General features: G+C 44.9%; 210 protein-coding genes and 1 pseudogene (1 of these 211 only partly in view). 173 read left to right on the forward strand and 38 right to left on the reverse strand.

What is annotated here, in order from left to right; genetic code table 11:
• Positions 1-178: 178 nt before the first annotated feature.
• From BLQ53_RS01120 to BLQ53_RS01195, 16 genes are all read left to right on the forward strand, one after another.
• A complete protein-coding gene (locus BLQ53_RS01120) occupies positions 179-1,003 on the forward strand; it encodes a M55 family metallopeptidase (RefSeq protein ID WP_093725153.1) in 825 nt (274 codons plus the stop codon).
• 13 nt (positions 1,004-1,016) lie between these two features.
• A complete protein-coding gene (locus tag BLQ53_RS01125; protein WP_093725155.1) occupies positions 1,017-1,952 on the forward strand; it encodes an ABC transporter permease in 936 nt (311 codons plus the stop codon).
• Between the two features lies 1 nt (position 1,953).
• Entirely contained in the window at positions 1,954-2,907 is a 954-nt protein-coding gene (locus BLQ53_RS01130; protein ID WP_093725157.1) for an ABC transporter permease, read from the forward strand.
• Positions 2,908-2,911: 4 nt separating this feature from the next.
• Complete coding sequence (locus BLQ53_RS01135; protein WP_093725159.1) at positions 2,912-3,901, forward strand: ABC transporter ATP-binding protein; 990 nt, start codon at positions 2,912-2,914, stop codon at positions 3,899-3,901.
• Between the two features lie 23 nt (positions 3,902-3,924).
• The gene (locus BLQ53_RS01140; protein ID WP_093725161.1) at positions 3,925-5,550 is read left to right on the forward strand and encodes a peptide ABC transporter substrate-binding protein; all 1,626 of its coding nucleotides are present in this window, start codon (positions 3,925-3,927) and stop codon (positions 5,548-5,550) included.
• Between the two features lie 72 nt (positions 5,551-5,622).
• On the forward strand, positions 5,623-6,549 hold the full coding sequence (locus BLQ53_RS01145) for a S66 peptidase family protein (protein WP_093725163.1): 927 nt from the start codon (positions 5,623-5,625) through the stop codon (positions 6,547-6,549).
• Positions 6,546-7,643 (forward strand): dipeptide epimerase, encoded by a 1,098-nt coding sequence (locus tag BLQ53_RS01150; RefSeq protein WP_093725165.1) that lies wholly within the window; start codon positions 6,546-6,548, stop codon positions 7,641-7,643. Before BLQ53_RS01145 ends, BLQ53_RS01150 begins: the two co-directional genes overlap by 4 nt.
• On the forward strand, positions 7,640-8,527 hold the full coding sequence (locus tag BLQ53_RS01155; RefSeq protein WP_093725167.1) for a C40 family peptidase: 888 nt from the start codon (positions 7,640-7,642) through the stop codon (positions 8,525-8,527). Before BLQ53_RS01150 ends, BLQ53_RS01155 begins: the two co-directional genes overlap by 4 nt.
• Before the next feature lie 102 nt (positions 8,528-8,629).
• The gene (spoIID, locus tag BLQ53_RS01160) at positions 8,630-9,667 is read left to right on the forward strand and encodes a stage II sporulation protein D (protein ID WP_170829537.1); all 1,038 of its coding nucleotides are present in this window, start codon (positions 8,630-8,632) and stop codon (positions 9,665-9,667) included.
• A gap of 76 nt (positions 9,668-9,743) precedes the next feature.
• Entirely contained in the window at positions 9,744-10,661 is a 918-nt protein-coding gene (gene spoIIQ / locus BLQ53_RS01165; RefSeq protein WP_093725169.1) for a stage II sporulation protein SpoIIQ, read from the forward strand.
• Between the two features lie 487 nt (positions 10,662-11,148).
• On the forward strand, positions 11,149-12,216 hold the full coding sequence (locus BLQ53_RS01170; protein ID WP_093725171.1) for an AimR family lysis-lysogeny pheromone receptor: 1,068 nt from the start codon (positions 11,149-11,151) through the stop codon (positions 12,214-12,216).
• Between the two features lie 214 nt (positions 12,217-12,430).
• Complete coding sequence (spoIIID, locus tag BLQ53_RS01175) at positions 12,431-12,700, forward strand: sporulation transcriptional regulator SpoIIID (protein WP_093725173.1); 270 nt, start codon at positions 12,431-12,433, stop codon at positions 12,698-12,700.
• A gap of 179 nt (positions 12,701-12,879) precedes the next feature.
• Positions 12,880-13,881, forward strand: coding sequence for a rod shape-determining protein (gene mreB / locus BLQ53_RS01180; protein WP_093725175.1), 1,002 nt, complete (start codon positions 12,880-12,882; stop codon positions 13,879-13,881).
• Between the two features lie 112 nt (positions 13,882-13,993).
• Positions 13,994-14,812 (forward strand): flagellar hook-basal body protein, encoded by an 819-nt coding sequence (locus BLQ53_RS01185; protein WP_093725177.1) that lies wholly within the window; start codon positions 13,994-13,996, stop codon positions 14,810-14,812.
• Positions 14,813-14,824: 12 nt separating this feature from the next.
• Positions 14,825-15,622 carry a flagellar hook-basal body protein gene (locus BLQ53_RS01190; RefSeq protein WP_093725179.1) on the forward strand — a complete coding sequence of 266 codons (798 nt, stop codon included), beginning with the start codon at positions 14,825-14,827 and terminating at the stop codon, positions 15,620-15,622.
• 20 nt (positions 15,623-15,642) lie between these two features.
• Complete coding sequence (locus BLQ53_RS01195) at positions 15,643-15,909, forward strand: DNA-directed RNA polymerase subunit beta (protein ID WP_093725181.1); 267 nt, start codon at positions 15,643-15,645, stop codon at positions 15,907-15,909.
• 36 nt (positions 15,910-15,945) lie between these two features.
• Here the strand turns inward: BLQ53_RS01195 and BLQ53_RS18690 are convergent, their stop codons facing one another.
• Positions 15,946-16,104: a lmo0937 family membrane protein gene (locus tag BLQ53_RS18690; RefSeq protein ID WP_139180824.1), complete on the reverse strand. Its 159-nt coding sequence runs from the start codon at positions 16,102-16,104 to the stop codon at positions 15,946-15,948.
• A gap of 122 nt (positions 16,105-16,226) precedes the next feature.
• On the opposite strand from BLQ53_RS18690, the gene fabZ reads away from it, so the two are divergent.
• The 9 genes from fabZ (at position 16,227) to BLQ53_RS01240 (ending at position 25,440) form a co-directional block, all read left to right on the forward strand.
• The gene (fabZ, locus tag BLQ53_RS01200; protein ID WP_093725183.1) at positions 16,227-16,649 is read left to right on the forward strand and encodes a 3-hydroxyacyl-ACP dehydratase FabZ; all 423 of its coding nucleotides are present in this window, start codon (positions 16,227-16,229) and stop codon (positions 16,647-16,649) included.
• 116 nt (positions 16,650-16,765) lie between these two features.
• Positions 16,766-17,251, forward strand: coding sequence for a competence protein ComK (locus BLQ53_RS01205; protein ID WP_093725185.1), 486 nt, complete (start codon positions 16,766-16,768; stop codon positions 17,249-17,251).
• Positions 17,252-17,338: 87 nt separating this feature from the next.
• On the forward strand, positions 17,339-17,965 hold the full coding sequence (locus BLQ53_RS01210; protein WP_093725187.1) for a hypothetical protein: 627 nt from the start codon (positions 17,339-17,341) through the stop codon (positions 17,963-17,965).
• A gap of 195 nt (positions 17,966-18,160) precedes the next feature.
• Positions 18,161-19,279: an acyltransferase gene (locus BLQ53_RS01215; protein WP_170829538.1), complete on the forward strand. Its 1,119-nt coding sequence runs from the start codon at positions 18,161-18,163 to the stop codon at positions 19,277-19,279.
• 102 nt (positions 19,280-19,381) lie between these two features.
• A complete protein-coding gene (locus tag BLQ53_RS01220; RefSeq protein WP_093725191.1) occupies positions 19,382-20,056 on the forward strand; it encodes a hypothetical protein in 675 nt (224 codons plus the stop codon).
• Between the two features lie 14 nt (positions 20,057-20,070).
• Positions 20,071-21,300, forward strand: coding sequence for an efflux RND transporter periplasmic adaptor subunit (locus BLQ53_RS01225; RefSeq protein WP_093725193.1), 1,230 nt, complete (start codon positions 20,071-20,073; stop codon positions 21,298-21,300).
• A 98-nt stretch (positions 21,301-21,398) separates the two neighbouring features.
• Complete coding sequence (locus BLQ53_RS01230) at positions 21,399-22,487, forward strand: glycosyltransferase family 4 protein (RefSeq protein WP_093725195.1); 1,089 nt, start codon at positions 21,399-21,401, stop codon at positions 22,485-22,487.
• Positions 22,488-22,665: 178 nt separating this feature from the next.
• Positions 22,666-25,053: a cell wall-binding repeat-containing protein gene (locus BLQ53_RS01235; RefSeq protein ID WP_093725197.1), complete on the forward strand. Its 2,388-nt coding sequence runs from the start codon at positions 22,666-22,668 to the stop codon at positions 25,051-25,053.
• A gap of 108 nt (positions 25,054-25,161) precedes the next feature.
• Positions 25,162-25,440 carry an AbrB/MazE/SpoVT family DNA-binding domain-containing protein gene (locus tag BLQ53_RS01240; protein WP_093725199.1) on the forward strand — a complete coding sequence of 93 codons (279 nt, stop codon included), beginning with the start codon at positions 25,162-25,164 and terminating at the stop codon, positions 25,438-25,440.
• 42 nt (positions 25,441-25,482) lie between these two features.
• Here BLQ53_RS01240 and BLQ53_RS01245 read toward each other — a convergent pair whose 3' ends face one another.
• Positions 25,483-26,253 (reverse strand): SDR family NAD(P)-dependent oxidoreductase, encoded by a 771-nt coding sequence (locus BLQ53_RS01245; RefSeq protein WP_093725201.1) that lies wholly within the window; start codon positions 26,251-26,253, stop codon positions 25,483-25,485.
• A gap of 194 nt (positions 26,254-26,447) precedes the next feature.
• On the opposite strand from BLQ53_RS01245, the gene BLQ53_RS01250 reads away from it, so the two are divergent.
• Complete coding sequence (locus BLQ53_RS01250) at positions 26,448-27,062, forward strand: TetR/AcrR family transcriptional regulator (protein ID WP_170829539.1); 615 nt, start codon at positions 26,448-26,450, stop codon at positions 27,060-27,062.
• A 15-nt stretch (positions 27,063-27,077) separates the two neighbouring features.
• On the opposite strand, the gene BLQ53_RS01255 is transcribed toward BLQ53_RS01250, so the two are convergent.
• The 4 genes from BLQ53_RS01255 to BLQ53_RS01270 are packed head-to-tail and all read right to left on the reverse strand — an operon-like array spanning position 27,078 to position 30,423.
• Entirely contained in the window at positions 27,078-27,398 is a 321-nt protein-coding gene (locus BLQ53_RS01255; protein ID WP_244499199.1) for an EamA family transporter, read from the reverse strand.
• Positions 27,385-27,741: an EamA family transporter gene (locus BLQ53_RS01260; protein WP_093725205.1), complete on the reverse strand. Its 357-nt coding sequence runs from the start codon at positions 27,739-27,741 to the stop codon at positions 27,385-27,387. The genes BLQ53_RS01255 and BLQ53_RS01260 overlap by 14 nt, the downstream gene beginning before the upstream one ends.
• Positions 27,716-29,455: a DUF6020 family protein gene (locus BLQ53_RS01265; RefSeq protein WP_093725207.1), complete on the reverse strand. Its 1,740-nt coding sequence runs from the start codon at positions 29,453-29,455 to the stop codon at positions 27,716-27,718. The genes BLQ53_RS01260 and BLQ53_RS01265 overlap by 26 nt, the downstream gene beginning before the upstream one ends.
• Entirely contained in the window at positions 29,455-30,423 is a 969-nt protein-coding gene (locus BLQ53_RS01270) for a glycosyltransferase family 2 protein (protein ID WP_093725209.1), read from the reverse strand. Before BLQ53_RS01270 ends, BLQ53_RS01265 begins: the two co-directional genes overlap by 1 nt.
• Positions 30,424-30,717: 294 nt before the next feature.
• Here BLQ53_RS01270 and murJ point away from each other — a divergent pair, with 294 nt between their 5' ends.
• The 5 genes from murJ to BLQ53_RS01295 all read left to right on the forward strand — a co-directional run bounded on the left by murJ (position 30,718) and on the right by BLQ53_RS01295 (position 35,911).
• Positions 30,718-32,229 carry a murein biosynthesis integral membrane protein MurJ gene (gene murJ, locus BLQ53_RS01275; protein ID WP_093725211.1) on the forward strand — a complete coding sequence of 504 codons (1,512 nt, stop codon included), beginning with the start codon at positions 30,718-30,720 and terminating at the stop codon, positions 32,227-32,229.
• Positions 32,230-32,262: 33 nt separating this feature from the next.
• Entirely contained in the window at positions 32,263-33,642 is a 1,380-nt protein-coding gene (locus tag BLQ53_RS01280) for an O-antigen ligase family protein (protein ID WP_170829540.1), read from the forward strand.
• A gap of 34 nt (positions 33,643-33,676) precedes the next feature.
• Positions 33,677-34,147 carry a PssD/Cps14F family polysaccharide biosynthesis glycosyltransferase gene (gene pssD / locus BLQ53_RS01285; protein WP_093725215.1) on the forward strand — a complete coding sequence of 157 codons (471 nt, stop codon included), beginning with the start codon at positions 33,677-33,679 and terminating at the stop codon, positions 34,145-34,147.
• Entirely contained in the window at positions 34,144-34,623 is a 480-nt protein-coding gene (pssE, locus tag BLQ53_RS01290) for a PssE/Cps14G family polysaccharide biosynthesis glycosyltransferase (RefSeq protein ID WP_093725217.1), read from the forward strand. The genes pssD and pssE overlap by 4 nt, the downstream gene beginning before the upstream one ends.
• Before the next feature lie 196 nt (positions 34,624-34,819).
• Positions 34,820-35,911 carry a glycosyltransferase family 4 protein gene (locus BLQ53_RS01295; protein ID WP_093725219.1) on the forward strand — a complete coding sequence of 364 codons (1,092 nt, stop codon included), beginning with the start codon at positions 34,820-34,822 and terminating at the stop codon, positions 35,909-35,911.
• A 227-nt stretch (positions 35,912-36,138) separates the two neighbouring features.
• Here the strand turns inward: BLQ53_RS01295 and BLQ53_RS01300 are convergent, their stop codons facing one another.
• Together BLQ53_RS01300 and tagD are read right to left on the reverse strand one after the other, a co-directional pair.
• Entirely contained in the window at positions 36,139-37,218 is a 1,080-nt protein-coding gene (locus tag BLQ53_RS01300; protein WP_244499200.1) for a CDP-glycerol glycerophosphotransferase family protein, read from the reverse strand.
• 112 nt (positions 37,219-37,330) lie between these two features.
• Positions 37,331-37,729 carry a glycerol-3-phosphate cytidylyltransferase gene (gene tagD, locus BLQ53_RS01305; protein WP_093725223.1) on the reverse strand — a complete coding sequence of 133 codons (399 nt, stop codon included), beginning with the start codon at positions 37,727-37,729 and terminating at the stop codon, positions 37,331-37,333.
• Positions 37,730-38,111: 382 nt separating this feature from the next.
• Here tagD and BLQ53_RS01310 point away from each other — a divergent pair, with 382 nt between their 5' ends.
• The 7 genes from BLQ53_RS01310 to BLQ53_RS01340 all read left to right on the forward strand — a co-directional run bounded on the left by BLQ53_RS01310 (position 38,112) and on the right by BLQ53_RS01340 (position 52,261).
• Positions 38,112-40,238, forward strand: coding sequence for a CDP-glycerol glycerophosphotransferase family protein (locus BLQ53_RS01310; RefSeq protein ID WP_093725225.1), 2,127 nt, complete (start codon positions 38,112-38,114; stop codon positions 40,236-40,238).
• A gap of 309 nt (positions 40,239-40,547) precedes the next feature.
• On the forward strand, positions 40,548-43,730 hold the full coding sequence (locus tag BLQ53_RS01315) for a GW dipeptide domain-containing protein (protein WP_093725227.1): 3,183 nt from the start codon (positions 40,548-40,550) through the stop codon (positions 43,728-43,730).
• Positions 43,731-43,937: 207 nt separating this feature from the next.
• Positions 43,938-46,433, forward strand: a complete 2,496-nt coding sequence (locus BLQ53_RS01320; protein WP_093725229.1) for a peptidoglycan recognition protein family protein — start codon at positions 43,938-43,940, stop codon at positions 46,431-46,433.
• A 111-nt stretch (positions 46,434-46,544) separates the two neighbouring features.
• Entirely contained in the window at positions 46,545-48,155 is a 1,611-nt protein-coding gene (locus tag BLQ53_RS01325; protein ID WP_093725231.1) for a glycosyltransferase family 2 protein, read from the forward strand.
• A 76-nt stretch (positions 48,156-48,231) separates the two neighbouring features.
• Positions 48,232-49,767: a glycosyltransferase gene (locus BLQ53_RS01330; RefSeq protein WP_093725233.1), complete on the forward strand. Its 1,536-nt coding sequence runs from the start codon at positions 48,232-48,234 to the stop codon at positions 49,765-49,767.
• Positions 49,768-49,832: 65 nt separating this feature from the next.
• Positions 49,833-51,380 (forward strand): glycosyltransferase, encoded by a 1,548-nt coding sequence (locus BLQ53_RS01335; RefSeq protein ID WP_170829541.1) that lies wholly within the window; start codon positions 49,833-49,835, stop codon positions 51,378-51,380.
• 149 nt (positions 51,381-51,529) lie between these two features.
• Positions 51,530-52,261, forward strand: a complete 732-nt coding sequence (locus tag BLQ53_RS01340; protein ID WP_244499201.1) for a WecB/TagA/CpsF family glycosyltransferase — start codon at positions 51,530-51,532, stop codon at positions 52,259-52,261.
• 39 nt (positions 52,262-52,300) lie between these two features.
• On the opposite strand, the gene tagH is transcribed toward BLQ53_RS01340, so the two are convergent.
• The 3 genes from tagH to BLQ53_RS01355 form a co-directional block, all read right to left on the reverse strand.
• Positions 52,301-53,089 carry a teichoic acids export ABC transporter ATP-binding subunit TagH gene (tagH, locus tag BLQ53_RS01345; protein WP_093725237.1) on the reverse strand — a complete coding sequence of 263 codons (789 nt, stop codon included), beginning with the start codon at positions 53,087-53,089 and terminating at the stop codon, positions 52,301-52,303.
• A gap of 16 nt (positions 53,090-53,105) precedes the next feature.
• Positions 53,106-53,936, reverse strand: a complete 831-nt coding sequence (locus BLQ53_RS01350) for an ABC transporter permease (protein WP_093725239.1) — start codon at positions 53,934-53,936, stop codon at positions 53,106-53,108.
• 160 nt (positions 53,937-54,096) lie between these two features.
• Positions 54,097-55,491 (reverse strand): LCP family protein, encoded by a 1,395-nt coding sequence (locus BLQ53_RS01355; RefSeq protein WP_093725241.1) that lies wholly within the window; start codon positions 55,489-55,491, stop codon positions 54,097-54,099.
• A 250-nt stretch (positions 55,492-55,741) separates the two neighbouring features.
• On the opposite strand from BLQ53_RS01355, the gene BLQ53_RS01360 reads away from it, so the two are divergent.
• The 3 genes from BLQ53_RS01360 (at position 55,742) to BLQ53_RS01370 (ending at position 56,402) form a co-directional block, all read left to right on the forward strand.
• Positions 55,742-55,969 carry a DUF1659 domain-containing protein gene (locus BLQ53_RS01360; protein ID WP_093725243.1) on the forward strand — a complete coding sequence of 76 codons (228 nt, stop codon included), beginning with the start codon at positions 55,742-55,744 and terminating at the stop codon, positions 55,967-55,969.
• 25 nt (positions 55,970-55,994) lie between these two features.
• Positions 55,995-56,204, forward strand: coding sequence for a DUF2922 domain-containing protein (locus tag BLQ53_RS01365; protein WP_093725245.1), 210 nt, complete (start codon positions 55,995-55,997; stop codon positions 56,202-56,204).
• Between the two features lie 63 nt (positions 56,205-56,267).
• Entirely contained in the window at positions 56,268-56,402 is a 135-nt protein-coding gene (locus BLQ53_RS01370) for a YvrJ family protein (protein WP_093725247.1), read from the forward strand.
• 34 nt (positions 56,403-56,436) lie between these two features.
• On the opposite strand, the gene BLQ53_RS01375 is transcribed toward BLQ53_RS01370, so the two are convergent.
• The 3 genes from BLQ53_RS01375 to BLQ53_RS01385 form a co-directional block, all read right to left on the reverse strand.
• Entirely contained in the window at positions 56,437-59,469 is a 3,033-nt protein-coding gene (locus BLQ53_RS01375) for an ATP-binding protein (RefSeq protein WP_093725249.1), read from the reverse strand.
• Between the two features lie 17 nt (positions 59,470-59,486).
• On the reverse strand, positions 59,487-60,605 hold the full coding sequence (locus BLQ53_RS01380; RefSeq protein ID WP_093725251.1) for a response regulator: 1,119 nt from the start codon (positions 60,603-60,605) through the stop codon (positions 59,487-59,489).
• Between the two features lie 128 nt (positions 60,606-60,733).
• Complete coding sequence (locus tag BLQ53_RS01385) at positions 60,734-61,006, reverse strand: hypothetical protein (protein WP_093725253.1); 273 nt, start codon at positions 61,004-61,006, stop codon at positions 60,734-60,736.
• A 110-nt stretch (positions 61,007-61,116) separates the two neighbouring features.
• Between BLQ53_RS01385 and BLQ53_RS01390 the strand changes: the two genes are divergently transcribed.
• The 5 genes from BLQ53_RS01390 (at position 61,117) to BLQ53_RS01410 (ending at position 74,691) form a co-directional block, all read left to right on the forward strand.
• On the forward strand, positions 61,117-68,952 hold the full coding sequence (locus BLQ53_RS01390) for a SpaA isopeptide-forming pilin-related protein (protein WP_093725255.1): 7,836 nt from the start codon (positions 61,117-61,119) through the stop codon (positions 68,950-68,952).
• 1 nt (position 68,953) lies between these two features.
• The gene (locus BLQ53_RS01395) at positions 68,954-69,544 is read left to right on the forward strand and encodes a class D sortase (RefSeq protein ID WP_093725257.1); all 591 of its coding nucleotides are present in this window, start codon (positions 68,954-68,956) and stop codon (positions 69,542-69,544) included.
• 434 nt (positions 69,545-69,978) lie between these two features.
• Positions 69,979-72,009: a choice-of-anchor I family protein gene (locus BLQ53_RS01400; protein WP_093725259.1), complete on the forward strand. Its 2,031-nt coding sequence runs from the start codon at positions 69,979-69,981 to the stop codon at positions 72,007-72,009.
• A 107-nt stretch (positions 72,010-72,116) separates the two neighbouring features.
• Positions 72,117-73,043 (forward strand): AEC family transporter, encoded by a 927-nt coding sequence (locus BLQ53_RS01405; protein WP_093725261.1) that lies wholly within the window; start codon positions 72,117-72,119, stop codon positions 73,041-73,043.
• A gap of 352 nt (positions 73,044-73,395) precedes the next feature.
• The gene (locus tag BLQ53_RS01410) at positions 73,396-74,691 is read left to right on the forward strand and encodes a CitMHS family transporter (RefSeq protein ID WP_093725263.1); all 1,296 of its coding nucleotides are present in this window, start codon (positions 73,396-73,398) and stop codon (positions 74,689-74,691) included.
• 1,109 nt (positions 74,692-75,800) lie between these two features.
• Here BLQ53_RS01410 and BLQ53_RS01415 read toward each other — a convergent pair.
• Positions 75,801-76,001 carry a DUF2536 family protein gene (locus tag BLQ53_RS01415; protein WP_093725265.1) on the reverse strand — a complete coding sequence of 67 codons (201 nt, stop codon included), beginning with the start codon at positions 75,999-76,001 and terminating at the stop codon, positions 75,801-75,803.
• Between the two features lie 40 nt (positions 76,002-76,041).
• Entirely contained in the window at positions 76,042-76,920 is an 879-nt protein-coding gene (locus BLQ53_RS01420) for a GNAT family N-acetyltransferase (protein WP_170829542.1), read from the reverse strand.
• Positions 76,921-77,076: 156 nt separating this feature from the next.
• On the opposite strand from BLQ53_RS01420, the gene BLQ53_RS01425 reads away from it, so the two are divergent.
• The 3 genes from BLQ53_RS01425 to galE all read left to right on the forward strand — a co-directional run bounded on the left by BLQ53_RS01425 (position 77,077) and on the right by galE (position 79,264).
• Positions 77,077-77,928, forward strand: a complete 852-nt coding sequence (locus BLQ53_RS01425; RefSeq protein WP_093725269.1) for an ROK family protein — start codon at positions 77,077-77,079, stop codon at positions 77,926-77,928.
• A 17-nt stretch (positions 77,929-77,945) separates the two neighbouring features.
• A complete protein-coding gene (locus BLQ53_RS01430) occupies positions 77,946-78,203 on the forward strand; it encodes a YciI family protein (RefSeq protein WP_093725271.1) in 258 nt (85 codons plus the stop codon).
• 71 nt (positions 78,204-78,274) lie between these two features.
• The gene (gene galE, locus BLQ53_RS01435) at positions 78,275-79,264 is read left to right on the forward strand and encodes a UDP-glucose 4-epimerase GalE (RefSeq protein ID WP_093725273.1); all 990 of its coding nucleotides are present in this window, start codon (positions 78,275-78,277) and stop codon (positions 79,262-79,264) included.
• Positions 79,265-79,275: 11 nt separating this feature from the next.
• On the opposite strand, the gene BLQ53_RS01440 is transcribed toward galE, so the two are convergent.
• Positions 79,276-79,776 (reverse strand): GNAT family N-acetyltransferase, encoded by a 501-nt coding sequence (locus BLQ53_RS01440; protein WP_093725275.1) that lies wholly within the window; start codon positions 79,774-79,776, stop codon positions 79,276-79,278.
• A 118-nt stretch (positions 79,777-79,894) separates the two neighbouring features.
• On the opposite strand from BLQ53_RS01440, the gene BLQ53_RS01445 reads away from it, so the two are divergent.
• A complete protein-coding gene (locus BLQ53_RS01445) occupies positions 79,895-80,764 on the forward strand; it encodes an SMP-30/gluconolactonase/LRE family protein (protein ID WP_244499202.1) in 870 nt (289 codons plus the stop codon).
• A 38-nt stretch (positions 80,765-80,802) separates the two neighbouring features.
• Here BLQ53_RS01445 and BLQ53_RS19270 read toward each other — a convergent pair whose 3' ends face one another.
• The 3 genes from BLQ53_RS19270 to BLQ53_RS01455 form a co-directional block, all read right to left on the reverse strand.
• Positions 80,803-80,931 carry a hypothetical protein gene (locus BLQ53_RS19270; RefSeq protein WP_280137051.1) on the reverse strand — a complete coding sequence of 43 codons (129 nt, stop codon included), beginning with the start codon at positions 80,929-80,931 and terminating at the stop codon, positions 80,803-80,805.
• Positions 80,932-80,936: 5 nt separating this feature from the next.
• Positions 80,937-82,034: a response regulator aspartate phosphatase gene (locus BLQ53_RS01450; RefSeq protein ID WP_093725279.1), complete on the reverse strand. Its 1,098-nt coding sequence runs from the start codon at positions 82,032-82,034 to the stop codon at positions 80,937-80,939.
• A gap of 174 nt (positions 82,035-82,208) precedes the next feature.
• A complete protein-coding gene (locus tag BLQ53_RS01455) occupies positions 82,209-83,567 on the reverse strand; it encodes an MATE family efflux transporter (protein WP_093725281.1) in 1,359 nt (452 codons plus the stop codon).
• Between the two features lie 185 nt (positions 83,568-83,752).
• Between BLQ53_RS01455 and BLQ53_RS01460 the strand changes: the two genes are divergently transcribed.
• From BLQ53_RS01460 to BLQ53_RS18815, 4 genes are all read left to right on the forward strand, one after another.
• Entirely contained in the window at positions 83,753-84,103 is a 351-nt protein-coding gene (locus BLQ53_RS01460) for a hypothetical protein (protein ID WP_093725283.1), read from the forward strand.
• A gap of 84 nt (positions 84,104-84,187) precedes the next feature.
• Complete coding sequence (locus BLQ53_RS01465) at positions 84,188-84,874, forward strand: Na-translocating system protein MpsC family protein (protein ID WP_093725285.1); 687 nt, start codon at positions 84,188-84,190, stop codon at positions 84,872-84,874.
• Positions 84,875-85,049: 175 nt separating this feature from the next.
• Positions 85,050-85,460 (forward strand): anti-sigma regulatory factor, encoded by a 411-nt coding sequence (locus BLQ53_RS01470; RefSeq protein ID WP_093725287.1) that lies wholly within the window; start codon positions 85,050-85,052, stop codon positions 85,458-85,460.
• A gap of 104 nt (positions 85,461-85,564) precedes the next feature.
• Positions 85,565-85,726 (forward strand): hypothetical protein, encoded by a 162-nt coding sequence (locus tag BLQ53_RS18815; RefSeq protein ID WP_170829543.1) that lies wholly within the window; start codon positions 85,565-85,567, stop codon positions 85,724-85,726.
• On the opposite strand, the gene BLQ53_RS01475 is transcribed toward BLQ53_RS18815, so the two are convergent.
• The gene (locus tag BLQ53_RS01475) at positions 85,720-86,769 is read right to left on the reverse strand and encodes a C40 family peptidase (RefSeq protein WP_093725289.1); all 1,050 of its coding nucleotides are present in this window, start codon (positions 86,767-86,769) and stop codon (positions 85,720-85,722) included. The genes BLQ53_RS18815 and BLQ53_RS01475 overlap by 7 nt on opposite strands.
• Before the next feature lie 330 nt (positions 86,770-87,099).
• Between BLQ53_RS01475 and galU the strand changes: the two genes are divergently transcribed.
• The 19 genes from galU to BLQ53_RS01565 all read left to right on the forward strand — a co-directional run bounded on the left by galU (position 87,100) and on the right by BLQ53_RS01565 (position 106,518).
• Entirely contained in the window at positions 87,100-87,984 is an 885-nt protein-coding gene (galU, locus tag BLQ53_RS01480; RefSeq protein WP_093725291.1) for a UTP--glucose-1-phosphate uridylyltransferase GalU, read from the forward strand.
• A 302-nt stretch (positions 87,985-88,286) separates the two neighbouring features.
• Complete coding sequence (locus tag BLQ53_RS01485) at positions 88,287-89,054, forward strand: YveK family protein (protein ID WP_093725293.1); 768 nt, start codon at positions 88,287-88,289, stop codon at positions 89,052-89,054.
• Complete coding sequence (locus BLQ53_RS01490) at positions 89,029-89,721, forward strand: CpsD/CapB family tyrosine-protein kinase (RefSeq protein WP_093725295.1); 693 nt, start codon at positions 89,029-89,031, stop codon at positions 89,719-89,721. Before BLQ53_RS01485 ends, BLQ53_RS01490 begins: the two co-directional genes overlap by 26 nt.
• Positions 89,722-89,792: 71 nt before the next feature.
• Complete coding sequence (locus BLQ53_RS01495; protein ID WP_093725297.1) at positions 89,793-90,566, forward strand: tyrosine-protein phosphatase; 774 nt, start codon at positions 89,793-89,795, stop codon at positions 90,564-90,566.
• A gap of 181 nt (positions 90,567-90,747) precedes the next feature.
• Complete coding sequence (locus tag BLQ53_RS01500) at positions 90,748-92,568, forward strand: polysaccharide biosynthesis protein (RefSeq protein WP_093725299.1); 1,821 nt, start codon at positions 90,748-90,750, stop codon at positions 92,566-92,568.
• A 13-nt stretch (positions 92,569-92,581) separates the two neighbouring features.
• Positions 92,582-93,208 (forward strand): sugar transferase, encoded by a 627-nt coding sequence (locus BLQ53_RS01505; RefSeq protein WP_093725301.1) that lies wholly within the window; start codon positions 92,582-92,584, stop codon positions 93,206-93,208.
• Between the two features lie 23 nt (positions 93,209-93,231).
• Entirely contained in the window at positions 93,232-94,596 is a 1,365-nt protein-coding gene (locus BLQ53_RS01510) for a UDP-glucose dehydrogenase family protein (protein WP_093725303.1), read from the forward strand.
• Positions 94,597-94,619: 23 nt separating this feature from the next.
• Entirely contained in the window at positions 94,620-95,471 is an 852-nt protein-coding gene (locus BLQ53_RS01515; RefSeq protein ID WP_093725305.1) for an NAD-dependent epimerase/dehydratase family protein, read from the forward strand.
• Between the two features lie 2 nt (positions 95,472-95,473).
• Positions 95,474-96,574 (forward strand): glycosyltransferase family 4 protein, encoded by a 1,101-nt coding sequence (locus BLQ53_RS01520; RefSeq protein ID WP_093725307.1) that lies wholly within the window; start codon positions 95,474-95,476, stop codon positions 96,572-96,574.
• Positions 96,574-97,149, forward strand: coding sequence for an acyltransferase (locus tag BLQ53_RS01525; protein ID WP_093725309.1), 576 nt, complete (start codon positions 96,574-96,576; stop codon positions 97,147-97,149). Before BLQ53_RS01520 ends, BLQ53_RS01525 begins: the two co-directional genes overlap by 1 nt.
• A complete protein-coding gene (locus tag BLQ53_RS01530; protein WP_093725311.1) occupies positions 97,150-98,343 on the forward strand; it encodes a glycosyltransferase in 1,194 nt (397 codons plus the stop codon).
• Between the two features lie 22 nt (positions 98,344-98,365).
• A complete protein-coding gene (locus BLQ53_RS01535; RefSeq protein ID WP_170829544.1) occupies positions 98,366-99,436 on the forward strand; it encodes a glycosyltransferase family 1 protein in 1,071 nt (356 codons plus the stop codon).
• Between the two features lie 44 nt (positions 99,437-99,480).
• On the forward strand, positions 99,481-100,755 hold the full coding sequence (locus BLQ53_RS01540) for an oligosaccharide flippase family protein (protein WP_170829545.1): 1,275 nt from the start codon (positions 99,481-99,483) through the stop codon (positions 100,753-100,755).
• Entirely contained in the window at positions 100,748-101,686 is a 939-nt protein-coding gene (locus BLQ53_RS01545) for a glycosyltransferase family 2 protein (RefSeq protein WP_170829546.1), read from the forward strand. Before BLQ53_RS01540 ends, BLQ53_RS01545 begins: the two co-directional genes overlap by 8 nt.
• A gap of 96 nt (positions 101,687-101,782) precedes the next feature.
• Complete coding sequence (locus BLQ53_RS01550; RefSeq protein ID WP_170829547.1) at positions 101,783-102,856, forward strand: O-antigen ligase family protein; 1,074 nt, start codon at positions 101,783-101,785, stop codon at positions 102,854-102,856.
• A 39-nt stretch (positions 102,857-102,895) separates the two neighbouring features.
• Positions 102,896-103,915, forward strand: a complete 1,020-nt coding sequence (locus BLQ53_RS01555) for a GDP-mannose 4,6-dehydratase (RefSeq protein WP_093725321.1) — start codon at positions 102,896-102,898, stop codon at positions 103,913-103,915.
• Positions 103,916-103,947: 32 nt separating this feature from the next.
• Positions 103,948-104,862, forward strand: a complete 915-nt coding sequence (locus tag BLQ53_RS01560; RefSeq protein WP_093725323.1) for an LCP family glycopolymer transferase — start codon at positions 103,948-103,950, stop codon at positions 104,860-104,862.
• A gap of 116 nt (positions 104,863-104,978) precedes the next feature.
• Positions 104,979-105,149, forward strand: a complete 171-nt coding sequence (locus BLQ53_RS19390) for a CpsB/CapC family capsule biosynthesis tyrosine phosphatase (RefSeq protein ID WP_425288271.1) — start codon at positions 104,979-104,981, stop codon at positions 105,147-105,149.
• Between the two features lie 421 nt (positions 105,150-105,570).
• Entirely contained in the window at positions 105,571-106,518 is a 948-nt protein-coding gene (locus BLQ53_RS01565) for an LCP family protein (protein WP_244499203.1), read from the forward strand.
• Positions 106,519-106,911: 393 nt separating this feature from the next.
• Here BLQ53_RS01565 and BLQ53_RS01570 read toward each other — a convergent pair whose 3' ends face one another.
• On the reverse strand, positions 106,912-108,561 hold the full coding sequence (locus BLQ53_RS01570; protein ID WP_093725327.1) for a Na/Pi cotransporter family protein: 1,650 nt from the start codon (positions 108,559-108,561) through the stop codon (positions 106,912-106,914).
• Positions 108,562-109,020: 459 nt separating this feature from the next.
• Here BLQ53_RS01570 and BLQ53_RS01575 point away from each other — a divergent pair, with 459 nt between their 5' ends.
• Positions 109,021-110,313, forward strand: a complete 1,293-nt coding sequence (locus BLQ53_RS01575) for an amino acid permease (protein WP_093725838.1) — start codon at positions 109,021-109,023, stop codon at positions 110,311-110,313.
• On the opposite strand, the gene BLQ53_RS01580 is transcribed toward BLQ53_RS01575, so the two are convergent.
• Complete coding sequence (locus BLQ53_RS01580) at positions 110,290-110,910, reverse strand: LysE family translocator (RefSeq protein WP_093725329.1); 621 nt, start codon at positions 110,908-110,910, stop codon at positions 110,290-110,292. The genes BLQ53_RS01575 and BLQ53_RS01580 overlap by 24 nt on opposite strands.
• A 349-nt stretch (positions 110,911-111,259) precedes the next feature.
• Between BLQ53_RS01580 and BLQ53_RS01585 the strand changes: the two genes are divergently transcribed.
• A complete protein-coding gene (locus BLQ53_RS01585; RefSeq protein ID WP_093725332.1) occupies positions 111,260-111,778 on the forward strand; it encodes an RNA polymerase sigma factor in 519 nt (172 codons plus the stop codon).
• Between the two features lie 170 nt (positions 111,779-111,948).
• Positions 111,949-113,295, forward strand: a complete 1,347-nt coding sequence (locus BLQ53_RS01590; RefSeq protein WP_093725334.1) for a UDP-glucose dehydrogenase family protein — start codon at positions 111,949-111,951, stop codon at positions 113,293-113,295.
• Positions 113,296-113,331: 36 nt separating this feature from the next.
• Here BLQ53_RS01590 and BLQ53_RS01595 read toward each other — a convergent pair whose 3' ends face one another.
• The gene (locus BLQ53_RS01595) at positions 113,332-114,333 is read right to left on the reverse strand and encodes a helix-turn-helix domain-containing protein (protein ID WP_093725336.1); all 1,002 of its coding nucleotides are present in this window, start codon (positions 114,331-114,333) and stop codon (positions 113,332-113,334) included.
• Positions 114,334-114,466: 133 nt separating this feature from the next.
• Here BLQ53_RS01595 and BLQ53_RS01600 point away from each other — a divergent pair, with 133 nt between their 5' ends.
• The 8 genes from BLQ53_RS01600 to BLQ53_RS01635 all read left to right on the forward strand — a co-directional run bounded on the left by BLQ53_RS01600 (position 114,467) and on the right by BLQ53_RS01635 (position 125,325).
• The gene (locus tag BLQ53_RS01600) at positions 114,467-115,387 is read left to right on the forward strand and encodes an ROK family protein (RefSeq protein WP_093725338.1); all 921 of its coding nucleotides are present in this window, start codon (positions 114,467-114,469) and stop codon (positions 115,385-115,387) included.
• Positions 115,375-116,787 (forward strand): aryl-phospho-beta-d-glucosidase, encoded by a 1,413-nt coding sequence (gene bglH, locus BLQ53_RS01605; RefSeq protein ID WP_093725340.1) that lies wholly within the window; start codon positions 115,375-115,377, stop codon positions 116,785-116,787. The genes BLQ53_RS01600 and bglH overlap by 13 nt, the downstream gene beginning before the upstream one ends.
• 169 nt (positions 116,788-116,956) lie before the next feature.
• Positions 116,957-119,491 (forward strand): winged helix-turn-helix domain-containing protein, encoded by a 2,535-nt coding sequence (locus BLQ53_RS01610; protein ID WP_170829548.1) that lies wholly within the window; start codon positions 116,957-116,959, stop codon positions 119,489-119,491.
• A 91-nt stretch (positions 119,492-119,582) separates the two neighbouring features.
• Positions 119,583-119,978: an SMU1112c/YaeR family gloxylase I-like metalloprotein gene (gloA2, locus tag BLQ53_RS01615; protein ID WP_093725344.1), complete on the forward strand. Its 396-nt coding sequence runs from the start codon at positions 119,583-119,585 to the stop codon at positions 119,976-119,978.
• Positions 119,975-120,691, forward strand: coding sequence for a hypothetical protein (locus BLQ53_RS01620; protein ID WP_093725346.1), 717 nt, complete (start codon positions 119,975-119,977; stop codon positions 120,689-120,691). Before gloA2 ends, BLQ53_RS01620 begins: the two co-directional genes overlap by 4 nt.
• Before the next feature lie 107 nt (positions 120,692-120,798).
• Entirely contained in the window at positions 120,799-122,346 is a 1,548-nt protein-coding gene (ppx, locus tag BLQ53_RS01625) for an exopolyphosphatase (RefSeq protein ID WP_093725348.1), read from the forward strand.
• 88 nt (positions 122,347-122,434) lie between these two features.
• Positions 122,435-124,555: an RNA degradosome polyphosphate kinase gene (locus BLQ53_RS01630; RefSeq protein ID WP_244499204.1), complete on the forward strand. Its 2,121-nt coding sequence runs from the start codon at positions 122,435-122,437 to the stop codon at positions 124,553-124,555.
• 116 nt (positions 124,556-124,671) lie between these two features.
• Complete coding sequence (locus BLQ53_RS01635; RefSeq protein WP_139180826.1) at positions 124,672-125,325, forward strand: hypothetical protein; 654 nt, start codon at positions 124,672-124,674, stop codon at positions 125,323-125,325.
• A 615-nt stretch (positions 125,326-125,940) separates the two neighbouring features.
• On the opposite strand, the gene BLQ53_RS01640 is transcribed toward BLQ53_RS01635, so the two are convergent.
• The gene (locus BLQ53_RS01640) at positions 125,941-126,372 is read right to left on the reverse strand and encodes a helix-turn-helix domain-containing protein (protein ID WP_093725352.1); all 432 of its coding nucleotides are present in this window, start codon (positions 126,370-126,372) and stop codon (positions 125,941-125,943) included.
• Positions 126,373-126,720: 348 nt separating this feature from the next.
• Between BLQ53_RS01640 and BLQ53_RS01645 the strand changes: the two genes are divergently transcribed.
• The 7 genes from BLQ53_RS01645 to BLQ53_RS01675 all read left to right on the forward strand — a co-directional run bounded on the left by BLQ53_RS01645 (position 126,721) and on the right by BLQ53_RS01675 (position 135,028).
• Positions 126,721-127,638, forward strand: coding sequence for a proline dehydrogenase family protein (locus tag BLQ53_RS01645; protein ID WP_093725354.1), 918 nt, complete (start codon positions 126,721-126,723; stop codon positions 127,636-127,638).
• A 19-nt stretch (positions 127,639-127,657) separates the two neighbouring features.
• Entirely contained in the window at positions 127,658-129,205 is a 1,548-nt protein-coding gene (gene pruA / locus BLQ53_RS01650; protein ID WP_093725356.1) for an L-glutamate gamma-semialdehyde dehydrogenase, read from the forward strand.
• Between the two features lie 1,044 nt (positions 129,206-130,249).
• The gene (locus BLQ53_RS01655; RefSeq protein ID WP_244499205.1) at positions 130,250-131,254 is read left to right on the forward strand and encodes a CobW family GTP-binding protein; all 1,005 of its coding nucleotides are present in this window, start codon (positions 130,250-130,252) and stop codon (positions 131,252-131,254) included.
• Between the two features lie 59 nt (positions 131,255-131,313).
• Positions 131,314-132,516, forward strand: a complete 1,203-nt coding sequence (locus BLQ53_RS01660; protein WP_093725358.1) for a GTP-binding protein — start codon at positions 131,314-131,316, stop codon at positions 132,514-132,516.
• A 17-nt stretch (positions 132,517-132,533) separates the two neighbouring features.
• A complete protein-coding gene (gene rpsN / locus BLQ53_RS01665; RefSeq protein WP_093725360.1) occupies positions 132,534-132,803 on the forward strand; it encodes a 30S ribosomal protein S14 in 270 nt (89 codons plus the stop codon).
• A gap of 3 nt (positions 132,804-132,806) precedes the next feature.
• On the forward strand, positions 132,807-133,982 hold the full coding sequence (locus BLQ53_RS01670) for a GTP-binding protein (protein ID WP_093725362.1): 1,176 nt from the start codon (positions 132,807-132,809) through the stop codon (positions 133,980-133,982).
• Positions 133,983-134,128: 146 nt separating this feature from the next.
• Positions 134,129-135,028 (forward strand): quinate/shikimate dehydrogenase, encoded by a 900-nt coding sequence (locus BLQ53_RS01675; RefSeq protein WP_093725364.1) that lies wholly within the window; start codon positions 134,129-134,131, stop codon positions 135,026-135,028.
• Between the two features lie 47 nt (positions 135,029-135,075).
• Here the strand turns inward: BLQ53_RS01675 and BLQ53_RS01680 are convergent, their stop codons facing one another.
• Positions 135,076-137,079, reverse strand: coding sequence for a methyl-accepting chemotaxis protein (locus BLQ53_RS01680; protein WP_093725366.1), 2,004 nt, complete (start codon positions 137,077-137,079; stop codon positions 135,076-135,078).
• A gap of 218 nt (positions 137,080-137,297) precedes the next feature.
• Between BLQ53_RS01680 and BLQ53_RS01685 the strand changes: the two genes are divergently transcribed.
• Both BLQ53_RS01685 and BLQ53_RS01690 read left to right on the forward strand, forming a co-directional pair.
• The gene (locus BLQ53_RS01685; RefSeq protein WP_093725368.1) at positions 137,298-138,530 is read left to right on the forward strand and encodes a PucR family transcriptional regulator; all 1,233 of its coding nucleotides are present in this window, start codon (positions 137,298-137,300) and stop codon (positions 138,528-138,530) included.
• 19 nt (positions 138,531-138,549) lie between these two features.
• Positions 138,550-139,398 (forward strand): pentapeptide repeat-containing protein, encoded by an 849-nt coding sequence (locus BLQ53_RS01690; RefSeq protein WP_244499231.1) that lies wholly within the window; start codon positions 138,550-138,552, stop codon positions 139,396-139,398.
• 339 nt (positions 139,399-139,737) lie between these two features.
• Here BLQ53_RS01690 and BLQ53_RS01695 read toward each other — a convergent pair whose 3' ends face one another.
• Positions 139,738-140,799, reverse strand: a complete 1,062-nt coding sequence (locus BLQ53_RS01695) for a hypothetical protein (protein ID WP_093725370.1) — start codon at positions 140,797-140,799, stop codon at positions 139,738-139,740.
• Between the two features lie 293 nt (positions 140,800-141,092).
• On the opposite strand from BLQ53_RS01695, the gene BLQ53_RS01700 reads away from it, so the two are divergent.
• The 5 genes from BLQ53_RS01700 to BLQ53_RS01720 all read left to right on the forward strand — a co-directional run bounded on the left by BLQ53_RS01700 (position 141,093) and on the right by BLQ53_RS01720 (position 145,311).
• On the forward strand, positions 141,093-141,407 hold the full coding sequence (locus BLQ53_RS01700; RefSeq protein WP_093725372.1) for a PTS sugar transporter subunit IIB: 315 nt from the start codon (positions 141,093-141,095) through the stop codon (positions 141,405-141,407).
• Positions 141,404-141,736 (forward strand): PTS sugar transporter subunit IIA, encoded by a 333-nt coding sequence (locus BLQ53_RS01705; protein WP_093725374.1) that lies wholly within the window; start codon positions 141,404-141,406, stop codon positions 141,734-141,736. The genes BLQ53_RS01700 and BLQ53_RS01705 overlap by 4 nt, the downstream gene beginning before the upstream one ends.
• Before the next feature lie 15 nt (positions 141,737-141,751).
• A complete protein-coding gene (gene celB, locus BLQ53_RS01710) occupies positions 141,752-143,080 on the forward strand; it encodes a PTS cellobiose transporter subunit IIC (RefSeq protein ID WP_093725376.1) in 1,329 nt (442 codons plus the stop codon).
• Between the two features lies 1 nt (position 143,081).
• Complete coding sequence (locus BLQ53_RS01715; RefSeq protein WP_093725378.1) at positions 143,082-144,497, forward strand: glycoside hydrolase family 1 protein; 1,416 nt, start codon at positions 143,082-143,084, stop codon at positions 144,495-144,497.
• Positions 144,498-144,597: 100 nt separating this feature from the next.
• Positions 144,598-145,311 (forward strand): GntR family transcriptional regulator, encoded by a 714-nt coding sequence (locus BLQ53_RS01720; RefSeq protein ID WP_093725380.1) that lies wholly within the window; start codon positions 144,598-144,600, stop codon positions 145,309-145,311.
• Positions 145,312-145,330: 19 nt separating this feature from the next.
• On the opposite strand, the gene BLQ53_RS01725 is transcribed toward BLQ53_RS01720, so the two are convergent.
• Positions 145,331-146,176 carry a MurR/RpiR family transcriptional regulator gene (locus tag BLQ53_RS01725; protein ID WP_093725382.1) on the reverse strand — a complete coding sequence of 282 codons (846 nt, stop codon included), beginning with the start codon at positions 146,174-146,176 and terminating at the stop codon, positions 145,331-145,333.
• 134 nt (positions 146,177-146,310) lie between these two features.
• On the opposite strand from BLQ53_RS01725, the gene gnd reads away from it, so the two are divergent.
• The 12 genes and pseudogenes from gnd to BLQ53_RS01785 form a co-directional block, all read left to right on the forward strand.
• Positions 146,311-147,207, forward strand: a complete 897-nt coding sequence (gene gnd / locus BLQ53_RS01730; protein ID WP_093725384.1) for a phosphogluconate dehydrogenase (NAD(+)-dependent, decarboxylating) — start codon at positions 146,311-146,313, stop codon at positions 147,205-147,207.
• A 34-nt stretch (positions 147,208-147,241) separates the two neighbouring features.
• Complete coding sequence (gene gntK / locus BLQ53_RS01735; protein ID WP_093725842.1) at positions 147,242-148,768, forward strand: gluconokinase; 1,527 nt, start codon at positions 147,242-147,244, stop codon at positions 148,766-148,768.
• A gap of 63 nt (positions 148,769-148,831) precedes the next feature.
• On the forward strand, positions 148,832-150,154 hold the full coding sequence (locus tag BLQ53_RS01740) for a GntT/GntP/DsdX family permease (RefSeq protein ID WP_093725386.1): 1,323 nt from the start codon (positions 148,832-148,834) through the stop codon (positions 150,152-150,154).
• Between the two features lie 165 nt (positions 150,155-150,319).
• Positions 150,320-150,520 (forward strand): DUF3311 domain-containing protein, encoded by a 201-nt coding sequence (locus tag BLQ53_RS01745; RefSeq protein ID WP_093725388.1) that lies wholly within the window; start codon positions 150,320-150,322, stop codon positions 150,518-150,520.
• Positions 150,517-151,977, forward strand: coding sequence for a sodium:solute symporter family protein (locus tag BLQ53_RS01750; RefSeq protein ID WP_093725390.1), 1,461 nt, complete (start codon positions 150,517-150,519; stop codon positions 151,975-151,977). Before BLQ53_RS01745 ends, BLQ53_RS01750 begins: the two co-directional genes overlap by 4 nt.
• Before the next feature lie 296 nt (positions 151,978-152,273).
• Complete coding sequence (locus tag BLQ53_RS01755) at positions 152,274-153,860, forward strand: ATP-binding protein (protein ID WP_093725392.1); 1,587 nt, start codon at positions 152,274-152,276, stop codon at positions 153,858-153,860.
• A 20-nt stretch (positions 153,861-153,880) separates the two neighbouring features.
• Positions 153,881-154,570 (forward strand): response regulator, encoded by a 690-nt coding sequence (locus BLQ53_RS01760; RefSeq protein WP_093725394.1) that lies wholly within the window; start codon positions 153,881-153,883, stop codon positions 154,568-154,570.
• A gap of 172 nt (positions 154,571-154,742) precedes the next feature.
• Positions 154,743-155,720: a tripartite tricarboxylate transporter substrate binding protein gene (locus BLQ53_RS01765; RefSeq protein ID WP_093725396.1), complete on the forward strand. Its 978-nt coding sequence runs from the start codon at positions 154,743-154,745 to the stop codon at positions 155,718-155,720.
• 22 nt (positions 155,721-155,742) lie between these two features.
• Positions 155,743-156,192 carry a tripartite tricarboxylate transporter TctB family protein gene (locus tag BLQ53_RS01770; RefSeq protein ID WP_093725398.1) on the forward strand — a complete coding sequence of 150 codons (450 nt, stop codon included), beginning with the start codon at positions 155,743-155,745 and terminating at the stop codon, positions 156,190-156,192.
• Positions 156,193-156,203: 11 nt separating this feature from the next.
• Positions 156,204-157,721, forward strand: coding sequence for a tripartite tricarboxylate transporter permease (locus tag BLQ53_RS01775; RefSeq protein WP_093725400.1), 1,518 nt, complete (start codon positions 156,204-156,206; stop codon positions 157,719-157,721).
• A gap of 26 nt (positions 157,722-157,747) precedes the next feature.
• Positions 157,748-159,256: an FAD-dependent tricarballylate dehydrogenase TcuA gene (gene tcuA, locus BLQ53_RS01780; RefSeq protein WP_093725402.1), complete on the forward strand. Its 1,509-nt coding sequence runs from the start codon at positions 157,748-157,750 to the stop codon at positions 159,254-159,256.
• A gap of 140 nt (positions 159,257-159,396) precedes the next feature.
• Positions 159,397-159,657 (forward strand): annotated as a pseudogene (locus BLQ53_RS01785) (helix-turn-helix domain-containing protein); the annotation flags it as partial.
• Between the two features lie 13 nt (positions 159,658-159,670).
• Here the strand turns inward: BLQ53_RS01785 and BLQ53_RS01790 are convergent.
• Positions 159,671-160,201, reverse strand: a complete 531-nt coding sequence (locus BLQ53_RS01790; protein WP_093725406.1) for a hypothetical protein — start codon at positions 160,199-160,201, stop codon at positions 159,671-159,673.
• A gap of 61 nt (positions 160,202-160,262) precedes the next feature.
• Positions 160,263-163,463 carry an efflux RND transporter permease subunit gene (locus BLQ53_RS01795; protein WP_093725408.1) on the reverse strand — a complete coding sequence of 1,067 codons (3,201 nt, stop codon included), beginning with the start codon at positions 163,461-163,463 and terminating at the stop codon, positions 160,263-160,265.
• A gap of 201 nt (positions 163,464-163,664) precedes the next feature.
• On the opposite strand from BLQ53_RS01795, the gene BLQ53_RS01800 reads away from it, so the two are divergent.
• From BLQ53_RS01800 to BLQ53_RS01820, 5 genes are all read left to right on the forward strand, one after another.
• The gene (locus BLQ53_RS01800) at positions 163,665-164,543 is read left to right on the forward strand and encodes a TetR/AcrR family transcriptional regulator (RefSeq protein WP_170829549.1); all 879 of its coding nucleotides are present in this window, start codon (positions 163,665-163,667) and stop codon (positions 164,541-164,543) included.
• Positions 164,544-164,675: 132 nt separating this feature from the next.
• A complete protein-coding gene (locus BLQ53_RS01805; protein WP_093725412.1) occupies positions 164,676-164,987 on the forward strand; it encodes a PTS sugar transporter subunit IIB in 312 nt (103 codons plus the stop codon).
• Positions 164,988-164,992: 5 nt separating this feature from the next.
• Entirely contained in the window at positions 164,993-166,342 is a 1,350-nt protein-coding gene (gene celB, locus BLQ53_RS01810; RefSeq protein ID WP_093725414.1) for a PTS cellobiose transporter subunit IIC, read from the forward strand.
• 14 nt (positions 166,343-166,356) lie between these two features.
• Complete coding sequence (locus BLQ53_RS01815) at positions 166,357-166,683, forward strand: PTS lactose/cellobiose transporter subunit IIA (protein WP_093725416.1); 327 nt, start codon at positions 166,357-166,359, stop codon at positions 166,681-166,683.
• A 68-nt stretch (positions 166,684-166,751) separates the two neighbouring features.
• The gene (locus BLQ53_RS01820; protein WP_093725418.1) at positions 166,752-168,659 is read left to right on the forward strand and encodes a BglG family transcription antiterminator; all 1,908 of its coding nucleotides are present in this window, start codon (positions 166,752-166,754) and stop codon (positions 168,657-168,659) included.
• 29 nt (positions 168,660-168,688) lie between these two features.
• Here the strand turns inward: BLQ53_RS01820 and BLQ53_RS01825 are convergent, their stop codons facing one another.
• Positions 168,689-168,955 (reverse strand): hypothetical protein, encoded by a 267-nt coding sequence (locus BLQ53_RS01825; protein WP_244499206.1) that lies wholly within the window; start codon positions 168,953-168,955, stop codon positions 168,689-168,691.
• 146 nt (positions 168,956-169,101) lie between these two features.
• Between BLQ53_RS01825 and BLQ53_RS01830 the strand changes: the two genes are divergently transcribed.
• From BLQ53_RS01830 to BLQ53_RS01865, 8 genes are all read left to right on the forward strand, one after another.
• The gene (locus BLQ53_RS01830) at positions 169,102-169,458 is read left to right on the forward strand and encodes a nuclear transport factor 2 family protein (RefSeq protein WP_093725422.1); all 357 of its coding nucleotides are present in this window, start codon (positions 169,102-169,104) and stop codon (positions 169,456-169,458) included.
• Between the two features lie 716 nt (positions 169,459-170,174).
• Positions 170,175-170,624, forward strand: coding sequence for a MarR family winged helix-turn-helix transcriptional regulator (locus BLQ53_RS01835; RefSeq protein ID WP_244499207.1), 450 nt, complete (start codon positions 170,175-170,177; stop codon positions 170,622-170,624).
• Positions 170,621-173,275, forward strand: coding sequence for an MMPL family transporter (locus BLQ53_RS01840; protein WP_093725424.1), 2,655 nt, complete (start codon positions 170,621-170,623; stop codon positions 173,273-173,275). Before BLQ53_RS01835 ends, BLQ53_RS01840 begins: the two co-directional genes overlap by 4 nt.
• 92 nt (positions 173,276-173,367) lie before the next feature.
• Positions 173,368-173,778, forward strand: coding sequence for a hypothetical protein (locus tag BLQ53_RS01845; protein ID WP_093725426.1), 411 nt, complete (start codon positions 173,368-173,370; stop codon positions 173,776-173,778).
• A gap of 77 nt (positions 173,779-173,855) precedes the next feature.
• Entirely contained in the window at positions 173,856-174,056 is a 201-nt protein-coding gene (locus BLQ53_RS01850) for a hypothetical protein (protein ID WP_093725428.1), read from the forward strand.
• Positions 174,056-174,862 carry an alpha/beta fold hydrolase gene (locus BLQ53_RS01855; protein ID WP_093725430.1) on the forward strand — a complete coding sequence of 269 codons (807 nt, stop codon included), beginning with the start codon at positions 174,056-174,058 and terminating at the stop codon, positions 174,860-174,862. Before BLQ53_RS01850 ends, BLQ53_RS01855 begins: the two co-directional genes overlap by 1 nt.
• 60 nt (positions 174,863-174,922) lie before the next feature.
• Positions 174,923-175,831 carry a hypothetical protein gene (locus BLQ53_RS01860; RefSeq protein WP_093725432.1) on the forward strand — a complete coding sequence of 303 codons (909 nt, stop codon included), beginning with the start codon at positions 174,923-174,925 and terminating at the stop codon, positions 175,829-175,831.
• A gap of 219 nt (positions 175,832-176,050) precedes the next feature.
• On the forward strand, positions 176,051-176,566 hold the full coding sequence (locus BLQ53_RS01865) for a hypothetical protein (RefSeq protein WP_093725434.1): 516 nt from the start codon (positions 176,051-176,053) through the stop codon (positions 176,564-176,566).
• On the opposite strand, the gene BLQ53_RS01870 is transcribed toward BLQ53_RS01865, so the two are convergent.
• Entirely contained in the window at positions 176,515-177,249 is a 735-nt protein-coding gene (locus BLQ53_RS01870) for an alpha/beta fold hydrolase (protein WP_093725436.1), read from the reverse strand. The genes BLQ53_RS01865 and BLQ53_RS01870 overlap by 52 nt on opposite strands.
• Before the next feature lie 89 nt (positions 177,250-177,338).
• On the opposite strand from BLQ53_RS01870, the gene BLQ53_RS01875 reads away from it, so the two are divergent.
• The 14 genes from BLQ53_RS01875 (at position 177,339) to BLQ53_RS01940 (ending at position 190,702) form a co-directional block, all read left to right on the forward strand.
• Positions 177,339-178,031, forward strand: coding sequence for an HAD family hydrolase (locus BLQ53_RS01875; RefSeq protein WP_093725438.1), 693 nt, complete (start codon positions 177,339-177,341; stop codon positions 178,029-178,031).
• Between the two features lie 24 nt (positions 178,032-178,055).
• Positions 178,056-178,811: a Cof-type HAD-IIB family hydrolase gene (locus BLQ53_RS01880; RefSeq protein WP_093725440.1), complete on the forward strand. Its 756-nt coding sequence runs from the start codon at positions 178,056-178,058 to the stop codon at positions 178,809-178,811.
• Positions 178,812-178,853: 42 nt separating this feature from the next.
• Positions 178,854-180,464 (forward strand): gamma-glutamyltransferase family protein, encoded by a 1,611-nt coding sequence (locus BLQ53_RS01885; RefSeq protein WP_093725442.1) that lies wholly within the window; start codon positions 178,854-178,856, stop codon positions 180,462-180,464.
• Positions 180,465-180,478: 14 nt separating this feature from the next.
• Positions 180,479-181,033 carry a chromate transporter gene (locus BLQ53_RS01890; RefSeq protein WP_093725444.1) on the forward strand — a complete coding sequence of 185 codons (555 nt, stop codon included), beginning with the start codon at positions 180,479-180,481 and terminating at the stop codon, positions 181,031-181,033.
• Positions 181,030-181,560 carry a chromate transporter gene (locus BLQ53_RS01895; protein WP_093725446.1) on the forward strand — a complete coding sequence of 177 codons (531 nt, stop codon included), beginning with the start codon at positions 181,030-181,032 and terminating at the stop codon, positions 181,558-181,560. Before BLQ53_RS01890 ends, BLQ53_RS01895 begins: the two co-directional genes overlap by 4 nt.
• 157 nt (positions 181,561-181,717) lie before the next feature.
• The gene (locus BLQ53_RS01900; RefSeq protein ID WP_093725448.1) at positions 181,718-182,446 is read left to right on the forward strand and encodes a ThuA domain-containing protein; all 729 of its coding nucleotides are present in this window, start codon (positions 181,718-181,720) and stop codon (positions 182,444-182,446) included.
• Positions 182,447-182,521: 75 nt separating this feature from the next.
• Complete coding sequence (locus BLQ53_RS01905; RefSeq protein ID WP_093725450.1) at positions 182,522-183,532, forward strand: zinc-binding alcohol dehydrogenase family protein; 1,011 nt, start codon at positions 182,522-182,524, stop codon at positions 183,530-183,532.
• A 91-nt stretch (positions 183,533-183,623) separates the two neighbouring features.
• Positions 183,624-184,589 carry a 6-phosphofructokinase gene (gene pfkA, locus BLQ53_RS01910; RefSeq protein WP_093725452.1) on the forward strand — a complete coding sequence of 322 codons (966 nt, stop codon included), beginning with the start codon at positions 183,624-183,626 and terminating at the stop codon, positions 184,587-184,589.
• A 211-nt stretch (positions 184,590-184,800) separates the two neighbouring features.
• Complete coding sequence (locus BLQ53_RS01915) at positions 184,801-186,075, forward strand: ABC transporter substrate-binding protein (RefSeq protein WP_093725455.1); 1,275 nt, start codon at positions 184,801-184,803, stop codon at positions 186,073-186,075.
• Between the two features lie 13 nt (positions 186,076-186,088).
• Positions 186,089-187,417 carry a carbohydrate ABC transporter permease gene (locus tag BLQ53_RS01920; RefSeq protein ID WP_093725457.1) on the forward strand — a complete coding sequence of 443 codons (1,329 nt, stop codon included), beginning with the start codon at positions 186,089-186,091 and terminating at the stop codon, positions 187,415-187,417.
• Positions 187,418-187,435: 18 nt separating this feature from the next.
• Positions 187,436-188,257 (forward strand): carbohydrate ABC transporter permease, encoded by an 822-nt coding sequence (locus BLQ53_RS01925; RefSeq protein ID WP_093725459.1) that lies wholly within the window; start codon positions 187,436-187,438, stop codon positions 188,255-188,257.
• 24 nt (positions 188,258-188,281) lie between these two features.
• Positions 188,282-189,343 carry a Gfo/Idh/MocA family protein gene (locus BLQ53_RS01930; RefSeq protein ID WP_093725461.1) on the forward strand — a complete coding sequence of 354 codons (1,062 nt, stop codon included), beginning with the start codon at positions 188,282-188,284 and terminating at the stop codon, positions 189,341-189,343.
• Entirely contained in the window at positions 189,340-190,308 is a 969-nt protein-coding gene (locus tag BLQ53_RS01935) for a sugar phosphate isomerase/epimerase family protein (RefSeq protein WP_093725463.1), read from the forward strand. The genes BLQ53_RS01930 and BLQ53_RS01935 overlap by 4 nt, the downstream gene beginning before the upstream one ends.
• A 190-nt stretch (positions 190,309-190,498) precedes the next feature.
• Positions 190,499-190,702, forward strand: a complete 204-nt coding sequence (locus BLQ53_RS01940) for a hypothetical protein (RefSeq protein WP_093725465.1) — start codon at positions 190,499-190,501, stop codon at positions 190,700-190,702.
• 257 nt (positions 190,703-190,959) lie between these two features.
• Here the strand turns inward: BLQ53_RS01940 and BLQ53_RS01945 are convergent, their stop codons facing one another.
• Positions 190,960-191,205, reverse strand: coding sequence for a hypothetical protein (locus BLQ53_RS01945; protein ID WP_093725467.1), 246 nt, complete (start codon positions 191,203-191,205; stop codon positions 190,960-190,962).
• A 414-nt stretch (positions 191,206-191,619) separates the two neighbouring features.
• Here BLQ53_RS01945 and BLQ53_RS01950 point away from each other — a divergent pair, with 414 nt between their 5' ends.
• The 4 genes from BLQ53_RS01950 (at position 191,620) to BLQ53_RS01965 (ending at position 196,130) form a co-directional block, all read left to right on the forward strand.
• Entirely contained in the window at positions 191,620-192,480 is an 861-nt protein-coding gene (locus tag BLQ53_RS01950) for a MurR/RpiR family transcriptional regulator (RefSeq protein WP_244499208.1), read from the forward strand.
• A gap of 9 nt (positions 192,481-192,489) precedes the next feature.
• Positions 192,490-193,380: an N-acetylmuramic acid 6-phosphate etherase gene (murQ, locus tag BLQ53_RS01955; RefSeq protein ID WP_093725471.1), complete on the forward strand. Its 891-nt coding sequence runs from the start codon at positions 192,490-192,492 to the stop codon at positions 193,378-193,380.
• Positions 193,381-193,395: 15 nt separating this feature from the next.
• Positions 193,396-194,772, forward strand: coding sequence for a PTS transporter subunit EIIC (locus tag BLQ53_RS01960; protein ID WP_093725473.1), 1,377 nt, complete (start codon positions 193,396-193,398; stop codon positions 194,770-194,772).
• 305 nt (positions 194,773-195,077) lie between these two features.
• Positions 195,078-196,130 (forward strand): DUF871 domain-containing protein, encoded by a 1,053-nt coding sequence (locus BLQ53_RS01965; protein WP_093725475.1) that lies wholly within the window; start codon positions 195,078-195,080, stop codon positions 196,128-196,130.
• 22 nt (positions 196,131-196,152) lie between these two features.
• On the opposite strand, the gene BLQ53_RS01970 is transcribed toward BLQ53_RS01965, so the two are convergent.
• Complete coding sequence (locus BLQ53_RS01970; protein WP_093725477.1) at positions 196,153-197,412, reverse strand: cation:dicarboxylate symporter family transporter; 1,260 nt, start codon at positions 197,410-197,412, stop codon at positions 196,153-196,155.
• 124 nt (positions 197,413-197,536) lie between these two features.
• Positions 197,537-198,814, reverse strand: coding sequence for an Nramp family divalent metal transporter (locus tag BLQ53_RS01975; RefSeq protein ID WP_093725479.1), 1,278 nt, complete (start codon positions 198,812-198,814; stop codon positions 197,537-197,539).
• A gap of 232 nt (positions 198,815-199,046) precedes the next feature.
• Here BLQ53_RS01975 and BLQ53_RS01980 point away from each other — a divergent pair, with 232 nt between their 5' ends.
• Together BLQ53_RS01980 and lhgO are read left to right on the forward strand one after the other, a co-directional pair.
• The gene (locus BLQ53_RS01980) at positions 199,047-199,730 is read left to right on the forward strand and encodes a FadR/GntR family transcriptional regulator (RefSeq protein ID WP_093725481.1); all 684 of its coding nucleotides are present in this window, start codon (positions 199,047-199,049) and stop codon (positions 199,728-199,730) included.
• 24 nt (positions 199,731-199,754) lie between these two features.
• Entirely contained in the window at positions 199,755-200,936 is a 1,182-nt protein-coding gene (gene lhgO, locus BLQ53_RS01985) for an L-2-hydroxyglutarate oxidase (RefSeq protein ID WP_093725483.1), read from the forward strand.
• A gap of 13 nt (positions 200,937-200,949) precedes the next feature.
• On the opposite strand, the gene BLQ53_RS01990 is transcribed toward lhgO, so the two are convergent.
• Positions 200,950-201,561 (reverse strand): class D sortase, encoded by a 612-nt coding sequence (locus BLQ53_RS01990; RefSeq protein ID WP_093725485.1) that lies wholly within the window; start codon positions 201,559-201,561, stop codon positions 200,950-200,952.
• 177 nt (positions 201,562-201,738) lie between these two features.
• Between BLQ53_RS01990 and BLQ53_RS01995 the strand changes: the two genes are divergently transcribed.
• Together BLQ53_RS01995 and BLQ53_RS18820 are read left to right on the forward strand one after the other, a co-directional pair.
• Entirely contained in the window at positions 201,739-202,236 is a 498-nt protein-coding gene (locus tag BLQ53_RS01995; RefSeq protein ID WP_244499209.1) for a VanZ family protein, read from the forward strand.
• A 129-nt stretch (positions 202,237-202,365) separates the two neighbouring features.
• A complete protein-coding gene (locus BLQ53_RS18820) occupies positions 202,366-202,506 on the forward strand; it encodes a hypothetical protein (protein WP_170829550.1) in 141 nt (46 codons plus the stop codon).
• Between the two features lie 42 nt (positions 202,507-202,548).
• Here BLQ53_RS18820 and BLQ53_RS02000 read toward each other — a convergent pair whose 3' ends face one another.
• Complete coding sequence (locus BLQ53_RS02000; RefSeq protein WP_093725487.1) at positions 202,549-203,271, reverse strand: GntR family transcriptional regulator; 723 nt, start codon at positions 203,269-203,271, stop codon at positions 202,549-202,551.
• Between the two features lie 139 nt (positions 203,272-203,410).
• Here BLQ53_RS02000 and nagA point away from each other — a divergent pair, with 139 nt between their 5' ends.
• Together nagA and nagB are read left to right on the forward strand one after the other, a co-directional pair.
• Positions 203,411-204,568 carry an N-acetylglucosamine-6-phosphate deacetylase gene (gene nagA / locus BLQ53_RS02005; RefSeq protein ID WP_093725489.1) on the forward strand — a complete coding sequence of 386 codons (1,158 nt, stop codon included), beginning with the start codon at positions 203,411-203,413 and terminating at the stop codon, positions 204,566-204,568.
• Positions 204,569-204,570: 2 nt separating this feature from the next.
• A complete protein-coding gene (gene nagB / locus BLQ53_RS02010; RefSeq protein WP_342005068.1) occupies positions 204,571-205,326 on the forward strand; it encodes a glucosamine-6-phosphate deaminase in 756 nt (251 codons plus the stop codon).
• A 56-nt stretch (positions 205,327-205,382) separates the two neighbouring features.
• Here the strand turns inward: nagB and BLQ53_RS02015 are convergent, their stop codons facing one another.
• The gene (locus tag BLQ53_RS02015) at positions 205,383-206,015 is read right to left on the reverse strand and encodes a YigZ family protein (protein WP_093725491.1); all 633 of its coding nucleotides are present in this window, start codon (positions 206,013-206,015) and stop codon (positions 205,383-205,385) included.
• 138 nt (positions 206,016-206,153) lie between these two features.
• Here BLQ53_RS02015 and BLQ53_RS02020 point away from each other — a divergent pair, with 138 nt between their 5' ends.
• The 26 genes from BLQ53_RS02020 to ftsE form a co-directional block, all read left to right on the forward strand.
• Complete coding sequence (locus tag BLQ53_RS02020; protein ID WP_093725493.1) at positions 206,154-207,293, forward strand: sensor histidine kinase; 1,140 nt, start codon at positions 206,154-206,156, stop codon at positions 207,291-207,293.
• A gap of 158 nt (positions 207,294-207,451) precedes the next feature.
• Positions 207,452-208,132: a response regulator gene (locus BLQ53_RS02025; RefSeq protein WP_093725495.1), complete on the forward strand. Its 681-nt coding sequence runs from the start codon at positions 207,452-207,454 to the stop codon at positions 208,130-208,132.
• A 191-nt stretch (positions 208,133-208,323) separates the two neighbouring features.
• On the forward strand, positions 208,324-209,166 hold the full coding sequence (locus BLQ53_RS02030) for a DegV family protein (protein ID WP_093725497.1): 843 nt from the start codon (positions 208,324-208,326) through the stop codon (positions 209,164-209,166).
• A gap of 47 nt (positions 209,167-209,213) precedes the next feature.
• A complete protein-coding gene (locus tag BLQ53_RS02035; RefSeq protein WP_093725499.1) occupies positions 209,214-210,608 on the forward strand; it encodes an ATP-dependent helicase ComFA in 1,395 nt (464 codons plus the stop codon).
• Positions 210,609-210,748: 140 nt separating this feature from the next.
• Positions 210,749-211,282 carry a ComF family protein gene (locus tag BLQ53_RS02040; protein ID WP_093725501.1) on the forward strand — a complete coding sequence of 178 codons (534 nt, stop codon included), beginning with the start codon at positions 210,749-210,751 and terminating at the stop codon, positions 211,280-211,282.
• Positions 211,283-211,399: 117 nt separating this feature from the next.
• Positions 211,400-211,816, forward strand: a complete 417-nt coding sequence (locus tag BLQ53_RS02045; RefSeq protein WP_093725503.1) for a TIGR03826 family flagellar region protein — start codon at positions 211,400-211,402, stop codon at positions 211,814-211,816.
• A gap of 84 nt (positions 211,817-211,900) precedes the next feature.
• Positions 211,901-212,158: a flagellar biosynthesis anti-sigma factor FlgM gene (flgM, locus tag BLQ53_RS02050; protein ID WP_093725505.1), complete on the forward strand. Its 258-nt coding sequence runs from the start codon at positions 211,901-211,903 to the stop codon at positions 212,156-212,158.
• An 18-nt stretch (positions 212,159-212,176) separates the two neighbouring features.
• The gene (locus BLQ53_RS02055) at positions 212,177-212,668 is read left to right on the forward strand and encodes a flagellar protein FlgN (RefSeq protein ID WP_093725507.1); all 492 of its coding nucleotides are present in this window, start codon (positions 212,177-212,179) and stop codon (positions 212,666-212,668) included.
• Between the two features lie 24 nt (positions 212,669-212,692).
• Positions 212,693-214,210: a flagellar hook-associated protein FlgK gene (gene flgK / locus BLQ53_RS02060; RefSeq protein WP_093725509.1), complete on the forward strand. Its 1,518-nt coding sequence runs from the start codon at positions 212,693-212,695 to the stop codon at positions 214,208-214,210.
• Between the two features lie 7 nt (positions 214,211-214,217).
• Positions 214,218-215,102 (forward strand): flagellar hook-associated protein FlgL, encoded by an 885-nt coding sequence (gene flgL / locus BLQ53_RS02065; protein ID WP_093725511.1) that lies wholly within the window; start codon positions 214,218-214,220, stop codon positions 215,100-215,102.
• Positions 215,103-215,159: 57 nt separating this feature from the next.
• On the forward strand, positions 215,160-215,753 hold the full coding sequence (locus BLQ53_RS02070) for a DUF6470 family protein (protein ID WP_093725513.1): 594 nt from the start codon (positions 215,160-215,162) through the stop codon (positions 215,751-215,753).
• A gap of 11 nt (positions 215,754-215,764) precedes the next feature.
• The gene (gene fliW / locus BLQ53_RS02075; protein WP_093725515.1) at positions 215,765-216,202 is read left to right on the forward strand and encodes a flagellar assembly protein FliW; all 438 of its coding nucleotides are present in this window, start codon (positions 215,765-215,767) and stop codon (positions 216,200-216,202) included.
• The gene (gene csrA, locus BLQ53_RS02080; protein WP_093725517.1) at positions 216,202-216,432 is read left to right on the forward strand and encodes a carbon storage regulator CsrA; all 231 of its coding nucleotides are present in this window, start codon (positions 216,202-216,204) and stop codon (positions 216,430-216,432) included. Before fliW ends, csrA begins: the two co-directional genes overlap by 1 nt.
• Before the next feature lie 123 nt (positions 216,433-216,555).
• Entirely contained in the window at positions 216,556-217,467 is a 912-nt protein-coding gene (locus BLQ53_RS02085; protein ID WP_093725519.1) for a flagellin N-terminal helical domain-containing protein, read from the forward strand.
• A gap of 339 nt (positions 217,468-217,806) precedes the next feature.
• Complete coding sequence (locus tag BLQ53_RS02090) at positions 217,807-217,920, forward strand: flagellin (protein WP_425288272.1); 114 nt, start codon at positions 217,807-217,809, stop codon at positions 217,918-217,920.
• 125 nt (positions 217,921-218,045) lie between these two features.
• On the forward strand, positions 218,046-220,550 hold the full coding sequence (locus tag BLQ53_RS02095; protein WP_093725523.1) for a CDP-glycerol glycerophosphotransferase family protein: 2,505 nt from the start codon (positions 218,046-218,048) through the stop codon (positions 220,548-220,550).
• A 219-nt stretch (positions 220,551-220,769) separates the two neighbouring features.
• Positions 220,770-221,615: an STAS domain-containing protein gene (locus BLQ53_RS02100; protein ID WP_093725525.1), complete on the forward strand. Its 846-nt coding sequence runs from the start codon at positions 220,770-220,772 to the stop codon at positions 221,613-221,615.
• A 159-nt stretch (positions 221,616-221,774) separates the two neighbouring features.
• The gene (flaG, locus tag BLQ53_RS02105; RefSeq protein ID WP_093725527.1) at positions 221,775-222,131 is read left to right on the forward strand and encodes a flagellar protein FlaG; all 357 of its coding nucleotides are present in this window, start codon (positions 221,775-221,777) and stop codon (positions 222,129-222,131) included.
• A 15-nt stretch (positions 222,132-222,146) separates the two neighbouring features.
• Complete coding sequence (locus BLQ53_RS02110) at positions 222,147-223,664, forward strand: flagellar hook-associated protein 2 (protein ID WP_093725529.1); 1,518 nt, start codon at positions 222,147-222,149, stop codon at positions 223,662-223,664.
• A 20-nt stretch (positions 223,665-223,684) separates the two neighbouring features.
• Positions 223,685-224,083: a flagellar export chaperone FliS gene (gene fliS / locus BLQ53_RS02115; protein WP_093725531.1), complete on the forward strand. Its 399-nt coding sequence runs from the start codon at positions 223,685-223,687 to the stop codon at positions 224,081-224,083.
• Positions 224,083-224,436, forward strand: a complete 354-nt coding sequence (gene fliT, locus BLQ53_RS02120) for a flagellar protein FliT (protein WP_093725533.1) — start codon at positions 224,083-224,085, stop codon at positions 224,434-224,436. The genes fliS and fliT overlap by 1 nt, the downstream gene beginning before the upstream one ends.
• 172 nt (positions 224,437-224,608) lie before the next feature.
• Complete coding sequence (gene hpf, locus BLQ53_RS02125) at positions 224,609-225,184, forward strand: ribosome hibernation-promoting factor, HPF/YfiA family (RefSeq protein WP_093725535.1); 576 nt, start codon at positions 224,609-224,611, stop codon at positions 225,182-225,184.
• A 720-nt stretch (positions 225,185-225,904) separates the two neighbouring features.
• Positions 225,905-228,421: a preprotein translocase subunit SecA gene (gene secA / locus BLQ53_RS02130; RefSeq protein ID WP_093725846.1), complete on the forward strand. Its 2,517-nt coding sequence runs from the start codon at positions 225,905-225,907 to the stop codon at positions 228,419-228,421.
• A 92-nt stretch (positions 228,422-228,513) separates the two neighbouring features.
• Positions 228,514-229,612, forward strand: a protein-coding gene (gene prfB, locus BLQ53_RS02135) for a peptide chain release factor 2 (protein WP_425288273.1) whose coding sequence is annotated in 2 segments (ribosomal slippage) — positions 228,514-228,585 and positions 228,587-229,612 — 1,098 coding nt in all. Because the reading frame shifts where the segments join, the coding sequence is not laid out codon by codon here.
• A 72-nt stretch (positions 229,613-229,684) separates the two neighbouring features.
• Positions 229,685-229,987: a c-type cytochrome gene (locus BLQ53_RS02140; protein ID WP_244499210.1), complete on the forward strand. Its 303-nt coding sequence runs from the start codon at positions 229,685-229,687 to the stop codon at positions 229,985-229,987.
• A 299-nt stretch (positions 229,988-230,286) separates the two neighbouring features.
• Positions 230,287-230,686, forward strand: the 5' portion of a protein-coding gene (gene ftsE / locus BLQ53_RS02145) for a cell division ATP-binding protein FtsE (RefSeq protein WP_093725537.1). 287 nt of this gene lie beyond the right edge of the window; 400 of the gene's 687 nt are visible here — the first part of the coding sequence; the start codon lies at positions 230,287-230,289; its stop codon lies off the right edge, out of view.

The following is a 230,686-nucleotide window of genomic DNA, read 5'->3' on the forward strand; positions in this document are numbered from 1 at the left end:
GGAGTACTGTTCGTTTTTAAGCATGGGATTTTAGTTATGTCCCATCCCCATATTTTTTTAATCGTTTGTAAGAAGATCTCCCCTACAAAATGGTAATTCTTCTTCCTAACCGATTAGGGCTATGCTATAATTATTTTGAAAATTCACCTAATATAGAAAGTTCGGGAGAGGGGATAGGATGAAAATTTACCTATCGGTAGACATGGAAGGAATCGTCGGTTTGCCGGACCATACATATGTGGACAGTTCCAAACATAATTATGAACGGGCAAGACGGATAATGACGAGAGAAACGAATGACATCATCCAAGAAGCCATGGATGCCGGTGCAGAATACGTCCTTGTCAACGACAGCCATTCTAAGATGAATAATCTATTGGTGGAGGAGTTACATGAAGAGGCTTATTTGATATCCGGTGAAGTGAAACCGCTTTCAATGGTGCAAAGCCTGGATGCATCATTTTCGGGAGCGATGTTTTCCGGTTACCATGCACGAGCAGGTCAATTCGGGGTTATGTCACATAGTATGATCCACGGTGTCCGTAATTTCTTCTTGAATGATGAACCAATCGGAGAGCTCGGATTCAATGCGTATGTCGCTGGTCATTACGGTGTCCCGGTCTTATTGGTCGCAGGTGATGATCAAGCGTGCTTGGAAGCCGAGCAGCTCATTCCGCAAGTCGTAACAGTGCCGGTCAAACAAACATTATCCCGCTCGGCTGTCCTGACGCTGACACCAAAGAAAGCAGGGAAGCTTCTTCGGGAGAAGGTGAAAGAAGCGATGGGAAACGTGTCCGTGGCGGAACCGCTCGTCCCGCCTGAAGAAATAGTCCTGCGAATTGAATTCACCAACTATGGACAAGCGGAATGGGCCCAGCTGATGCCAGGTACTTATCTGGAGCCGGGCACGACCATTGTCGCTTTTCCCGCCAAAGACATCATCGAAGCGTATCGCGCCATGCTCGTCATGACAGAGCTAGCTATGCATACGACCTTCAGTTAGGAGTGAGGAGCTTATGGCATTATATCTGATTCGTCGTTTTTTGATCATGATTGCGACCATCCTCGTCATCGCAACCTTGACATTCATACTGATGCACAGCATCCCGGGAAATCCGTTCACGACGCAGGATCGGAGTACGAGTGAAGCTGTCCAGGAGAATTTGAATGCACATTATCATCTCGATGAGCCGATGCTCGTCCAATATGGCATATGGATCAAATCGTTGGCGACTTTCGATTTCGGTCCTTCCATCAAGCAGCCTACCGAAACCGTAAATGATCTGCTTGGCCGCGGGTTTCCGATATCGGCGGAGCTTGGTATGTGGACAATCACAATTGCACTTATTTCTGGAATTACCTTAGGTGTCCTGGCTGCATTGAAGCATAACGGCATCATCGATTATATTGCGATGACATTGGCAGTATTGGGCATTTCGATACCGAACTTCATCCTGGCAACCTTGCTGATTCAGCAGCTGGCGGTCAATCTGCAGCTGCTTCCAGCGGCGACCTGGTCTTCACCGATGCATATGATTATGCCGATCATCGCGTTAGCAACGGGACCGACGGCAATCATTGCCCGGCTGACAAGGTCCAGTATGCTCGAAGTACTGACACAGGATTATATCAAAACTGCCAGGGCAAAAGGATTATCTCCGGCTAAGATAGTTATCAAGCATGCTTTGCGAAATGCATTGATGCCGGTCGTAACCATTTTAGGAACATTGGTGGCCGCAATTTTGACAGGTACATTCGTCATCGAGCGCATATTCGCCATCCCTGGCATGGGAAAGTACTTTGTTGAGAGCATTAATAACCGGGATTACCCGGTTATCATGGGAACGACTGTATTTTACAGTGCCTTTCTCATCTTCATGCTCTTCTTGGTAGATGTGGTATACAGTATCTTGGATCCAAGAATCAAGCTGCATAAGAAAGGAGGCAGCTGATATGGAACATCCGAATAGACCGATCGAGACGGCGGCCCAGCAAATACCGGATGAATGGTTCCAGCCAATCGAGAAGGATTTGAAAAAAGCGGAAGAAGTATCCCGGCCGAGTCTGTCCTTTTACAAGGATGCCTGGCTGCGATTGCAGCAAAACCGCTTGGCGATCACAGGGCTATTCTTTTTGATCGTCCTTATCCTGGCGGCGATCTTTGCCCCGATCTTCTCACCTTATTCCATATCGGAGGGGGCGCTTGCCAACCAGAATCTGGCACCATCTGCTGCACATTGGTTCGGCACCGATAACCTGGGGCGTGATGTGTTCACCAGACTCTGGCATGGGGCACGCGTTTCGTTGTTTGTCGGAGTTGCTGCTGCCTTGATCGATTTCTTTATCGGGATTATCTATGGAGGTGTAGCCGGCTACAAAGGCGGACGTACGGACAGTATCATGATGCGTATCATCGAGATACTTTACGGGCTGCCTCATCTGCTTGTCGTCATCTTGCTGCTTGTGGTCATGGGACCTAGTCTGTTCACGATCATCGTGGCACTGACGATCACCGGCTGGATCGGAATGGCCAGGATCGTCCGCGGGCAAGTAATGCAGCTGCGCAACCATGAATATGTGCTTGCATCCAAAACATTAGGTGCAAGCACTGGTCGAATCATCCGCAAGAATTTGCTGCCCAATACGATGGGCCCGATCATCGTACAGATCACCCTGACCGTTCCAACGGCAATCTTCGCTGAAGCGTTCCTCAGCTTTTTAGGACTTGGTATACAGGCGCCGAATGCCAGCTGGGGATCGATGGCCAATGATGGTCTGCCTGCCATCCTCTCCGGGGATTGGTGGCTGTTATTCTTCCCGGCATTGTTCATCAGTTTGACGATGTTTGCTTTCAATGTATTGGGTGATGGCTTACGGGATGCATTCGATCCGAAGCTGAGGAGGTGACAGAATGGAAAAGATACTTGAAATCAAAGACCTGCACGTCCATTTCTCGACATATGGCGGAACCGTGCAGGCTGTCAGGGGTGTGAACCTGTATTTGAATAAAGGAGAGACACTGGCGATAGTGGGCGAATCAGGCAGTGGGAAAAGCGTGACGAGCAACAGTATCATGCAGCTTATCCCAACTCCATCAGGTAAGATCGTCCAAGGATCCATCCATTTCAAAGGCAGGGATCTGGTACAGACAACCAAAAAAGAGATGCGGGCCATACGTGGTGTCGATATATCAATGATTTTTCAGGATCCGATGACGGCGCTCAACCCGACACTGACGATCGGTGATCAGTTGACGGAAGGTTTGAAGCAGCACGCATCGATAAGCAAGGCAAAAGCAAAGGAAAAGGCGCTGGAAATGCTCCGCCTTGTCGGCATTCCCAACCCCGATAGCCGTCTCAAGCAGTACCCGCATCAATTCAGCGGCGGGATGCGGCAGCGGATCGTCATTGCCATGGCATTGATTTGTGAACCGGACCTGCTCATTGCCGATGAACCGACGACGGCACTTGATGTGACCATCCAAGCGCAAATCATGGAGCTGTTCAAGGAGATCCAGGAAAAGACAGGTGTATCGATCATCCTGGTCACACATGATCTTGGCGTTGTTGCCCGCGTAGCGGATCGTGTTGCTGTCATGTACGGCGGCAAGATAATCGAGACCGGTAACAAAGACGATATTTTCTATCATCCGCAGCATCCGTATACCATCGGTCTGCTGCAATCGGTGCCGCGGCTCGATATGGATGACGATATTTTGCAGCCAATCGATGGAACGCCGCCGGATCTGTTCGCACCACCGCAAGGCTGCCCGTTTACAGCGCGCTGCGCCCATGCGATGCAAGTTTGTGCGAATGTCCATCCGTTCACCAGCCATCTTTCCGATTCGCATCAAGTGGAATGCTGGCTGCAAGATGCACGTGCCAAACGGCAGCCAGTCTGATCAAATACCAAGGGGGAAAAGAGATGAAAAGAAACTGGAAATTATCTATTATCGCTTGTCTTGCTGCATTGGTGCTTTTACTTTCTGCATGTACAGCGAACAACAGTGCTGGCGGCAGCGGTGATGGAGAAGACGGGGAGGACAAAAAAATCCTGCGCCTGAATAATGGTCAGGAGCCTACATCCCTTGATCCTCCTGAAGGCTTTGATAGCGCATCGTGGGTAATGGTCAACAACTTGATGGAAGGGCTCACTCGCCTTGACGAAAGCCACCAGCCTCAAGCTGCCATGGCCGAGAGTTGGGAAGTCAGCGATGATGGGAAGGAGTATATATTCAAGCTACGTGACGATGCGAAATGGTCCAATGGCGATGACGTGACCGCCAGTGATTTCGTTTATGCATGGAAGCATATGCTTGATCCGGAGCAGGCATATCAGCCGGCATTCCTTGCATATGTGATTGAGGGTGCCGAAGCGTATAACAGCGGAGAAGGCAGTGCGGATGATGTTGGCATCGAAGCAGTCGATGAAAAGACATTCAAGGTGACACTGACAGCACCAACTGGCTACTTTTTGAATCTATTGACGAACCCGGCATTCTTCCCGGTCAATGAAAAAGTTGCCGATGAAAATCCGGAATGGTTTGCTGAAGCAGACACATATGTAAGTAACGGCCCATTCAAAATCGATAGCTGGTCGCATGATAAAGAGCTGATCATGGTCAAAAACCCCGAATATTGGGATGCTGACACTGTGAAGCTTGATCAAGTGAACTGGGCGATGGTTGCCGACCGGAATACCGAGTATCAAATGTATCAAAGCGGTGATCTGGACAGATCCTCCATCCCGGCCGATAATGCGAAAGAACTCATGGAAAGTGAAGAGCTGGTAACCGAAGTGCAGGCAGGCGATCAATTCCTCCGCTTCAATGTTCAGAAAGAACCTTTTACGAATGAAAAGATCCGTAAAGCGTTCGCGATGGCAATGAACCGCGATGATATCGTCGAATTTGTCCGTGGCATTGGCGAACAGCCAGCCCGCGGTTTCGTACCATATGGCTTCGAGACACCTGGTGGCGGGGATTTCCGTGAAGAGAATGGCGATCTTGTACAAGATGATGTAGCCGAAGCGAAAAAATTGCTCGAAGAAGGGATGGCGGAAGAAGGCTGGGATGAGCTGCCTGCTGTGACCTTGACGTATGGTACCAATACAGAGAATGAGCGATTGGCTGAAGGGGTACAGAGTATGCTGTCGGAGAACCTAGGTGTGGACGTCGAGCTGCAGACAGTTGAATCCAGTGTATTTAGTGAAGAGCAGACGAAGCTAGTCTATCAACTTTTCCGTGGCTCCTTCCTAGCGGACTATGGCGACCCTGTTAACTTCCTGGAAAGCTTTACAACGGAATCCTCATCCAATCGTACAGGCTGGTCCAACGAAGAATACGATAAACTGATTGCTGACTCGAAAACACAAACCGATGAGGCGAAGCGTTTTGAGATGCTGATGGAAGCGGAGAAAATCTTGATGGATGAAATGCCTATCGTACCGCTTCACTTCTACCAGCATGTGTATTTGCAAAAAACGAATGTGAAAAACGTCATCATGCACCCAGTCGGCTACTTGGAACTGAAATGGGCAGACATTGAATAAGGAGCGAAAAGAAGTGGCGAGAGCCACTTCTTTTCCAGCTTCCAGACCATACATATAGACCAGGAGGAGGAGATGAGTGTGAAGCCAACTGTATGGAAAAAAGGAGATACAATCGGGATTGTAGCTCCAGCAGGTCCCATCAAACGGGAAGAGCTCGAGCGAGGCATCAAGATTGTGGAATCATTGGGTGTCCGTGTGAAGCTTGGGAAGCATGTGTTTGATAAAAATGGCTACCTAGCCGGCACGGATGCCGAAAGAGCTGCCGATTTGAATGGCATGTTCAAGGATGATGAAGTAAAAGGAATCATATGTGCCAGAGGCGGATATGGTTCTGGCAGGATAGTCGAATTACTTGATTATGAAGTCATCAAACAAAAGCCGAAAGTGCTGCTTGGATATAGCGACATCACGTATTTACATACTGCGATACGACAGCGGACAGGGCTGATCACCTTCCATGGTCCCATGGTGGCTTCTGACATGGGGGAATCCGACTTTGCCAAACTGAGTTATGATCTGCTGCAGCAGTTCTTCCTGCCGCAGGATGTCGTCTATACGACCGCTATTTCCCCGCTGGAAGTGATCATCCATGGGAAGGCGGCAGGCCCTTTGGTCGGAGGCAACTTATCTTTGCTGACAAGCACGCTCGGTACACCGGATGAAATTGATACAAAGGGTAAGCTGCTGCTGTTGGAGGATATTGGAGAACAGCCGTATCGGATTGACAGTATGCTGAATCAGCTGAAGCAGGCAGGGAAGCTTGAGCAGGTTGAAGGCATCCTTATCGGGGATTTCACCGGTTGTGAAGCGGAAGATCCAGAAACGTCATTATCATTCGATCAAGTACTGGTCGATTATTTCACGGATCTGAATGTGCCGATCTTGAAGGGCTTCCGCATCGGTCACTGCAACCCGAATGTCACTGTCCCGCTTGGATCGGATGCAACGATGGATACCGAGACGAAAACATTGCGTGTAAAGGCGGGAGTGATCACATGAAGATAGGCCGGATAGATGTGTATCAATCAGCTGTGCCGTTGAAAAAAGCCTTCAAAACTGCACTCCGAACCGTGACAATGGCCGAATCGGTTGTCGTGAAAGTGACGACAGATGCCGGTTTGATCGGCTGGGGGGAAGCTCCGCCGACGCATGTCATAACCGGAGATAGCCTGGCAAGCATCCGCTATGCGGTGAAGGCGGTCATTGAACCGGCCATCCTCGGCATGTCACTGCTGGAACGGGATGTGCTGTTCGAAAAACTCCAGCAGTGCCTCATCGGCAATGCAAGTGCCAAGGCGGCAGTGGATATGGCCTTGCATGATTGTATCGCACAGCATGCTGGTTTGCCATTATACCAGTTCCTTGGCGGTGTCAGGGATACATTGGAGACAGACTATACGGTGAGCGTCAATAGTCCGGAGGAAATGGCCTCGGATGCAGCGGGATATGTAAAGACAGGTTTCCGAACCTTAAAAATAAAAGTCGGCAAGAATGATATCGAAACCGATATGAAACGGCTTCAAGCAGTCCGGGAAGCAGTTGGCCCTACAATCACGCTTCGGCTTGACGCAAACCAAGGCTGGGATGCGAAAACCGCAGTCCGCGCCATCAGCAGGATGGAGGACCTCGGTTTGGACATCGAGCTTGTGGAACAGCCTGTTGCAGCAGCTGACTTGAAGGGGATGCAGTATGTGACGGCCAACGTCCACACTCCGATCATGGCAGACGAAAGCTTATTTTCCCCACAGGATGCCCGGAATCTTCTGGAAATGCGTGCGGCAGACTTGCTCAATATCAAATTGATGAAAGCAGGCGGCATTCAGCCAGCTTTGGATATCGCCCGTATTGCCAAGATTTATGGAGTGGAGTGCATGGTCGGCTGTATGATTGAATCCCGAATCGGTATCAGTGCAGCAGCGCATTTGGCTGCCAGTCAGCACCATATTACCCGGGTCGACTTTGATGCACCGCTCATGCTGCAAGAAGATATCGTAACGGGCGGCGTCCGCTATGAAGGCTGCAGACTTTTGCTCAATGCATCGCCGGGTCTCGGTATCCTGGCCGTGGATGCCTTGGGAGAAGCTGTGATATGAAAGAGCATGTAATTGCTGTTTCCGTCGCGAATCTGTGGACTGCTCCGGATTCATCCAGACAAGTGGATATGCCGATCGTCGGTAATCCAGCTGACCCGGATCGCTGGGTGCATGAATTGTCGCACGCTGACCGTTTGGAGCTTCATGAAAATGATTTGCTTCAATCCCAAGTGCTATTTGGGACGACAGTATGGGAAGTGGGGAAAAAAGATGACTGGATCAAAGTAGTAGTTCCTTCGCAGTCCACACCAAAAGAAGTAAAAGGCTATCCAGGATGGATTCCGGCCCCGCAGCTGGCAGCTCCTCTTCCCAAGGGCGGCCGAATGGTTGAAGTACGGGCAAAGCACAGTACGCTCATTTTAGAAGAGACGGGGAAAAGTATTCCGCTCAGTTTCCTTACAAGACTTCCATTCGCAGGTGAATCAGGAACAGCCTACACCATTTTGACGCCACTAGGTCCGGGGCGGGTATCCAAGTCCGAAAGCAACCTATGGACTAATCGCCAAAAAAGTGGGGCGGAATTGATTGCCTGTGCAGAACAATTCATCGGGTTGGACTACTTATGGGGCGGCATGAGCAGCTGGGGCTATGACTGCTCCGGTTTTGCATATAATATGCATCTGGCAGGCGGGTATACCATTCCGCGGGATGCCAGTGCACAGGCTTTGAAGGGGAAATCGATTGCCTTGGATCAAGCAGAACCCGGTGACTTGCTGTTTTTCGCTTATGAAGAAGGAAAAGGACGCATCCACCATGTCGGCTTCTATTATGGAAATGGGCAAATGCTACATGCACCAAAAACGGGGAAGCAAATCGAAATACTGGATTTGGCTGATACGGTTTATGAAACAGAACTTAGTGCAGTCAGGAGATATTGGAGCTGATAGAGTGCCTCGGGCACTCTATTTTTTTTAGGGACAGATGTTCTAGCAATCCATGGAAGAAACATAGAGTAAAGAGTAGACCAGCTGATAAGGAGGTCCTCTATGCTCAAAAAGAAGCCAAGCACAAAACGACGCCTCAAGTCCCAAGTAGTCATCAGTATGCTGATTGTCTGTTTATTTGCTGTCATCGTGGCGCTCCCGACATTGATTGTAGTACCATTTATAGACCCCGGCGGAACGGAGAGGACGGCAACAGCGATGAAACAGGAAAAAGAGGTCAAGGAAACAGCTAGTGTGGCGGTGGAAGTCAGCCGTACAGCAAGCAATACAATTGAAACGGTACCGCTAGAGACATATGTGACACGTGTGGTCGCATCCGAGATGCCTGCCGAATTTGAGCTCGAGGCATTGAAAGCGCAAGCTGTCGCAGCCCGGACGTATGTGGTGCGTTATATGGAAGATCATCAAGCGGAGAACCCGGAAGCAATTGAAGTATCTGATACGACAAGTGATCAAGTATATAAGAATGAAGACGAACTCCGCCAAGCATGGGGAAAAGACTATGAGGAAAAGATGTCCAAATTGATGGAGGCTGTGGAAGGAACAAGCGGGGAGATCATTACTTATGACGGGGAGCCGATTACACCTTCTTTTTTCTCCACAAGCAATGGGTACACGGAAAATGCAGAAGACTATTGGGAAAATCCACTTCCGTATTTGAAGTCCGTCGAAAGTCCATGGGATAAGCAATCGCCGAAATTCGCCGATCAGAAAGTGATCGAAATTGCCGAAGCAGAAAAGCTCCTTGGCGTAAAAATCGATCCGAACAAATTGCCGGGTGAGCTGAAACGAAACGATAGTCAGCGTGTGGCGGAAGTGGAACTTGGCGGCCAGCAGTTCACCGGCAGAGAAATCAGGGAGAAACTCGGACTCAAATCGACAGATTTCACTCTATCCCTGAAAGATGATCATTTGATTTTCGAGACGAAGGGATATGGTCACGGAGTCGGGATGAGTCAATATGGTGCCAATGGCATGGCTGGCGAAGGGAAATCGTACAAAGATATCCTGACATACTATTATACAGATACGGAGATTGATAAACTGCCGGCAGAAGGCGCGAAGCTGGTATCAAAATGAAGTAGGAAAAATTTTCATCAAACGCATGTATAGGAATCTATCTTTGTGACCACAATGGTTGCAGAGGTGATGATCTATGAAGGAAAAAAATAGCGTTTCAAAATCCAAGTGGAAACGTCTTTTCCGTAAAAAATGGTTTTTCCCAGCATTGTATCTTGGTATTTCCGCTTTGCTTTTAACTGCGGTATTGTGGTACCAAAGCGGTACAAACGAGCCTGAGCAGGCAGAAGAAGATAAAAGTATCTTCGATTCCCTAGGTTTCAATGGAGATGAAGAGGCTACTCCTGTAGCAGAGCAAGATGAAGTTGTGAAAGCTCCTGTAGCAGAAGATGCAGAAGCGACAGTCGTAACAAAATTCTATGATCACAAAGCCGACAGCGAATCCCAAGAGAATGCACTCGTACTCTACGACAACAAATACTATCAAAGCACCGGAGTGGATTACGCTGCAGCAGATGGCGGAGCTTTCGATGTCCTGGCAGCTTTGAGCGGTACAGTGACAGAAGTGAAGGAAGATGCCCTGCATGGGAACGTTGTCCAGATGGAACATAGCAATGGGGTTACAACGTATTATGCTAGTCTGGAAGATGTGAAAGTGGAAGTCGGGCAAGAAGTGAAGCAAGGGGATGTCTTGGCAACAGCCGGACAAAGTCTATTTGCAAAAGACAAAGCAACGCATCTGCACTTTGAGGTGCGCAATGGTGACACAGCTGTGAACCCGGAAAGCTTCTTCAACCAACCGGTAAGCAAGCTTAAGGAAGCGAAAGCAGAAACAGAAGCGGTGCAGGAAGAAGCAGCGGATACAAGCAAACAGAAGGAACAAGAGGAGACAGAAGCACCGGCAGAGGATAATGCTGACGCCGGCACTGCTCCAAAAGAAGAAGCGGATGATTCGGAAGAAACACCGGATGCATCCGATGAAGAAAAATCTCCTGAACAAGATGAGCAGCCAGAGGATGAAGCAACTTCTTCTTCCTCCCAAGCACAGACTTGATCGACAAGAGGCTGGGACAAAAGTGTTTTAGCTAAATGAAAACCCGAACTATTGACGTGAATCTTGAAACAAAGATACACGTAAGTTCGGGTTTTTTGACGTTAATCTATACCAGCGTAGGCAGAATACGGAGACTCCAACGGGAACAGCACGAGCTGAAGACCCCGCAGTGGTGATCTTTCCACGAGGAGGATAAGGCCGTGCCCGTGGAAAGCGGAGTATCCTGCCGAAGCGGCACTTATGAGCAATGTTCGCTTTTAAGCAATGGTATTTTATTTATGTCCCAGCCTCTTTGTTTTTTTTAGGCATAAAGCAGTCCAACAATATGAGCAGGAAACCTAAGAATTTGTCGAACGAATCCATCCTGAAACCGCTTGAAATTATCTGAAAAGATGGAATAATGAAATGGTGCAAAGCACAAAAAGAAAGTCGAAGTCAAGTGATTCCTTGGAGGTAAGATTGGGAAATGTGAGAGGAGAAAGGAACGTTGAATTTATCAAGTTTGCGTAAGGAAGCAACTGACTTGGGCAAGCTCTCGGCTGCAACAAGCCGGATGACTGATCTTTGGTCATTCATACAACTGGTGGAGACAAGTCATGATGTGAAGCAGGTAACAGATCTAGCTGCGAGTTTCTGTGTGCAATCCGGTTCTCCGGGCGTGCTGCTTGCGGCAATGGATTTTCTCGGGATGAATTATTATGAGAAAGAGCTTCAACTGGTGATCGAAAGGAATAAGCATTCCTTGCATCAACGAAACAGATCATATGCTCGTCTATATGAACTGATCATCCAATATCAGGCGTACAAGCTGCCAGGTGATGAATTTGAAAGGCAGATCAGCCGCCATCAAGCTGATTTTCCCGAAGCAAAGGCATTGGTTTTGATCGGGAGGATCTATCAGCATTTTCACTGCCACGATTATCATGCTATCGGACATTATTTGGATGAATTGCAGGAAACGATCATCTTCATCAAAGACTATCTTCTGCGGATGATGATGACTGTCCGGATGGACAAGCTGTTGTTCCAGTATCATTGGAAGCGGAACGAATTGATCCTTGCCAGGAAACATAGCAGAAATATCCTCCATCATACATATCTACCAGGCCAGCGTGCCGTACAGCATTACAAGATGGGACTGACATTTCTTTTTGATGACAAGATAGCAAGCTTCTCCCATCTGGCAGAGGGCAGCAAGATGGCGAAACAGTATCATGTAACATTGCTTGCTCAATTGCTCGATAGGCAAGTCCTGCCGATCGTGGCTGCTCATTTCGGTATTCCACATGCGTATCTGACGGATGATCCGCATGCCCTCGCTTATATCGAATACCAGCTTGGCGAGATCGATAATGCAAAAAAGCGATATCCTAAGTGGAAACCTGAAAAACAGACCGCATTCTATAAATACTTCTATGGATTGATCCATCAAAATAAGGATTATTTAGTAGCATCCTATCACCTATTCATCCGCAGGCATAAAGACTTCTATTTTTCCCGTTTACCCATGTACGCCATTCAAAAAATTGATAACAACAGACCCTCCACTATTTAGCAGGGTCTTTTTTTATGGAATAAAACAAAGGAACAGCTAATAAGATGTTACAAACCAAAGTAAGTGTTTGAAGGGAACGAGTGTGAAGCGCTCAATGCTGCAGATGCCCAAACAGCTATGACTTGCAAAAGAAAAGTACATATCCGGATTACTTCATCGCTTCTCATCTTGTCTCATGAACATCAAGAACCGTCAACTTAAGGAGGCATGGGCTGTGCATGATTATATCAAGGAGCGCACGGTGCGCATAGGAAAGCACATTGTGGAGACGAAAAAGACAGTACGCGTCATTGCAAAGGAATTCGGTGTGTCCAAGAGTACCGTGCATAAGGATCTTACTGAAAGACTGCCGGAAATCAATCCCGATTTGGCCAATGAAGTGAAGGAAATCCTCGATTATCACAAAGCGATCCGCCATCTGAGAGGCGGGGAAGCGACCAAATTGAAGTATAAATTGGAAACAAATACCGACGCTCCGGTCTGAAACACAACTTTCATCCTGTAAAGATATGTCCATTCACTTTCCAATATTCCTACTTTTATCCTTCTTTTCTTTCACAAATTGCTACTATTCTCCATGTTTTGTGCTACACTATAAAATAAGTAGCATTATGTTCTCGAACGGATGCGACAAAGTTCTATCTTTACAGGGAGGATCTGAGGATATTGGCACGAGATATAGGAATTGACCTCGGTACGGCAAACGTACTAATACATGTAAAAGGAAAAGGAATCGTCCTGGATGAACCATCCGTTGTCGCGATGGACAGGAATACAGGGAATGTACTGGAAGTAGGGGAAGAAGCACGACGCATGGTAGGCAGAACACCTGGCAATATTGAAGCGATTCGTCCGCTGAAGGATGGCGTAATTGCTGATTTTGATGTGACAGAAGCGATGCTTCGCTATTTCATCAACAAGATCAATGTAAAAGGTTTTCTATCCAAACCGCGTATGCTGATTTGCTGCCCGACGGACATTACGAAAGTCGAACAAAAAGCAATCAAGGAAGCAGCGGAGAAATCAGGCGGTAAGAAAGTATACTTGGAGGAAGAACCGAAAATAGCTGCAATCGGAGCAGGTATGGATATCTTCCAGCCAAGCGGCAATATGGTAGTCGATATCGGCGGCGGTACGACGGATGTTGCTGTACTTTCAATGGGTGATATCGTGACTGCGCAATCCATCCGTATGGCTGGAGATAAGTTCGATGCGGAAATCTTGCAGTATATCAAACGTAAATACAAGCTGTTGATTGGGGAACGTACAGCTGAGAATATCAAGATCGAGATTGCAACTGTTTTCCATGATTCTCGTCAGGAATCCATCGATATCCGTGGGCGGGATATGGTGAGCGGTCTTCCGCGTACCATCACTGTCCATTCGGAAGAAATCGAAGAAGCATTGCAAGAATCGGTGGCCATGATTGTACAAGCGGCACGCACTGTACTTGAACAGACACCTCCAGAGCTGTCTGCAGATATCATCGATCGCGGTATCATCCTGACTGGCGGCGGTGCGCTGTTGCATGGCATCGACCAGCTGCTTGCCGAGCAGCTGAAGGTACCTGTCTTCATTGCAGAAGATCCGATGGGCTGTGTGGCAAAAGGCACTGGCATCATGCTTGAAAATATCGACAAACTAGAGAAACGTAAAGTAGTTTGAGAAATTAACCTCTTCTGTACGCAGAAGAGGTTCAATTTGTTTAGGAATCTGCCGATATAAGTAATAGAAACCAAGATTTTTGGCAATCTGACTACTTAGGAGGATCACCACATTGCTAAAAGGATTATATACAGCTGCATCCGGTATGCTCGCCCAGCAGCGCAAGCAGGAAGTACTGTCCAATAACTTAGCCAATGCAAATACGAATGGATACAAAGCAGATCAAGGCCAGCTGCGGGCATTTCCCGAAATGCTGTTGAAAGCGACGGAGAGCAAGTCGATGTCGGCCACTGAATCCCGTTATATTTCTGTTTCAAAAGAAATCGGGAGCATCAATTCCGGCGTGTATGTACAAGAGACGATTCCGAATTTCGTGCAAGGAGATTTGCGTGAAACGGGCATCAGTACGGATACGGCATTGGTGGATGGCGCTTATCCGGATGAAAATGGCTCTGTTTTCTTCAACCTCCAAACAGCCGACGGACAAGCGTACACTCGGAATGGGAACTTCACGGTTGATGCGGAAGGATTCCTGACAAATGATCAAGGCAGCTATCTTTTGGATACCGATGGGAATCCGATCCAGACAAACAATCAGACATACATGATGACAGCAGATGGCACGATGCAATTTACCGGCGGCAGAAACATCCAGCTTGGACTGACTTACGTACAGGATGCCAATCTGCTGGACAAGCAGGGCGAAAATGTATATACCGCAAGTGAAGAAGCACAGGTTGCGGATGCCCGTGCGACAGCTGGTGCCACATTCAATATCGTGCAAGGAGCAGTGGAAGGCTCGAATGTTGATATGGAGCAGACCATGACCGACATGATGCAGGCATACCGGACGTTTGAAATGAACCAGAAGGTCATGACAGCATATGATGAAAGCCTTGGAAAAGCAGTCAATGAAGTAGGGAAGCTGTAAAGGGGGAGCAAGATGAGCAGAATGATGACACAAGCTGCGGTAACGATGGGACAGCTGCAGCAGCGATTGGATTTGATCGCCAATAATATGGCGAATACGAGCACAGCAGGCTATAAGGCGCAAACCTCCAATTTTTCTTCCTTGCTTTATCAGCAGCTGAACAATCCGCCGAATGATGAGGCGAATACCGACAATCGCAGTACAAGTGATGGCATCCGAATCGGTTCCGGTGCTTATATGAGTAGTACGAACCCGCTCATGACGATGGGAACGATCCAGACGACAGATCGCAATCTCGATGCTGCACTGGTGAATGATAATCAATTTTTCACGATAACAGACGCGGACGGACTAGAGCGTTACACACGTGCCGGAAACTTTTATCTCCAGCCGCAGCAGGACGGAACAGTTGCGCTGACAACAGCTGATGGAGATTTTGTCAACGGTGCCGATGGTCCTATTGCATTACAGCCTGATTTTGATAGTATTACAATCAATGACCGTGGAGAAATTGTTGTCGGCCGTAATGGTGAAACTGCTGTGGAAGCGAACCTCGAGATCACTGCAATCGATAATCCGCGCGTACTGAATCGAACAGGCGATACGGCCTTTGAGCTGGATGATCCGGCACTTGCACAAAGATTGGCTCCGGAAGAAGTCGAACTGCAGGCAGGCAGCCTGGAAGGCTCAAATGTCGATCTTAGTGAGCAAATGACTGCAATGGTCAATACACAGCGCGCCTATCAATTCAATGCCCGTTCGATTTCCATGAGTGACCAGATGAATGGTCTCATCAATCAGATAAGATAATAGTAAGGAGCCAGAGCACCATGCCTAGTAATGCATCCAAACTCCAGACAAAAGAACAACATGAGAAGAACAAGCAGGCAGAAGGAGAAAAAGCGCCGAAGAAAAAACAGCGGAGAAGACTGTTTCCGATTTGGCTCCGCTTGCTTGTGGTGCCGCTCATCCTCGTGATCTTCCTGATGCTTGGCATGCTATTCGGGTATGGAGTACTTGGGGATGGCAATGCACTGGATGTCCTCAAACGAGATACATGGACGCATATCTATGATTTGATAAACGAGAAGTCCTGAAAAAGGCTTGCTCCCGAATACGGGGCAAGCCTTTTCCTATTTCCTGCCCCTGCTCTTCCTGATTGCATAAATGACAAACAGGATCGCAGCGATGACAAGGAAGATATGGATGATTCCTCCGAGAATATTGAAAATGACACCAATGAGCCAAAACGCGACTATGATGATGCCGATCCATAATAAAAGATTGAGCATTTGACTGACCTCCCAGCACTTTTATGGAACCATACCCCTACTTGGAAACGTGTTAAACATACAAGCTTCATTTTTGGTATAATACGTTAGGAAAGACAACCATTCAGGAGGTTCACCATATTATGTATGATGTTCAACAAATCAAAGAAATAATCCCGCATCGCTATCCATTTTTGCTAGTGGATCAAATAACCGAAATCGAGGAAGGGAAACGAGCTGTCGCCAAGAAGAATGTAACGATCAATGAACCATTCTTCCAAGGTCACTTCCCTGACTATCCGGTAATGCCAGGAGTCTTGATCATCGAAGCCCTTGCACAGACAGGCGCATTTGCCATGCTGATGAAAGAAGAGAACAAAGGAAAGATCGGCTTCCTTGCCGGCGTCGACAAATGCCGCTTCAAACGCCAAGTAAAACCAGGTGATACGTTGAAGCTGGAAGTGGAAATCATCCGTCTGAAAGGACCAGTCGGCAAAGGGAAGGCGACTGCGACTGTGGATGGCGAGCTTGCTTGCGAAGCGGAAATCACATTTGCCATCAAATAAAAGAACGAAGCATCAAGCTTCGTTCTTTTTTACTATTTTTTACATCTCCTTTACATATTGGAAATACAGTTTATAGTAATATAGTCTTGTATAAGACAATATTGGAGGGGGAAATCATGCAAATAGAAAAAAGGGAACAGTACATCATCACCCGCAACACCATTGCTGTCCTTCACCTGAATGATCCAATTTATCAAGCGCGCATCCTCGAAGCGGATAAAGAGATTATAGTGGAACAATCGCCTCTTTCCATCATCGATCATAGCTGTATGCAGTATGGTTCTTCCTATGAAGGCAGGGTGCATGCAATTGGCAGGCTGCTGCGGACAGATAAGAAGGTACCTATCCCAGTGCATCCTGCTCACGGTGTTTTTATGCTTCCGACGTCCTCGCCCACGAATTCCCATTGCGCCTGGCTGTCTTTTTATCACATCCAATCCTACAAGGAAACAAAAAGCCGCACTCGAGTCAGCTTCTATAATGGTACCGCTTTGTTCGTGGAAACATCGGAGCGCTCCTTCGACCAGCAATACAAGCGGACCGGTACTGTCATCGCACTGCTGAACAATGAGCACTTCTTCATCGGTCAATCCTTATCCTGAACTGTCAATTACTTCTTCTGCCGAAGCGGTTATGTTATCATGAAAACTATCATAACGAGCTTAAAAGTGGAGGAGGACACCTGTCTTATGCGTACTACATACACCGGAACAGACCTGCTGGGGCAGCTGCTGCTTCAGAAGGATGCGCTTCTTACATCAATCAGGCGGGAGGATATCGCCCTCGATGCATTTTTAAGGCGGGAGGCAAGGCGGCCTGATCATCATCCGGTATTCCGCTATGTATTAAGACATTACATAGGCTTGGTCAATCCGAACTTAACCGAGGAATTCGAACAGACCTTTTTCTATCTGTTTCAAGCAGCTGCACGTCAGCCGGACAAGCGCAATATTGTCGGTTTGACAGAAGCGTTATATGAAGTGAAGAATCGCCGGGGCAATCCTTCGATGCAGTTCCCTCAAGTAACCCATATGCTGCACTTATTGAATGTCCATTATCCGATATATGACCCGGCAAGAACTGCATTCCTCGGCATGCCATCAGCTAATCATCTTAGCGGATTCGACAAAAAAATGACGCGATACATCGAGCAATACAGTCAGCTTTTCGAATGCTATCAGTCCATTTTGACTGATAGCCGTTTCGAATCATTGACAGCTGCATTCGACGAATATTTCCAGGATCCCGGATATGAAGCACCAAGCCGTGCCAAGAAGCTGGATTTGCTGATGCAAGCACTAAGCCAGACAAGCTAAGCACTTACTTCCTATAGTAAGTGTTTTTTTATGGGAAAAATAAGGACTCACTGGATAGAGTTTGTAATCATATTTCACACAGTTTGTGTTGTCATTACAGTTCTGTTAAAGCTATTGCGACATGGAATGCTGCGGGTATATAAAGAAGAAAAGAGGGATATGATTTCTTAAAATAAAGAAAGCAGGTAGATGCAAATGACCAGAAACTATACCATCGACTTCTTCAAATGTCTGGCTATCTTCGGAGTTGTTTGTATCCATACGCATACATTCCGGGATACAGCCGTCCCATTCGGCAATGGGGAAATGTGGGCATTCATCATTGATACAATAGCGCGTTTCTCTGTCCCATTCTTCTTCGCTGCATCTGGCTATTTATTCGCGATGAAACTGGAACGAACAGATGACACATTCGCATATTTCAAACGCTATACAGGTAAACTGATCGGTCTGCTTGCAGCGTGGTTCGCTTTTTATTGGATATATGACTTCATCAAGATGCTAACTGCTTCTACTGGAACGATGAACGAGCAAAAAGCGGAGTTGACAACTTACTTTCAGGATACTCTGCAGTGGCGTACATTACTGGACGGGATATCATATACACAATTTCAGCTTTGGTTCATGTTCGCTTTGATTTTTTCGATCATCATCATATACACTGCCTACAGGCTGCGGATCCTCAAGCTTACATTGCTGGCAGGTCTTGTACTAAATTTGATTGGTCTCCTCGGGCAATCTTACGGACCACTGTTTCATGTGACGATGGAGGAAACGACGAGAAACGGTATTTACTTCGGATTGTTTTACACCGCTCTTGGAGCGTGCTTCGGGTTATATGAAAAGCAAATCATCGAGAAAGCACGAGCAATCCGTACAAGAACAGTCGGTATGATTATTGTTGCTGGCTTTGCGTTACAATTGTTGGAACGTTACATCTTGCATTACGGGCTGGACTTGCCGCAAGGAGAATATCTCATCAGCACGATTCCTTTAACGGTATCCCTGCTGCTGTTCACCTTGAAAGCACGACATATCGGAAAGCACCGATATGTCAGCATGGTTGCGAAGAATGTAGTCGGCATATATTTGATCCATACATTATGGCGCAGTATTTTTGATCAAGCGCTGGATCAATCGAACATCACGCAAACATTTGCTTGGGGTCTTCTATATGCACCGATTTTATATGCGGTATCCCTACTGTCCTATGTGGGATTGCAATACACGAAAGGGAAGCTCAGCGACCCGACTGTCCCAAGACAGGCGAAGACTCGCACTGCTCTGCGACCAAGCAATAGTCTCATCAAATAGATTGGCGTTTTGCCAATCTATTTTTTTATTGTAAATATATGTGCAAATTTCTATAAGTTACGGTAATCTTTTACTATATACATAGAAAAAGGATGACAAAACATGACATATCATACGAATCCTTTCCGCCTTCTGATTAAACCAAAGGAGACATTATTCAAGCTGCGGGAAGCTGAGGAGCTCCGCGGCCATTGGCGGTGGACGATTCTGATTTTGCTGGCATTTTGCCTCGTTTACACAGCACTTGGATGGATGGGTGCCGGTACAGAGACGCTGAATCAATTGAAATCAGGCTACATAGGTTCAGAATATGAATACGCCAAATTTTGGTTCATCATTGGACGGCTTTTCTCCGGGTTGTTACTTGGATTGCTCGTCATCTTCGTTGTGTCGCTCGTATTCTATCTTTTTTATGAAATTCCTTATGAAAAGCTGCTTATCATCCAGTTAAGCGTGAGTATAGTTTTCCTGCTGGAAGCTCTCTCTTGGCTGCTTTTATTGCCGGCAGCCGGTCTGGAATGGGATCGTTCGCCTTTTTCGTTTGGCGTCCTTGCTGATTTATTCACCGACAGACCTTGGGTCATCAGCCTGTTTGGTGCCGTTTCTTTGTTCCAAATGTTCATCCTGTATTTCCAGACCAGATGCTTGCTTGTACTGTTCCCGGCAAAACGCTGGCATGTATGGGCAGTTGTCGGCATGATCTATCTTTGTTATGTGCTTTTGTTGACATTGCTTGGCGGTATCGGGAATAAGATTGTTGCATTCATCTTCGCATAGGAGGGCTTTAAAGGATGATGAAAAAGATTTTACTGCCATTGGGAATCGTCCTTGTACTGGCCAATATCGCTATTTTGTTCTGGGACGATGAAGGCCGTGTAGGCAGGACGAATTTTATACATAAGTGGGAGCAGGTGACAGCGCAGGATGTAAAAGAGACATTGTCCGTCCCTGCTGTGTTGGCATCAGCAGAAGAAGTACCAGTCTATCTGGATCCAGAATCAGGTTCGATATCCGAAATGCTTGTCGGGCCAGGTGATAAAGTAGAAGAGGGGGACGACCTCTTCACTTATCAAGCAGCTGATTATGGGAAAACATATCGCGAGCTGACGTCCTCCATCACCAAGCTGGAGGCACAGGCCGAGGCAGTGGAGCAGGCCATTTCAGCAGTGGAGGAAACAGACATCGGCGTTGATGCTTCCCTCTCGGAAGCGATCGAGCAAACGGAGGATGAAGAAGCAGCAAATGCTGCAAATGAAGCGCTGCGTCAAACAACGCAAGAGCAGACCGCACAAATGCAGGAGCAATACCGTATCGGTTTGGAAAAGGAGCTTTCCGAGAAGAATGCTGAGCTGACTGCAGCAGAAGAACAGCTGGCGGATTTAGAGGAAACGGGAGAATATGTGACTGTCACGAGTCCTTCAGCAGGTACGGTTAAATCAGTCGGGCAGGCTGGCAATGAGCCGATTGTACTCCTGAAGAGCAGCGAGCTTGTCATAACCGGTGAACTGGCTGAAGCGGATCGTAAGCGGGTGCAGGCAGGAATGACGATTGAAGCGAAGCTCCCAGATGGCGGGCCTGTCCTGGAAGGGGAGATCACGGATTTGGCGGAACAGCCTGTTGCTGCATCATCAGAAAGTACTTACAAATTTGAAGCATCTTACCTTACCGAAGATGACCAAACTGATCAGCTTTTGGCAGGTTACCATTTGGATACCGGCATTTTAATTGCCCTTGCCAGTCAAGCGCCCACCGTCAACCCAAGTCAAGTGAATGAAGATCAGATCTGGAAGATGGCTAACGGCCAGTTATTTACGGCAAAGGTGGAAGTCGGGGCTCAGAATGCTGAGCAGGCTGCTGTCACCTCAGGCCTTGAAGCTGGATCATATATTCCGGTAGATCAAGGGGAGCATTATCAAAACGAACCATTCGTTACACCCTGGAAACCTCATGACATGACATGGTCGACGTGGAAGGATTCTTTTACAAGCTATGAATTCCTGCTCGGACTGCTTGACCATTGATTGTAAATTGTTTTTAAAGAAGTAGATGATATTACTGCATGTTTTGTCGAATAAGCGTACAATTTGTTTACAATCATGTACGTAAGGGGCACATTGTTATGAAAGTACATTTAATCGCAAATATGTATCCTAGCAAGCAACATCCCAATTATGGGGTTTTCGTCGAAAATACAGAGAAGATCCTTGCCCAATCGGGGGTGGCTTTCGACCGTACTGTCGTGACGAAACAGTCGAGTTCGATAGGCAAGCTGATGGCCTATGGAAGCCACTTCTTCAAAGTGATCGGCAAATCGTTATTCCGGAAATACGATGTCACCTATGTGCACTATGCGACACATAATTCCATACCTGTGCTAATTGCCAAGAAGCTGAACAAGAATATGGTCATCTACACGAATGTGCACGGCAGTGATGTGGTGCCAGAGTTTAAAAAACGGCAAAAATATCAGCCTTATGTAAAGCGGCTGTTGGAAGTGTCGGATACTGTGATCACACCGAGTGCTTATTACAAGGAGCTTGTACAGCAGAAGTACGGCTTGACGAACCGGATAGAAATCTTTCCATCCGGCGGTATCAATAAGCAAACCTTTCATGAGAAGGAAACAACGCTTGCCTGCCAGGAGCTGGAGATCAATCCGGCATACAGCTATATTGGATTCGTCGGCCGTATTGATCGAGGAAAAGGCTGGGATGTGTATTTGAAAGCCGCCGAGCTGCTCAAGGAGCAGGGGAAGCTTGGGAACTGCAAGTTATTGTTCATTGGTGATGGTCTGGAAAAAGAAGACTTCGAATCAATGGTGGACAAGTTTGGCTTGCGGGATCATCTCGTTCATTTCCCGCTTTTGTCCCAGCAAAAGCTGAACAGTGTATACAATAGCATGGCAGTGTTCTGTTTCCCGACGATGCGGGAAGGAGAAAGCCTCGGCCTTGTAGGTCTGGAAGCAATGGCCTGCGGTACGCCTGTTATTGGCAGCTGTATGGCTGGACTGCTTGACTATATGGAAGATGGCCGGAACGGCTTTTTATTCGAGCCGGGTTCTGCAGAAGCACTGGCAGACAGTATCAAGTCGTACATGGAACTGCCGGAAGAGGCGAAGCAATCCATGCGGGAAGCAGCGATGCAAACAGCTTCAGCCTATGAAGTGGAGGCAATCAAGCCCCGATTGACGAAGATATTCTCCGTGTAAAGTCCAACTGCGGTTGGGCTTTTTTTATTAAGCGATTGTAAAATAGGGTTCTGCATTGTTAAGTTTGTTCTGAGTGTCTAGTAAAATTCACCTGCTCTTTTTATAGTTTAAAAGAAGCAATACAAAATTCGACATAAGCGTTTTGTACTGCGAATCTAGTAAAGAAAGAGGGTAACAGGTGGAAAGAAGCAGAGCGACCTATCTCATTGTCTTTTTTGCTGGTCTATTTCTCACATGTTTAATATTCATCCAGCCAGCTGATGTCCAAGCAGAATCGGGCGGTCATACTTTTTCAACTGGTACTGCGACGGTGCAGCTGTCGGATGGGAAAACTGTCGAAGTGACGAATGATATAAGTGGTGTACTTCGTATCACCGGAGATGCCGGGATACTTTATGATTCCACGATTCCGGATGCCGACATAGCCTCCATTCAGGAAGCGAACATGGCTGATGATTCCTATTTGATTGTAGAGTATCGTACGCATGGTACTGCACAAGCATTGCAATTCGATGTTTTGCATGTGACAAATGAAAAATTGGAACGCATTTATCAATCGGATTTATATGAAGGAGCGAGACTCGCTATTGATGAAGAAGGGGCCCAGCTCGAAGTGAGCTACCCGAAAGTAGAACAGGATGTGCCCCTTGCCGAGCCGAAAGAAGTCTACATCGAGGCATTCACAGTAGCACCGGAGCAAGTGACAAAAGCGGATGAACGGACGGAACCGGCAACAAACAGTGCAAAAGCACGTACATTCAGTGCAAGTGCAGCCGGGTATACGAACCCAAGCTATGACACAATCAGCCGTAAGCTGACAGCAGCGGCCGTCAAATATGATGTACCGCCGGAAATCGTCAAATCGATCGCTTTCCGTGAAAGCGGCTGGAAGCAGTATACGAATGGCAGCATATCCTCCTGCAGCATTTCTGATGGGTCGAATGTAGTGATCGGCTATGACTGTATCGGTATTGGAATCATGCAGGTATCCGACTATGATCGAAGTGACAAGCAGGAAATCCAGAAGCTGATGCACGATATCGATTATAATATCGATCGCGGCATGCAAATCCTGAAAGACAAATGGAATGAAGCCAATGCCAAAGCAGAATCCGCTCTGCCGTATAATTTGATTCCGAAAGTCAATGACGGGAATCCTGATAAATTGGAAAACTGGTACTTTGCCATTTTGGCATATAACGGCCGCTTGGAGCGGAACGACCCGATTGCCAATCCACAAACGGCTTACCAGGAGCTTATTTATAAGGAGATGGGGAATCAGTCCTTGATTTCGACAACACCATTTCCGACGCATCTGTTGACACCGGGGAGAATCAGCGGCCAACTTGGTTCGTATTTCTCTTTCCAGACAAACCAAGTATCCACTCCTGGACCGTTGCATGAAAGCACACAAAATTATGGGAAAGGCAATACCGTCTATGTCACAGCTGATCGGCTCACACTGCGCAGTAGCCCGAATGGATCTTCCATCGGTACATTGCCTCGTGGCGAGAAGCTGACAATAACTGGTGGTTATACTGCCAATAATTCCAATGTGAATCATTATGTATGGTATCCTGTGCGTACAAGCAGCGGCAAGACTGGTTATGTAGCCAGCGGTTACCTGAGCACAGATCCGGTAGTCGTACACAATCTGGAAGGTGACCGCCGTAATGCTACAAGTGCAAGCATCTCAAACTATGGCTGGCATTTGGAATCTCCTGACGCAGTCGTACTTGGGCGCAGCGATCTGCCAATCGATGCTTTTACCGGGAGCGTACTGGCAGCGCAACTGGATTCTCCGCTCCTTTTGACTGACCAGGACAAGCTCGAGCAGGTGACCATTACCGAAATTGATCGTCTGGACCCTTCTACGATTTATATCGTCGGTGCAGAACCAGCGATTTCGAAAAATGTCGAGAATAACCTGCGTAAAAATTTTCCTGAAAGCAAGATTGAGCGTGTAGCTGGTTCCCATCGTTATGCGACAAGTGTAAAAGTGGCAGAAGAAGTAGCCTCTGTTTCCAGTAAGCCGTCTGAAATCTTCCTGGCCGTCGGCGATGAAAAATCACCTGATGCCCTGACAATCGGACCGCATGCAGGCAGCGAAGGAATCCCTATCTTACTGACTAGAACAGCTGAATTGCATGATGATGTAAAGACTTATATAAAACGCAATAACATCAAGAAAGTGACGATCATCGGAAGTGAGACAGTCGTTTCCAAGCGCGTATCAGATCAAATCAAGCAGCTTGGTGCATCTGTTGAGCGTGTAGAAGGACCTGATCGTTATTCGACGAATGCAGCGGTCATCACGAAGTATTATGGAACCAATCCGGATCAAGTATTCTTCGCAAATGGTCAGACAACAGTTGATAGTCTTTCAGGTGCTCCGCTTGCAGCCAAGTATGACGCACCGATCATCCTGACAAGACCGGATGCTGTCACAAAGCCGACGAGGGCATTCCTGAATAAAATCAATGATCAGCCGGAAATCTTCTACCTTGGCTCGGATGCTGCCATAACAGATCGGACACGCAAGGAGTTGGAAGGAATTCTGCAGTAGCAAAAAAGCGCGAACATTAAATTGTTTGCGCCTTTTTGCGACAATAATAATTTCAATAATTAGAAAAATATAGTATAGTGAGAATATCACAGTAAAGGAGGCGTTTTCATGAAGAGTACCGGGATTACGAGACGGGTCGATCATCTAGGCCGTGTCGTCGTGCCGAAAGAAATTAGGAGAGAGTTCGGCATCGAAGAAAAAGATCCTGTTGAAATTTTTGTCGAAGGCGACAAGATCATCTTCCGAAAATATCAGCCTGGTTTTACTTGTGCCGTAACGGGGGAAATTACACCGGAAAACAAACAATATGCAGATAATCTGTATTTAAGTCCGGAAGGTGCCCGTATCCTCTACGACAAACTTAAAGAAGAAATTGAATCCAATTAAAAAGACGAAGCGGACAGTTACCTGTCGCCCGTCTTTCTTTTTTTATATAGACGTTGTACCTTGACCGCCATCGACCCGGAAATAAGAGCCTGTGATGAAACTGGATCGATCAGAGGCAAGGAATAGCATCAATCCGGTCACCTCACCGACTTCTCCATATCGATTCATCGGCACACTTGCTTCAAAACCATGTCGGGCAGCGTTCTCATTCCCTTTGGCAGCTTTCGTCTCGATGCTTTCCATCCATTCCGTATCGAGAGATGAAGGACAAACTGCATTCACACGAATACCATACTCTGCGACTTCCAGTGCAGCCGTTTTATTCAGTCCGAGCACAGCATGCTTGGAGGCTACGTAAGTGCTCATTCCGGGACCGCCAAGTACACTGCCGCTGCATGCAGTATTGACTACCACGCCGCTTTTCTGCTCAATCATGATACGCAGTACATGTTTCAAGCCAAGGAATGCGCCGACTACATTTACCTGAAGGACTTCTTTCATACTCTTTGCTGTTTGTTCCGTTATAGGGACGAAATCACCGCTGATCCCTGCATGATTGATAAACACATCAATACGTCCAAACCGGCGAAGCGTCCGCTCGACAGCATGTACAATGTCTTCTTCTATCGTAACGTCAGCCGGAAGCAAAAGCTTCTCCGCTTCGATTTCAGCAGTGGCCGTTTCCAATGCCTCTGCTGAAAGATCAAGCAGCGCTAGCTTGGCACCTGCTTTTGCAAAAGCTCTCGCAGCCGATGATCCAATACCGCCGGCAGCACCAGTGATCAATACAACCTGTCCTTGGAATTCCTTCACTGTGAGAGCCTCCTTTACTGTTTATGTTGAAGTTGCCAACTGAAAATGTTCGAAATGCATTAACATAAGTAATCTTAGCGCATTGACAGCTAGGTAACAATGCTCAATAATTTAAGTAATGTAACCTAGTCAACAAAAATGTTAATTGAATAGAAGAAAAAGATATTTAATAAACAAAAAAGGCGGTTTTGTTGTTGAAATTAAAGACGGACCGACGCAGCAGACGAAGTGTGAAGGCGCTTAAAAAAGCCTATGTGGATTTGATTTTAGCCCAAGAAGATAAGCGGATCAGCATTCAGCAAATTGCGGATCAAGCTGATTATAATCGCGGCACCTTTTATAAACATTTCACCGATAAGGAGAGCTTGAAAGAGAGAATTCTTACCGATTTCCTGGGTGGCATAGCGGTTGCATTGCTGGAACCGTATAAAGATAGTGCCTATGTCGATTTGCAGGAGCAAGCTCCGTCAACAATGCGCATATTCACCCATATCTACGAAGAAAGATGTGTTTTGAAGGCATTGCGGATTCTTTATCCCGATGTAGCGGAAAAGATGTTGGACGTCTTCGTACGATGCTTGTCCGGTGAGTTTTATCTGGAAACGGAAAGTCCAAGGATTCCAGTGGATTATGACTTGATGATTCATTTCCAAATGGCTGCCACTGTCGGCTTCATCATGCATTGGGCAGATACGGACTTCAAATTTTCCACCTTGAATCTTTCAGAACAGTTTACCGAATTGGTACGGGTTCGCCCTTACCGATTAGTCAATACGATGATAGAAAAAGGAAACGACTCCCAAGTGTGAAGCGGGAGTCGTTTTTTATATGACAAGACAAGCAGCACCGGCGACAAGTAATCCGACACCGGCTATTTGCTTTAGTTTAATATGTTCATTCAAAAGATAAAACGACAGTAATAGCGTCCATACATAGGTGATGCTTGTCAGTGGAAAGACGACCGAGTAAGGAAGCATCGTAAGCACATAAATATTGATCAAGGCAGCAGAACCGTAACAAACCAGTCCGATCAGCAGTGTTCGATAAGTGTGTACAGACGGGTCACTGGCCCGCTTGAAGAAAAAACCTCCGCCAGCTCCCAGCATTGTACAGGAAATCAGCAAGAACCAGCTAATTTTCTCCACCCCCGATCATGATTGCCCCTACTATGATCAACGCTGTCCCCATTATATGCATGGCTGAAATGTGTTCATCGAGGAAGATGGTACCCATGATCAATGCGAATACATAACCAAGGCTCAGCATCGGATGCAGCACACTAAGCTTGCCAAAACGGAATGCAATCATCATGGTCACCGCCCCTGCTCCATAGCAGATACAGCCGATCAGCAGCGGAATATTGATTTGCCCATCTGCGATTTTCCATAATAACTGTCCGACACTTGTAAATACTGCTGACAAAAGAATCAGGGCGATACCTAGTTTCGGTTTGTCATGGCTATCACGTCCAGGTTGTACGTTCTCCATCGCTTGGCTCCTTTCCCTTTTTATACAGACAGGCAAAGAGGAGGAAGAAGATACTTACCATTGCGTTGCTGACTTGGTAGCGATAGTCCTGTGCCGGCAGCCCGACAAAGATTGTCGCAGTATTGAACAGGACGGGCAAAATAGGCAGCCATGCAATCGCTCCGAGCTTACGGGATGCAATCAAGCTAAACAGGATGATGAGGATGCTGAATACCGCCGGACGCCAGAAAAGCTCTTCTGTATGGTAGCGGGATGCTTCCAGCCCATATTCCAAAACGTCATACAACGTCTGGCTCACCGGATTTGTTTCCAATCCCATCTCATTCGGATCAACATCGATCGTGTAAGGGTTCGTATATCCATCAATCGGTTTATTGATTTGCCATACCAGGGAAGTTTGTTTGAGATAAGCTTCGATGACGATGGCAGGATTTTGCCTTACAATGTCGAACCAAATCGATAGGTACTTACCCATATCTGCGACAACCACATCGTCTTTAAAGTTGTCATGGAATTTGATCCGATCCGTCAGATAAGGATTATACGCATCCCAGTCTTCTATTGGCAGAATCGTATCCAAATAGGCGAGCTGCTCTTCTGTCAGCTCTCCATCCTGGGACACAACCGCTGCAATCTGCTGCGTCGGTATGCTCATCGATTCATTTGGGTTGGCGGATTGGATATTATAAGCCGTGAATACCGGTCCAGTGACGACAAGGTAAAGTGCAGAGACTAGCACAAGCGGGCTCAGTAGCTGCTTCCAGCTCTGTCGATAGACAATGAGCATACCAATGGCGGTCAACACGGCAATCGGCAATCCGTTGTTCCGGAAGAAGGCAATGCCGAGCAATACGACAGTGAATGTCGCTATTCCGCTCCATGTCCGTAAGTTTCTGCCTTCCTGCAATACCGTCTTCATGACAAAGATAGTCAGAAAGACGATGAAGATACTATAGACGACATCCTTCCAGAGAATGGTGGAGAAGATGCCATTTATCGGCAGTACAGCCCATAGAAGAGCCGCAACCCAGGCGATTTTCTTACCAAGCCCGTATTGACGGAAGGAATATATTCCATAAGCATATACAAACGACATGAGCAAAATCTGGAATAGGACAATGACAGCCGGGGAGTCCCAAAGCTGCGTCAGAACCAGTATCACTATCGTATACGCGAATGGATGCCAGTTATTGAACTCCATATTCTCCACTTGCCGCCAATGGTTCAGGGAGTCCGGGCTCATATTACCCGGGAAGAAGGCAAGCAAGTAGAACATCCAAACGAAGATCATCGGCAGCATATACCATAGGATCTGCCATTTGCTTACGTCTGTTCGCTTCCATTCATAGCCTCCCCTAAGCAGGAGAAAAGCAAGGTAGGAGAAGAAACAGAAGATGGTCGCTAGAGAAATGAGATCGACAATCGCCGTTTCATACCAAGGCCGATTGATGAACAGCGGCCAGTCTATCAAGCTGATCAGCGTATAGACGGAGAGTAAAGCGATGCCGACCATTATGTAGCTTTTTTCCAATACAGACTGAAAAATCTGTCTGCGATACATCCAAAACACATAAAAGAAACAAATGCTGACAATAGAAAGGACAACATACTTCAAAAGCGATGTATCCTGTCTGGCTTGCATGATGGCTAATACAGAAATAGTGGCTGCAAGACCTGCAGCCACACTGATCAAAAGGTTTAGAACGCGCGTCATTATATGGAGCCTCCAGTTCTGGTCATACCTTGGACGGGTTTCGGTTTGCTTTCTGCCTGGATCCGGTTCAATTCCAATTCATATTGCTTGCGCTGATTGGACGCCACCGTATCCAATATCGCGCCACAAGCAAAACTCAGCACCGACAGGACGACCAAACCGACGGCAAGGATTGCAGAAGGAACCCGGGTGATGAACTGGGTAGAAAAATATTCTGCAATGACCGGAATGCCGACGGCCAATCCGAGTATGAGAAAAAGAGCGGACCAGGCTGTGAAGAAGAGCATCGGTTTGTATTCCTTGAAAAGGCTGAAAATCTTATACAGCACTTTGCGGCCATCAGCCAATGTATTCAATTTTGAATAGCTTCCTTCTGGGCGGTCGCGATAGAGGATCGGCACCTCCACGATCGACAGCCGCTTATCAAGGGCATGTATGGTCATCTCTGTCTCGATCTCAAAGCCGGGACTCATGATCGGCATTGTCTTGACGAAAAGGCGATCGAAGGCACGATAGCCCGTCATGATATCACAAAGTTTCTTTTTATATAGGAAGTTGATACAATTCTTCACCATCGTATTGCCCAGGTTATGGAACTTGCGTTTATTCTCTTTCACATAAGTGCCATTGGACAGACGATCACCAATAACCATATTGGCGCGCCCTTCCTGGATCGGGGCAATCAAATCATGGACGAATTCGGCAGGATATGTATTATCCCCATCAACCATCACATAGCAGTCCGCCTCGATATTCCGGAACATCGAACGGACGACATGCCCTTTTCCTTGCTGGAATTCATGACGGACAATGGCGCCATGCCGCCGGGCAATCTCGCTCGTCTTGTCCTTCGAATTGTTGTCGAACACATAGATTTCCGCGTTCGGCAGCTGTTTTCGGAAGGCATCGATGACATCGCCGATTGTCTGCTCTTCGTTGTAGCATGGAATCAATACAGCTATTTTCACTACGTACACTCCATTCCTTTTCTAGGATATGTCGAACCAAGTCTAGCAAAGGATTATTATGCAACTGTTAACCAATGGTGAAGTAATTGTAAATAGTATGAATATACGAATATTTTGTAAAGTTATCCCCTAGCCCAGTAACTGGAAGGGATGAAGTCGTGTTACCCGCGTCAGTGTACGTTAAGTTACTGTAAATTGCCTTGAAACGGCTTTCTATTCAGTTTTATAATTTAGCCAGCAATACGCATCCCTGAAGCTACATGCTGCATGGGCAAATAGAGAGAGGTCCTTTTCATGAAGTCGAAACTTCGCATTGCAAGTCTGCTGCTGCTGTTCGTGACCCTTGTACTGAAGGTCTCAGGGTTAATCCGGGATATGCTTATAGGCTATTATTTCGGAGCCGGGAGTGAAGCGGACGCTTATTTTGCGGCCTTTGCATTACCGAACATGTTCATTCTTTTCCTGACAACAGGAATGAAGAGTGCATTCGTTCCAAGTTATATCAAATATCAGGAAAAAAACAGGGGGCTGGCGCATCTTCAGGATGTATGGAAAGGAACGCTCCTGTTCAGTTTGCTGATATCGATTGTTTTCATCTTTATTGCGCCGCTGTATATCCGGCTGCTGTATCCGAATCTGGCAGGCGACAATGCACAGATGGCAACAATCATGACAATCATTTTCCTTTCATCTCTACTATTCGTCGGCGTCAATGCCGTACTGGAGGCATACTTCGATGCGGAGAACAAGTATTACTTATCCGTACTCGCACAGGCAATCGTGCTTTTGGGAACCATCGTAAGTGCGCTGCTCTTTGCTGATGATATAGGAGCATATGCATTTGCTTTCGGTAATTTGGCGGGTGTCATCTTGAGCTTGCTATTCAAGCTTGCGCTTTTACTGCCAAAACGCACACTTTCGCTGCGGGGCAAAATCGATTGGGCGGAAAACAAGCAGTTTTACCGAATCTTCATCCCGGTAGCTCTTACTGCGATGATCGGACAGATTACCCTGCTGATTGATAATTCATTTGCCAATATGCTTGGGCGCAGTTTCGTTACATATTTGAATTATGCTAAGAACTTGACGCAATTTCCGCAGAATATCGTCGGGGTCAGCATCGGCACCATCGTATTTCCGCTGCTTGCCGCCGCATATGCCAAGCAAGACATGGATGGTTTCAAAGCAAACATTACTCGCGGGCTGCAGATTATGTATTTCGTACTGCTGCCTGTATTGACAGGCATGATGCTCTTGATGCCGGAGATTGTCTCTCTTCTATTCGAAAGAGGAAGATTCACCTCCCATGATGTCGGGGAGACGAGCATGGCAGCTTATTACTATTTTGGCACGATTCTGTTCTACAGCTTGGTCATCATCATCAACAATGGTTTTTATACGATGGAAAAAGGTCATTACATGATGCGGCTCGGATTGCTATCCATCGGCCTGAAGTTCTTGCTCAACTACTTATTCATAGAAAGCTTCGGTTTTATCGGAATACCGCTTTCTACTTCGGTAACGGGTTTGATTTATGCAACTGCCTGTTTCCTTCTGTTCCGGAAGCTCACAGGCGGGATACCTGTACGCGCTATGCTCACGGATGTCGTCAAGACAACTGCCGGGGTGCTTATCATGGGAATCGCTGTCCTTTTGATCAAGGGAACCTTGCGTGAAGCACAGCCGATCGTGACGATTCTGATCTGTTCAGCAGCCGGGGTCATCGTATTTCTCATCTGTGTATTCCTGATGAAAATCAAATCATTCAACATCTTATTGGGAAGAGGCGGCTCCGCTGCTAAGTAATTGGCAAGAGTGGCACGAAGGAGGACAATCATTTTGCAAGCCCTGACACAGAAACTTACAGACAAACATCATACATTCGAAAAACTATTCATTTTCTTCATCTTAGCTCAGCCGTTTCTCGATCTGCTGTCGTATTTCGGGATTCCAGTTTCCAATCCAGTCCGGCTGCTCGTCATACCAATCGGGATACTGTACATGCTTGGCTATCCAGATCGGCGCTGGAGCAGGAATACGGTCATCTATATGGCTGTGCTTGCTGTTTACTTTGCCATCAACTTCGGCGTCAGTCTGGTCTGGAAGGATCCCGTTTCCACAGTAGGCGAGCTGACATTCATCTTGAAGACATTTTTCTTCATCACCGCACTGCTTGTGTATGTAATGATTTTCCGGCATCTGGGTGGAAATCATGAATGGAAAGAGATTGTACCGAAATATCTATTTATCAATACAAGTGTCGTCAGTGTGGTGATGCTCCTTGCTGAAATAACCGGCACCGGGAAACGCAGTTACGATTACTTGGCTAAGCAAGGGCATTCCGGCTGGTTCTTTTCCGGTAATGAAATCAGTGCCATTTTAGGTATGGGTTTCTGCGGTGCAATGATTTACTATCTGTTCATAAAGAAAGGCAGGCTTGCACAAATTATATGTACACTCCTTGTAGCGGTCATGATTTGGGCAATGCTTACAATCGGTACGAAGGTCGCATTCGGAGCAGCCTTGCTTGTGTTGGGGCTGGCATTCCTTTTACTTCTCGTACAGGCAATCATCAAACGAAACAATTTCATTCAGGCAGGTGTCATGCTTGTCCTGCTGGCAGTCACAGTTCTCATTTCGCCTGAAATGCCGATCGGCAATAACTTGGGTTTATCAGTCGATATGGCTAACGAGAAGGCAGCTCAGCAGCAGGAAGAAGCCCAGGCTCCTCCATTACCGGAAGGAGAAGGAGAGGTTCCCCCTCCCGGAAGTGTCAGACAGTGGAGCTCCTGGCAGCTCATGGCGCTGAATGGACGGGAAGAATTTTTCGGTACGGTTCTGTATTATTTCGAGCATGCACCTGTCATTCAGAAAGTTTTCGGTATGGGGATCGGCGGGAATTATACGGGAGAGGAACCCAGGATAATCGAGATGGATATTCTGGACTGGTTCTTCGGATTTGGATACATCGGGACATTCATCTTGATCTTGCCGGTAGTGTTTGTCATCGGCAGCATCCTGGTATTCATTTTCAGGCAGCGCTTCAAAACATTGGACGCAACGGCATTGTTCAGCGGGATAGGGGCTTGTATTGGTCTTGGTGCAGCATTCATTGCCGGTCATATTCTCTCATCACCGGCTTCAGGATTTTATCTGGCATTGTTCCTAGGGTTCCTGTATGGCTTGCTCAAGCAGAAACCGGGGAAATTCTTTCAATAGCATCTCATCTCAACTGGAATGGAGCGAATCAGTGATGAAAAAGAAAAAATTGCTTCTGATCTCTTCTATCGGCGGACATTTGACACAGCTATTGCAGCTCGAGCCGCTATTCAAGGAATATGATTATCACATCGTGACAGAAAAATCCGAAATCACGGAACAAATGAAAGACAAGCATCCGATGAGCTTCCTTGTCTACGGAGCACGTAATTATCCGTTTCGCTATATATTCAAGTTCAGTTATAACATCATAAAGTCCATTTTCCTTTTCCTTAAGCATCGTCCGGATGTTGTCATCTCAACAGGAGCGCATACATCCGTGCCGATGTGCTATATCGCGAAACTGTTCAGGAAACGAGTCATCTTCATCGAGAGCTTTGCAAAATCCACCTCTCCGACCATATCAGGCAAGCTGATCTATCCAATCGCCGATTTATTCATCGTCCAATGGGAAACGATGAAACAGATTTATCCGAAAGCGGTCTATGGGGGGTCCATCTATTGATACTGGTCGTCTTGGGTACACATGAGCTTCCTTTCACCCGGCTGCTCGAGGAAGTGGAGAGGCTGAAACGGAAAGGGATCATCACAGATGAAGTCGTCGTCCAAGCAGGACATACGAAGTTTGAAAGTGACTTGCTGACAATCAAGCCGTTCGTCAATTATGAAGTGATGGATCAGCTGATGGAGGAAGCACGCCTTATCATTACGCATGCTGGCACCGGCTCGGTCATCTCCGCCTTGAAAAAGGGGAAAAAGGTCATCGCAGCAGCCAGGCTGAAAAAATACGGAGAACATAATGATGACCACCAGCTGCAATTATTGTCCATTTTCCTGGAACAGCAGCATATCCTGAGCTGGGGAGAAGGAGAGGATCTCGGCGAAGTGATTCAGCAGGCAGCAAGCTTCGAGCCAGTGCCATTTCAATCTGGGAAAGAGCGGATGTTTACGATCCTCAGCAATTTCATCAAAGAAGCATGATAATTGTAAACTAAATGTAAAGGCGCTGAAACCGTTCATCATGTAAAATTTACATTGTGTGTAATTGTGTTTTGACTACAGAGACCTTATAATGGTACAGAGCATATTAAGAATACTGTCGAAATCTAGTAGTTTATGATACTTGGATTATAAAAACAATTTTGGAACGATTTGCAAGCTATTTAGGAGGATACGAATGGTACACATAACGCCTTTAATCATAGCGTTGGCCGCATGCTTCATCCTTTCGGTTGCGCTGACGCCTATGGTGAAAAAGCTGGCATTCGCAATCGGAGCAACGGATAAACCAAACGCTAGGAAAGTACACCAGAAAATCATGCCGCGATTGGGCGGATTGGCCATTTACATCAGTTTTGTCATCGGTTATCTAATCTTTATGCCTAATGATTCGAATACGGCACCAATCCTGATCGGGGCAACAATGATCACACTGATTGGTGCATTGGACGATAAGTTCATTCTATCGGCAAAAGTGAAATTTATCGCACAGATCGCAGCAGCAACTGTCACGGTGCTTGGCGGAATCCAGATCGATTTTGTAACATTGCCATTCGCTGGGCGCATCGAATTTGGTGCTTGGGCTATCCCGATAACGATTTTGTGGATTGTCAGTATAACGAATGCCATCAACTTGATTGATGGTTTGGATGGATTGGCAGCAGGTGTTTCAGCTATCGCATTATTCACGATTGCCATGATTGCAATCAGCATGGGCAACCCGCTATCAGCAATGATGGGCGTGCTCCTTTTGGGCAGCACACTTGGCTTCCTTGTGTTCAACTTCCATCCAGCTAAGATATTCATGGGGGATACGGGAGCATTATTCCTCGGCTATATGATTGCCGTATTATCCGTAAGCGGTCTGTTCAAGAACGTTGCATTGTTCTCTTTGATCGTGCCGATCATCATTCTCGGCGTACCGATCTTGGATACTACGTTTGCCATCATTCGCCGGATCGTGCAGAAGAAGCCTTTGTCAGCACCAGATAAGCTGCATTTGCACCACTGTCTCTTGAATCTAGGATTCTCTCATCGCCAGACTGTTATTGTCATTTATGCAATCAGTGGAATCTTCAGCATAACAGGAGTCCTTTACACAGAAGCCACCATGTGGGGCTCGACTATCCTGATTATTGCCTTGGCGATACTAATTGAGTTGATCGTTGAGATTACTGGATTGATCAGCGACCGCTATCGTCCATTACTCAATATGGTTGGCTTTCCGAAAGTGACAGAAGAAGAACGGCGCAAACAGCATCAGCAATAAATGAAGAAGAGGCTGGGACAAAAATGTTTTAGCTAAAAGAAAACCCGAACTATTGACGTGAATCTTGAAACAAAGATACGCGTAAGTTCGGGTTTTTTGACGTTAATCTATACCAGCGGAGTATTCTGCCGAAGCGGCACTTATGAGCAACGTTCGCTTTTAAGCACTGGTATTTTAGTTATGTCCCAGCTCTTCTTTTTTGATTAAAAAAACACGCTGATAACACATCAGCGTGTAGTTTGTGTGGACGGCTTGGTTGTGGCTGCCACGGCCGGGTTGGACGTATACATAGCATGTATCAGCTGTTCACTCGCATGTCCGTTCGAATATTGGTTCCATTGTTTCGAGAAAGCTTGCACCTTCTCCAATTGGAAGGCGTTCTTTTTGATCACTTTAATGATCGATTTCGTATCCCTGACCATAGGTCCTGGCAACGATTCAAGATATTCATCTGATACACCGCGTTTTTTCTGATAATCCTCCAAATCATATGTGAAGAAGATGATTGGACGATTGAGCAGTGCATACTCGAATGGTATCGAGGAATAATCGGTGATCAAGATATCCGTCACTAGAAGAAGTGGATTGATATTCTTATAGTGTGTAACATCGATTACAAAGTTTGGATAGTAGTTTGCTAGATCCCAAGTAACAGCAGGGTGAAGGCGCAGGAACAATACATATTCCTGTCCCAGCTCCCGGTAAAGACGCTCGATATCAAGTTCGATTTTAGGCTTGGCCAGTTCATCATCCCGGTAAGTGGGAGCATATAGGATGACTTTGCGTTTCTTGATAATCGGGTACTGCTCGGCAATTTCTTTTTCGATTTTCACAATCTGACTGTCATCGAAGAAGAAATCCGTACGTGGCATACCAGTTCGCAGTATATGGGCATTGGTCAGGCCAAAGCTTTCCTGGAAAATGGATGCCATTTTTTCGGATCCAACCGTTACATACGAGAAACGGCTGTATACTTGTTTGAATCTTTCTTGAGCTTTCGTGCTCCTTGTCTGGACAGAAGGGTCCATCAAGCCGAATTTCTTCATTGCTCCAGCAGCATGCCATAGCTGAATGCATGTAACATTCGGTTTGAAGTCCGTTACGGCAAGAAAACCGAAATAATTGTCTACCATCACGACGCGCGAAGTGGCCAGATGGTAAATGCCTTTGATAAAGCCGCTTATATTCGTCATGGAAAAAGGTATGATCTCCGCATCCAGATCAGTGAAATCTTCCCGGCAGGAAGGAGTCTTCAATATGACTATTTCTCCCGTATTCCATTTTTCAAGCGATTTAGCCGTATACAAAATATTATCCCCAAAAGAGGAAACCAAGGTGGTTTTGTTCTTTTGGGGAAACAGCTTGAAAAATATGAATAGCGTTTTGAAGAACGCTAGATAGAGAGAAATAGCAAATTCTCTAACCATTATTCACTTCTAGAAGATCGTCTTTGATCTTAGAAGTGGAGATACCGACTGTACGTGGCAGGTAAACGACTTCACAATGTTCTTTCAAGAAGTCGAATTTGCCTTCCCAGTCACTGCCCATGACGAATACATCAATATTATGGTCCACGACGTCGCGGACTTTTTGATCCCAGCTTTCTTCTGCGATGACTTCATCCACATAACGAATCGCTTCAAGGATCATTTTGCGGTTTTCAAAGCTGTGGTAAGACTTCTTGTCTTTTAGCTTATTGAACTCATCGGAAGAGATTGCCACGATAAGATAATCGCCCATTTCCTTCGCGCGGCGAAGTAAGTTCACATGGCCCCAGTGCAACAAATCAAATGTACCGTACGTAATTACTTTCTTCATTGTTGTGCCTCATTTCCTTTTAGTTTTGGTTTTTCATATATAAAAGTTGTCTGCATCTTCATTGTCACAGTGTAATTATAGTTCATAACATTTACACCTGATTAACATTATATTTACATTTTAATTAAATTTCAAGTCTGCTATGATAATAGAATGCAAATATATGCTAGTTTTGTCGAAAACGCATACATTTTCACTTGGATTTCCTGTATTTGGCTGAAAATGAATAAATGGCTAAGGATGAAACATGCTAATGAAGAGCAAAAAAATCCATTTAAAATACGAAGTATGTGTAAAGAACTTTACAAATGCATTGTTGAATTACCTACATATGAAATTTATAATAAGGAATGGATTTGTAAGTTGAGAGGAGAAGTACTGCATGGAAAACATCAGCCTTCGAAATAGGAGAGCCATATCGGTTCGGATTGATGCGGGGATTTTCTATATGGAGATTCCGATCAAAGCCTCCTATATCGCTGATTATGAGACATATCGATTCTTATTGATGAATCGTTATACAAATGAAGAAATTTACCTGACTTTTGAAGAAGACCATAGTGTGGATGAATATACGATTTGTAAAGTGACACTGGATCCGTCTGAACATACACAAATGCTGACAGATGGAGTCATGTGGGATTTGTATGTGGCACGGGAAAATGAAGGGGAGACCAAGCGGGCACGAATCTCCAACCCGCCGGAGCATCTGCAGTATCATTCCTATTTCATACCAGGAACGGACAAGGTATTTTACCCGTACCGTACCGGGAAAGGGAATGTATCTTTCCGGGTGAATGATTATGTGTTCTTTGCCAATCTGGAAGAAGTACATTTGAAGAAACAAGGTTTACTTCATTTTTCAGGTTCCATTAACTATGCTCCGCTTTATCAAAATGATCGATACAAACTGGAAGAATTAAAATTGATTGTGACAAATAACCTGGATGAAGAAGAAGAGCAGGTCTTTCCGCTTCAATTCAAAGAACGCGAAGATTTAGCAGATAAATATGAAGGCAATGAGCTGCTTCGTCAATCTGGATTTGAAGGGGAACTCGATATAATCCCGCACATTGATATGGATGAGAAGAAGTTTCTCAAGTTTTATGTGGAACTTACTTATTCAATAGATGGAAAGAGACAGACAATCCGCAGTATCCGGATGCGTCATCTGAAGAGGGATCCAGCACTTCCTACATCTGTGAAAACGACTATAAACGGCAAGAAATTCAAGATGACGGCAAGACTGACGAAGAAATCGAAATATCTGTCCATCCAGACGTCGGAGTATTTCTTTATTCGGGATAGCGTATCACGTGTAAAGCGGAAATGGGTAAACATCCGCCGGGGGAAATTCCTCAAAAACAGCTACAAGCAAGTATTCAAGCTATTCGGGGCTATCCTGCCTGTCGATAAGAAACTGATGGTCTTCGAAAGTTTTCTCGGCAAGCAGTATAGTGATAACCCAAGGGCGATTTATGAATACATGCGGGAACATCATCCGGAGTACAAGATGTACTGGAGCTCCGACCGCCGTGCAGTGCCTTACTTTGAAACAAAAGATGTGCCATACGTGCGCAGGTTCTCGATCCGTTGGTTATTCCTGATGACAAGGGCTCGTTATTGGGTATCCAATAGCCGGCTGCCGCTATGGATTCCAAAACCAAATCATACGATTTACTTGCAAACATGGCATGGCACGCCGCTGAAACGACTTGCTGCGGATATGGACGAGGTGCATATGCCGGGAACAAATACGGAGGCATATAAGCGAAACTTCTTATTCGAAGCATCTAAATGGGATTATCTTGTTTCACCGAATGCCTATTCCAGTGAAATTTTCGCCCGAGCTTTCGGCTTTGACAAGGACATGCTTGAAACAGGATACCCGCGAAACGATTTTCTTTATACACATAATAAGCCAGAGAACATCGATGCGCTGAAAAAGAGCTGTGGGCTGTCAGAGGAGAAGAAGATCATTCTGTACGCGCCGACATGGCGGGATAATCAGTTCTATCAAAAAGGAAAGTACAAATTCGATTTGGAGCTGGATTTGGATCGTATGCGTCAGGAATTGGGGGACGAATATATTGTCGTCCTGCGACTGCATTATCTTGTGGCTGAGAATCTGGATCTTTCCAGTTATGAAGGATTTGCATATGACTTCTCCAAACATGAAGATATCCGGGAGCTTTACTTAATGGCGGATATGCTGATTACAGATTATTCTTCCGTATTCTTCGACTATGCCAACCTGCGTCGTCCGATGATGTTCTTCGTGTACGATTTGGATGATTATCGAGATAACCTCCGCGGTTTCTACTTTGATTTCGAACAGACAGCGCCAGGGCCTTTGTTCAAACGAACAGAGCAGATCATCCAGGAAGTGAAACGGATTGATCAAGAAGGCTACCAGCCAGATGAGCGGTTTGAAGCGTTTTATAACCGATTCTGTTACTTGGAGGATGGAAGAGCTTCCGAGCGCGTTGTGAAACAAGTGATTAAATAAGATGAACCACCGTCAAATATGGCGGTGGTTTTTTGATATTTTATTTAGGGTTACCTTCTTTTTCAATAAAATGGTAAAAGTTGAATCAATAGAACTATTTTTAATGTAAATAAAGCATTAATTTAATATTAGATTGTAAAGTTTTGTTTAGTTTTGTAGAATTATAGATAAATAGGTAAATAGTTGCCTATTACATACCATTGTTACCTATTCCTAGTCAAAACGAAGGAGTGGTATATGAGGTAATTGTTACATAAACCACAATGCAATGGCGTTGAACATTGAAAACTGAATATTTAGGAGGGTGAAATGAAAAAATTCACGTATGTACTCATCTTTTTGCTTCTATTCAGCTTAGTATCTCCAGTAAGGTATGTTTCTGCGGAAGAGACGATAAAGTCAGATCAGCAGACAGAAGCTGCCCAGCAAACGAATGAGACACAGACAGAATTGCCGGAAACCGTTGCACCAGAAGAAGAAACAGGAACTGTCGATGAGACAGAGGGTACAGGAACTGCTCCTGTTGAAGATTCTCAAGCTACCGATGAAAGCGTTACAGCTGACAACGAGAATCAGGTGACAGAGGATGATGCAGATACTGAAAAGCAGGATGAAGCAAAAGCAGATGCTCAAGAAGAAGCCAAAGCCCAAGAGGAAGAGGTGGATTCTCAAAGCGAAGAGCAGACAATGCGCGCTGCAGCAGTCCAACAAGCTGCCCCTGTGGAAAGTTCGGCTGATTTGATGGGTCATTTGCGCTCCAATGCGGTGATTTATCCGGAACTTACCGATACGAGTAAGTCTACAGGAGCTGTCGCTGGCGGCTATACTGATACTGTATACTACATCAAGAAACAAGCAAAGTGGAATGATGAAACATATTATCTCATCAGTAAACAGGCAAGCAGCACATCAGGTGTTGTTGGTTGGGTAAAAGCTTCTGAAATGAGCACCCATACACATGAGACTGTGAACAGCAACCAGCAAACATTTGTGATCAGCGGAAATGGGAACGCCTATAGCAAGCCTTGGGGTGGATCGAAGGATCTTATCTATACGCTTAGCGAGTACAAAGGGCAGAAGTTCCAAGTGACCGCCGAAGAAAAAGTCGGCAGCAACACTTGGTATAAAGGTACCCTCGCTGGTAAAACTGTCTATATTCATTCCGCATATGTGGATGAATATGAGCCGGTTAAGATCGAAGAAGAGCAAAAAACGAGCCTGCTTGGTCATTTGAAAAGCAGAGCGGTCATCTATCCTGATATCAATGACCCTTCTTCCGCCATCGAAGCTGTAGCTGGTGGTTACACAAGTGCCGTCTACTACATCAAGAAGCAGGCGAAGATAAATGGAGAGCTGCACTACTTGATCAGCAAGGAACCAAGTGCAACCAACGGCGTTGTCGGTTGGGTGAAGTCGTCTGATATGTCTACTCACACGCATACGACAATTGATAAGAGCAAGAAGACTTTCACTATCAAAGGAACAGGTCAAGCCTTCACAAAGGCTTGGGGCGGATCAAAGGATCTGGTTTATAACCTGAGCAGCATGGAAGGTAAGACTTTCTATGTGAATTTGACAGAGACTGTCGGCAGCAATACGTGGTACCGCGGTATGCTGGATGGTAAGCAAGTGTTCATTCACTCTGCTTATGTGACAGCTTATGAGCCGAAAATAACGGAGCAGAGCACAAGCAAATTGGGTCATCTGCATGGTGATGCGGTGATTTACCCTGATTTGAAAAACCCTGCCTCCACCCTTTCAGCAGTAAATGACGGTTACACAGATGCTGTTTATTACATCAAGAAGCAAGCGACCCTTTCAGGTGAGCTTTATTATTTGATCAGCAAGGAACCGAGCGCAACGAACGGTGTAGTCGGCTGGGTGAAAGCATCTCAGTTGTCTACGCATGATCATAAGACGATCAGCAAAGAAAAGAAAACATTCCTTGTAAAAGGTTCTGGTCAGGCTTTTGCCAAAGCTTGGGGAGGATCGAAGGATCTAGTTTATAATCTATCAGACTATAAGGATCAAGTTTTTCAAGTGGATCTGACAGAGACAGTCGGTAACAATACGTGGTACCGCGGTATGCTGAATGGCAAGAAAGTATTCATCCACAGTGCATATGTCCAGCAAGTGAATGAGACGAAAATAAGCCGTCTCGGCCACTTGAAAGCAGATGCCATAGTATATGACAGCTGGGCGGATGCATCTGGCAGAAACGCCACGGATGCAGGCTTGACGGATGCTGTCTACTACATCAAAGCACAAGTGCAAGTGCATGGTGTGACGTATTACAAGATAAGCAAAGAACCGAGCAGCACAAGCGGTGTCGTCGGCTGGGTGAAATCCACGGAGATGTCGTCGCATGAACATACCACAATCGATAAGACTGCCAAGACATTCTATGCGAATGGGAACGGCAGCTCCTATGCAAAAGCATGGGGCGGATCGAAAGATTTGGTTGAAAGTGACATGTCCAAATATGAAGGAAGCCAATTCCGTGTCAACCTGACGGAAAAAGTCGGCAATAACATCTGGTACCGCGGTGTATTGGATGGAAAGACAATGTGGCTGCATGAAGCATATGTAGTCGAAAGCTATGACAAGGAAACACAATACGATCTGACGCTGGAGGAAGCTGTAGCGATTCAAAGAACTACAAATCCTGCTCCGCAAACAGACAGCGAATACAAGACATATGTATCCGCCGAGTACATCAATAGTAATAACCAAGTGACAGCAGACCTTCTGAATGTCCGCGGAGGTCCTAGCACCAGCTATTGGGTTGTCGGAACTTTGTCCAAAGGGGCGAAAGTCACCATTCTTGGTCAAACAGGCAAATGGTACCAAATCGAATTCACGAATTCCCGTCAATGGGTGAATGCAAGCCCATCTGACATTCAATACTACTTGGATCCGAACAACTTCATCAATGATGAAAAGCAGCGTTTCCAATTCCTTGATCTGACGAGAGCAAGTGATGCGGATGCAGCGACATTGAATAAGTACCTGAAAGGCAAAGGTACGCTTGAAGGGCAAGGCCAAGCATTCATCGATGCTGCCAAGTTATACGGTATCAATGACGTATACCTGGTGTCCCATGCCACGCTTGAGACAGGCAATGGTACTTCTACGCTGGCTCAAGGAGTAAAGTATAACGGTACGACTGTTTATAACATGTATGGCGTCGGCGCTTATGACTCCTGTCCGATTGATTGCGGAGCAAAGCGTGCATATGATGAAGGATGGACAACTCCGTATCTTGCGATTGTCGGAGGAGCGCAGTATATCGGAGATGGCTACATCAATTCAGGTCAAAACACATTGTACAAAATGCGTTGGAATCCGGAAGCGATGGATAAAACCGGTACATTCGGCAAGCAATATGCTACCGACATCGGCTGGGCCTCCAAACAAGTTTCTACTATGTACAATTTGTATCAAAATCTAGGTATTTATACCTTGTATCTTGATATCCCAAATTATCGTTAAAACAAAAAAGCACATTATCCAAGATGGATAATGTGCTTTTTTTGTTAATTTGATTTCAAATTGTAAATTTTTTGTCGATATATTATAGGGAAAAGGTTTTAGCAATAATTTTACATCATTTACTTCCTAATCCAAAATGGCCATAAAGGAGGCAGGCAGAGGACTGGCCGCTATTACCATTTTCAAATACGGGAACAGAGGGCAGACATGAAGAGAATATTAAGTGTAATAGTTGTTTTTGCATTATGCTTTAGCATTACGCCAGCTGGCATTTTTGCAAAAGAGCATAATGTTCAGAATACAGAAGATGTTAGTAGTGAACCGAATAGTACTAGCATTCCAGTGGAAGAAAATTCCGAGGATGCGGTGATGGAAGAACAGACTGAAACAGATGTTTCAGAAGCAGAAGCTGAGACACAGGACGAAGCAGCAGCTGAAGAGGAAAAGTCGGATCAGTCAGCAACTGATGGAACAGAAGTGAAAGACGAGTCAGCAGAACCGACAGATAAACAAACCGAAACTCCCGTGGCAGAACAGGATGAAACAAAAGAGCAGGAACCTGCCGCAAAGGAAGAAGAACCGAAGTACAACGAACTTGGAATCAAGGAAGGTACGATGGTTTATGGAATGGATATCAGTAAGCTATCCGAGGAGCAGCTGCAATACATTCCAATCGACTGGCGCGATGGTGTCGATGAAACAGAAGTGGAACCACCTTCAGAACCAAAGCTCTCCAAACGAGCAAGCTATCCGAATGTAAACGACTGGATCAAGAAGAACGCACCTTCCACCTCTTCGATCAAATATGAACATAAGAGTCAGTTTGCCAAGTTCAATTATCGCAACGGAAGAGGGGCGGTTGAAGGTGTGGTAGCACATGAAACTGCCAACCCGAATTCTTCTATCCGATCAGAGATAAATTATATGGTAAAGAACCACAATAATGCATTTGTACATGCGTTCGTCGATCATGGCAATATCATTGAGATCCATCCGACAGACTTAGGTGCATGGGGAGCTGGTTATTATGCAAACCAACGCTTCGTCCATGTTGAACTGGTCCGGGAAGATAGCTTTGAAGACTTTGCAAAATCTATTAACAATTATGCAGATTACATTGCTAATGTCTTGGCAAAATACGATCTTGGTGTGACAAGTGCGGAATCAAATGGAAGAGGTACGTTGTGGTCGCACAACGCGGTCAGCAAGTTCCTTGGCGGTACAACCCATGTCGATCCGCATGGATACTTTGCGCAGTACGGATACAACTGGAATGACTTCGTCAAGCTTGTTACCGAGAGATATAATCAAAAAGCAATCAAGTACAGTAAAACTAGCAAACTGGGACATATCCGGTCTACAAGTGCGAGGATATATCCAAATCTATCAAATCTGTCCAGCAGCAGCCAAGCAGGAAGCAGCAAGACAGATCAAGTTTATTACATCAAGAAGCAAGCCAATGTCAGCGGAACTACTTATTATTTGATGAGTACGAAGCCAAGCGCGACGTCCGGAACGATTGGATGGATGAAAGCCAAAGATGTAAAGGTACATGATCACAAAGGTGTCAATCGTGATAAATCCATGTACACGATCAAAGGAGTAGGAGAAGCCTTTGACAAAGCATGGGGCGGTTCCAAGAATAAAATATATGACCTGGCATCGATGAAGGGGCAGGTCTTCACTTCCAATCTCACCGAGACAGTCGGAAACAATACTTGGATCCGCGGTACACTCAAAGGTAAGGAAGTCTGGGTGCATTCCAGCTTTGTAACGGATAAAAGGAAAGAAAGCAATACCAGCAAGCTAGGTCATCTGCGCGGCGGTGCCAGAATTTACGATGAAGCCAAGACTTCGGCTAAATACCGTAGTGCCGGAAGCAAGGATTATGATCAGGTTTATTACATCAAGAAGCAAATAGAAAGAGATGGGCAGCTTTTCTATTTGATCAGTTACGCTCCAAGCAGAACAAAAGATGTAGTTGGCTGGGTAAAAGCGGAACAGATTTCGGTTCATGCCCATACAGGTGTCAGCAAGAAAGCACAGACGCTTTATGTGACAGGTTCTGGAAAGTCTTATGACAAAGCATGGGGCGGCAGCAAGAACCTTGTGAGCAGCAACTTGTCTTCTGCCAGCGGCAAGCCTTTTTATGTGAACCTAACCGAAAAAGTCGGCAATAATACGTGGTATCGCGGAAAGCTTGATGGGAAGCAAATGTGGCTTCACAGTGCGTATGTAACTACGAAACAAGAAAGTAAAACAAGCCGACTTGGCCATTTGCGCGGTGGAGCTGTGATTCTTCAAACACCTGGTGTGACGACTGGTGCAAAGAAGGCAGCTGATGGCTTTACAGATAAGGTGTACTATATCAAAAAACAAGCGGTGTACAATAAGAAAACATATTATTTGATCAGCAATAAGCCCAGCAGCACAAGCGGTACGATTGGCTGGGTGGAAGCAGGTCAGATGAAGACATATTCTCATGTTACCGTTGATAAGGAAAGAAAAACACTGCATGTCAAAGGGACCGGCAGTGCATATATGAAAGCATGGGGCGGATCAAAAGACTTTGTCTATGATCTCAAGCATTATGCCGGCAAGGAGTTCAAGGTGAACCTGACCGAGAAAGTCGGCAATAATACATGGTATAGAGGTATGTTGAATGGAAAAGAAGTGTGGATCCATTCAGCTTATCTGAAGTAAGAGAATCACATCACATCCAATCTGGCTGTGATGTGATTTTTTGTTACATAATGCAGAATTTAGTTGTAAAATAAAGTTAGTGTAAAATTGATGTAAATATCGGAGGACAAAATGAAGTTAAAGTATACAATCGCAATTCCCGTTTATAATGACGAAAGTACAATCAGACAATGCCTGGACAGCATCATCAACCAGACTATCGATAATGACAAATTGGAAATCATTTGTGTGAATGACGGATCTACCGATCAAAGCCCAGCTATCCTCGAAGAGTATAGCAATACATACAGTTTTGTACGTGTGGTGCATCAAGAAAACAGTGGTTCTCCGAGTGGCCCGCGAAATAAAGCAATTGAACTTGCAACAGGCGATTACATTTTCTTCGTAGATGGTGATGACTATCTTGGGGAAGAAGCATTGGAGCGGATGGAAGAGAAAATCCTTCAATACGATAGCGATATCGTTGTTGGAAAATATGTCGGCATCAACAGGGGTGTTCCACAAGCCATTTTCCGGAACCCCGATAATTTCAGCTTTTATGGCTCCAATGCGATGTACACGGTAAGTGTACAGAAGCTTTTCCGTGTAAGCCTGCTTCGAGAGCATAATATCCGATTCCCAGAGCATTATTCATTGGGTGAGGATCAGCCGTTCATCATCCAAGCTTATGCCTATTCGAATTCCATATCCGTAGTAAAAGATTATCCGTGCTATTATTTGACGAATAACCTTACGGTAGGCAGGGAGCAGCTAACGAAAAAACCGATTACCGGCCGTATATACATGCACCAGTTCGAAGAGACACTGGCAGCAGTCGCTGGCTTGAATCTTCCGAAAGAGAAAAAGCTGCGCACTTACTATCAGTATTTGACCCGGGTGTTGAACATCGAACTCCGGACAACGATTACACGATCTTTTCAGATGGAAGATAAGCAATTCATCTTCGATTCCTTGAAAGCATTGATCAAGAAGCATGAGTTCCTGGATATTTATGCGAATTTCAATACAAGGGAGAAGCTGCTTTTGCGTATCATCGAGCAAGGGAAGCTTGAAGATCTCATCAATTTCTGGTATGCAGAGCGTCATCCAGGTAATATGCAAGTATTCCATGGTCTGATTTATCCGAAGGCGGAGAAAGCTTACGAATTAGCTAAGGCTGAAACATTGTCCTTCCATCGTTCCAATAAGCTGGCAGCTGCAGTGACGCGTATACAGAAAAAAGCAGAAGGTTTGCTGGTAGAAGGTTACAGTTATCATTCCCTTGTCGATGCTTCAGAAGAACAGCTCTTCTTGAAACTTAGTGACAGAGATAGTGAACGTGTGACGTCGCTTGCAGTCCAAAAAGGTGCCTATGACACGGACAGCCCGATTCCTGTGAACCCTGAGGTGATGCAGGAACAGATAATATCCATGTTCCATGTCGTCATCCCTGCATCAGCATTGGAACGGCTGGATGCGGAGAATGATATCGTTGATTTGCATCTTGTCAGCAGGATCGAGAACTACACAGCTATCGCACGAATCATTGGGGAAACGCCGCAGCATTCGACTGCCAAGCTGACATCCTCGAAGCAGAAAAATCATTTGCTCAATGTGACAACCTATAATACGAAGCACGGGAACTTATCTTTCAAACTGAAGGATACGACAAAAAAGAAACCGAAACAGCTAAGCAAAAAACAGCGTGCCGTCAATAAAGTCAAGCGGATGCTAAGGGCTTGATTTGTGTTATCGTTTTAAAAAACAGCCATGTTATGCTATCTTAGATGAACACTAATTCCGCTTAGGAGGACACAGTATGAAAACACCAATCTTCGTGTTTAACTCATTGAATGTTAAACGCGGCGGGTTAACAAAAGCGGTATTAAAACGTGCCAACCTCTTGGCAGACCATAATTCCGAGGTTGTCTTCTTTACACTTGCTTATCAACAGGACCATAAAAACATCATTGAAAAACTATATGAATCCGGACAGATGGACAGGCGCATTAAAGTGAGGAATTTCTACGCTGAACTACTCGATACGGAGCTTGTGACAGAGCCTGTGCAGATGCCGGTGGAGCTTCCTGGATACAGCCATATCGTCGATAAGAAGAGTAAATTACCTGCTTATCGTTATTATAATAATGGCTTGTATGAGCAATACCGCCGATTTGAGAAAGATGGTTCCCTGAAACTGATTGATTATATGGATGAGAGCCGGACAAGACAGCGGAGGGAGGAATACCTGCGCAATAACCGGCTTATCAGGACAAGCCACATGGATATCACCAACAATAAACCGAAGCTGCATCGGTATTTCCATGCAGATGGTACTTGCAAGATCGCCGTTTGGCTTGACGAGTCAGGTGAGGAAGTCAAAACGATTCTGTTCGACCAAAACAAGGAATTTGCAAAAGTCCAGCATGCTTATGCCTATTGGATTGAAGAAGCTGTGAAGAGTTATGAGTCACCAGTCTTATTATCAGACTCCAGAAAAACAGATGAGACTGTACTGCGCGTGCAGGGGGATGTCGAGAAGGTCGGAGTGGCGCATAGTTCCCATATCGCTTCACCATACAAAGACGATTCCGACACGAAAATCACATGGCATACTTTCTTTGAAGGAATCGATGATTATGACAAAGTGGTTGTCTTGACGGAACACCAGAAACAGGATATTATTTCCAGATACCGAGTGAATCCAGATAAACTGCATGTCATTCCACATGCTGCTCCGTCAACAGCACCTGCTACAGGAGAAAGCATGGATCCGCATCTAGCGGTAGCACTATCAAGGTACTCGGAAGAGAAGGCTGTCGATGAGGGGATCCGTGCCTTCCGCCATGTCGTCGATAAGCTGCCGGATGCCCGTTATCACATTTATGGCTTTGGTCCATTGGAATCACAGCTTCAAAAACTGATCGATGAACTAAGACTGCAGGATAATGTGAAGCTGATGGGCTTCACCACTGATCCGGCAGCTGCCTATCAATCCGCAGCCTGCTCGATCCTGACTTCCAATTATGAGGGGTTCGGCATGGTACTGACGGAGAGTATGGCGGCGGGAACGCCAGCCATTTCCTATGATATGAAGTATGGACCGCGGGAGATCATCCGCGATGGAGTGGATGGATTCATCGTGGAAGCAGGCGATCAGAAGCTGCTCGCTGACCGGATTCTTTCGATTATGGAGGATTCGGAACTGCGTCGTGAGATGGCCGGGAAAGCCATCGAAATCACAGAGCGTTTCAGTGAGAAAGATTATGATCAGTCTTGGATAGAGCTATTTTCTTCCCAATCCAAGCCAGAAAATAAAAAGAAAAAATCATTATTCGGTTTTATGAAAAAGTAATCAAATGTTAACAAATGAATGTTTGGTACTGCGCTTTCATGGCATACCAGTAGGAGGACAAAATGATGAAGACCCCTATATTCGTGTTCAATTCACTGAATGTGGAGCGAGGCGGCCTGACGAAAGCAGTGATGAAAAGGGCGAATATTCTCGCAAACCATTACGGGAAAGTTGTTTTCTTCACGCTGGCTTTTCAGCAGGACCATAAGAATATTATCGAAAAATTGTATAAATCTGGACAGTTGGATAGAAGAGTGGAAGTAAGGAACTATTATACGGATCTCTTGTACATCAGTAAAGTCGATAAACCGAAGGAAGCATCAGTGGAAGCAGGGAAGATGCATAAGATCCAAGATAAAAAGAGCAAGCAGCTTGCTTACCGATATTATGAAGATGGCGTCTATAAGGAATACCGCCGTTTCAATGCGGATGGATCACTGAAGCTGGTCGATTATATGGACGAAAGCCGGAATCGTTTACGCCGGGCAGAATATTTGCGTGATGGTCGTCTTGTGCGGACGAGTCATATGGATCAGTTAACGAATAAGCCTAAATTGCACCGTTATCTTCTGGAAGATGGCACTTGCCGACTCACTGTTTGGGTGAATCCATCCGGCAGCGAAGGCAGGACGATTCTTTTCGGTGAAGAAGACATCGAATACGATTCCATCAACCATGCATACGCTGCTTGGATCGATACAGCGGTACTGGATTACGAGGAACCGGTGCTCATGTCTGATTCCAGAAAGACAGACGAAACAGTCCTGCTCGCTAACACAGATGTGGAGAAAATTGCGGTTGCGCATAACAACCACTTTGAGTCACCTTATGACGAGAGTGCGAAAACGAAGAGATCTTGGAATCATTTCGTGCAAGGCATCAATTCCTTTGATCACGTCGTCTTTTTGACACATGAGCAAGAAAAGGACATTACTGCTCGCTATGATGTAACGACAAAGCTGCACGTCATTCCGCATGCCGCCCCTGAAACACCAGCTGCGCAGCAAGCGCATCAGCCAAAAGTGGCCGTCACACTGGCCCGTTTTGAAGGTCAAAAGCGGCTGGATGAAGGAATTGCAGCATTCAAGCATGTTGTGGATAAGATTCCTGATGCTGAATATCATATCTATGGTTTTGGACCATTGGAAGAAGAATTGAAGGCCCAAATCAAACGCCTTGGTTTAGAGAAGAATGTGAAGCTGATGGGCTTCTCCTCTAATCCGGCAGCATCCTATCAGTCAGCTGCCTGCACCATTTTGACATCTGATTTCGAAGGTTTCGGTATGGTCCTGACAGAGACACTCGCTGCTGGAACACCAGCAGTAGCTTATGATATTAAATACGGACCAAAAGATATCGTAAGGGATGACATCGATGGTTATCTGGTCAAAAAAGGCGATCAAAAAGCACTGGCTGAAAAAGTGGTAGCCATCATGAAAGACAGCAGCCTTCGGGACAGACTTTCCGCAAGGGCGACAGAAGTCACCGAGCGATTCAGTGAAGAGAGCTTCAAGAAGGATTGGGTCGAGATGTTCGGACAAACTTATACTGCATTGGAAGACGACAAGCCAAAAGAAAAGAAACGATCTTTCTTCGGATTTGGACGTAAATGATCAAAACAGCCGGTTTATTACCGGCTGTTTTCTATTTGTGTAAATTCTATGTGAATAATTGTAAAGTTTCTGTTTTCGTGGCATAATGGGTAGGTCTATCATACGAAGATTCCTACCAGATGGTTTGATCTTGAAAGGTTGTTACAAGTGTGTCAAATCAAGAAATCGTAGAAATAATGGATATTCCTTTCAATAAATTAACGCAAAAAGAGCTATTGCAGCAGCATCTCTATCCGCGAATCAATTCCGGTGAACGTACGTACATCGTAACGGCCAATCCGGAGATCGTCATGCAGGCAAGGGAAGATGCTACGTACAAACAGAGTGTAAAAAGTGCTGATTATATTATTCCCGACGGAGCTGGCGTCGTTATTGCATCCAAAATTCTCGGGAATCCAATCGAAGAGCGTGTCACTGGATTCGATTTGATGTTCAAGCTGCTGAGCTACGCCGAAAAGCATAATCTCAGCTGTTATTTTCTTGGAGCCAAACAAGAAGTGAATGATCGGGCAGTAAACCGGGTGCGCTCCCAGTATCCTGGTATCCGCATTGCAGGAAGCCACCATGGCTACTTCAACAAGGACAAAGACGCAAGTGTGGCAGAGGAAGCTGCTGCTTCAAAACCAGATCTCATTTTTGTCGCAATGGGGTTCCCAAGACAAGAGAATTTCATCGCAGCGAATCAGCATCTGTTCGAAAAAGGTGTATTCATGGGCGTCGGCGGCGTATTCGATATATTGGCCGGGGAAATGAAACGTGCACCACGGGCGTGGATAAAACTTAATTTGGAGTGGCTGTATCGTCTCATCAAGCAGCCTTTCCGCTGGAAACGGATCTTGAAAGCATTCGAATTCATGTTTCGCGTATTGATTCGTAAATAAAAGACCGACAGGCAATTAATTGCCCGTCGGTCTTTTTAGTTAGTTGGAGGTGCCTGCAATGGCACGTTCGCGGTATGCTTCTTTTTCTTCTTTGGACATCTTTTTATATTCATTGAGAAATTGATCGTATCTCGGGATGACTTCATCAATCGAGCCATATTCCCGTACTTGTCCGAATTCCAGCCAGAGGATTTTATCGCAGAATTGTTTCATCTGCCCGAGTGAGTGGCTAACGAAAATCATCGTCTTGCCTCTGTCTTTGAATTCATGCATTTTGGCAAGGCTTTTCTCGGCAAAGGCTTTATCTCCTACGGACAACGCTTCATCGATGATCAGGATGTCTGGGTCGATGTTAACGGAGATGGAGAAACCAAGTCGTGATTTCATACCGCTGGAATAATTTTTCACCGGCTGATCGATGAATTTCTCCAGTTCGGCAAATTCGATGATTTTTGGTTCAAGTTCTGCAATTTCTTTCTTGTTCAAGCCAAGCATCAAGCACTTGAGCTCGATGTTCTGTCTGCCGGTAAGATCACCTTTTAAACCAGCAGAAACAGCTATCAAGGCTGCTTCCCCATTCAAAGTGACAGAACCGGTCGTCTCCGGCACAATACCAGCAATGATATTGGACAGAGTTGACTTACCAGAACCGTTAATACCGATGAACCCGACAACATCTCCTTTTTCAGCTGCGAAGCTGACATTGCGCAAGGCATAGAAGTCTTCACCATATTCCTTCGGGAAAATGATGTCTTTGATTCGATCGGAGCTTTTACTGTATAACTTATATTTTTTGCTTACATTTTCAACAATAATTGATTTATCCATAAAAATCCCTTTCTAATTAGAGAAAGTCGATAAAATGTCTTCTGAAACGGATATGCAAGGCAGAACCGATCATGAATAGAATGGCAGTTACTACCCAGAAATAGATAGTGTATTCCCATGAGTTAATGAAGTACCAGCCATTCTGACCCATCAATGATGCACGGTAACCTTCGACTAGGTAATAAAGCGGATTAAGCTTCATCACGATAACCAAAGGATCAGGCAGTTTATGCGAAACCCAAAGGATAGGTGTTAGATATAGTACCATTCGTAGAGTAGCTTGTAAAAGCAGCTGAATATCCCGGATAAGGGTTGTCAGAGTTGTCATAAGCAGCACGAATGCATAAGTGAATGCAAAGGTCGCCATCATGAAATATGGTAACTGTAGCATATAAACGCTGATCGGATAACCGGTAATTTGCATTAGAATTATTGTCAAAACTACGAGTATCAAATGTGGATAGAATTTAGAGAAAATCGTGATATTTGGAATCACACTCATTGGGAAATTCATCTTTGATAACAATCGCAGTCTGCTATAGATTGATTTAGCGCCCTGGGTTGCTGCTGGTTGGAAAAACATCCAGATGATCAAACCCGAAACGAGCCAAGGGAAGAAGTCAAAATAGCCGCCTGAAGGGTTTGGAATCTTACGTCCTTCTCCACCGCTGATCAAATAACCGAACACAAGCCAGTAGATGGCGATTTGAATGACAGGGCTGATTACTTCCCATGCCAATCCAAGATAGTTGGCATTATTGTTATTCCTAAGTTCATAAAGCGAAATACGTCGAATGAGATTAAAATGCTTGAATTGTTCCTTTAGAACAGTGATTGCTGATTTCATGTAAAAGTCCTTCCTGCTAGGATGTTCTTTTGTTCAGACGTCTTAAATTATACTAGCAACAACCTTAGAAAACAATTTTAATTTACATTGTCTTTACAATATTGCGCAAGGCGGCAAAAGGAACTGCCACCCGGTAAGGAGGGTGGCAGTCTTGTTTTATTTATGGCGTTGTCGCAGAGTCGACTGAGGAACTGTCATTTGTGCCAGTTCCTGTCGTCTCTTCATATGTTGTACCGGTGGAGCTGTCGGAAGTACTGTCTGTGGCAGAGCTGTCTGTATCATAGCTAGTGGTGCCGCTTGATTCTGTGCTGCTATCTGTTGCAGAACCAGTGCCTTCACTCGTTCCGGTATCGGTACCGCTGTTTGTCGTGCCAGTGCTGTAATCGGTTGTACCGCCGCTTCCTGTCGTACTGTCAGTCGTAGAATCGGTACCGCTGCTTGATGTGCCTGCGGAATCGGTTGTTCCTGCACTGTCAGTGGAAGGGCCCGTTGAACCATCCGTTGTTCCGGTACTATCGTAAACGCCGCTGCCATCTGTTTCCACGCTATCGGTGTCCACTTGTTCAGATAAGTTGAGATGTTCGCGAAGCTGTTTCTGGACATCAGCCAAGGAAGTTGGATCGACTTGGTAGTACCAGATGCCGTCGGATAGTTTGCCGCCGGTACCGTCAAGATTCAATGTGTTGATTTTCAGGTCATTGCTTGTACCATAAGAGATGAAGCTCTTGATCTGATTGAATGTCAGGCTTGTGCTTAGGTTGTCCCCTACATCCTGGATCAAATCGTCATATTTGAATACAGAGCCGGCGGATGCTGCTTTTGTAATCATTGCTTTGATGATCTCCTGCTGGCGTTTTCCGCGTTCGATGTCGTTATCGTAATGACGGGTGCGTGCAAGTGCCAGTGCTTCTTCTCCATCAAGTTCCTGCAAACCTTCCTCCAAGTGGATGGCGTCTTTCTGGTCCTTCGAGTTCTGTTCATACAGCTCGTATGGCACCTCGACTTCGATACCGCCCAGTGTATCTATGATATCCATGAAGGCGTTGAAGTTGATTTCAGCATAATAGTCGACTGGGACATTAAGGAAATTCTCCACGGTTTCCACGCTTGCCTGAGCACCGCCATATGCATGTGCATGGGTGATTTTCGTCTTGCGATCGACTTCTGGTACATAGACGTATGAGTCGCGCGGAATGCTTAAGAGATCGACGCTGTGATCTTCCTTATTGAAAGTAGCGAGGATCATGGCATCCGATCGGGAGTTTGCTTCGTCCCGCGTATCGCTGTCATCCACTCCCATGAATAGAATCGAAACATTATCCTCTACAGGATCGACTGCTTCTTCGCGCAATGCCGATTTATCCCGTGTATCTTCGACATGAGCCTTCTCGATCGCATTGGCTGCAGAGGTCCATAGATGAGCAGCATATGCAGCTCCCCCAGCTCCAAGAATCAGAATTGGGATAAGGAACAACATCAAAATTCGTTTTTTATTTACTTTTTTCTTCACTATTCGCCTGGGAGGCTTCGGTTGGTTAGGTGACTTTCTTGACATGATTAAACTCCTTTTTTTACTGATGTATCTGTATGTTTATTCATTGAATTCGTTGGTAAAGTCTACCTGTTAGTAGAACATGCTAATCTTAATTGTACAATGAAAAAGTTGCAACGTAAAATTACTATTATATTACAAGCGAATCCCGCGTGTGGCTGGGATGTTGCAGGCTGCTTGATCATTTTTCTAAACTTTTTCCACACTTTTTCGGGACAAGATCCGATTATAGCTGTGAAAGGAGGGGAGGAACATGGCAGTTATCGCAACCCATGATAAAACACGCCTCAGCATCGTTTTGTTTGACGGCGTCGATCCGGACACAGGCAAAGAGAAATACAAAACAAAGAGTTTTAACAACATCAGGCTTGATGCGACACCGGATGAGCTGCATGCATTCGCGGATGTATTGGTGCCGTTGCAGCAGCGTGATTTTTACGCAGTGGAAAAGAACGACCACTCCATTCTGCGTCAAGACTAATTCGACAAAAAAGGAGGAATGATGCATGAAGAAGCTGGATCTGCAGTTTTTGAATGAGGCAGGCAAGACAGTGACCATCAGCTTGGAGCAGCCGGTCGAACCAATCGATGAGGCAGCAATCGATCAGGCGATGGACACAGTCATTGCGCAGAATGTCATCTCATCGAGCGGCGGAGCGCTTGTCTCTAAAAAAGCAGCACGCATCGTCGATCGTACCGTACAGGAAATATTCTGATCCCCGAAGGAGTGCATGCTTGCGAGCTGCACTCCTTTTTTCATAAGAAAGGAGGCGTTCCATATGGAACCGTGGCTTGCGATCATAAAGGAGTTTGGATTTCCGGCAGCTGTCACCTTTTATTTGATGCACCGGATCGAAACCAAACTGAATACGCTGATTGCTTCCATCCATACGCTGCCGGAGAAGCTGAAATGAAAAAAGACCAGCATCCGAGATGCACCCCAAGCTTTCAGGGGGCATCTCTTTCCTTGATTTCAGGGGGGCTGGTCTTTTCATTTTCATCTATCAGGGGGATGCTGATTTGTATCGTAGTCCCCAGTCCTTCTTCACTGCATAGTATCAAGCCGCAGCGATTCCATTTTTGCAGGCGGACATGGGTATTGATCAGACCGATACTATCTTTGTGCCCATCCGATGTATTCAGTAATCGCTGTTTAGCTGGTGGGATGCCAACGCCATCATCTTTGATATGGATGATCGCATTACTTCCCTTTTTAAATAGATGGATGAGGATCGTGCCACCCTCTTCCTTTGGCTGCAAACCATGAAGGACTGCATTCTCCACTAAAGGCTGCAGTGTCAGGGGAGGTATGCTGAATTGTAATTCACGGTCTATTTGCCAGTTCACGCGCAGTCTTTCGCCAAATCGTTCCTTTTGGATATACAGATAGGAATGTACTAATTCCAGTTCTTTTTCGATAGGGACGGTGCTGGATAGATTCTTCCCATTGAAACTTTCTTGCAAGTAGTTGCCGAACTCCTGAAGCAAGCGCATCATCCGGTCATTATCAATCGAACTTAGTGCGGCGATTGTGTTCAATGTATTAAAGAGGAAATGCGGATGAATCTGGGCTTGCAGCCAGGCTGCTTCGATACGCAGCCGATCCTCGATCGACCCTTTCAGTTCAAGCAGTGATCTGATCCGTGTTTTCATCTCGAGCATATCCACCGGTTTTGTGACATATTCATTGGCACCCGCTTGGAAGCCGGCGTGGATGTCTTCAGGCTGGGAGCGGGCGGTTAGCAGTAATACAGGTAATTCGGTGAGGCTGTAACGGTTCCGGATGATTTCCGTTAATTGAAAACCTGAAATCTCCGGCATCATGACATCAATGATCAGCAAATCCCATCTAGCATTTTCTAATTGCTGAAAGAACTCAGCTGATGATGCAACGGTACGGATGTGATAGCCATCGTTTTCCAGAGCTTGTCTAAGGACCATCAGATTTACGGGATCATCGTCTATCGCAAGAATTCGATAACCTGAGACAGCAACAGGCACGAAAGAATCGTGCATCTGTTTTGAAGCGGCAATCTCGGTGAAAGAGCTGTTTTCTACAATGGTTTCATCCGCTCCAGCCGCACCAATCGGCAAGCTGAGTGTGAAGACGGAACCTTTGCCAAGTTCTGATTCTGCCGTCAAGGAACCACCATGCATCTCGGCAAGCTGTCTGCTAATACCAAGACCAAGACCGATTCCCTCACTTTCAGAAATCGAATTTTCCCCTTTTTCATAAGGAAGGAAAATTCTGGCCTGTGTCTTTGCATCCATACCAATACCGGTATCTGTCACCTTGACTCGGAGATTGGATTCATCTGCTGACACATCGACGGTAATGTTTCCTTCTGGTGTAAACTTCAACGCGTTATGAAGCATATTTGTCACAATCTGCGTCAGGCGGTGTTCATCCGCATATATGGACGGAAGGTTATCCGGCATTCGCAGATAAATATTTACATGCTTCTCGTCTGTCATGAAACGCAGCATATCCACTGTCCCGATCAAAATCGGCGCAATGGAAATAGAAGCAGGTTTTAGACGGACTCGATTGGATGTCATCTGGGTAACATCAATCAGATCGTTGATAAGATAGGACATCTTCCGACTGATTGTATGAATCAGTTCGAGCTGATAGCGGCTGCGTTCCTTCAGTTTATTTTCCTGCTGCAATACACTTTGAACCATATTCATCATCCCGTGCAAAGGTGTACGCAGCTCATGGGATGTGTTTGCCAAGAATTGATCTTTCCGCTTCTGTTCCATCTCCAATTGTTCGATATACTGCTTGTTCTCGGTTTCTGTCTGGAAAAAGCGCAGGAACCAAAAGCTGCAGAAGCATACCAATGCCATGGTGATATCGAAAGGATAGAAGCTTGCTTTGATGGCAGCTCGCAAGGTATCTTCCAAGATTGGGATATTGCTCACAAAAACAGACCAAGCAACATGTGTGGCAACAGCAGCACCAGCTAGGAATAATGGCAACGCTCTCTCTCCGCTGAGATAAACAGTACGGAATAAAATCCAGAATATGATGGAGAAGGCTACCACCAGGGAAATAGCAATTCCAATCACATACCGGACGAATTCTATCGGTGCTGCAAGGATATAGATCAAGTACGAAATAAACAGGAAATATAAAATCTTGAATGGCCATTTGAAAGCAGCTTCCGTGAAGGTGAAGACGACAAAAAGCAAAAAGAAAAAGCTCAAGCTGATATAACTCAAATAAGCGGTCCTTACATACCATTCATGACGAAGCGGCATCACGTAGCCCAACGTATTGTAATCGGAAGTCACGACAGCCAGGCTTGCCGCCATTGCCGCAATCGAAAAGAATAAGGTACCAATTTTCTTTGGTTTCATCAAATAAAGCACAAACGCATATAACGCATGAATGAATATGATGGCTCCAACGAAGAATTGAAGCAATCCGGCCTGGTATGTTTCCTTTTGTATCTGCTGGGAGGAGCCGAATCCCACGTTGATCAAGGATCGTGCCCGCTCATTGCCGTGAAATTCATCGAAACGGAGTTTTACGTTAATCTGTCCGTTCTGATCTGCCCGTAAATCGGTAATGGAAACTGGGGTAGGCGGCCCCTTTTCAAAGTCGACTGTTTGGTAAACAAGCTGGTCATTGGCATAAACCGTGAAATCGGAATAAAGGGCGCGGATGGAAAGGGCATAGCGGCTCTGTTGGTCATCCACCTGTATATTCATTTCATAAGTCCCTGCAGCTTCCGGTTTCATATACGTCGGAAGCGGTTGATACACAGGATCATCTGCTTTGCTTGTCAGCTTCCATTCGCCCTCATCCAGGGTAATAGAGTGGCTGTTTGAAAAATCGATTTGGCGTACATCCAGCTGCCCGCCGACTGCCGCAGGCTGTACATCAGGTGTCTGTGTGTGATACCAAACGATTCTTCCTAACGTCAAGGCAGCTGCAAAAGCTAAAATGATGATCAGTTTCATACTTCGTTTCATAATGTTCCTCCTGCTTTTTAGCCCTGCATATGCTGAACCCTCCACGACTCATACCAGTCGACTACCTCTGACTCCGGAGCAATATCGAATTCATCTTTCAGCATCATTTTTAAACGTTTAAAGTGACTCACCACTTCACCTGTTTCACCCAAGGCACCATAGACATGCATGAGGCGTATATAACTGTGTGCAATATACGGATAATCCGATTGCATGCGCAAGTAAAGGGAAACGGCATCCTCCAACATGTTGCGCTCCTCCAAAAAGGCTGTGACCTGTGTGGCGGTCTTATACCAAATTTCTTTCAGCTGCCACTGCCCCGATTCGGCCCATGCATACCCTTCCGCGGCAAAATAATCACCTTTATAATCCCGCAGCAATTCTTGATAGCTTGTCAAAGAATGATCACGCAATACCGGCAATCGGTTTACACGATCCTGCCATCGGGCAGCATCCACTTCTGCATTTCCCAGATGAAGCTGATAGCACTGATTGTAGTTGCTCAATGACAAGGCAGGAAGTGAAGCAGCCAAGGTCTTCCGGATGACATAGATGGTGGAATATAACTGCGTATAGGCTTTCTCAGGCGCTTTTTCCTCCCAGAACCTCTCGATCAGGACATCTTTGCGTACAGGCTTGCCAGCATGGTGCAGCAAGTAGCAGAAAATCTCCTTCGCCTTTGATGTTCGCCATTGAACAGGCAGTGCCTTGCCATTTTGGATGAATTGCAATGTCAGCATACAGTTGATTTGTAAGGGAGCATCGGAGCCGTTTTTCTGCTCATCCATCTTCAAGCGTTGGATCGTCTTCCTCAACCTGTCCTTTTGAATCGGCTTCACCAGATAATCCAGTGCATTCAGCTCGAATGCCTGAACGGCATATTCGTGGAAGCCGGTCACAAATACGATTGGCAATTCAGGGTGTGCTTCTTGTATGGCAGCTGCCAGCTCTATACCATTTACAGCACCGATTTTTATATCGAGAAAAAGCAAGTCAGGCTTCTTGTCCTTGATTCTTTCCGTCAACCCCCGGGATGTTTGATACGCACCGACAATCTTGAAATCGCCGATGCTATGTAACTGTGATTCAAGAAACTGCAGCGCTAATGGTTCATCATCCACGAGCATCACTTTCATACGGTAGCCTCCTGCACAAAGTCTTCTAGCTTGAATACTGGAGATAACAGCGCAGATTGGAAAGAATCTTCAGGATAGTGAAGAACAAGAGACGAACTTGGTATTTGTCGTTGAAAAACAAGAGCAAGTCATTCCACTCTATTTGAATCCTGCAGCTGATACAGAACAGCTTCCTGAGGAAGGAACAACAGAGCAAGGACAAGAATAAACAGCAGAGCAAGAAGGACAAACGCCAGCGGAAGGAAATCAGCCAGCTGAATCGGAAGAAGAAGCAGGAGAACCTGCAGCTGACAGTGCAGAGGAACAAGCGGAATCTGCTGCAGAAGAGACGGATGAAGCAGAACAAGCGCAAACAAAAGAAAATGCTGATGAAAAAGAAGCAAACGAAGAACCAGCAGCACAAGAGCGCCTGCAAGGTGAGATAGAAGAAAATATCATCTCGAACATTGTTCTGAAAGACAAGGACGGGAATGTTATTGATGCAGATGAGAATCCGGATAATCATCCAGCCTTGGGTGATGAAGTTACGATTGATATGGACTGGGCTTTGGAAAATGGTCATCCATATGGGGAGGGATCAACTTTTACCTTCTCGCTGCCGGACTACTTCGCGATTTACAACGATGTGGACGGACAATTGGAATTCGGAGATGAAAGTGTCGGAACTTATAAACTAAGTATGGATGGCACAGTTGTCATGACTTTCAACGACAATATCGCCAAGCTGTCCAATGTCAAAGGGACATTGCATTTCTGGACGGAATTCCATGAAAAGATCGAGGGAAGTATCGAACAGGAAATCATCTTTACCATCAAGGAAGAAGATATAGCTGTCATTCCAGTGAAATTCCAGCCAAAGCCCGGAAATGCAATCGATAAATCCGGTAAAACAGATCGAGGCTATAATGCAAAGGAAATCACTTGGACAGTCGATTTCAACAAACAGCTGAAGACAATCGAGGATGCTGTATTGAAAGACCCGCTGGAAGCAAATCAAAAGCTGCAGCCTGGTTCGATCAACGTTTATAAGCTGGATGTCCTGCTTGACGGTACTGTGAGACAGGGGGATTTAGTTGATCCATCCGCTTACACCGTTCAAGCGGAACCTTTTGAAATCGATTTTGGTAAGCTGACGGATGCTTATCGCGTGGAATTCAAAACGGACATTACGGATGCTGATGGTACGGCTTATAAAAACACAGCTACATTGACTGGTTCGAATATCGAGGATCTGCCAGCGACAGCTTCCGTCAGCGTCAGCCGAGGGAAACCACTCGCCAAACGCAGTGCTGCTTATGATGCAGCCAAGCAGACAATCACCTGGGAAATCCAATACAACTACAATGAAAAAACAATCCAGCAGCAGGACGCTGTGCTGACGGATTTGTTCGATGACAAGCATATGCTGATCACAGACTCCATAAAGGTCGAAAAAATCACGATCGGTGAGAATGGGCAGCAAACGGGTGCTGAACCTTATACGAATTACCAAGTCGATGAACAGCCAGCTGCCGATGGAAAGCGCGGATTCCAGCTGCAATTCAAGGAAGACATCCAGAACGCTTATAAAATCACTTATCAGACAAAAGCAGATGGCCGTGTCATGGATGATGGCCGTATCAACAATAGCGTCACAGTAGGCGATAATATAATTGATACTGGTCAAGGAATCAATCAGCAAGTTCTTTCCAAAGGCTACTCCAATGTAAACTATAAAGATAAAACAGCTAACTGGACCATTGATTTCAACAAAGATTCCCATAAGATGACGAATGTCTTCATCACGGATACGTATCCGAATAAGGGACTCACGATGAAAGAGGATACGTTTAAGATCGTCGATCGTGCCACTGGCGAGACAGTATCCGAAAACGATTATGAACTTGTCGTGACAGCTGACGGGTTCACGGTCAAGTTCCAGAATGAGATCAAGACACCATATCGCATCACCTATACAACCGATTTTGATTACGACAGCTTAGGTGAGCAAAAACAATTCCGGAACCACGTAGTGCTTGATTGGACGGATGAATCGGGGAAAGATCAGACCAAGGAAGCAGCAGCGGGATTCAATCCGGATGACTATACAGTGAACAATGGTTTCAAGAATGGTTCCTACAATGCTGTAACGAAAGAGATCACCTGGAATATCGGGGTCAACTATGATTTGAAGGACTTGAAGAACGCCACTGTAACCGACTATATCCAAGGTAAGCAGAATCTAGTGGAAGGCTCGTTGAAAGTTTACGAGATGAATCTATTGAGTTGGTGGAATGGTGCTGATAAGGGGAATCTCTTAAAAGAAGGCACAGATTATGTTGTAGAGAAAGTACCTAACAATACAGAAGGCGAGCCAGGCTTCAGGGTGAAGCTTACAGACAGCAGCAAGCCATATTGGATCGAGTACAAAACCAGCCTGGCTGGGGAGTTGATTGTCAATCGATACGACAACACGGCGACCTTATCAAGTGATGGTTTGGATTCTATCAATCTTGATGCGCAGGTATCCGTCCAAAACGGCGGCAGCTACAACGTAAAAGATGGGTCCCAGAATGGCAATGTGATCAATTGGAAAATCGACATCAATAAAGGCCAATCACATGTATCCAAAGCGAAAGTGACGGATGAACAGCAGGCAAACCAGATCCTCCTGGAAGACAGCTTCAAGTTATTTGCAACAAATGTTTCTGAGAATGGCAGTCTCTCCAAAGGCGAGGAAGTGCCGAAAGACGCATATGAACTAGAGATACAGACAGCTGAAGATGGCAGCCAAACATTCGAGTTGTCCTTCCTGGAAGATATCGATCGAGCGTATATCCTTGAATATCAATCGTATATCAATGCAGCCAATGGAGAAGCCATCAGCAATAAGGCAGTCTTCTCCGGTGAAAACATCACAACCGAAACAGTCGAATCCGGTAAGACGATCATCGTCCGTAAAAGCGGAGGCAGCGGTACCGGGTCCGGTGAGTATGGCAGCCTGGAAGTGTCAAAAGTGGACGCGGCTACTGATGAGGCATTGGCTGGAGCGACATTCACGTTATATGACAGCGAAGGAAAGATTGCCATCCGCAGTGTGACAACTGGTGAAGATGGCAAGGCAGTATTCAAAAACTTGCTTTATGACGACTATTTGCTGAAAGAAGACAAAGCACCGGAAGGTTATGTAGTCGGCATCCAGGATACCCAGAAGGTAACCGTGGATGGCGAATCGAAAACAATCATTAAAAACAAAGAAATCACACGGGATGTTCTACTGACGAAAATCGATAGCGAAACAAAAAAAGCACTGCAAGGGGCGGTTTTCACTTTAGAACAACAAGTAGACGGCGAGTGGAAACAAGTCCGGGAAAACCTGACAACGGCTGAAGATGGTACGATTTCCGTAAAAGATCTTGATGCAGGAAACTATCGATTCATCGAGACGGCAGCACCGGAACTTTATGACCTTGATACGGATCCCGTCTATTTTGAAATCCAAGCAGATCAAACCTTTGTAACGACTGTTACAAAAGAGAATATCATCCAAAAAGGCAGTGTGAAACTGCATAAGAAAGATGAAGCAGGCAATCCATTGCAAGGTGCGATTTTCACTTTGAAAGATGCGTCCGGCACCATCATTAAAGACGGGCTGACAAGCGATGAGAATGGACTTGTGGAAGTCAAAGATCTGCGTCCAGGCAAGTATGCAATCGTGGAAACGAAAGCACCTGAATTTTACGAGCTTGATGCCACAGTGCATGAGTTTGAGATCAATCCAGCTGAGCAGGCAGAGATCAATCTAGGAAATATCCAAAACAAACTCGTCACAGGTGGTATGCAACTGACAAAAGTGGATGCTGTTCAGAGCGAGACATTGCTTGCAGGAGCAGTCTTTGAACTGCAAACAGCAGAAGGCAAGAAATTGAGAGAAGGTCTGACAACGAATGAAGCAGGTGTACTGGTTGTCGATCAGCTGGCACCTGGTGACTATCAGCTGATAGAAACCAAAGCGCCAAACGATTATCAATTGGATCCGACACCAATCACTTTCACGATTGAAAAAAGCAAGGAAGCAATAATTCAAGTGGAACGTGAAATGAGTAACAAATTGATACCAGGAGAAGTCGTCCTGACAAAAGTGGATGACAAAGATGGTTCCGCCTTAGCCGATGCAACATTTTCGCTTTATAAGGAAGATGGGAAGCTGGTTCAAGAAGGATTGAAGACAGACGCAGCAGGTCAGGTTACTGTTTCCGATTTGCAGCCAGGCAGTTATTATTTCCAGGAAACGAAAGCACCGGCGAATTACGAGCTGAACGAAGCAAAGATTCCGTTCACGATCGAGCGCAGTCAAGTCGAAGCTGTCCAAGTCAAAGCGGACAATACACTGACTCCTGGAGCTGTCTCTTTGATCAAGACAGATGAAGACAATCAGAATCTTCGTTTGGCAGGAGCAGAATTCAAGCTTCAGGATGCAGATGGCGAAATAGTCAGAGAGAATTTGGTTACGGATGAAGAAGGACGAATCATCGTCGACGACTTGGCACCAGGTACGTATCACTTTGTTGAAACAAAAGCACCAGAGCATTACCAGCTGGATGACACACCAATCGAAGTGACTGTCGAAAAAGGACAGCAAGAAGCGGCGGTTGTGACCGCGACAAATACGCTGATCCCAGGCAGTGTTGTTTTAGAGAAGTTGGATAGTGCAGATCACAGCATCACTTTGGAAGGCGCAGTATTTAAGCTCGTGAACAATAAAGGCGATGTTGTGGAAGAAAAACTTGTAACGGATAAAGATGGACGTATCACGGTGAACAATCTAAAGCCGGGCGATTACCAGTTCATCGAAATCGAAGCACCAAAAGATTATGAGCTTGATGCAGAGCCAATCGATTTCACCGTTGAGAAGAGTCAGGAAGAAGCGCTTGTGATTCAGCAGACGAACACGCTGAAGCCAGGGGAAGTCGAGTTAGTGAAAGTGAATAAAAACGATTCTGCAGAAGTATTGGCTGGTGCAGCGTACGTATTGAAAGATGCATCAGGTAATACAGTGAAAGAAAACCTCGTTACCGATCAAGATGGTAAAATCCGTGTAACCGGCTTGGTACCAGGAAAGTATCAATTCGTCGAAGTTAAAGCACCAACGGATTTTGTATTGGATAAGACGCCGATCATATTCGAAGTCGAGCGCAGCCAAGAAAAAGCAGTAACAGTGACAGCTGTCAACGAATTGATCAAAGGCGCGGTTGACATTACCAAAGTCGGCGAAGATAACTTGGAAAAAGGTCTGGAAGGAGCGGAATACGAGCTCCGTACAAAAGCTGGAGAAACTATCAAAACAGGCAAAACAGATGAAACAGGAAAGCTTCAATTCAAAGACTTGCTTCCTGGAGATTATGAGATTGTCGAAACAAAAGCGCCATTCGGCTATGACTTGGATGCTGCACCGATTCCTGTGACAATCGAGCGCAGCCAAGAAAAGGTACTCACTGTCCAGCAAATGGACCAATTGACACCAGGTTCTGTTTTATTGAAGAAAGTCGACAGCAAAGAGAATACGATCGGTCTTGCTGGAGCAGTATTCGAATTGCAGGATGAGACAGGAGAGACGTTGCAGGAAGGTTTGACAACAAACGAGGCTGGCGAACTGTCCATCGTGGATTTGAAGCCAGGTGATTACCAGCTTGTCGAGACACAAGCACCAGCCGATTATACGCTGCATGACACACCAATCATCTTTACCATTGAAAAAGGTCAGCAAGTGATTCCGACAGTGGAAGTGGAAAATACACTTACACCAGGCGTTGTCTCTTTGATCAAAATGGATAAAGATAATGAGAACGTGCCGCTTCAAGGAGCAGCATATAAGCTTGTCGATGAAACAGGCGCAATCGTGCAGGAAAACTTGGTCACCGATCAGGATGGACGCATCATTGTTTCCGATCTTGCACCGGGCAACTATCAGTTCATTGAAACCAAAGCACCGGAAAATTACGTACTGGATGCGACACCGATCGATGTCGAGGTGAAGCGGAGCCAGCAGGAAGCAGCTGTTGTTTATGCAGAAAATGAGCTGATTCCAGGAAGCGTCGTCTTGGAGAAGAAAGATAGCGTAGATGACTCTATCACACTGGCAGGCGCAGAATTCAAACTAGTGGATAGCAGCGGCAACATCATCGAAGAGAAACTGACAACGGACGAAAACGGTCGCATCGTAGTGGAGAACCTCAAACCAGGTGCTTACCAGTTCATCGAGACGAAAGCACCAGCAGATTATGTACTGGATGAAAAGCCGATAGATTTCGAGATTGCAAAGAGCCAAGACCAACCGCTTCATCTCACAGCAAAAAACACGCTCATCCCAGGTGGAGTGGAATTGATCAAAGTCAATACACATGATAATACCGAAAAACTCGCAGGGGCCGTATTCGAATTGCAAGATCAAGATGGCAATGTCATCAAAGAAAATCTGACAACAGATGAATCCGGAAAAATCAGCGTGGATGATCTGGCGCCAGGAAGCTATCAATTCGTCGAGACAAAAGCACCGGCTGACTTCCTGAAAGACGATACACCGCTGACCTTCGTCATTGAAAGAAGTCAGATAGGAAAAGTTGTGCTAACTGCGGAAAATGACCTTACAAAAGGATCTCTTGAGATTGTCAAAGTCGGCAGTGAGGATGAAAAGGTCGGACTAGAGGGGGCTTCATTCGATCTATTGACAGTAGCTGGGGAAAAAATAGCTTCCGGAAAGACAGATAAAGAAGGAAAACTGCAATTCAAAGATCTAGTTCCAGGTGACTATATCATCAAGGAAACAGAAGCACCTTTCGGTTATGACCTGCATACGACGCCGAAACACGTGACGATTGAACGCAGTCAACAAGAAGCAGCTGTCATCCAGCTGACCAATGAACTCTCAACAGGAGCGGTCAATCTGGAGAAAGTCGACAGCAAGGACAACAATGTCAGATTGGCAGGAGCTGTATTCCGTTTAGTCGATAGCAAAGGGGAGACATTGCAGGAGGGTCTGACAACGAATGGTGATGGCCAGCTGACAATCACGGATTTGAAGCCGGGCGACTATCAGCTCGTGGAGACAAGTGCCCCGGAAAATTATGTGCTGGATGAAACACCAATCACCTTTACCATTGAAAAAGGGCAGCAAACACCGCTTGCCGTAACAGCGGAAAATACACTGCAGCCAGGAATCGTTTCGCTTATCAAAGTGGATAAAGATAATCCTGATATCCATTTGGAAAATGCGGAATTCCGATTGCTTGATGACAAAGGTAATATCGTGAAAGAAAAGCTGTACACAGACAGCGAGGGCCGTATCATTGTCGAAGATCTGGCTCCAGGTTCCTATACCTTTGTCGAAACGAAGGCACCTGCCGGATATAAGCTGGATGACACTCCAATCGAAATAACAGTAGAAAAAGGCCAGAAAGAAGCAGCCGTGGTAACAGCTGTGAACGAATTGACACCAGGAACAGCTGTACTGGAAAAAGTCGATGCAGACGATGACGCTTTGAAACTGGAAGGAGCCGTGTTCAAGCTCGTAAACGATAAAGGAGATACCGTCAAAGAGGAGCTTATTACCGATGAAAACGGGCGCATCTCGGTCGATGGACTGAAACCTGGAACCTATCAGTTCATCGAAACAAAAGCACCAATCGGATATGAGCTGAATGATACACCTTTTGCTGTAACAATCGAAAAAGATCAACAAGCAGCCGCTGTTGTGACGGCAGTAAACGAATTGACGCCAGGAACAGTCATTTTGGAAAAAGTTGATGCGGGCGATACTTCCAAAGTGCTCGAAGGAGCGGTATTCGATGTGTTTGATCAGACAGGGAATCCTGTAAAAGAAGGTCTTATCACGGATAAAAACGGTCACATCACAATCGATGACCTGAAGCCGGGAGACTATCAATTCGTCGAGACAAAAGCACCAGCAGGTTACCAGCTGAATCAAACGCCGATTCCATTCACGATAGAAGCTGCCCAAACAGAATCAGTGGCAGTAACGGTGACAAACGAACTGCAGCCAGTTCCTGAGGATCCAGAAGAACCGCTTGTGCCACAGGAGCCAGGCAATGATGGAACACCAACAGACCCACCAAGTACAGAACCAGTTGATCAAGTAACGAACAAACCTGATCCAGGGAGGTCTGTAATTCCAGCAGCAGGTGGCGGAACCGATTCTAAACCAACGGCGAATAACCTGCCATCGAGCTTGCCGCAGACCGGGGAGCAGCTGCTATCACTGATGCTTATGGCAGGTATCCTTTCAGTCGGCATTGGAGGAGTATACATTTGGAATGCTCTCCGCACGCAGACAGCAAGGAAGAGGAATTAAGATGAAAAAAGGAAAGCTGATTATTGGGATCGTATTTCTTTTGTTAGGAGTGGCGTTAGTTGCCACTCCCCTTACTATAGAAAGAATGCACGCCAAAGAAGTGAATGCATTAGAAAAAGCCTTTGCAACCATTGAGGCAGGAGACCAGCCAGAAACTGGGGGATCCCAAGAGAGAAAATGGTCGGAAGAAGAACTGGCGGAGACGATGAAGCTGGAGATTCCTTCTATCGAACTAGAGCAGTATGTACTCAATCAAACGACAGCAGATAATTTAGCTATCGCATTGACTCAAATCAAGGCAGATCAAGATCCTGCCAAGGACAATTTCTCGATTGCCGGCCATCGCGGTTATCGGGGAGATCGCTTCTTCCGACAGCTGCCGGAAGTGAAGCCAGGAGCAGAAATCAAACTGCAGGATAAAGATGCTACCTATATCTATGAAGTGAACAATGTCGAGATAGTGGAACCTGATGATATCGCCATACTGGAAAATGGAGATAATCCCAAAATCACCTTGGTAACGTGTACGCTCTCTGGTAAACAGCGAGTTGCTGTAACCGGGGAATTAACGGAAATTGTGCCAAAAAGCTGAATAAGCCGTGCCTTATCAAAATAACTTTCGGAAAATCCTAAAGAGAAACCAGATCCAAACCGATAATGCTAGTAAAGAAAATTTTGCTGTACGGAAGAAAGGACGGACCAATGATCCTGAAAGAAAATGATTTTTTTGTTGGTTTATGGAATGCTTTTCTGGTTTCTGGCTTGTTCTATACAGGTTTGCTGTACACATATTTACTGTTTTTCAGATAAGATCAGAGAGATCGGACCATCTATCTTACTTGCGTGGGGACGTTGAGGGATACGGTCTGAATCGATTATGCAACTACCAGGATGCCAGTGATTTGGCATCCTTTTTTTGTCCTGCAACATTACAAGAAATTCATACATATTTAACAGGAACTTCACAGCTGTAAGCTATGATGACTATCATACATATATCTAAGTGATAGAGTTGAGGTGGCGAAGGTGATTAGATGGAAGAGGTGGACAGCCCTGTCGCTGGCGGCGGCAAGCTTGGCGATACCGGCTGTAGGACATGCACAAGAGCTTAAAGTTTACGGCCATGATCAAGGACAAGCGCTTCAAGTAGAACAGATTGGACGCTATGACAGCGGCAGCGGTATCGGGGAAGGCGGTACGGAAATCGTTGCTTATGATGGCAAAACTAAACGTGCCTTCTCGGTGAATGGGGCAGCGAGAGCTTTGGATATTTTGGATTTGAACGGATTGAAAGATGGAAACAACGAGATTCCGCTGTTAAAGCGTGTCTCACTGGAATATTTTGACGTAAGTGCTTCTGATGTTACAAGTGTCGCCATCCATCCAGAAGGCGAATTCATTGCGGTAGCCGTTCCAAGTGCGGTGAAAACCGACCCGGGTCATGTTGTTTTACTTGATATGGATGGAAACAAGCTGGCGAGTGTCGAAGTAGGAGCTCTTCCCGATATGGTCACCTTCACGCATGATGGTACGAAACTGCTCGTTGCCAATGAAGGCGAACCTTCCGACGATTACACAGTCAATCCAGAGGGTTCCGTGAGCATCATCAATGTAGCAAATGGACTGGACAACCTATCGACGAAAACTGCTGTTTTCACTGACGACATAGTGGAGCAGGATGTACGTAAAGTGAATCCCGACCCTGATAACACTTCCTATGCAGTAAACCTGGAGCCGGAATACATAACTGTCGATAAAGATAGCCGCTACGCGTATGTTGCCATCCAGGAAAGCAACGCTATTGCCAAGCTGGATTTGCAGTCGAACAGCTTCACGACGGTGAAAAGTTTAGGATATAAGGACTTCTCCAAAGAGGGTGTGGAGCTGGATCCTTCCAATAAAGATGAAGGTATCCAGATTGGCAATTGGCCGGTGCTCAGCATGTACATGCCGGATGGGATGACAGCTTTCCAATCTGGTGGGAAGACATATCTTATCACCGCAAATGAAGGGGATGCACAGGATTGGGAAGGCTTCTCGGAAGAAGTGCGGGTGGCCGATTTGGCTGCAGAAGATGCATATGCTTTACATGCCGATCTCTATGAAGGGTATTCACAGGAGCAGCTGGATCAGCTTGTCCAAAATGGATTGTTCGAAGACAGCCAATTAGGACGCCTGAAGACAACTATCGTGGCACCGAAAAATGCGGATGGCAAATATGAGGCTGTATACGGCTTTGGCGGGAGGAGTTTTTCCATTTGGGACGCAGACTCCTTACAGCAAGTGTACGATAGCGGTTCTGATTTCGAAAAAATAACGGCCCAAGCGATTCCGGAGTATTTCAATACGACGAATGATGAAGATAAGCTCGATAACCGCAGTGATGACAAAGGTCCAGAGCCGGAAACAGTCATCACCGGGGAAGTGGATGGAAAAACATATGCCTTCATCGGTCTGGAGCGGACAGGCGGTATCATGGCTTATGATGTGACCAACCCTGCCAGCCCGTCATTCTCGACATACTTTACGAGCCGAAATTTCCAGGGGGATGAAGCAGCGGTGGATAGTGCCAGCGGAAATGTCGCACCAGAAGGGCTGACATACATTCCGGCAGCCGATAGTCCGACAGGTCAGACGCTGCTGCTGGCGGCACATGAAGTATCTGGTACGATTGCGGCTTATGCTCTAGGAGAGAAACCGGCAGAGCAACCGGCTCCTGTGCCCGAAGAAGAAGAGACGGCACCACCCGCAATAGAACCGAATGAACCGGCAGAAGAAATATCCGCACCGGTAAATGAAGCAGAAAAGCCAAAGGAGCAGGAGACAGAGAAAGTGGAAGACCAAACAGAGACTGGCACGGAGGATACTGAGACAGAGACGGCATCGGAGAAGCAAGATAGCATTCCGACAGCGGCGAAATCCGATACAGATGCCGAAGATGGTCAGACACTACCGAATACAAGCACCAATGTATTCAATTGGATGCTGGGCGGAGCATTACTCGTTGCTGCTGGTATCATATTCTTTGGAATCAATAAGCTGCGCAAGCGTGCATAAGGAAAGCAGTCACCATATGGTGGCTGCTTTTTCGATTCTACCCTATAGAGTTTTGAAAATGTTAGCAGTATAATGTCTATGTATTCGCTTACAAAAGGAGGGGGCGCATGGCTGTATTATCATTGATTTTCTTGGAAGTAATTGCACCTTTATTGATTCTTCTTGCTGTGGGGGTCATCCTGCAGCGAAAATTTTCGTTACAGCTTGGTACCTTGTCCAAGCTGCTGACGTATTGCTTCCTGCCTGTGAACGGTTTTATCAATATGTATCAAAGCAGTATGCCGCTTACTGTATTCGGTCAAATCATTCTATTTTTACTGTTGTTCACAACGTTTTCCATCGGCTTTACGGAAATCACAAGCCGTCTGTTCAAGCTCGAACGAGGCGTTGCGGCAACCTATAAGAATAGTGTGGTGCTGATGAACTCAGGAAACTACGGAATCCCCGTCAGTCAGCTCGTCTTCCATTCCAACCCGCTCGGCGTATCGATCCAGCTGATCGTCATGGTCTACCAGAACCTGCTCACCTTTACATATGGACTTTATAATATGGTGAGTGTCAAAGCGCAAGGAAATGCCATCTTGAAGGAACTCATCAGGCTGCCGATGATTTATGCCATCATCCTTGGGATATTATGTGCATCGTTTCATATAGACATTCCGATCGTGCTATGGAACCCGATCCAGTCGATTGCTGATGCCTTCTTAGCTGTCGCCTTGATTACGCTTGGAGCACAAGTGGCACAGATCAAACTGCAGCGGCCGCATGTTGTGCTTTATTTGAGCACGCTTTCCCGGCTTTTGATCGGACCTGCTGCGGCCTTGGGCATCATTTATATATTGGGGCTGGACGGGACGGTAGCACAGTCGCTATTCATCGCCAGCTCATTCCCTACTTCGCGGAACAGCTCAATCTTTGCCCTGGAATATAATAATAATCCGGATTTAGCGGCTCAGACAGTATTGATGACAACAATCCTTAGCAGCATTACCGTTACTGTAGTCGTATATTTAGCAGGGGTTTTGTTCGGATAAGCATATTTTTGATAGAGCAAGATAAAATTTTTAAGTGGCAGGATGCAATAGGTTTAACAGAATTGGAAATTCTGGATTGTTCAATAGTATAACTTAGTCGATATATTTAAGTTATACTATTGAGTGTGTATGAGGCGTTTATTACGATGTAAACATAGGGTAATCTACCTGAATTTAACTAGGAAAAGCTGTCATAGAAGTATTCAGTCGGTTATGGTGAGTTTTCTTACTTAAAAAAGTAATAAAACTATTGAAATTATTTTTGGAAGCGCATACAATGTATGTAATATATTATGCAACGCTGCTTAGGATTTGGGGGAATTGTTTCAGGAGACGATGAGGGGGATTTAGCATGTTAGCTATAATGGGTTTCTTGATGGTCTTTCTATTCATGTATTTGATTATGACGAAAAAGCTATCCGCGCTAATTGCGCTGATGATCATTCCGGCGATTTTCGCTGTACTGACAGGGCATGGCCCTGAACTCGGGGAAATGTCACTGCAAGGTATCACAGACTTGGCACCAACTGGAATCATGCTATTATTCGCGATTCTTTATTTTGGAATCATGATTGATGCCGGTTTATTCGATCCAGTCGTCGGCCGCATCTTGAAAGCGGTCAAAGGGGATCCGACGAAAATCGTCATCGGGACGGCTGCGCTTGCACTTGTCGTATCTTTGGATGGTGATGGAACGACAAGTTATATGATTACGGTTTCTGCGTTCTTCCCGCTGTATCAGCGGCTGAAAATGAATCCGCTCATCTTGCCGGCAATCGCCGTCATGTGTGTAAGTTTGACGAATATGGTGCCGTGGGGCGGGCCAACAGCACGTGCTGCAGCTGCATTGAATGTAGATGTAGGGGATGTATTCGTTCCGCTTATTCCGACTATGATCGGCGGGGCAATTTGGATTTTGTTCACGGCTTACTTCATGGGACGCCGCGAAAGGAAACGTCTTGGTGTCGTGACATTTGATGACGCGGAACAGCGTACATTGCAGCAGCAGGCTGCCACAGTCGATGCTTCCCTGAAACGTCCGAAACTTCTGTGGGTCAACTTTGCACTGACAATTGTCTTAATGTTCGGTCTAATCAAAGGCATCATGCCGCTGCCGGTATTGTTCATGCTGGCATTTGCGATTGCAATCACTATCAACTACCCGAACTTGAAACAGCAGAAAGAACGTATCGCCGACCATGCCGGTAACGTACTTGCAGTCGTTTCCCTCGTATTCGCTGCTGGTATTTTCACTGGTATCTTATCTGGTACCGAGATGGTCGATGCAATGGCATCCAGCCTCATTTCCATCATCCCGGATTCATGGGGGCCGGCTTTCAGCATCATCGTAGCAGTCACAAGTATTCCATTTACGTTCTTCATGTCCAATGACGCATATTATTTCGGTGTGGTACCGATTTTGGCAGAAGCTGCTGCCAACTACGGATTCTCGGCTACAGAAATCGCTCGGGCATCCTTGCTCGGACAGCCTGTTCACTTGCTCAGCCCGCTTGTACCGGCTACTTACTTGTTGGTCGGAATGTCGAAGGTCGACTTTGGGGAGTTCCAGCGATTTACGATCCTCTGGGCGACAGGGACGGCATTTGCGGTTATTGCGGTAGCTATTGTAACTGGGATTATATTCTAAGGGCATAAAAATACCGTCCGCGAAGGACGGTATTATAGTGTAAGGATTTAGCGAGGAAGTCATTCGATTTATACCTTTATCGTATAAAATTTTAACTGAAAGCCTATTCGACGTAGTTAAAGTTTCAAGGAAGAAAGTATAAGTGCAACTAGGCCTCTGTCTGCGCCTGCGGCTGGCCACTCGGCAAGTTTTCTTTATACTTTCAAAGCATTAATTTTAAGGAAGAAAGTATAAGTGCAACTAAGCCTCTGTCTGCGCCCGCGGCTTGTCACTCGGCAAGTTTTCTTTATACTTTCAAAGCATTAACTGAAAGCAAATTCGACGTGGTTAAAGCTTTAAGGAAGAAAGTATAAGTGCAACTAGGCCTCTGTCTTCGCCTGCGGCTTGTCATCGGCAAGTTTTCTTTATACTTTCAAAGCATTAATTTTAAGGAAGAAAGTATAAGTGCAACTAAGCCTCTGACTTCGCCTGCGGCTTGTCACTCGGCAAGTTTTCTTTATACTTTCAAAGCATTAATTTTAAGGAAGAAAGTATAAGTGCAACTAAGCCTCTGACTTCGCCTGCGGCTTGTCACTCGGCAAGTTTTCTTTATACTTTCAAAGCATTAATTTTAAGGAAGAAAGTATAAGTGCAACTAAGCCTCTGACTTCGCCTGCGGCTTGTCACTCGGCTAGTTTTCTTTATACTTTCAAAGCATTAATTTTAAGGAAGAAAGTATAAGTGCAACTAAGCCTCTGACTTCGCCTGCGGCTTGTCACTCGGCAAGTTTTCTTTATACTTTCAAAGCGTTAATTTTAAGGAAGAAAGTATAAGTGCAACTAAGCCTCTGACTTCGCCTGCGGCTCGCCACTCGGCTAGTTTTCTTTATACTTTCAAAGCATTAACTGAAAGCAAACTCGACGTAGTTAAAGCTTTAAGGAAGAAAGTATAAGTGCAACTAGGCCTCTGTCTGCGCCTGCGGCTCGCCACTCGGCTAGTTTTCTTTATACTTTCCTGGCATGGAACTTTAACTGAAAGCCTATTCGACGTGGTTAAAGCTTCAAGGAAGAAAGTATAAGTGCAACTAGGCCTCTGTCTGCGCCTGCGGCTCGCCACTCGGCAAGTTTTCTTTATTTCGCTTTAAAATGAGCAACGGCACTATAATACCGCCGGCCGTTTTCATCTACGTGCATTTGATGTGCTACATGGTGCAGCTCCAGCAGGATGGCTTTATTATGCTGGATTTGTTCATTGATTTTCTTTTCCAAGACGGATAGGTCATTTGCTTCGAAGAACTCGACTTTGTCTTTTAGCATCTCCAAATCTAGCATGGCTCTCGTTCCTTTCTATCACAGCTTCCATCCTATTATATTATGCATGGGACAATTCGGGAAACTGAAATACAGCGGGAAGCAGTTCTGGTTTGTTCACAAACAAGGTGTCCCGTTCTGTATGCTTGTGGGAGATAGGCTCAAGATCCGGGAATGTCGGTGTGAAATGGAAAATGACTTCCGTGATGCCTGGTTGGGCGATATAATCGGCGATTTGCTGCCAAATGAGCCGGGATTGACTGATTACTTCATATAAATGGATTGTCTGCCCTATTTTTTTATAAAGCAGCAGGGCGGCTGGCTCCAAAAGCTCGATGATTTCGATTTCCGGATCATATAAGGTATGGAAGCCGAGAACATGCTGGGCATCCGATATATCGAGAATTTCCGACTGTGGGTGGCGTTTGCCATAGCGATCAAGCAGCACGAGCATGTCTTGCGGATTGGCTGCCGGCTGAAGCTTCCGATAATCCGGGACAGGGCGCAGCTCGGAAGACACCGGGATGGAAAACAAATGTTCTTCGACAGCGGTGAAGCCGAGCTTCTCGTAAAAGCCTTCCACACCCGGGCGGGAAAACAAGTAAATCAAATCGGTCTCTTCTTCATACTGCCGGATGACGCGCTGCAGCAGTTGTGTAGCCAGTCCTTGATTCTGATAGCTTGGATCCGTCATGACCGTCCCGATTTGGATTGCTTTCATTTTTTGCTGATGTATATGTGCTGTGAGCGCGCTTACAGAAACATTTGCGACAATTTGTGTATCGTCTGCGAAGGCATGTGTGTGATAGCGGTCGTTCCACAAGCCGCTTTTATATAATAATTCAAAATCGAAGCCAAAAGTTTTTCTGGCGAGTTTATTAAAACTTTTACGTAAATTCTGTTCATGTGCAAATGCAGTTACTGCTTGCAGAGCAGTCATCATGCATCCCCCATTCCTGACAAACTAATCTGTTTTTTAAAATTGATAATATTTCTATTTTATAATAATTCTCATATTTGTACAGTACCTGCTACTATTGACGCAGGAGGAGAAAACTTCCATAGTAGAATAATAGAAACAAATGAGGTGATATCGATGCGATATGGAGCTATTGAAGCTGGCGGTACAAAATTTGTTTGTGCTGTCGGAGATGAACATGGGAATGTGGAGGAGCGAGTGTCCTTTTCGACAACCAAACCAGAAGAAACCATCCAGCAGGTGCTCGACTTCTTCCATGATAAACAAATCGAAGCACTGGGTGTCGGTGCATTCGGTCCGGTCGATGTGAAAGAGGATAGTCCGACTTACGGAACGATTGGCAACACACCGAAGCTGCAGTGGAAAGATTACTCCCTGCTGGCTGAACTCAAAAGCAGACTAGGCGTACCGGTCAAGCTGGATACCGATGTGAATGCAGCTGCTTTAGGGGAGTATATGCACGGTGCAGCAAAACATGCTGATAGCTGTCTGTATATTACAGTCGGGACGGGCATCGGAGCTGGAGCCATCGTGAATGGCGAAACATTGCAGGGCTTTTCGCATCCGGAAATGGGACATATGCTGATACGGCGGAGCACGCGTGATGCTTATCCAGGGAAATGCCCGTATCATCGTGATTGTTTGGAAGGTCTTGCTGCTGGACCAGCAATCGAAGCCCGCTGGGGAGAGCAAGCACAGAAGCTGTATCACCAAGAGGAAGTCTGGCAGATGGAAGCCTTTTATTTAGCACAGGCAATCATGAACTACACGTTGGTGCTCAGCCCGGAGAAAATCATCATGGGCGGCGGCGTCATGAAGAAAGACGGCCTTCATGAGATGGTCCACCAGGAGTTGGAGCAGCTCATGCAGCGTTATGTCCCGCTTCCGGAGAATTATCTCGTTCCGCCTGGACTTGAGGACAATGCCGGTATCGTCGGGGCACTCATGCTAGCCAAAGATGCTCGATAAAAACGGGAGGCGTTATCATGAAGTACTTTGCAGCTTTTCTTAAAATGGAAAAACCTGAGCTGAACCAGCAATATCGCCAAGCCCATCTGGATTTTCTGGCCGACTTGGATGAAAAAGGGTACATTTTCGCCAGAGGTCCATTCACTGATGGTGCTGGCGGTCTGGTTATCTACCAAGCGGAAGACGAGACTAAAGCGAAACAAGTTGCTGAGCAGGATCCGTACTTGATCAACGGGGTGCGCAGCTTGGAGCTGCATGAATGGAAGAAGGTCTAAACTTTTCCATTTCTGCAAGTTAAAGCATGCTATAATTTAATTGATAATATAGGAGAATCGAGGGATAAGCTATGAAAGTATTAGTTACTGGCGGTGCTGGCTACATCGGCTCCCATGCAGTGGCCACACTCCTTGAAAAAGGGCATGAGGCTGTGATCATCGATAATGTGCTGACAGGTCACTTGCCAGCGGTCAACCAGGATGCGGTCTTCTATGAAGGTGATCTGCGCGATGCAGCATTTTTGGATGATGTATTTGCAAAAGAAAAGGTCGATGCAGTTGTCCATTTTGCCGCAAGCTCCCTTGTCGGGGAATCTGTCGAGGATCCGTTGAAGTACTTCGGCAATAACGTTTATGGGATGCAGGTGCTGCTGGAGACGATGCGCAAGCATGATGTCAAAAAAATCGTCTTTTCTTCCACAGCTGCTACATATGGAGATACCAATGTCGTCCCATTGACAGAGGATTTGGATACGAATCCAGAAAGTCCGTATGGCGAGTCCAAGCTGATGATGGAAAAAATGATGAAATGGTGTGACGGAGCTTACGGAATCAAGTTCGTTTCCTTACGCTACTTCAATGTCGGCGGAGCGCATCCGGATGGCCGCATCGGCGAAGATCATCGTCCGGAAACACATTTGATTCCGATCATCCTGCAAACTGCACTCGGTCAGCGGGAACATATCAGCATCTTCGGTGACGACTATCCGACAGAAGATGGAACATGCATCCGCGACTATATCCACGTTCTCGACTTGATCGATGCCCATCTGCTGGCACTCGAGTATTTGGATAATGGCGGTCAGAGTGATATCTTCAACCTCGGCTCCAGCCAAGGCTTCTCTGTCAAAGAGATGATCGACGTTGCCCGTCATGTCACCGGCAAAGAAATCCCGGCCAAAGTCGGTCCACGCCGCGCTGGTGACCCGGCAGTCCTGATCGCAAGCTCTGCGAAGGCGAAGGAAGTACTCGGTTGGAATCCAACACGCACCGATATGACAGATATCATCGGTGATGCTTGGAGATGGCATCAAAACCGCACGAATGGTTATGATGCATAAGCATACCCCTCCTAATTAGGAGGGGTATTTTCTTTTGCATAAACAAGCACCTGCTTGTTATGGCGTTCAATCGTTTTCCAGACTTGCATACCCAGCTTCTCTGCTACCTTGCAGGAGGCAGTGTTATCAGGGTATATCAGGGCTATGACCCGTTTGCTACCCAGTGTAGAAGCGATATCTTTGAACGCCGCCGCAGCCTCGGTGGCAAACCCTTTCCCCCAATGATTCGGAGCGATCCAATAGCCGATTTCCAGTTCCATCACACCGTCAACTTCCTGTGGAACCAATCCGGCATGTCCAATTGGCTTTCCTGTTTCTTTTTCGATCAGAACTTGCAGCCCAAGCGGCTGATGGGACAAGTTCCAGTTAAAAAACAAGCGTGCGCCTTCTTTGGTTCTTGGTTTTCCGTTTCCGATATAACGGACGACCCGAGGGTCACTGACCAAGCTCTCAAGGAAAGGCAAATCCTCTGTCATATAAGGTCGGATGAACAGCCGTTTTGTTTCATGCATGTTATTTGCCTCCTTTTTAGCATCAGAATGCTTAGAAGTAGTTGTTTCAGGTAATAAGTAATCCATATAGTGGTATTATTACTATAGCAGGTCATACATAGATAAAGGAGTGGGAAAAGTGGCAGAAGCGAAATTATTTCTCGATGCGAAGCAAAGCTTAGCCGAAGGTCCTTTTTGGCGGGAAGAGACGGAGGAACTGTATTGGGTGGATATCAATGGACAGTCAATCCATATATACAATACAAAAACGAACGAGAAGCGGGAAATACCAGTCGATCAAAAAGTTGGAGCGGCCATCCTGAAGAAAGATGGCGGAATGATTTTGGCATTGGAAAATGGTATTTATGAAACAGACAGCGAACTGAAAGCAAAAGTGCTGCTGCATAGTCCGGAAACCGACAGACCATCCAATCGCTTCAATGATGGCAAGGCCGATCCATACGGCAGGATCTGGGCAGGAACGATGCCAGCGAAAGGCAGCGACTATAAAGGAGCTTTTTACCGGATGGAGTTGGATCAGACACTGACACGTGTCATTGATGGAATCGGCAACTCCAATGGTCTTGCCTGGAGTCCGGATCACAAGTATTTTTATTACATCGATACACCGACGGGCGAGGTACAATGTTTCGATTACGATGGAGAAACAGGGGAAATCAGCAATCCGCGGATAGCGGTCTCATTCAAGGACGGAAAACCCGACGGCATGACAATCGACGAAGAAGGAAAACTATGGATCGCCCATTACGGCGGATCCAAGGTCTCGCGCTGGAACCCAGCAACAGGCGAGCGACTAGAGGACGTGCATCTGCCGGTCAGTCAAGTGACAAGCTGTACTTTCGGCGGTCCAGAGCGGAAGACATTGTACATCACGACAGCAAGACAGAACCTGACCGAAGAAGATTTGGAAAAACAACCTCTTGCTGGCGGGATATTCGTATATGAAACCGATGTAGTGGGAGCACCAAGCTACAGATTCGGAAAATAGCAAAAAACCGGCGGATGCCGGTTTTTCGCTTTTTAATATTAGAAGTCCGAATGCACTGGTGCGTTAGGCAAATGGCCTTTAATAGCTTGATCAGAGAATGAATAACCTGCTACTGAACTAACTATAGCTGCAAGTACTAGAAATGCTGCAATGCGTTTCTTTGTCATTGTTATCACCTCCTTGAATGGAACATGACAATATTGTTCTGATATCCCAAAGCTAAACGGTAATAATAATTCGCCTTTTCGAAATTCTTTTCGTTGCTGTAGTAGGTAGCGATTTCGTCAGCGTATTTCTGCAGTTCGTACATTCTGTTATGCTCTTTAAAGTAATCAATAGCATTCTTCAGCGTAGCGGTATAACTGCTAGGGTCCATATTTGCGGAATATAGGGTTTTGAAATGCCAGTAGACATCCTGGTCCCTGTCTTTCTCCAAACGTTTCATCCCTACTTCACACAACTGTTTTCCCTTTTCAAACTGCTCTTCAGCAAAGGCTATCTTAGCTAATAGATAGAGGGTAGCTGTGTAGTTTTCGAATTCTTCATACGGTAATGTCTTCTCTAAATAACGTTTCGCTGCTGAATATAGTCCTTTGTTTTCATAGAGTAAACCAAGATTATGGTAAATACTCACCTGTACCATTTCATCATGTTTTGTATTCGTATCCTGCAAAGCAGAATGCAGGTATTCTTCAGCTAAATCAAATTCTCCCATATCAATATAGTTCAAAGCGATTAGAATCTTAGCCCTCGTCAGCTTCTTCTCATAAGCCGGATACAGCTGATAGATATAAATCGCCTTCTCGGCATAAATAGCAGATCGATTCGTGTAATCTAGATAATAAAGCGCGGAAGCAAACAAATCGAAGAATTCCGCTTTTTCGATGTCATCATGGATATAGCCGAGATAAGGTTCGACTTGGCCGTATTCTTCGATGGCGTTGTAATAGTCTTTTGTCGAGTAAAGGTACATGCCTTTGAACAGGTGCAGGTAATAGAGATGTTCTTCTTTGAGGTAAGGGGAAAAGCCTTCTACTTGGCTGATAAGTTTTTCAGCATCTCCATAATTCTTGCAGAGAATATGATGGCGGCTATGAATCAGAAGTGCCAGCTTGACGACGTCGTCATTCGCTTCTCCTTTAGCGAGCTGTTCGGATACTTCCGTTTTCAGCTTTTCCGCTGCTTGGACTTTTTTCAATTTGATGTTCATATACCACAAATTGAGCAGTTCCCTTAGCTCTTCTGAGTTGAATGTGACGTCAGAACGCATCAGTTACACTCCCTAGTCTGTAAGATTTTGCCTAAAACAAGCATAGCATGTTTTCTAGTGGATTTTTATTGGGAAAGTAGGTCGAATTTTGCGACATTATTTGGCGTTTAATAGGAAGAAGCCATGAAAGCAGGAAAGTTGTCTATAAAAAAACACCTCCGTAGATGGAGGTGCTCAAACAGCTATTTGCTCTTGGTTGCGCTGGATGAATCGCAGCCGCAGGAAAAAGCCGATCGCAGCACAAGTCAAGCCGAGCGTGATGCCGACCCAGAAACCAAACGGCTCCAGTGTCGTGAAGCGGGACAATAGATAGCCACTCGGCAGACCGACGATCCAGTAAGAAATGAAAGCAATGATAAACGGGATGGTAACGTCTTTATAGCCGCGCAGCACGCCTTGAAGGGAAGCTTGAGCTGCGTCGGAAAACTGATACATGATGGCAAACAGCATGAACTGCATGGCAAGCAGGACGACAGCACGATCAGATGTATAGAAGTAGCTGATCTGTTCCCGGAAGATGAACAACAGCAAGCTCAATATACCGATGATGACAAGGGCGGAACTGACCCCAAGGATGGCGTATTGTTTCGCGTGGTTCATCCTTCGAGCGCCGACTTCATAGGAGACAACGATCGTCATTCCGATCGAGATGCTGAGCGGTACCATGAACATCAATGTCGTGAAGTTCAACGCTGTCTGATGGGCAGCAATGATGGTCGTATCGAACAAAGAACCCATGAGCAGGGTGACGACACTGAAGATGCTTGCTTCAAAAAACGTACTCAGCCCCATCGGCACCCCGATTTTCAATTGTTCTTTCCAAGCCTGGAATGAAATCTTATACCAGCGGACGAACAAATAATGCGTACGCATTTCTTTCAATTTAAATGTCAGGAAAACACTGGTACCGAATATGAACCAATACGTAAACGCTGTTGCATAGCCGGCCCCTGCTCCGCCAAGCTCCGGAAAACCGAAGTTCCCGAAGATGAGCAGGTAATTCAGCAGGGCGTTGATAGGCAGCGCCATCAGCAAAATCACCATTGATACTCTTGTGTAGCCTTGGGCATCAAAGAAATTACGCAAAACGGCACTGGCAAACAGCGGAATAATCCCGATGGCAAGTCCGTGCAGATAATTTGTTGCAACAGTATGTACATCCGTACTCAAATCCATGATGCCAAGCACTGGCTGAAGGGCAAATGCTCCGATAACCAACACAACCAACGAAATCAAAATAGCCAAATAAAAACCTTGCATGACTGTCCGTCCGACGTCGCTGCGGCGGTTGTTTCCGATCAGCTGCCCGACCATCGGCGTAATGGCCAGCATGATCCCGGTCAACCCGGTATAAACGGGCATCCAAAGGCTCGATCCAACAGCCACACCAGCCAAATCATCCGTGCCGGCACGGCCGGACATCATGGTATCCAGCACCGTCATGGCATTATAGCTGATCTGTGTCACGAGGATGGGCCATAATATGTGAAAGAATAAAGACGCTTTTTCGCGTATCGAATTGGTAGGATACATAAGTCCACCTCCAGTTGTCGAAAAAAGTAAAATCACAGCATCTAGTGTAACATACCCCCTGCTGTAAAGCACTTTTGCTCTGGTGCTAAAGTTTCAGAAGGTCTGTGGATAAGTCGTTTAGATTTTAGCTGTAAGGGTACATAACACATAACAGCATCTGCCAGACAGGAAAGGAGTGGTAAGAGATGACTTGCCCTTCATTGACGTTAAGTGTGCAGGATTTTGTCGAGCAAACCAAAAGAGGTTCGTCCATAAACGATAACTACTTTTTCGTTTTCAACCATAAGCCGATATTGGCGAAAATATATATAAAAAATCATATGATCGAAATCCCTGATCTGCACGACGTTGTGCTGGAGAAAGGGAGTGATGGCAAAAACAGTCTGTTTTTCATGCCTAAGTCATTCATTTATGAGAATCCGAAAACGAAGCGGACATTGGACGATATGCCCCGCATCATCTTGGAAGGAGAAGAACTATCCATGTCGATGGAACAAACAGATGAAGCCTACACCATGACGATCACAATTCGTTAGTGCAGGCTTTTTTTTATACCCAAATGTACTTCTATAAAGTAAAATATAATAGAAAAAAATCAACCAGGAAAAAGGTACAAGAGAATGGAAATCAAAGACAAACAAAATGTATTGGCGGGCTTCACTGCAAGACTTTTGCGCAAGCATTTCGGAAAAGGTCCCGAGGCGGTATTCGTTTCCATTGCATATGATATCATTTGTATTTATGTACGGGACTTGCTGACGCCTGTCGAGAAAGTACTGCTGGAGAATGAGCAGCATGCCATGGTTTATGCAACACGTGATAGTTTGATGGAGAAGTGCCTGCCTGAACTGAAAGAACAAATCAAGGAGGAGACTGGTCACTATTTCAAACATTTCTATTATGACTGGAATATGGAGACCAATGGCGGCGTCATCGTGGCAATCAAAGATCTGCTAAGTGATGGATCTGATTATCCAGACTTGCAGAAGGTGAATGAGCTGGTTGGAGCAGTCACGAAGAAAACAGAGAGGTTGCCGGACAAGGTAAAATCTGTTAAGCTGAATAATAGAACATTAGTAATCTACCGCGAGGGGATACTCGTCAATATCGAAAAAGAGATCGTCCGCAGCGGAGAGGAAGAAGTACTGCGAAAAGCCAAAGGGAATCTGGAAAAGCAGGAGCTGCGTGAGGCATTTGATAAAGAAAGTCAATTGCTGCAAGGCACTGCACAGGAAATCTTCGTGGATTGGTCGTTTGAAAAGGATCAAAGCGTGATTGTCGTCATCATCAATCCCAACGATAATTGAATTTACTTGGCTAGCATTGGCTGGGCATGGAACTAGCGATAAAGCCAAAGTAGGGACAGCGATAAGCGTCTTTACTTTGGCTTATTTTAATGGACTCAGGTTAAAAGAAGGGGACCTAACTATCAGTATTAGTAAGCAAGTGGCGACAGCTCCTGTTGAGGGGAAGGTGGCAGAAATGAAGATAGAAACGGAAAAAGATATTGTCACGAGCAGATCATGCGGCCGGAAGCTAGCAGCGGAACTGGGTTTCAATGCAGTCGAACAAGCACGCATCACTGCGGCCATCTCAGAGCTTGCCCGTAATATTTATAAGTATGCCGGAAGCGGTACGATCTGTATCCGCAGCGAACAAGATGGAATGAAGGTCGGTATCTACATTACCGCCAAGGACAACGGCCCCGGCATCTTAAACTTGCAGGAAGCCATGCTCGATGGCTATACGACTGGCGGCGGTCTGGGGCGAGGACTTCCTGGCGTGAAGCGGCTCATGGATAACTTTGATATTACATCCTCCAAAGAAGAAGGTACTTGTGTGCAGGTGGCCAAATACCGGATCACTCGAACAACAAGTGTATTCCTGAAATAGGGATACGCTTATTTTATTGGCCAAAATGTTAATCCATCAAAATAATATGAAACCAAATGGTCCATTCAATCGTCTATTAAGTAACAAACATAGGAGGGAACAACATGTTCCAGATTGTTTTCTATATAATAGGTGTCCTTGTAATGCTGTACCTGGTAGCCGAAATTGCCCGCCAGCTGACAGACCTTCGCCAGCTCATCTCGCCGGAAAACAAAACAAAAAAGCCTGAGACAGAAAGTTCTGTCCCAAGCTTCGGTGATCAATAGAAACGCTTGTAGCTATCGAAATGCTTCGCGTAATAAGAATTGCTTGTGCTTGTGATGCGCACGCCATCGTTATCCGCATGGATGAACTGACCGCCGCCAAGGTAGATACCCATATGGGAGATACCAGCTTTGTACGTACCTTTGAAGAAGATCAAATCACCAGGCTGCGGTGAGCTTACATAATAAGAACGGTTGAAGTAACCTTCCGCAGATGTACGGGAGATATCATAACCGGCATTCTTGAATGCATAGTAGATGAATCCGCTGCAGTCGAAACCAGCAGTCGAGGATCCGCCCCATACATAAGGTTTACCCAGCTGGGATTTCGCAACGCTGATCAGCTTGTCCACACTCTTGGAAGTACTTGCGGAGTCCACTTTCGTGTTATTCGCTGGCTTCGTGGAAGAAGAGGAACCGCTGCTTGCTTTTCCGTTGATCTTCAATGTCTGACCGACACGGATGACATCAGAAGATAGATTGTTCCAGCTCTTCAAGTTCGCAACAGAAACACCGTTGTTGTTGGCAATCTTCCAAAGTGAATCACCCGACTTCACTTTGTAAGTGGAAGAGGAGCTGCTGCTTGAGTTGGACGAGCTGCTGGAATTGGAGGAAGAGTTATTCGAAGAAGAAGAACCCCCCGCAGAAACCTTCAGCTTGTCACCAGGATAAATCAAGTATCCAGAGATATTATTCCATTTTTTCAAGTTGCTCAAAGATATGTTATGTTTCGCTGCAATACCACTCAACGTATCACCGGATTTAACAGTATATGTAGATGCACTGCTAGAAGAAGATGAAGATGTGTTCGTATTAGATTTAGACGAGCTGGATGAACCAGAAGTCTGCAATACTTGGTTAGGGAAAATCAAATCACTTTTCAAATTGTTGATTTTCTTCAATTCAGAAACGGAAGTGTCGTATTTGCTGGCAATCTTCCAGAGCGAGTCGCCCTTTTGTACTTTATAGGATGCAGCGTCAACTGTTGTGGCATATGAACTAGCGATAACTGCCGTAGCAGCAAGGGTAACAATCGTCTTTTTCATTCTAGTAACGTTCTCCTTTATTTTCATAATCCATAGAAATTAATCATACTATAGCATAATTTGGCACCTAGATTACCAGAATTTACGCAGATGTAATGTAACTGTAATATTAGACGCGTATATTGTAGGGAAATGTAGAATGGATGTTATTGAGGGTTCCGAGATAGTATGTTACTATTTTTACAGATTCAGTAAGTGGATAAGGACTTTTGTACGAGTTGTGATTTGCCGCCTTGGATAATGTTTTATCTTTTAGACAAGGGGAAGTATAATTCGTATGAAACACACTATACGCATTCTACATATAATACATAAAGAGGTGCAGAACGTATGAAAATCAAAAAGGCCATCATTCCAGCAGCAGGTCTAGGAACACGCTTCCTGCCAGCAACGAAAGCACAGCCGAAGGAAATGCTGCCAATCGTTGATAAACCAACGATTCAATACATTGTCGAAGAAGCAGTGAAATCCGGCATCGAAGACATCATCATTGTCAGCGGCCGCGGAAAACGTGCCATCGAAGACCACTTCGACAAATCCTACGAGCTGGAAGATCAGCTAATCAAAAAAGATAAAATGAAGATGCTCGAAGAAATCCAAGACATCTCCAATCTTGCTGACATCCACTACATCCGTCAAAAAGAAGCAAAAGGCCTTGGCCACGCCATCGCCACAGCCAAGAAATTCATCGGCAACGAGCCATTCGCAGTCTTGCTCGGTGATGATATCGTGAAAACAGACGGAACACCAGCATTGAAACAATTGACAGAAGCCTTTGAAAAGTATCGCGGTTCTGTCGTCGGCGTACAGCAAGTACCAGAATCCGAAGTATCCAAATACGGTGTCGTCGCACCTCAAGGATCCACAAGTGAACCTAACTTGATGCAAGTAAGCGACCTAGTCGAGAAACCGAAGAAAGAAGAAGCACCTTCCAACTACGCAATCATGGGACGCTACGTATTGACTCCAGAAATCTTTGATATCCTGGAAACTCTTCCTCCAGGTGCTGGCGGAGAGATCCAATTGACAGATGCGATTAAAGAGTTGAATAAGAAACAAGCTGTCTATGCTTGTGAGTTCAGTGGAGATCGTTATGATGTTGGGGATAAATTTGGGTTTATTAAAGCGACTATTGAGTTTGCGTTGGATCGTCCGGATTTGAAAGATCAATTAGAAGATTATCTAAAAAACTATGTGATGTTAGAAAATAAATAAAGTTAACTGCGAGAACAAGCCTTTTTTAAAGGCTTGTTTTTTTATCCAAATTTATTTGTAAATCTACTCCCTAACTGGAAAAACTATGTTATACTTCTATATGTTTGTTTTGAATAGAGTCAAAAAGGACTATATATTATACTAATTTTCCCTGATAACGCAACAATATTTGTAAGTTTTTCTACTGTTCGACAAAATAGGACATTGCAAGGTAACAAATAGAAGATATAATAGGATAGTACTATTTCACGAAAAGTTAGTATATTACACCGACAGCAAGATTAATTAACGGAGGGAAATGAATGGAAGAAACAATATCTTTAAAGGAAATATTTGCATTGTTAAAGAAGCGCATGTTAATGATTTTATCCTTAATAGTGAGCTTTGCTGCGATTGCACTTATACTTAGCTACTTTTTAATTACTCCTACATATACAGCAAAAGCTTCTGTGGTCGTCAATCAGGAGGAGAATGTCGATGTTTCAGCGTTAAATACAGCAATTCAATCCAATATAAGCTTGATCAATACATATAAGATCGTTATGACAAGCCCTGTCATTTTGGATGAAGTTGCAAAAGAGATGAACTTGTCTTTATCATCTACTGAAATTGCAGAGAAGTTAGAGGTTACGTCAGAAGCAGACACACAGATTATCACTGTTACAGCAACTGACATCAATCAAGCAAAAGCCGCAGAGCTTGCGAATACGACAGTGAATGTATTCCAAAATGAAATACCTGAATTGATGAACTTGGAAAACGTTAAACCGCTATCGTTAGCGGAAACAGAAGACAACCCGTCTCCGGCGAGTCCGAATATCCTATTGAATACAGCTATTGCTATTGTTTTAGGTGCTATGGTCGGGATTGGTCTTGCATTCTTGCTAGAGTATCTAGATAACACTGTGAAAACGGAAAATGACATCGAGAAGAGAATCGGTATTCCAGTGATCGGGTCTATCAGTCATATGAGCGAAGAGGACTTAGTAACCAATAAACAATATCAAACTACAGCGCAGAGAAGAAATGTAAGGAGAGACTATAATGGCCAAAAGAAAAAAACAGTTTAAAACCAATGTAAGATCTCTCATTACAAAGCAAAATCCAAAGTCCCCTATTTCAGAGCAATTCAGGACGATTCGGACGAATGTTGAATTTGCATCTGTCGATGAAAAAATCCAAAGCATGCTAGTTACATCCTCGGGACCATCAGAAGGTAAATCGTCTATTACTGCTAACTTGGCTATCGTGTTTGCACAACAAGGCAAAAAAGTGCTATTGATTGATGCCGACTTAAGGAAACCAACTACGCATTACACGTTCAAGATGGATAATCGTGTAGGATTAAGCACTGTACTCATTGGTGAGAAAACACTGGAAGAAGCAGCACAGGAAACAGATGTACCTAATCTTGATTTATTAACTTGTGGGCCAATTCCCCCAAATCCTTCTGAGCTCCTGGGCTCAAATGCGATGAAGCGCTTGTTGGAAATAGCGGAAGAAGTCTATGACATGGTTATCATAGACACACCACCTGTATTAGCTGTCACAGATGCGCAAATTCTTGCTAATATTTGCGATGGCTCCATTATAGTGGCACGCAGCGAACAAACAGAGTACGATTCCCTTTTAAAGGCAAAGGAACTGATTGAGCCTGCAAAAGCTAAGCTGTTGGGTGTTGTGCTGAACGACGTAGCACAGAAACATTCAAATACCTATTATTATTACGGAAACTAAACTTACAAGGGAGCAATGTTGATCAGCAACTCATAGACATTGCTCTTTTGTGAATAAATGGGGTGAAAACTATGATTGATATTCATTGTCACATATTGCCGGGGATTGATGACGGGCCGAGAACATTAAACGAAAGCCTCGAAATGGCGAAAGCAGCAGTAGCGGAAGGAATCGATACAATTGTAGCTACTCCTCATCACCGCAATAATCAGTTTAATAACCATTACGCTGATATTATGAAAGAAGTACATAATCTAAACGATGCATTAGCGGCGGCAAGCATTCCATTGACCATTCTCCCAGGACAGGAAACAAGAATTTTTGGCGAGTTGGTTGAGGGACTAGAAGAGAGAGAAATCTTGCCAATAAACCAACATACACCCTACATCTTAATTGAACTTCCGACCGCAACATTCCCAAAATTCACAAAACAATTGCTTTATGATGTGCAACGACAAGGATACAAACCAGTGATTGTGCATCCTGAACGAAATAAAGCCATTTTGGAAGATCCTAATCTCTTATATGAAATTGTAAAAGGAGGTACCTTATCCCAAGTAACAGCAGCGAGTATTTTAGGTAAGTTCGGCAAGAAGATACAGGAACTCAGTTTCAAACTGATTGACAGTAATCTTTGCCACTTTGTAGCGTCTGATGCCCACAACATAAGTACTAGGTCATTTGTCTTACGGGAAGCGTATGATCTTCTGGAGAGTGAGTATGGCTCTGCATTTGTCAATCAGATGACAGAAAACGCTGCTGATCTTATCGAAGGAAGAAACATTGTAGGTGAAATTCCAGAACGTATAAAAACAAAGAAAAAGTTATTTGGTATCTTCGGTTAAACATGTGAAAAGGTGGGTTTCCTATCAATCAATTTGATACTTTGCCTAAATCAATTAAAAAGACAATGCGCTATATCAAGCAGGATGCGCCTCTTCATAAACTCTTATTCATAAAAAAACTTGTAAATGAAGCCATAGATAAGAGAATTCAAAATGAAGAAAGTAAAAAGGGGACGATCTCTTGAGTTATTCTAAAAGACTAGCTTTGCTAGTCGGCATGGATTCACTTATTGTATTATTTTCTGTTTATGTTGGATATTATTTTTTAAACCCTTATTTCGGTATCTTTACATCTAAAATGCTATTAATCAGTTCGATAACCTTACTTATAACACATCATATTTTTTCTTTTATTTACCGTCTGTATCATAAGGTTTGGTCTTATGCGAGTATAGGTGAAGTTATTGCTATTGTTAAAGTCGTAAGTTTTTCGATTATTTCTGCAGCCATTGTGCAGTCTGTTGTATTGGGGAATATCTATGTTCGTGTATTGTTTCTAACATGGCTATTACATATCTGTCTGATAGGAGGTAGCCGTTTTTCCTGGAGGCTGTCAAGAGACAAGTTAGTTAAGTCAAGTATTGTAAAAGAAAATACATTGATAGTCGGAGCAGGTGCTGCTGGAACGATGTTAGTCCGCCATTTACTTAAAAATCACGACCATGAATTACAGCCGGTTGCATTCGTAGATGATGATTTGAATAAACATAAGCTTGATATATATGGAACACCAGTAGTTGGTTCAACAAATGATATTCCTGAAATAGTAGAAAGATATAGAATCAAGCATATCATCTTGGCTATTCCATCACTAAACAAGCACAGAATGCAAACTATCTATCAACAATGCAGCAAAACTAATGCAACAACAAAGATTGTCCCGATGTTAGAAGATATCATTACAGGAAAAGTGTCTGTTCAGCAGTTTAGGGATGTACAAGTTGAAGACTTGCTTGGACGTGATCCGGTGGAATTAGACACGCAGAGTATTTCTGAAAAACTATCAAATAAAACGGTGTTAGTCACTGGAGCTGGTGGTTCTATAGGATCAGAAATCTGCCGACAAGTGTCTAAATTTAAACCAAAGAGACTGTTACTTCTTGGTCACGGAGAGAACTCTATTTATACAATCGATATGGAATTAAGAAATACTATCGATAAAAATATTGAAATTATCCCTATCATAGCTGATGTACAGGATCGAGAGAGAATTCAGCAAGTAATGGATGATTATCAACCTGATGTTGTTTACCATGCTGCTGCACATAAGCATGTTCCATTAATGGAGTATAATCCAAAGGAAGCGGTTAAGAACAATATTATCGGTACAAAAAATGTAGCGGAAGCAGCTGATTTAGCTCAAGTTACTACTTTTGTACTTGTTTCAACAGACAAGGCAGTTAATCCGACTAATGTAATGGGGTCGACTAAACGAATTGCAGAAATGATAATTCAGGATATAGACAAGCGTAGCAATACAAAGTTTGTTGCAGTACGCTTCGGAAATGTACTTGGAAGCCGTGGTAGTGTCATACCGTTATTTAAGAAACAAATAAAAGCTGGTGGGCCATTAACAGTAACTCATCCTGAAATGACTAGATATTTTATGACCATACCAGAGGCGTCAAGGTTAGTTCTACAAGCCGGAACACTTGCCCAAGGTGGTGAAATATTTGTACTTGACATGGGTCAACCTGTTAAAATAGTTGATTTAGCAACGAACTTAATAAATTTATCAGGCTATTCTTTAGAAGAGATAGGTATAAAATATTCTGGGATGAGGCCAGGAGAAAAGATGTACGAGGAACTTCTAGATAGAGATGAGATAATAGGTGAAGCAATATTCCCTAAAATACTGGTTGGTAGATCTTTACAAATTGATTTTGCAAAGATTACTTATTTAATTGATAATTATATCTTGCTAAATGATAAAAAAATTAGAGAATATGTCTTGGAAATAGCCAATAAAAGAAGTTCAGAAACTGTATCACTCACAAATTAAAGGAGGATTCGAATTGAATTATCTTTTTTATAAAAGGGTTATTGATTTTTGTTTATCGATATTTGTGCTAGGAATAACGTGGCCTTTTTTCCTACTAATCTCTATAGTGATTAAAATTGATTCAAAGGGACCGGTATTATTTAAACAAGAAAGAATAGGTAAAAATAAAGAAAAATTTTATATATTGAAATTTAGGACAATGAAAACTTGTACACCGAACGATATGCCCACTCACTTATTAAAAGATCCTAATGCGTTTATTACAAGAAGTGGAAGATTGTTAAGAAAAACAAGCCTGGATGAATTACCACAACTAATCAACATAGTAAAAGGAGATATGAGCTTTGTTGGTCCTAGGCCTGCTCTATGGAATCAGTATGATTTGATATCGGAAAGAGATAAATATAAAGCGAATGATATTTTTCCAGGTTTAACTGGTTTGGCTCAAGTAAATGGGAGGGATGAGTTACCAATTGATGCAAAAGCTAAATTAGATGGTGAATATACTAGAAATTGTAGTTTAATTCTTGATATAAAATGTTTAATTAAAACTTTTACTAGTGTTTTAAAAGCGGAAGGTGTAGTTGAAGGTAAAATTGAGAAGAAAATTAAAGGTGAAAAAAAGACAAGTTCTTATTAATTGATTATTTAAAGGAGAAAGATATGTATAACATAGCAGTAGCAGGAACAGGATACGTTGGTCTAGTAGCAGGAGTTTGTTTTGCAGAGATGGGACATAATGTTACATGTGTAGATATAGATAAAGAAAAAATTGAATCTATGAAGAAGGGAAAATCTCCAATCTACGAAACTGGATTAGAAGAATTGATGGAGAGAAACTATCAAAAAGGTAACTTAAACTTCACAACAAATCACCAACTAGCATACGAGAAAGCAGATGCGATTTTCATCGGGGTGGGAACACCAGAACAATCAGACGGCTCAGCTAACTTATCACACATTGCAACGGTAGCCAGACAAATTGCTGAATCGGTAGTAAAAGATTGCTTAGTTGTTGTAAAGTCTACTGTACCGGTAGGTACAAATGATAAAGTAGAACAATTTATAGAAGACTTTAAGGTTAATGATGTACATATCGAGGTAGCGTCCAACCCAGAATTTCTTTCTCAAGGTTCTGCTGTTAAAGACACCCTATCAGCAGATAGAATTATAATCGGAGTAGAGAGTAAATGGGCAGAGAAAATGCTTAAAGATATTTATAAACCTTTCAAAATCCCTATTGTATCAGTTAACAGGCGATCAGCAGAAATGACAAAATATGCTTCAAATGATTTTTTGGCTTTGAAAATTTCTTATATGAATGATATAGCAAATCTTTGTGAATTAGTAGGAGCAAATATACAAGATGTCGCCAAGGGGATGAGTTATGATCCTAGGATTGGTGATAAATTTTTGAATGCTGGAATAGGATATGGTGGATCTTGTTTCCCTAAAGATACTAAAGCATTAGAATTTCTAGCAAAAGAAAATGGTTATGATCTAAAAACTGTTAAAGCTGCCATAGATGTAAATGAAGGACAAAAAGGGATACTATTCAAAAAAGCTAAAAATAGAATGATTACGTTAAGTGGATTAAAAGTAGCTGTCTTAGGTTTAACTTTTAAGCCAGGTACAGATGATTTGAGAGAAGCTCCTTCATTAGAAAATATTCCCTTGCTATTAGAACAAGGAGCAGATATTGTTGCATATGATCCAATTGGTATTAATAACTTCTCAAAGTTATATCCTACAGGATACCATGGAAATGGAAAAATATCATACACACATTCTATTGAAGAAGCACTTAATGAAGCTAATTTGTGTTTTATTTTTACTGAATGGAATGAAATCAAAGAAACAAGTATAGATACTTTTGTTACTAAAATGAAGACGCCAATCATCTTTGATGGAAGAAATATCTATAGTTTAGAAGATGTTAAAAACTCTTCAATTGAATATCACTCAGTGGGAAGAGAGATTGTTGAAAGAGAAAAAAAGAATGTACCTAGAGTGAAAGAATTAGTATGAGAGAAAAATAAGGGGAAATTATTTTGAAAAAGATACTAATAACAGGTACGAACGGCTACATTTCCACCCAATTCACTAAATATATCCGTGAAAATTTTAATGAAGATTATGAGTTAACTCCTATTAGTCTAAGAACAGGCGATTGGAAAAGTATTGATTTCGGAAGGTACGATACAATCATACATGCAGTTGGAATAGCTCATAAAAAAGAAAATGCTAAAAGTAAGAATGAATATTTTAAAATAAACAAAGATCTTACTATCAATCTAGCAGAAAAAGCTAAAAAGGAGGGGTGTAAACAATTTATTTTTTTAAGTTCAATGAGTGTTTATGGAATGAACAGTGGTTTTATCACAAAAAAAACTAAGCCAAAACCCAATACAAATTATGGCCAATCTAAATTAGAAGCTGAAAATGCAATAAAATATTTACAAGATAGTAAGTTTAGAGTAGCCATACTTCGACCGCCGATGGTTTATGGAAAAGATTGCGGAGGGAACTATCGCAAATTATCGGAAATTGCTAATAAGTTATTTGTCTTTTTGGATACAAATAACTTGAGGAGTATGATTTATATTGAGAATCTCAATATTGTAATAAAGCAATTAATTGATTTTAATAGTGCAGGTACATATTTCCCACAAAATGATGAATTTGTAAATACTAGCGAATTAGTTAAGAAGATAAGAGCAGTCAGAGGAAAGAAAACCAAAATAATACGCGTTAATGGAAATAAGATGAATTTGTTTATGAGGGTAAGTTATTTTAGAAAAATCTTTGGAAATTTAACTTACGAAAAGAGTCTTTCAGCTCAAAATATAGATAACAAGGAATTTATCAACTTTGAAGATTCAATTAAGTTGTCGGAGGATTAATAATGAAAGATATAGTGATTTTATCAAACCATCATTCATATACTTATAACTTCAGAAAGGAGATAATTGAGCGTCTAATTTCTGACGGTTATAAAATAACGCTTGTACTCCCGTATGGTGAGAAAGTCGAACTTTTAAAAGATATGGGATGTGAATATATAAATCTTCCCTTAGATAGAAGGGGAATGAATCCATTTAGGGATATAAAACTGCTTAGGGGATACTATAAGATTTTAAAAAAGATTAACCCTTTAGCTGTTCTAACCTATACAATTAAACCCAATATTTATGGAGGTTTAGTAAGTAGATTGTTAAGTATTCCGTTCTTTCCAAATGTTACTGGTTTAGGTTCAGCTGTTGAAAAAGAGACTATGCTTCAGAAATTACTAGTCTTCATGTACAGATTATCTTATAAAAAGGCAGATTGTATTTTCTTTCAAAATCATGATAATAAAAATTTTTTCATAAATAAAGATATTAAACACAAAAAGTCGATAGTCATTCCGGGATCAGGGGTTAATTTAGAAAAATTCCCCATCCTTCCTTATCCAAAAGATGATAAACTTGAATTCCTTTATATATCTAGAATTATGAAACAAAAAGGAATCGAAGAGTTTATTAGTGCTGCTAAACATATTAAAAATAAATATCCGCAAACAGAATTTCACATTGTTGGATTTTGTGAAGAAGATTATGAGTCTGAATTGAGAGAACTCCATAAAGATAGAATTGTGCAATATCATGGACAACAGAATGATATTTTACCATATCTAGAAAGAACCCACTGTACAGTACACCCTACCTTTTATCCTGAGGGAATGTCCAATGTACTGTTAGAAAGTGCTGCATCTGGAAGACCAATCATTACAACTAATAGAACAGGCTGTAAGGAAATAGTTGATGATAACCTCAATGGCTTTATTGTAAAGGAACAAGACCATAATGATTTAATAAATAAAATAGAGAATTTTATTAGCCTTAATTATCAAAAAAAGAAACAAATGGGAATTCAGGGTAGAATTAAGGTAGAGAAAGAGTTCAATCGAGATATTGTAGTTAATTCTTATTCTCATGAAATAGCTCAAGTGTTGGGTGTTAACTAATGAAAAGGAAAAGAGAAATTTTTGTTAAGTACAAAAGAATTATTGATATGATTCTAGCATTCTCAAGAATTTTACCGAAAAGCTTTTACCTACGAGTCCTTAAAGTTATCCGTGGCCACGATAATTATTTAGCAGTGTTTATAAGATATATTTGCTTGAAGAATTGCGCAAAAAAATGTGGTGAAAATGTTGCGATTTTCTCAAATGTTTATTTGCTAAATGTGGGTGAATTAACTATAGGGGATAATGTTAGCATTCATCCATTATCATATATTGATGCATCCGGAAGTATATTTATTGGAAGTAATGTTTCAATTGCTCACAATACAACAATTCTATCGGAGGAACATAAGTATACAAATTTGAATATAAATATAAAAGACCAAGGTTATATTTACAAAAAAACGTCCATTGAAGATAATGTTTGGATCGGCGCAGGCGCAAGAATTTTGGCTGGGTGTACTGTGAAAACTGGAAGCATTATTGCCGCCGGTGCGGTTGTGAAGAAAGAGGTTCGTAGTAATGCCATAGTTGGAGGTGTTCCTGCTAAGGTATTAAAGGAGAGGAATAGTTGAATGAGATTGGTTTTTGCACACGACCATATATTTTATAAACATGAAGAAAGATATTATAGTACCGGTGGTTTGTCTAGTGATGTTTTACAAAGGTATACAAACGTTTTTAAAGAAGTAGTCATACTCAGTAGACAAAAAGAAATAGATGTCTATCAAGATAATCTTACTCTTGCTTCAACTCCAGGGGTAAGGTTTGTTGAAGTTCCAAATTTTAAAAATTGGAAAAACCTTAATCAAATAATTAGTGCGAAAGAAGTTATACGTAAAGAGGTTCTAAGTGCTGATTCTTTAATAGCTAGACTTCCAAGTTCCATTGGGAACTTGGCTGTAAAAGAGGCAATAAAACAAGATGTACCATATCTCTTAGAAGTTGTTGCATGTCCATGGGACTCGCTTTGGAATCATAGTAATTTAGGAAAAGTAATTGCCCCTTTTTCGTATAGTAGGATGAAAAAAAATGTAAAAAAGGCCCCTTATGTATTATATGTTACAAGTGAGTTTTTACAGAGACGTTATCCCACAGAGGGGATTTCTACCAATTGTTCAAATGTTAATTTAAACTTAATTCATCAAGAAACACAAAAAGAGAGACTAAAAAGAATAGAAACTAGTGATGGGAAAATAGTATTGGGAACTACCGCAGCTCTCAATGTAAAGTCCAAAGGACAACAATATATAATAAAAGCCTTAAGTAAATTAAAAGAAAAAGGTATAACAAATTATGAATATCAATTGGTTGGAGCTGGAGATAATTCTTATTTGAAAACAATAGCAGAGAAATATAATGTAAGAAATCAAGTGAAGTTTATTGGACCACTGAAGCATAATAAAGTATTCGAATGGTTGCAAGATGTTGATATATACATACAGCCAAGTCGTCAAGAGGGTCTTCCAAGGGCGTTGGTTGAGGCAATGAGTATGGCACTTCCAGCCTTTGGAGCTAATACTGCTGGAATTCCGGAGTTGTTAGATAAAGAATTTATATTTAGGAACACTTCTTATAATTTTGATGAGATTTTAGACATTCTTCTAAAATTAAACGATAAAAAAGTACTAAAAGAACAATCTAAAAGAAATTTTCTAGAATCAAAGAAATATCAATTTGATGTATTAGGAAAAAGAAGGAACGACTTTTTTAAAGATTTTAAAAATTATAGTTCTATTAGGAAAAAGAAAGATGAGATAAATGATTAGGATATTACATGTAGTATCGTCGATGGATAGAGGCGGCATAGAAACATTTATTATGAATGTTTATCGAAATATAGATCGGAATGCTATACAGTTTGATTTCTTAGTACATACAGAGCGAGAATGTGCATATGATAAGGAAATCACAGAATTGGGTGGAAAAATTTATAGAGTTCCTCCGAGAAATAAAGGTATTTTTACTAATTACCAAGCCTTAAAAAAATTCTTCCACGAGCACAAGGAATACTTAATAGTACATCAGCATGTAAGCTCACTTACGTATATAACACCTTTAATTGTTTCAAAAAGATTTGGTGTACCTGTAAGAATAGTTCATGGTCATAGTACAACTCAAGGAGGAAATAAACTAAATAAATATCTTCATAAGTTAAATAGAAAATACATAAAAAGAGTTGTAACAAATCGGTTTGCTTGTTCTAAATTAAGTGCTAAATGGACATTTGGCGAAGTGGAAGAACAAATTGATATAATTAAAAATGGAATTGATACAGCAGCGTTCGCTTATGATAAAAAGGTGAGAGAATATGTCAGAAGGAAATTTGGATTAAATGGAAAATTTGTTATAGGTCATATTGGAAGATTTAATAAAGTTAAAAACCATAGTTTCTTAATTAAAATTTTTAGTGAAATAACTAAGCAAAAACCTTCTAGCGTCTTAATACTAATAGGTGAGGGGAAGGAAAAAAAAGAAATACAAAAAGAGGCAGCAGAACTGAATATCGAGGATAAGGTATTGTTCTTAAGTCCAACTAATAACGTGAAAGATTTTTATCAAGCAATGGATGTTTTTGTATTTCCTTCGCTGAATGAAGGACTAGGAATTGTATTGTTGGAAGCTCAAGCCTCAGGGTTAGTATCTTATGCATCAAAGCATAGAGTTCCTGAAGAAGTAAACGTAACTAAAAATGTGAATTTCATAGAATTAGAAAAAGGTCCATATATCTGGGCGAAAGAGATTATTAATTCTCATAAAAATAGACAAAGTTTTATTAAGCAAATTGACCAGAAGGGTTATGGAATAAAGGAAGTATCAAATTATTTACAAGAATTTTATTCTGGCAGATATAGACGTTAAAGAGGTTTTTTATTTTAGCTATATAAAACATGTGAGGGATTTCTTTGAAGAGTAGTTTAACTCAAAAGTTATTTAATAATATTTCTTGGAACTTATTGGCGGCCGTTTTGGCACAGGGATCGACCTTTATATCGACGATAATAGTTGCTAGGTGGTTAGGTTCAGATGAGTATGGGAAGTACAGCTTAATTTATAATACATTAGTGACTGTAAGTGGGGTAGCTGGAATGGGTTTAGGTATAACTGCTACAAAATATGTTTCTAAGTATAAGAATACAGATAAGAACATAGCTAGTGGTGTACTAGGTTTGTGTGCAAATGTAGCAATTGTTTCAGCATTCACTATAACAATAGTAATATTACTTTCATCAGAAATTATTGATAGATATGCTCTAAACATGGGAAACTTTTCTTACTTACTTCTTTTTGCTGTATTGCACATATTTTTCTTTATACTGAATGGTTTTCAAAATGGTACATTAATAGGTTTAGAGAAATTTAACGTTATTGGCAAGATTAACTTAGTAGTAGGTATATTAACAATAATTGCAACACCTCTACTTTTAACTTATTTTGATCTTGAAGGTGCTCTTCTCTCTTTGAGCTTATTAGCTTTTATTCGATGGCTCTTAACATCTTTTTCGTTGAGGAAATATCTTTTAGTATCAGAGTTAGAGATTAACAGAAGAGCGTGGAAGGCACATTTCCCTGTATTTGTTAAGTTTGCTTTGCCAGCAGCAATATCTTCAATGATTGGTAGCTTCGCAATATGGATTTCGAACGTCATTGTAGTCAAGGAAAATATTGGTTTCCAAGAGCTGGGCTATTTTTCTGCGGCAGCAACCTTAGGCACAATAACTCTTTTCTTACCTAAAGTAATTAATCAAGTATTTTCTCCGATGTTAAGTTCTGTTGATAGAAAAAATGAAAAGAAGATGTTTATATTTAATCTAATAACAATAATCATTAGTTCTGTTATAGTGATGACGATAATATTCATATTGACGCCAACTTACATAAATATACTTGGAAATGATTATAGAGATATCGGAGCAGTAATTCACGTTTACCAACTCTCTTGTTTGTTTCAAATATTAGCAACTACCTTTTACCAACGAGTCTTTGTGGACGGGAACATGTGGATTCAATTATTTATAAACTTTGTATGGGCAATAGTATTGATATCCTTTACTTACTTGAATGCAAATAACGGTGCTGTAGGCTTAAGCTACGCAAATCTTATATCATGGTTAGTAAGTACAGCATTATATCTCATATATTATATAAAAAACACATGGAGGAAAAATGACGTTGCTTAAAAAATATAAAATGTCTATTATTATTCCTGTCTATAATAGGGAGAGAGAAATTGAAAGATGTTTAGAAAGCTGTCTTAATCAAAATTTAGATTCAGTCGAGATAGTGATAGTAGACGACTGCTCGATAGATAAATCTGTTGATGTAGTAAAATCCTTTTTTTTGAATAAAAGGGTTAATTACAAGATTTTGGAAATTGATAAAAATAAAGGAGTGGGACATGCTAGAAACTTTGGGGTTAAATCCTCGGAAGGAGAGTGGCTACTCTTTTTGGATAGTGACGATGAATTACTAACCGGAAAGTTACACACAATTTTGACTACTATAGATCAGGTAGAGAGGCATAACCCAAATATCAAAAAGTTAGGTTTCCCTTATCTTAAGGATGAAAAGAAAATACCGGCTCATGCACCTTTTTCGGAGGTTGTTAATTTTGTGAATTATTTAAGATGGATTAATGATTTAAGAGGGACAGACTATCTACAAGTAATTCATAATGACATCTTTCAACAATTCAAGTGGAATGAGGAGAGAGTGCCAGAAAAAGAATTTCACTTAAAATTATTTGATGGTACAGATCTATTTTACAAAGATGAAATTGTAGCTAAAATTAATTCTGATGCTGAGCAACAATTAACTAGAGTTAGTATTTCTGCAATTCCTTATCAGCAGGCTGTAAATACCTACGATAGCAATATAAGAATATTGAGTAGATATTCTTTGGAATTGAAAGGATATGCACCACGTATGTTAGAAAGTATTATTAATACCCTTTTAATTTATGCTTTAAGTGCCGATAAAATAAAGGAATTAGCCATATATTTATTTAAGAATAGATTATATACTAGTCTAAATAAAAAACAATTCTTTTTTATACTTATTTCAATTTTTAATTCCAGAATAGCATATGGAATAGCTGAAAAAAGAAAGTGATTCTTCAAATATATTAATGTAGGTGATAGTTTGATTTTTCTTCGAAATAAGTGGATTATGTTTCTTATTTTGTTTCCTCATTTCAGCATATATTACTTGCAAACACTTGAATTTGAGCTAATAAATATTATTTGGTCATCTTTAGTAATTATTGTTGCAATACTCATTACATTAACAAAGTTACAAGTACATAAATTTTCGATTGTGGTAAGTATTTTGTTATTACTAGTCATAATATCATCATATTTAAATGGTACTTTGTCAGTAAGTATTACTTTTCATGCAACAATCTTAATAAGTGTTTGTATTTATCTCTTATATTGTCTTGAGGAAATTAAAGAGGCATTAAAAGGATTATATTATTTATGTGGTTTTATAGTAATCTCAAATTTGTTGACAGTAATGTTCCCTAACATAAATCCTGTCACGGGACAGGAGATATATCTTTTAGGAGGAAAAAACCAAGTAATTATAACAGTTACACTAAGTGTATGTGTATCATATCTGTATTTCTTATTTAATGGAAAAAAGAATATAATCCCCAAAATTATTATAGCTCTGGGATTGCTGTCAACATATCTTGCAGGCAGTGGAACTGGTACAGTAATAGTATTTTTGCTAATACTATATATATTGTTACATAAAAAAATAAAACCGACTTTTATCGTGCTTTTTTTAATATATATTAGTACATTCTTAACGATTGTTATTTTTAGACTTCAAGAAATTCTTTTTAAAAACTTTATAGTAAATGTACTTCATAAAAGTCTTACTTTTAGTGATCGAACCTTTATATGGGATGTAACAATAGATGCAGTTAAAAATTCTTGGCTAATCGGTTATGGTAGAGATAATAACATTATTTTAACAAAGGTAAGTTCTTTAGGAGTAGATCAAGCACATAATGGTTTGTTGGAAATTTCCTTAGAATCAGGAGTACTTGGAGTGCTTGTTTTTATATATATATTGTTACTTATTGGGAGGAGATTGGACGAATATAGATTAAGTTTTGAAGCAAGTTTAATCTCGGTTACTATTTTCTTGTACCTAATTATTGGCTTAACTGAGAGTATATTTTACAGAATAGAATTTTGGATAGTTCTAATTTTAGGATATTCTATCTTAAGAATTATTGATAAAACTAGAAGTCGTTTTAACGTCAAATTGTAAGGTGATATAAATATGTTTAGAGAAAGGTAGATATTTAAAATGGATAAGAAAGTATATCTCATAACAGGTGCGGCAGGTTTTGTAGGCTATTATCTTTCAAAAAAACTGTTAGATCAAGGGTGTAATGTTGTCGGTGTAGATAATCTTAATGATTATTATGATATTAACCTAAAATACACTCGTTTAAACAATCTATCAAATTATAATAACTTTTCTTTATACAAAGTTGATCTTTCCGATAAAGAGGGTATTATGATTTTATTTGATACTCATCGCCCAAATATAGTGGTGAACTTAGCAGCTCAAGCTGGTGTTCGTTACTCAATAGAAAATCCAGACGCTTATCTACAAAGTAATATGATTGGCTTCCACAATATTTTGGAAGCTTGCCGACATTATCCAGTTGAGCATTTAATTTATGCTTCCTCTAGTTCAGTTTATGGAGCAAATGAAAAAGTTCCGTTTGAAGAATCAGATGTGGTAGATAATCCTGTATCACTTTATGCAGCTACGAAGAAATCCAATGAATTGATGGCTCATACTTACAGTCATCTATATAATATTCCAACAACAGGTTTACGCTTCTTTACTGTTTATGGACCGATGGGTAGACCAGATATGGCTTACTTTGGTTTTACTGATAAGTTCTTTGCAAAAGAACCAATCAAGATTTTCAATAATGGAGATTTTGAGAATGATTTGTACAGAGATTTTACCTATATCGACGATATAGTGAAGGGCATCGTTGGATTACTTCATCACTATGACAAAGAGAAACTTTACAATGTATATAATATAGGTAATAACCAGCCTGTTAGATTAATGGAATTTATTCAAACCCTTGAAGAATGTTTATCCAATTCTTTAGGGGAAAAAATTGAATTTATTAAAGAGTTTGAGCCTTTCAAAAAAGGTGATGTACCTGCAACATATGCTTCTACTGACAAGCTTCATAAAGCAATAGGTTTTAAACCAGAAACATCACTAAAAGAGGGCTTACAAAAATTTGCAGATTGGTATGTTTCCTACTATATTAAAAAAGCAGAGAAAATAAATTAGCCACTATGGTTAGGGGATACGAGGTGTAATCATTGCCATCTAGAAAAGGTAAAAATAAAAAAAAGCGTATTTGGTTAAGAGTTCTATTGTCTCTTATAGTAATTTTAATCTTAGTGGTCGGTGTTTTTGCTTTCCTTACAATTAATAATGCTCGAAGTACAGTAAGTAATATTCAAAAGTCAACAAATGCTATTGATCAGAAAGAAGTACAGAAAAAAGTGGAGAACAACGAAAAGTTAAACGTTCTTCTTTTGGGTGTAGATGAACGTGAAGGCGACGCTGGGCGTTCGGATGCTTTAATGGTAATGTCTTTGGATCCCGATAATGATTCTATGAAGATTGTCAGTATTCCTCGAGATACACGTGCAGAAATTGTGGGAAATGGAACAACGGAGAAGATTAACCATGCTTACGCCCGGGGCGGGGTGGATATGTCAATCAATACTGTTGAGAACTTCTTAGATATCGATCTTGATTACTTTGTAGAGATGAATATGGAGGGGCTTTCCGATTTAGTGGATGCTGTAGGTGGTATTACAGTTAATAGTCAACTCGAATTCACACAAAATGGGTATAGCTTCACACAAGGCGAAACTTCTATGGATGGTAAAAAAGCCATGGCTTATGTTCGTATGAGAAAAGAAGATCCTAACGGTGACTTTGGTCGTAATGCACGTCAGCGCCAAGTGATTCAAGCAGTTATAGATAAAGGCGCTAGTATCAAATCAGTGAATAAGATTGATGACTTGCTAGATGTTCTAGGTAATAACGTACAGACAAACATTGATTTCAGTACTATGACAGATTTATTCCAAAACTACCGCAACGTAAGAAAGAATACTGAGAATTACCAAATGCAAGGGACGGGCACTACAATTGATGGTGTTTATTACTATGAAATTGGTCAAGAGGAAAGAGATAAAGTTCACGATATGCTAGGTGAATAAAAATAAATTAGGATGTCTCAAATGGAGGCATCCTTTTTGTTTATCTGAATATGAGACAAGCATGAGACATTTTCCTCTATGTCTCATGCTATCATTTCAGTAAGGACAGTACTGGAATGGGGGATTCCTTTTGCTTAGATGTTCACTTCCATATCTTGCATGGTCTGGATGATGGTCCGAGTACGTTGGGGGAAAGTTTGAAGATCACGGAGGAGGCTGTATTTGAGGGGATAGATACGATTGGGGATAAGATCACTTATAATTCCCCGTCAGAACATCTATGCTAGTTGAGGCGCTGCAAGAAGAAGGGATTCAGTTACAGGTTCTTCCTGGACAGGAGACTTTAGTATCCAACGAATTACTTGAGGAACGAGATTTAATGGATTTGATACTGGTAAACGTCTAGCTACATATATCATATGTGCAGAAACAGGGAACGGTTTCCGCACAGCGATTGCTATACTCTACTAAAAGTATAAGAATATATTAATAAGAATGCCAAAAATAGACAAAAACTATACAGATATTTATTGAGATATATTAACTAGATGGGTGTTCTGTTTTGAGCTGGAACGAATAGTAACAGCCCGTTTAAGGAAATGGATTATTTATACTGGATATTCCTTGCAAAAAATATAAAAACTATATTCCATCTGGGCATTTCATGCTATTATCTTTAGTAGGTATTTTTTAGAAAGGCGGATCAACGTGACTTTACAACGTCAAACGCGTAAGAAAAAGAAAGTTCGCAAATTCAGAGTGTTTATAATGGTATTCCTGATCGCTTTCTTAGCAATTGGAGGTTATGCTGCGTATGAATATATTTCTGCTTCGCTTGCTGCGAATGCAGATAACAATCTTAGTGATGATGTGGAATTCAATGGCTCGGATGAGAATGTTGATAATGTGAATGTGCTCGTCCTCGGCAGTGATTCCCGGGGGGAAGATAGCGGGCGAGCAGACACAATCATGATTGCCAACTACAGCTCGGATACGAATCAGCCAAAGCTGGTATCGATCATGCGTGACACGTATGTGAATATTCCGGGATATGGCTATAATAAAATCAATGCTGCCTATTCAATCGGCGGACCGGAACTGATGCGGAAAACAATCACCGAAAACTTCGGTATCAATATCAACTACTATGCTGAGATTGATTTTAAAGGCTTCGAGAAGCTCGTCGATGCAGTGGCACCCGATGGTATTGAAGTTACCGTAATCCCTGAAATGACAACGGATCAAAAAGCCTTAGGAGTGCAGCTGACGGAGGGTACGCAAAAACTTCACGGCAAAGAGTTGTTGGCTTATAGTCGATTCCGCCACGACGCAAATGGTGACTATGGCCGTGTTCAACGTCAGCAGGAAGTCCTTGGTAAGCTGAAAGAAGAAGTGGGCAGTGTGATGACTGTTGCAAAGCTGCCGAAAATGATTGGAATTGCGAATGGATATGTCAGCACAAATGTCCGGACCGGGTTACTATTATCAATGGGTACAGATGTCCTGCGAGGTAAGACCGAGGATATAGAAACGATGCGAATTCCGATGGATGAGACTTATCATGATGCCCGATATGATGTTGGGGCAGTATTGGAATTCAACGTAGGCGGGTTGGAACAAAATGCCCAAGAAGCACAAACTTTCTTGAATCAGTAATATAGACCTCTTCTTTTAAGGAGTTAAAAAAAGAAGAGGTTTCTTTCGTGGTATGATCTAAGTTTCAGTGGTATTCAGTAGTTATGAAAGAAATATATAAGAAGTCCTCGTTTAGCATAAAATTTGAACAGGACCACGAAGAATAAATTAACCACATACATTCTTAAGGCGGCGTGGATACAACAATTAACTAGAAGAGAAAATCGATATAACTTAGTTTTACTCTGCAGTTGGGTATATTTATTGGATTGTAATGAGTTGTGGGAAGATAAGATGTAAAAACTGCTCTTGGTAGTGGATTGGAATATAAAAAAGTACCTTTGAATACTAAGGTTGTATATACTTTTGAGAATGAACAGAGCTCCTGGCAAAACAGCCAGGAGCTCTTATTAGTTAATTTAATACATGCATATGCTTTGATTCCCCAAGTACAGCTTCCGCGATGTTCACGGCATGATCCCCGATACGCTCCAGGTTGCTGATGATGTCGATAAAGACGATACCGGACTGACCGCTGCAGGAGCCTTCCGTCAAGCGTTGGATATGCTGCTTGCGGAGTTTGCGCTCAAGCATGTCGATTTTGGTTTCCTGATCGACGACGACTTTTGCTTGGTCTTTGTCATTGTTTTGCAAAGCAAGCATGGCGTCCCTGACTGTATCAGTTGTAAGCAGGAACATGTTTGTCAGATCTTCCATGGCAGAGCTGGAGATTTTGACTTTGTTCGTTTGCTGATACTCGATGAGCTCGATGATGTTTTCGAAATGGTCTCCGATTCGTTCGATATCACTGACAGCATCGATCAACGCGCTGTGTTCTTCCGATTCCTGAGCGGAAAGTGATTCAGCTGAAATCTGGACAAGATATTCCATGATTTTACGGTCGAAGTTATTGATTGCTTCTTCGAGCTGGTAAGCAGTATCGGCATGTTTCTTTTGCTTTGTCTGCAAGTATTGGCTAGTTTCTTCCAAGCCTTGGACAGCTACTTCTCCCATGCGGACAACTTCTTGTTTGGCATTCCCCAATGCCACGGAAGGAGATTGCTGAATGATAACCGGATCCAGTGTTTTGACGTTGAAATCTGCTATTTTATCCTGCCCCGGAATCAATTTGGTTACGATCCAGGCAAGTAGAGCCACGAATGGAAGCTGAATCAATGTGTTCGTAATATTAAATGTTCCATGTGCGAATGCAATCGTCATACTTGGGTTCAAATCCCATGTTGCCTGCATCCAGCTGACTAGTGCGGTATATGGGAGAAGCAATATCAAAAAGATTACTGTACCTATCAGGTTAAATAATACATGGGTTGCGGCAGCTCGTCTCGCCGCAATGGATGCGCCGATGGAGGCAAGTACAGCTGTGATTGTCGTTCCGATATTATCCCCGAATAGGATTGGCAGAGCTGCCTGCAGATCGACAAGCCCTTCGGTATATAGACCTTGCAAAATCCCTATGGTTGCACTGGAGCTTTGAACAACGACCGTAAATAGCGTACCAGCTACGGCAGCCAGAATTGGGCTATCGCTTAGTTGCACCGTAAGATCATGGAAAGCATCCAGGCTGCGGAGCGGCTTCATCGCTCCGCTCATCAGCTCAAGTCCATAGAACAATGCACCGAAGCCAAAGAAGATTTGACCTACGTTATTGATTTTTTTGTTTTTAAAGAAGAATAGCATCAATGCCCCAACAGCTAGAATCGGCAGGGAATAGGCACCAACATCCAATCCAATGATAAAGGCAGTGACCGTCGTGCCGATATTGGCACCCATGATGACACCGATTGCTTGGCGCAGTGTCATGAATCCGGCGCTTACCAAGCTGACGGTGATGACTGTTGTACCAGAGCTGCTCTGGATCAGGACAGTGACAATTATTCCGGCAAGGACACCCATCAATGGATTTGTCGTGAATTTATCCAGGATATCACGTAATTTATCTCCGGCCGACTTTTGGAGGCCATCCCCCATCGTCTTGATACCAAATAGGAAAATACCTAATCCCCCGATAAAGGAAAAGATCAATTCCTGTATATTTATATCCAAGCTTTTCACCCCTAAGGTTTATTATCTGTCGCAAACACGACTATTATGTCTAATTGTTAAGGTTGTGTAAAGGTGAAAATGAAAGGATTTACAAAAGCTTTACAAAAGTACGACGATCAGCTTAAATATTGCTAGATAAAGGGAAAAATGATCCAAAAAAAGAGCAGTTCCTTCAAGGGAACAGCTCTTAAAATCCAAGCATATCTCTGTATCCATTAAATACAATATAAATCGTACCAACCATCATCACTGCAAGCAGCACGAGCATGGTATAGAAGAAAGTCTTTTTTCCTTTGGATGGCATGATGAAGCTCCTTTTGCGTAGTCAATAGTATCATCATACCATGCTTGCCTTACATAATTCCAACGTTCCTCCTCATACTAACATGACGAGGAGGGAACGGGTTGAAAAAGCATCCAGGTAATAAAGGGCAGGGCAAGACATCCAATACGGGTAATATGAAATGGTGGCAGCTGTCGCTAATTGGTATCGGCTGTACAATCGGAACGGGATATTTCCTTGGTTCGGTAATTGGCATCCATCTCACCGGAGGATCCATCATCATTTCTTTCGTTGCTGCTGCCATTGGCACGCTGATTGTTTTCCTATCACTGGCGAAGATGACAGCGAGTGATCCGCAGGAAGGGTCGTTTTGCTATTACGCAGGCAAAGCATTCGGCGGTTGGGCTTCTTTAAGCTGCGGATGGACATATTGGTGTTCCAATATATTGATCATGGGTAGTCAGTTGACGGCGATTTCCCTGTTGAGCCAGTTTTGGTTCGAAAAGGTGCCGTTGTGGGTGTTTGCAGCCATCTATGCAGTGCTTGCGATTATCGTGGTCCTGACGGGGGCGAAAGGGTTCAATAAAATGGAGAATGTATTTGCGGTCGTCAAGACAGCTGCGATAACGATGTTCATTGTGTTGGCTGCGCTTGTCATATTTAATGTCATTTCGACCGAATCGACTTACAAGCCCTTCGAGGAATCATTCCTTCACGATGGCTGGAAAGGCTTATGGGCTTCCCTTATTTATGCCTTTTATGCTTTTGGGGGCATTGAGGTCATCGGGTTGATGTCGATGCAGCTGAAGAAAAAAGAAGACGCTGCCAAGGCGGGGACAATCATGCTGATCGGACTTGCCATTTTTTATGTCGTTTCCTTGCTGTTGGCAATCAGCTTAGTAAAAACACACGATTTCAAAATGAATGAAAGCCCATTTGTTACAGCACTGAAGCAGACACCGCTTGATTTCTTTCCGCATGTGTTCAATGCTGCCGTCATCATCGCTGGCTTTTCCACTTTATGTGCAGCGCTGTTCGCGGTAACCAACTTGCTCGTTACGTTGGCGAAGGATAAAGATGCGCCGCAGCTCTTTGCCAAGAAGCTGAAATTCAAGGATCTGCCGTTGGCGAGTTTGCTGCTGGCAGCTATCGGACTCCTTGCCAGTATCATTACGGCACTTTTATTGCCCGGGAAAATATATGAGTACATTACGACAGCCGCAGGTCTGCTGCTATTGTATAATTGGCTGTTCATTTTGGCTTCTGCCTGGAAAAATGAAAAGTTCAAGATGGGTAATAAACTTGTCACGATTATCGGAGGTATCTTGCTGCTCGCGGGAATCAGCGGAACCGCCGTCGAAGCGGAAGTGCGTCCTGGTCTTTATGTAAGTGGCGGTTTTGCCGTGCTCATCTTGCTGATTGGTATCTGGGTGAAGCGCAAGAAATCAGAAAATACGCTGCACACCTAGATAACCAAAATAAATACCAAATCCGAGCAGTGATAATCCGGAAACAAGTGTAATGAGACGCAATAGCCGGTCATTCAGGAAACGGCGCAGGCTGCTCGATAAAAGCGCAATGATGTTATCCCATAAAAAGACACCGACAAAGATGCTTGTTGTGTAAAGGAGAAGATGATCAGCCTCGCCTTGCTCGACGATTTTGGCAAGTACCGAGCCATAGACACCGACCCAGAACATGATGCTGATCGGATTGACGAGCGCAAGAAAAAATCCGTAGCGAAGACCTTGCAGCGGTGCGACTGTCGTCATGCTGGCACGTGTCAACGTCTTCGTCTTCAGAACGCTTTCCATACCAAGATAAAGGAAGACGAAGCTGCCGAAAAAGTAAAGGAAAGACTGGACGAGAGGAATCATGATGACATGATAAAACCCAAGATACACAAGCAGCATATATAGGATATCCGCCAGCATGGCGCCGAACCCGACCGATAAACTTTGCAGGAATCCACCCCGGATTCCTTTTTCCATTTGGGCAGCATTCACTGGTCCGACTGGAGCGGATAAACTGACTCCCAATAAAATATAGTGCAGGATATTTCCCATGCTTGGCCTCCTTTTGACTGGCTTGTACAGCCTATTCAGAAGCGGGGAAGGGTAGTCCATCTTTTTATTTTACAAAATATTAATGCATCTTCGAAAACACGTATTTCTTAATGGAAAATGCGTGTTTTCTTTGTGTTTCCTATTTTTGCGACAGATTTTGCAGTTAAGCTTCTGTAAAAAAGGGGACTTTTGACTTCAAGATGTCGATTATGGTAAATACACCCTTTTCTTGCAAAACTTACGATTATAAGACAGAATGGCATGGGGTGAATAAAAAGTCCTAAAATTTGACAAGGAGGGTCGATGTTCGTAAGCTGTTCTGCCTAAAAATCAAAAGGAGTGGATAAGATTGAAAGACATTCGAAGTACCGATTTTCAGTTGATTCTTGATCAGTATAAGAACATGATTCATTACCATATCCATCGAATGCGGATTCGGGATCCGCATGACGAGTTTCTCCAGGAAGGCATTATGGCATTGTTCCTCGCCTGCAATGGGTATGATGAAACCAAGGGCGATTTTAATGCCTATGTCAGCAGAATGATCCGCTTCCGCTTGATCGACCACCTCAGAAAAATCATCCGCGAACAAGAAAAAGTTGACCTCATCATCAATGAAGCCCACACCCTTGCTGTTATCCAGGAAGAAGAAGATCTGATGGAGAAACAGGAATTTTGGGATAAAATCAAGCATATCCTGACAGATAAGCAATATAAATGGGTGTACTGGAGAATAAAACACGAATTGACGATCAAAGAGATTGCTCATATCGAAAATACGACAGAAGACGCCGTCAAGAATTGGGGACGTGAAGTGAAAAAGAAGCTAAAGGAACAGCCGTTCATTTTGGAATGCCGAAATAAGTGAAATTTCCGGAGTATCTTTCCTATAGGGAGGGGTACTTCGTTTTATGTAAAGGAAATTTATAGTTTACGAAGAAAGTCTAAAGCTTATGTAAATATGCGTTTTTATTGTTAATTCGGTGCTAGAATGCTCCTTACAAGCATACTTTATTATTCAAATAGGATGTGACTTCAATGAAGAAGAAAATCGCAGTAATCGGAACAGGTTATGTTGGACTGGTTACAGGAGTGGCGCTTTCTGATATTGGACATCAAGTATATTGTTTGGATGTCGATCCGAATAAAATAGATAAACTAAACCAAGGAATATCCCCCATTTATGAGCCAGGATTAGAAGATTTGATTCATAAAAACATGTATGCAGACAGACTTCATTTCACTACCGAACACAGCATGGCATTCAAAGATGCAGATGCCATCTATATTGCAGTGGGTACACCGGAAAGAGCGGACGGTTCTGCCAATTTGGATTTTGTGCAGCAAGTGGCGAAGGATATCGCTGCCAATGTGTCTGACCGAGGAGCCGTTGTCGTGACAAAGAGTACGGTGCCGGTCGGTACGAACAAGCTCGTGAAGCATTGGATTACTGATGCGCTTGATCGGGATGTGCAGATCGAGGTTGTTTCCAATCCCGAATTCCTGCGGGAAGGCTCGGCTGTTTACGATACATATCATGGTGACCGTATCGTGATCGGAGCGGAAACCGAAGCTGCGGCAGATTTAATCGAAGCAATCAATAAGCCGTTTGGCGTGCCGGTATTCCGCACGGATATCGAGAGTGCCGAAATGATCAAATATGCTTCCAATGCTTTCCTGGCAGCGAAAATCAGCTTCATCAACGAAATTGGTACGATTTGCGGCAAGCTTGGTGCCAATATTGAGGATGTTGCCAAGGGAATGGGAATGGACAAACGGATCGGCGACAAATTCCTGAATGCCGGTATCGGCTATGGCGGCTCTTGTTTCCCGAAAGATACAAAAGCGCTCGTTCAGATTGCCGGCGACGTGAATCATACATTCGACTTGCTGGAATCCGTCATCAATGTGAATAACAAGCAGCAGCAAATTCCGGTTGATATCGCGCAGATGGTCGTTCGCGGCGGACTGGCAGGCAAGAAGGTTGCCATGCTTGGCCTTGCGTTCAAGCCGAACACCGATGATATGCGCGAATCCGCCAGCATCGTCCTTGCACAGAAATTGACGGAACTTGGTGCGAACATCTCCGCATACGATCCAATCGCCATCGAAAATGCGAAGCGTCTGCTTCCGGAGACTGTGCATTATGCTGCGAACACAGAAGAAGCACTACAAGATGCAGACGTCGCAATCATCGTGACCGAGTGGGATGAGTTCAAAGACCTGCCATTGACTGTCTTTGAGAAACAAATGAAACAGCCAATCGTCATCGATGGCCGTAACTGCTACCCACTCAGCTATGTAGAAACAGCGAATATCGATTATCATTCTATCGGAAGGCCTTCTGTCATCCGTGCGAAGAAATCAAATCAGCCAGCTAAATAATTTGTCTGAGACCGACAGCATCTGCTGTCGGTTTTTTTATGTTTTCTCCCGGAATTGGCGAGGCGTGAGTCCGGTATGTTTTTTGAACACTTTTGTGAAGTAGCTTTGATCATGGAAGTGAAGCAACGTACCGATATGCAATAGTGATTGATCCGTCAGCCGCAGCAAGAGCTTGGCTTCCTCGATGCGCAGCTGTTGGATATAGGTTCGGATCGGCATGCCGACTTCCTGTTTGAAACGGGTGGAAAGGTAAGACGGATTCATTTTCAGCATATCCGCCAGCTGTTTTAGTGTCATGTCTTCGTATAGCTGCTGATAAATATAATGCATGCAATGGGCGATTTTGCGGGAATACGTGCCCGCTTTGATATCGCTTACTTTTTCAGCGAAGGTGCACAATGCTTCTGTTTGAAGACGAACAAGTGCTGCAGTTTGCGTCTTTTCTTCGATTTGCTGGATATACACATCACTCATCGTAAAGGCAAGTTCTGGTGCAAGTCCGGCATCAATGGCGGCACGGGTGGCTAATGTAACGGCTGTTATGGCCAGATTTTTCCGGCTGCGTAATGCGTCTTTTTTCGCCAGTGTCCCACTTAATTCATCCGGAAAGCTTTGCAGCTGTTCTTTGACAAGATCGGGCTTGCCGGCGCGGATACAGTCGAAAAGTTTTTCTTCTAAGAAAGGATGATGATGAAATAGGATATTCTGTCTGTTTTCGGCTGCTTGGATCAGGGGCTGCTCGAAGGAAGGCATGTCCATTGAAGTTGCATCCAGCTCCCGCTGGTACAGCATGTAATAGGCAACAGAGCCGATATCGATCAGATTATCCTTCGTTATCTCCGTGACAGGAGCGGGGCCTAGCTGCAAAACACCGGATTTGCCGGTATCGTCATCGTCATATGGAATCAGAAAGGAATAGCCTGCCGCTCCTTCTATTAAATATGGATCGTTTGAGAGCGCAGTTTCTGTCTGATAAGAGACAGGGATGGGGAATGTCTGACGGAGCAGACGGATGACGGTGGAACATTCGTTCGGCATAAGGAACCTCCATTACAAAAAAATGAAAAGTAACTACCAAAAAAACGAAATCAATACCAGAAATGTAATCGTTGTCATTATACCATAAGTATGCAGGTGTTTTGTAATAGGACAACTGGAGGGGGTGCAGGCTATGTATCTGGTAGTCGATATCGGTGGAACTTTGGTCAAGACCGCATTGATGGACAGGGGCGGCAAAATCATCAAGAAGGATAGCCGACCGGCTTCCCGCAAAAATATTGCTGCTTTCGATGACATATTGTTTGCCAGCATAGACGACATGTTCAGCGAGGAAGTACGAGGAATTGCTGTCAGCACGCCTGGTGCTGTCGACATAGAAACTGGCGTCATCTATAATGGTGGATCTTTTCCGTTCCAGCATGGCGTGAATTTGAAAGAAAAACTGAAAGCACGCTATGATGTAACGATTGCGGTTGAAAACGATGCTCGCTGCGCAGCGCTTGCGGAGCTGTGGCTTGGCAGTCTGAAAGACAAGCGTGATGCCATTGTCCTCGTACTTGGCAGTGGAGTTGGCGGCGGTATCATCATGGATGGCAAGCTGCGGCATGGACAGAATCTGCTGGCTGGTGAAATGAGTTATATCATGCCAGCGGTCGATACACAATCAAAGAAAGCTACCTATTTCGGATCGACTGGTTCTGCAGTCGAGATGATCAAAAAAATCAATAAAGAAAAAGAAGTTGCCGATTTGTCGGATGGGAAAAAGGCGTTTGCTTTTATCCATGCTGGTGATGAAGCAGCCAACGCAATTTTTGATGCTTTTTGTTTCGATATTGCCGCACAGATCTTGAATCTGCAGTATATCCTTGATCCAGAAGTATTTGCCATCGGCGGCGGTATCAGTGCCCAGCCGATCGTAGTGGAACGAATCCAGCAGGCAGTAGCCAAGATCAAGCTAGTAAATCCGTTTCATGCGGCAGCGCCGGCAATCGTCTGCTGCCATTATCGAAGCGATGCCAATCTATACGGAGCACTTTATCATTATTTGACGGAACATGAAAAGACAGGAGGAACAGGGACATGGCAGAAGTAAAAAAAGAGTTTCCAAACGGATTCCTATGGGGCGGTGCCGTTGCGGCGAACCAGCTGGAAGGAGCTTATCAGGAGGATGGCAAGGGTTTGTCCACAGCTGACGTGTCACCGGACGGCATTATGTATCCGCCGTCTGAGGATCCTGCTAAACTCAATCTTTATCATGATGGAATCGATTTTTATCATCGCTACAAAGAGGATCTCGCATTATTTGGGGAGCTTGGTTTCAAATGCTTCCGGACAAGTATCGCATGGACACGGATTTTTCCGAATGGTGACGATGCGGAACCAAATGAAGCAGGTTTGAAATTCTATGACGACTTATTCGATGAAATGCTAAAACACGGCATGGAACCGGTCGTGACGATTTCCCACTATGAAATGCCGCTCAACTTGGTGAAAAAATACGGAGGCTGGCGCAGCCGTGAAGTCATTGGTTATTACGAGAAATTCGCCCGAACTGTTTTGGAGCGCTATAACGGTAAAGTGAAATACTGGATGACATTCAATGAAATCAATGTCGTGCTGCATGCCCCATTCACAGGTGGCGGGCTAGAGTTTGAAGCAGGCGAAAACAAGCTGAATATTATGTATCAAGCTGCTCATCATCAATTCGTTGCCAGTGCGCTGGCGGTGAAAGCATCTCATGAAATCAATCCAAATGCGCAGATCGGCTGTATGATCGCGTCCATGACGACGTATCCGCTGACGCCGAATCCGGATGATGTCTTCGCAGCGCTGCAGCAAGATCGTAAAACACTGCAATTCTCGGATGTGCAAGTACGCGGTTACTATCCAACTTATATGAAACGGTACTTCACTGAAAATGATATCGAATTCGAGATTGCCGATGGTGATGAAGAATTGATGCGAAAGCATACGGTCGATTATATCGGTTTCAGCTATTACATGAGCTTCATCGCGACAACGGATGAAGAGAAATTGGAAGAAGCAACAAAAGGGAACTTGATGACTGGTGTAAGGAATCCATATTTGCAGGCTTCCGAATGGGGCTGGCAGATCGATCCGATAGGGTTGCGTACAACGCTGAATATCCTTTATGATCGCTACCAGAAACCGTTGTTCATCGTTGAAAACGGCTTGGGCGCTGTCGACAAAGTCGAAGAAGATGGCAGCATCCAGGATGATTACCGAATCGATTATCTGCGTGCCCATATCGAACAGATGCGGGAAGCCGTGGCCGATGGTGTCGACTTGATTGGGTATACGACATGGGGACCGATTGACCTAGTCAGTGCCTCGACTGCGGAACTGAAGAAGCGTTATGGTTTCATTTATGTAGATCGGGACAATGAAGGAAACGGCACACTGGAAAGAAAGAAGAAGAAGAGTTTTGCGTGGTATCAGCGTGTAATTGACACAAACGGTCAGGAACTATAGAGGATCAGGCACCTTGCTGCAGTGCAGCGGGTGCTTTTTTATTTGCCTGTACTGAACCCTTTATACTATTAAGATTTGTCAACGGAGTTACAAAAGTGCTAGATTTCACCACAAATTTCTACAAGTTTTGTTATAATTGAAGCAACAAAGCTGGAAAAGGTTGATGGTGATGCGGGAACAGGATAGTCTGAATGAAACGGCAATATCGGCTGTGACTGTCGGTCAAATGAGGATAAAACGGATTAAGCAGGGCAGTGTCTGGACCAAGATCGAGACATGTAAACTGACGACGGTGACGGCTCCTTCTGGCTATGGTAAGACGACGATGCTCCAGGAGTGGGCAGCCCAGACGCATTTGGATGTGGGATGGGTCAGTTTGGAAGAAGAAGATATCCAGCGCGTCGCATTCTGGAAGAAGATAATTCTGCATATGCCCGGGTTGCCGGAACAGGATCGGAAGCACTTATTGGATATCATCCAGTCCGCTTCGTATTCGCCGACGCATTTCATCGCAACGTGGTGTGCTTGCTTGCGAGAACATCAAGTGACGGGGGCCTTGGTCATCGATGATTTTCATTTGATGATAAATTCTAATGAATTGTACGAAATGACAACATTATTGGAAGAGATGCCGAACACATTCCACATCATCGTATCTGGACATGTTTTTCCTGGTCTGTCTTTTAAACGGTTATTGCGGCAGCATCAAGTGCTGCAAATAACGAAGCGTGATCTTATTTTTACAGAAGAAGAGATCGAGTCGTATATCAGGAATCATTTACATAAGGAGCCGACAGACACAGCAATCCAAAATATTATGCAGCAGACGCAAGGATGGGCTGCCGGGCTTCAGCTTATTCACATGTATGAGCAGTTCCAAGAGGATTATTCCGAGCTGCAGTTCTCGAATGTCCTGGTCGCAAGGCAGCTGATACAGGAGATTGTGTATAGTTTGCATGAAAACGAGCGGAACTATTTGCTTTCCACTTCGATTTTGAATGAGATGCATGTCCGCTTATGCGATTATATTGCTGGCACAAGGCGCGGCCGGGTGGTGATGAGAAGGTTAAGGGAGCAAGGATTGCTGATCGAGCATCAGGAGGAGCCAGGCTGGTTTACTTATAACAAGCATCTTCGGACATATTTGAAAGAAATGCTCGAGATGCAGAACATGGATGTCAATGAACTTTATAATCGGGCGAGCGTCTGGCACGAAAACGAGCAGATGCTGCTCACAGCTATCCGCTATGCCTGGAAGGCGGGGGATTACCCACGTGTCAATCAGCTCTTGATCAAGGCAGCTCCATGTCTGCTCCAAGAAGGGCGTATCGATCAGCTGCAGGAATGGATCAATAGGCTGCCGCGCAAATATATATATCAGATGGAACTGGGGATCATTTATGGTTGGGTGGAATGTCTACGTTACCAGCCGGATCTGGCCCAGCGGCATGCCCATATGATAGAGGAACAGCTGCTTCGCCGGGAGCTGCAGTTCAGCGAAGAGGAAGAAAAACGGCATTTTGCCGATTTGTACACATTGAAAAGTTTCATTTCCCTTTTGGAGGATGATGTGAAAAGTACGATGGATTATGCCAGCAAGGCTTTGGTGTACAGCAAGAATTCCAGCAGATACTTTTCTCATTCTTTCGACTATAACCGGCATGATGCCACCATTCTGCATTCCCCGCTTGGAGGAGGCGGTGATTTACGTTCCGTTCAGCGGGTTTATGAAGGTCTGGCGCACACGGTCACGAATGAATCGGTGTTCAGTGGGTATTACCATCTGAGTCTGGCAGAACTTGCATACGAATGGGGAATGGCAGCCAAGGCGAAAAGCCATCTGGAAAAGGCGCTGGCAGTTGCCGATTTGTTCGGATTGCCAGGGCTGCTCGTACCGGCATACATATTGAAAGCCCGTCATGAATTGGAGCAGCAGGGTGATGCGCAATCGGCCAAAGCGACACTGCATGGTTTGAAAGATATGCTGACAAGGAGCAATGCCTCGGCAGATTGGTTCAAAAAGGCAGAAGCAGCCAGGATTCGAATTGCCATTTATCAAGGTGATACGAAGCGGATTCATAACTGGTTGTCCCTCTTCCACATGCAGGAGCCGCCGATTGAACAAAAAACCTTGTTTGAATACATCACGCTTGTATGGGCCTATTCAGCAATCGGGGAAGTCGAAACAACACAGAAATATATCAAAAAACTGATGCCGCTTGTCAAATTCGGCAACCGGATAAATGCAGAGATCGAACTGCATATCATCCAAGCGACACTGCTGTATGCGACTGATAAGCAGCAAGCCATCCTTTCCTTGAAGGATGGCTTGCGTCTGAGCACGGAACATAAATATTTGCGCATCTATTGGAGAGGCGGCGAAAGCATGCGCGATTTGCTGCAAGAACTGCTGTCTATGGATGCTGTGGCGAAGAAACAACGGAAGTATATCGAACAGATCCTGTCTTATTGGTCAGAAGAAACAGATGATCAGAAGCTGCAAAACAGGCTGACAAGCCGGGAATTGCAGCTCGTCTATCATCTGCAGCTTGGCAAACGCAATAATGAGATAGCCCAGGAGCTGGATTTATCACTCGGTACCGTCAAAGTATATTTCCACCGAATCTATGAAAAACTTGGTGTGAAAAACCGCAAGCAAGCGAAGGAACTTGCTGCTGGTCTTGATTTCTCTGATATTTTGTAACGAAGCAATGATATTTGCGGATTTATGCTGAATGAGGGAATTTTTTGTAGTAGAATGAAGGAAATGGAAATGGCGGAAGGAGGCTGGCATTTTGCTGCAAGCTGTGCACCATATTGCAATCATTTGTTCGGATTATCCAGAATCCAAACGATTTTATACAGAGATATTAGGGTTGCGGATCATACGGGAAGTATACCGGGAAGAGCGAAATTCCTATAAATTGGATCTTGCCCTCGGAGATACATATGTCATTGAGTTATTTTCCTTCCCGAATCCTCCGGAACGGCCGAGTTATCCGGAAGCTGCAGGTCTGCGGCACCTTGCTTTCTCCGTGGATGATGTCGAAAAAGAAGTGGATCGTCTCCGGTCAATGGGTGTGAAGACCGAGCCGGTCCGGATCGATCCTTTCACGGAAAGAGCATTCACATTTTTCCAGGATCCGGATGGCTTGCCGATCGAGCTGTATGAAGAGGAGGTGTTCGCATGAAAAAGGAGACAATGCTGATTGGAACATTCATCATTTTCCTTGGAATCGCGGTCTCTGCCTTCTTCTACGTACAGAACAAGTCCGTAACGAGCAGTTCCTTGAAGGCGAATGAGCAGAAAGAGCAATCCTTTGCTGCCAAGTCGAAACTGACAGAAGAGCCGAAAGAAGTGAAAGTCGAACATATCGAGGGAGAATTTGCCCTCCAAAAAGAAATGATCACAGCTGAGGAAGACGAAGCTGCCGAACTGGAGCTTGAGGCAGAGGAAGAAGAGGTACTGACAACCGAAGAACCAGTCATCACGGAAGATGATATGGACGTTGTCGATGGCTCTGATTCGACCTATCAAGCACCTAGCGCAAGCTATAGTGCTCCAGTGAGCGGCTCATCGGGCAGCTCTTCCAGTTATAGCGGCTCAAGCTCCGGCAGCTATGGTAACTCGAGCGGTTCCAGCAGCTATAGTGGCGGATCATCATCAGGCAGCAATAGGGATTCTTCCAAAGATTCAAATAAGGGGAAATCGGAAAATACGGAGACTGCTCCTTCCAAAGGACAGGACAAACCTGCAGACAAACCTGCGACAAAACCGAAACCAACTCCAAAGCCGTCTGCTGATGAGCCGGAAAAGGAAATAGAACCCGATCCGGAACCTGCACCATCGCCTCAACCTGATTCGCCTGCTGGAGAAGATGAGGAGATACAAGCTGTTGGATGATACTATATAGTCGCACATTTGTGCGGCTTTTCTTTTCGAGAACATGTTACGTTGGCTGCTCTTTGGGTAATATGGAGAGAAAGGCTTTCGACGTGAGGGGAATCGTTATGACAACAAAGTACTATGCCATTATTGATATTGGATCCAATACAATGCGCCTTGTCGTGTACTTGCGTGACAAGAGTGGCAGAATCAAAGAAAAAGAGAATGTAAAGGTCGTCGCGCGTCTGCGCAATTATTTGACGGCAGAAGGAATCCTGGATGAAGAAGGTATCCAGACCTTGATCAAGACATTGCATAGTTTCCAGGAAGTGACGCGCTATTATGAGCTCGAGTCGACGACTTGTGTGGCAACGGCAACGGTTCGGCATGCGAAGAACCAGCAGGAAATCTTGGAGCTGGTCGAAAAAGAGACGGATTTCACCATCCGAATACTATCGGACTATGAAGAGGCGTATCTTGGTTATTTGGCCGTGACGAACAGCATGCCGTTTGAGCATGGAATCACGATCGATATCGGCGGCGGCAGTACCGAGCTAACATATTTTAAAGATCGCAAGCTGCAGTTTTATCACAGTTTCCCATTTGGGGCTCTGTCGCTCAAGCGGCAGTTTGTCGCCTGCGATAAGCCGACAGCAGAGGAGCTGGAACAGATTCATACGTATGTTTGTGAGCAGCTGCGGACGTTGGATTGGCTGCCGGACAAACAGCTGCCGATCATCGCCATCGGCGGTAGTGCACGGAATGTCGTCCAAATACATCAAGAAGAGGTTGGCTATCCGTTAGCTGGATTGCACCAATATAAGATGAAAAAACAAGATATCGAGGAAATGGAAGCAGCACTTGCTCCGCTGGACTTTGCCGAACTGCAAAAGGTCGATGGCCTCTCGAAAGATCGAGCCGATATCATCCTCCCGGCGATGCAAGTATTCCTCTGCCTCCTTGATATCGTGGATACGACAGATTTTGTCCTCAGCCGCAAAGGATTGCGGGACGGATTGCTGTATGAAGTGCTTCGTCGCCGGAATGAAATGACCCTATTCACGGATGTGCTGGAACGCAGCTTCGAGGAACTGGCGAAGGATTTCGAGATTGATCGAACACATGCACTAAAGCGGCAGCGTACGGCCCTGCAGCTGGCGGAGTTGGTGGAAACCGGGGGATATGCGGAATGGACCGATCATGATAAATTCCTTCTTAGATATGCAGCTTTTGTTTACAATGTCGGAGCTTATATCGATACGGAATCCGGCAATCAGCATACGTTTTACTTGCTGGCGAATCGGACGATCGACGGGCTGCTGCATAAAGATCGAATCATTCTGGCACTGCTTGCGTCCTTCAAGAACAAATCATTCTATAATCGGAATGCAGAAGTGTTCCAAACCTGGTTCAAGGGGGAGGAGCTTGCCCATTATCGTCTGCTTGGGGCAATCATCAAGCTGGCAAACAGCCTGCATGCGACAAAGCGGAATATCGTCGCCGACATCAAACTGCAGGAGAATGGGGGAGATTTAGTGCTGGTTGTGACATGCAACAAGGACTGGCAGGCAGAAAGATACCAAGTCGAGAAACAGAAAAAGCATCTTGAAAAGCAGCTGCGGCGAAACATCCAGCTTGTTTTCCAGGAAGATGCGCACTCCCATATCAGTTAAAACTTTACAATAACTTCATAATCTCTCTTTTTTGCTGCTGATATACTAGAAATGATGAAGAATACTGTCGAAAAGTGGTGCATGGAAATTGAGAACAGAGGAACAGCTGCGGGTGGATTTGAATAACCCGAATAATTATAATAACCGAGAGTTGAGCTGGCTTGCATTTAATGAACGAGTGCTGGAGGAAGCGCTTGATGAGCGCAACCCTTTGTTGGAAAGGCTAAAGTTCCTGTCGATTTTCAGTTCCAATCTGGATGAGTTTTTCATGGTACGTGTTGCAGGTTTGAAAGACCAGGTGAAGGCCGGCTTCAACCGTCCGGAAAACAAAGCGGGCATGACACCGAAACAGCAGCTCCAGAAGATCGGAGCAAAAGCGCATCGTCTCGTCGAGATGCAGAATAGTTTGTTCCAAGATATCATCATTCCGGAATTGAAGGAAGAGAAAGTGGAACTATTGGGGATGGAGCAGCTGTCGAGTGCGCAGCTGCTTCGTCTGGAAACATACTTTGAAGAAGAGATATTCCCTGTCCTTACGCCGATGGCAATCGATGCGTATCGTCCGTTCCCGATGCTGCTGAACAAAAGTCTGAATCTTGCGGTATCTTTACTGGACGAGCATGAAATCGACAAAGCGGTGCAGCAGAAAACGGCGATTGTGCAAGTACCGGCAGTCCTGGATCGATTCATCCAGCTGGAAGATACGGAGGAAGATGCCCTTCACTTCGTATTATTGGAAGACATCATCAGTCATTATATTTATAAGTTATTCCGCGGCTATCAGATCAAGTCAGTCACAGTCTTCCGGATTACACGGAACGCCGATATGACCATCCATGAAGAAGGCGCCCGCGATCTTTTGAAAGTGATTGAAAAGGAACTCAAAAAGCGTAAATGGGGAGCGGCTATCCGGCTGGAAATCCCGAAGCGGGAGTATGACTACAAAATGGTCACCTTCCTGACGGAAACATTGGATATCCATCGTAAAGATGTCTATGAAATCGACGGGCCGATCGATCTGACAAGCCTGATGCAGTTTTACAAGATAGTCGCTGCCAAACGGGAGCATCTTATCTATGAAACACTCATCCCCCAGCCGCCTGCTGAAATCGGGACCGATGAGAATTTGTTTGATGCAATCAATGACCGGGATATCTTCCTGCATCATCCGTATGAATCATTCGAGCCCATCGTTGATTTCATTTCGAAGGCAGCGGATGATCCCGATGTATTGGCGATCAAGCAGACGCTTTACCGTGTGAGCGGGGATTCCCCTATCATAGACGCATTAAAGCGGGCTGCTGAGAAAGGGAAGCAGGTCACCGTTTTGTTCGAACTGAAAGCGCGCTTTGACGAAGAGAACAATGTACAGTGGGCCAAGGAGCTGGAGAAGTCGGGCTGCCATGTCATTTACGGGATGACGCATCTGAAGACACATAGTAAGATCACGCTTGTGGTGCGGAAGAAGCATAATCGGATCGAGCGCTTTGTCCATCTTGGGACAGGCAACTATAATGACCAGACGGCCAAGCTGTATACCGATATGGGTCTGTTCACATCCAAGCGGAAATTCGGAATCGATGCGACGAATTTCTTCAATTATTTGAGCGGCTATACGGAGAAGCCGACATTCCACCATCTGTCGGTGGCGCCATTTGATATTCGTTCGGATATGATCAGCATGATCGATGAAGAAATACTGCTGCATAAAAAGCATGGTAATGGACGTATCATCATGAAAATGAACTCTATCACCGATAAGCCGATCATCCAGAAATTATATGAAGCTTCCATCGCCGGCATCAAAATCGATTTGATCATCCGGGGTATCTGCTGTCTGCGTCCCGGAATCAAGGGCATCAGTGAGAATATCAACGTGCGCAGCATCGTCGGACGCTACTTGGAGCATACACGAATCTATTATTTCCATCACAACGGTGAGGAAAAGATCCACCTTTCATCGGCCGATATGATGACGAGGAATATGGAGAAGCGAGTGGAGATCCTCTTTCCTATATTCAACGGACCGATCAAGCGCCGGATCCGCAGCATCCTTGCTATCATGCTGCAGGATAATTGCAAAGCAAGGGAACAAGATGAAAACGGCGTCTATCATTATGTGAAACGCGGCGATCAGGAAGAGCCGATCGATAGCCAGCTCATCTTGTTCAATGAAGCCTATCATCACGTGATGGAAGACGAAGAATGAAAATAGGACGCAATCAGCGTCCTATTTTTTGCTTTTCGACAAAAACTGCTGGGAATTATTGTTATAATAGAAACTGGCACTTTTTTCTATTACTTCTAGCAGAGGAGCGGAAAGCAGTGAAAGCATTTTTTATTACGTTATTATGTATTAGTTTACTTGCAATAGTCGGTACTGGTGCTTACATCTTCCTTTCAAAGGAAGACATTAATTCAGCAAGCGGGAAAGAGAATGTACCTCCGGTGCAATCACAGCAGCCAACCGAAGCAAAGAAAGATCATCCGGCAAAGACTGGAGAAGGAGCTTCAAAGCTGAAGGAATTGTCCGGCGATACGAAGGACTTCCTATCCACGTTCACATATGAAGGATACGGGGAAAAGATTGCGTATCAGAATGAAGAACTTGTGAAGCAGATCATCAGCGACCAGCATGCCTATTTGAATGATCTGACCGGCTGGGGACATATCGATAATGTAGACACCGCTTATCTTGCTGAATCAAAGGAATGGCAAAAACTGCAGGATGACGTGGAACGACTGCGGACAGAAGGATTCGCCCCATCAGAAGCGGTCAATGATATGTGGAACGCCGAAGCATTTATGCGAATCGCTACAGACAGCGCCGACTTAAACAGTTTGCGTTATGTGCACCGCATCTTCCATGACATGGACGCCGAAATCAATGGAGCCGAAGTAGACAAAGAATGGGGCGCAACACGCGCTTTCGGCGCGGAAACAGAAACACAAGAACTGTACGAATATATAAAAGGGTAATAAAATTCTTATAGATACGTGGAATTACTGCTGAATTGCCAAGCCGTTCCCTCTAATCCGGGGGATTGGCTTTTTTTGTTTAATGGACTTATAGGTTATTGGAGATTCATATTTGTGGTTCAATTCCGTGTTTGCAGTCCTTTATCAAGCACTTCATAATAATTCGAAAAGATAAACATTGCGTGAATTGGGTCAAATTGCTTGAAAAACAGGACAAAAAGCGTATACTTTTACCATATAATTGAAAGATGGTGTAATTATTAAGATTTTTTACAAACTCGTATGTAAAGTACGAGGGCGTCATAAGATTGATTCAAGAACAAGTGTGTGTAAATGTGGTTACGAGAGAAGTTACCGAAAAGAGCAGCACGACATGGATGATTATTATCTTAAAGCACGCTGATTTAAGCATGTAAATAAAAGGTTTGAACTTTACCCCAAATGATGGACACATTAAAAACAGTGCCCTCATTCGGGGTTTTTGGTTTTCAGCCTTGCAATAGTGAAGTTTAGAAAAGTACCATATTATATGTATAGAATCAAAACGGCAATTAAGGAAATGCCTGATCTTATTTTCACCAATTTGAGCAAGTGTCATGAGAAATCAAAGCCATTTCACTTGTATTTTTCTTCTTTAAAATCACGGATGATACCCCAAAATAGTTTCTTGAAATCATCGTAAAAGACAATAGTCAATAATCCTAATATGGTAAGGGCGTCTGCAAGGGCACCATCTTCTAAAAATATTCCCCCTATAACGAGTAATAAAATGCCCAAGTAAAACCCTGGATCTGAAAAGTGATCTTTTGATTTCTTTTGATCATCAATCGTTATTTTTTTTTGAAATAATGAATCGCCTTTAATTAATTCGTCAATCGTTATTTCGAATAAATTACTTAATTGAATTAAGTTGTCGATATCCGGATACCCCTTATTCGTTTCCCATTTATAGACAGCTTGTCTTGAAACATTCATCTTTTGAGCAAGTTCTTCCCGACTCATATTTTTCTGTTCTCTAAAATGTTTTAACTTTTCACCTAAATTCATCTTCTCACCTCTTATTTCCACCATAGTACAACAAGAGAAAGGCGTCCATAAACTATCCGTAACAAACGTAAACTAGTAGTTTACAAGATACTATAGGTCGGTTTTCATCCATTAAGATACTTATGACTCAGCTCCACTTTTTTAAAGTTGTATCCGCATCTGCCGCCTCTGTCAAAAAGCGTAAACCTGCCAAATATTTTCGCCCCATTGCATTCTCATAGGAACATTTTTGTGTATTTTACACAAAAACAACTCAATTGTTTGTCTTTTCTGCATATTGAAAGCCTTTTAAATCGATTTTACAATGTTTATATAGCACATGTGCAAGTGAATTGGGAGGTGTTACAAATGGAAGCGTTATCTCGCAATTTTTTCTTGTATTTATCAAAGAACCAGCCACTGAATAAGCTGGCTAACTTATATGGAATCCGGATGGTCAAGGGCAAGATCGTCGGGGGTATATCCTTTGACCAGGCAATTCCATTCATCAGGGAGCTCAATGCGGATGGCATGAGTGTGACGGTCGACCATCTTGGCGAATATGTGGCTGATCCGCACACAGCAGTGGAGAGGGCTGGTGAGGTTGTCGCGGCGCTTGAGCTGATCAAGGAAGCGGGCTTGGATGCACAGGTTTCCTTGAAACTGACATCACTCGGGCTTGATATCAGTGAAGAGCTTGTCCGTTTGAATTTGCGGCGGATCCTGACGGCGGCTGATCGTCTCGATGTGATGGTGACGATTGACATGGAAGATTCTGAACGCTGTCAAAAGACATTGGATTTGTTCCAGAAGCTGAAAGCAGATTATCAAAATGTGAGTACCGTCATACAGGCTTATCTTTACCGTAGCAATGATGATTTGGAAAAAATGGAGCAACTGCAGCCCTTCATCCGATTGGTCAAAGGGGCATACAAAGAACCAAAATCCGTTGCTTTCCAGGAAAAACGGGATGTGGACACCAACTACCGCAAGTTGATTGCCAGGCAGCTCGATAGCGGCAGCTATACGGCCATCGCGACGCATGATGACCGTATGGTGTCTTTTGCAAAGCATTATGCTTTTGAAAAAGGAATCGGAAAAGACAAATTTGAGTTTCAGATGCTGTACGGCATGCGGCAGCAGCTGCAGCAAGAGCTTGTCAAAGAAGGTTATAAAGTCCGGATCTACTTGCCTTATGGTGATGACTGGTACGGTTACTTCATGCGCAGGCTGGCGGAGCGCCCGGCAAATATTGCATTTGCATTCAAAGGTATGACCAAAAAATAAATCAAAGGAGCGATTGATCATGACGACGCCTTATAAACATGAACCGTTCACCGATTTCACGCAGGAGAAAGAGCAGCAGGCTTTCAGTAAAGCGCTGGAGCAGGTACAAAAGGTGATGGGAGAATCCTACCCGCTTGTGATTGACGGCGAAAAAGTGACGACCGATGAGAAAATCGTCTCTATCAATCCGGCGAATAAAGAAGAAGTCGTCGGCGAGGTATCCAAAGCATCCCAAGAGCATGCTGAACGTGCGATTCAAGCAGCAGCGACCGCTTTTGAAACATGGCGCTATACAAAACCAGAAGAACGGGCCCACATCTTGATGCGTGCCGCTGCGATTGTCCGTCGCAAAAAGCATTATTTCTCGGCACTGCTTGTCAAGGAAGCCGGCAAGCCGTGGAAGGAAGCCGATGCAGATACAGCAGAAGCGATCGATTTCATGGAATATTATGCACGCCAGATGATCGAGCTTGCCCCGGGTAAAGCAGTCAAATCGCGGGAAGGGGAAGCAAACCGTTATATGTACACACCGACAGGCGTCACTGTGGTTATTTCGCCGTGGAATTTCTTGTTTGCGATCATGGCCGGTACAACTGTTGCTCCACTAGTGACGGGGAATACGGTTGTATTGAAGCCGGCAAGTGCCACACCTGTCATCGCGGCTCAGTTTGTCGAGGTGCTGGAGGAAGCGGGTGTTCCGAAAGGTGTCATCAACTTTGTGCCGGGAAGCGGTTCTGAAGTGGGCGACTATCTGGTCGAGCATCCGAAAACAAGCATCATCACATTCACCGGCTCGCGCGATGTCGGTACACGTATTTTCGAAAAAGCTGCCAAAGTACAGCCAGGTCAGCAGCATTTGAAACGCGTGATTGCGGAAATGGGCGGGAAGGATACAGTCGTTGTCGATGAAGATGCCGATATCGAACTGGCAGCAGATGCAATCGCCGTTTCTGCCTTCGGTTTTGCCGGACAGAAATGCTCGGCCGGATCCCGAGCTGTTGTGCACGAGAAAGTATATGACGCTGTCCTGCAGCGCGTTATCGAAATCACGGAATCCCGGATTACTGCAGCGCCGGAGAGTGCAGATGTCTATATGGGACCTGTCATCGATCAAGATTCTTTCGATAAAATCACTGATTATATCGAAGTCGGCAAACAAGAGGGCAAGCTTGTAAGCGGTGGCTCCAGTGATGACAGTAAAGGCTTCTTTATCCAGCCGACCATTTTCTCCGAGCTGTCCCCGACATCCCGCTTAATGCAGGAAGAAATTTTCGGACCAGTACTTGGCTTTTCGAAAGTAGCCAGCTTCGAGGAAGCAATCGACGTTGCCAACAACACGGAGTATGGCTTGACTGGTGCAGTCATCACAAAAAACAGAGCCCACATCGAATACGCCAAAGAACGATTCCATGTCGGCAACCTGTACTTCAACCGCAACTGCACCGGCGCCATCGTCGGCTACCACCCATTCGGCGGCTTCAAAATGTCCGGCACCGACTCCAAAGCCGGAGGACCAGACTACCTACAGCTTCACATGCTGGCTAAGACAGTTAGTGAGATGTATTAAAGAAAAGCGGAAAAGACCGATTAGAAACGGAGGAATAAGTGAGGGAGCCCGGAGTGGGTGTCTTCCCCACGCAGGGATTCATCGCTTAGGCCGCAGTTTCTGGTCTTTAGAGCTAGACACCAACGAAAAGCGGAAAAGACCGATTAGAAACGAAGCGGTAAGCAAGGGAGCCCGAAGTGGGTGTATTCCCCGTAGGGATTCATTGCTTACAGCGCAGTTTCTGATTTCTGGAACTAGACAACAAAGAAAAGCGGAGGAAGCCGCTTAGGAACGGAGAAGGAAGAGAGAAAGCCCGTAGTAAGGTGAATTTTCCTTACGCAGGGATTTATCACTTCCGGCGCAGTTCCTGGCTTTCGGAGCTAGACAACACCGAAAAGCAGAAAAGACCGATTAGAAACGGAGGAATCAGCAAGGGAGCCCGAAGTGGGTGTCTTCCCCACGCAGGGATTCATCGCTTAAGCCGAAGTTTCTGGTCTTTGGAGCTAGACACCAACGAAAAGCAGAAAAGACCGATTAGAAACGGAGGAATAAGTGAGGGAGCCCGGAGTGGGTGTCTTCCCCACGCAGGGATTCATCGCTTAGGCCGCAGTTTCTGGTCTTTGGAGCTAGACAGCTCGACATCAAGAAACTGATAACCTCGTCCACAAAACGAAGAAAGCGTGCCATAAAGGCACGCTTTTTTTATGAGAGGAGATAAAAGGAGGAAGATAGAGAGAGGGGGATCAGCCGTCTGACTCCTCTTCATTCTCCGGTTCACTCAATCTTGTCAGCCAGTCTCTGAATTCAGCGTCGTCTTTGCAATGAATTACCTTTGGTGTCTCGTCTAGTTTGTTGATCATATGCAATCTCTCCTTTTCGGTGATTCAACCAGATTATACCCGATGCTGGATATATTGAAACCCATTTTACAGACTCTTCAACAATCTAACAAACACTTTGTAAACTTATCTTCCGAACAATTTTAGTGGGAGAGACTTTACAAGTGGTATGTCATCATGTATGATTTAAATCGTAACAATTACGAATTAAGTTGAGGTGTACGATATGTCTGAAGGAATGAACAAGATTCCGGTGACGATCCTGACAGGGTTTCTAGGTGCTGGGAAGACAACATTATTGAATCGGATGCTTCGTGATGTGCGAAGCAATAATACCGCAGTCATCATCAATGAATTCGGGGAAACAGGAATTGATGGTAAGTTTGTGGAGCAGACAAAGGAAGAAATCATAGAAATCAATAACGGCTGTATTTGCTGCAATGTACGCGGTGATCTGATCAAGATACTCAAAGACATGCTTGTACGTGTACACAAGGAAGGGACGGAACTGAAGCGGGTGATCATAGAGACGACAGGACTGGCCAATCCTGCTCCTGTTATCCAAACATTCCTGATGGATGATGTCATGCGCCACTGGTTCCAACTTGATTGTGTTTGCACTGTGACGGATGCTTTGCATTTGGATCGACAATTACATGAGCATGCTGTTGCAAGGGAGCAGATTGCTTTTGCCGATAAAATCATTATAAATAAGCAAGATCTTGTTTCAGAAGAAAATCTACTAGAGCTGCAGACCCGCATACAAAAAATGAATCCAGAAGCCGAGTTATTTTTCGCCCAAGACAGCAAGGTACCGCTATACAAACTATTGGATGTATTCAGTTTCTCCCTGGATCAAAAACTGAGTGTCCGTCCAGATATGCTTGAACATCATCATCACCATCATGACGATGTACAAGCATTCGTGCTGAAAGATGAGCGACCGATTGATCCGGAGCGGCTGAATATTTGGTTCTCTTATTTAGTCCAAGTGAAAGGGGAGAGCTTATTCCGTTATAAAGGTATCCTTCATGTCAATGGACAAAGCAGGCGTGTATTGTTCCAAGGTGTACATATGCTGTTTGCCAGTACTGCTGACAGAAGATGGGGGCAAGATGAAATCCGGCAGAATGAACTTGTCTTTATAGGAAGGGATTTGGATGAAGCGGAACTACGAGCCGGGTTTGCTTTTTGTCTTGGTGATAAGGATAAGTTTCTTGCAGGCGCATAAAGCTAAAAAATTTTAGATGAAATTAAATCGTAATAATTACAAATTGGGGTGAGTGAAAAATGAAAAAAGAAATACCGGTAACGGTGCTGAGTGGATACTTAGGTGCCGGCAAGACGACGTTGCTCAATCATATTTTGCATAACAGGGAAGGCTTGAAGGTTGCCGTCATCGTCAACGACATGAGTGAGATCAATATCGATGCGGGTCTGGTGGAAAACGAAGGGACTTTATCGCGTGTGGATGAGCAGCTGGTGGAAATGTCCAATGGCTGCATTTGCTGCACGCTGCGGGATGATTTGTTGGTGGAAGTGGAGAAGCTCGCCAAGAATGGCAGCTTTGATTATATCCTGATCGAATCGAGCGGTATCAGCGAACCAGTGCCTGTAGCTCAGACATTCACGTACATCGATGAGCAGTTGAACATCAATCTATCTGACTTTACAACGCTGGATACGATGGTGACAGTCGTGGATGCGAACCGTTTCTGGCATGATTTCGGTTCTGGTGAAAGTCTGCTGGATCGGCAGCAGGAAGTGGCTGCGGATGATGAAAGGGAAATTGCCGATTTGCTGCTTGATCAGATTGAGTTTTGTAACGTACTCATCCTGAACAAATGTGATTTGGTAGAAGAATCGGCTTTGCGCGAGTTAAAGCATGTGTTGCGGCTATTGCAGCCGGAAGCGAAGATAATCGAGACTACACATGGGAAGATCGATCCGAAAGAGATCCTGTTTACGAAGTCTTTCGATTTTGACAAAGTCAGTTCTTCGGCAGGATGGCTAAAGGAGCTGGAAAATGGCCCGGAAAACCATACACCGGAAACGGAGGAATATGGGATTGGATCCTTCACTTACGTCCGGCAGCATCCGTTCCATTCGGAGCGCTTCATGCAATTTGTCGAGACAATGCCGGAGAATATTGTCAGGTCCAAAGGTATCGCTTGGTGTGCAACGCGTAATCAATTTGCATTATTGCTTTCGCAAGCAGGTCCTGCCGCTAATATCGAACCAGTATCTTATTGGGTAGCTGCTTTGGATGCTGAACGGCAGAAGTTCATCCGGAGGGAAAACCCGTCCATAAATAAAGAGTGGCATCCAGAGTATGGCGATAGGAAGACACAATTAGTATTCATCGGAACGGATTTGGATCAGCAAGCCATTGTAAAAGAGCTGGACAGCTGTCTGCTGACAGAATCGGAGCTGGCAGGAGATTGGTCTCGACTGGCTGATCCATTCCGCTGGAACATCCAAACAGCTCAATGAATAAGGAGGAATAAAGAATGGCAAAAAAATCGAAAATCGCAAAAGAGAAAAAAAGACAGGAAATGGTGATGAAGTACGCAGAAATTCGAAGGGAACTGAAGGAAAAAGGAGATTACGAAGCGCTCCGCAAACTGCCGCGTGATTCTTCGCCGACAAGGCTGAAAAATCGTTGCGAAATCACCGGACGCCCCCGCGGCTATATGCGTCAGTTCGGTATGAGCCGGATCAAATTCCGCGAGTATGCGCATAAAGGACAAGTGCCTGGTGTGCGGAAAGCGAGCTGGTGAGCAGTGGACCGTAAAATTCCGGTAACCGTCTTGAGCGGTTATCTCGGAGCAGGGAAGACGACGCTTCTTAATCATCTGCTGGGGAATAAGCAAAATCTGAAAATAGGTGTGCTCGTCAATGATATGAGCGAAATCAACATCGATGCGCATTTGCTCGAACAAGGCGGGCTAAAACGCACCGATGAGAAGCTGATCCAGCTGGAAAATGGCTGCATCTGCTGTACCTTGCGTGAAGATTTGATCCTGGAAATCGATAAGCTGGCCGATTTGGATCTTGATTATATCATCGTGGAATCGACTGGCATTTCCGAACCGATTCCAGTAGCCCAAAGCTTCACTTACCAAGAAGAAGTGCTTGGAATCGATCTGTCTGCCAAATGCCGGCTGGATACGATGATCACAGTGGTGGACGCAGGGAGGTTTTGGCATGATTATCAATCAGGGGAGTCCTTGCTTGACCGGCAGCAGCAGGCAGTAGAGGATGATGAACGGGAAATTGCCGACTTGCTGCTTGATCAAATCGAATTTGCAGACGTCATCCTTTTGAATAAAACCGATCTGTTGGAAGAGCAGGCACTAGAGCAGCTATTCAGTCTGCTGCAAACGCTGAATCCAGAAGCGGACATTCATCAAACAGAATATGGGAAAATTGATCCGAGCCTTGTCTTGGATACGAAGAAATTTTCCTTTGACAAAGCTAGTCAATCTGCCGGCTGGGTGAAAGAACTGAATAATGAACATATCCCGGAAACCGAGGAGTATGGAATTGCCTCTTTCGTTTATCGAAAAAGGCGGCCATTCCATCCAGAACGATGGATGAAATGGCTGGAAGAATGGCCCGCGGAAGTTGTGCGAGCCAAAGGCTTTTTCTGGCTCGCGTCCCGCCCGGATACGAGCGGTTTGTTGTCACAAGCAGGTCAGTCGCTGGCTATCGAAGCAGCCGGTCCTTGGATCGCTGCCTATCCGCCGGATGAACAGGCATCCCTAAGGGCGGAGGATGAAGAATTGGAGGCTAGATGGCATCCTGTGTACGGCGACAGAATGACGGAATTGGTTTTCATCGGGATCGGCATGCCCAAAGAACAGTTGATGAAAGGCTTGGATGATTGTGTACTTACGGATGAAGAAATGCTGCAAGACAGTACAGTATTTTCCGATCCGCTTCCAGCCTTTGTATAGAAGAAAACCCGCTTCCCATTTGGTTAGCGGGTTTTTTGTCAATCTGCTTGTCAGGAGAGGTTTTTGGTCATGAGGGACATTTTCGTTTAATAGGCATTAGATGAAGGTTTGCCGGCGTGAATCTTCATTTAAAGGAGGATGTGTCCATGAATAAAAGAAACCTTGCATTAATCGATGCCAAAACAACTTTGGTCGGCCTGCTAGCAACGCCGATCAAGCATAGTATCACGCCTGCCATGCACAATTTGGGCTATACAATCAGCGGTTTGAATTATGCCTATTTAGCATTTGATGTCGGGACAGACAAACTGAGGGAAACTGTCGAAGGTCTAAAAGCAATGGGAGCAGCAGGATTCAATGTCTCCATGCCGAATAAAATCGACGTGCAGCAGTATGTGGATGAATTGGATGAGAGCGCTAGGCTGGCTGGTGCAAGTAACACGGTTGTCCATAAAGATGGGAAGCTGATCGGCTATAATACCGACGGTTTGGGATATGTGAAGAACTTGGAGGAACATGGTGTCCAGCTTGAAGGTATGAAGGTGACACTTGTAGGTTCAGGCGGTGTTGCAGCTTCCATCGCCATTCAGCTGGTACAGGCTGGCATAAAAGAACTCAGTATATTTGCCAGAAATGATAAGTTTTTTGCCAATGCAAAAGCCAATATGTCCTGTATTAATCAGGAGATGAAAGATTATGGTGTGAGCACAAACGTATTTCCATTGGAGGATGATGAAGCTTTTCGAAAAGAAATCGCAGGAAGTGCTATTTTGGCGCATTGTACGAGTCTGGGAATGAAGCCACTACATGAATGGAGTGTGCTGGATGGCTTGACAGATGTCTTGCGGCAGGATTTGATCGTGACAGATGTAGTCTACAATCCGCGAAAAACAAAATTACTGGCACAAGCGGAAGCTGCCGGTGCCAAAGCAATCAATGGCTTAGGCATGGTGCTGTGGCAAGGGGCGTTGTCTTACAAGCTGTTCACAGGTGAAGAGATGCCAATGAAGGAAATCAAGGCGATCATATTCGGTGAAGGATATTAAAAAGGAGAAGCACTGCTGAAAGTGCTTCTCCTGTCATCTCCTGCAATTTATGATAATTTGAATTGCTGCAATTGCTCTTGCAAGGTGCTGGCATCTTGTTCGAGCTTCTCGGCAAGTTCTTTCAATTGATCCATGGAATGCGTCTGGTCTGCTACCGATGCCGTGATTTCTTCCGTTCCGGCTGCTGTCTGCTGACTGATTGCGGCAATCTCGCCAGTATTGTTCGCCAGTGTTGCTTCCCGTTCCATCATCGCTTTCATTTCTTCCTTCGTCCGAGCCGTCAGTTCCATATTGTTAGCGATGGCTTCGTGAATTTGGATGAAGATGTCTTTTGTATTATTGACCGCCGTTTCCTGTCCGTGGACCACGTTGCTTGTTTTCGAAGCGAAGGCAGCTGTTTCAGCCGTTTCGGACTGGATTTCCTGGACAATGGACCCGATGTCGCGAAGTGCGTGTTCTGTCTGTTCTGCTAATTTGCGGACCTCATCGGCAACGACAGCGAAGCCCTTTCCGCTTTCGCCGGCCCGTGCAGCCTCAATGGCAGCATTCAGTGCCAACAGATTAGTCTGTCCGGCAATATCGGTGATCGTATCGACAATGCCGCTGATATTAGCCGATTTTTGCTGCAGGCTCATTACAGCTGATTCTATCTTTCCTGTAGCGTCAATTGCTTCTTTGGATTGGTCGATCAATTCCTGCATCTGTGAACTACCCACTTCAGCCGCTTCGGTCATTTGCAGTGCTTCTTTATATACTTGCTGATTATGTGCATTCACCAGTTTGATATTTTCAGAGAGTGCTTCCGTTGCAACAGTATTACGCTCCATGATTTCAGCCAGACTTGTCGTACCAGCGGAAATCTCCTCCATGGTCGCCGCTACTTCGGCGGAAGTTGCTGCATTCTCCTCTGCATTGGCAGCAAGCGCTTGGGAAGCAGACTGTACATTGGCCGAAATAGCCGTATTATGCTGCATCATACCGTGAATGTTGCCGATCATGTTGTTGAAGCTGCCGGATAGTTCGCCGATTTCATCAACGGAGCTGTTATGCATTTGCACGGTCAAATCGCCATCTTCGACTTGTTTCATCTTGTCTCTGAGAGCCTTGATCGGTCGTACAACCGAGTTTACCACAAAGAAGGTGATGACAAGTGCAATTGCCAGCACAATCAATACAGTGATGATCAAAGGAGGGATGATTCCTTTAGCTAAATCGCTGAACTCATGTTTTGGTACGATAGCAGCGATTGACCAGCCGGTTCGATCATTCATAGTAAAGGCAAGGACACGTTTTTCTCCATCAAGTTCATAATTGACGATGCCGCCGCGTCCGGTCGAAAGCATCTTCTCCCAGAATTCTTCTTTAGTTGCATCTGTTCCCAGCACCTTGTCATCCGGATGCGATAAGTAATGTCCTGTTTTATCATATACCGCAGCAAAGCCTGTATCACCAACTTTGACTTGTTCTGTCAGCTCCTTCAAACGCGTAAGTGTGAACTCAGCGACGACGAAGCCTTTCAGCTTGTTGTCCTTGTCGTAGATAGGCTGTACCGCATCGACTACAGATTCTTCTGAGTCTGCTGAATTGTATGGGTCTGTATAACCGGTATGTTCTTCAAGCTCTAAACCAAGCTGATACCATCGACGGGTAGTAGGATCGAAGTCATCAGGTAAATCCATTTGCGGGTAAGAAACCAATTCCCCATCGATTGGCTGATAGAAAATCGATGTTACGTTTGGGTTATCTTTTGTATAGCTTTCCATCGTTACGGCTAGTCGTTCCATATCATCATCTTGCAACGATTGGGTTTTACTGATGCCGCCCAAAGTAGATTCGATATTGTCAAGAAACAGATCATAGATAGTATTCAGCTGGACCACTGTCTGATCGTGCATCTGCTCTGTCTGGGAATTCAGCACCATATTCCGGCTGAACTGGTAACCGAAATAAGCTGTCACTACTCCTGATATAATAAACATCGCAATTATCGGATAGATGACTTTGCGCAAGATTTTTCGTGTGAAGAAGTTTCCTTTTTTCATTTCTTTCATTATTTATATCTTTCCTCTCTCTATCTTAAATATAGTTATACCTTTTTATCGGTAGGTAAATAGAATTATGTAGCGTTTTTATTAGAAATGATAAAAGCTAACGTTTTCAGAGAAAAGTTTACTATTATTTTTGTTTGTAATAGAAAAAATAGGAAGCGACTAGGCAAAATTCTTCTCCTGGAGTATGATAAAAAGAAAATGCTTAGGGGTAATGGGCTATGGAGTTATTCGATCGTATATTATCCATCAACGATTTGGATGCTGTCATCGATTTACTAAGCTTCGAGCTGGAAAGGCCAGTTATTGTTGAAGGTGCTGACTATACCTTGCTGGCGTACAATTCGCATTATATTCATCATTTTGATGAAGCCAACAAGCAGACGATTTTTACGAAAAAATGGACGCTGCCAATTTATGAAACGTTCATTGAAGCAGGAATTGTCAATAAGCTGAAGACATATGAACGACCGTTCACGGTAGGATCGATGCCGGAGATTGGCTTGAATACGAGAATGGTTGTGAGCGCAAAGCATAATGAACACGTAAGGGGTTATGTCTGGATCCAAGAAATGGAGAAGCCGCTGTCTGCGACGGAGATCGATTTCCTCTATGATGTTTCCTTTCATATCGGTCGTTTAATTTATGACATCCAAAAATCGAAACTGAAGCAGGAGGAGAAGGAAGAACAGTTTTATCAAAATATTTTTAATAATTTGTATAAACGTGCTTCCGATTTGGAGTGGGGTGCCAAGGAATTCGGTGTCAAGGTGCCGGATTATGTTGCTGTTGCTGCCGTTGAACTCGCAAAACCGGATGAGAAGCTCTTGGATAATCTGCAGCAGGTAGCACAGACGTCTTTGCAGCTGGAGGATAAATTGCATCATGTCCTTATTAAGGGAGAAACGCTGCTCATTTTGCTCGGGGGAAAGAAAGCTGATGCTCCGATTGATTCATTAGCCTTGGAAGTCATTCAAAGGATACGCGATTATGCAAAAGATAAAGGAGCAAGCATCGTGAGCGGTGTAGGAGGTTTGTATGCTGCTTCTTTGGATCTGTTGACAAGCGCAGCACAAGCAAAAGAAGTTATCCAAGCATATAAGCTGACACACCGGCCGATATCGCCTTTTTATAAGGATTTGCATGTTTGCCGCTATCTGCAGGCGATTGTGGAAAAGAATAAGGAACTTGGCTACGAGAGCGAGTATTTGCAAAGAATCAGAAAACTTGACCCGCATGATAAAAAAGAGCTGTTCAAAACACTCGAACTATACTTGCTGCATAATTGCAAGATCAAGCCGACCGCTGCCGCATTATTCGTTCACCCCAATACAGTGAATTACCGGATCAATCAAATCAATGATGAGCTGCAGCTTGATTTGACCGACGTGATGCAGAAGTTCCAGCTGCTGTTGGATTTGATGACGAGGAGCAAAGCGTATGAAGAAAACTGACTACAAAAGGAAGAATGTAATGTCATCCCCATTCGATATTGATGCTGCCATGGAATATAGACAAAATTTGCGGGCGGATTGTACAAATTGTTTCGGCTTATGCTGTACAGCACTTCATATCGTCGCATCGAGTGACTTTGCGATAGATAAACCCGCTGGTATTGCCTGTCCTAACTTAGACACTGATTTTCGCTGTCAAATCCACAGTAATCTGAGAGAGAAAGGCTTTAAAGGATGTACCGTCTTTGATTGCTGCGGTGCTGGTCAACGCGTATCCCAAGTCACTTTTGAGGGACGGGATTGGCGAGAAGAGAAAGAAACCGCCGATAACATGTTCCGTGTTTTTCCGGTGATGGAACAGCTCCATGAGATGCTGGCTTATGTCGCGGAAGCATTGTCTTATGATTTGCCGCATCACCTGTATGAGCAATTGACACTTCAGTTAAGGAATTTGGAAAGCTTAACGCTTCTTGGCGCTGAAGAATTGCTGTCATTGGATATCATGGAGCAACGTATGCCAATCAATGAGCTGCTTATCAAGACAAGCAGCTATATTCGCATGGAGGATTCATCTTCCGCATCCAAAAGACTTGATTATAAAAACGCAGATTGGATAGGGAAAAATGCAAAAGGAAAAGACCTTAGAGGTTTCAATTTTAGAGGGGCTTATCTCATCGCAGCGGATTTGAGGAATGCGGATTTAAGAGCTGCAGACTTTATTGGTGCCGATTTGCGTGATGCGAATCTGGAAGGAGCAGATCTTTCTGCGAGTCTGTACCTGACGCAAATGAAGATCAACTCAGCAAAAGGGAATAAAGAAACGAAATTGCCACCTTACTTGAATCAGCCATCACATTGGGCATCTTAAGGCACGGTATGTAACATGGAAATGTAAAAACGTGACAGTTGAATCCAATGAAGAGGCTGTGACAAAGGTGTTTTAGCTAAATGAAAAAACCCGAACTATTGACGTGAATCTTGAAACAAAGATACGCGTAAGTTCGGGTTTTTTGACGTTAATCTATACCAGCATAGGCAGAATGCGGAGACTCCAACGGGAACAGCACGAGCGGAAGACCCCGCAGTGGTGATCTTTCCACGAGGAGGCTGAGGCCGTGCCCGTGGAAAGCGGAGTATTCTGCCGAAGCGGTACTTATGAGCAATGTTTGCTTTTAAGCAATGGTATTTTAGTTATGTCCCAGCCTCTTCATTGGAAGTCATTCGACAATGCCAGTTTATGATAATAATGGAACTTCTCGATTTTCTGAGCTTCCCATAGGTATTGGGAATAGTCCTGGGAATAGTGGCGCATCAAGTAGTACAATCCATTCTCCTTGAAATACGTGATAGCGGAATCATATATATAATCCATCGTTTCCTGTTCCATATATTTTGCCCAAAGAATAGCGAATTGCCACCGATATTCCAGATTATCCCGTTCTTCGCAGACGCGCATACCCGTTCTGAAATATGCTGCTGCTTGTTCCGTTTTCCCAAGGATGTAGAGGGAACGGGTCAGGGTGAACAATGCCTGAATGTATAAAGGATGGTCGGAATGAGTAACGGCTTGCAGCAGGTATGGGACGCCTTTGTCATCCGCATTTTGTTTATGGTACATGAGGCCGATGTTGAAGCCGCAGGCAACGACCATATCTTCTTGTCCGAGTTTTTTGGCTATGGAGAGGGCTTGCAGGAGATTCGTTTCCGCCTTATCGAATTCCCGCTGATCCATTTGGTTCAACCCTTGCAGCGATTTACAATTGGCCACTTTCAATTCATACTGCGGATATTTTTTATAGAGTGCTATCGCCTTTTCCAAATGGAAACTGGATAAAGCATTGATATCCAAATAGTAAAATTGCATGGCTTTATTGTAATGTAAGCCGGCATGCTCTTCTTCATCATCGACCGCATGCATGTGTTGCTCCGCTTTTTCCAAAACCTCAATCGCCGCAAAATATTCTTTCCGGCTGTATTTTACGATTGACAGGAAACTATAGTAGAAAAAAGACTGGTAATCATTCAATTCTTCCGGATTCAATTGCTTCAGCTTTTCTTCACAAAGCTCGACATCCCCCATCAAAAAGTCGAATCGTGCATCCAGCAGCAAAAATCGATCCCATAATTCATCCGGGAATTCCCCCGCATGCAATGCATCATAGGCTTCCTTGCGCAGTTTGGCGGACTGCGCTCGATCTCGTATTTTAATTGTCTTATGCCAAGTATGCAAATGCGTGATAAAGTGTTCCATACTTTTTATAACAGTCATATACCAATACTCCTAATCAGTCAGAATGAAGAATGAACCGGACGGTTGTTTTGAGAGGCGAAAAGACTGTGAAATTAAGAAAGCTGCTTTCCTTGAAGCAGCTATACCGTCCCTATAAAGAATAAAGTTAGTTTACCATATTTGGGAGGATTAAGCCTATCAATATTCGATAAAGCGGATGAACGAAAAGTAAAAGTATAAACATTTATAATTAAATGTCTAGACAAATAGAAAATAAGTTATATAATAACAAATGAAAGCGCTTTTAATAATTTTCTAAGGAGTGTCATTTGATGAATAAAATCCTTTTAGCATGCAGTTCAGGTATGTCCACCAGTCTTTTGGTCACTAAAATGCAAGCGTTTGCAGAATCTGTAGGAGATGAAGCGAAGATTTGGGCGGTCGGTCAGGATCAGGCGAAGAAAGAAATGGCTGAAGCTGATGTCGTACTGATCGGTCCGCAAATGAGCTTCCTTAAAGGGGAACTGGCAGCTGAAGCACAGAAATATGGTATCCAGGTCGAGGTAATCGATATGATGGCCTATGGGATGGCTGATGGAGAGAAAGCATACAAACAGGCTCTGGGTCTAATCGGAGCGACATCATGAGTGAGATGAAACTGGAAGAGTTGACGGAAGAACAGGTTTGTTTTCAGATGATCCTTCATAGCGGTAATGCCAGAAGTAAGATTTTGCAGGCACTTCGGCTTTATCGTGAGGGTGAAATGGAGAAAGTGAACGAAATGCTGGCAGATGCCGAGGAAGATTTGTCACAAGTGCATAAAGTGCATTTCCAGCTGGTGCAGCAGGAAGCAGCTGGCCGGCAGCAGGAACTTTCTCTTTTGTTCCTGCACGCAGAAGACCATTTCATGTCCACAATGACAATGAAGGAAATGGTCAAAGAATTGATTCCAATTTTCCAAGGGCTGAAGGGCTAAAGGGGGACGCAGGCAATGTTCGATAAGTTAAGCAAGTTTTTGATTCCGATTGCCGGTAAGCTGAATAACAATCGTTATCTTGGTGTGCTGCGTGATGCCTTCATGCTGGCATTCCCATTGACCATTTTCGGTTCGATCATGGTTGTACTGGCCAATTTGCCATTCCTGGACAATGTGATGAGTGAATCGCTGCTTGCTGGTATCCAGGAATCACTTGGACCAGCACCAAATGCCACGATGAATATTGCATCTGTTTTCGTTGTCTTCGGTATTGGATATTATCTGGCCAAAAGCTACGGAGTGGAAGCGATTTTCGGCGGAGCAGTAGCTTTGACGGCCTTCCTCCTGCTGACACCATATGTCGTTTCGACAGAAAGCGGCGAAGTGGTGAGCAATGTCTTGGCTGTTGACCGCCTCGGTGCTAAGGGAATGTTCCTGGGAATGATCGTCGCGTTCCTTTCGGGGGAGATCTATCGATTTATCACGCAGAAGAAAATTGTCATCAAGATGCCGGCAGGTGTGCCGCCAGCTGTATCGCAATCATTCGCTGCCCTCATCCCGGCGGTCGTGACACTGACGGTATTTTTGATACTAAATATCATCGTGACGCAAGGCTTCAACACGAATCTGCATGATGTCATCTTCAATACGGTGCAGGCACCGCTCGTTGGACTGGGAGGCGGACTTCCGGCTACATTGATTGCCGTATTCTTCATCCAGATCCTATGGTTCTTCGGATTGCATGGACAGATCATCATCAATTCCGTCATGGATCCAATCTGGAATACATTGTCTTTGGAAAATTTGCAAGCGTATACAACGACAGGGGAATTACCGCATATCATCAATAAGCAGTTCATCGAGGTCTATCTTGTCGGTGCTGGAGGGACAGGGATGACACTGGCTGTCTTGGTGGCAATCCTTCTGTTCATGCGGAGCAAGCAGATGAAACAGGTCGGAAAGCTCGGAATCGGACCAGGTATCTTCAACGTAAATGAGCCTGTCATTTTCGGACTGCCGATCGTCATGAACCCGCTGATTCTCTTGCCGTGGATCATTGCGCCGATGGTCGTGACAGTCGTCAGTTATACAGCAATGGCGATCGGGCTCGTGCCGCCGCCGACTGGTGTGACGATTCCATGGACTGTGCCGATATTCATCAGCGGATTCTTGGCGACCAACTCGATTGCTGGTTCGCTGCTGCAGCTCGTGAACGTCTTGATCGTATTCGCAATTTGGTTCCCATTCCTCAAATTCATTGACAGGATGAATATCAAGCAGGAGAAGGAAGCAGCACAGAAGAATGCAGCAGCTGACATGCAAGTACCAAAGGAGAAGATTTGATATGGAAGTGACAGAACAAAAACAAAAGCAAGTAAAATATGTATTCCCGGAAGATTTCTGGTGGGGCTCTTCTGCTTCCGCCACCCAAATGGAGGGTGCTGCGGATGTGGACGGGAAAGGACAAAACATTTGGGATTATTGGTATGAGCAGGAACCGAACCGTTTCCATAACGGTATCGGTCCTGCGGATACATCCAATTTCTACTACCGTTACAAAGAAGACATTGCCCTCATGAAAGAAGTGGGCCACAATTCTTTCCGATTTTCGATTTCTTGGTCCCGTCTGATCCCGGAAGGTACAGGAGATGTCAATGAGAAAGCGGCAGCGTTTTATCAGGACGTGATCGATGAATTATTGGATAAGGATATCGAGCCATTCGTCAATCTGTTCCATTTCGATATGCCGATGCCGCTGCAGGAAAAAGGCGGCTGGGAAAGCAGGGAGGTAGTCGATGCGTATAGGGACTATGCTGCAATTTGCTTCCGGCTGTTCGGAGATAAAGTGAAGAAATGGTTTACGCATAATGAGCCGATTGTGCCAGTGGAAGGAGGTTATCTATACGATTTCCACTATCCGAATGTTGTCGATTTCCGCCGGGCGGTGCAAGTGGCTTATCATACACAGTTATCAAGTGCACTTGCGATTCAGAAGTATCGTGAGCAAGGGCAAGATGGGGAGATTGGGATCATTTTGAACCTGACGCCATCCTATCCAAGGAGCAGCAATCCTGCTGATCTGGAAGCCTCCCGGATTGCCGATGCCTTCTTCAATCGCTCCTTCCTGGATCCGTCTGTCAAAGGTGAATTTCCGCAGGAGCTGGTGGCCATACTTCGCGAGAAAGGATATCTGCCAGTCCATTCGAAGGCAGATTTGGATGTGATCCGAGAAAACACAGTCGATTTGCTCGGGGTGAACTATTATCAGCCGCGGCGAGTGAAAGCGAAGGAATATGCTGTCCACCCTGATGCGCCGTTCATGCCTGACAGATTCTTCGACTCGTATGAGATGCCAGGCCGGAAGATGAATGTGCATCGAGGCTGGGAGATCTACGAAAAGGGGATCTATGATATCTTGGTCAATCTGCGGGAAAACTATGGTAATATACCGTGTTTCATTTCAGAGAATGGTATGGGCGTGGAAGGAGAAGAGAAGTTCCGTGGCGAAGATGGAATCATCCAGGATGACTACCGAATCGATTTTATCAAGGATCACTTACGCTGGGTGCATCAGGCCTTGAGTGAAGGCACAAATGTAAAGGGTTATCATTTGTGGACGTTCATGGATAATTGGTCGTGGACGAATGCTTATAAAAATCGTTATGGTTTCGTTTCCGTCAATCTGGAGAAGGATGGGGAACGTTCCATCAAAAAAAGCGGGGAATGGATGAAACAAGTCGTGCTGCAAAACGGCTTTTGATTCGCGGCGGCCTATATGGCCGTCCTTTTCATTGGCAGATTGCCGCATTTCCAGTATTTTGTTAAGCTAGCAACAGATAAAGCGGCAGAGGAGGAGCACTATGAAATATCAAGTGATATCAGAAGAAATCAGACATCGTATCGAATCCGGATTCTACCCTCTGGACCAGCCGTTACCAGATGAACATAGCCTTGTCGAGGAGTTTTCTTGCAGCAGGATGACGATTAAACGTGCGCTTGATGTCCTTGCATCGGAAGGAATCGTTTTCCGAAAGCGCGGGCATGGCACCTTCATTGTGCAATCTTCCTTTCAATCAGACTATATTCATGTCGGAACGAATGAAACGCTCGGCTTCACCAGCTTGATGAAGGATAAGCATGTGACTTCGAAGCTGATTTTGTTCGACATGATTGCCCCTACACCTGAAGTGGCATCGTATTTGGCCATTTCGGAGGATACCCCTGTGTATCATCATATCCGCGTAAGATGTGTCGATGATAGTCCCCACGTCATTGAAGAAACCTACATGCCGACTCCGCTGATTCCAGGCATCACGCCGGCAGTCCTTAAGGCTTCGGTGTATGCTTACATGGAGAAAGAACTAGGATTGAAAGTCGGCGGATCGCGCCGCCGTATCAGAGCGGAACAGGCAACAGCTAGAGACCGGAAAGAACTGGGGTTGGCCGAGAATGAACCTGTACTGGTTATCGAGCAGGTTGCCTATTTGAATACCGGCATCGCCTTTGAATACTCTTTTGCTAGGCATCGGTTCGACAAATTCGAAATTACAACTGTGAATATCAATGGCAAGTGACCCGTCAGCTTCTGACGGGTCACATTTTTGTTGCGGCGATAGCGTTTCGTACTTTTTCCATGGAAGCTTGTGCCTTGTCTTTTTGCCGCATGATCACTGTCACATATAGTGCGTCGATGATACTCAGCTGGGCAATCCGTGACGCAAGCGCTTCGGAGCGGTAGTCGGTCTCTTCCGAACTGGTATGCAGGGCAACATCTACTTGCTGGCCGATCGGTGATTTGGGAAAACCGGTGATGGCAATCGTTTTGGCTTCTGTTTTCTTGATCATTTGAAGCAGCTGATAGGCGTCTTTACTGGCGCCGGAGTGAGAGAAGATAAACGCGACATCCTGATTGGTCAGCTGGGATGCAGACATCAGCTGCAGATGGGCATCGGGAAATGCGAATGCCGGCACACCGGATCGGACAAACTTATGATAGGCATCCATTGCGACCATATTGGATCCGCCGAAGCCATAGAATTCCGCTTTTCTTGCGCCAAGGAGCAAAGCGGCTGCTCGTTCAAGCCCGGAATCGTCGAGTACTTGCAAGGTATTTTCCAAGGTACGGATATTTGACTGAAAAATTTTTTCGGCAACGATTTTCGCTGCGTCCTGATCATTGACGTCCTCATGCAACATCTTATTTGGGGCGATGATTTCTGGTGCCAGCGCAATTTTCAGTGCTTGGTAGCCTTTGTAACCGATTCGTTTGCAAAAACGGGAAACAGTGGCATCTGCCACATCCAGCGTATCTGCCACTTGGCTGATTGTCTGATGCACAATTTTTTCCGGATGTTCCAATATGAAATCGGCAATTTTTTTCTCTTTGTCACTCAGTCTTGGATAGTGGGAGCGAATCCCCGCCAAACCTATCTTTGCCAAGAAAATCAGCTCGCTTTCCTCCTAATTGTCATAAAAAGTATAGCATAAATTAATTGAAAGCGGTTGCTATATGAAAATTATTTTCGTATTATGGTATCATAAATTGAAAATTATTTTGAAGGAGTTCATATATCATGCATATTGGATTAATCGGTCTAGGTAAAATGGGTTTCAATCTTGGTCTGAACTTATTGGATAATAACTTCGATGTCGTTGCTTTCGATGTTAGTGAGGAAGCGCGTGCCAAATTCGCGGAAACGAAAGGATCTGCTGCTGGTTCTCTGAAAGAATTGGTGGAGCAGCTGCCTAGCCCTAAAATCATTTGGTCGATGGTCCCAGCTGGTGAAATCACGGATAAGGTGCTGGAAGAGCTGAAAGGTTATCTTTCTAAAGGAGATATCTTGATGGACGGCGGTAACTCCAATTACAAGCAATCTGTCGAACGAGCAAAAGTATTTGCAGAATCAGGTGTTCATTTCTTCGACGTAGGCACAAGCGGCGGAACTGATGGTGCACGTCATGGTGTCTGCACGATGATCGGCGGCGATGCAGAAGTTTTCCAGACAATTGAACCGATTTTCCAGGCGATCAGTGTGGAAAATGGCTATCATTATGCTGGGAAAAGCGGCAGCGGTCATTTCTTGAAAATGGTCCATAACGGCATCGAGTACGGCATGATGCAGGCAATCGCAGAAGGCTTCGAAGTTTTAGAAAAAAGTGATTACGACTTTGATTACGAACAAGTCGCAAAAATGTGGAATAACGGCTCCGTTGTCCGTTCTTGGCTGATGGAACTGGTGGAATCAGCATTCAGCAAGGATCCGAAACTTGATGCTATCCGCGGTGTGATGCACTCCTCTGGTGAAGGAAAATGGACAGTCGAGACGGCGTTGGAATTGCAAGCAGCCACACCTGTCATCGCAATGTCGCTGATGATGCGCTATCGTTCTTTGGACGAAGATACTTTCTCCGGAAAAGTGGTCGCAGCATTGCGTAATGAATTCGGTGGACATGCAGTGGTGAAACGCTAACGAAAGGGAGGGGAAGGCGTTGGCAGCTTCCTATATGATCGGCGTGGACATGGGCACGACCAGTACAAAGGCCGTGCTGTTCACGACGACGGGCGAGGTGATTGCCAAGGAGGGCATCGAATATCCTTTGCATTCACCGACAGCTGAAACAGCAGAACAAGATCCGGAAGTGATTTTCCAGGCTGTTCTAGAGACAATCCGCGATACAATCCGGGTCAGCGGCGTGGATCCTGCTGCAATCCGCTGTATTTCATTCAGTTCCGCGATGCATAGCGTGATTGCCGTGGATGCGGATAATGAACCGCTGACGGCATGTATCACCTGGGCGGACAATCGAGCTACGAAATGGACGGAGAAAATCAAGGAAGAACGTGATAGCCATAGCATTTATTTGCGTACCGGCACACCGATTCATCCGATGGCTCCATTATCCAAATTGCGTTGGCTCAAGGAAGAGCATCCAGCTATTTTCGAACAAGCAGCCAAGTTCATCTCCATTAAAGAGTATGTCTTTTTCAAGCTGTTCGGCAGCTATAAAGTCGATTATTCGATTGCATCGGCCACTGGAATGTTCAACCTGGAAGAACTTGCTTGGGATAAAGAAGCGCTGGATGTTGCCGGCGTTACGGAAGAAAAATTATCCGAGCCTGTGTCGACAACCTATCAATTCGTCGGTTTGACAGAGCAAATGGCTGACAAGCTAGGGGTGCAGCAGCATACGCCGTTCATCATCGGTGCCAGTGACGGAGTCCTATCCAACCTTGGGGTCGGAGCAGTCGAAGAGGGCGTCGTAGCAGTCACTATCGGGACAAGCGGCGCCATCCGTGCGGTGACGGACCGTCCGACGACTGATCCGAAAGGTCGTATTTTCTGTTATGCATTGACGGAAAATCATTGGGTGATCGGCGGACCGGTGAATAATGGCGGTGTCGTGCTCCGCTGGGTCCGCGATGAACTCGGCGCTGCGGAGACCGAAACGGCGGCAAGACTTGGTATCGATCCATATCAAGTGCTGACCAAGATTGCCTCTCAAGTGAAACCTGGTTCAGACGGGTTGTTATTCCATCCTTACTTGGCTGGGGAGCGGGCACCGCTTTGGGATGCGAATGCCCGCGGTTCTTTCTTCGGTCTGGGTTTGCATCATAAAAAAGAGCATATGATCCGAGCTGTATTGGAAGGCGTGCTTTTGAATTTGTATTCCGTCCTGCTTGCTTTGACGGAACTGACAGGCAAGCCTAAACGGATCCAGGCAACTGGCGGATTTGCCCGCTCGGCATTATGGAGACAGATGATGGCTGATATATTCGATCAGGAGGTCCATATTCCCCAAAGCTATGAAAGTTCCTGTCTCGGAGCGGCTGTCCTGGGATTATACAGTTTAGGAGATATCGATTCCTTTGATGTGGTAAACGATATGATCGGCAGGACGCATCATCATACTCCGGATCCGGAATGTGTCGAAGTGTATCAGGAACTGATGAGCATTTATATCCAGCTATCCAGAAGCTTCGAAAATGAATATGAACGAATCGCTGATTTCCAGCGGAGGATGCTGCACTAAAGCAGCTTTCCTCACCTAAAGGTTTGAAAGCGCTTAAAGTAGAGAAAAGGGGAGAAATCGAGAGTGGAAATCTATCTTTTACTCATGACACTGTTATCGATCGTGATCGTCGTCATCGGTGTGACAGTATTCAAATGGCACGCTTTCATCAGCTTGACGGTTGCTAGTCTTTTCCTGGCCATCACAGCAGGTTTGTCATTTGATGAAATTGTCGGAGCTTATGAAACTGGGGTCGGCGGTGTGCTCGGCCATCTTGTCGGTATCCTGGCACTTGGAACCATCCTTGGAAAGATGATGGCGGATTCCGGTGCCGGTAATCAAGTGGCAGACTTCTTCGTAGAAAAGTTCGGACCGAAAAGATTGCCATGGGCCATGTTCATATCTGGTTTCATCATCGGAATCCCAGTCTTTTTCGAAGTAGGTATTCTGATTGTGCTTCCGCTTGTCATAAGTATTTATAAGACAACGAAGCAGAACATCTTGCTGATTGCACTGCCGGTCATCGCTGGTCTTTCCATCGTGCACGGTCTTGTGCCGCCGCATCCCGGTGCACTTGCGGCAATCAGCATCTTCGGAGCAGATCTAGGTATGGTTTTATTGTACTCTCTTATCATTGCCATCCCAGCAGGTATTCTAGGCGGACCGGTATTTGCCAAGTGGGTGCACAAGCGTGTGGTGCCTCAAGGAGAACCCAATCTGATCAAAATCTCCGAGCCTGAAAGCAAGCCGGGTACCGGCGTCAGCTTCTTTGTCATCCTGCTGCCTGTTTTATTGATGATATTGTCAGCGATTGGCCCGTACTTGCCGCTTCCTAGCCTGGCGGAAAAGCTGCTGGTGTTCATCGGCAGTCCATTGGTGGCCCTATTGATTGCCGTTTTTGCAGCATATTACTTCCTTGGTTTCCGGGAAGGAATGGATCGTGATCGCTTGAAAAAAATGACGGAGGAATGTATCCTGCCTGTCGGTTCCATCATCTTGATCATCGGTGCAGGTGGCGGATTCAAGCAGGTGCTCATCGATAGTGGAGTCGGTGACACAATCGCACAAATGTCTGAGCATTTATCCCTTTCTCCGATCGTACTCGCATTCCTTGTCGCCGGTCTGATCCGAATTGCGACAGGCTCCGCAACCGTTGCGTTGACTACTGCTGCTGGGATCGTTTCTCCTATCATCGAGCATGTGTCAGGTGTGAATTTGGAATTGCTTGTGATCGCAACCGGAGCAGGCTCGCTCATGTTCTCCCACGTCAATGATGCTGGCTTCTGGATGGTCAAGGAATATCTTGGTCTGTCAGTCAAAGAAACCTTCCGTACGTGGACGGTGCTGGAGACTATACTTTCGTTTGTCGCATTCGCAGGTGTATTGGTCATGGATATGTTTGTTTGATCCAACTATTCAGCTAAACAGAGAAAATTGAAAGTTGATTTTCTCTGTTTTTTTGTTTCCTGAAAAAGATAGGTTGAGAAGAATTTTTTTGCTAATTGTCGAAAGAAAGCATATGATAACTTCATGAACTTTTTGGTTCTATTTATTCTGGAAGGTGATCACAACATGAAGCGTTTATATTTTCTTACCATCCTGCCTTTTATCGGGATGTTAGGATTTCTTCCTTTCGTAAACAGAGTGGAGCCATTTGTACTTTCCATGCCATTTGTCATGTTTTGGATTGTATTATGGGCCGTACTTAGTTCTGTTATTCTAGCTGTCATGTACAAGCTGGATCCACGAAATAAAGAGGATGAGGAAAAATGAATATTGCACTTATTATCATATTAGGATTTTTGCTTTTAGCCGTTTTTTTAGGTATTCGAGCTACAAAAGGGAAAGAAATGGATTTGGAGCAGTGGACTGTTGGGGGGAGAGGCTTCAGTAGCATCTTCGTCTTTTTATTGATGGCAGGTGAAATCTATACAACATTCTCCTTCCTTGGCGGCAGCGGCTGGGCGTATGGTAAAGGCGCTCCTGCACTATATGTCCTTATGTATATCTGTTTATCTTATGTGACGTCTTACTGGCTTCTGCCAGCTATTTGGCGGTATGCAAAAGAACATAGACTTGTCTCCCAATCGGATTTTTTCGTGAAAAAATACAATAGCCCATACTTGGGGGTGCTTGTTGCCTTGGTAGGGGTAATCGGCATGATACCGGTTATTGTCGTACAGCTGAAAGGATTGGGGATAATCGTTTCTCAAGCTTCATATGGTGCTGTTTCCATGCAGGCGGCTGTATGGATGGGGGCAATTGCGTTAACGATTTACGTCATGCTGTCAGGTGTACACGGATCTGCGTGGACAGCGTTTATCAAGGATATTGTAATGGTAGTCGTCATCTGTTTCCTGGGAATTTATCTGCCCTTGCATTATTATGGCGGTTTTCAGCCAATGTTCGAAGCAGTTCATGCAGCGAATCCTGGTTTGTTGAAATTCCCGGATGAAGGCAACAGTGTGACTTGGGTCATCTCCACTGTACTGCTGCTTGTGTTGGGATTCTACATGTGGCCGCAAGTTTTCAGTTCCACTTATACAGCTAAGAATGAGCGGGTATTCCGTAAGAATGCCATCATCAGTCCGCTTTATACCCTTATGTTGGTATTTGTCGTTTTCGTTGGAACGGCAGCCATTTTGACAGTGCCGGGGCTGGAAGGAGAAGATGTCGATCTTGCCTTATTACGCCTTTCCTTGGATACTTTTGATCCTTGGGTGGTTGGCGTGATCGGGGGAGCGGGATTGCTGACGGCTTTGGTTCCTGGATCTTTGCTGATGATGAGTACATCTACATTATTAGCTAAGAACATTTTTCATGTGTTTGCACCTAAGTCGTCTGAACAGACAGTCGGGAAACTAGCGAGGCTGCTTGTTCCCTTTGTTGCCTTGGTGGCAGTTTATTTCACACTGCATGGGGGAACGACCTTATCAAATATTATCTTGATGGGCTATAGTCTGATGACCCAGCTTGCTCCATCATTGCTATTCAGCCTATGGAAAGGGAATTTCATCAATAAATATGGCGCAGGGGCAGGTATCATTGCGGGGTTAGCTACTGTGGCTTATATTACAACAAGTCATATGACACTTGCCGACCTATTCACCTTCCTGCCAGCGACCTGGAATGATGTGAATACAGGCATCATCGCGTTGGTCATAAACTGTATTGTTATGATCGCTGTGAGCTTGGCGACGAGGAAAAGTCAGCGAGCAGCTGCTGCATAGATGACCTCATCAAGTGTTTTAGTATGAATTAAAGATTCAGACTAGGAATGTACTGCACCCCAATCGCAGGCGATTGGAGGTGCAGTTTTTTTTGGGCGAGCATAGAAGGCTTCTAATTCGAGGACTGTACTTGGGAATTACTTATTTGCACATTTTGAACGGTCATTTCTAGGAACTTCCAGAAATAAATATGAACAAAGCTGCTGTGTTGATTTTAAATTGTTGAACTTTTGATTCATTGCTAATATATAATTGAAAGCCCTTACATTTGTGGTGAAATCCAGAAGGAGGCAACAATGAAAAATTTGCTGCGCGTATCGCTGCAAGTGAAAATTTTAGGTTTGGTTATTTTTCTTTTGCTTCTCGTTTTAAGCCTAGTCACTATAATGATTGCTTATATGGAATCAAATAAAGATGTGGAAAATGCTGAAAACATGGCATTACAAACAGCTAAAACTGTTTCATATATGCCGGTAATCCAAGAAGCATTCATCCAAACCAGTCACCCGGAGGAAATAAATTATGTTTCTGAACAGATACGAGAAGAAGTTGGTGCCTCCACCATCAAAATAGTGGCCCGATCCGGAGAAGCAGTCGGTATATCAGGGGTTGGATCACCGATAAGATCAGCGGATTTTTATCGGGCTGTCGTGTTTGGCAGCAATTATATCCTCCACACTGGAGAGGGCGACGATGAAATACTCAAAGGCATTGCACCTATCATAGTAGACTATGGCGAATATAAAAGATTGGAAGGTGCAGTGATAGCGGAATTTCAAATGAAGGACATACATAATGAAGTCGCAGCAGATATAAAGAAAATCATCATGGCGTCCAGCGCTGTATTTGTCTTGGGTATTGCAGGCAGTTTCATACTGTCCCGGAGCATACGTAAGGACACATTCGGACTTGAGCCGTATGAGATTTCAATCTTGTATCAAGAAAGGGACGCTGTTCTCCAATCCGTCAAAGAAGGGATTGTTGCCATTGACCGGAAAGGGATTATAACGACAATCAATGTTTCCGCCCAAGAGTTATTGGACCTCCCGGATCATTCGGAAGGACGACCTGTATATGACATCATACCTTCTCCGTCCTTCCTTGAAATAATCGATTCCAGAGAAAAGATTATAAATGAAGAATTGCAATTTGGAGACAGGAATCTGATTGTCAACACGAGGCCGATACGTAAGAAAGATGACGTGATCGGGACAGTTATTAGTTTCAGGGATAAAACCGAGATAAAGAAGATGATAGAAGCTCTCTCAGAAGTAAGACAGTATACGGAAGATCTTAGAGCGCAAGCGCATGAATTCACGAGCAAATTATATGTCATTTTAGGCATGATCCAATTAGGGAAACTGCAGGAAGCGATTGCGATGATTCAGGAGGAAACACAAGTACAGCAGCAAGTAACGGAAATGTTTTTCAGAAATATACGTGACGAGAAAGTACAAGCCATCATATTGGGTAAATTGGCTAAAGCCTCGGAAAAGAAAGTTGATTTTAAGATGGAAGAAGGCAGCTCCCTTGACCCGTTGCCTGATCATATCCGCCTGACGCCTCTTATTATCATTTTGGGAAACCTGATAAATAATGCATTTGATGCCGTTATGGACAATAAAGAAAAGCAAGTCTCCTTTTTCGTCACCGACTTGGGAAGGGATATTGTTTTCGAAATAGCAGATAACGGCAGGGGGCTTAAGAAAGGGACTGAACAGCATATCTTTCAAAAAGGCTTCTCTCTTAAAGGGGATAATCGAGGGTACGGATTAGCCAATGTCAGGGATGAAGTAGAATTGCTGCATGGGACGATCGAGATTGATAGTCATGAGCATGAAGGTACGATTTTTACCGTTATTCTGCCAAAGAAAATAGAATGAAAAATTGGAGGGAATCGATAATGTGTCAAGTGATCATTGCAGAGGATGACTTTCGGGTAGCACAAATTCATGAAGAGTTTTTGAACTCAATGAAGGGCCTCAAGTTGATAGGAAAGGCAGGGAATGCGAAAGAGACTTTACAGCTGCTAGAGAAACATGATGTGGATTTATTACTGCTGGATGTTTATATGCCTGACCAGCTTGGCACAGAACTATTGCCCGTAATCAGACAATTACATCCTCGCGTGGACATCATCCTGATTACTGCTGCAACGGATAAAACCTTCTTGGAAAGAGCATTGAGCTATGGAGTACGAGACTATTTAATCAAACCGGCCACCATGGAACAATTTAAAGACTCTTTATCCCGCTATCTTAAAAAAAGGGAAATGCTTCAATCCACTTCTGAAATCAATAAGGAAATCATCGAGCAAGTTTTCGGAGCACATCATCCTGAGCAAAGCGTCGTCCCTCTTCCCACTGGAATCGACTTCCGGACATTGGAGAAGATCAAGAAGCTCTTAGAGCAAGAGCATGACGGAATCACATCTGAAAAAGCAGGGAAAAAAATAGGCGTTTCAAGGACAACTGCCCGCAGATATCTGGAATATTTGGTCGGCACTGAGGAAGTGAAAGTCGAACAAGTATACGGGATCGTGGGTCGGCCGGAAAGGCGGTATTGCTTGGATGATCAGTCAGACATGAGATAAATCTGACATTCATAAACCGTGAATTTAATGAACAAAATGTTCTTTATAGACTTAAAACATTTAATTTTGAAAACGTTTACATCAATTATTTGAACAGCTAAGATAAATGCACGCAACTATTACATTCTTGTCATGGAGATGGGATGACGACAATTTATTAAGGGGTGTTTAAATGAAAAAGTTTGGCATGATAGCTATTTTGTTACTTCTTCTTATAATGACGGCTTGTTCGAGCGGCGCTTCCTCCGGTGATGAATATCCTTCTAAAAATCTAGAAATTGTAGCGCCAGCTTCACCGGGCGGCGGCTGGGATTTAACAGCCCGTTCGGTTGAAAATGTCTTATCGGGACAAAAGCTGGTTGAAGAGAATATCAATGTCGTAAATAAACCAGGCGGAGGCGGAGAAGTAGGATGGAAGTACTTGGAATCCAAAGACTCTCATTCCCTGGCAATCAATTCAAGCTTGGTGCTGACAAATAATCTTCTAGGCCAAAGTGAAATGACTTATGAGGGTTTCACACCAATCGCAACGTTGGCGACTGAATGGCAGTCCCTTGCCGTTCCTCCCGATTCTGAATATGAATCCGCTAAAGAATTGCTGGAAGCGATCAAAGAAGATCCTGCTTCCATCAAGATCGGTGTTGGCCCGGGACTGGGGAATGATGACCATTTATCGCTGGTGCAAGCAGCGAGTGAATTTGGCATTGACCCTTCACAGATGAACTTCCTGGTGTATGAAGGCGGCGGTGATGTCGTAACTGCGCTGCTTGGCGGTCACGTTGATGCAGTCACTACATCGTTATCCGAAGTGAAGGATCAGTATCTTGCTGACAAACTTAATATTCTGGCAGTATCCTCTGATAAACCGGTGGAAGGAATTGAAGACGTTCCAACTTGGACAGATCAAGGGATAGATCTTGTTTTCCCACACTGGAGAGGAATCATGGGACCGCCGGATATGACGGAAGAAGAAATTGCCTATTGGGATGAAAAGCTAAGCGAAATGGTTGAAACCGAAGAATGGCAAAAAGTCTTGGAAAACAATGATTGGGAAGGGTTTTATAAAAATAGTGAAGAGACGAAAGCTTTCATGGATGAGCAGCATAACTTGTATAAGTCGCTGATAGAAGATTCTGGATTAGTTAAATAGGGACAAAAGAGGTGATTTTCAAATGAAAGCAATCAAATTAAGTGTTCCTATCTTCTTTATTCTTTTTAGCAGTGTATTCTTAATTGCTTCCTTTAATTTACCAAAGGCAAGCCTGGGAAATCCCGATGCACCTATATACTTTCCGGCAGGATTAAGCATCATCATGCTGATCTTCAGTATCATCTATCTGTTCCAGGAGCTTAAGAAACTTGATAAAGAAAACAAGTATATCAAACAGATGCTTTCTGGAAGAACACCGAAGTTAATAGGCTTTACGATTTTGCTGGGAGTCATTTACGCCTTTGTGTTCGATCGCATCGGTTTCCTATATTCCACGATCCTTTATTTAGGAGGTCTTCTGTTTTATATTAACGGCATCAAAAAATGGCTTGTGAACATCATTGTGACAATTGCCTTTTCCTTTTTATCATGGTATGCATTCAGCGTTTTACTTGGAGTCAGTTTACCTTAGGAGGTGATGATATGGACGGAAGCAGCTTTATGGAAGGACTCTTTATTTCCTTGGAACCAATGAACATTTTGTGGATTATCATAGGCGGTTTCTTAGGCACTATTGTCGGGATGCTGCCGGGTCTTGGTCCGGCGACTGCTGTAGCCGTATTGATTCCTGTTACATTCGGAATGGAACCGGTTAGTGCGATCATATTGATGGCTGCTATTTATTATGGCGCGATGTATGGGGGATCACGAAGTTCGATCCTTATAAATACGCCGGGGGATGGTTCCGCAATTGCTGCAACATTCGATGGCTACCCAATGGCTCAAAAGGGGCAAGCTGGGGAAGCCCTGGCCATATCAGCGGTTGCCTCGTTCATAGGCGGTCTTATTGCTGTTGTCGGTTTCATCTTTCTGGCTGAACCCTTGGCCAACTTCGCCTTGGAGTTTGGCCCGGCGGAATATTTCTTATTAATGCTGCTGACACTGTCAGCTATCGTTGCGTTATCCATTGGCAAAATGGTCAAAGGTTTCCTAGCCATGATGCTGGGCCTTACTTTGAGTACTATTGGGATTGATACACAAACAGGTGTTTATCGATTCACCATGGGTATTCCTCATCTAAGTGAAGGTATTGATTTCTTGATAGTCATTATAGGGGTTTATGCCATTGGTGAAGTGCTTTATAACTTGCTGACTATCGATCAAGAGAAAAAAGAAAAGAAAAAGGTCGGTAAGGTTTGGTTTACAAAGGAGCAATGGAAGAGGTCGAAATGGCCGATTCTGAGGAGCGGTCCCATAGGCTTCCTGATTGGCGTCCTTCCTGGTGCCGGTGGATCGATTGCATCCATGATCAGTTATACGACCGAAAAGCAGATCTCGAAGAAACCGGAAGAATTCGGAGAAGGCGCACCTGAGGGTTTGGCTGCACCAGAATCGGCTAATAATGCAGCGTCCGTCGGGGCCATGATTCCCCTCCTGACCATGGGCATCCCGGGATCCGGAACGACCGCTGTTATGCTCGGGGCTCTGATCATGCTTGGCTTGAGACCTGGCCCGCTGTTATTTGAGCAGCAGCCGGAAACAGCATGGGCTTTGGTCAATAGTATGTTTATCGGGAATATTGCGCTGATCATCATCAATATCCTTTTGGTAGGCTTACTTGTGAAGATTCTTGATACCCCGGCAAAAGTACTTTACCCAATCATTGTACTTCTGGCATTCATCGGGACCTATACATTGAGTTATTCTACGATAGACTTTTTCTTATTGCTTATTTTTGGCTTCTTTGGATTATTCCTGAAAGTCATGGATTTCCCACTGGCTCCGCTTGTACTTGCTTTGATTGTCGGAGGGGAAATGGAGCAAAACTTCCGGAAGGCCCTATTATCTTCAGATGGCAGCTTGGACATTTTCTTTTCTTCGGGAGTCAGTATTGTCTTAGTCATACTCACTGTTGTGTCTTTACTGTACCCACTGATCTTTAAATTTTTCAAAAGAAGAAATCTAGCTAATAAAACTGATAAAATCTCCAAATCATCTTAATGAAATGAATCAGGGAGGAAATCATTATGTCAAATCAATCAAGCTATGATGTAGTTGTTGTCGGTGCTGGTAATGCTGCTTTATGTGCTGCCCTCGCAGCACGTGAAGCAGGAAGGACGGTACTCGTTCTTGAGAAAGGAACCGAACGGAAGCGGGGCGGAAATTCATACTTCACGGATGGAGCAATCCGTTTTGCTTACAACGATATCAACGACATAAGACAACTCATCCCGCAATTATCGGATGAAGAAGCTGACAAGATCGTGATGCCGGAATACAGCACGAATGATTATTATGATGACATCATGCGCGTGACTGGCGGGAAAAGCATGCCAGCATTAGCGAACCATCTGGTGAACGAATCTTATCAGACCATATCTTGGATGAAGGGACATGGTGTGGAGTTCGAATTGAACTACAGTAATCAGTCATTTGAAAAAGAAGGACAATTTCATTTCTGGGGAGGACTCCCTGTTAAGACACATAACATTGGCATGGGCCTGATAAAGGCGTTGTTCGCAAGGGCTGAAGAACTGGGTGTGGATATTTGGTACAGCTCGAAGGCGATTGAATTAAAAACGGAGAACGGTAAGATTTCTTCTGTTATAGTGGATCAAAGCAATCAAACGATTGAGATATCTGCCTCTAGTGTTATATTGGCATGCGGGAGCTTTGAGGCCAATAAACAAATGCGCTCTGAACACATAGGCAAAGATTGGGAAGCAGCGATTGTACGCGGCACGGAATATAATACCGGTGACGGATTGACGATGGCATTAGCCTTGGGCGCTCAAAAGTACGGAGAATGGTCTGGGTGCCATTCCATCGGGACAGACTATAATGCCCCGAAAGTAGGGGATTTCACCAAGCCTGGTGATATCTTCAAAAAACATTCCTATCCATTAAGCATCATGCTTAATAAAGAAGGAGAACGATTTGTCGACGAAGGTGCTGACTTCAGAAATTATACGTACGCTAAATACGGACGCGAAATATTGAAACAGCCTGATCACGTCGCTTATCAAATTTATGACCAGCAAGTCCGTCCGATGCTGCGAAAAGAATATAACTTGGATGAAGCCACATACTACCAAGCTGATTCACTTGAACAATTAGTCGAAAAGCTTCCGGTCAATAAGGAATCATTCTTAAACACGATAGCTGCCTATAACGATGCAGTCGAAGAAGGCTACTATAATCCAACTGTTAAAGATGGTAAATCCACGAAAGGAATTACGCCGCCGAAAACGAACTGGGCATTACCAATTGAACAAGGACCTTTCTATGCCTTCCCAGTAACATGCGGAATAACCTTCTCGTTCGGAGGAGTGCTCGTAAACACAAGCAGTGAAGTATTAAATGAGAACAGTGAACCGATTGCAGGTCTGTTTGCTGCAGGCGAAATGGTAGGCGGCATCTTCTATGAAAACTATCCTGGCGGTTCAGGTTTGATGTCAGGAGCGGTATTTGGTAAAACTGCTGGAACATCAGCTGCCCGTTACGTGGAACGTAAAAATACAAATATACCTTCTTGAATTGATTGAAGCTACCAGCCTTATGGTGGCTTTTTTGCTTTTCATTATTTAGTTGAATACCCGTCTGTTCATGCTCCTCCAACACGCAATAATGTACTATAGCAAAGCTGCTGTTTCGTTTATATTCATGTAAGACTAGGCTTCGGCTTGATGACATATGTAATGAACTGGATATTTCGAAATACAAATTCATTCGATTATTCAAATTGCATACAGGTACTTCGCCATATCAATACTTTTTGAACAGCAAGGTGGAACGTGCGAAGGAAATCATAGAAAGAAGCCGAGATATTTATACAGCAGTTGCTGCCTATGGTTTTGTTGATCTTGCCCATTTGAACAGGCATTTTAAAAGTGTGTATGGGATTACCGCGTATGAATATATGCTGAGTTTCAAATAGCGAATCTATTATATTAAAGTGATAGACGTTCCTGCACGGTCCTTATCATTTCTTCTTGTATGAATGTTTCTCTTAAGGTAAGGACCAATTGATCACTCGTGGCAGGTCTTCCTAAAATGATATTTTCATAAAGAAAATGAATGGTGAGCTCTTCCTTATCCGATAATAGGAAAAGGGTATACAATGAATGGAGATGATCTTGATCAGCAAAACGTTCGACGGCCATTTTTCCTGCCATGCTGCCCCACCAGGAATAAAAAGTGTCCAAGCAGCTTTCGAAACTTTTTTCATCTTTGAAAATAGGTCGGAAGTTTTCTTTTTGGAGATCGATAGGCAGGGAAGGATAGGTGGATGAAGTTAAGGATGCATTCCATAACTGCCGCAGTAATGGCTTCAGCACTGCTTGTTCTTGCAATTTCCATGGATTACTTGGCAGGTAAGGATACATGTGTTTTTCCGATTGGGCATAATTATGTACATATAAAAGGAAATTCAGAGAATCCGATGCTTCCGTTATCAGTACTCGATCTTTTTTAATCGTCATGTCGTTGCCTCCTTAATAGTAGGAAAAGCCTGCAGTGTTGCACTGCAGGCTTTTTAAGTGTTTATTTATCCTTGGCTGCTTTTTTTGCCTGTTTTCTTTCCTTGCGGCGCTGGCGTTCTGCTTTATGATGGTCTTGCAGACTGAAGCGTGTCGTTGCTTCGTACACGATTGGTACAATAACAAGTGTCAGCAAGGTAGAACTGATGAGACCGCCGATGACGGTGATTCCGAGTCCTTTGGAAATAAGGAGGGATCCGCCGCCTTCAAAGCCGAAGGCAAGTGGTGCAAGGGCACCAATCGTAGCGATAGCTGTCATCAGGATCGGACGAAGTCGGGTTACGCCGGCTTCAAGAATCGCTTCCCGAGTCGGGATGCCTTCTTTTTCCTTATGGATGATTCGGTCTACTAGAACGATAGCGTTCGTTACAACGATACCGATCAGCATCAGCACCCCGATCAAGGAAGAAACGCTGATAGTCTCGCCGCCGATGAGCAATCCTACCAATGCACCGATGACTGTGAATGGCAAGGAGAAGAGGATGGCAAATGGTGCCAATGCTCCGCCGAAAGTCAAAACAAGTACAAAGTAGACAATCGCGATCGCTGCCAGGATAGCAAGACCGAGCTGGCTGAACGATTCATTGATCTGTTCGGAAACCCCGCCTTGATCGATGCTGACACCGTCAGGCAGATCAAGTTTATCGATTTCTTTCTGCAAACCGGTAGTGGCAGTTGCGATATCATCACTTGTGATATCAGCAGATACAGAACCATATAGCTTCTCATCACGGCGCTGCAATGTATTTGGTGACTGACCGTCTTCAATTTCGGCAATCTCATTTAATGCAACTTCTGTTCCAAGTGATGTCTGGATTGTCGTGTTTTCCAGATCTTCTTTATCCTCGAAAGATTCGTTCGCTACTTGTACATAGACATCCAAGGCTTCGCCATCTTCATTCTGGATGGTCGCAATGGATGGCTGAGTGCCGATGTTGGAAAGCTGAGCTGTCACTTGTGCTGCTGTCAGACCAAGTGATGCCAGTTCTTCCTGGTTGGCTACGATGGTATATTTGTCATATTGCTCGGAAGCATCGGAATCGACGTTCGTGAAGTTATCATCGTTTTCGATCACATCCATGACCTGCTGGGACGCAGTTTGGATATCTTCGACGCTATCGCCGTAGATGTAGTACTGCGTTGTATTGCTGCTTGCACCTGTCATGTCGATGGATCCCCACTCGCCTTGATCTGTCAAAGCTTGCAAGTCTTCGACGACTGCTTCTGTCTCTGTTTGGATATCCTCATAATCATCGGCATAGCCCAAGTAGAAGAGGGCTGAATCACCGGTTGAACCGGAGAGTGGATTACCACCGCTGCTGATGGTGTATTGCAATGTTTCTACGCCGCTGCGGTCAAGCAGCATATTCTCTGCATCCTCGGCTATATTCTGAATGTCCTCGCGTGTCTGGCCCGGTTCAGGTGAATAAGAAGCAACGACCATATTCTCGCCGGTGCTAGGAATGAAGCTGACACCAATCGAAGGAACAAGGAACAAGCTTCCGATGAGTAAAACAATCGCGATGACGAAAGTGATGATTTTATGCGACAAGCTCCAATTTAGGATGCGCTTGTAGAAATTCGCCAATTTGCTCGGTTTTTCTTCTTTGTGTACATAAGTTTTAGCTTCTTCTTCGCTTGTGCCGCGATCCAATCGTTTGCGGAATAGCGTGTGTGCCACCATCGGTACAATGGTCACCGCAACCAGCAAGGATGCCAGCAAAGCGAATACGACAGCCAATGCGAATGGCAGGAATAATTCTCCGATTTGTCCCTCTACCAATCCGAGCGGCAGGAATACTGCCACTGTTACAACAGTGGAAGATAAAATCGGGATGAACATCTCGCGCGTTGCGTCGATGATCAATTCTTTTCCGCGCAGTTTCTCATCTGCCAATGACATACGGCGGTAAATATTTTCCACGACGACTATCGAGTCATCTATTACCCGGCCGATGGCCACGGTGATGGCTCCCAATGTCATGATATTCAAACTGATATCCATTTCGTAAAGCAAGATCAACCCAATCAGAATCGATAATGGAATCGAAATGATGGAAATGATAGTGGAACGGATATTACGCAAGAACAAAAGGATGATGATCACGGCGAAAATGGCACCGAATAGTGCTTTGTTCACCATCGTATGGACAGAATCCTCAATCGGCTGACCTTGGTCCATTGTTGAAGTGATGGTCATACCATCATGATCATCTTCAAACTGCTTAATTTCATCTTTGACTGCATTGACGACTTCCACGGTATTGGCGTTTGGATCCTTCGTAATGTCAATCCCGATGGAATCCTCGCCATTTGTACGGGAAATCGACTCTACTTCTCCGACGACTTCCACCTCAGCAACATCCTGCAGCTGGATGGTCGGAAGTTCAGTCGGTGCTTGTGCTGCCTGTGCCGCAGCAGCGTCTTGGCCGCCTGCAGCCTGAGTGCTTTCTGCTGCACCGCCAGTAAGCGGGATTTCCAAGTTGCGTAAATCATCAATAGTCACAATGTTGCCATCTACAGCGACGTTTTTCTCGCTGTTACCGAATTGGTACAAGCCAAGCGGATAAGAGTCGCTGCTATTTTGAATGATTTGACCGACTGTATCCTGTGTCAGACCATTCTCCGCCAGTGCATCTTCATCATAGGTGATCTGTACTTCCTGCAGCTGCTGCCCGGAAATACCGACATTCGCGACGCCATCAATGCCTTCCAGTGCTGGCTGGAGGTCATCTTCAACTGTCTGCGTCAATCCCTCGATCGACTGGTTGCTGTCGGAAGCACTCAAAGTGATGACAGGGAAAGAATTCAAATTGATCTGTGATGCTTTTGGTTCTTCAGCATCATCAGGAAGCTGTACATTCTCGAGTGCTTCCTTCACTTCTGTTTCTGCCTCATCCAAATCTTTGGAATAGGCGTACTCCAACTGAATTGTCGAAGCATTTTGCATGGATGTCGAGCTTACATTATCTACACCATCCAAACTTTGTACTGCCTTTTCAAGCGGTTCTGTCACATTTTCCATTACTTCTTCTGGGGGTGCGCCCGGATATGTAGTCGTTACGGTGAGGACCGGTACGGTGATATCTGGAAGTGTTTCCATTTTCATATTCGACCCAGCATAAATCCCAGTTACGACAACCATAATGGTCAGCAACCATACGGCAACCTTATTTTTTAATGAAAAGTTGATAAACTTTCTCACAATCCAGCTCCTTTATTCTCCATTTGACCGACTGGTCATTATTCCTCTATACTATAGGGAAGCACATCACATTGCAACAATTATATCAAGGATATAAGGAAGTTTAATAGCTTAAATACAGCTTTTATCAAAGAATTCATAAATTATTTACGGTCTCTTAACACATTTATGACCGACCGGTCAGTCGAAAGGAAAGGCAATATGCAGGAGAAAAAAATCACAATTATAGAACGAGCAACCGAGATTATTGCCAAAAAAGGTTATCATGCAGCCAGCATCCAGGAAATTGCAGAGGCAAGCAAACTCTCCAAAGGAGCATTTTACCTTTATTTCAAATCCAAGGATGAGTTATTTGCGGAATTACTCCGCTATCATATTCGTTTGATAACGGAAGCAATCGAACAAGTCGATCAGCGTGTATTGGATAGCCGGGAGAAAACGAAGCTGCGTCTGGCAGTGATGATGCGGGAACTCATCAAGCGGGGGAATTTCATCATCATGCAGCGTCATGATATTGACACGGATATCGGGAAGGAAATGGAGTTGTTCTTCCTGGAGGAGATGGAGAAGGGAAGGCGTAAAACCGAACTTGATTTATTGGAGGTTTATGGAGAGGAAAGTGAGCCTTATTTAAAGGATCTGCGTATTTTACAGGAAGGGATCCTTTCTCAGATCATCGCTGATATGCTTCTTCATGGACTGATCCTCGATCTGGACAAAACCGCTGCTTATATTCTCGAACGAATGGATGATATGGTGGAAGGTCTCTTGAAGCGAAAGGCCGAACCGCTTGTGACAGAAACTACACCGGTTTCGGCTTCCATTTTCGAGAAGGAAATGAAGGAGCGGGAAGCGAAACAAATCCTGGAGCGGATGCAAGTTGTCATCCTCACTTTTGATCCTCAAGAAAAAGATGTGGAAGAGTTGCAAGGGATCGTTGAATTGATTCTGGAAGAAGTACAGAAAAAGGATCCTAAAAAGCTGCTCATCCAAGGGTTGGCTGCCAATCTGAAAGGCATCAAAGAGCTGGATGACTTGCGCTTGGAATTGGCAAGCCTTCTGGAAATAAAGGTATTGTAGATGAAAGCCGGGTGCAGGAATGCATGCCGGCTTTTACTTAAACAAGTTTCCGTTAGGATACGGCAAAAGAGTAGCAGGAGATGTAAACGCTTTCATAGTATATTGAAAGTAAGAACCGAAGGGGGTAGAAAAATGAATATTTTACTTGTGTGTGCTGCTGGAATGTCCACTAGTCTGCTTGTTTCCAAGATGGAAAAGACAGCAAAGGCAGAATCGAAAGACTATCATATTCAAGCCGTATCAGCCGATCAGGCGAAAAAACATATCGAACAAGCTGACGTTCTCTTGCTTGGTCCGCAAGTGCGCTACATGTTGTCGCAAATGAAAAAACTTGGTGAGGAAAGAGGTATTCCGGTTGATGTGATCAACAGTGTTGATTATGGAACTGGAAATGGAAAGAATGTACTTCATTACGCTGAATCGCTATTTGCGAAGAAGGGGTGAAGTGAATGAGCCGATTCAATGATTTTCTTGAAATGAAGGTGATGCCGTTTGCGGGCAAGATTGCAGCGCAGCGGCATCTGGTAGCACTGCGGGATGGTATTATCCTGACCATGCCTTTGATCATTGTTGGATCACTTTTCCTCATTCTTGGAAATCTGCCTATTCCGGGCTACGCTGATTTCATGGCAGGTATTTTCGGGGAATCATGGAGTACGAAGCTGCAGTATCCAGTAAATGTGACATTCGATGTCATGGCGATATTCGCTTGTTTCGGTATCGCGTATCGATTGGCGCAAGCTTATGAAGCAGATGGTGTCGATCCGTTGTCTTCGGGGGCAATTGCACTATCGGCATTCTTGCTTGCAACGCCATTCAGTCCTTTTGAAGTCGACGGAGCAGCTGCCAATTTCGTACCGGTTTCCTTGCTTGGAAGCGGTGGATTGTTCGTAGGGATGCTGGTGGCGATGTTTGCCACAGAAGTGTATCGCTTCATTGTCAAACGCAATATCGTGATCCGGATGCCTGATGGTGTACCACCTGCGGTATCGCGGTCGTTCATTGCACTTATTCCAGGTTTTGCTGTCATCATCCTTGTATGGCTGATCCGTATGCTGGTAGAAGCGACACCTTTTGGCGATATTCATAATCTGATTGCAACGATCATCGGTTCACCACTTACGCTTGTTGGTTCCTCTTTTATTGGCAGCTTTGTTGCAGAATTGATGATTGTGCTGCTATGGGTGTGTGGTCTGCATGGGGCCAATATCGTAGGGGGTATCATGTCCCCGATTTGGCTGAAAGCGACAGCCGAAAATGCAACCGCATTTGCTGCCGGTACGGAGTTGCCACATATTTTCACACAGCAATTTTTTGATGTATTCATCCATGTTGGAGGTTCAGGTGCAACTTTGGGATTGGTTTTAATCATGATTTGGCGGGCAAAGCTTAAACAAAATAAACAGCTGAGCAGACTTGCAACCGGTCCGGCATTCTTCAATATCAATGAACCAATCGTTTTTGGTCTTCCGATTGTCCTCAACCCGCTCATGATCATACCTTTCATTACGATTCCTCTCGTAATGGTCGCTACCACTTATATCGGCATGAGTACAGGTCTAGTGGCGAAACCAGCTGGAATCGTTGTGCCGTGGACGATGCCTCCGTTGATTTCGGGATATCTGGCAACAGGAGGAAAAATCTCAGGTGCTGTCATACAGCTGATAAACTTAGTGATTTCGATGGCCATCTATTATCCATTCTTCCGTGCGCTGGAGAAAAACCAACTGAAGGAAGAAGAAGCGAGACAGCGTGAGTTGGCAGCGTCTGAAGATGGAGCAGATCCAATCAGCAACTGATGAGGAGGAACGTGATGAATGTAGAAGAAAAAGCATTTCAGTTGATACTGCACGGTGGTGATGGCCGCAGTTACGCTATGGAAGCGATGGCGCTTGCCAGACAGCAGGCGTTCGAGGAAGCTAAATTGAAAATCGAGGCTAGCAAAGAAGCAATCAATCAGGCTCATCACATCCAGACGGAACTTATCACAGCCGAGGCAGGCGGCGCACAATCGACGGTGACTTTGTTGATGGTGCATGCGCAGGATCATTTGATGAATGCGATGACAGTGCGGGAATTAGCAGAGGAAATCATCTATTTGCAGGAGGAGCTGGCGAAACAATCGGCAACTCGGGGGTAAGCTTTAAAAGGAGGCGGTCACTTGATCGCCTTTTTGGCATAGGTATGGTGGATAAGGGGTGAATCTGTATGCTGCAACCGAGACTCTTGGAATTATTGACTTTCCTATCATCCGAATCGCGTACGATGACTGCGGATGAGCTGGCAAAGAAGCTGGCTGTATCGGAGCGGACGATTCGTTCAGATATGAAGCTGCTGCACCAGGAATTACCGGCGGACCATGCAAGAATCGAGTCGATCAGAGGGCGGGGGTATCGGCTGATTGTCATTGATGAGAAGCTTTTTCAGGCCTATTTGCAGGAAGCAATCCGTAAGAAGCAAGAACGTCTGTATACACGGGTAGAGACTCCGGCGGAAAGAGTGAATCATCTATTGCAGCTGCTTCTCCTATCTGATGGATTTTATAAAATGGAAGATTTGGCGCAAGCTTGTTTTGTCAGCTTTCCGACTGTGCAAAGTGATCTGAAACAAGTGAGGCAGCTTCTCCGGGAATCGGGGCTGGAGCTTGAGAAAAAACCGAAGTATGGTATTCGGATTGTGGGAACGGAGACGGAAAAGCGATATTTTCTGTCATCATTCTTTTCTATGCGAACAGGTTGGCAAAAGGCGTACGGGTTACCGGATGCAATCATATCAGAAACCGACATACATCATGTGCATGACATTGTGCATAAATATGTGACGGATAACCAGATGATGCTGTCAGATGTGGCAGTACAGAATTTGGTTACACATATTGCGATTGCTTGCAAACGAATCAGGGATGAACAGTATGTCGAGCTCGCCCCTGATGCGATGCAGGATATCATCCAGCAGCCAGCCTTCCGGGAGGCAGCACAGCTTACCGCGATGCTGGAAGCAGAGCTTCATATCTTTTTCCCTCAAGTGGAAGTGGCGTATATGACCATTCATCTGATGGGGACAGAGTATGCTGCAAAAGGAATTCTGGAAGATAAGCTTGGAATGCCGGAATTGGCGGCAGCAATCATTGCTAGGATTTACGATAAGACAGGGCTGGATTTGCGTCAGGACGAGGAATTGCTGAAAGGATTGAGCATCCATCTCAAGCCGGCAGTCCATCGTCATATGTACGGCATGAATGTGCGGAACCCGCTGCTTGAGGATATCAAACGGCATTATCCGCTTGCATTTGAAGCTGCTGTCATCGGGGCCTGTGCAGTCGAGAAGGTCATCGGCATCCAGCTTGCTGAAGAGGAGATCGGTTATCTGGCACTGCATATCGGAGCAGCCTTGGAAAGAAACACCCAAAAAGGAAGGAAGATCAGATGTCTGCTAGTCTGTGCTTCAGGGATAGGCAGTGCCCAATTGCTGCGCTATAAGCTGCACTCCCTTTTTCCGGACAAGTTGGACATCATCGATACAATTGAATATTATCGTTTGATACGGAAAAAGGAATGGGAAGCGGATTTGATCATCAGCACAATCCCGATAGAAGCGGAAACCACATCGCTTCCAGTCATACACGTCCCGGTCATCTTGGATAAGGAAGCAATAGCGAAGCTTGAAGCTTTCATGCATTTTGGTAAGGAGATTCGCTATATCAAACCAGCATATGTGTTCCTGCAGCAGGAATTGGAGAGTAAAGAAGAAGTGCTGACCTTTTTGAATGACGTACTGAAATCAGACGGGAAGGTGGGGGAAAAGTTCCTCACGGCGGTTTACGAAAGAGAGTCCATGGCACCGACTTGTTTCGGTAATTCAGTAGCTGTGCCGCATCCGCTGGAAGCGAGCGTGGATGAAACGCTGTGGGTCATCTGTACTTTGAAAAAACCGATAGATTGGTCTGGTAAGCAAGTAAGATTCGTTTGCTTATTATGTATCGAAAAAGAAAGTGATGAGGATTTTACCGACATGTATCAGCAGCTTGTCCGCATCATCGAGCAGCCGACGCATGTCCAAAGATTATTAGAAGCTCACTCCTATGAGGAATTCCATGAGGTGTTAATCTCGATATGAAAAACAGCTGCCTCTGCTGGGCAGCTGTTTTAATTGGTGGAAGGCTCGATTTGTCCACTCTGACGGGCAAGCTTCATATTCGCGCGTTTAGCCATTTTATAAGCATCGTAAATAGTATAGATCCAAAAAATGAAATACGTGAACAGACCGACTACGAACCACATCAGAAACAAATTGATCAGGTTGATGAGGACAAAGAGCGTCCCCTTCAAATTCTGTTGATTATAGTACTGACCTAAGCCGGCAAATAGAAAGCTCAATAGCGCCGCAACCAGCGGAGTTCTCTTGAATTCCAATTTTGTCACCTCATCTTTTACATACTGTATCAGTTTTCCCCATCGTATACAAATCCGAGTAGTGAATCTTTTTTTGTTGTATAATGAAACCCTTTTCATAGAATGAACGTAAGGATATAATTAAAAGAAAAGCGAGGCGAGTCGAGATGGATGAACAGCTGCAAGTGAAGGAGACAATCCTGCAATTGGAGAAATCATTGCTCGAAGATGAGACGAGAACGTCGATAGCCGCTGTCAGCAGTTTACTGACAGATGACTTCCTGGAGCATGGATCCTCGGGTCGATCATTCGGCAAAGCAGATATTGTGACGAATGGATTGGATGCAGTCGAGTTGGATATCAGGGACTTCGATGTACGAATTCTGTCAGAAGATACGGTTCTGGCTACATTTCGAACATGTGACAAAGCATCAGGCCAAGAACAGCTGCGAAGCTCCATCTGGCGCTATCAGCCCGGCGGCTGGCGCATGCTTTTCCATCAAGGCACTCCGGCAGAAACATAAAAAGGCGGCTGCATAAAGCAGACCGCCTTTTATCATACAGCTGAAGAGGGGGAAAAGGTGACAGGCTTGTTCACCTTCCCTCCTGCAAAAACGTCCTGCACGAAATCTGCAGGTATGGGAAGGTCAAACTCATGTTTTTATCTCCCCCCGAAAGAGCTACCCGCATAGATTCATCCCCTATCTCTTCTTTGGGTGACAGCCGTCCTCTTGCTGGATATCCGGATTAATCATATTTCCTTCTTCAGTTATTCCTCCCTTCCTTTCTGGTACCATCCATGATGGTTATTCAAATCTCCCGAAATCAGACCAGGCGACATGACGCCAAGTAGGAAATGTGTCTGTTTGAGTGGGGCTTCGCAAATGCTTGAAAAGAGTCCCGTAATAGTGCAGAGACGAATCCATTGTCCATATTGACATAAACAGTAGGTAGACTTGTTGGTGGCTGCTGGTATTTCCATCATCATATGGCGGAATGAGAATAGACGCCTAAAACACTAAGAAAAGGGTATGACTAGGAACAGTACCGTTCCACTATCGGACATGCCCTAATGGGAATAAATTCTTTAGGGTCCGAGTACCTATATTTGGGATGGATATGGATGGATTCGCGTGCTGCCCATATTTCCCGATGATAGTGTCTTGAATTCAGAGAAAGAAAATGTTTGACTGTTTTTAGTTTAGGGTATAAACTATGTTGGTATAGGGGGTAAACTATATTGAGTAAATTGAAAGAGGCAATCGATCTTTTTAATGAGGTGTCCTTCATGGCAACCGAAATATTCCATAAAAAGGGCGCTGCATATGAAGTGTTCAATCAGATTTCGCCCCAGCAAGTCAGTTTGATCAAAATATTGAGCTTGTCGGGCGCTTCCTCACCTGGTCATCTGGCGATGGTACAGCAAGTACATAAGAGTGCGATTTCCAACCGTTTGAAAAAGCTGCTGGAAAAGGGCTGGGTGGAATGGGTCGACTCTGATGGGGATAAGCGAACGAAGCTTGTGCAAATTACAGAAGACGGGGAAAAAATTCTGAGGAAAGCCGAGGAGAGCATTTATGATCGCTTCTGCGGGCTTTTCGAGCATATCAAGGATGAAGATGTAGAGACGTTCATCCGGATATTCACGGATGTAAAAAATCAGCTAAAAAAAGGGGAGAAGGAAAATTGAGGACAATCATTCGTTTCAAATGGGTCATTGCGCTTGCGGTTATATTGATCGCGGTTGGATTGACGGTCTTTTCACCGAATCTGACCCAGTTGGCATCCGATAAAGGGCAGACACAGCTGCCGGAAGATGCCATATCCATCCGCGCGAGCGAGATTTTGGAGGATGCCGGGGAAAATAGCAATAGCATCAGCGTCGTTTTCGAACTCGATGAAGCGCTGAATCAGGACAGTGAAGACATGATTCAGGGTGTCATCGATAAAGTGGAAAAAATCGATGGTGTGAATGAAATCACGACGCCGCTGACGGATAATCAAGACATCCAGGATCAGATGACGTCTGAAGACAAAAAGACAGTCATGATGCCTGTGACAGTCGATGGCTCGGATGCAGAAGTGGAAAGGATTGCAGATGAAATCTATGATGCAGTACCTGAAGATACAACTGCATATGTGACAGGTGCATCTTTGATCAACCAAGATTTCGCCAATACATCGGAAGAAGGTTTGAAAAAGACAGAGTTGATCACGGTATTTATTATCGTAGCATTGCTTTTGATCGTCTTCCGTTCCATCGTGACACCATTCGTTCCTTTGATCACAGTAGGGATTACATACTTGATCAGTCAGGGGATACTAGCCATTTTGGTGGATACAATGGACTTTCCGATTTCGACGTTCACCCAGACATTCCTGGTGGCGATTCTGTTCGGCATAGGTACGGACTATTGTATCCTGCTGCTCAGTCGCTTCCGGGAGGAGCTGGCTAATGGTCATGACAAAGTGGAAGCCACGGTTACCGCATACCGGACAGCGGGACGTACATTATTTATCAGTGCGATTGCTGTTTTTGTCGGCTTTGCTTCGATTTTCTTTGCGAAGTTCGCCATCTTCCAATCGGCAGTTGGGGTGGCTGTCGGTGTTGCGGTACTGTTGGTCGTCCTTGTGACGGTTTTGCCGCTGTTCATGGTGACACTGGGGGAGAAACTGTTCTGGCCATCCAAACAGGCCGCTTCGCATGGTGACAATAAACTATGGCATTTCCTTGGCCGCCATTCCGTAGCAAGACCAGTGCTGTTCCTGGCGATAACTGCCGTCATTACCGTACCATTCGTACTTACGTATGATGAACAAGTTTCCTTCAACTCCACGGAGGAAATCAGCAGTGATTATGACAGCATCAAAGGGTTGAATGCTATCGGGGATGCGATCGGAAAAGGGGAAGCAATGCCGATACAGATCGTCATCAATGATGATGAAAACCTGACAACGGCAAACACGCTACCATATCTCGATAATTTGAGTGATGCAATCACCAAGATTGACGGAGTGGAAAAAGTCCGGACAGCAACACAGCCTACAGGGGAAAAAATCGATGATCTATATGTGGATACGCAAACCGGTCAAATTGCCGATGGTATCCATGATGCAGTCGATGGAATCAGTGATGTGCAGGACGGTCTGACGCAAGTGCAGGATGGACTGAATCAGATTTCCGGTCAGGCTGGAAATACAGGCTCATCAAGCGGTGGTGGACTATCTGATGCAACAGAAGGTCTAGGACAAGTCAATACAGCATTACAGCAAGTGACTGGTCAGTTGCAGCAAACCGGCAATGTCCAGCAGGCATCAGCCCAACTGGCGGGTATCAGCGAGCAGCTGACGCAGATTCAATCAGGTCTGGAACAAGCTGATACACAATTGCAAGGGCAGCAAGAGCAAGTTGGTACACTGACTCAAACGCTGCAGCAGCTTGCCGATGGTGTCGGATCGGCAAACGAAGGACTGACGCAAGTTTCTGACGGATTGCAGACAGCATCGGATACATTGCGTGACATCAGCGATAGCGAGACTGTCCGTGATACTGGTATGTATATTCCAGAAGATGCCTTGGAGGGTGATTTCCAGGAGAGCATCGATACGTATGCGTTCCGCGATGGGGAAGGTGTCACAATTGATGTCGTATTGGATTCCGATCCATATTCCGAGGAAGCGATTCAAACACTGCAAACCATTAAAGACCGTGTGGATGCGGAAGTGAAGGATACACCATATGAAAATGCTGAAATCGTCTATGGCGGCGTAACAAGTACCAACGCTGACTTGGAAGATCTATCCACAACCGATCTTTCCCGCACGATGGTCATCATGATGATCGGATTATTCATCATCCTGACAGTGCTATTTCGTTCCATGGTCATTCCGGCGTATATGATCGGGTCCTTGCTGCTTACCTACTATACTGCGATTTCTATCACCGAGTTGATTTTCGTCAATGGTTTGGATTACGCAGGAGTGAGTTGGGCTGTGCCATTCTTCAGCTTCGTGATCCTGATTTCGCTTGGTGTGGACTATTCGATCTTCCTGCTTGATCGTTTTACCGAAGAAGCGCGTGATGATTTGCAGGCAGGCATGGTTCATTCGATGAAGAAAATGGGCGGTGTCATCATCACTGCGGCGATCATCCTGGCGGGTACGTTTGCTGCTATGATGCCATCTGGCGTCCTGACGCTGCTGGAGGTCGCGACTGTCATCATCATCGGCCTGCTATTGTATGGTCTGGTGATTCTGCCGCTGCTCATACCGGCAATCGCTACTACTCTTGGTGAGCTGAACTGGTGGCCGTTCAAACGGAAAAGAAGAGAAGAAGAATAAATCAAGGGAGTGCGCCTTTGGCGTGCTCCTTTTTTCTATGGACAAGTTTTCCATCCGAACTGCATATAGTAGCAAGGAATGGAGGTTTGCTGATGAAACGAAACCTTGGATTGCGACTCGTCCTGGCTGGGACGATGGTGATAGCTGGTCTGCTCTTTTTTTTCACCGATCGGTCCACCCATCCTATTCCGTACAATGAAGTCCATGAAGAAATGATCCGTCATGCATTGGAAGAAGTGAACGCTACAGCTGTCGAGGAACTGGCTGTTTATGATACGTATGAAGTAATGGGTGTAGGGTTTCAGCCTGAAGGCACTATTCGTTTGCACATCCGGAATGAGGAGGCTGAAGTCGATCATCGGATGCAACCCGTCTGGGAAGAAGTGAAAGGCGAGGCGGCTGATGTTCTGGAAGCGCATGACTTGGAAGATGACATCAATCGGGAGATCGAACTGGAGATCAGTCTGATCGGACCGGAGGGAACGGTTTTGCACACGCACTGAGCATGCTTTTCTCTTTTGCTTAAAGTACGTACCTAGCGGGTATATAAAAGCAAGACCAATTGGAAGGAGTGAGGCGTATGAAGGTAGCAGGCTATTTCGGATTCTTTATCCTGGCGCTTGTCCTCCTGCTGATCTATGTGTTCACTACCAATACCCTATTTCTTCTGCTCACTATTTTATCTGGTGTGGCAGGGGCATTTTTCTTATTCCGTGAATTGCGAACGAGAGAAAAGAAAGAACCAAGAGAAAGGGACTATAATCGAAAGAGGAGATCATGATGGGACATGTAATCCAAACAGAATCAGGATATAACGTATTTGCAGAGGACATCGGTACTGGTATTCCCGTCGTCTTCCTGCATGGGTGGCCGGTCAGCCATAAGATGTTCGAGTACCAGATGAATGAGCTGCCAAAACACGGCTTTCGCTTCATCGGCATCGATCTGCTTGGTTTTGGGAAATCAGACAAACCATGGAACAGCTACACATATGATATGCAGGCAGAAGCTGTACATCATGTCGTTGCGTTTTTGGGACTGGAACATTTCGTTTTGGCTGGTTTTTCCATGGGCGGACCGATCGCCATCCGGTATATGAATAAATACGGTCTTGCCAAAGTGGACAAACTACTTCTGATGGCTGCAGCGGCACCTGTTTTCACGCAGCGTGATGCTTATCCTTTCGGTATGAAAAAAGAAGAAGCGGATGATATGATCAAGCAAATCCAAGCAGATCGTCCGAATGCACTGCAGGATTTCGGTGATATGTTCTTCGCCCAAGAACACTCCAACCCCTTCAAGCAATGGTTCTTCCATCTCGGACTGGAAGCAAGCGGCCATGGAACGATCCAGGCGATGGAAGCGCTCCGTGATGAGGATCTTCGCGATGAGCTGGCACAGATCAGTACCCTGACCTATATTTTCCATGGACAAAAAGATGAAATTTGTCCATTCGATTTCGCTAAAGAAATTACCGGTGGCATCGTCAATTCGACTGTGATTCCTTTCGCGGACAGCGGACACGGTCTTATGTTCGATGAAAAAGAAAAATTCAATCAGGAACTACTGCGTGTATTGCAAAGTTAATGGGAACAAATAGAGTTGACGGTTTGTCAGCTCTATTTGTCATGAGCAGGAGGAAATCAAATGAATGATATTGTTACGTTTACTGGGATAGCGGTTGTCCTTATCCTCGTTGGGATTGCTGTTTTTTATAACACAGGCGCACGTAAACGTCCAATGCAGAATCCCGATCGTCATCGGGAGCAGCTAAAACTGCAATGGGATACGCTGAAAGTCAGACCGACGGCATTGGTGGATGAAGAACATATCGAAAGACTGAAAAAGGCATTGGACTTGGAGTATTTGGTAAAGGTCAACGATGCGTTCCGCCAGGAGCATTATGATTGGAGCCAAAAAAAAATCAACACGCATTTCCGCGGGTTATTCCGCTTCTTCATGCTAGCCTCCATCTTCCGCAGCAAGGAATTATTCGATAAGGATATTCACCGTTTATGGGAAGTGATGCGTCAATTCGAGGAAGAATACAAGGCATTTTGTATGCGATTTTTCGATGGGGAAATCACAGAGGATAGTTCAGAACGAGGAGAACGCCATGCTGAGGAAAGAGAACGGTTTGAGATCAAGTATCTGCTGCTGTTTCAGTTGGGGGAGCGTACACCGATGAACTGGGGTGAATTTTTCCAGTATGGTGACGGAAGGCAGTTCATTGATTACATCCAGATGCACGATATGGAGGAAGTGAAACGGGAATATATGGCGGATAATATCACTCCTGATGCAGAGAGGACATTCGAGAATCTGTATCACCATATCAAGTGGGGGATGGAAGCTGACCCTGAAGAGCTTCGTAATTACCAACCTGGTCCGGAGGGAAGTAAAGAGGATAAAGAGATGGATATGAGTATTCTTTACTTCCTCTATATCAGGGACGAGGCAACGGATGAGGAAAAACAAACATTGTCCTTGTACACTGGTAAAGGCAGCGGGTTTTATGCTACCAATGAATCCTTTGGTAAAATGCAAAAGAATTAGAAAACCCGAACTGGGACGTGAATCTTGAAACAAAGATACGCGTAAGGTCGGAATTATTGACGTTCATCTATACTAGCGAATTGTTCTGTCGAAACGCTGCGCAGAAAATATGGTTCGTTTTTAAGCACAGCATGTTAGTTATGTCCAACCCCCTTTCTGTATTTTCATACTACCTTCAGCAGGCTGTGAATAAGCTAGTCCTGAAGGGAGGATCGGCTTATGCGCCATCGAATGAAAATCAAGCCAAAGCATTTGGCAGTCCTATGTTTTCTTGTCATGCTGCTCCTTTGCCTATTTGCCCTCTTTCTGAAGAATGCTTCTCCCAACCAGGCCAAACGAGCTGTGGAACACTTTTATACCTTTGAGCAAAAAGGTGAATTTGCCTCTTCTTGGGGTTTGCTGCATAAGGATCTGCAGGCCCGCTTTCCTCGTAAAGATTATGTAACCGATCGTTCCCATGTGTTCATGAGTCATTTTGGGGCAGATACGTTCCAATTTAAAATCGAAGAGGGAGACAAAAAGCATAAATGGCGTGCAACACCAGATGGACCAACATACAAGGATGTTTACTCCTACACAGTCAAACAGAATTATGACGGGAAGTATGGCCGCTTCACCTTCGTGCAGTATGTCTATGTCACGAAGGTGGAGGGAGAATGGCGGATTCTCTGGGATTATCAAAATCAGAATGGACTCCCAGCCAGTTCTTTCCGCAGCAGCAAGTTGAATAGCTGAGGGTGCTCCAATGGGAAGCCATGTCTGCTATTTGCAATCAGGAGACTTTTACAAAAGGGATGACAGTCGGCAAGTTTGGCTGCCGATCGTTTCATGATCGATTTCTCCTTTTCACCGACCGTAACAAGGACATTCGTTTTCGTATTTGGGAATTCGCTGGGGATGGAAAATTGCATATTTTCTTCAAGCATCTTGGTGAGTGCCAAATAGGATATTTGCAAACTTTGTTGGTAATATGTTTCGAAATCTTCCGCTGGTATAGCGAGCGCACGGGCTTGCAAGGCTGAAAAGCTTCTGTTCTTGATCAGGGGATGCGTGCAACGGACTGCGTTCCGAATGATGCTTTTCGGTAAGGTACTGGGAATTGTAAGAGGACTGTTCAGCATGCTAAAACAAAAAAGCTCTGGTCGTTTGCTTACCATTCGCAAAGCAATTTGGGCGCCGATGGAAAATCCGATCAGTGCGACCTTTCCTTGGCCTGTATTCAGTTCTACCCAATGCAGCAATTGGTTAGCCAGTCGTTCGATCGAAGCGTCCGCTGTGCCAAATTCCAACTCGGCAACCGCGCATTTGTAATCAGAAAAATGTGCTAGCTGTTTTTTCCACATCCAGCCGCCGACTCCGCCTCCATGCAGAAAAAGCAGGGTATGCGGCTGCTGTTCGTTATAAATAGATACTTTCATTTCCTCACCTCCATTTCTAAGTATACTGCAGTACTGACAATCTTTCTCCAAAGGCGTATGATGGAGGAAAAGAGAAATGGAGCGTTAAGATGAAAGCAATTCTTTTTGATTTGGATGGTACGATTCACGACAGGCATACTACTTTACAGCGGTTCCTTGCCGACCAATTCCAGCGATTCCAGTCCGAGCTGCATGGTGTCGAGGCAGATGGGTTTGCGAAGGCATTCCTGGAGTTTGATCAAAATGGATATGTCGAGAAGCCGATTGTATATAGAGAACTATTAAGCCGGTTTTCCTTGGACACAAGCTTGGAGCCTGCATTGACTGCAGATTATTTCGAAAAGGTCGCACAATTCGCGGTAGCATATCCGGATGCGCTTGAGACGCTGCAGGAATTGAGTATGTCTTATACATTGGGAATTGTCACGAATGGACCTGCGTTGCTCCAGCAGCAAGTGATCGAACAGCTTGGCTTGTATTGGCATTGTCAAAGCATGATCATCTCCGAAGTGGTCGGTTTGCGAAAACCGGATCCTGCTATATTCAAGATGGCGCTGACAGAGGTGGAGGCTGATGCATCTGATGCAATCTTTGTCGGCGATCATGTGGACAATGATGTGGTTGGAAGCAGAAATGCTGGTTTGCAGCCTGTCCTGTTCGGCGGGAAACTGGAAGGGGTGCCTTGCTTTTCTGATTGGCGTGTACTGCCAGCTCTGATTGCCAACTGGAATCGGTCTGAAAGGAAAAATAAAACCGACTATACTATAATGGACATGGACTAAGCATTTACATAAAGGGGAGATTGGATGGCTGGGAACGTGACACAAAGAGAGTATAAGCTGATTGCACTTGATATGGATGGTACAATGCTCAATCCTCGCGAAGAAGTAACGGAAGCGAATCGTAAAGCAATACAACGAGCACAGGAGGAAGGCGTGCATGTCATCCTCAGCACAGGCCGGGGCATCCGGACATGCAAGCCATACGCTGATGATCTGGGGTTGCAGTCGTTTCTGGTGACAGTGAACGGAAGTGAAATCTGGACTGCCGAGGGCGAGCTGCTGGAGCGCGTATTGATCGAGGATGATTTGATCAAGAAAATGAAACGGCTGGCGGATGAATATGATACGCATTATTGGGCTGTCAGTACAGAGCATGTCTTCCGTGGTAATTTCCCGGCTGATATGGAGGAATATGAATGGCTGAAATTCGGCTTTGATACGTTTGATGACACAACACGGGAAGCTATCGTCAAAGCCCTGTCCGATAAGAATGAGCTGGAGCTTTCGAATTCCAGTCCAACGAATATCGAAGTCAATGCTGTCGGCATCAATAAAGCCGAAGCAGTACAAAAGGTTTGTGACCGGCTCGGCATTAAGATGGAACAGGTAATCGCCATGGGTGACAGCCTGAATGACATTAAGATGATCGAAGCTGTCGGCTGCGGTGTAGCGATGGGCAATGCCCAGGATGCAGTCAAAGAAGTTGCAGACTTTCAAACGGATACAAATGAAAATGATGGGGTAGCGAAAGCGATCCACCATCTGCTAGGATGGTCATAAGCTCGGGATTTTCCGGGCTTCTTACATAAGGGGGGAGACAGAATGAAGACAGATCATTTGTATTACCCATATCATTCACAGCGGATGACGACCGTTGCCAGACAAGGAATGGTGGCTACATCGCAGCCGCTTGCCGCTCAGGCGGGACTGGATATGCTGAAAAAAGGCGGCAATGCAGTCGATGCCGCCATTGCTACTGCGGCGATGCTGACAGTGGTCGAGCCGACATCGAACGGAATCGGCGGTGATGCTTTTGCACTTGTTTGGATCAAGGACAAGCTTTATGGACTGAATGCCAGCGGCCCGGCACCTAAATCGATCAGTATCGAAAAAGTAAAGGAACTCGGGTATGAAGAGATGCCGCTGTATGGCTTTCTGCCGGTAACGGTACCCGGTGCACCAGGCGGATGGGCGGCCTTGAGCAAGCGATTCGGGAAGCTGCCGCTGATCGAAGTGCTGCAGCCGGCGATATATTATGCTGAAAACGGTTTTGCGGTCACGCCGACAGTTGCCAAGCTATGGGAACGTGCGTATAAGAAGTTCAGTACATCCTGTACCGATGCCATGTACAATGGCTGGTTCGATACATTCGCTCCAAATGGAAAGTATCCGCAAATCGGAGATATATGGCGATCGCCTGATCATGCCGAAACACTGCGGCAAATAGCCCGCACAGATGCGGCTGCCTTTTATGAAGGAGAATTGGCTGATAAAATGACGGAATTTTCTGCCGAAAATGACGGATTCCTGACGAAAGAAGATTTGACTGCCTTTGAACCGGAATGGGTGGAGCCGATATCGGTGAATTACCGGGGGTATGATGTTTGGGAGATTCCGCCGAATGGGCAGGGTTTGGTTGCTCTTTCAGCTCTTAATATATTGAAGGGATTCTCTTTCCATGAAAAAGAAGCAATTGATACATATCATAAGCAGATGGAGGCAATGAAACTCGCATTTGCCGATGGGCATGCATACATAACGGAAGAACAGCATATGCCTGTCACAGTAAAGGAACTGTTATCGGATGATTATGCGGCACAAAGACGTGCCATGATCGGTGATACGGCAGAGCAACCGGAAGCAGGGGAACCAAAGACGGGCGGAACGGTTTATTTGGCGACAGCAGATAGCGATGGAAATATGGTTTCCTTCATCCAAAGCAACTACCATGGCTTCGGATCCGGGCTGGTCGTTCCAGGAACAGGCATTGCACTGCAAAACCGCGGGCATAACTTCAGTCTTGATCCGGAGCATGCCAACAAGCTGCAAGGCGGAAAGAAGTCCTTCCACACGATCATCCCCGGTTTTTTGACGAAGAAAGGGCAGGCGATCGGACCGTTTGGTGTCATGGGCGGATTCATGCAGCCGCAAGGGCATACCCAAGTGGTCATGAATATGCTTGATTTCGGACTCAATCCGCAGACAGCGCTTGATGCGCCGCGCTGGCAGTGGGTCAAAGGCAAGACATTCCATGTGGAAGCCGATTTCCCGAAATATATTGCCGAGGCGCTGATTCGCAAAGGACATGAAATCGAAGTCAAAGCGGACAGATCCACTTTCGGGCGCGGACAAATCATTTGGCGCGATCCCGGCAATGGAACATTATATGGGGGAACCGAAGCACGAGCTGATGGCAGTATCGCTTCGTTTTAGAAAGGTTGGGCAGCATGATATACTGGCAATTATTTTTGGCTTTTTTCCGTGTCGGCATCCTTGGCTACGGCGGGGGACCTTCGTCTATCCCGCTTGTGGAAAAGGAAGTCGTCAAACAATATAAGTGGATGGATGATGAAGAATTCGGCAATACGCTGGCACTGGCTAATAGTCTGCCTGGTCCGATCGCGACGAAATTAGCAGGCTATATCGGCTATCGCGTCGGCGGCTGGCTCGGTATGATCAGTGCACTGATCGCGACCATCATCCCGACGGTCGTCTTACTCATCATCCTGTTTTATTTCGTCGATGCATTGAGTGATCAGCCATGGCTCAGCGGCATGACGACAGCAGTCATCCCGGTAGTGGGAGTCATGCTGGCGGTAATGACAATCGATTTTATCAAAAAATCCCGTAACGGACTGAAGGGGTGGCAGATTATCGCGTTATTGGCTGCTTCTGTCCTTTTGATTGAGCTGCTTCACATTCACCCTGCTTTCCTTATCCTGGCGCTTCTCCTGTTTGCGCTTGTGAAACCGGAGAAACGGAAGGAGGAAGAGGGCGCATGATTTATTGGCAAATATTCCTGGCCTTTTTCATTCCTGGCGTTGTGGGTTATGGAGGTGGTCCAGCCACCATTCCGCTGATCGAAAACGAAGTGGTCGATAGATATGGATGGATGACAACCGCGGACTACAGCCAAATGCTGGCATTGGCAAATGCACTGCCTGGTCCGATCGCAACGAAACTGGCTGGCGTGATCGGATTTCAGCAAGCTGGTGTATTGGGAGCGGTAATCGGCTTGTTTGCCACCGTTGCACCGTCGCTTATCCTGATGATTGGCTTGCTGAGTCTATTGGCAAAATTCAAGGATTCCCCACGGGTGAAAAGAATGACAGCATATATCCGGCCGACGATTGCGGTGCTGCTGGCGGGAATGGCGGTCAGCTTCTTCCATACTTCCTACCAAAGCGCTGGATGGCTGCATACGATCATCCTGGTTGTGGCAAGCTACCTGCTCATGGAAAGATGGAAGGTGCATCCGGCCTTTGTGATACTTGGAGCCTTGGTTTACGGTGCGGTGTTCCTAGTATGAGATCCTGCAAATAATGCAGGATCTTTTTCTCTGGGCAGGAGATGGAAAGAAAAGGGCTAATGTAATTAGTAAAATAAAATTCACTGCATAATCTAGTAGGGAACCGGGTAGCTACTTAACATGGGGAATAGGATAAAAAAGGAAGAAGGAGCATCTAATGCGCGTTACCATTTGGAACGAATACCGTCATGAGAAGGAAAACGACCAGGTAAGAAGCATTTATCCCCGAGGCATCCATGGAGCAATTGCCGAGTTTTTGAAGCAAGCTGGATTTGCCGTGACGACCAGAACACTTGAAGATCCGGAACAAGGTTTGGATCAAGGAACACTGGAACAAACGGATGTCCTGATCTGGTGGGCACATAAGGCTCATGAAGAAGTGAATGACCATGCCATCGAGCGAGTGAAGCAGCGCGTTCTGGCAGGTATGGGGCTGATTGTCCTCCATTCGGGTCATTTTTCCAAGATATTCCGTAATTTGATGGGCACGACATGTGATCTGAAATGGCGTCAGGATGGGGAAAAGGAACGAATCTGGGTAGTCCAGCCAAGTCATCCGATCACCAGGGGACTTGGTGAGTATTTCGAGCTTCCAGAAGAGGAAATGTACGGCGAGCATTTCGATATACCTGAACCAGACCATACGTTGTTCATCAGCTGGTTCGAGGGCGGGGAAGTCTTCCGCAGCGGCTGCACGTATAATCGGGGAAAAGGGAAAATCTTCTATTTCCGGCCCGGCCATGAAACGTACCCGACTTATTATGATAAAAATGTGCAGACTGTCATCCGCAATGCTTGCGAGTGGGCAGCAGCACCATCGGCTGTCGTTCCGCACTACGGCAAATCGGAAGCCTTGGAGCCGATACTGCGACTGGCAAAGAAATGAGCGTATAAAGCCGTCTTCCACACTGACGGCTTTTACATAAATGAAAGAGACAAGTTAAAAGGAGGAGAAAGAAAGATGCGAGCAATCGGGATTTATAAACATGCATCCGTGGATCAGGCAGATAGTTTTGCGGAAGAACAGGTGGACAAGCCAAAAGCTGCAGGGGCGGATGTACTTGTCCAGGTAAAAGCAGTCAGCGTCAATCCGGTGGATACAAAGCAACGCAAGCTGAAGGAGGACGATGGCAACTTCCGCATTCTCGGTTTCGATGCAGCAGGCATCATCGCGGAAGTCGGAGACGAAGTGGAAGGGTTTCAGCCAGGGGATGAAGTTTATTATGCTGGATCGGTATCCCGTCAAGGGTCCAATAGTGAGTACCAGCTCGTCGACCATAAGGTGATTGCCAAGAAGCCTGCCAATCTCAGTTTCTCAGAAGCTGCAGCATTGCCTTTGACAGCGTTGACTGCATGGGAAGCGATGTTTGAGAAAATGCATATACCGCTTGATGCAAAAGTGAATGAAGATAAGACGATCTTATTGATCAATGCCGCTGGCGGTGTCGGTTCGATTGCATCCCAGTTTGCGAAACTGTATGGCTTGAATGTAGTCGGAACTGCATCTCGTGAAGAAACCATCACGTGGGCGAAGCAGCATGGCACCGAACAGGTGATCAACCATCATGAGCCGCTGCATCCACAGCTTGAGAAACTGGGAATCGATAGTGTCGACTATGTCTTTTGCATGCATCAGCTGGACAAGGCGTGGGATGACATTATCGAAGTTGTAAAACCGGAAGGCATCCTCTGTGCCATTACAGGTCCCGTCGAAGGTATCAAATTGACGGATTTGACGTCCAAGAGCTTGACGTTGGTCTGGGAGTATATGTTCACACGTACGCTCCATCAGACGCCGAGCCGATATATACAAGGCGAAATCCTTGCCAAAGTGGCCAAGCTGGTCGAAGATGGGCGAATTCGCACGACGAAAACGGAAGAATTGGAAGGCCTTACTGTGGAGAACCTGCAAAAAGCCCATAAGCGCTTGGAAAACGGGAGCATGATCGGGAAACTAGTCATCACGGTGTGACAAAGGCAGGCATTACGCCTGTCTTTGTTCTGTTTCCTGCCGATTCTGTTGTATAATGATAGCAAGACATAAGGTGGAGAGGTGAACTGATATGATACATAAAGTAGCTGTGATAACAAGCGGAGGAGATTCCCCAGGTATGAATGCGGCCATCCGGGCGATTGTCAAGGCGGCAAACTATCACGATATCGAAGTTTATGGAGTCGAGGGCGGTTATCAGGGTCTGATCGAAGACAAATTATCCATCCTTCGCACAGCGGATGTGGAGACGATCGCAAACAAAGGCGGGACAATCCTGAAAACTTCACGATCGCTTGCTTTCATGAATGATTCCGGCAGAAAGCAAGCAGTAGAGGTACTCCGTAACTATGGTATCGCTGATGTCATCGTCATTGGCGGAGAGGGATCCCTCCAAGGTGCACAAAAGCTGCATGAACTTGGTATCCGGGTAATCGGTATCCCGGGAACAATCGACAACGATCTTGATTACACCGACTATTGCATTGGCTTCGATACCACGTTGAATACCGTGCTCAGTTCCCTCGGACGAATCAAAGATACCGGTTTGTCCCATAACAAGACGACCATCGTGGAAGTGATGGGCCGACATTGCGGCGACCTCGCTTTATTCACTGCTGTCGCCGGTGAAGGTGACATCATTTCGACACCGGAGCATAAACTTAGTTTTGAACAGATTTGCGAGAAATTGCAACAGAAGATAACCAAAGGCCGAAATGACAATATCATCGTCGTTACAGAGCGGATGTATGATTTGGATGAGCTGCAGCAACATATCGAGGAACAGATGCAAATCGAAGTACGCACAACCGTACTTGGATTCATCCAGCGCGGCGGTGAGCCATCCGCATTCGATCGTATCCTGGCCAACAAAATGGGAGTCCAAGCGGTGAAAATGCTGATGGAAGGCCAGTCCGGGTTTGCAATCGGCATCAAAGCCAATCAGCTGATCGCAAAAGATTTGCAGACGATGCTCGATGAAAAGAAGGATAAGCAAGCGAGTTATGATTTGCTGGATATGCTGTTATATACCACATGAACGATCCGAACCAGATCACGCCTGCCCCAGGCGTGTTTTTTCTTTGGCGAAACATGTATATACAATGTTATTGAAAGCGTTTGCAAATATATGATAAACTTTTTATACACTGCAGCAGAAAAAAATAGGGGAAGGCTTAAAGGAGCCGAAAGGAGGGAAAGAGATTATCGCACTAAAGAAAGCGTTTACCAAAATGCGAGGAGGAGCTGTGATGAAGCGAAGCTTTCTGATGGTTGCCTTACTTGCCGGTCTGGGGCTGGCAGGCTGCTCGGCCGTGACGAGCGGGGATGGTGCGAATGATGATAAAGTGCAAATTACATATGCGAGGGGGACGGATACGACTGGTGCCACGGATATACTGGTCGAAGCATTCGAAAAGGAACATCCTGAAATCGATGTGGTCGTCCGGGAAATGCCTTCGGATACTGGAGAATCGCATAACCAGTATGTAACGATGTTCAGCGGCAAAAGTCCGGAAGTCGATGTATTCGATGCGGACATTGTCTGGTCCGCGGAATTCGGTCAGGCAAACTATGTGCTGCCGCTTGATAGGCTGATTGAGCGGGATCAGGTGGATATGGACGCTTACTTCCCGGCTACAGTCGAAGCAGGCCGATATAACGGAAGGCAGTATGCCATGCCGGGCTATGCTGATGCAGGCTTGCTCTACTACCGGACAGACATAACCGACCAAGTCCCTGAAACATGGGATGAACTCGAACAGTTGGCGCAAGAGAACATGGGCAAAGAAGGCACAAAATTCGGATATTTGATGCAGGCAGCCCAATATGAGGGCATCGTGACCAATGCCATCGAGTATATCTACTCCTACGGCGGTCAAGTGCTGGATGCCAATGGGAATGTGGTCATTAACAGCCCCGAAGCAATCGAAGGTTTAGAGAAGATGATCGACATAACGAACAGCGACTTTGTACCAAATAACATACTGAACTTCATGGAAATCGACACAGAGTCTTCTTTCAACGAAGGAAATGCCGTGTACGCACGAAACTGGCCGTATTTGAATGATACAGCGAATGACCCAGAGATATCAAAGGTAGCAGGCAATGTCGGCATCGCCACGCTTCCAGCCGGAAGCGAAGGGGCAGCGTCATCATTGGGAGGCTGGATGCGGATGATCAATCGCTACTCCGATGAAGTGGAAGCATCCTGGACTTTCGTGAAGTGGATGAGCGGAGAAGAAGGGCAGAAGATCAGCGCTCTAGAAGGCGGCAAGGCTCCGACTTTGGAAGCTTTATATGAGGATGAAGAAATAACGGATGTCAGTGCTGTGCTGGCTAGCGAAGATTTCTATGATTCACTGCAGAATGCGATACCGCGCCCAATCACACCGATTTATCCGGAAATCTCCGATATTATGCAAATCGAGCTTTCCAAGGCGCTGGCCGGGGAGATTACGGCTGAGGAAGCGGTTGAGCGAATGGAAACAAAAATGAAAGCTGCGTTGGAATCCGTAACCAATTAAAGGAGCTGAGCGTATGAAGCAACCGAAAAAGAGACGGTTCCAGCTGAGTGAACGGCAGCTTGGTTACGCGATGGTCGCGCCGTCTATCATTCTCATTGCCGTCATCATCATTTGGCCGATTATGTTGTCTGCCTGGAACAGCTTGTTCGACTACCGCTTGAATGACCCGGCAAAAGCAGAACGGATCTCCACATTAAGCATCAATCTCGAAACCTATGCGGATAACAGGTATCTCGTCTATGACACGATGGAAGATATCAGGTCGGCGATGCCTGATGCAGGCGGGACGCTTGATGATATTGCGACTGCATTGGATGAACAGCATGAAACATTGTTGAATAGTGATGAAGGACTTGCCGGCCGCTATGAAGAAGTCAACACTATGCTGGAAAATTATCAGCCTGTCAATGACGATGAGCTCCGGCTGACGGAGGTACCGGAGGAATGGGCAGATGGGTTTGCCAATACACTGGATGAGCAAACGGCAGCTGTCCAGGCATTGCGGGAAGATGCTCCCGAAGAAGCTGTCCAGCCATTGACAGATTTGGAATCCCAGCTGTCGAATACGAAAGGATCGATTCTGGAACCCAACTTTGTCGGGCTGAAGAACTATACCTCCTACCTTGGGGACGGGCGGACGTGGACGGCGATGCTGAATACGCTGTTATTCACCGTCGTTACTGTAGGCGTTGAGCTTATCATCGGGATGCTGGTCGCTTTGCTCATCAACCGGGTATTCATCGGACGCGGGCTTGTCCGGGCAGCAGTACTCGTACCATGGGCAATTCCGACAGCAGTGGCAGCGATGATGTGGACATTCCTGTTCGACGGTCAGTCCGGTATCATGGCCCATTACATGGCGCAATTCGGTCTCATCGATGACCCAGGGACGCTGCTTTCCACTGGAGCAGGTGGCATGTTCTCTGTCATGTTTGCTGATATCTGGAAAACGACACCGTACATGGCGCTGCTGCTTTTGGCTGGCTTACAGACGATTCCGCGTTCGATGTACGAAGCAGCGGAAGTCGATGGTGCGAATAAAATCCAGCAATTTTTCTCCATCACCTTGCCAATGATCCGTTCGGCAATCCTGGTTGCGGTCTTATTCCGTGCACTGGATGCATTCCGTGTGTTCGACCTCATTTATGTCCTGACTGGCGGAGGTCCGGCGAACTCGACGGAATCCATCAGTGTCTATGCTTACAAACTCTTGTTTGAACAGCAGAATTTCGGTGCTGGTTCGGCTTTGAGTGTCATCGTATTCCTGAGCGTCGCATTGCTCAGTACGATTTTCATCAAGCTGATCGGATCGGATTTGTTCAGCGGAAGGCTGAAACAATAGGATGGAGGAGGATCTAATATGGCAAAACGTGCTGGAGTCGGCTTTTACATTTTTTTGATCATTTTTGTATTCCTGGTCATGTTCCCGTTTATCTGGGTGCTTTTGACCTCTATCAAACCGCAGGGAGAAATCTTTTCTTCTTTCCAGTGGTTTTCCAGCAATATGACTCTGGAAAACTATGCATCGGCGCTTGAGACGAGACCATTGCTCATGTACATGCTGAATAGCTTTGTTGTGGCAACACTCACTACGATCATCTCCATCATTGTCGCATCTTTCACAGCCTACGCGGTCACACGGCTGCCAATCCGTTTCAAAGGATTGATTCTTGGATTGGTGCTGGCAGCATCCATGTTTCCGCAAATCGCAGTCCTATCACCGATCTTCAACTTTGTCACCGATGCAGGCTTGCGCAACAGCTATCTCGGTCTGGTTATCCCGTACATCACCATCAGTTTGCCGCTGGCAATCTGGATTCTTTCGACATTTTTCATTAAAATACCGCTGGCTTTGGAAGAATCGGCGAAGCTGGACGGAGCAACACCTTTTCAGACATTTCGTAAAATTATCTTCCCACTGGCTGCACCAGGCGTCTTTACGACAGCCATCCTTGTGTTCATCGCAGCCTGGAATGAATATCTGTTCGCTTTGACGATCAATACCGATGACCGCTGGCGCACGATACCAGTCGGAATCTCATTCTATCAAAGCCAATACACCATTCCGTGGGGAGATATCACGGCCGCTACCGTCATTGTGACGATTCCGATCGTCGTCCTTGTTCTCTTGTTCCAGCGTCGCATCGTCGCTGGTCTGACAAGCGGATCTGTCAAAGAATAATAAACTTGGAGGTACAGCTAGCTTATGAAAACCTTACGCGTAGGAGTAGTCGGACTAGGAAGTATCGCACGCAACCGCCATTTGCCGGAGCTGGAACAGAACCCGTATACCGAAATCACTGCTGTTTGTGATGTGGTGCCGAGTCGGTCGGAGGAAATTGCCAAAGCATATCATGCGACAGCATACACCGAATACGAAGAGCTGATCGAGGACCCGCGCATCGACGCGGTCATCGTCTGTGCAGCTAACCATCTGCATGCACCAGTGTCGATTGCTGCATTGCAGGCGGGAAAGCATGTACTTTGTGAAAAGCCGATGGCAACGACACTGGAGGAAGCGGATGAGATGATCGCGGCACAAAAGGCAAGCGGCAAACTCCTGCTCATTGCGCACAATCAATGTTTTGTCCCATCGCATCAGAAGGCGCGGAAGATGATTCAAGCTGGCGAGCTTGGGAAAATTTATAGCTTCCGGACGACATTCGGTCACGGCGGTCCGGAACAATGGAGCATCGATGGGAAAAACAGCTGGTTCTTCGATAAAGACAAAGCATACATCGGCGCACTAGGCGATCTGGGCGTGCATAAGTCTCATTTGATTGAATTCCTGCTCGATGAGCCGATCCAGGAAGTGGCGGCATTTGTCGATACATTGGCGAAACCATACGCAGATGTGGATGATAATGCAGTCGCGGTCCTGCGAACAAAGTCAGGGATCATCGGCACACTGACTGCCAGCTGGTCTTATGTAGCAGAAGAAGACAATTCCACAATCATATATGGTGAGAAAGGCGTCATCCGTCTGGAGGATAGTCCTGATTACAGCTTGGTCGTCGAGTACCAGAACGGAGATCGGAGCAATCATTCCCTTGGTGCGATTCAGACGAATGATGCCCAGACACAATCGAATTCCGGTGTTGTGGACGCGTTTGCAAGCTGTGTGCTGCATAATGCTTCCGACTGTCCGATCACAGCCGAAAAAGGCCGTTCGGCGCTGGCTGTCATCTTGGCGGCGTTGGATTCCAATAGTGATAAAAAAGTGATCTCGCTTGCATCAGAACCGGTAGAGAAGGGGGAACAAGCATGAAATTAGGCGTCTTTACAGTATTGTTTCAGGAACTTTCTTTGGAAGATATGCTTGCACGTGTCAAACAAGCGGGATTGGATACAGTCGAAATCGGTACTGGCGGCTATCCAGGCAATGCACATTGCCCGATTGATGAATTGCTGGAGAGTGAGGAAGCGCTGAAGAAATACGGAGACACATTCGAGAGATACGGCGTTACGATCGGAGCTTTCAGCTGTCACGGTAACCCTATCTCACCTGATAAAGCATTCGCGGAAGAATCGGATTGGCTTTTGCGTAAGACGATCAAGCTTGCTGCCAAAATGGGAGTCCCGGTTGTGAACTGCTTTTCAGGGGTGGCTGGTTCAGAAGAGAGCGCCACGAAGCCGAACTGGCCAGTCACGGCCTGGCCACCTGAATATGGGGAGGTGTTGAACTGGCAGTGGGATCAGAAACTCGTTCCTTATTGGAAGGAGCTAGGTTCTTTTGCTGAGGAGCATGGAATAAAGATTGCGCTGGAATTGCATGGCGGCTTTCTCGTCCATACACCTTATACCATGCTGAAGCTGCGCGAACTGACAAGTGATGCTATCGGTGCCAACTTCGATCCAAGCCATATGTGGTGGCAGGGAATCGACCCGACCGCTGCCATCAAGATACTTGGAAAAGCCGGTGCCATCCATCATTTCCATGCCAAAGATACGTACATCGACCCTGAAAATGTCAACATGTACGGCCTGACCGATATGCAGCCGTACAGCAATATCAAAGAGCGGGCTTGGAACTTCCGGACAGTCGGACTCGGTCATGGTCTGGAAGAGTGGAATAAAATGATCAGTGCGCTGCGCACGTACGACTACGATTATGTCATCAGCATCGAACATGAAGACTCATTAATGTCGATTGAAGAAGGGTTTCAGAGAGCTGTTGATAATCTAAAAAATGTCGTGATCAATGAACCTGCCACTACGATGTGGTGGACATAAGGATTGAAGGGTATCTGTCAGGAAGACAGATACCCTTTTTGTTTGTCATAAAAAACGTGTTGTGTCAGGCTTAACTTTCTAGGCTTTGCACTGCACCGGTATATTAATAGACCTAACTTCGAGGCACCATGTACATAATCTAACAAATGCTGTAAGAGGCAAAGGGGGAAGACAGATGAGAAAGTGAGTCATGTCTTTAGTGTTTACCAGTATATTGGCACTTAGTTTTTTGGTGGCATGCGGCAATACGGACACAGCATCTGGCGGCAGTGCGACATTAGGGGAAGCAATCAAGAATGGAGCTGCAATGGCAGTGCAAGAAGAAAAAGCTGCCTTTGAGGAGGCTGGATTGCAAGTGGAGCTTACGGGATTCGATGATCAAGGCGATCCGTAAAAAGTTGTCTCCAATGCACAAATCATTAGTTCCGATCAGGATGTGTACGGTGTCGTGGCTCACTTGAATTCCGGAGTTTTCATTCCTTCAGTGAAGCGTTATGATACTCCTTCTGTGTCCTCAAGCTTCGACAGCAACGGATGTGACGGACCGAGGCTTGAAGATGGTCAACTGGATTGTTGCGTCGAGTATACTGTTCAGCAAAACGGCAAAACAGAATTAACTTTTGATAAGAACCCAATGGACAGCTAGTCTTTTTACTCATTATTAATCTTTTCCTTCGAAAATACTGTCTCTCGTATAAGTATAGCAGCTATACAAGTTCCGTAGAGAAATAGTGCAGCTATAGAGAAAGGTTCGATAACTTTTGACAATTTATCTTTTGGTACAACCCAAAAAATAAACGTAGCGAACATAGCAGTACCTAATATTCCTATCACAAGTACATAAATTAACAAAGCTGCACGAGTAGCCTTCATTATTTGTTTTTTATCAGTTTTCATGATGCTCCTTTAAGGGTTGGTCTTCCTATTGTTCCAAGTATATCTCCACATGTCCTGCCATCAAAGTGGTTAATAAAGATATCGAAAACACCTATTGTCGGTAATCTATATTAATACTATAGGTATGATAACAAATGATAATTGCAGTAATGAACAGGCATAAGTTACCCTTTTACACCTGTTGCATGTCTATTTGCGCATCTAAACGCCTAGGCTTTTGGGAGTGAAATCTTGGTGAGTATTATATCTAATTAATAGTAATTATCCATCCATAACCACATCCTTTTGCTGTCAAACCCACCTCAGGAAAAAAGTCTGTAAATTATCCTCACAAAACACTTCATGAAATTTTATTTTAGTAATATAATCAATATGTGAAGTAAAATTTTAAAAAGGAAAGAGGGTGATCTCATAGTGAAGGGCGGTTTAACAGTGCTTCGGGAGAGTTTGCCTACGATTAAGCCTTCCGAAAAAAATGCAGCAAGCTACATACTTGCCCATCCAGCTGAAGTAGTGCATCTTTCTGTGCAGGAGCTGGCTGTGAAAAGCGGGTCCAGTGAAGCGGCCGTTATCCGTCTTTGTAAATCAATAGGTGTGACCGGATATCGGGAATTGAAGTTGAAGATTGCTGGAGATTTACAAAATGAAAGCGTTAACAAAGAGGCGTTTGGCGAAATTGAGCCGAATGATACGGTTGCGCATTTGATCGAAGCGATGGCAGAAAAGCATATGCAGTCGATCAGTCAGACGATGCAAGTGAACGAAGCGAAGGCAATCGAACAGGCAGCGGTAATGATATCCAGAGCAAGGAAGATTGATTTTTATGGGGTTGGAGCTTCTTATCTCGTAGCACAGGATGGAGAGCAAAAGTTCGGAAGGATAGGGAAATGGTGCACTGCATACAGTGATGCGCATCAGCAGCTGGCTTCGGCGGCGAATCTCACGTTTGGGGATGTTGCTTTTGCTATCAGTTATTCCGGGGAAACTGACCAGCTCTTGAAAGTTCTGCAGCAGGCAAAAGAGGCAGGAGCTACTACAATCGTGATGACAAAGCTAGGTCCGAACCGATTGCAGGAATTGGCTGATATTCAGCTGTTCACGGTGGCGAAAGAAGCTAGTATCCGCAGTGCAGCGACAAGCTCCCGGATTGTCCAAATGTATTTGATGGATATCATCTACACGGCAGTGGCAGGCCGGGATTATGAGCATACGATTGAGGCTTTGGAAAAATCGCGGCAGGCAATTCAGCAAGCATTCCAAACAGAGCAAAAGTGAGGGAAGAAAATGCTAGAGAAATTGACGACAGAAAAGCGCAATGACAGCACGATGAAGCTGGATCAGCTCAGCACGAAGGAAGTCCTTCAGCTGATGAACAAGGAAGATCGAAAGGTGCCGGATGCGGTGGAAGCAGCCTTGCCAGAAATCGAAGCAGCGGTGAAACAGGTGATCGCAACTTTTCGGTCTGGCGGCAGACTCATCTATACGGGTGCAGGAACAAGCGGCAGACTCGGAATTTTGGATGCAGTGGAATGCCCGCCGACATTCAGCACACCGGATGACATGGTCCAAGGATTGCTCGCTGGCGGTATGTCCGCCTTTCGAAAGGCGAAAGAAGGCGCCGAAGATGATCCGGACCTTGGTGCGCAGGAGCTGGAGGAAATCGGTTTATCCGCAAAAGATACGGTAATCGGTATTGCAGCAAGTGGCAGGACACCCTATGTCATCGGGGCGCTGGATTATGCAAAAGCTCTAGGAGCGGCAACAGTTAGCATCGCTTGTAATAAAGGCGCTGCTATTTCAAAGCATGCGAAGATTACGATAGAGGTAGAAACAGGTCCCGAAGTGCTGACAGGATCGACCAGACTAAAAGCTGGAACAGCCCAAAAGCTGGTGCTGAATATGATATCGACTGCCAGTATGGTAGGTGTCGGAAAGGTATACAAAAATTTGATGGTCGATGTGAAGCCAACGAATGACAAGCTCCAGGAGCGCGCCAAGCGCATCATCATGGAAGCAACCGGAGCGGATTATGTTGCAGCAGAAACTGTGCTCGGGCAAGCAGATGGTCAGGTCAAAACGGCGATTGTCATGTTGCTGCTCGATATCCCGAAAGAGGAGGCAGAAGCGAAACTGCATGATGCAGGCGGATTTGTCCGTACAGCGATAAAAGCGTAAAGGGGAGGAATCAGGATGGCGAAGATGAAACAATTGGCAGATGGTATTCTCCGCGAAGTTGGCGGAGAGCAGAATGTAGTTTCTTTGACGCATTGCATGACACGGGTTCGTTTACGGGTAAAAGATGATACACTGGTCAATTTTGATAAGCTGAAACAGATTGACGGCGTCATGGGTGTAGTGGCGGATGATACGATCCAGATTGTAGTCGGACCTGGTACTGTCAACAAAGTCTCCGATGAAATCAGCCGCATCACCGGGCTCGGTGTCGGGGAAGAAGCGGCGGAGATCGATAATCTGACTTTTGAAGAAAAAGCCCAAATTAAGCGGGAGAATATGAAGGAAAAGAATAAAACGCCGATTAAGTTCCTGTTGCGTCGCATCGGTAACATCTTCATTCCGCTTATTCCTGGTTTGATTGCTTCTGGTATTATCAATGGCGGTGTGAGCTTTGCTATAAACGCTGGTGCAGATGATACGTTGGCTATCATCCAGATCCTGCAGCTGGTTGGCGGCAGTCTGTTTAGTTTCCTGGCTATTCTGGTCGGCTGGAATACAGCGAAGGAATTCGGCGGTTCCCCGGTTCTCGGTGCTATCGCAGGTATGATTCTTTTCAATCCGGCACTTGCGAATATTACGTTATTTGGTGAAGCGCTCGTTCCTGGCCGTGGCGGATTATTCGGTGTCATCTTTGCTGCTTGGCTGATGAGTTTCATCGAGAAGCGTATAAGGAAAGTCATGCCTAATAGTATTGATATTATTTTTACTCCTATCTTAACGGTTCTGTTTGTCGGAGTGGCGTCATTGATTGTCATTATGCCGGTTGCAGGTGTGCTGTCAGACGGCATCACTTCTGGAATCAATGCTATTCTTGATGTCGGCGGTGTCGTGGCTGGTGCAATTTTGGCTGGTTTCTTCCTCCCTCTCGTTATGGTCGGGCTGCATCATGGGTTGACACCGATTCATATGGAATTGATTCAGACATTCAGCTTTACGGCTTTGCTTCCAGTGTTGGCGATGGCTGGCGGCGGACAGGTCGGAGCTTCTATTGCTGTCTTCGTCAAAACGCGCAATAAACGTTTGCGCAATATTATTAAAGGTGCCTTGCCAGCCGGCTTCCTTGGTATCGGCGAGCCGCTATTGTACGGGGTGACCTTGCCGCTCGGCCGTCCGTTCTTAACAGCATGCCTTGGGGCTGCTGTCGGTGGAGCCACACAAGCGCTGTTTGCTACAGGCGCAACTTCTATCGGTGTTTCCGGACTTTCTTTAACGCCGCTCATCGCAGAAGGAAAGTACCTGCAATATTTGATTGGTATTTTTGTCGCTTATATTGCTGGATTCGTGTTTACTTACTTCTTCGGGTTTAAGGAAGACATGGCAAAGGATATATAAAAAAATCAAGGAGGCTGGGACAAAAGTGTTTTAGCTAAATGAAAACCCGAACTATTGACGTGAATCTTGAAACAAAGATACGCGTAAGTTCGGGTTTTCTATACCAGCGTAGGCAGAATACGGAGACTCCAACGGGAACAGCACGAGCTGAAGACCCCGCAGTGGTGATCTTTCCACGAGGAGGCTGAGGCCGTGCCCGTGGAAAGCGGAGTATTCTGCCGAAGCGGCACTTATGAGCAATGTTCGCTTTTAAGCAATGGTATTTTAGTTGTGTCCCAGCCTCTTTTGTACATAGGGGGATCATGATGTTAGGTATATCTGTGTATTTACAAGAGCGGATAGAGGAAGAGAAAATCAGGAGATTCCATCAAGCTGGTTTTTGCAGCATATTTACATCCCTTCATATCCCGGAGGAAGATGCCACGGCTTATCGGACGAAACTGCAGCTACTTGGGTCGATTGCGTCCGGTCTGAAAATGGAATTGATGGCGGATATTTCGACTGCTTCCATGGAAAAGCTGGCTCTGGATTGGAATGCAGCCGAAGCGGTAGTGGACTGGGGAGTGACAGGTCTGCGGATCGACTACGGTATCGAGGATGATGTCATCATCCGGCTGTCGCAAAAGATGAAGGTTGCACTGAATGCCAGTACGCTCACGGAGGATCATTTGGAGAAATTGCTTTCCGGGGGGCTATACACCGACAATATCGAGGTATGGCACAACTTTTATCCTCGTCCGGAAACAGGACTTGCAAGCAGTGACTTTCTGGCAAAGAATGTGCTATTCCAGTCGTATGGCTTAAAAGTGCAAGCATTCATACCCGGAGACCGCAACTTGCGAGGGCCGCTTCATCAAGGCCTGCCGACACTGGAGCGGCACCGTGCTTATGGCACATTTGCTGCGTTTACTGAGCTGAAAGCTTATAAGGTGGACAAAATCTTGATCGGGGATCCAGATGTGACGGATGAAGCGCTGATTCAACTCAAGGATGCAGTCGATACAATCACCCTTCGTGCACGAGCATTTGGTGGACGGACGAAAGCGCATGAGCTTTTGGAAAAGGGCACATATAACCGTCCAGACCTGGCGCGGGATGTCATTCGATCAGAGGAATCCAGGATGAGCGGGCTGTTTCGGGATAGCCAAGTGCCACCATTTAATTGTACGGAAAGAAAAGAGGGGGCTATAACCATCGATAACGATCTGTATATGCGCTACAAAGGGGAAATCCAAATTGCCAGGAGAACATTGCCGCAAGATGATAAAGTCAATGTCATCGGGCAAGTGGTACCGGAGGATATGCCGCTTTTGAATTTCATCGATGGTGGCAGGTGTTTCAGGATAATATGGGTATAAAAAAAGTAGGCGAGGAAATTCCTCAGCCTGCTTTCTTTTCAAGTACTTCTTTGTTTAATTTAAACTTGCCTTCCCATTTGGAAATGACGATAACCGCTAAAGAGTTACCCATTACGTTAACAGCTGTACGACCCATATCCAATATTCGATCAATACCGGCAATAAAGGCTAATCCTTCCGCTGGGAGTCCAACAGCGCTCAGTGTTGCAAGTAAGACAACGAAGCTTGCGCCAGGAACGGCAGCAATACCTTTGGATGTTACAATCAGGACGCCAAGTACGAGTAATTGATCTGCAATTGACATATCGATTCCGTACATCTGGGCGATGAACAGAGTTGCTAATGCTTGATAGAGTGTAGATCCATCCAAGTTAAAAGTATATCCTGTCGGTACAACAAAGGACGTAATCGCTTTAGGAGAACCAAGGCGCTCCATTTTTTCCATGATACGAGGGAGTACAGTCTCTGAACTGGCTGTTGAGAATGCCAGCAGCAATTCATCCTTGAGTAGGCGAATTACTTTAAAGAAGTTGATTCCGCAAATCTTCGCGATGATACTAAATACAACCGTGATAAAGAATAGCATACTTCCATACGTTACCAATGCCAATTTACCTAGTGGAATCAGTGATCCAAGACCAAATTGTGCGACAGTGACACCGATAAGGCCAAATACACCTACTGGAGCTAATTTCATTACTAGGTTAGTAACCCAAAACATTGTCTCACTGACACCTTGGAAGAAGGAAAGGACAGGTTGTCCACGTTGACCGATGGCAGCGACGCCAACTCCGAAAATTACCGAGAAGAAGACAATGGCGAGCATATCACCCTCTGCAAGAGCTTGGAACACATTTGTCGGAATGATTTCCAAGAAAGTGTCCACAACGGTATGATCTTCTTGTGATTCAGCTGTTTCTTCGTACTGTGAAATACTAGTGGTTTCTAACGCGGAGCGATCGATGCCTGCTCCTGGCTGGAAAATGTTCCCGAATGCTAGTCCGACAACCAAAGCAATAGTCGTTACTATTTCGAAATAAAGAATAGTCTTGAAACCTAGTTTACCAACTTGTTTTATATCTCCTACGCCTGCAACTCCCACAATGATGGATGCTACGACGATAGGTACTACAATCATTTTAATAGCTCTAAGGAAAAGATCTCCAAATGGCTGTAATACATTAACGGCAGTTTCACTGCCATAAAATATAGCACCAACGATTACACCTAGCACTAGACCAATTAAAATCTGGTAGGCTAGTCCAATTTTAAAACGCTTCATGTTGTACCCCCAATGATGTAAGATTATGAATACATTTGAGTAATAATAGCATAGCTTACTAGAATGATGTCAACTTTCCTGACATAGAAAGGAAGGCACACAGATGTGCCCTCCACTTGGAAAATCAAAATAAATTGATTAATTCGTTGACCATCAATGCACCGAATAACAAGATACTGATTCCCAAAACGCCATTTGTGATCCAGCCATTCCTGTAATCCGGTTCGACGCGCTTCGAGTTGAGCAGCCATATGAGTGTTATAGCCAGGAACGGCATGAGCAATGCTCCCAGCGCTCCTTGAAGCAGGACGAGTCCCACTGGTTTGCCGAAGAATAACAACAGCATCGGCGGAAAAGTAAGCCAGATAAGATAAAAACGATAGGCAGGGTCTTTTTCAGAGACTGGTTTGTCTTGCGACTGCCCATTTTTTCGGATGGTACGGAGGAAATCGGCAAACAAATACGGGACGCCATTCCACACGCCAAGCAGGGAAGAAAAAGCCGCCGACCATGCGCCGATCATAAACATCCAGGAAACAGCTCCGTTGAACTCCTCCCCAAGCATGCCGGACAGTGTAATCAAGCCTTCTTCTCCCTCGATCTGAATATTGGAGCTGTGCAGGAACTCAGCACCGATGACCATCAAGGATAGAGTGAAGATTGCCGTCATGATATAGGCGACGCTGTTATCGACGCGCATCATGGAGACCCAGGCCTTCCCTTTCCATTTCTTCTCCTGCAGCCAATAACCGTAGGAAGCCATCGTGATTGTCCCTCCGACGCCGCCTATCAGACCCACGACGAGCAAGAAACTTCCAGCATCCATTTTTGGTATGACAATTCCTTGAATGATATTGCCGATATCAGGAAGTAAGATAACTGCAGTTCCTACCACTGTGACAAACATGATACCGATGAAGACAAGCATCACTTTCTCGAACAACATGTATTTACCTGTCCAGATCAAGGCGAAACCTGCGAGAAGATGGACGATCGCCCATGCCCATAGCGGCATGATCGGAAACATCGACCGCATCATCAATGCGCTCGTGGATCCTGCTGCAGCACCATAGAGGATGCCCCAGACAATTGCATAGACACCGAAATAGCCGGTTGCCCATTTACCAAGAGAGTGCCAGCCTTGCAGGATGGTCTTGCCAGTGGCAAGATGCCATCTGCCGACCCCTTCGGTGAGGAAATATTTGATGATGGAACCTAATATGATTGCCCAGCCGAGCATCATGCCAAAGCCTGATCCGGCTACAAGCGCGGCGATGAGATCGCCTGTTCCGACGCCCGTTGCTGCGGTGACGAAGCCAGGTCCGACATTGCGGAGTTTCTGGCCGAAGGTTTTCGGAGGAGTAGGACTGGCGGGCGCCAACGATTTGTTTTCGTTTTCCATACACGTACCCCCTTCGCTAATGTGATTGTAAACGCAAAAGACAGGAGTTGGCAAGATAAATTTGTAAGGCAAAAAAGCCTTGCTGAAAACAAATGGAATGATAAAATAATGAGAGATTTAAAGAAACCTAGATATATCAACGTTTTAAGAATTCGTCCTTCCTTTGGAATAATATTTTGTAATTTTATAGGTTGGTACTTGTCAGACAAGAAAAGGAGAAGAAGAGGAAATCGTGAAAAAGGAGAAAGTGGCGCATCGAATTGCTGCCGAGATATTGGAACAAATTGTGGAAGGGGATGTCAAACCAGGACAAAAGCTGCCGACGGAGAAAAAACTGTGTGAAAAGTATGGTGTTAGCCGTGCTTCGATACGGGAAGCATTGAGCGAATTGAAAGCGCAAGGAGCCGTCACGTCAAAGCAAGGCGGCGGCACCTACGTGGAGCAAGCATTTCACGGTGAATTCTTTCAGCAAGTGATGGTGGATGAATCGAATCTCGCCAGTTTTCGTTATCTTTTTGAAATGAGGAAGATCCTCGAGCCGGAAGCGGCCATGTTGGCAGCAGAACGCAGGACGAAGAAAGAATTGGATGCGATGCTTTCAGCGCTTGAATTAATGAAAGGTGTCGATGATGCTGAATCCCATAAAGGGCGGGATGCGGATTTTGCTTTTCATCTCGCCGTCATGAAAGCGACGCATAATCCGGTCATGATCCAGACATTTGCCAATCTGGACACAATTTATAAGAAAGCTTTGGCTCTGTCTTTTGAAGAAAAACAGGAAATTATCCGAAATAAGCAAATCATTTACAAGGAACATGAGAATATCTTTGAAGCCATCCAGGCAGGGGAAGCAGAGCTTGCGCGTCTGCAGTGCTTGATTCATCTGCGGAATGTCGAGAAGAAGCTCACCCCCTGACAGCTGAAAAAAGGGGTGATACAGATGTATGACATAGCTATTGTTGGCGGTGGCATTGTTGGATTGGCCACTGCATACGCCATTTTGCAAGCATCACCTGATAGAAAGGTAGTCATTTTGGAAAAAGAGCCTAAGCTTGCTTTACATCAAACTGGTCACAACAGCGGCGTCATTCATTCCGGCATCTATTACAAACCAGGCAGCTTCAAGGCTGCATTTGCAAAGCAAGGCAGCGAAAGCATGCTGGCCTTCTGCCGTGAAGCGGACATCGAAGTGGAGCAATGCGGGAAAGTGATTGTCGCGACCAAAGATGAAGAGCTGCAGCAATTGGAACAGCTTTTTCGCAGAGGGCTGGCCAACGGTCTTGCCATTGAGAAAATTGACGCTTGCCGGCTGCAGCAAATCGAACCATATGCGAATGGTCTGGCTGCCATCCGGGTTCCCCAGGCCGGTATCGTGAATTATAAGCAAGTATGTCATGTACTGGCTGAAAGAATCCAGTCAAAGGGCGGTATAATCAAGCTCGGCTGTGAAGTGGTGAAAATCGAAGAGAAGCTGCATCAAGCAGTCATCCATACAAAGGAAGATCCGATTCAAGCGGGATATGTAATCAATTGTGCCGGCCTTCATAGCGATCGAGTCGCAAAAGCTGCCGGCCTTTTGACCGATACGAAAATCATTCCATTCCGCGGAGAATATTATGAGCTTAAACCGCAAGCTAGACATTATGTCAAACATCTGATTTACCCCGTTCCGGATCCAGCCTTCCCATTCTTGGGCGTCCATTTCACGCGGATGATCGGCGGGGGAGTGGAGGCTGGGCCAAATGCTGTACTCGGCTTCAAACGAGAAGCGTATCGCAAAAGGGATGTGGCTGTTGCAGACGTAGCCGACACGCTGCGCTTTCCTGGATTTTGGAAGCTTGCTGGCAAGTATTACCGCCAAGGTGCGGCCGAATACCTCCGATCTTTCTTCAAAAGCCAATTTGTCAAAAGTCTTCAGGAGCTCATCCCTGCTATTGATGCAGATGATCTGGAAGCAGCCCCGGCAGGTGTACGGGCACAAGCGTTGCAGCGCGACGGAAGAATGGTGGATGATTTCCAGCTCATTCGCGGCAAACGTACCCTTCACGTGTGCAATGCACCATCGCCGGCAGCGACAGCTTCGCTTGAAATCGGCAAGTCCATTTGGAAGCAAGCCCAATGAAAAAACCGAGCAGTCAAGGCTGCTCGGTTTCTTCTGTATCTACAGGTACCGCTGTCCAGACAAAACGTTCGGGAGCATCTCCTACATAGGAAAACGGGTAGCATGTCGTCACCGTCAGTACTTCATCCGGGGCGGTGGGGACGATGACCGTCAAATCGTCCTTATCGACGATTTTTGTATTTTCAACTTTATAAGTGAAGGTACCATATGGCATTTCTACGACAAATGTATCCCCTACTTTCACCTCTCCCATATTGCGGAAGACGGTGTCACGGTGACCGGATAAGACAATCTGATCATTTTGGAGGGGATAAGCGGTTCCTTTATAATGACCGACTCCTTTTTCTAGGTCATCTGCATCTGTCCCTTCCACGATCGGGAGATCAGCATCCAGTTTCGGTACATGCAGGACTCCGACTACCTCTCCTTGTCCAGGCTTGAAGCTGCCTGCTTCTTCTTTTGCTTTCTCAGGTGTGAGCTTCTCGGCTGCATGTGCTTCATGAAGCATTGTTTTTGCATCGGTTAGGGAATCCTTTTGCGCCTTGAAGGCGGTGTACCATTCAAACCCTCCATATCCTACCAGTAAAAGTCCGGCAATGACTAATATGACAGCGAATCGTTTCATATATTCTCCTTTATGTACAGGTGGCTTGTATAATTGCTAAGCACCACTATTATATATAAATATTTTCCAGCGGGGAAGCTGTTTCGTGTAAAGGTTTAGTAAACGGAAGCAGCGGCTATAAAGCCTTTATGATATAATCTTAACTTATCCAAAAAAAGGGAGGGGGAGAAGATAAGCTTGAAAAAATGGGTTTATGGTATGCTGCCGCTAGTTTGTATCCTCATCATTTTCCTGTTTTCTGCCACTCCATACCAGGAACAGGATATCAAGCCGATGCTTGCTTCCCATGTTGATTTAAGTCCGCTTGAACCGTTCCTGTCATCGATCCATTTTACCTATCATGGTCAAGAAGTCAGTGTGCAGGCAGTAGGAGTTTATTCCGTTGTGGAATTTTTTATCAGGAAAGCGGCCCATTTCAGTGTTTATTTCAGTCTTGCAATTCTCGCATTCGCGGCGCTATATAAAGGGTTTGGTATGAAGTATCGCTTGTCATTAAGGATTTCCTTGGTGATATCAATTCTTTATGCATGTTTCGATGAATTCCATCAAAGCCTTACACCTGGCAGGACACCCTATGTAGGCGATGTGGTAATCGATACGATTGGAGCGTGTGCAGGATTGTTGGTGGTCATCATCGGCAGAAATTTATATCGCATCTACTGGAAGCGATCATAACTGTGCCGAAATTCTTATTTTTGGCAAAAATGGACATCCTTTTGGAGAAATGTGGTATAGTTCACTATGTCACGTGATAACGCTTGCGTACATAATGTATTGTATCGATTTACCAAACGAGGTGACATAGTGAGAGAGCAGGAAATTTATAAAAACATCTTAGCAAAACTCATCTCCCAGACGGAAAACAAGCAGATCAACGATACGGATGCCATGATGAAAAAGCTAATTCAAGAACTACAATCATATCGAGTGGCAAGTCACAATTAAAAGAGCAGTGTTCCGGGACCCGGCACTGCTCTTTTGTCTGTCTTAGCGGTAAAAACTGCTTGTAAAAGTATATTTATCCGCTCTGTAGGTGCTTGTTACATATTCAAATGGACGTTCATCCTTCAAGTAAGACAAGCGATGAATTCTTAAAACGGCATCGCCCGGCGATATGTTCAATAAGCTGGCCATCTCTTCATCCGCCAATAAAGCTTCAATCTCCTGTTCCCCGCGATGAAGCGTGAACTTCATTTCCCCTTCTAAATACGCGTAGAAGCTCTCTTTTAGTTTATTTTCAGTCAAGTTTTCCGCCATTTCCAGTGGAGAAGTAATCGTCTCCACAGCGATCGGGTCATTATCAGCCAAGCGCAGCCGCTTGATCCGGATTGCCTTTGTGCCGATTTCCTTTTGCAGCTTGCCTGCGGCCAAACTGCTCAACTTGATTTCTTTCCATTCCAATATCCTATTGGATGGCGTAAGGCCGCGCGCCCGCATATCCTCACTGAAACTTGTCAATTTTGCTAAGGATTGATGAAACGGTCTCACCTTCACAAAAAGACCTTTATTCCTCTTTCTTTCCAACAGTCCATCTTCAATCAAGGCCTGCATCGCATGCCTTACAGTCATTCGGCTGATGCCCAATGAGTCGGTAAAATGCCGTTCGGGCGGCAGCATTTCACCGGCTGATAAGGTGCCTGTCTCGATGCGCTCGCGAATCGCCTGCTCCAGCTGATAATAAAGCGGAATCGGCGAGTTTTTGTCAATCATAGGAGTTCTCCTCTATCATTTCATTTCGCTTAGTATATCATGTTGAATGTGAATTGTATATATATTGTCTATTTGGTTAGACAATGACGATACCGTGTGCTACGCTAACTGTATCATCAACGAAAGAAGGAATGTTGTCATGGGAGACATCTTGCTTCGTAATGTCCGAATATGCCTGCCGGAAAAGAAGATGCATGGTTATATCGGGATAATGAATGGAGAAATTGTAGAAATAGGGGAAGATGAGCCTTCCCGGCCATATAATCAGGAAGTGGATGGCGAAAATAAGTATGCATTGCCGGGATTTATCGATGGGCACATCCATGGTGCCGCTGGCGCGGATACGATGGATGCGACACAGGAAAGTCTGCATAAAATGGCGGCTTGGCTGCCGAATGAAGGAACGACTGCTTTCCTTGCTACGACAATTACACAGGATCAAAAAGCAATTGAAGCAGCTTTGGAACATGTCGACTTGTTCTCCAATCAAACTGGCGAGGCTGAACTTATCGGCGTCCATCTGGAGGGGCCTTTCGTCAATCCGAAAAAAGCCGGAGCGCAGCCGCTGTCGCATATACGGAAGCCTGACGCAGAACTTTTCCGCAAATGGCAGCAATTATCGGGCGACAATATCAAGGTAGTGACGCTTGCCCCTGAATGTGATGAAGACTATCAGCTGACAGAGCTGCTAGCTTCAGAACAGATTGTAGCATCGGCAGGGCATACGGATGCTTCGTTTGAACAAATAAAGAAAGCGGCAAGGCAGGGAATCGGGCAGCTGACTCATTTATGCAATCAGATGAATGGCATACATCACCGTGATGTTGGGGCTGTCGGGGCAGGATTCTTATTACCCGCGCTCATGTCAGAGCTGATAGCCGATGGCATACATGTGGCCCCGGAAATGCTTCGTTTGATTTATCAGAATGTCGGTCCGGAACGGTTGATTCTCATCACGGATTCCTTGCGCGGAAAAGGGTTGGAAGATGGTACGTATGATCTCGGCGGGCAAGCAGTCACTGTCAAAGATGGCAAAGCGCTGCTGCCGGATGGGACACTGGCCGGCAGTATGCTGCAAATGAAAGATGCTGTTCGTAATATGGCTGCATTTGCAGGTGCGTCTGTTTCGGATATCGCCAAAATGACAGCTGAGAATCCAGCTAGACAGTACCACATATATGATCGGAAAGGGTCGCTTGAAAAAGGTAAAGATGCGGATATCGTCCTGCTGGATGACCAGCTGACATTACAAGCTACTTATTGCAAAGGAAAACTTGCTTATCAGAAGGAGAAATGATCATGCTGACAATGGAAAAAGCGAAGGATTACACGGAGCTCAGTGAAATGGCTGCTGAAAGAATTATCACGAAGCTTTCCCAAAAGCCGGATGCGGTACTTGGGCTTGCGACCGGCTCCACCCCGGAAGACATGTATGACGCACTTATCAAAGCTTATGAACTTAAACGGATATCGTTTGCCGAAGCAACTACTTTCAATCTGGACGAATATGTGGACCTCGATCCAAGTGACGAAAATAGCTATGCTTATTATATGTATCATCATCTGTTCCGTCATATCGATTTGTCACCGGATAATGCGCATCTTCCGAATGGCAAATCGGCTGATCCGGATGCAGCATGTCAAGCTTATGAGCAGCTGATCGAGAAAGCAGGCGGTATTGATCTGCAAGTGATCGGTATCGGGCTGAATGGGCACATCGGGTTCAATGAACCATATACGCCATTCGAGCAGCGTACGCATGTGGTGGAACTGGACGAGACGACCAGGAAAGCAAATGCCCGCTTCTTTCCTGATTTGGATGCTGTCCCGACACATGCCGTCACGATGGGGATCCAGAACATCATGGAAAGCAAAGAACTGCTCCTGCTTGTAGCAGGGGAACAAAAAGCAGCTGTATTGGAACGGCTGGTGTACGGTGATAAGACGGAAGCATTTCCAGCTTCCATCATCAAAGACCATCCGAATGTGACCATCATTGCGGATCAGGGGGCATTAAGCGGATTGAAGGCAGCGGATTATCAAACTGGGGATTGATTTCCTAGGAAATAATTTGTCGAAAAAAAGAAGATGTGCAGAAGTCGGAATGACTTTTACACATCTTCTTCTATATATTCCTGACCGCCAAAGGTGATCTCGGCTTGTGCGTTTGTCATATCCGTCACATAGGCTTGGAATTCTTCTTCTTTACCCGATTCCATGGCCACGTGCAGCACAACACGGTCGGCATAATCAATCGTGCGCAGCGTGTAGGGTGATTGTCGCAGCTCATTTTCGACTTTTCCGAGCAATGTATAATCGATATGAATTTCTGCCAGCTGCATCAGCTGACGTTTTACGACACCAATTTCATCAATCGATTGGGATGCAGATCCGGAATAAGCACGTATCAAACCGCCTGCTCCAAGTTTGATGCCGCCGAAATACCTCGTCACCACAACAGCTGTATCTTTTAAGCCCTTTTTTTTCAACACTTCCAGGATTGGTACTCCAGCAGTTCCGCTCGGTTCTCCATCATCACTGGCCTTTTGAATCAAGTCGTGTTCGCCGATCATATAGGCGGAGCAGTTATGGGTAGCGTCTTTATGCTCTTTCTTGATTTTTTGGATGAAGGCGATTGCTTCTTCTTCCGTCTCTACGCGCATTACATGACCGATAAAACGGGATTTTTGAATGATAATTTCGTGTGAACCTTCCGTTTTTACGGTAAAATAAGTTGTAAGCATCTTGCATTTTACCTCCTTGAGCACTCATTATATAAAGATAGCAGAAAATATGACGTATTACATAGAAAAGTATCCCGCATACCCCATAAAGCAGTTGGGTAATTCGAATGATATAGCATACAAGATTGGAGTAATGACATGGGTAAAAAAATCGAAGACAAAGCGCTCGACCGGATCATCAACGAGATGGTGGATGCTGTCGAGAACAGCAAGGATGAGATTTTTTACATAGGGGAAGAGTCGAGGATGGAATACGAGCAGCTTCTCACTGATCTGCAGCTCACGAAAGAGAAAGTGGCTGATATGATCAAGGAGGGCGACCAGCTTGAACAGAAAGTCCGCTATTCCAAGATGCGCTTGTCCGATGTAAGCCGTGATTTCGATCGCTATTCAGAAGAACAAATCCGGGAAGTGTACGAGCAGACGCATAAGCTGCAGATTGAACTGCGTATGTCCCGTGAAAAGGAAAAGATTTTACGGGAACGCCGTGATGAGATCCAACGCCGTTTACAAAGTTTGGAACTCAAGATGAAGCGCGCAGAAGGTCTTGTCGGGAAAATCAGCGTCGTCCTCAATTATTTGAATGATGATTTCAAACAAGTTTCCCAGCTGATTCATGATGCCAAGGAAAAACAGGAATTCGGCTTGAAAATCATCGAAGCACAAGAGGAGGAACGACGCAGACTCTCCAGGGAAATGCATGATGGTCCAGCGCAGATGCTGGCGAACATCCTGCTCAGGTCTGAACTTGTCGACCGCACCTTCCGCGAAAGAAGTACGGATGAAGCGCTGCTGGAAATCCAAAATATGCGCAAGATGGTCCGCAGCTCGCTGTATGAAGTGCGCCGCATCATCTATGATCTTCGTCCGATGGCATTGGATGACTTAGGCTTATTGCCTACCATCAAAAAGTACTTGGCCAATATCGAGGAATTCAATAATATCCATATTGATTTTACGGCATTGAAGGCAGAAAAGCGGCTCGATCCGAAATATGAGGTGGCCTTATTCCGCCTGACCCAGGAAGCGGTCCAAAATGCGGTCAAGCATGCGGAACCGAGTACAATCAAGGTCCGCCTGGAAGTGATGCAGGATTTGGTAGTGATCAGCATCATCGACGATGGCAAAGGCTTCGATGTCACGGTGAAGAAGGAAAACTCTTTCGGAATCATCGGAATGCGGGAACGCGTAGAGATGCTCGATGGCTCCATTACTTTTCATTCCGAAATCGGAAAAGGCACCCGGGTCTTGATCAAGGTACCGCTTACAGAAGGATAAAACTGGCGGTATTCAGGTAATTATGCTTATAATTAGAAGCATGTAAAATGATATTCATTTAGTCGGGATTTTTTTCACGCACTTATATTTACCTATAACGAAGAGAAAATGCAGCAACAGATGAATAACGACAAGAACTAGTAGGAGGAGCGAACCACATGAGTACAGGAATATTATTGATTGACGACCATAAGCTTTTTCGAGAGGGCGTCAAACGCATCCTGGAATTCGAACCGGCTTTCCAGGTTGTAGCAGAAGGCGATGACGGATCGGAAGCACTTGATCTGGTTGAAAAATATAATCCTGATGTCGTCCTTATGGACATTAATATGCCGACGACAAACGGTGTACAAGCGACAGCGGACCTGATCAAGCACCGTCCCGATATCAATGTCATCATCCTCTCCATCCATGATGATGAAAACTACGTGACACATGCTTTGAAAACAGGTGCACAAGGTTACCTGCTGAAAGAAATGGATGCCGATTCTTTGATTGATGCTATCAAGGTTGTCAGTGAAGGCGGATCTTATTTGCATCCGAAAGTCACACATAATCTGGTGAAAGAATACCGTCGTCTTGCAGAAGAAAGCAACTCTTCCATTTCCAGCAAAATCGGCGAACATCGCCGTCCATTGCACTTGCTTACACGCAGGGAATGTGAAGTGCTGCAGCTGCTTGCTGATGGTAAGAGCAACCGCGGCGTGGCGGAAGCGTTGTATATCAGTGAAAAGACAGTCAAAAACCATGTCAGCAATATCTTGCAGAAAATGAACGTAAATGACCGTACACAAGCAGTTGTGACAGCAATCCGCAACGGCTGGGTCGAAGTATTGTAAGCGGAAAGTCCGGGCATGAAACCCGGACTTTTTGTATTTATACAGGAGCAAAGCTAAGATAATGCCATTATATGACTGGAATCTGTGGCTCCCTATTCTACTGGATGAGATGAAATTCCTATTTGATTGATGCAAAAAGAACAAGCATAGGGTAAGATAGAAAACAGAAAAATGTAAGGGAGACCGATAGCATGAATATTGCTGTAATGACAGATAGTACAGCATATCTTACGCCAGAACAGCGAGAAGCGTTTGACATATATATGATTCCATTGCAGGTCGTTTTCGACGATGCAACGTATGAAGAGGAAGTGGATATCACTGCTTCAGAATTTTATGAGAAGGTCAAGCAGGGCAAAAGCTTGCCAAAAACATCACAGCCGGTCGTCGGAAAAGTGATCGAGCTTCTGGAAGAACTGAGCAAAACTTATGATGCCGTCATCAGTGTGCATCTTTCCAGCGGGATCAGCGGGACATACCAAAGCATGATTGCTGCAGATGATATGGTGGAAGGAATCGATGTACATGCGTATGATTCCGAGCTGAGCTGTATGGCCCAGGGCTACTATGCACTGGAAGCGGCCCGTATGGCGAAAGAAGGTGCTTCTGTGGAACAGATTCTCACGCGATTGGATGAAATGAAAGAAACGATGGTTGCTTATTTCATCGTAGATGATCTTTCCAATTTGCAGCGTGGAGGACGTCTGAATGGTGCGCAGGCTCTTATCGGAAGTTTGCTTCAGGTGAAACCTGTTCTCCATTTCGAGAATAAAATCATCGTTCCATTCGAAAAGATCCGAACGAAGAAGAAAGCCATCAGCCGCATCAAAGCACTATTTGCAGAACAAGCATCCAGCGGGGCGAAAATGAAAGCATGTTTCATTCATGCCAACAGACCGGAAGAAGCCGACAGCCTTCGTCAGGAATTGGCGGCCGAATATCCGAATGTTGAAGTGGATGTTTCTTATTTCGGTCCGGTAATTGGTACTCATTTAGGAGAAGGGGCAATCGGCCTGGCATGGTACAAAGTTTGACGGGGGAGAATTTTATTCTCTCCTTTTTTATAGAAAGGAGCCAGTATATGGAACTTGACCCAAAACGTTATGCCGGCAAGCGGCTATTGCGCCATGAAATACCTCTACCGACAACAACCCTCCAACAAGCGCTTCAGCATCACCACTTCAAACAAATTCCAGCCATACGTAAAGAAAAAAGTGGTTCACACTGCAATCGCTGCAATGCGACTCAACCCCATTTAAAATTATTGACTTGTCAGATTTGTGGCGACAAGCATCTCTATTGCCGAAATTGTATTCAAATGGGAAGAGTGAGTGCGTGTGCACATTTTTATGAATGGTCGGGTCCGGAGGCAGATTGGCCGCGTCATGACCAGCCATGTGCATGGGAAGGCACGCTCACCACGCATCAGCAGGCTGCCGCAGATGCAATCGAGCAAGCGATGAAACAGAGTGGGAAGTTGTTGGTCCATGCGGTCTGCGGTGCCGGGAAGACGGAGATGCTGTTCCAAGGTGTAACGGCTGCGCTGGAAGAAGGTAAGCGCATATGCCTTGCGACGCCACGCGCAGATGTTGTCCGGGAATTGCTGCCGCGATTCCAGCACGCTTTTCCGAAAGTAACCGTACAGGCGCTTTACGGCGGCAGCCTGGATAAGACAGGTGATGGTCAGCTGCTCCTCGCGACTACGCATCAGCTGCTCCGTTTCTATCATGCTTTTGATGTGCTTATCATCGATGAAATGGATGCCTTTCCTTATCATGCAGATCCGATGCTCCACTTCGCCTCGGAAAAAGCCAAGAAACCAAGATGTGCTTCCATTTTCCTCACCGCAACACCACGACAAAAAGAAAAGCGGCAAATTGCCGCCAAAACACTCCCGCATGTTTTCGTTCCATTACGTTTCCATGGACAGCCACTTCCTGTACCGGTAGCGAAGATTTGCTTCGGTTTGCATAAACAATTAAAAAAAGGAAATCTACCGAAAGGATTCACGAAATGGCTCCATAAACGGAATAATCCGACGAGGCAGCTGCTTGTATTTTTGCCCACTGTTGAACTGGCCGATACATTGCAAGCAGAAGCACAGCGCGCCCTGTATCCGTTTGCACAAAAAATTATGCCGAAAACCCGAGGTGAAACACTAATCAGTACCGTTCATGCTGCCGATATAGACAGAGAGGAGAAAGTGCAGGCTTTTCGTAATCGGGAAACAGCGATTATCTTAACGACGACCATTCTTGAACGTGGTGTCACGTTTCCTTCTGTGGACGTTGCGATTCTGAATGCCGGCCATGATGTCTTTGATGAGGCTGCGCTGGTGCAGATTGCTGGTCGTGCCGGCCGCAGTCCTGCCGACCCGGCTGGGGAGGTTGTCTTCTTTCATGAGGGCAGGAGTGACGCAATGGATAAGGCGGTGCAGTCCATCACAGAGATGAATCGAAGGGCCAAAAGATTATGACGATATGCATAGGCTGCGGTGAAACGTATCATAGCAGACCAAGCTGGTCGACTTTTTTATGGCCCGAGCGCATATCGTTGCTTTGCCCAGTTTGTGAAGCGTCTTTTCACAGATTGAAGGAATCAGGATGCCCAAGATGTATGAAACAGACAAATTCCGGTACTTGCGCAGATTGTCAGTATTGGGAGAAATCAAGTTATCGATCTGTCCTTGAGAGGAATGTATCGTTGTATGGTTATGAGCCATTTATGCAGGATTATATGGCAAGATGGAAATACCGCGGGGATTATGTGCTGGGGAAAGTGTTTGAAGCAGACTTCAAGAAACTCTTTCAACAGTATTTTCGTGATGCTAAGCATGTCGCAGTGCCTATTCCATTAAGCACAGAGCGACTTGCGGAGAGAGGCTTCAATCAAGCTGGGGAGCTGGCTGATTTTACAGGAGCAAAACGGAAGGATGTGCTGGGGAGGAAGCATGGAGAAAAGCAATCCAAGCGCAGCCGCTTGCACAGGCTGACGTCTGATAATCCTTTTTATCTATTGGCAGAACCCCCAAAATTCGCTGTATTGATTGATGATATATACACAACAGGCACCACACTTCGGCATGCTGCTCGATTGATGAAGGAAAATGGCACCGTTTATGTGGCTGCCTGTACGCTTATCAGGGGGTAACTTTCCCATATGACAAATGTCGTATAAACAGCGGTTTTATCACTTTATCATGCTATAATCATACTAACAAGGGCACAAATTTGTGTACCTATTATACTAGGAGGAGGGCGTTAGCCTATGTTAGAACTAGCAAATTGCGTCCGTTGTGGGAGCGTATTCGCACGAGATTACCGAGATATTTGTCCGAATTGCCATCGAGAGGAAGAACGCTCTTTCCAAATGGTACATCAATTTTTGCGCAAACGTGAGAATCGCCAAGCAACCATCCAGCAAATCACCGAAGCAACAACAGTCCCAGAATCATTGATCATCAAATTCGTCCGTGAAAAACGGCTGCAGCCAAGCCAATTCCCGATGCTGTCCTATTCTTGCCGCAACTGTTCCAATCAGATCACCGAAGGCGAAATCTGCGCGGATTGTAAAGATCAAATGCGCAAGGAATTGGATATTGCCCGTGAATTGGACGAAAAACGTTCAACGGCGAGTATGCAAGAGGAACGTGTGTATTATAATGCAGACCGCTCTGTGAAATAATTCGTTAAATCGCTTAACATTTCCCCGATGTTGACCGATATTCTTTGTAAGAGTGTTAAGAAGTTGGAAAGGGGTGCAGATCTTATGAAAATTCAAGGTCCGAACCAATCCGGTTTCAATCCGTACACAAAACAGCTAAAGCAGCAGGCTGATTTGCAAAAGGCAAGTCAGCGCCAGGATAAACTGGAGATTTCCTCGGAAGCGAAACGCCTCCAAGAAGGCGACAAAATCCAGGCAAGCCGCAGGAGCCATGTGGAACAGATAAAAGCCGCAGTACAAAATGGCGAGTATAAAGTCGATGCTGAGAAAACCGCTAAGAAAATGATGGATTTTTGGTCATAAGACCCAGGAGGAGCAACCATGGCTTTACAAGCTTTATTCGAAACGATTGAAAAATTGCATAGATTGCATCGGAGTCTGGTGGAAATCAGCCGCCTCAAAACGGATCATTTGAAAGCCAATGACATGGACAATCTGCAAAAGCAGCTGCTTGCGGAGAAGAAGCATGTGCAAGCTGTATCCCAGATTGAGAAACTGCGGATCAAACAAACAGAATCATGGGCAGTTTCTGCCGGACTTACGGTGCCGTCCACCGTTACCGAGCTTTTGGAACAGATCGCGGATCAACAGATGGCACATCAGCTGGAACAAGAGCTGATCGGACTGACAGAGGCAGTGACGGAGCTCAAAAAGCAGGAAGCACTCAATCAGCAGCTGCTGGAGCAGTCGATGCAATTTTTGCAGATTTCACTGGATATGCTTGCTCCCTCCATTCAATCATTGAATTACGGTACTCCCAACCAGGATCAGCAGCGACCGCAGAATCGCGCTCTATTCGACTCCAAAGCATAACACAGGGTAAAAGGGGATAAATACATGGGATCGACATTCGCAGGATTAGAGATTGCCCGCTCCGCGCTATTTGCGCAGCAAACGGCACTATACACGACAAGCAATAACATAGCCAATGCCAATACAGAAGGCTACACCAGACAACGTGTCAACTTCGAACAAATCTCCCCATATCCAGCCGCAGGACGCAACCGTCCGCAAGTCGTCGGCCAGCAGGGAACAGGTGTCGAGGCGGGATCGATCGAACGGATCCGCAACAGCTACCTGGATGCGCAATACCGTTCGCAAACTGGTACGGCTTCTTATTGGAACACAAAAGCAGAAGCATTAAGCCGAATGGAAGGTATCATGAATGAGCCTTCTGATTCAGGCTTGTCTGCTGTCATGGATGATTTCTGGAGTGCGCTTCAGGATTTGTCCGCAACACCAGAGGAGTCGGGAGCACGTTCGGTTGCTTTGCAAAAAGGCGAAGCTGTTGCAGATACATTCAATTATATCTCCAACAGCCTCAGCAACGTCCGAGGCGACTTGCGTGATCAAATTGATAATGTATCCGTGAAAAGTATCAACTCCTATATGAACCAAATCAATGAATTGAACAAACAGATCGCCGACATGGAACCACATGGCATGGTGACGAATGATTTGTACGATAAACGAGATGTGCTCATCGATGAGCTCTCCTCGATGGTCAACATCAAAGTGGAATACCAGAAATCCGGCGGCCTGGCACCGACAGCGGCACAAGGCATCGCCAAGATCACTTTAGTTGATGAGCAAGGTGGAGCACAAGCGGTGTTGGTCGACCCGGATACGAAAACGTTCAAAGAATTGTCCGTTCAATATGGACAAGATGAAAACGGTATGGAAGCTGTTCAGGGCATCACATTTGGAGATACGGAGATTGCTTTAGAGGACTTTACATCCAAAGGTGAGCTTAAAGGCTTGATAGATTCCTATGGTTACTTGGAAAACGGAACGGTTAAAGGTACCTATCCGGAAATGTTGAAGAACCTGGATAAAATGGCCTTCAACTTTGCCCAAGCTATCAATGCTGTCCAGCAGACGGGTTATACAAAGGGTGGTACTGTATCCGGCATTGATTTCTTTGATGCTGGTGAATCCGAGTACGGCGCTGCGGCGAACATCAGTCTGTCAGCTGCCATCGATGGCAAACCAGACTTGATCGCGGCAAGTGCAGATGGTACTTCTGGTAATGGAGAAAATGCAAAAGCTCTTGCAGAAGCGATGCGCTCCCCCTTAGAAGAGTTGGGCGGTACTTCCATCAGCAGTTTTTATGAAGGCATGATCGGCACACTAGGCGTAGATGCGCAGGAAGCGAACAGACAAGCAACTAACGCTACTTCTTTAGTAGATCAAGCAGACTTGCAGCGGCAATCCGTCTCCAGTGTGTCACTCGATGAAGAGATGACGAACATGATCAAGTTCCAGCATGCTTATAATGCGGCAGCCCGCAGCATGACAGCCGTCGATGAGATGCTCGAAACGATCATCAACAACATGGGACTGGTAGGGAGGTAAGTAAACGATGCGTATAACACAAAGTATGATGTCCGACCGCATGCTGCGTAACTTGAGCAACAGTTACAGTGACTTGAACAAATACTCTGAACAGCTGTCTTCGGGTAAGAAGATCACCAAGCCATCCGACGACCCGGTTGTTGCGACGAAAGGTATGAGCTATCGGACCGAGGTTCGGGATGTTGAGCAGTATAAACGGAATCTTTCCGAGGCGCAGAGCTGGATTGATAACTCAGATTCGGCTTTGAGTAATGCCACCAGTGCTTTGCAGCGTATTCGCGAACTGGCTGTCCAGGCAAGCAATGGTACATATGAAGAAGGACAGCGAGGCAATATTGCCGAGGAAGTAGATCAGCTGAAAGAGCAGCTGGCGACGATTGCGAATACGCAAGTGAATGAGAAGTATATTTTTAATGGGTCTGCTACGAACACTGCACCAGTTACGATTAACGAGGATGGAAGTGCTACGGTGGATTTCAATTCCAATGCTGTTAATCTTACATTATCCAATGGTGTGGATATGAAGATCAACGTCGATGGTGGTGCAGTTTTTGGTGAAAAATTATTCAACGACCTGGAGAATTTCTCAGCTGCACTCCGCTCGGACGGTTCTGATGAAGACTTAGATCAATATATCGGACTAATTGATGAGAATGTCAACAATCTTGTAAACGAACGTGCGGATATAGGTGCCAGGATGAACCGAATGGATCTTGTAGCGTCTCGTTTGGGTGATCAGGAATTATCGGCTACCGAGCTCATGTCCAATAATGAAGATGCCGAGATGGAGGAAGTCATCATGAATCTCGTGTCCCAGGAGGCAGTCCATCGTGCTGCAATGTCAGCAGGGGCACGTATCATCCAACCGACTTTGATGGACTTCTTGCGATAAAAATAGATAAAGCTCTGCCAGCTGGCGGAGCTTTTTGTGTAGAAAGGGGAGATACGCATGCAGATGCCGCAAGTACGGCTGCAATCCGAGCAAGCTAAAATCAGTCTTCATACAACAGATGCAAAAGTAAACATACAGCAGCCGGGTTTAGAGCAATCCATCCATCAGCCACAAGCTGAAATTACAATGCATACAACACCATCCAAGCTGACGATAGACCAAACTCAAGCATGGAATGATATGGATTTGAAATCTGTTTTCAAACGGACAGAGGATTTTGCCGAGTTAGGTAAGAAATCCTACTTGGAAGGGATAACCCGCCGTGTACAGGAAGGCAAGGAAATGATGGAGATCGAGAAAGGCGGCGATCCAATCGTTGCGCAGTCCAAACGGATAGATGAGCGTAAATTGAAGGACTTTGCAATTGGGTGGATACCTTCGCGTTTTGCTGTGAAGATTGATTACCAGCCATCTGAGTTGGATATCGATGTGAAGGTTAATCGTCCGGAGATTCAACATACCCCGCGACACCCGCAGATCAATTACCAGCCAGGACAAGTGGATACAGGCATTGCGCAGTATCAGTCGCTGAAGGTAGACTTTGAGAATTTGAAATTCCATGGGGTCAATGGATTCGAGATGAATATATAAGGAGTTCAATCATGAATATCGAAACGAAATATTTTGGCAGTATGACAGTAGAGGAAGAAAAAGTGATCCGTTTTGAAAAGGGGTTGCCAGGATTCCAGGATGAAACCGACTTTGTACTGATCGATTTTCCGGATAATCCGGTATTTCAGATTTTGCAAAGTACTAAAACATCTCCCGTGGCTTTTGTGGTGGCTAGTCCTTATCATTTTCACAAAGCTTATGCTTTTGATTTGGACGAATCCATAAAAGAAGCGTTAGAAATCACAAAAGCGGAGCATGTGAATGTATTAGCTATTTTGACGTTGCGCGATCCTTTTGCCAACAGCACCATTAACTTACAGGCACCGCTGATCATCAACGGAGAGTCACGAAAGGCACAGCAAATCATCCTATCTGATGCATATTCTTCCCGTACCCCTTTGCAAGCAGAGAAAGCGAGTGTGGAATAATGCTTGTTTTGACGAGAAAAGTTGGCGAATCACTTCAAATCGGTGATGACATAGAATTGAAAGTCCTCAGTATTGACGGTGAACAAATCAAGCTAGGCATCGATGCGCCAAGGGATATTGCCATCCATAGAAAGGAAGTCTATCTGGCCATTGAGCAGGAAAATAGTACTGCAGCAGACACATCCGTCGATTTACTCAATTTCTTAAAAAATAATGGTGAAAAAAGCTAAACAAGTGCTAAAATCCTCCGATATAAATAGTACAGCACAGGAAAGCAGCGGGCGGCCGACCGCTGCAGACCGTGAAAACCACAAGGATGTGGGCTGTACTTACACTCAAGGAGGAATTTTATAATGAGAATTAATCACAACATCGCTGCGCTTAACACTTACAACAAGCTAAGCAGCAACACATCTGCAACACAAGGATCTTTGGAGAAACTTTCTTCTGGTCTTAAAATCAACAAAGCAGGAGACGACGCTGCAGGTCTAGCAATCTCCGAAAAAATGCGTGGTCAGATCCGTGGTCTTGACATGGCAACAAAAAACGCACAAGATGGTATCTCTTTGATCCAGACTGGCGAGGGTGCTTTGAATGAAACTCATTCCATCCTTCAGCGTATGCGTGAACTTGCTGTTCAATCTTCCAACGATTCTAACAACGACAACGACCGTGCAGAACTTCAAAAAGAAGTTGACCAACTAGCACAAGAAATCACTCGTATCTCTTCTGATACTGAGTTCAACACGAAAAAACTTATCGACGGTACTGCTCAGGATCTTACTTTCCACATCGGATCTAACGAAGGTCAAAGCATCAGCTTGTCCATCAACGACATGAGCTCTGGTGCATTGGCTGTAGGTACACAAGGTACTGTATCTGAAGACCAAGGAACTATCGTAGATAAAGACGGCACTACAATTGCTACTTATGTAGAAGCTGATGATGCTAATGGCATTAAAGCTGGTTACTACAAAGGTGATGGTCAGGATACATCTGCTGCTAACCTAGCAATCGTTGGTGACAAACTTGCAGCTGGTAAAACTGCTGTAACAGAAGGTATCAACATTTCTGACAAAGCATCAGCAAGCACTGCAATCACAACTATCCAAACTGCTATTGATAATGTATCAGCAGAACGTTCTAAACTAGGTGCTGTTCAAAACCGTCTTGATCACACAATCAACAACTTGAGCACATCTTCTGAAAACCTAACAGCTGCGGAATCTCGTATCCGCGACGTTGATTACAGCTTCGCTGCATAAGCAGCAAGCAATAGTCGTCCTAACTGGGAACGGTTAGTGATTATGATCGGGTGAATTGCTGGAAACCCCTGAAGCTATCTACTCCACAGCGGAGCCGGAAACGGCAGACGTGATGGGTTGAAAAGGAGATAGATTGGGCAATCAGCAGCCAAGCTCCTGTGATGAAAATCTGGAGAAGGTTCAACGACTAGGAAACCGCCTACGGTGAAAGCTATGGCGATGAAACCATAGGTGAGATAGCAACTTTGCTGCGAGCTATCGATCCGAAGTGCCCGACCCCTACTAGTATTAGAGGGTGAAGATATAGTCTAGTCATTCATGAAAGTGGATGTTCGCACGATGGCGAAAGAAATGATGAACTTCACTAAGAACAACATCCTTTCTCAAGCAGCTCAGTCTATGTTGGCTCAAGCTAACCAGCAGCCACAAGGCGTTCTTCAATTGCTTCAATAAGTTCTTGAAGAGCTTAACTTTAAAAATCGCACAAGGCGTCTAACGCCTGTGCGATTTTTTTGTATGTGCAAATGATAGAGTATACTTGTAGAATGAATATAACTACTTGTATCGGGGGTTAGCTCATGATCATCGATTTCGCTCTCATCTACGCTGACGGCAGTGGCCAGCTAGAACATACGCTATCAAAAACAGCTAACATGCTGACTGCACGTGGTCACCAAGTAAGGGTGTTCCAATCCTACCGTCCGGAGATTGCGGAATGGGAGTCTGCTTTGCCGGAGATACATTATTATGGAGAGAAAAGTGGGCTTGAGTATGAAAGCCCAGATTCGTTAATTGAAGGCTATACGAATAGCCTGCGTCACCATGGCATGCCAGGCGTGATTGTGGCGGTACGAGCACCACTGATGAATTATGTCTGCCGAACAGCTGTGGCGCAGCTGCATGGTTCGATGCCTCGGATCTTTTCTTGGCTGCAGGGTGCGCCTGAAGAATATGGTTACGAAGAGGCGCTTAAATTCAGTGATCGACATTTGGTGATGAATGAACAGTTGGAGGAAGCGGTGCGGCGTTACGCTTTTCAAGAGCAGTGGCTGCATATGATCGGGGAACCGATTCTACTGGAGAAGCCTGATATTATTCCTCGCCCTGAAGCGAAAGCGCATTTCATCTCTGTCGGGGAGTTATCTTTGTTCGATAACCATTATGAGCAAGTTTTTGCTGCTTTTCAGGCTACCCAAAACAAGGCTGCTTTAACGATTATTGGGGAAGGACCTGATAAGGCAGCAATCCAGGACATGGCTCAAGAAATGGAAATCGAGAAATCGACTGTATGGAAAGATGCAGCGGAGGACTTTTGGCAGGTTGTGGAATCAGCGACAGCGCTGATCGTTAACGGTAACTATGAAGCATCACATCGTCTAACGGTGGAAGCATTAGCTAGGGGAATGGTGCCGGTAGTTGAGGGGAACAGTGAGACGCTGCCAACTTTAGCTGATTTGCCGGCGGTTGCACAAGGTGTATATGAACTGCCTTCAGCAGAGGATTGTCAGGAGCTGGCCGAGCCATATCATATGGAATCGGTAATGGATCGTCTGGAAACAGCTTTGCAGGAGGAAAGCTTTGCTGATATTCCGCTGCAAGTTATACATGATCCGCAATATCTTTATTATAAAGTGTTGGATGATATTTTAACTTGTGCCATTAATGGATCCGAATTGGTGATACAGACAGAAGATGAGGTCGACTATCTAGCGAGCTTCTTCACACAACGGTACATAAATGAAGAGTTCGATCCGGTTGACATAGAGGTAAACAGGCAGGCTGCTTATCCCAAAGTAGAATCTGTCGACTATCATTATACACGAGCATCGGTCCGGCTTTTGTTGATTCAAACTTGGAAAGAGCAAGATAGATCGGAGAAAGTGTACTGCCGATTGGAGTTGATTAACAAGGCTGGTACATGGAAAATCGATCAGCTAAAGCGGGAAGCACCTTACCGACCGGAGGAACAATCGATATCTCCGACAGGTCGGAAAAAGCTGGTCATGGTAGCTCGTAATAGCAGCGGCTCGAATACGTATGCTTTGGCAAAGCATATTCCAGAAGCTATCCACGAATCCTTCGATGCAGAACTGCTTCAGCAACAGGAAACCCAGGAGTATCAGGAAAAAGTCAAAGCTGCCGATGTACTGATCATTACGGAAGCAAATATCAGGCATAACAAAAAGCTGTACAATCCGAACCAGCTGATCATCGATACGTGGCATGGCTTCCCATTGAAAGCTATGGGGTTCCAGGATAAGAATGAACAGAATAAGCATGTGCTGGCGGATCGTTGGGGAAGCATAAATTATGTATGTTCTTATTCTGATTTTTTTAGTGACTTGATGATACGCTGTTTCAAATTGAATCCTGAACATATCAAGCTGACTGGGGCACCGCGGAATGATTTACTGCTTCAGCGGCCGGATACACTTTTCCTGAAAGAAGAATTCGATATCGACTCAAGCGAAAGCCGGATGGTATTCTTTATGCCGACGTACCGGCAAGTGGCGCATAATGACCGAGCGGATACGAATTTGAATCGGGATAATTTGTTTGGCATGGATAGCTTTGATAATGATCAGTTTTATGATTTCTTGGAGCAAGAAAATCTGGAGCTGATTGTGAAGCTGCATCCAGCAGAGGAAAAGCTGTTTTTGAATCATTTTGAAATGCAGACGCGTGTCCATTTACTTACGGATGAAATGCTGACTCGCTATGGGGTGGATCTATATGAAATCATGCCGTTAGTCGATATGCTCATAACAGATTATTCTTCGATTTATTTCGATTACTTGCTTTTGGATAAGCCTATCGTCTATACGCCTGTGGATCTTCATTCATATCAGCAGAATCGGGGATTTATCCTCGACTCGTACGCAAACTGGACACCTGGTCCCAAAGTGACGACACAAGAGGGATTGCAAGATGCATTGGCATCTTTTATAGAAAACCCTTCTTGGTATGGTGCGGAGCGAAAACAGATCCGGGACCGAGTACATCACTATCAGGATGGTAAGTCTTCAGAACGAGTGTGGGGGTTTATCCAGGAGAAGATAGCTGCCTATACACAGCCAGTATGAACCGCCTTTAGAGGGCGGTTTATTTATTACTTTTGGAGGAAGAATTTTTGAATTAATAGGTTTTAGATACATTTGTTATGGGTATAGAGAGGGGTACAATCTTCCTGGTTCAAGAGGGAGGGTTGGTTTCCAGATTATTACTTGTAAATTTACAAAAATGGCGAAATTACATATATTTATACTTATAAAGGTCAAATGAACCCCAGGAGGAGCAGAAAAATGCATAGGAATAAGGACTTGTATTTGTTTTTGGAACGAAAAGCGAAAGACCTTACTGAAAATTGGTACTTACAGCTTGATAAAAAGAATAGTTCTGGTGTGTACGCTTCCAGTGATCCGGAAACGATAGAAACCCTCAAAAAGCAAAACTACGACTTTCATCTTCACTTCTTTCGTATATTTATTGAAGATAAAGAGACATTCGGTAATAATTTTGAAGAGTGGGTTATTTCAATTGCGCGTGATGAGAATCATCTAAGGACTCCTACGCATCAAATAATTCGGGAATTTATGGTCACAAGGGGACAGCATCTTGACTTGATTCATGAATTTTATCGTTTACATAAAGACACGATTGCACCAGAAATGCTTGATCTTTGGAATCGCGAAATAATTACAGCTTTTGATCAGGTGATCCTTAAAGTAACAGAGGAAATGCATCATTTTTCGAATCGAAAGCTGCAAGCACAACAAGAAATGATCAATGAACTTAGTTCGCCTGTCATTCTGCTGAATGATACGACAGCCCTGCTGCCATTGGTAGGTGACATCGACACAAATCGGGCAAAACTGATTCTGGAGAACACGCTTCGCGAATGTACGGAGCAGGATGTTGACTTATTGTTCATCGATCTCTCTGGTGTTATCATCATCGATACGATGGTTGCCCAGCAAATTTTTTATCTTGTGGAAGCGTTGAAGCTGGTTGGTGTGGAAACTGTGATTTCTGGCATGCGCCCTGAAATTGCCCAGACGGCAGTCCAGCTGGGTGTCAGTTTCAATGCCAGAACAACAGCAACTTTGACGCAGGCAATCCGTACTAGCAATCGTATCTCAATTAATTAACATTCTGTATGGAAGATGGTGGCATAGTCTTTCATGATGACCAGCAAACGGGTACAGAAAGCTGTACCTGTTTTTTTACGCATTTTTGTTCTTCTCGCTTCACTTTCCGATTATCCTGCCGATATAATAAGAAACGCATGTGCAAGGAGTTGGCCTTTGATGATAGATAAATTATCTTCTTCCGCTTCACAGCATGTTACACACCAGTCGGGAGATAGTCGTCCCGCAGGAAGCGAAACAATACATAAACAGGAGACCACTTCGAATGGCTCCAACCCGTATGTCGATTATGACAAATCAGATATCGAACGAGTAATTGAAACAATGAATCAATTTTTGGAACCGACCCATACAAATATGAAATTCGAACTGCATGAAGAACTCGAACGTTATTACGTGACCGTGGTCGATTCCGATACGAACCAAGTTGTGAGAGAGATTCCGCCAAAGAAGTTATTGGATGCTTATGCAAAAATGGCGGAATTCATGGGTTTACTCGTAGATGAAAAAATATAAAAAGCAGGTGATCACATGGTAGATAGTGTTTCTTCCAGCAGCAATTCCTTACGTGTCGGGGGGCTTGCTTCCGGAATCGATACGGATTCCCTCGTGGAACAATTGATGAATGCAGAAAGACAGAAACTGTATAAAATGCAGCAGGAACAGACCAAACTGACATGGCAGCAAGATTCATATCGCGAAGTGAGTACTTCTCTAAAGAGTTTTGACGATATGCTAACCAACATGAAACTTTCCACTACTTACAATCAGAAGACCACAACTTCATCAAGCGATGCAGTAACAGCGACCGCCGATTCAACAGCATCCAATGGATCTTATAGTATCGAAGTCAAACAGGTTGCTACAGCTGCAATCAACGTGAGTACAGGTAGGATTGGGGGAGATGATTTCGATCCCGATGAAGCTATTGGAGAAGAATTTACCGTTTCTTTTACAACTTACGATCAAGAAGGAACGGAAATCAAATATAATAAAACGTTTTCATCCAGCGATAGCTTGAATGATATTTTAAAAGATATTACGAACTCAAATGCAGGTGTCCGTGCTTCTTATGATACACAATCCGGTAAAGTAGTTATGGAAAAGAAGTATACGGGAGATCTTAACGAAGATACAGTTAACGAAGATAAAAGTGTAACTAAAAACCCAGAAATTGATTTTGGTGCAAATAATGCTTTCTTTTCCGATTTCCTTAAAATGGGGGAAGAAACAGGCGGTCAAAATGCAATCATAAAGTATAACGGTGCGTTAGAGGTTGAGACTTCTGAAAACAGTTATTCATTGGGCGGCGTTACATTCAACTTTGTAGAAAAAACTGATGGCCCGGTTCGAGTTTCAGTTGATAATGATGTTGACGCTGTCTACGACAAGATTAAAGAATTCGTAGATAAATATAACGAGATTATAGAAGATGTAAATGGGCGACTCGATGAAAAGGTGTACAGGGACTATCCTCCTCTAACTGACGCACAAAAGAAAGAAATGTCAGAAGATGAAATCAAATTATGGGATGAAAAAGCAAAGAGTGGTTTGTTAAAAGGAGACTCTTTATTACAAAACAGTCTCTTCTCTATGCGAAGCGCTTGGTACAGTAACGTAGAAACAGGTGGAGAATATACCCAACTAGCACAAATAGGGATTACCACTTCCAAAGATTATCTTGAAAACGGAAAACTTGTGATAGATGAAAAGCAATTAAAAGATGCCTTGCGTGAAGATCCAGAAGGTGTTTACAAGTTATTCTCAAACAGTGAGGAAGGTAAGAGCCAAGGAATTTTGCAGCGTTTGGAAAAAACAGTTGATTCCACTTTGGACAACATCTACAAAAAGGCTGGTAAATCGACGTACACGAACGATCAGTTCACCATAGGTAAAAGGCTGGATGATGTCCAGGATCGCATTGACAACTTCCAAGACCATCTCACTGAATTAGAAAACCGCTACTGGCGCCAATTCTCAGCCATGGAACAGGCCATCAGCCAAATGAATCAACAATCCGCTTATCTGACATCCAGCTTCGGAGGATAAGCGCCAAAGGAGTAATACAAATGTCTGTACAAAATTATCAGGCGTATCAACAAAATTCCGTCCAGACCGCTTCCCCGGGCGAACTGACGCTTATGCTGTACAACGGCTGTATCAAGTTCATCAAATTTGCGCAGCAAGCAATCGAGAAGAAGGATATCGGGTCGAAGAACACCAATATTCAAAAAGCGCAGAATATCGTCCGTGAGCTGATGATAACACTGGATCCAGAGGTGCCAATTTCACAGGAAATCATGCCGTTGTACGATTTCATCAACCAGCAGCTCATTCAGGCAAATACGCATAATGATCAGCAGGCACTCAGCAGCGCATTGGATTTGATCACCGATTTCCGAGACACATGGAAAGAAGTCGTCAAACAGACGCGCAAACAGCAATTCGGAACAGGGGCGACTGTGTGATGAACCGGGTGCAGGCACTGTATGATACGACTTCTGAGTTGGATACTCTCGTCAGTCAGATGGTGACGGCTGAGAATCGGGAAGAAGTCGTCCATTCCCTTACGGAGCTGCTGGATGTTCGCTCTGAGCAGATGGAAGAGCTAAAGCCTCCTTTCACACCGGAGGAACAACAGTTGGGCAAGGAACTTCTGCCGATGAATGAACGAATCAGCAAACACGTCCAGCGAATCTTCGACCAATTGAAGATTGATATACGGACAATTAAGAAGCAGCAGCAGTCTGGCAAGAAATATATCAATCCATACGCAAGCATGCAGACGCTGGATGGAAGATTTTTGGATAAACGCAAGTGAGAAAGGTCCGGACCATATATGGTTCGGGCTTTTTAATGTGTAAAATTCATGTCCAAATCGTGACAGATTTCGATAATTCTTCTCTTTTTTCGGACTATATTTTTTGTTTATGAAGGAATTGTAAAGGGAATGTAGAAAGTATCCTCATAAGGATGAAAGGAGGACACTTGTTATGAAGTACAATATTCGTGGCGAGAATGTCGAGGCTACAGAAGCGATCAAGGACTACGTCGAGAAAAAGGTAGGCAAACTGGAGAGGTATTTCGACTCCCCGGTGGATTCCGAGGTTCACGTTAACTTGAGTGTGCATAACAATGCGTCGAAGATTGAAGTGACGATCCCGATGAAGAACCTGCTGCTGCGGGCTGAGGAAAGTCATGCAGATCTATATGCTGCAATCGATTTGGTCGTAACGAAACTGGAACGGCAGATCAAAAAGCATAAGACGAAAGTGAACCGGCGCTCCCGTCAAAGCGGGGATGCACCGAAGCATGCATTCGCTGCTTTGGAGAATGAAAGTGCGGCTAGTGCTGTCGTCGCAACGAATGAAGATGAAGAAGATCTGGATTCGTTCGAAATTGTACGAAACAAGCGTTTTGACTTGAAACCGATGGATTCCGAGGAAGCGATTTTGCAGATGGATATGCTGGGACATAGCTTCTTCGTTTATACGAACTCTGTTACAGGAGATACAAATGTCGTCTATAAACGAAAAGATGGCAGATATGGGCTGATTGAGCCTAGTTGATAAAAGAAATGCAGAGCAGGCGCGAGGAGCGTCTGCTTTTTTAAAATTTATGCCGTTTTGCAAAAACGAAGGAAGAATATCTCAAAATTACTTTAAAAAAGAGATGAAAGCTGTCGGATAGTGCCGAAATCTTGTACTTTATGAGGGAAGTCCTTGGTCGTTTTACGAAAACGGTCATTTTTTCTTTCAAAAGTCCTGTGTTATAAATAAGTCAGCTACAACAAAAGGGGGTACTGACCATCAGAGATTCTGATAATGCTGTCCAACGAGTCTCCCATTCCCAACTCACACAGCATGAGCATACGATCACACAGCTCGTCGAGATCATTGCCGCGACCAATCGAAGGCTGGCAGAACTTCAATGGAAGCAAGAGCAACTCGAGCGCTGGTGCATCGAACAAATGCAGCGGGATCTGTCCTCCAGATCACGTGTCTTCTGAGGGGCAGGCTTCCTTTTCCCCGCAAGATCCCCACCAGGATGCCACAGTCTCCCCTCTGGAGACTGTGCATTCCAACTGACGGTGGTGTTCAAGCGGCTGGAGTAGCGATTACGGTACTGCGAATGTCTGACATGGCACTCCTCCATGGTAAGCGGCGTCTGTTGACGTCGCTATTTTTTCTTTTTTGACTGGGCTGATTTCCCTTTCTTGTAAACCGCCAAACCTAGTGTTATTATTATTTTTGGACTATACTTTTTTGATTTAAAAGAGGAGCGTTATGATGCGTGGACTACTAAAACGGGTGTTTGGAGACGGTACGCAGAAGCAAGTCAGCCGTGCCCAGAAAACAGCCGAACAAATAGAAAGTTTAGCAGACGAATATCGTGCATATACAAATGAACAATTAAAAGAAAAAACAATCGAATTCAAAAAGCGCTATCAGGATGGCGAGTCCTTGGATGAGTTGCTGCCGGAAGCCTTTGCGACAGTACGGGAAGCGGCCGATCGTGTACTCGGCATGCGCCCTTTCCATGTTCAGCTGCTTGGCGGTATCGCCATCCATGGCGGGAATATTGCCGAAATGAAAACCGGCGAAGGTAAAACGCTAGCAAGTACACTGCCTGCTTATTTGAATGCTTTAGCGGGCGAAGGTGTGCATATTGTCACAGTCAATGATTATCTTGCTGGTCGTGATGCGGAAAATAACCGCCCGCTATATGAATTCCTCGGCTTGACCGTCGGGTTCAACAGTGTCGGCATGACACGGGAACAGAAGCAGGAAGCTTATGCAGCAGATATCACGTATAGTACGAACAATGAGCTTGGCTTCGACTATTTGCGGGATAACATGGTGCTGTATAAAAATCAGATGGTACAGCGTCCGCTTCATTTTGCCATCATTGATGAGGTCGATTCCATCCTGATCGATGAAGCTCGGACACCGCTGATCATTTCCGGGTCTGCTGCGAAATCGGCAAGTCTGTACACACAAGCTAATTCCTTCGTTCGTGTGTTGAAGAAGGAAGAAGATTATACAAATGATATCAAGACAAAATCTGTTTTGCTTACAGAAGAAGGTATCAACAAAGCGGAGAAATTCTTCGGTTTGGAAAACTTGTTCGATTTGAAAAATGTATCCATTACACATCACATCAACCAGGCATTGAAAGCTCATGTAACGATGCAGCGTGATACGGATTATGTGGTGGAAGAAGGCGAAGTCATCATCGTTGATAGTTTCACTGGACGTCTCATGAAGGGCCGCCGATATAGCGACGGTCTTCACCAGGCTATCGAAGCGAAGGAAGGTTTGCAGATCCAGAATGAAAGCATGACGCTGGCCAGCATCACTTTCCAGAACTATTTCCGAATGTACAAAAAGCTTGCCGGTATGACCGGTACGGCAAAGACCGAGGAAGAAGAGTTCCGCAATATCTATAACATGGACGTGCTGGTTATCCCTACAAACAGAGATATCACTCGTCAGGATAAATCCGATTACATTTTCAAATCCATGGAAGGCAAGTTCCGTGCGGTCGTCGAAGAAATCAAGGCCCGTCATGAAACTGGCCAACCAGTCCTTGTCGGTACAGTGGCTGTCGAGACTTCCGAGCTGATCAGCAAACTGTTGAAGCGTGCTGGTGTGCCGCATAATGTACTGAATGCGAAGAACCACCACCGGGAAGCGGAAATCATCGAGGATGCCGGCCAAAAAGGCGCGGTGACAATCGCAACGAACATGGCTGGCCGTGGTACGGACATCAAGCTGGGTGAGGGTGTATTGGAACTTGGCGGTCTAGCTGTCATCGGTACAGAACGTCACGAATCCCGCCGGATCGACAACCAGCTGCGTGGTCGTGCCGGACGTCAGGGAGATCCCGGTGTGACACAGTTCTACTTGTCCATGGAAGATGAACTGATGCGCCGATTCGGTTCCGACAATATGCGGAATATGATGGATCGCCTAGGTATGGATGACAGCACACCGATCGAAAGCAAAATGGTATCCCGTGCTGTCGAATCCGCTCAGAAACGAGTCGAGGGCAATAACTTCGATTCCCGTAAAACGGTCCTTTCCTATGATGATGTTCTGCGCGAACAGCGAGAAATCATCTACAAACAGCGCTTCGAGGTAATCGACAGCGAGGACTTGAATCCGATCATCGAGGAAATGATCAAGGATACAGTTCATACGGTGGTCCAGGCTCATACAGCTGACGATTCCGAAGAAGCATGGGAACTCGATGCATTGGTAGAATACGCGCACGCAAACTTATTGCCGCAGGACAAGCTGACAGTCGATGAGCTGAAGAATAAAGATGAAGAAGAAATCGAAGAATTGGTCTTTAAGAAAATCCGAGAGCATTTGAAACAGAAGGAAGAAGAAATGACGCCGGATCAAATGCGCGAATTCGAGAAGGTCATCCTGCTTCGTACCGTTGATACAAAATGGATGGATCATATCGATCAGATGGACCAGCTTCGCCAAGGTATCCATTTGCGCGCCTATGGACAGAACGATCCGCTCAGGGAATACCAGCTGGAAGGCTTCAATATGTTCGAAGAGATGATCATGTCCATCAAGGAAGAAGTGACTCGCTACGTATTGAAAGCGGAAATCCGTGATAACCTGCAGCGCGAACAGGTTGCTAAAGGAGTCCAAGCTGTCAGCGGTGATGATACCCAGGCAGAAAAGAAAAAGAAAAAGGCCCCGATCGTCAAAGGCGATACGGTAGGACGAAATGACCCATGCCCATGCGGCAGCGGCAAGAAATATAAGAACTGCCACGGTCAATGATGCTGGCAAGCCCGGGCAAGTGGTTGCGCGGGTCCTGTCCCTGTCATAGATTAAAATGGTGTTTGCTATAGACTTTTATGAGGTGAGAGAAAATGGAATTTGCAGAAATCAGAAATGAATTGGATCGTATGGACAAACAACTAACTGACTTTAGGGGGTCTCTTTGACTTAGATCAAAAGAAAGCCCGTATTGCCGAGCTGGAGGACCGAATGCTGGAACCGACGTTCTGGGATGATCAGCAGGGAGCCCAGAAAATCATCAACGAATCCAATGGTTTGAAGGAATCGGTGGAAGGCTACGAAAAGCTTGTTTCCCGCCATGAAGATTTGGAAGTTTCCTTTGAATTGGTGAAGGAAGAAGATGATGATGATCTTCGCGGCGAGTTGGAAGAAGAAATCGTGTCCATGCGTGAGGCACTTGATGAATTCGAGCTGCTTATGCTGCTAAGTGAACCTTATGATAAGAACAACGCTATCCTCGAACTGCACCCAGGTGCGGGCGGAACGGAATCCCAGGACTGGGCGAGCATGCTGCTCCGTATGTACACGCGTTGGGCAGAGCAGCATAATTTCAAAGTGGAAACACTTGATTATCTTCCTGGTGAGGAAGCTGGCGTGAAGAGTGTAACGCTTTTGATCAAAGGTTTGAATGCGTATGGCTATCTGAAAGCTGAAAAAGGGGTTCACCGTCTTGTGCGTATTTCCCCATTTGACAGCTCAGGACGTCGTCATACATCGTTCGTTTCCTGTGATGTAATGCCGGAATTCGATGATGATATCGATGTGGATGTACGGACAGAAGATCTGAAAATCGATACGTACCGTTCCAGTGGTGCCGGCGGACAGCACGTCAATACGACGGATTCGGCGGTAAGGATCACGCATGTTCCTACAAATACTGTCGTGACATGTCAATCTGAGCGTTCCCAGATCAAAAACCGCGAGCATGCCATGAAGATGCTGAAAGCGAAGCTGTATCAGCTTGAGATCGAGAAACAGCAGCAAGAGTTGAACGAAATTCGCGGTGAGCAAAAAGAAATCGGCTGGGGAAGCCAAATCCGTTCCTATGTATTCCATCCATACTCGATGGTAAAAGATCATCGCACGAATGAAGAATCCGGAAATACACAAGCTGTAATGGACGGACAGCTCGATCCATTTATCAACGCGTACTTGCGTTCCACATTATAAGAGTTTTTGTAACATTTTTGTAACATACAAGCTGAACCGTTATTCCACTCAAAAGAAAAGGATGCGATTCTCTTGAAAAAAATAGCGATAGCCTGCAGCAGTCTTGGATTCATGCTCTTCCTGGCTGCTTGCGGCAGCAATGATGATGCGGCAGAAACACCCCAGGAAGCCTATGAAAACAACTGTGCCATGTGCCACGGACAGGATTTGAGCGGCGGCAATGGCGGTCCTCCATTGGATAACCTCGGCTCCAAGTATACACAAGAAGAACTCGTGGATATCATGGAGAACGGCAAAGGCGGGATGCCTGCCGGTCAGGCAGAGGGAGAAGAGGCGGAGAAAATCGCCGAATGGCTTCAGGATCAGCAGGAATAGAGCATATGCGGCAAATACCCATACACTAGTTGTATGGGTATTTTGTTGTGTTCTCGGACATTCCAAGCGAGTGGAAACGACAGGATACGGCGTAAAATATTTCAAAAACCAAGCCTTTTGTCATATTTTGAAACACAAATGTAATATTAATATGTCTAAAAAAATAGAAATTAGATGTTATAATGGTTTCAGGTTCGAGAGCTTTTTCGATTGCTTTCGCCAATGTTCGACATACTTAGTTAGCAGAGTAGCAGAATAGCAGATTACAGATTTAGAATAAATACAAAGGTGAGTTAAACATGATAGATATGAAAGGTGTGCATAAGACCTATGCCAATGGCGTTACGGCGCTGAATGGTGTCGATGTGCATATCGACAGCGGGGAATTCGTGTACTTAGTAGGACCGAGCGGAGCCGGTAAATCCACTTTCGTCAAAATGATCTTCCGTGGTGAGAAACCGAGCACTGGTATTGTAAAAGTCGATAACAAAGATTTAAGCACATATAAAGAACGTCATATTCCAAAAGTCAGAAGGAAAATCGGCGTGGTGTATCAGGATTTCAAATTGCTTCCGAAGCTGACAATCTATGAAAATGTCGCTTTTGCCTTGGAAGTAATCGAGGAATCTCCTAAAATAATCCGGGATCGCGTCATGGAAGTGCTGGATCTCGTTGGGATAAAGGATAAAGCCAGATCGT

It is taken from the genome of Terribacillus halophilus, assembly GCF_900101385.1.
Taxonomy (GTDB): domain Bacteria; phylum Bacillota; class Bacilli; order Bacillales; family Amphibacillaceae; genus Terribacillus; species Terribacillus halophilus.

What these genes read in the sequence shown, in the direction of transcription:
- BLQ53_RS01155 (WP_093725167.1), top strand. Translation starts at nt 7,640, where the DNA reads ATGAAAGAGCATGTAATTGCTGTTTCCGTCGCGAATCTGTGGACTGCT.
- BLQ53_RS01120 (WP_093725153.1), top strand. Translation starts at nt 179, where the DNA reads ATGAAAATTTACCTATCGGTAGACATGGAAGGAATCGTCGGTTTGCCG.
- fabZ (WP_093725183.1), top strand. Translation starts at nt 16,227, where the DNA reads ATGTATGATGTTCAACAAATCAAAGAAATAATCCCGCATCGCTATCCA.
- BLQ53_RS01845 (WP_093725426.1), top strand. Translation starts at nt 173,368, where the DNA reads ATGAAACGAAACCTTGGATTGCGACTCGTCCTGGCTGGGACGATGGTG.
- BLQ53_RS01260 (WP_093725205.1), bottom strand. Translation starts at nt 27,741, where the DNA reads ATGGAGAACGTACAACCTGGACGTGATAGCCATGACAAACCGAAACTA.
- BLQ53_RS01965 (WP_093725475.1), top strand. Translation starts at nt 195,078, where the DNA reads ATGTTAGGTATATCTGTGTATTTACAAGAGCGGATAGAGGAAGAGAAA.
- BLQ53_RS01490 (WP_093725295.1), top strand. Translation starts at nt 89,029, where the DNA reads ATGGCCAAAAGAAAAAAACAGTTTAAAACCAATGTAAGATCTCTCATT.
- BLQ53_RS01525 (WP_093725309.1), top strand. Translation starts at nt 96,574, where the DNA reads ATGAAAAGGAAAAGAGAAATTTTTGTTAAGTACAAAAGAATTATTGAT.
- BLQ53_RS01450 (WP_093725279.1), bottom strand. Translation starts at nt 82,034, where the DNA reads ATGCGTTCTGACGTCACATTCAACTCAGAAGAGCTAAGGGAACTGCTC.
- BLQ53_RS01320 (WP_093725229.1), top strand. Translation starts at nt 43,938, where the DNA reads ATGAAGAGAATATTAAGTGTAATAGTTGTTTTTGCATTATGCTTTAGC.
- BLQ53_RS02020 (WP_093725493.1), top strand. Translation starts at nt 206,154, where the DNA reads ATGGGTAAAAAAATCGAAGACAAAGCGCTCGACCGGATCATCAACGAG.
- BLQ53_RS01350 (WP_093725239.1), bottom strand. Translation starts at nt 53,936, where the DNA reads ATGAAATCAGCAATCACTGTTCTAAAGGAACAATTCAAGCATTTTAAT.
- BLQ53_RS01220 (WP_093725191.1), top strand. Translation starts at nt 19,382, where the DNA reads ATGACATATCATACGAATCCTTTCCGCCTTCTGATTAAACCAAAGGAG.
- BLQ53_RS01600 (WP_093725338.1), top strand. Translation starts at nt 114,467, where the DNA reads ATGTATCTGGTAGTCGATATCGGTGGAACTTTGGTCAAGACCGCATTG.
- BLQ53_RS01890 (WP_093725444.1), top strand. Translation starts at nt 180,479, where the DNA reads ATGATATACTGGCAATTATTTTTGGCTTTTTTCCGTGTCGGCATCCTT.
- BLQ53_RS02095 (WP_093725523.1), top strand. Translation starts at nt 218,046, where the DNA reads ATGATCATCGATTTCGCTCTCATCTACGCTGACGGCAGTGGCCAGCTA.
- BLQ53_RS01240 (WP_093725199.1), top strand. Translation starts at nt 25,162, where the DNA reads ATGAAGAGTACCGGGATTACGAGACGGGTCGATCATCTAGGCCGTGTC.
- spoIID (WP_170829537.1), top strand. Translation starts at nt 8,630, where the DNA reads ATGCTCAAAAAGAAGCCAAGCACAAAACGACGCCTCAAGTCCCAAGTA.
- BLQ53_RS01485 (WP_093725293.1), top strand. Translation starts at nt 88,287, where the DNA reads ATGGAAGAAACAATATCTTTAAAGGAAATATTTGCATTGTTAAAGAAG.
- BLQ53_RS01195 (WP_093725181.1), top strand. Translation starts at nt 15,643, where the DNA reads ATGCCTAGTAATGCATCCAAACTCCAGACAAAAGAACAACATGAGAAG.
- BLQ53_RS01510 (WP_093725303.1), top strand. Translation starts at nt 93,232, where the DNA reads ATGTATAACATAGCAGTAGCAGGAACAGGATACGTTGGTCTAGTAGCA.
- BLQ53_RS01335 (WP_170829541.1), top strand. Translation starts at nt 49,833, where the DNA reads ATGAAGACCCCTATATTCGTGTTCAATTCACTGAATGTGGAGCGAGGC.
- nagB (WP_342005068.1), top strand. Translation starts at nt 204,571, where the DNA reads ATGCTGACAATGGAAAAAGCGAAGGATTACACGGAGCTCAGTGAAATG.
- tagD (WP_093725223.1), bottom strand. Translation starts at nt 37,729, where the DNA reads ATGAAGAAAGTAATTACGTACGGTACATTTGATTTGTTGCACTGGGGC.
- BLQ53_RS01555 (WP_093725321.1), top strand. Translation starts at nt 102,896, where the DNA reads ATGGATAAGAAAGTATATCTCATAACAGGTGCGGCAGGTTTTGTAGGC.
- BLQ53_RS01695 (WP_093725370.1), bottom strand. Translation starts at nt 140,799, where the DNA reads ATGACTGTTATAAAAAGTATGGAACACTTTATCACGCATTTGCATACT.
- lhgO (WP_093725483.1), top strand. Translation starts at nt 199,755, where the DNA reads ATGTATGACATAGCTATTGTTGGCGGTGGCATTGTTGGATTGGCCACT.
- BLQ53_RS02110 (WP_093725529.1), top strand. Translation starts at nt 222,147, where the DNA reads ATGGTAGATAGTGTTTCTTCCAGCAGCAATTCCTTACGTGTCGGGGGG.
- BLQ53_RS01145 (WP_093725163.1), top strand. Translation starts at nt 5,623, where the DNA reads ATGAGTGTGAAGCCAACTGTATGGAAAAAAGGAGATACAATCGGGATT.
- BLQ53_RS01880 (WP_093725440.1), top strand. Translation starts at nt 178,056, where the DNA reads ATGGCTGGGAACGTGACACAAAGAGAGTATAAGCTGATTGCACTTGAT.
- BLQ53_RS01575 (WP_093725838.1), top strand. Translation starts at nt 109,021, where the DNA reads ATGAAATGGTGGCAGCTGTCGCTAATTGGTATCGGCTGTACAATCGGA.
- BLQ53_RS01815 (WP_093725416.1), top strand. Translation starts at nt 166,357, where the DNA reads ATGAATGTAGAAGAAAAAGCATTTCAGTTGATACTGCACGGTGGTGAT.
- BLQ53_RS01150 (WP_093725165.1), top strand. Translation starts at nt 6,546, where the DNA reads ATGAAGATAGGCCGGATAGATGTGTATCAATCAGCTGTGCCGTTGAAA.
- BLQ53_RS01610 (WP_170829548.1), top strand. Translation starts at nt 116,957, where the DNA reads ATGCGGGAACAGGATAGTCTGAATGAAACGGCAATATCGGCTGTGACT.
- BLQ53_RS01330 (WP_093725233.1), top strand. Translation starts at nt 48,232, where the DNA reads ATGAAAACACCAATCTTCGTGTTTAACTCATTGAATGTTAAACGCGGC.
- gnd (WP_093725384.1), top strand. Translation starts at nt 146,311, where the DNA reads ATGCATATTGGATTAATCGGTCTAGGTAAAATGGGTTTCAATCTTGGT.
- BLQ53_RS01295 (WP_093725219.1), top strand. Translation starts at nt 34,820, where the DNA reads ATGGTACACATAACGCCTTTAATCATAGCGTTGGCCGCATGCTTCATC.
- BLQ53_RS01975 (WP_093725479.1), bottom strand. Translation starts at nt 198,814, where the DNA reads ATGGAAAACGAAAACAAATCGTTGGCGCCCGCCAGTCCTACTCCTCCG.
- BLQ53_RS01715 (WP_093725378.1), top strand. Translation starts at nt 143,082, where the DNA reads ATGGAAGTGACAGAACAAAAACAAAAGCAAGTAAAATATGTATTCCCG.
- BLQ53_RS01870 (WP_093725436.1), bottom strand. Translation starts at nt 177,249, where the DNA reads ATGAAAGTATCTATTTATAACGAACAGCAGCCGCATACCCTGCTTTTT.
- BLQ53_RS02000 (WP_093725487.1), bottom strand. Translation starts at nt 203,271, where the DNA reads ATGATTGACAAAAACTCGCCGATTCCGCTTTATTATCAGCTGGAGCAG.
- BLQ53_RS18815 (WP_170829543.1), top strand. Translation starts at nt 85,565, where the DNA reads ATGTTCCAGATTGTTTTCTATATAATAGGTGTCCTTGTAATGCTGTAC.
- celB (WP_093725414.1), top strand. Translation starts at nt 164,993, where the DNA reads ATGAGCCGATTCAATGATTTTCTTGAAATGAAGGTGATGCCGTTTGCG.
- BLQ53_RS01430 (WP_093725271.1), top strand. Translation starts at nt 77,946, where the DNA reads ATGAAGTACTTTGCAGCTTTTCTTAAAATGGAAAAACCTGAGCTGAAC.
- murQ (WP_093725471.1), top strand. Translation starts at nt 192,490, where the DNA reads ATGCTAGAGAAATTGACGACAGAAAAGCGCAATGACAGCACGATGAAG.
- murJ (WP_093725211.1), top strand. Translation starts at nt 30,718, where the DNA reads ATGAAGTCGAAACTTCGCATTGCAAGTCTGCTGCTGCTGTTCGTGACC.
- galU (WP_093725291.1), top strand. Translation starts at nt 87,100, where the DNA reads ATGAAAATCAAAAAGGCCATCATTCCAGCAGCAGGTCTAGGAACACGC.
- BLQ53_RS01720 (WP_093725380.1), top strand. Translation starts at nt 144,598, where the DNA reads ATGAAATATCAAGTGATATCAGAAGAAATCAGACATCGTATCGAATCC.
- BLQ53_RS02045 (WP_093725503.1), top strand. Translation starts at nt 211,400, where the DNA reads ATGTTAGAACTAGCAAATTGCGTCCGTTGTGGGAGCGTATTCGCACGA.
- BLQ53_RS01680 (WP_093725366.1), bottom strand. Translation starts at nt 137,079, where the DNA reads ATGAAAGAAATGAAAAAAGGAAACTTCTTCACACGAAAAATCTTGCGC.
- BLQ53_RS01475 (WP_093725289.1), bottom strand. Translation starts at nt 86,769, where the DNA reads ATGAAAAAGACGATTGTTACCCTTGCTGCTACGGCAGTTATCGCTAGT.
- BLQ53_RS01830 (WP_093725422.1), top strand. Translation starts at nt 169,102, where the DNA reads ATGGATGAACAGCTGCAAGTGAAGGAGACAATCCTGCAATTGGAGAAA.
- BLQ53_RS01860 (WP_093725432.1), top strand. Translation starts at nt 174,923, where the DNA reads ATGAATGATATTGTTACGTTTACTGGGATAGCGGTTGTCCTTATCCTC.
- BLQ53_RS01265 (WP_093725207.1), bottom strand. Translation starts at nt 29,455, where the DNA reads ATGACGCGCGTTCTAAACCTTTTGATCAGTGTGGCTGCAGGTCTTGCA.
- BLQ53_RS01960 (WP_093725473.1), top strand. Translation starts at nt 193,396, where the DNA reads ATGGCGAAGATGAAACAATTGGCAGATGGTATTCTCCGCGAAGTTGGC.
- BLQ53_RS02030 (WP_093725497.1), top strand. Translation starts at nt 208,324, where the DNA reads ATGAATATTGCTGTAATGACAGATAGTACAGCATATCTTACGCCAGAA.
- hpf (WP_093725535.1), top strand. Translation starts at nt 224,609, where the DNA reads ATGAAGTACAATATTCGTGGCGAGAATGTCGAGGCTACAGAAGCGATC.
- BLQ53_RS01905 (WP_093725450.1), top strand. Translation starts at nt 182,522, where the DNA reads ATGCGAGCAATCGGGATTTATAAACATGCATCCGTGGATCAGGCAGAT.
- BLQ53_RS01465 (WP_093725285.1), top strand. Translation starts at nt 84,188, where the DNA reads ATGGAAATCAAAGACAAACAAAATGTATTGGCGGGCTTCACTGCAAGA.
- fliW (WP_093725515.1), top strand. Translation starts at nt 215,765, where the DNA reads ATGAATATCGAAACGAAATATTTTGGCAGTATGACAGTAGAGGAAGAA.
- BLQ53_RS01495 (WP_093725297.1), top strand. Translation starts at nt 89,793, where the DNA reads ATGATTGATATTCATTGTCACATATTGCCGGGGATTGATGACGGGCCG.
- BLQ53_RS01315 (WP_093725227.1), top strand. Translation starts at nt 40,548, where the DNA reads ATGAAAAAATTCACGTATGTACTCATCTTTTTGCTTCTATTCAGCTTA.
- BLQ53_RS01750 (WP_093725390.1), top strand. Translation starts at nt 150,517, where the DNA reads ATGAATATTGCACTTATTATCATATTAGGATTTTTGCTTTTAGCCGTT.
- BLQ53_RS01355 (WP_093725241.1), bottom strand. Translation starts at nt 55,491, where the DNA reads ATGTCAAGAAAGTCACCTAACCAACCGAAGCCTCCCAGGCGAATAGTG.
- BLQ53_RS01820 (WP_093725418.1), top strand. Translation starts at nt 166,752, where the DNA reads ATGCTGCAACCGAGACTCTTGGAATTATTGACTTTCCTATCATCCGAA.
- rpsN (WP_093725360.1), top strand. Translation starts at nt 132,534, where the DNA reads ATGGCAAAAAAATCGAAAATCGCAAAAGAGAAAAAAAGACAGGAAATG.
- galE (WP_093725273.1), top strand. Translation starts at nt 78,275, where the DNA reads ATGAAAGTATTAGTTACTGGCGGTGCTGGCTACATCGGCTCCCATGCA.
- BLQ53_RS01790 (WP_093725406.1), bottom strand. Translation starts at nt 160,201, where the DNA reads ATGACGATTAAAAAAGATCGAGTACTGATAACGGAAGCATCGGATTCT.
- BLQ53_RS01410 (WP_093725263.1), top strand. Translation starts at nt 73,396, where the DNA reads ATGTTAGCTATAATGGGTTTCTTGATGGTCTTTCTATTCATGTATTTG.
- celB (WP_093725376.1), top strand. Translation starts at nt 141,752, where the DNA reads ATGTTCGATAAGTTAAGCAAGTTTTTGATTCCGATTGCCGGTAAGCTG.
- BLQ53_RS02085 (WP_093725519.1), top strand. Translation starts at nt 216,556, where the DNA reads ATGAGAATTAATCACAACATCGCTGCGCTTAACACTTACAACAAGCTA.
- BLQ53_RS01595 (WP_093725336.1), bottom strand. Translation starts at nt 114,333, where the DNA reads ATGCCGAACGAATGTTCCACCGTCATCCGTCTGCTCCGTCAGACATTC.
- BLQ53_RS01935 (WP_093725463.1), top strand. Translation starts at nt 189,340, where the DNA reads ATGAAATTAGGCGTCTTTACAGTATTGTTTCAGGAACTTTCTTTGGAA.
- BLQ53_RS01370 (WP_093725247.1), top strand. Translation starts at nt 56,268, where the DNA reads ATGGAACCGTGGCTTGCGATCATAAAGGAGTTTGGATTTCCGGCAGCT.
- spoIIQ (WP_093725169.1), top strand. Translation starts at nt 9,744, where the DNA reads ATGAAGGAAAAAAATAGCGTTTCAAAATCCAAGTGGAAACGTCTTTTC.
- BLQ53_RS01970 (WP_093725477.1), bottom strand. Translation starts at nt 197,412, where the DNA reads ATGAAGCGTTTTAAAATTGGACTAGCCTACCAGATTTTAATTGGTCTA.
- BLQ53_RS01865 (WP_093725434.1), top strand. Translation starts at nt 176,051, where the DNA reads ATGCGCCATCGAATGAAAATCAAGCCAAAGCATTTGGCAGTCCTATGT.
- tcuA (WP_093725402.1), top strand. Translation starts at nt 157,748, where the DNA reads ATGTCAAATCAATCAAGCTATGATGTAGTTGTTGTCGGTGCTGGTAAT.
- BLQ53_RS01440 (WP_093725275.1), bottom strand. Translation starts at nt 79,776, where the DNA reads ATGCATGAAACAAAACGGCTGTTCATCCGACCTTATATGACAGAGGAT.
- BLQ53_RS01850 (WP_093725428.1), top strand. Translation starts at nt 173,856, where the DNA reads ATGAAGGTAGCAGGCTATTTCGGATTCTTTATCCTGGCGCTTGTCCTC.
- csrA (WP_093725517.1), top strand. Translation starts at nt 216,202, where the DNA reads ATGCTTGTTTTGACGAGAAAAGTTGGCGAATCACTTCAAATCGGTGAT.
- BLQ53_RS01325 (WP_093725231.1), top strand. Translation starts at nt 46,545, where the DNA reads ATGAAGTTAAAGTATACAATCGCAATTCCCGTTTATAATGACGAAAGT.
- fliS (WP_093725531.1), top strand. Translation starts at nt 223,685, where the DNA reads ATGTCTGTACAAAATTATCAGGCGTATCAACAAAATTCCGTCCAGACC.
- BLQ53_RS01380 (WP_093725251.1), bottom strand. Translation starts at nt 60,605, where the DNA reads ATGAAAGTGATGCTCGTGGATGATGAACCATTAGCGCTGCAGTTTCTT.
- BLQ53_RS02025 (WP_093725495.1), top strand. Translation starts at nt 207,452, where the DNA reads ATGAGTACAGGAATATTATTGATTGACGACCATAAGCTTTTTCGAGAG.
- BLQ53_RS01765 (WP_093725396.1), top strand. Translation starts at nt 154,743, where the DNA reads ATGAAAAAGTTTGGCATGATAGCTATTTTGTTACTTCTTCTTATAATG.
- BLQ53_RS01415 (WP_093725265.1), bottom strand. Translation starts at nt 76,001, where the DNA reads ATGCTAGATTTGGAGATGCTAAAAGACAAAGTCGAGTTCTTCGAAGCA.
- gntK (WP_093725842.1), top strand. Translation starts at nt 147,242, where the DNA reads ATGATCGGCGTGGACATGGGCACGACCAGTACAAAGGCCGTGCTGTTC.
- BLQ53_RS01675 (WP_093725364.1), top strand. Translation starts at nt 134,129, where the DNA reads ATGAATAAAAGAAACCTTGCATTAATCGATGCCAAAACAACTTTGGTC.
- BLQ53_RS19270 (WP_280137051.1), bottom strand. Translation starts at nt 80,931, where the DNA reads ATGACAAAGAAACGCATTGCAGCATTTCTAGTACTTGCAGCTATAGTT.
- BLQ53_RS01660 (WP_093725358.1), top strand. Translation starts at nt 131,314, where the DNA reads ATGAAAAAAGAAATACCGGTAACGGTGCTGAGTGGATACTTAGGTGCC.
- BLQ53_RS02090 (WP_425288272.1), top strand. Translation starts at nt 217,807, where the DNA reads ATGGCGAAAGAAATGATGAACTTCACTAAGAACAACATCCTTTCTCAA.
- BLQ53_RS02070 (WP_093725513.1), top strand. Translation starts at nt 215,160, where the DNA reads ATGCAGATGCCGCAAGTACGGCTGCAATCCGAGCAAGCTAAAATCAGT.
- BLQ53_RS01940 (WP_093725465.1), top strand. Translation starts at nt 190,499, where the DNA reads ATGTCTTTAGTGTTTACCAGTATATTGGCACTTAGTTTTTTGGTGGCA.
- BLQ53_RS01685 (WP_093725368.1), top strand. Translation starts at nt 137,298, where the DNA reads ATGGAGTTATTCGATCGTATATTATCCATCAACGATTTGGATGCTGTC.
- bglH (WP_093725340.1), top strand. Translation starts at nt 115,375, where the DNA reads ATGGCAGAAGTAAAAAAAGAGTTTCCAAACGGATTCCTATGGGGCGGT.
- BLQ53_RS01745 (WP_093725388.1), top strand. Translation starts at nt 150,320, where the DNA reads ATGAAGCGTTTATATTTTCTTACCATCCTGCCTTTTATCGGGATGTTA.
- secA (WP_093725846.1), top strand. Translation starts at nt 225,905, where the DNA reads ATGCGTGGACTACTAAAACGGGTGTTTGGAGACGGTACGCAGAAGCAA.
- BLQ53_RS01190 (WP_093725179.1), top strand. Translation starts at nt 14,825, where the DNA reads ATGAGCAGAATGATGACACAAGCTGCGGTAACGATGGGACAGCTGCAG.
- BLQ53_RS01705 (WP_093725374.1), top strand. Translation starts at nt 141,404, where the DNA reads ATGAGTGAGATGAAACTGGAAGAGTTGACGGAAGAACAGGTTTGTTTT.
- BLQ53_RS01620 (WP_093725346.1), top strand. Translation starts at nt 119,975, where the DNA reads ATGAAAAAGGAGACAATGCTGATTGGAACATTCATCATTTTCCTTGGA.
- tagH (WP_093725237.1), bottom strand. Translation starts at nt 53,089, where the DNA reads ATGGATAAATCAATTATTGTTGAAAATGTAAGCAAAAAATATAAGTTA.
- BLQ53_RS01690 (WP_244499231.1), top strand. Translation starts at nt 138,550, where the DNA reads ATGTCATCCCCATTCGATATTGATGCTGCCATGGAATATAGACAAAAT.
- BLQ53_RS01365 (WP_093725245.1), top strand. Translation starts at nt 55,995, where the DNA reads ATGAAGAAGCTGGATCTGCAGTTTTTGAATGAGGCAGGCAAGACAGTG.
- BLQ53_RS01760 (WP_093725394.1), top strand. Translation starts at nt 153,881, where the DNA reads ATGTGTCAAGTGATCATTGCAGAGGATGACTTTCGGGTAGCACAAATT.
- BLQ53_RS01215 (WP_170829538.1), top strand. Translation starts at nt 18,161, where the DNA reads ATGACCAGAAACTATACCATCGACTTCTTCAAATGTCTGGCTATCTTC.
- BLQ53_RS01800 (WP_170829549.1), top strand. Translation starts at nt 163,665, where the DNA reads ATGCAGGAGAAAAAAATCACAATTATAGAACGAGCAACCGAGATTATT.
- BLQ53_RS01460 (WP_093725283.1), top strand. Translation starts at nt 83,753, where the DNA reads ATGACTTGCCCTTCATTGACGTTAAGTGTGCAGGATTTTGTCGAGCAA.
- flaG (WP_093725527.1), top strand. Translation starts at nt 221,775, where the DNA reads ATGATAGATAAATTATCTTCTTCCGCTTCACAGCATGTTACACACCAG.
- BLQ53_RS01225 (WP_093725193.1), top strand. Translation starts at nt 20,071, where the DNA reads ATGATGAAAAAGATTTTACTGCCATTGGGAATCGTCCTTGTACTGGCC.
- BLQ53_RS01530 (WP_093725311.1), top strand. Translation starts at nt 97,150, where the DNA reads ATGAGATTGGTTTTTGCACACGACCATATATTTTATAAACATGAAGAA.
- BLQ53_RS01920 (WP_093725457.1), top strand. Translation starts at nt 186,089, where the DNA reads ATGAAGCAACCGAAAAAGAGACGGTTCCAGCTGAGTGAACGGCAGCTT.
- BLQ53_RS01535 (WP_170829544.1), top strand. Translation starts at nt 98,366, where the DNA reads ATGGATAGAGGCGGCATAGAAACATTTATTATGAATGTTTATCGAAAT.
- pssD (WP_093725215.1), top strand. Translation starts at nt 33,677, where the DNA reads ATGAAAAAGAAAAAATTGCTTCTGATCTCTTCTATCGGCGGACATTTG.
- BLQ53_RS01205 (WP_093725185.1), top strand. Translation starts at nt 16,766, where the DNA reads ATGCAAATAGAAAAAAGGGAACAGTACATCATCACCCGCAACACCATT.
- BLQ53_RS01135 (WP_093725159.1), top strand. Translation starts at nt 2,912, where the DNA reads ATGGAAAAGATACTTGAAATCAAAGACCTGCACGTCCATTTCTCGACA.
- BLQ53_RS01230 (WP_093725195.1), top strand. Translation starts at nt 21,399, where the DNA reads ATGAAAGTACATTTAATCGCAAATATGTATCCTAGCAAGCAACATCCC.
- fliT (WP_093725533.1), top strand. Translation starts at nt 224,083, where the DNA reads ATGAACCGGGTGCAGGCACTGTATGATACGACTTCTGAGTTGGATACT.
- BLQ53_RS01130 (WP_093725157.1), top strand. Translation starts at nt 1,954, where the DNA reads ATGGAACATCCGAATAGACCGATCGAGACGGCGGCCCAGCAAATACCG.
- BLQ53_RS01805 (WP_093725412.1), top strand. Translation starts at nt 164,676, where the DNA reads ATGAATATTTTACTTGTGTGTGCTGCTGGAATGTCCACTAGTCTGCTT.
- BLQ53_RS01590 (WP_093725334.1), top strand. Translation starts at nt 111,949, where the DNA reads ATGAAGAAGAAAATCGCAGTAATCGGAACAGGTTATGTTGGACTGGTT.
- BLQ53_RS01875 (WP_093725438.1), top strand. Translation starts at nt 177,339, where the DNA reads ATGAAAGCAATTCTTTTTGATTTGGATGGTACGATTCACGACAGGCAT.
- BLQ53_RS01520 (WP_093725307.1), top strand. Translation starts at nt 95,474, where the DNA reads ATGAAAGATATAGTGATTTTATCAAACCATCATTCATATACTTATAAC.
- BLQ53_RS01755 (WP_093725392.1), top strand. Translation starts at nt 152,274, where the DNA reads ATGAAAAATTTGCTGCGCGTATCGCTGCAAGTGAAAATTTTAGGTTTG.
- BLQ53_RS01310 (WP_093725225.1), top strand. Translation starts at nt 38,112, where the DNA reads ATGGAAAACATCAGCCTTCGAAATAGGAGAGCCATATCGGTTCGGATT.
- pfkA (WP_093725452.1), top strand. Translation starts at nt 183,624, where the DNA reads ATGATACATAAAGTAGCTGTGATAACAAGCGGAGGAGATTCCCCAGGT.
- BLQ53_RS01700 (WP_093725372.1), top strand. Translation starts at nt 141,093, where the DNA reads ATGAATAAAATCCTTTTAGCATGCAGTTCAGGTATGTCCACCAGTCTT.
- ppx (WP_093725348.1), top strand. Translation starts at nt 120,799, where the DNA reads ATGACAACAAAGTACTATGCCATTATTGATATTGGATCCAATACAATG.
- pruA (WP_093725356.1), top strand. Translation starts at nt 127,658, where the DNA reads ATGACGACGCCTTATAAACATGAACCGTTCACCGATTTCACGCAGGAG.
- flgK (WP_093725509.1), top strand. Translation starts at nt 212,693, where the DNA reads ATGGGATCGACATTCGCAGGATTAGAGATTGCCCGCTCCGCGCTATTT.
- flgM (WP_093725505.1), top strand. Translation starts at nt 211,901, where the DNA reads ATGAAAATTCAAGGTCCGAACCAATCCGGTTTCAATCCGTACACAAAA.
- flgL (WP_093725511.1), top strand. Translation starts at nt 214,218, where the DNA reads ATGCGTATAACACAAAGTATGATGTCCGACCGCATGCTGCGTAACTTG.
- BLQ53_RS01405 (WP_093725261.1), top strand. Translation starts at nt 72,117, where the DNA reads ATGGCTGTATTATCATTGATTTTCTTGGAAGTAATTGCACCTTTATTG.
- BLQ53_RS02100 (WP_093725525.1), top strand. Translation starts at nt 220,770, where the DNA reads ATGCATAGGAATAAGGACTTGTATTTGTTTTTGGAACGAAAAGCGAAA.
- BLQ53_RS01770 (WP_093725398.1), top strand. Translation starts at nt 155,743, where the DNA reads ATGAAAGCAATCAAATTAAGTGTTCCTATCTTCTTTATTCTTTTTAGC.
- BLQ53_RS01640 (WP_093725352.1), bottom strand. Translation starts at nt 126,372, where the DNA reads ATGAATTTAGGTGAAAAGTTAAAACATTTTAGAGAACAGAAAAATATG.
- BLQ53_RS01140 (WP_093725161.1), top strand. Translation starts at nt 3,925, where the DNA reads ATGAAAAGAAACTGGAAATTATCTATTATCGCTTGTCTTGCTGCATTG.
- BLQ53_RS19390 (WP_425288271.1), top strand. Translation starts at nt 104,979, where the DNA reads ATGGGGGATTCCTTTTGCTTAGATGTTCACTTCCATATCTTGCATGGT.
- BLQ53_RS01930 (WP_093725461.1), top strand. Translation starts at nt 188,282, where the DNA reads ATGAAAACCTTACGCGTAGGAGTAGTCGGACTAGGAAGTATCGCACGC.
- BLQ53_RS01925 (WP_093725459.1), top strand. Translation starts at nt 187,436, where the DNA reads ATGGCAAAACGTGCTGGAGTCGGCTTTTACATTTTTTTGATCATTTTT.
- BLQ53_RS01360 (WP_093725243.1), top strand. Translation starts at nt 55,742, where the DNA reads ATGGCAGTTATCGCAACCCATGATAAAACACGCCTCAGCATCGTTTTG.
- BLQ53_RS01775 (WP_093725400.1), top strand. Translation starts at nt 156,204, where the DNA reads ATGGACGGAAGCAGCTTTATGGAAGGACTCTTTATTTCCTTGGAACCA.
- BLQ53_RS01645 (WP_093725354.1), top strand. Translation starts at nt 126,721, where the DNA reads ATGGAAGCGTTATCTCGCAATTTTTTCTTGTATTTATCAAAGAACCAG.
- BLQ53_RS01420 (WP_170829542.1), bottom strand. Translation starts at nt 76,920, where the DNA reads ATGACTGCTCTGCAAGCAGTAACTGCATTTGCACATGAACAGAATTTA.
- BLQ53_RS02055 (WP_093725507.1), top strand. Translation starts at nt 212,177, where the DNA reads ATGGCTTTACAAGCTTTATTCGAAACGATTGAAAAATTGCATAGATTG.
- BLQ53_RS18690 (WP_139180824.1), bottom strand. Translation starts at nt 16,104, where the DNA reads ATGCTCAATCTTTTATTATGGATCGGCATCATCATAGTCGCGTTTTGG.
- BLQ53_RS02015 (WP_093725491.1), bottom strand. Translation starts at nt 206,015, where the DNA reads ATGCTTACAACTTATTTTACCGTAAAAACGGAAGGTTCACACGAAATT.
- nagA (WP_093725489.1), top strand. Translation starts at nt 203,411, where the DNA reads ATGGGAGACATCTTGCTTCGTAATGTCCGAATATGCCTGCCGGAAAAG.
- BLQ53_RS01885 (WP_093725442.1), top strand. Translation starts at nt 178,854, where the DNA reads ATGAAGACAGATCATTTGTATTACCCATATCATTCACAGCGGATGACG.
- BLQ53_RS01945 (WP_093725467.1), bottom strand. Translation starts at nt 191,205, where the DNA reads ATGAAAACTGATAAAAAACAAATAATGAAGGCTACTCGTGCAGCTTTG.
- BLQ53_RS01375 (WP_093725249.1), bottom strand. Translation starts at nt 59,469, where the DNA reads ATGAAACGAAGTATGAAACTGATCATCATTTTAGCTTTTGCAGCTGCC.
- BLQ53_RS01895 (WP_093725446.1), top strand. Translation starts at nt 181,030, where the DNA reads ATGATTTATTGGCAAATATTCCTGGCCTTTTTCATTCCTGGCGTTGTG.
- BLQ53_RS01210 (WP_093725187.1), top strand. Translation starts at nt 17,339, where the DNA reads ATGCGTACTACATACACCGGAACAGACCTGCTGGGGCAGCTGCTGCTT.
- BLQ53_RS01425 (WP_093725269.1), top strand. Translation starts at nt 77,077, where the DNA reads ATGCGATATGGAGCTATTGAAGCTGGCGGTACAAAATTTGTTTGTGCT.
- BLQ53_RS01900 (WP_093725448.1), top strand. Translation starts at nt 181,718, where the DNA reads ATGCGCGTTACCATTTGGAACGAATACCGTCATGAGAAGGAAAACGAC.
- BLQ53_RS01990 (WP_093725485.1), bottom strand. Translation starts at nt 201,561, where the DNA reads ATGAAACGATTCGCTGTCATATTAGTCATTGCCGGACTTTTACTGGTA.
- BLQ53_RS01655 (WP_244499205.1), top strand. Translation starts at nt 130,250, where the DNA reads ATGTCTGAAGGAATGAACAAGATTCCGGTGACGATCCTGACAGGGTTT.
- BLQ53_RS01395 (WP_093725257.1), top strand. Translation starts at nt 68,954, where the DNA reads ATGAAAAAAGGAAAGCTGATTATTGGGATCGTATTTCTTTTGTTAGGA.
- BLQ53_RS02035 (WP_093725499.1), top strand. Translation starts at nt 209,214, where the DNA reads ATGGAACTTGACCCAAAACGTTATGCCGGCAAGCGGCTATTGCGCCAT.
- BLQ53_RS01125 (WP_093725155.1), top strand. Translation starts at nt 1,017, where the DNA reads ATGGCATTATATCTGATTCGTCGTTTTTTGATCATGATTGCGACCATC.
- BLQ53_RS01455 (WP_093725281.1), bottom strand. Translation starts at nt 83,567, where the DNA reads ATGTATCCTACCAATTCGATACGCGAAAAAGCGTCTTTATTCTTTCAC.
- BLQ53_RS01470 (WP_093725287.1), top strand. Translation starts at nt 85,050, where the DNA reads ATGAAGATAGAAACGGAAAAAGATATTGTCACGAGCAGATCATGCGGC.
- BLQ53_RS01580 (WP_093725329.1), bottom strand. Translation starts at nt 110,910, where the DNA reads ATGGGAAATATCCTGCACTATATTTTATTGGGAGTCAGTTTATCCGCT.
- BLQ53_RS01915 (WP_093725455.1), top strand. Translation starts at nt 184,801, where the DNA reads ATGAAGCGAAGCTTTCTGATGGTTGCCTTACTTGCCGGTCTGGGGCTG.
- BLQ53_RS01855 (WP_093725430.1), top strand. Translation starts at nt 174,056, where the DNA reads ATGGGACATGTAATCCAAACAGAATCAGGATATAACGTATTTGCAGAG.
- BLQ53_RS02040 (WP_093725501.1), top strand. Translation starts at nt 210,749, where the DNA reads ATGAAACAGACAAATTCCGGTACTTGCGCAGATTGTCAGTATTGGGAG.